The 228,778-nt window shown below is 62.6% G+C and carries 208 protein-coding genes, 1 tRNA gene and 2 pseudogenes (2 of these 211 running past the window's edge); 89 read left to right on the forward strand and 122 right to left on the reverse strand.

The window, feature by feature from the left end; all coding sequences use genetic code 11:
* Positions 1–403, forward strand: partial view of a SprT family zinc-dependent metalloprotease gene (locus tag ACI7M0_RS20570; RefSeq protein WP_010952701.1) — the 3' portion only. It extends 92 nt beyond the left edge of the window; 403 of the gene's 495 nt are visible here — the last part of the coding sequence; the start codon falls outside the window, past its left edge; it ends in the stop codon at positions 401–403.
* Positions 404–591: 188 nt separating this feature from the next.
* Here ACI7M0_RS20570 and fpr read toward each other — a convergent pair whose 3' ends face one another.
* On the reverse strand, positions 592–1,371 hold the full coding sequence (gene fpr / locus ACI7M0_RS20575) for a ferredoxin-NADP reductase (RefSeq protein WP_003252381.1): 780 nt from the start codon (positions 1,369–1,371) through the stop codon (positions 592–594).
* 117 nt (positions 1,372–1,488) lie between these two features.
* Between fpr and finR the strand changes: the two genes are divergently transcribed.
* Complete coding sequence (finR, locus tag ACI7M0_RS20580) at positions 1,489–2,415, forward strand: LysR family transcriptional regulator FinR (protein ID WP_003252379.1); 927 nt, start codon at positions 1,489–1,491, stop codon at positions 2,413–2,415.
* Here finR and ACI7M0_RS20585 read toward each other — a convergent pair.
* The 3 genes from ACI7M0_RS20585 to ACI7M0_RS20595 form a co-directional block, all read right to left on the reverse strand.
* Positions 2,412–2,777 (reverse strand): diacylglycerol kinase, encoded by a 366-nt coding sequence (locus ACI7M0_RS20585; protein WP_010952700.1) that lies wholly within the window; start codon positions 2,775–2,777, stop codon positions 2,412–2,414. The two genes, finR and ACI7M0_RS20585, sit on opposite strands and share 4 nt — an antisense overlap.
* A 73-nt stretch (positions 2,778–2,850) precedes the next feature.
* Complete coding sequence (erdR, locus tag ACI7M0_RS20590; protein WP_010952699.1) at positions 2,851–3,501, reverse strand: response regulator transcription factor ErdR; 651 nt, start codon at positions 3,499–3,501, stop codon at positions 2,851–2,853.
* Between the two features lie 179 nt (positions 3,502–3,680).
* Positions 3,681–4,391, reverse strand: a complete 711-nt coding sequence (locus tag ACI7M0_RS20595) for a tRNA-uridine aminocarboxypropyltransferase (protein WP_129933606.1) — start codon at positions 4,389–4,391, stop codon at positions 3,681–3,683.
* 216 nt (positions 4,392–4,607) lie between these two features.
* Here ACI7M0_RS20595 and ACI7M0_RS20600 point away from each other — a divergent pair, with 216 nt between their 5' ends.
* Positions 4,608–5,027 (forward strand): quorum-sensing-regulated virulence factor family protein, encoded by a 420-nt coding sequence (locus ACI7M0_RS20600; protein ID WP_003252372.1) that lies wholly within the window; start codon positions 4,608–4,610, stop codon positions 5,025–5,027.
* A 14-nt stretch (positions 5,028–5,041) separates the two neighbouring features.
* Here the strand turns inward: ACI7M0_RS20600 and ACI7M0_RS20605 are convergent, their stop codons facing one another.
* A complete protein-coding gene (locus ACI7M0_RS20605) occupies positions 5,042–5,251 on the reverse strand; it encodes a hypothetical protein (protein WP_020193312.1) in 210 nt (69 codons plus the stop codon).
* Between the two features lie 160 nt (positions 5,252–5,411).
* Between ACI7M0_RS20605 and ACI7M0_RS20610 the strand changes: the two genes are divergently transcribed.
* Positions 5,412–6,530 (forward strand): LOG family protein, encoded by a 1,119-nt coding sequence (locus ACI7M0_RS20610; RefSeq protein ID WP_019436650.1) that lies wholly within the window; start codon positions 5,412–5,414, stop codon positions 6,528–6,530.
* Positions 6,531–6,800: 270 nt separating this feature from the next.
* Here the strand turns inward: ACI7M0_RS20610 and recX are convergent, their stop codons facing one another.
* The 4 genes from recX to ACI7M0_RS20630 form a co-directional block, all read right to left on the reverse strand.
* On the reverse strand, positions 6,801–7,271 hold the full coding sequence (gene recX, locus ACI7M0_RS20615) for a recombination regulator RecX (RefSeq protein ID WP_003252366.1): 471 nt from the start codon (positions 7,269–7,271) through the stop codon (positions 6,801–6,803).
* A 21-nt stretch (positions 7,272–7,292) separates the two neighbouring features.
* Positions 7,293–8,360, reverse strand: a complete 1,068-nt coding sequence (gene recA, locus ACI7M0_RS20620; RefSeq protein WP_003252365.1) for a recombinase RecA — start codon at positions 8,358–8,360, stop codon at positions 7,293–7,295.
* Positions 8,361–8,463: 103 nt separating this feature from the next.
* Positions 8,464–8,946 (reverse strand): CinA family protein, encoded by a 483-nt coding sequence (locus tag ACI7M0_RS20625; protein WP_010952695.1) that lies wholly within the window; start codon positions 8,944–8,946, stop codon positions 8,464–8,466.
* Between the two features lie 56 nt (positions 8,947–9,002).
* On the reverse strand, positions 9,003–10,070 hold the full coding sequence (locus ACI7M0_RS20630) for a hypothetical protein (RefSeq protein WP_129933604.1): 1,068 nt from the start codon (positions 10,068–10,070) through the stop codon (positions 9,003–9,005).
* Between the two features lie 186 nt (positions 10,071–10,256).
* Here ACI7M0_RS20630 and mutS point away from each other — a divergent pair, with 186 nt between their 5' ends.
* On the forward strand, positions 10,257–12,830 hold the full coding sequence (gene mutS / locus ACI7M0_RS20635) for a DNA mismatch repair protein MutS (RefSeq protein WP_010952693.1): 2,574 nt from the start codon (positions 10,257–10,259) through the stop codon (positions 12,828–12,830).
* A gap of 140 nt (positions 12,831–12,970) precedes the next feature.
* A complete protein-coding gene (fdxA, locus tag ACI7M0_RS20640) occupies positions 12,971–13,294 on the forward strand; it encodes a ferredoxin FdxA (RefSeq protein ID WP_003252355.1) in 324 nt (107 codons plus the stop codon).
* A 557-nt stretch (positions 13,295–13,851) separates the two neighbouring features.
* Here the strand turns inward: fdxA and ltrA are convergent.
* From ltrA to ACI7M0_RS20685, 9 genes are all read right to left on the reverse strand, one after another.
* Positions 13,852–15,273, reverse strand: coding sequence for a group II intron reverse transcriptase/maturase (gene ltrA / locus ACI7M0_RS20645; protein WP_405314498.1), 1,422 nt, complete (start codon positions 15,271–15,273; stop codon positions 13,852–13,854).
* A gap of 474 nt (positions 15,274–15,747) precedes the next feature.
* Positions 15,748–16,755 (reverse strand): RNA polymerase sigma factor RpoS, encoded by a 1,008-nt coding sequence (gene rpoS, locus ACI7M0_RS20650; RefSeq protein ID WP_003252351.1) that lies wholly within the window; start codon positions 16,753–16,755, stop codon positions 15,748–15,750.
* 108 nt (positions 16,756–16,863) lie between these two features.
* A complete protein-coding gene (locus ACI7M0_RS20655; RefSeq protein ID WP_104962430.1) occupies positions 16,864–17,721 on the reverse strand; it encodes a peptidoglycan DD-metalloendopeptidase family protein in 858 nt (285 codons plus the stop codon).
* 237 nt (positions 17,722–17,958) lie between these two features.
* Positions 17,959–18,597, reverse strand: a complete 639-nt coding sequence (locus ACI7M0_RS20660; RefSeq protein WP_003252348.1) for a protein-L-isoaspartate(D-aspartate) O-methyltransferase — start codon at positions 18,595–18,597, stop codon at positions 17,959–17,961.
* 35 nt (positions 18,598–18,632) lie between these two features.
* Complete coding sequence (surE, locus tag ACI7M0_RS20665; RefSeq protein WP_010952690.1) at positions 18,633–19,382, reverse strand: 5'/3'-nucleotidase SurE; 750 nt, start codon at positions 19,380–19,382, stop codon at positions 18,633–18,635.
* Positions 19,370–20,428, reverse strand: coding sequence for a tRNA pseudouridine(13) synthase TruD (gene truD, locus ACI7M0_RS20670; RefSeq protein WP_104962431.1), 1,059 nt, complete (start codon positions 20,426–20,428; stop codon positions 19,370–19,372). Before truD ends, surE begins: the two co-directional genes overlap by 13 nt.
* Positions 20,425–20,898, reverse strand: a complete 474-nt coding sequence (gene ispF / locus ACI7M0_RS20675) for a 2-C-methyl-D-erythritol 2,4-cyclodiphosphate synthase (protein WP_129933975.1) — start codon at positions 20,896–20,898, stop codon at positions 20,425–20,427. The genes truD and ispF overlap by 4 nt, the downstream gene beginning before the upstream one ends.
* A gap of 112 nt (positions 20,899–21,010) precedes the next feature.
* Positions 21,011–21,865 carry an S-formylglutathione hydrolase gene (gene fghA / locus ACI7M0_RS20680; RefSeq protein ID WP_104887140.1) on the reverse strand — a complete coding sequence of 285 codons (855 nt, stop codon included), beginning with the start codon at positions 21,863–21,865 and terminating at the stop codon, positions 21,011–21,013.
* Positions 21,866–21,873: 8 nt separating this feature from the next.
* The gene (locus ACI7M0_RS20685; RefSeq protein ID WP_014592131.1) at positions 21,874–22,986 is read right to left on the reverse strand and encodes an S-(hydroxymethyl)glutathione dehydrogenase/class III alcohol dehydrogenase; all 1,113 of its coding nucleotides are present in this window, start codon (positions 22,984–22,986) and stop codon (positions 21,874–21,876) included.
* A gap of 107 nt (positions 22,987–23,093) precedes the next feature.
* On the opposite strand from ACI7M0_RS20685, the gene ACI7M0_RS20690 reads away from it, so the two are divergent.
* Together ACI7M0_RS20690 and ACI7M0_RS20695 are read left to right on the forward strand one after the other, a co-directional pair.
* Positions 23,094–23,990 (forward strand): LysR substrate-binding domain-containing protein, encoded by an 897-nt coding sequence (locus ACI7M0_RS20690; RefSeq protein ID WP_064493437.1) that lies wholly within the window; start codon positions 23,094–23,096, stop codon positions 23,988–23,990.
* A 660-nt stretch (positions 23,991–24,650) separates the two neighbouring features.
* On the forward strand, positions 24,651–25,604 hold the full coding sequence (locus ACI7M0_RS20695) for an IS110 family transposase (RefSeq protein WP_392523497.1): 954 nt from the start codon (positions 24,651–24,653) through the stop codon (positions 25,602–25,604).
* A gap of 93 nt (positions 25,605–25,697) precedes the next feature.
* On the opposite strand, the gene ispD is transcribed toward ACI7M0_RS20695, so the two are convergent.
* The 23 genes from ispD to rpsB form a co-directional block, all read right to left on the reverse strand.
* Positions 25,698–26,405, reverse strand: a complete 708-nt coding sequence (ispD, locus tag ACI7M0_RS20700) for a 2-C-methyl-D-erythritol 4-phosphate cytidylyltransferase (protein ID WP_129933756.1) — start codon at positions 26,403–26,405, stop codon at positions 25,698–25,700.
* On the reverse strand, positions 26,402–26,683 hold the full coding sequence (ftsB, locus tag ACI7M0_RS20705; protein ID WP_004576849.1) for a cell division protein FtsB: 282 nt from the start codon (positions 26,681–26,683) through the stop codon (positions 26,402–26,404). The genes ispD and ftsB overlap by 4 nt, the downstream gene beginning before the upstream one ends.
* 168 nt (positions 26,684–26,851) lie before the next feature.
* Positions 26,852–28,141 carry a phosphopyruvate hydratase gene (gene eno / locus ACI7M0_RS20710; protein ID WP_003252333.1) on the reverse strand — a complete coding sequence of 430 codons (1,290 nt, stop codon included), beginning with the start codon at positions 28,139–28,141 and terminating at the stop codon, positions 26,852–26,854.
* Positions 28,142–28,295: 154 nt separating this feature from the next.
* Positions 28,296–29,141: a 3-deoxy-8-phosphooctulonate synthase gene (gene kdsA / locus ACI7M0_RS20715; RefSeq protein ID WP_010952685.1), complete on the reverse strand. Its 846-nt coding sequence runs from the start codon at positions 29,139–29,141 to the stop codon at positions 28,296–28,298.
* Positions 29,142–29,144: 3 nt separating this feature from the next.
* Positions 29,145–30,773, reverse strand: a complete 1,629-nt coding sequence (locus ACI7M0_RS20720) for a CTP synthase (RefSeq protein ID WP_012270851.1) — start codon at positions 30,771–30,773, stop codon at positions 29,145–29,147.
* 267 nt (positions 30,774–31,040) lie between these two features.
* The gene (gene tilS / locus ACI7M0_RS20725) at positions 31,041–32,324 is read right to left on the reverse strand and encodes a tRNA lysidine(34) synthetase TilS (protein WP_129933757.1); all 1,284 of its coding nucleotides are present in this window, start codon (positions 32,322–32,324) and stop codon (positions 31,041–31,043) included.
* 171 nt (positions 32,325–32,495) lie between these two features.
* A complete protein-coding gene (locus tag ACI7M0_RS20730) occupies positions 32,496–33,443 on the reverse strand; it encodes an acetyl-CoA carboxylase carboxyltransferase subunit alpha (protein ID WP_003252323.1) in 948 nt (315 codons plus the stop codon).
* 106 nt (positions 33,444–33,549) lie between these two features.
* On the reverse strand, positions 33,550–37,074 hold the full coding sequence (dnaE, locus tag ACI7M0_RS20735) for a DNA polymerase III subunit alpha (RefSeq protein WP_129933758.1): 3,525 nt from the start codon (positions 37,072–37,074) through the stop codon (positions 33,550–33,552).
* A 186-nt stretch (positions 37,075–37,260) separates the two neighbouring features.
* A complete protein-coding gene (rnhB, locus tag ACI7M0_RS20740) occupies positions 37,261–37,884 on the reverse strand; it encodes a ribonuclease HII (protein WP_104962435.1) in 624 nt (207 codons plus the stop codon).
* A 1-nt stretch (position 37,885) separates the two neighbouring features.
* Positions 37,886–39,013, reverse strand: a complete 1,128-nt coding sequence (gene lpxB / locus ACI7M0_RS20745) for a lipid-A-disaccharide synthase (protein ID WP_010952682.1) — start codon at positions 39,011–39,013, stop codon at positions 37,886–37,888.
* A 1-nt stretch (position 39,014) separates the two neighbouring features.
* Positions 39,015–39,791, reverse strand: coding sequence for an acyl-ACP--UDP-N-acetylglucosamine O-acyltransferase (gene lpxA / locus ACI7M0_RS20750; RefSeq protein ID WP_010952681.1), 777 nt, complete (start codon positions 39,789–39,791; stop codon positions 39,015–39,017).
* Positions 39,788–40,228, reverse strand: a complete 441-nt coding sequence (gene fabZ, locus ACI7M0_RS20755; protein WP_003252314.1) for a 3-hydroxyacyl-ACP dehydratase FabZ — start codon at positions 40,226–40,228, stop codon at positions 39,788–39,790. Before fabZ ends, lpxA begins: the two co-directional genes overlap by 4 nt.
* A 114-nt stretch (positions 40,229–40,342) precedes the next feature.
* Entirely contained in the window at positions 40,343–41,398 is a 1,056-nt protein-coding gene (gene lpxD, locus ACI7M0_RS20760; RefSeq protein ID WP_020190323.1) for a UDP-3-O-(3-hydroxymyristoyl)glucosamine N-acyltransferase, read from the reverse strand.
* A 1-nt stretch (position 41,399) separates the two neighbouring features.
* Positions 41,400–41,903 carry an OmpH family outer membrane protein gene (locus ACI7M0_RS20765; RefSeq protein ID WP_003252311.1) on the reverse strand — a complete coding sequence of 168 codons (504 nt, stop codon included), beginning with the start codon at positions 41,901–41,903 and terminating at the stop codon, positions 41,400–41,402.
* 44 nt (positions 41,904–41,947) lie between these two features.
* Complete coding sequence (bamA, locus tag ACI7M0_RS20770) at positions 41,948–44,308, reverse strand: outer membrane protein assembly factor BamA (protein ID WP_010952679.1); 2,361 nt, start codon at positions 44,306–44,308, stop codon at positions 41,948–41,950.
* Between the two features lie 73 nt (positions 44,309–44,381).
* A complete protein-coding gene (gene rseP / locus ACI7M0_RS20775; protein ID WP_129932560.1) occupies positions 44,382–45,734 on the reverse strand; it encodes an RIP metalloprotease RseP in 1,353 nt (450 codons plus the stop codon).
* Between the two features lie 71 nt (positions 45,735–45,805).
* A complete protein-coding gene (gene ispC, locus ACI7M0_RS20780) occupies positions 45,806–46,996 on the reverse strand; it encodes a 1-deoxy-D-xylulose-5-phosphate reductoisomerase (RefSeq protein WP_049587431.1) in 1,191 nt (396 codons plus the stop codon).
* A complete protein-coding gene (locus tag ACI7M0_RS20785; RefSeq protein ID WP_003252301.1) occupies positions 46,993–47,808 on the reverse strand; it encodes a phosphatidate cytidylyltransferase in 816 nt (271 codons plus the stop codon). The genes ispC and ACI7M0_RS20785 overlap by 4 nt, the downstream gene beginning before the upstream one ends.
* A complete protein-coding gene (uppS, locus tag ACI7M0_RS20790) occupies positions 47,808–48,563 on the reverse strand; it encodes a polyprenyl diphosphate synthase (protein ID WP_010952675.1) in 756 nt (251 codons plus the stop codon). Before uppS ends, ACI7M0_RS20785 begins: the two co-directional genes overlap by 1 nt.
* Before the next feature lie 15 nt (positions 48,564–48,578).
* Complete coding sequence (frr, locus tag ACI7M0_RS20795) at positions 48,579–49,136, reverse strand: ribosome recycling factor (protein WP_003252296.1); 558 nt, start codon at positions 49,134–49,136, stop codon at positions 48,579–48,581.
* The gene (gene pyrH / locus ACI7M0_RS20800; RefSeq protein WP_003252294.1) at positions 49,133–49,876 is read right to left on the reverse strand and encodes a UMP kinase; all 744 of its coding nucleotides are present in this window, start codon (positions 49,874–49,876) and stop codon (positions 49,133–49,135) included. The genes frr and pyrH overlap by 4 nt, the downstream gene beginning before the upstream one ends.
* A 181-nt stretch (positions 49,877–50,057) precedes the next feature.
* Positions 50,058–50,921 (reverse strand): translation elongation factor Ts, encoded by an 864-nt coding sequence (gene tsf, locus ACI7M0_RS20805; RefSeq protein WP_010952674.1) that lies wholly within the window; start codon positions 50,919–50,921, stop codon positions 50,058–50,060.
* Positions 50,922–51,106: 185 nt separating this feature from the next.
* Positions 51,107–51,844: a 30S ribosomal protein S2 gene (gene rpsB, locus ACI7M0_RS20810; protein WP_003252287.1), complete on the reverse strand. Its 738-nt coding sequence runs from the start codon at positions 51,842–51,844 to the stop codon at positions 51,107–51,109.
* Between the two features lie 345 nt (positions 51,845–52,189).
* On the opposite strand from rpsB, the gene map reads away from it, so the two are divergent.
* Genes map through dapC form a run of 3 tightly spaced genes read left to right on the forward strand, consistent with a single transcriptional unit; the run spans position 52,190 to position 56,943 of the window.
* Entirely contained in the window at positions 52,190–52,972 is a 783-nt protein-coding gene (map, locus tag ACI7M0_RS20815; protein ID WP_003252286.1) for a type I methionyl aminopeptidase, read from the forward strand.
* 41 nt (positions 52,973–53,013) lie between these two features.
* The gene (locus ACI7M0_RS20820; protein WP_010952673.1) at positions 53,014–55,716 is read left to right on the forward strand and encodes a [protein-PII] uridylyltransferase; all 2,703 of its coding nucleotides are present in this window, start codon (positions 53,014–53,016) and stop codon (positions 55,714–55,716) included.
* Between the two features lie 30 nt (positions 55,717–55,746).
* Positions 55,747–56,943 carry a succinyldiaminopimelate transaminase gene (gene dapC / locus ACI7M0_RS20825; protein ID WP_010952672.1) on the forward strand — a complete coding sequence of 399 codons (1,197 nt, stop codon included), beginning with the start codon at positions 55,747–55,749 and terminating at the stop codon, positions 56,941–56,943.
* 103 nt (positions 56,944–57,046) lie between these two features.
* On the opposite strand, the gene ACI7M0_RS20830 is transcribed toward dapC, so the two are convergent.
* Complete coding sequence (locus ACI7M0_RS20830; RefSeq protein ID WP_020190561.1) at positions 57,047–58,693, reverse strand: Na+/H+ antiporter; 1,647 nt, start codon at positions 58,691–58,693, stop codon at positions 57,047–57,049.
* 252 nt (positions 58,694–58,945) lie between these two features.
* On the opposite strand from ACI7M0_RS20830, the gene graT reads away from it, so the two are divergent.
* The 6 genes from graT (at position 58,946) to ACI7M0_RS20860 (ending at position 62,764) form a co-directional block, all read left to right on the forward strand.
* Positions 58,946–59,224 carry a type II toxin-antitoxin system toxin GraT gene (gene graT, locus ACI7M0_RS20835; RefSeq protein ID WP_129932559.1) on the forward strand — a complete coding sequence of 93 codons (279 nt, stop codon included), beginning with the start codon at positions 58,946–58,948 and terminating at the stop codon, positions 59,222–59,224.
* Positions 59,225–59,232: 8 nt separating this feature from the next.
* Positions 59,233–59,532, forward strand: coding sequence for a type II toxin-antitoxin system antitoxin GraA (gene graA / locus ACI7M0_RS20840; protein WP_010952669.1), 300 nt, complete (start codon positions 59,233–59,235; stop codon positions 59,530–59,532).
* A 124-nt stretch (positions 59,533–59,656) separates the two neighbouring features.
* Positions 59,657–60,004, forward strand: a complete 348-nt coding sequence (locus ACI7M0_RS20845; protein WP_003252272.1) for an ArsC family reductase — start codon at positions 59,657–59,659, stop codon at positions 60,002–60,004.
* A gap of 31 nt (positions 60,005–60,035) precedes the next feature.
* Positions 60,036–61,070 carry a 2,3,4,5-tetrahydropyridine-2,6-dicarboxylate N-succinyltransferase gene (gene dapD / locus ACI7M0_RS20850; protein ID WP_019437665.1) on the forward strand — a complete coding sequence of 345 codons (1,035 nt, stop codon included), beginning with the start codon at positions 60,036–60,038 and terminating at the stop codon, positions 61,068–61,070.
* 81 nt (positions 61,071–61,151) lie between these two features.
* A complete protein-coding gene (locus ACI7M0_RS20855; RefSeq protein ID WP_104962437.1) occupies positions 61,152–62,357 on the forward strand; it encodes a cysteine desulfurase in 1,206 nt (401 codons plus the stop codon).
* Positions 62,354–62,764 (forward strand): SufE family protein, encoded by a 411-nt coding sequence (locus ACI7M0_RS20860; protein ID WP_003252266.1) that lies wholly within the window; start codon positions 62,354–62,356, stop codon positions 62,762–62,764. Before ACI7M0_RS20855 ends, ACI7M0_RS20860 begins: the two co-directional genes overlap by 4 nt.
* Positions 62,765–62,877: 113 nt before the next feature.
* On the opposite strand, the gene tcdA is transcribed toward ACI7M0_RS20860, so the two are convergent.
* Complete coding sequence (gene tcdA / locus ACI7M0_RS20865) at positions 62,878–63,687, reverse strand: tRNA cyclic N6-threonylcarbamoyladenosine(37) synthase TcdA (protein ID WP_003252264.1); 810 nt, start codon at positions 63,685–63,687, stop codon at positions 62,878–62,880.
* A 119-nt stretch (positions 63,688–63,806) separates the two neighbouring features.
* Between tcdA and ACI7M0_RS20870 the strand changes: the two genes are divergently transcribed.
* The 4 genes from ACI7M0_RS20870 (at position 63,807) to ACI7M0_RS20885 (ending at position 68,945) form a co-directional block, all read left to right on the forward strand.
* Positions 63,807–66,398, forward strand: a complete 2,592-nt coding sequence (locus ACI7M0_RS20870) for a glycosyltransferase (protein ID WP_129932558.1) — start codon at positions 63,807–63,809, stop codon at positions 66,396–66,398.
* 188 nt (positions 66,399–66,586) lie between these two features.
* Positions 66,587–67,738, forward strand: a complete 1,152-nt coding sequence (gene dapE, locus ACI7M0_RS20875; protein WP_004574734.1) for a succinyl-diaminopimelate desuccinylase — start codon at positions 66,587–66,589, stop codon at positions 67,736–67,738.
* The gene (locus tag ACI7M0_RS20880; protein ID WP_003252259.1) at positions 67,738–68,550 is read left to right on the forward strand and encodes a putative RNA methyltransferase; all 813 of its coding nucleotides are present in this window, start codon (positions 67,738–67,740) and stop codon (positions 68,548–68,550) included. The genes dapE and ACI7M0_RS20880 overlap by 1 nt, the downstream gene beginning before the upstream one ends.
* A 17-nt stretch (positions 68,551–68,567) precedes the next feature.
* Positions 68,568–68,945, forward strand: a complete 378-nt coding sequence (locus ACI7M0_RS20885) for a hypothetical protein (RefSeq protein ID WP_010952612.1) — start codon at positions 68,568–68,570, stop codon at positions 68,943–68,945.
* 122 nt (positions 68,946–69,067) lie between these two features.
* On the opposite strand, the gene ACI7M0_RS20890 is transcribed toward ACI7M0_RS20885, so the two are convergent.
* Entirely contained in the window at positions 69,068–69,277 is a 210-nt protein-coding gene (locus ACI7M0_RS20890; RefSeq protein WP_003252255.1) for a cold-shock protein, read from the reverse strand.
* A gap of 233 nt (positions 69,278–69,510) precedes the next feature.
* On the opposite strand from ACI7M0_RS20890, the gene plsB reads away from it, so the two are divergent.
* From plsB to ACI7M0_RS20905, 3 genes are all read left to right on the forward strand, one after another.
* Positions 69,511–71,997, forward strand: a complete 2,487-nt coding sequence (gene plsB / locus ACI7M0_RS20895; protein ID WP_129932557.1) for a glycerol-3-phosphate 1-O-acyltransferase PlsB — start codon at positions 69,511–69,513, stop codon at positions 71,995–71,997.
* A 76-nt stretch (positions 71,998–72,073) separates the two neighbouring features.
* On the forward strand, positions 72,074–72,472 hold the full coding sequence (locus tag ACI7M0_RS20900; protein WP_003252249.1) for a YbaY family lipoprotein: 399 nt from the start codon (positions 72,074–72,076) through the stop codon (positions 72,470–72,472).
* Positions 72,473–72,505: 33 nt separating this feature from the next.
* Positions 72,506–73,192 carry a DUF4197 domain-containing protein gene (locus tag ACI7M0_RS20905; RefSeq protein ID WP_010952609.1) on the forward strand — a complete coding sequence of 229 codons (687 nt, stop codon included), beginning with the start codon at positions 72,506–72,508 and terminating at the stop codon, positions 73,190–73,192.
* A gap of 180 nt (positions 73,193–73,372) precedes the next feature.
* On the opposite strand, the gene ACI7M0_RS20910 is transcribed toward ACI7M0_RS20905, so the two are convergent.
* The gene (locus ACI7M0_RS20910) at positions 73,373–76,438 is read right to left on the reverse strand and encodes an efflux RND transporter permease subunit (protein WP_129932556.1); all 3,066 of its coding nucleotides are present in this window, start codon (positions 76,436–76,438) and stop codon (positions 73,373–73,375) included.
* A 6-nt stretch (positions 76,439–76,444) separates the two neighbouring features.
* Entirely contained in the window at positions 76,445–77,545 is a 1,101-nt protein-coding gene (locus tag ACI7M0_RS20915) for an efflux RND transporter periplasmic adaptor subunit (RefSeq protein WP_129932555.1), read from the reverse strand.
* Between the two features lie 250 nt (positions 77,546–77,795).
* On the opposite strand from ACI7M0_RS20915, the gene ACI7M0_RS20920 reads away from it, so the two are divergent.
* Positions 77,796–78,437, forward strand: a complete 642-nt coding sequence (locus ACI7M0_RS20920) for a TetR/AcrR family transcriptional regulator (RefSeq protein ID WP_064491434.1) — start codon at positions 77,796–77,798, stop codon at positions 78,435–78,437.
* A 69-nt stretch (positions 78,438–78,506) separates the two neighbouring features.
* On the opposite strand, the gene ACI7M0_RS20925 is transcribed toward ACI7M0_RS20920, so the two are convergent.
* Positions 78,507–79,283: a class I SAM-dependent methyltransferase gene (locus tag ACI7M0_RS20925; protein WP_129932554.1), complete on the reverse strand. Its 777-nt coding sequence runs from the start codon at positions 79,281–79,283 to the stop codon at positions 78,507–78,509.
* A gap of 104 nt (positions 79,284–79,387) precedes the next feature.
* Between ACI7M0_RS20925 and ACI7M0_RS20930 the strand changes: the two genes are divergently transcribed.
* Positions 79,388–80,008 (forward strand): hypothetical protein, encoded by a 621-nt coding sequence (locus ACI7M0_RS20930; protein ID WP_010952603.1) that lies wholly within the window; start codon positions 79,388–79,390, stop codon positions 80,006–80,008.
* Between the two features lie 2 nt (positions 80,009–80,010).
* Here the strand turns inward: ACI7M0_RS20930 and ACI7M0_RS20935 are convergent, their stop codons facing one another.
* The 7 genes from ACI7M0_RS20935 to ppc form a co-directional block, all read right to left on the reverse strand.
* On the reverse strand, positions 80,011–80,700 hold the full coding sequence (locus ACI7M0_RS20935; protein ID WP_129932553.1) for an extensin family protein: 690 nt from the start codon (positions 80,698–80,700) through the stop codon (positions 80,011–80,013).
* A complete protein-coding gene (locus tag ACI7M0_RS20940; protein WP_014592159.1) occupies positions 80,700–81,530 on the reverse strand; it encodes an oxaloacetate decarboxylase in 831 nt (276 codons plus the stop codon). Before ACI7M0_RS20940 ends, ACI7M0_RS20935 begins: the two co-directional genes overlap by 1 nt.
* Positions 81,531–81,558: 28 nt before the next feature.
* The gene (locus tag ACI7M0_RS20945) at positions 81,559–82,428 is read right to left on the reverse strand and encodes a DUF72 domain-containing protein (RefSeq protein WP_129932552.1); all 870 of its coding nucleotides are present in this window, start codon (positions 82,426–82,428) and stop codon (positions 81,559–81,561) included.
* A gap of 3 nt (positions 82,429–82,431) precedes the next feature.
* On the reverse strand, positions 82,432–82,722 hold the full coding sequence (locus ACI7M0_RS20950; RefSeq protein WP_129932551.1) for a hypothetical protein: 291 nt from the start codon (positions 82,720–82,722) through the stop codon (positions 82,432–82,434).
* Between the two features lie 131 nt (positions 82,723–82,853).
* Positions 82,854–83,528 carry a tRNA (adenosine(37)-N6)-threonylcarbamoyltransferase complex dimerization subunit type 1 TsaB gene (tsaB, locus tag ACI7M0_RS20955; protein WP_129932550.1) on the reverse strand — a complete coding sequence of 225 codons (675 nt, stop codon included), beginning with the start codon at positions 83,526–83,528 and terminating at the stop codon, positions 82,854–82,856.
* Positions 83,529–83,667: 139 nt separating this feature from the next.
* Positions 83,668–84,318, reverse strand: a complete 651-nt coding sequence (gene adk / locus ACI7M0_RS20960; RefSeq protein WP_004575467.1) for an adenylate kinase — start codon at positions 84,316–84,318, stop codon at positions 83,668–83,670.
* Positions 84,319–84,575: 257 nt separating this feature from the next.
* A complete protein-coding gene (gene ppc, locus ACI7M0_RS20965; RefSeq protein WP_129932549.1) occupies positions 84,576–87,203 on the reverse strand; it encodes a phosphoenolpyruvate carboxylase in 2,628 nt (875 codons plus the stop codon).
* 181 nt (positions 87,204–87,384) lie between these two features.
* Between ppc and ACI7M0_RS20970 the strand changes: the two genes are divergently transcribed.
* The 3 genes from ACI7M0_RS20970 (at position 87,385) to ACI7M0_RS20980 (ending at position 89,261) form a co-directional block, all read left to right on the forward strand.
* Positions 87,385–87,729 (forward strand): hypothetical protein, encoded by a 345-nt coding sequence (locus ACI7M0_RS20970; RefSeq protein ID WP_021785939.1) that lies wholly within the window; start codon positions 87,385–87,387, stop codon positions 87,727–87,729.
* 276 nt (positions 87,730–88,005) lie between these two features.
* On the forward strand, positions 88,006–88,419 hold the full coding sequence (locus tag ACI7M0_RS20975; RefSeq protein WP_020190164.1) for a DUF4398 domain-containing protein: 414 nt from the start codon (positions 88,006–88,008) through the stop codon (positions 88,417–88,419).
* A gap of 50 nt (positions 88,420–88,469) precedes the next feature.
* Positions 88,470–89,261: an OmpA family protein gene (locus tag ACI7M0_RS20980; protein ID WP_020190165.1), complete on the forward strand. Its 792-nt coding sequence runs from the start codon at positions 88,470–88,472 to the stop codon at positions 89,259–89,261.
* 177 nt (positions 89,262–89,438) lie between these two features.
* Here the strand turns inward: ACI7M0_RS20980 and ACI7M0_RS20985 are convergent, their stop codons facing one another.
* The 15 genes and pseudogenes from ACI7M0_RS20985 to ACI7M0_RS21055 form a co-directional block, all read right to left on the reverse strand.
* On the reverse strand, positions 89,439–89,765 hold the full coding sequence (locus ACI7M0_RS20985; protein WP_003252219.1) for a hypothetical protein: 327 nt from the start codon (positions 89,763–89,765) through the stop codon (positions 89,439–89,441).
* Positions 89,762–90,685 carry an alpha/beta hydrolase gene (locus ACI7M0_RS20990; RefSeq protein ID WP_020190166.1) on the reverse strand — a complete coding sequence of 308 codons (924 nt, stop codon included), beginning with the start codon at positions 90,683–90,685 and terminating at the stop codon, positions 89,762–89,764. The genes ACI7M0_RS20985 and ACI7M0_RS20990 overlap by 4 nt, the downstream gene beginning before the upstream one ends.
* Positions 90,657–91,934, reverse strand: coding sequence for a flavohemoglobin expression-modulating QEGLA motif protein (locus ACI7M0_RS20995; RefSeq protein ID WP_003252215.1), 1,278 nt, complete (start codon positions 91,932–91,934; stop codon positions 90,657–90,659). The genes ACI7M0_RS20990 and ACI7M0_RS20995 overlap by 29 nt, the downstream gene beginning before the upstream one ends.
* 135 nt (positions 91,935–92,069) lie before the next feature.
* On the reverse strand, positions 92,070–92,618 hold the full coding sequence (locus tag ACI7M0_RS21000) for a hypothetical protein (protein ID WP_014592169.1): 549 nt from the start codon (positions 92,616–92,618) through the stop codon (positions 92,070–92,072).
* Between the two features lie 30 nt (positions 92,619–92,648).
* Positions 92,649–93,353 (reverse strand): TetR/AcrR family transcriptional regulator, encoded by a 705-nt coding sequence (locus ACI7M0_RS21005; RefSeq protein ID WP_129932548.1) that lies wholly within the window; start codon positions 93,351–93,353, stop codon positions 92,649–92,651.
* 190 nt (positions 93,354–93,543) lie between these two features.
* On the reverse strand, positions 93,544–95,046 hold the full coding sequence (gene lysS, locus ACI7M0_RS21010; protein WP_010952588.1) for a lysine--tRNA ligase: 1,503 nt from the start codon (positions 95,044–95,046) through the stop codon (positions 93,544–93,546).
* Between the two features lie 93 nt (positions 95,047–95,139).
* Positions 95,140–96,235, reverse strand: a protein-coding gene (gene prfB, locus ACI7M0_RS21015) for a peptide chain release factor 2 (RefSeq protein WP_061405587.1) whose coding sequence is annotated in 2 segments (ribosomal slippage) — positions 95,140–96,162 and positions 96,164–96,235 — 1,095 coding nt in all. Because the reading frame shifts where the segments join, the coding sequence is not laid out codon by codon here.
* A 137-nt stretch (positions 96,236–96,372) separates the two neighbouring features.
* Positions 96,373–97,377 carry a Wsp signal transduction system regulator diguanylate cyclase WspR gene (gene wspR / locus ACI7M0_RS21020; protein WP_029615556.1) on the reverse strand — a complete coding sequence of 335 codons (1,005 nt, stop codon included), beginning with the start codon at positions 97,375–97,377 and terminating at the stop codon, positions 96,373–96,375.
* 51 nt (positions 97,378–97,428) lie between these two features.
* Complete coding sequence (gene wspF / locus ACI7M0_RS21025; protein ID WP_010952586.1) at positions 97,429–98,442, reverse strand: Wsp signal transduction system protein-glutamate methylesterase WspF; 1,014 nt, start codon at positions 98,440–98,442, stop codon at positions 97,429–97,431.
* Complete coding sequence (locus tag ACI7M0_RS21030) at positions 98,439–100,736, reverse strand: hybrid sensor histidine kinase/response regulator (RefSeq protein ID WP_129932547.1); 2,298 nt, start codon at positions 100,734–100,736, stop codon at positions 98,439–98,441. The genes wspF and ACI7M0_RS21030 overlap by 4 nt, the downstream gene beginning before the upstream one ends.
* Entirely contained in the window at positions 100,733–101,398 is a 666-nt protein-coding gene (locus tag ACI7M0_RS21035) for a chemotaxis protein CheW (RefSeq protein ID WP_003252198.1), read from the reverse strand. The genes ACI7M0_RS21030 and ACI7M0_RS21035 overlap by 4 nt, the downstream gene beginning before the upstream one ends.
* Positions 101,395–102,669: a protein-glutamate O-methyltransferase CheR gene (locus ACI7M0_RS21040; RefSeq protein WP_020192786.1), complete on the reverse strand. Its 1,275-nt coding sequence runs from the start codon at positions 102,667–102,669 to the stop codon at positions 101,395–101,397. The genes ACI7M0_RS21035 and ACI7M0_RS21040 overlap by 4 nt, the downstream gene beginning before the upstream one ends.
* Entirely contained in the window at positions 102,666–103,172 is a 507-nt protein-coding gene (locus ACI7M0_RS21045) for a chemotaxis protein CheW (RefSeq protein ID WP_010952582.1), read from the reverse strand. The genes ACI7M0_RS21040 and ACI7M0_RS21045 overlap by 4 nt, the downstream gene beginning before the upstream one ends.
* Positions 103,173–103,177: 5 nt before the next feature.
* Entirely contained in the window at positions 103,178–104,800 is a 1,623-nt protein-coding gene (locus ACI7M0_RS21050; RefSeq protein WP_129932546.1) for a methyl-accepting chemotaxis protein, read from the reverse strand.
* Between the two features lie 170 nt (positions 104,801–104,970).
* Positions 104,971–105,650: pseudogene (locus ACI7M0_RS21055) on the reverse strand (tellurite resistance TerB family protein).
* 216 nt (positions 105,651–105,866) lie between these two features.
* Here ACI7M0_RS21055 and ydcS point away from each other — a divergent pair.
* The 7 genes from ydcS (at position 105,867) to ACI7M0_RS21090 (ending at position 112,061) form a co-directional block, all read left to right on the forward strand.
* Positions 105,867–107,018: a putative ABC transporter substrate-binding protein YdcS gene (gene ydcS / locus ACI7M0_RS21060; RefSeq protein WP_104962451.1), complete on the forward strand. Its 1,152-nt coding sequence runs from the start codon at positions 105,867–105,869 to the stop codon at positions 107,016–107,018.
* 148 nt (positions 107,019–107,166) lie between these two features.
* Complete coding sequence (locus ACI7M0_RS21065) at positions 107,167–108,198, forward strand: ABC transporter ATP-binding protein (protein ID WP_012053577.1); 1,032 nt, start codon at positions 107,167–107,169, stop codon at positions 108,196–108,198.
* A gap of 1 nt (position 108,199) precedes the next feature.
* Positions 108,200–109,111, forward strand: a complete 912-nt coding sequence (locus ACI7M0_RS21070) for an ABC transporter permease (RefSeq protein WP_129933985.1) — start codon at positions 108,200–108,202, stop codon at positions 109,109–109,111.
* Positions 109,101–109,907 (forward strand): ABC transporter permease, encoded by an 807-nt coding sequence (locus ACI7M0_RS21075; RefSeq protein ID WP_104962454.1) that lies wholly within the window; start codon positions 109,101–109,103, stop codon positions 109,905–109,907. The genes ACI7M0_RS21070 and ACI7M0_RS21075 overlap by 11 nt, the downstream gene beginning before the upstream one ends.
* Before the next feature lie 17 nt (positions 109,908–109,924).
* The gene (locus ACI7M0_RS21080) at positions 109,925–111,349 is read left to right on the forward strand and encodes a gamma-aminobutyraldehyde dehydrogenase (protein WP_129933984.1); all 1,425 of its coding nucleotides are present in this window, start codon (positions 109,925–109,927) and stop codon (positions 111,347–111,349) included.
* A gap of 128 nt (positions 111,350–111,477) precedes the next feature.
* Entirely contained in the window at positions 111,478–111,732 is a 255-nt protein-coding gene (locus ACI7M0_RS21085; protein ID WP_014754315.1) for a type II toxin-antitoxin system HicA family toxin, read from the forward strand.
* Positions 111,729–112,061 (forward strand): type II toxin-antitoxin system HicB family antitoxin, encoded by a 333-nt coding sequence (locus tag ACI7M0_RS21090; RefSeq protein ID WP_003252175.1) that lies wholly within the window; start codon positions 111,729–111,731, stop codon positions 112,059–112,061. The genes ACI7M0_RS21085 and ACI7M0_RS21090 overlap by 4 nt, the downstream gene beginning before the upstream one ends.
* A 68-nt stretch (positions 112,062–112,129) precedes the next feature.
* Here ACI7M0_RS21090 and ACI7M0_RS21095 read toward each other — a convergent pair whose 3' ends face one another.
* Entirely contained in the window at positions 112,130–113,236 is a 1,107-nt protein-coding gene (locus tag ACI7M0_RS21095; RefSeq protein ID WP_064490846.1) for an NADH:flavin oxidoreductase/NADH oxidase, read from the reverse strand.
* A 447-nt stretch (positions 113,237–113,683) separates the two neighbouring features.
* Between ACI7M0_RS21095 and ACI7M0_RS21100 the strand changes: the two genes are divergently transcribed.
* From ACI7M0_RS21100 to ACI7M0_RS21115, 4 genes are all read left to right on the forward strand, one after another.
* A complete protein-coding gene (locus tag ACI7M0_RS21100; RefSeq protein ID WP_129933693.1) occupies positions 113,684–113,944 on the forward strand; it encodes a DUF3077 domain-containing protein in 261 nt (86 codons plus the stop codon).
* Between the two features lie 425 nt (positions 113,945–114,369).
* A complete protein-coding gene (locus ACI7M0_RS21105) occupies positions 114,370–114,963 on the forward strand; it encodes a 2OG-Fe(II) oxygenase (protein ID WP_129933694.1) in 594 nt (197 codons plus the stop codon).
* Positions 114,960–115,823, forward strand: a complete 864-nt coding sequence (locus ACI7M0_RS21110; RefSeq protein ID WP_129933695.1) for a hypothetical protein — start codon at positions 114,960–114,962, stop codon at positions 115,821–115,823. The genes ACI7M0_RS21105 and ACI7M0_RS21110 overlap by 4 nt, the downstream gene beginning before the upstream one ends.
* Before the next feature lie 29 nt (positions 115,824–115,852).
* Entirely contained in the window at positions 115,853–116,410 is a 558-nt protein-coding gene (locus tag ACI7M0_RS21115; protein ID WP_129933696.1) for a hypothetical protein, read from the forward strand.
* Between the two features lie 99 nt (positions 116,411–116,509).
* Here ACI7M0_RS21115 and recJ read toward each other — a convergent pair whose 3' ends face one another.
* Together recJ and ACI7M0_RS21125 are read right to left on the reverse strand one after the other, a co-directional pair.
* Positions 116,510–118,219, reverse strand: coding sequence for a single-stranded-DNA-specific exonuclease RecJ (gene recJ / locus ACI7M0_RS21120; protein ID WP_129933697.1), 1,710 nt, complete (start codon positions 118,217–118,219; stop codon positions 116,510–116,512).
* Between the two features lie 8 nt (positions 118,220–118,227).
* Entirely contained in the window at positions 118,228–118,770 is a 543-nt protein-coding gene (locus ACI7M0_RS21125; RefSeq protein WP_003252169.1) for a YaeQ family protein, read from the reverse strand.
* Positions 118,771–118,900: 130 nt separating this feature from the next.
* Here ACI7M0_RS21125 and ACI7M0_RS21130 point away from each other — a divergent pair, with 130 nt between their 5' ends.
* The gene (locus ACI7M0_RS21130) at positions 118,901–120,100 is read left to right on the forward strand and encodes a CaiB/BaiF CoA-transferase family protein (protein ID WP_010952569.1); all 1,200 of its coding nucleotides are present in this window, start codon (positions 118,901–118,903) and stop codon (positions 120,098–120,100) included.
* A 20-nt stretch (positions 120,101–120,120) separates the two neighbouring features.
* The gene (locus tag ACI7M0_RS21135) at positions 120,121–120,996 is read left to right on the forward strand and encodes a TIGR02285 family protein (RefSeq protein ID WP_129933698.1); all 876 of its coding nucleotides are present in this window, start codon (positions 120,121–120,123) and stop codon (positions 120,994–120,996) included.
* Between the two features lie 187 nt (positions 120,997–121,183).
* Here the strand turns inward: ACI7M0_RS21135 and ACI7M0_RS21140 are convergent, their stop codons facing one another.
* The 6 genes from ACI7M0_RS21140 to xerD all read right to left on the reverse strand — a co-directional run bounded on the left by ACI7M0_RS21140 (position 121,184) and on the right by xerD (position 126,745).
* Positions 121,184–121,465, reverse strand: a complete 282-nt coding sequence (locus ACI7M0_RS21140; protein ID WP_061405586.1) for a DUF3509 domain-containing protein — start codon at positions 121,463–121,465, stop codon at positions 121,184–121,186.
* Between the two features lie 79 nt (positions 121,466–121,544).
* Positions 121,545–121,964, reverse strand: coding sequence for a response regulator (locus ACI7M0_RS21145; protein ID WP_129933699.1), 420 nt, complete (start codon positions 121,962–121,964; stop codon positions 121,545–121,547).
* Between the two features lie 130 nt (positions 121,965–122,094).
* Entirely contained in the window at positions 122,095–123,504 is a 1,410-nt protein-coding gene (thrC, locus tag ACI7M0_RS21150) for a threonine synthase (protein ID WP_129933700.1), read from the reverse strand.
* 59 nt (positions 123,505–123,563) lie between these two features.
* A complete protein-coding gene (locus ACI7M0_RS21155) occupies positions 123,564–124,868 on the reverse strand; it encodes a homoserine dehydrogenase (RefSeq protein ID WP_129933701.1) in 1,305 nt (434 codons plus the stop codon).
* Between the two features lie 83 nt (positions 124,869–124,951).
* Complete coding sequence (locus tag ACI7M0_RS21160; protein ID WP_049587384.1) at positions 124,952–125,695, reverse strand: thioredoxin fold domain-containing protein; 744 nt, start codon at positions 125,693–125,695, stop codon at positions 124,952–124,954.
* 153 nt (positions 125,696–125,848) lie between these two features.
* Entirely contained in the window at positions 125,849–126,745 is an 897-nt protein-coding gene (gene xerD, locus ACI7M0_RS21165) for a site-specific tyrosine recombinase XerD (RefSeq protein WP_003252154.1), read from the reverse strand.
* A 68-nt stretch (positions 126,746–126,813) separates the two neighbouring features.
* Here xerD and ACI7M0_RS21170 point away from each other — a divergent pair, with 68 nt between their 5' ends.
* Entirely contained in the window at positions 126,814–128,619 is a 1,806-nt protein-coding gene (locus ACI7M0_RS21170; RefSeq protein WP_020191174.1) for a sodium:proton antiporter, read from the forward strand.
* A gap of 3 nt (positions 128,620–128,622) precedes the next feature.
* Here ACI7M0_RS21170 and ACI7M0_RS21175 read toward each other — a convergent pair whose 3' ends face one another.
* The 6 genes from ACI7M0_RS21175 to ffh all read right to left on the reverse strand — a co-directional run bounded on the left by ACI7M0_RS21175 (position 128,623) and on the right by ffh (position 132,703).
* On the reverse strand, positions 128,623–129,030 hold the full coding sequence (locus tag ACI7M0_RS21175; protein ID WP_014592194.1) for an acyl-CoA thioesterase: 408 nt from the start codon (positions 129,028–129,030) through the stop codon (positions 128,623–128,625).
* A gap of 94 nt (positions 129,031–129,124) precedes the next feature.
* Entirely contained in the window at positions 129,125–129,475 is a 351-nt protein-coding gene (gene rplS / locus ACI7M0_RS21180; RefSeq protein ID WP_003252148.1) for a 50S ribosomal protein L19, read from the reverse strand.
* A gap of 42 nt (positions 129,476–129,517) precedes the next feature.
* Entirely contained in the window at positions 129,518–130,270 is a 753-nt protein-coding gene (gene trmD, locus ACI7M0_RS21185; RefSeq protein ID WP_003252146.1) for a tRNA (guanosine(37)-N1)-methyltransferase TrmD, read from the reverse strand.
* A gap of 3 nt (positions 130,271–130,273) precedes the next feature.
* Positions 130,274–130,810, reverse strand: coding sequence for a ribosome maturation factor RimM (rimM, locus tag ACI7M0_RS21190; RefSeq protein ID WP_129933702.1), 537 nt, complete (start codon positions 130,808–130,810; stop codon positions 130,274–130,276).
* 5 nt (positions 130,811–130,815) lie between these two features.
* Positions 130,816–131,067: a 30S ribosomal protein S16 gene (gene rpsP, locus ACI7M0_RS21195; RefSeq protein ID WP_003252142.1), complete on the reverse strand. Its 252-nt coding sequence runs from the start codon at positions 131,065–131,067 to the stop codon at positions 130,816–130,818.
* A gap of 259 nt (positions 131,068–131,326) precedes the next feature.
* Complete coding sequence (gene ffh / locus ACI7M0_RS21200; protein ID WP_003252139.1) at positions 131,327–132,703, reverse strand: signal recognition particle protein; 1,377 nt, start codon at positions 132,701–132,703, stop codon at positions 131,327–131,329.
* A 312-nt stretch (positions 132,704–133,015) separates the two neighbouring features.
* Between ffh and ACI7M0_RS21205 the strand changes: the two genes are divergently transcribed.
* The 3 genes from ACI7M0_RS21205 (at position 133,016) to ACI7M0_RS21215 (ending at position 136,610) form a co-directional block, all read left to right on the forward strand.
* Entirely contained in the window at positions 133,016–133,825 is an 810-nt protein-coding gene (locus ACI7M0_RS21205; protein WP_064490840.1) for an inner membrane protein YpjD, read from the forward strand.
* A gap of 9 nt (positions 133,826–133,834) precedes the next feature.
* Positions 133,835–135,040, forward strand: a complete 1,206-nt coding sequence (locus ACI7M0_RS21210) for a transporter associated domain-containing protein (protein ID WP_010952559.1) — start codon at positions 133,835–133,837, stop codon at positions 135,038–135,040.
* Positions 135,041–135,311: 271 nt separating this feature from the next.
* On the forward strand, positions 135,312–136,610 hold the full coding sequence (locus ACI7M0_RS21215; protein WP_010952558.1) for an MFS transporter: 1,299 nt from the start codon (positions 135,312–135,314) through the stop codon (positions 136,608–136,610).
* Between the two features lie 251 nt (positions 136,611–136,861).
* Here the strand turns inward: ACI7M0_RS21215 and purT are convergent, their stop codons facing one another.
* The 5 genes from purT to ACI7M0_RS21240 all read right to left on the reverse strand — a co-directional run bounded on the left by purT (position 136,862) and on the right by ACI7M0_RS21240 (position 140,142).
* Positions 136,862–138,043: a formate-dependent phosphoribosylglycinamide formyltransferase gene (purT, locus tag ACI7M0_RS21220; RefSeq protein ID WP_010952557.1), complete on the reverse strand. Its 1,182-nt coding sequence runs from the start codon at positions 138,041–138,043 to the stop codon at positions 136,862–136,864.
* 76 nt (positions 138,044–138,119) lie between these two features.
* Positions 138,120–138,587, reverse strand: coding sequence for a VUT family protein (locus ACI7M0_RS21225; protein WP_014592198.1), 468 nt, complete (start codon positions 138,585–138,587; stop codon positions 138,120–138,122).
* A 193-nt stretch (positions 138,588–138,780) separates the two neighbouring features.
* Positions 138,781–138,972, reverse strand: a complete 192-nt coding sequence (locus ACI7M0_RS21230; protein WP_162497239.1) for a DUF1289 domain-containing protein — start codon at positions 138,970–138,972, stop codon at positions 138,781–138,783.
* A gap of 1 nt (position 138,973) precedes the next feature.
* Complete coding sequence (locus ACI7M0_RS21235; protein WP_020191179.1) at positions 138,974–139,498, reverse strand: gamma carbonic anhydrase family protein; 525 nt, start codon at positions 139,496–139,498, stop codon at positions 138,974–138,976.
* 44 nt (positions 139,499–139,542) lie between these two features.
* The gene (locus ACI7M0_RS21240) at positions 139,543–140,142 is read right to left on the reverse strand and encodes a CoA pyrophosphatase (protein ID WP_003252125.1); all 600 of its coding nucleotides are present in this window, start codon (positions 140,140–140,142) and stop codon (positions 139,543–139,545) included.
* 123 nt (positions 140,143–140,265) lie between these two features.
* On the opposite strand from ACI7M0_RS21240, the gene ACI7M0_RS21245 reads away from it, so the two are divergent.
* From ACI7M0_RS21245 to ACI7M0_RS21260, 4 genes are all read left to right on the forward strand, one after another.
* The gene (locus ACI7M0_RS21245) at positions 140,266–140,817 is read left to right on the forward strand and encodes an NUDIX hydrolase (RefSeq protein WP_020191181.1); all 552 of its coding nucleotides are present in this window, start codon (positions 140,266–140,268) and stop codon (positions 140,815–140,817) included.
* A 22-nt stretch (positions 140,818–140,839) separates the two neighbouring features.
* Positions 140,840–141,394: a murein L,D-transpeptidase family protein gene (locus tag ACI7M0_RS21250; protein ID WP_010952551.1), complete on the forward strand. Its 555-nt coding sequence runs from the start codon at positions 140,840–140,842 to the stop codon at positions 141,392–141,394.
* A gap of 160 nt (positions 141,395–141,554) precedes the next feature.
* The gene (locus ACI7M0_RS21255) at positions 141,555–143,237 is read left to right on the forward strand and encodes a ShlB/FhaC/HecB family hemolysin secretion/activation protein (protein WP_129933716.1); all 1,683 of its coding nucleotides are present in this window, start codon (positions 141,555–141,557) and stop codon (positions 143,235–143,237) included.
* A gap of 27 nt (positions 143,238–143,264) precedes the next feature.
* A complete protein-coding gene (locus ACI7M0_RS21260) occupies positions 143,265–147,791 on the forward strand; it encodes a hemagglutinin repeat-containing protein (protein ID WP_129933715.1) in 4,527 nt (1,508 codons plus the stop codon).
* Positions 147,792–147,952: 161 nt separating this feature from the next.
* Here ACI7M0_RS21260 and ACI7M0_RS21265 read toward each other — a convergent pair whose 3' ends face one another.
* Complete coding sequence (locus ACI7M0_RS21265; protein WP_121162139.1) at positions 147,953–148,588, reverse strand: Pr6Pr family membrane protein; 636 nt, start codon at positions 148,586–148,588, stop codon at positions 147,953–147,955.
* Position 148,589: 1 nt separating this feature from the next.
* Positions 148,590–148,811 carry a VF530 family DNA-binding protein gene (locus ACI7M0_RS21270; protein WP_012053596.1) on the reverse strand — a complete coding sequence of 74 codons (222 nt, stop codon included), beginning with the start codon at positions 148,809–148,811 and terminating at the stop codon, positions 148,590–148,592.
* Between the two features lie 163 nt (positions 148,812–148,974).
* Here ACI7M0_RS21270 and ACI7M0_RS21275 point away from each other — a divergent pair, with 163 nt between their 5' ends.
* The 7 genes from ACI7M0_RS21275 (at position 148,975) to cmoB (ending at position 160,035) form a co-directional block, all read left to right on the forward strand.
* On the forward strand, positions 148,975–151,011 hold the full coding sequence (locus ACI7M0_RS21275) for a TonB-dependent receptor (protein WP_129933714.1): 2,037 nt from the start codon (positions 148,975–148,977) through the stop codon (positions 151,009–151,011).
* A 296-nt stretch (positions 151,012–151,307) separates the two neighbouring features.
* Positions 151,308–152,642, forward strand: a complete 1,335-nt coding sequence (locus tag ACI7M0_RS21280; RefSeq protein WP_129933713.1) for a carbohydrate porin — start codon at positions 151,308–151,310, stop codon at positions 152,640–152,642.
* Positions 152,643–152,672: 30 nt separating this feature from the next.
* Positions 152,673–155,084, forward strand: a complete 2,412-nt coding sequence (locus tag ACI7M0_RS21285; RefSeq protein WP_129933712.1) for a glucose/quinate/shikimate family membrane-bound PQQ-dependent dehydrogenase — start codon at positions 152,673–152,675, stop codon at positions 155,082–155,084.
* Positions 155,085–155,287: 203 nt separating this feature from the next.
* On the forward strand, positions 155,288–157,705 hold the full coding sequence (lon, locus tag ACI7M0_RS21290; protein ID WP_121162142.1) for an endopeptidase La: 2,418 nt from the start codon (positions 155,288–155,290) through the stop codon (positions 157,703–157,705).
* A 151-nt stretch (positions 157,706–157,856) separates the two neighbouring features.
* Positions 157,857–158,249 (forward strand): protease inhibitor I42 family protein, encoded by a 393-nt coding sequence (locus ACI7M0_RS21295; protein WP_014592209.1) that lies wholly within the window; start codon positions 157,857–157,859, stop codon positions 158,247–158,249.
* Positions 158,250–158,338: 89 nt separating this feature from the next.
* Positions 158,339–159,082: a carboxy-S-adenosyl-L-methionine synthase CmoA gene (cmoA, locus tag ACI7M0_RS21300; protein ID WP_129933359.1), complete on the forward strand. Its 744-nt coding sequence runs from the start codon at positions 158,339–158,341 to the stop codon at positions 159,080–159,082.
* Positions 159,079–160,035, forward strand: a complete 957-nt coding sequence (cmoB, locus tag ACI7M0_RS21305; RefSeq protein ID WP_129933357.1) for a tRNA 5-methoxyuridine(34)/uridine 5-oxyacetic acid(34) synthase CmoB — start codon at positions 159,079–159,081, stop codon at positions 160,033–160,035. Before cmoA ends, cmoB begins: the two co-directional genes overlap by 4 nt.
* Before the next feature lie 52 nt (positions 160,036–160,087).
* Here cmoB and pdxJ read toward each other — a convergent pair whose 3' ends face one another.
* The 10 genes from pdxJ to rpoE form a co-directional block, all read right to left on the reverse strand.
* Positions 160,088–160,810 carry a pyridoxine 5'-phosphate synthase gene (pdxJ, locus tag ACI7M0_RS21310; RefSeq protein ID WP_371920366.1) on the reverse strand — a complete coding sequence of 241 codons (723 nt, stop codon included), beginning with the start codon at positions 160,808–160,810 and terminating at the stop codon, positions 160,088–160,090.
* A 61-nt stretch (positions 160,811–160,871) separates the two neighbouring features.
* Positions 160,872–161,555, reverse strand: coding sequence for a DNA repair protein RecO (gene recO, locus ACI7M0_RS21315; protein WP_104962471.1), 684 nt, complete (start codon positions 161,553–161,555; stop codon positions 160,872–160,874).
* 121 nt (positions 161,556–161,676) lie between these two features.
* Positions 161,677–162,579 carry a GTPase Era gene (gene era, locus ACI7M0_RS21320; protein WP_129933355.1) on the reverse strand — a complete coding sequence of 301 codons (903 nt, stop codon included), beginning with the start codon at positions 162,577–162,579 and terminating at the stop codon, positions 161,677–161,679.
* The gene (gene rnc / locus ACI7M0_RS21325; protein WP_003252059.1) at positions 162,572–163,261 is read right to left on the reverse strand and encodes a ribonuclease III; all 690 of its coding nucleotides are present in this window, start codon (positions 163,259–163,261) and stop codon (positions 162,572–162,574) included. The genes era and rnc overlap by 8 nt, the downstream gene beginning before the upstream one ends.
* Before the next feature lie 163 nt (positions 163,262–163,424).
* Complete coding sequence (gene lepB / locus ACI7M0_RS21330) at positions 163,425–164,279, reverse strand: signal peptidase I (protein WP_003252057.1); 855 nt, start codon at positions 164,277–164,279, stop codon at positions 163,425–163,427.
* A 5-nt stretch (positions 164,280–164,284) separates the two neighbouring features.
* Complete coding sequence (gene lepA / locus ACI7M0_RS21335; RefSeq protein WP_010952535.1) at positions 164,285–166,084, reverse strand: translation elongation factor 4; 1,800 nt, start codon at positions 166,082–166,084, stop codon at positions 164,285–164,287.
* Between the two features lie 180 nt (positions 166,085–166,264).
* Positions 166,265–167,668: a DegQ family serine endoprotease gene (locus ACI7M0_RS21340; RefSeq protein ID WP_371920367.1), complete on the reverse strand. Its 1,404-nt coding sequence runs from the start codon at positions 167,666–167,668 to the stop codon at positions 166,265–166,267.
* 206 nt (positions 167,669–167,874) lie between these two features.
* A complete protein-coding gene (locus ACI7M0_RS21345) occupies positions 167,875–168,840 on the reverse strand; it encodes a MucB/RseB C-terminal domain-containing protein (protein WP_121162144.1) in 966 nt (321 codons plus the stop codon).
* A 12-nt stretch (positions 168,841–168,852) separates the two neighbouring features.
* The gene (locus tag ACI7M0_RS21350; protein ID WP_003252050.1) at positions 168,853–169,443 is read right to left on the reverse strand and encodes a sigma-E factor negative regulatory protein; all 591 of its coding nucleotides are present in this window, start codon (positions 169,441–169,443) and stop codon (positions 168,853–168,855) included.
* Between the two features lie 33 nt (positions 169,444–169,476).
* A complete protein-coding gene (gene rpoE, locus ACI7M0_RS21355) occupies positions 169,477–170,058 on the reverse strand; it encodes an RNA polymerase sigma factor RpoE (protein ID WP_003252049.1) in 582 nt (193 codons plus the stop codon).
* A gap of 434 nt (positions 170,059–170,492) precedes the next feature.
* Between rpoE and nadB the strand changes: the two genes are divergently transcribed.
* Complete coding sequence (gene nadB, locus ACI7M0_RS21360) at positions 170,493–172,097, forward strand: L-aspartate oxidase (protein WP_064491113.1); 1,605 nt, start codon at positions 170,493–170,495, stop codon at positions 172,095–172,097.
* Positions 172,098–172,218: 121 nt separating this feature from the next.
* Here the strand turns inward: nadB and ACI7M0_RS21365 are convergent, their stop codons facing one another.
* Positions 172,219–172,677, reverse strand: coding sequence for a protein YgfX (locus ACI7M0_RS21365; RefSeq protein ID WP_129933353.1), 459 nt, complete (start codon positions 172,675–172,677; stop codon positions 172,219–172,221).
* Positions 172,661–172,915: a succinate dehydrogenase assembly factor 2 gene (locus ACI7M0_RS21370; protein WP_003252043.1), complete on the reverse strand. Its 255-nt coding sequence runs from the start codon at positions 172,913–172,915 to the stop codon at positions 172,661–172,663. Before ACI7M0_RS21370 ends, ACI7M0_RS21365 begins: the two co-directional genes overlap by 17 nt.
* A 133-nt stretch (positions 172,916–173,048) precedes the next feature.
* Between ACI7M0_RS21370 and ACI7M0_RS21375 the strand changes: the two genes are divergently transcribed.
* Both ACI7M0_RS21375 and ACI7M0_RS21380 read left to right on the forward strand, forming a co-directional pair.
* On the forward strand, positions 173,049–173,990 hold the full coding sequence (locus ACI7M0_RS21375; RefSeq protein WP_129933351.1) for a folate-binding protein YgfZ: 942 nt from the start codon (positions 173,049–173,051) through the stop codon (positions 173,988–173,990).
* Between the two features lie 55 nt (positions 173,991–174,045).
* Positions 174,046–174,852 carry an HDOD domain-containing protein gene (locus tag ACI7M0_RS21380; RefSeq protein ID WP_028698136.1) on the forward strand — a complete coding sequence of 269 codons (807 nt, stop codon included), beginning with the start codon at positions 174,046–174,048 and terminating at the stop codon, positions 174,850–174,852.
* A gap of 65 nt (positions 174,853–174,917) precedes the next feature.
* On the opposite strand, the gene ACI7M0_RS21385 is transcribed toward ACI7M0_RS21380, so the two are convergent.
* Both ACI7M0_RS21385 and ACI7M0_RS21390 read right to left on the reverse strand, forming a co-directional pair.
* The gene (locus ACI7M0_RS21385) at positions 174,918–176,297 is read right to left on the reverse strand and encodes a sensor histidine kinase (protein ID WP_129933350.1); all 1,380 of its coding nucleotides are present in this window, start codon (positions 176,295–176,297) and stop codon (positions 174,918–174,920) included.
* Positions 176,290–176,961 carry a response regulator gene (locus ACI7M0_RS21390; protein ID WP_010952527.1) on the reverse strand — a complete coding sequence of 224 codons (672 nt, stop codon included), beginning with the start codon at positions 176,959–176,961 and terminating at the stop codon, positions 176,290–176,292. The genes ACI7M0_RS21385 and ACI7M0_RS21390 overlap by 8 nt, the downstream gene beginning before the upstream one ends.
* 200 nt (positions 176,962–177,161) lie before the next feature.
* Between ACI7M0_RS21390 and ACI7M0_RS21395 the strand changes: the two genes are divergently transcribed.
* From ACI7M0_RS21395 to ACI7M0_RS21420, 6 genes are all read left to right on the forward strand, one after another.
* Entirely contained in the window at positions 177,162–178,451 is a 1,290-nt protein-coding gene (locus ACI7M0_RS21395; protein WP_129933348.1) for an OprD family porin, read from the forward strand.
* Between the two features lie 46 nt (positions 178,452–178,497).
* Positions 178,498–179,478 carry a tripartite tricarboxylate transporter substrate binding protein gene (locus ACI7M0_RS21400; RefSeq protein WP_003252023.1) on the forward strand — a complete coding sequence of 327 codons (981 nt, stop codon included), beginning with the start codon at positions 178,498–178,500 and terminating at the stop codon, positions 179,476–179,478.
* 199 nt (positions 179,479–179,677) lie between these two features.
* Entirely contained in the window at positions 179,678–180,136 is a 459-nt protein-coding gene (locus ACI7M0_RS21405; RefSeq protein ID WP_049587364.1) for a tripartite tricarboxylate transporter TctB family protein, read from the forward strand.
* Between the two features lies 1 nt (position 180,137).
* On the forward strand, positions 180,138–181,652 hold the full coding sequence (locus tag ACI7M0_RS21410) for a tripartite tricarboxylate transporter permease (RefSeq protein WP_010952523.1): 1,515 nt from the start codon (positions 180,138–180,140) through the stop codon (positions 181,650–181,652).
* Entirely contained in the window at positions 181,645–182,700 is a 1,056-nt protein-coding gene (locus ACI7M0_RS21415; protein ID WP_010952522.1) for an AbrB family transcriptional regulator, read from the forward strand. The genes ACI7M0_RS21410 and ACI7M0_RS21415 overlap by 8 nt, the downstream gene beginning before the upstream one ends.
* A 90-nt stretch (positions 182,701–182,790) precedes the next feature.
* The gene (locus ACI7M0_RS21420; protein WP_129933346.1) at positions 182,791–184,473 is read left to right on the forward strand and encodes a bifunctional metallophosphatase/5'-nucleotidase; all 1,683 of its coding nucleotides are present in this window, start codon (positions 182,791–182,793) and stop codon (positions 184,471–184,473) included.
* A 26-nt stretch (positions 184,474–184,499) separates the two neighbouring features.
* On the opposite strand, the gene ung is transcribed toward ACI7M0_RS21420, so the two are convergent.
* The gene (gene ung / locus ACI7M0_RS21425; RefSeq protein ID WP_010952520.1) at positions 184,500–185,192 is read right to left on the reverse strand and encodes a uracil-DNA glycosylase; all 693 of its coding nucleotides are present in this window, start codon (positions 185,190–185,192) and stop codon (positions 184,500–184,502) included.
* 126 nt (positions 185,193–185,318) lie between these two features.
* Between ung and ACI7M0_RS21430 the strand changes: the two genes are divergently transcribed.
* Positions 185,319–186,425 (forward strand): enoyl-CoA hydratase/isomerase family protein, encoded by a 1,107-nt coding sequence (locus ACI7M0_RS21430; protein ID WP_104887106.1) that lies wholly within the window; start codon positions 185,319–185,321, stop codon positions 186,423–186,425.
* 44 nt (positions 186,426–186,469) lie between these two features.
* Here ACI7M0_RS21430 and ACI7M0_RS21435 read toward each other — a convergent pair whose 3' ends face one another.
* Entirely contained in the window at positions 186,470–186,919 is a 450-nt protein-coding gene (locus tag ACI7M0_RS21435) for a hypothetical protein (RefSeq protein ID WP_064491121.1), read from the reverse strand.
* 212 nt (positions 186,920–187,131) lie between these two features.
* On the opposite strand from ACI7M0_RS21435, the gene ACI7M0_RS21440 reads away from it, so the two are divergent.
* The 7 genes from ACI7M0_RS21440 to ACI7M0_RS21470 all read left to right on the forward strand — a co-directional run bounded on the left by ACI7M0_RS21440 (position 187,132) and on the right by ACI7M0_RS21470 (position 194,067).
* Entirely contained in the window at positions 187,132–188,613 is a 1,482-nt protein-coding gene (locus ACI7M0_RS21440; protein WP_129933760.1) for a diguanylate cyclase, read from the forward strand.
* Positions 188,606–188,818: a cysteine-rich CWC family protein gene (locus ACI7M0_RS21445; protein WP_003252007.1), complete on the forward strand. Its 213-nt coding sequence runs from the start codon at positions 188,606–188,608 to the stop codon at positions 188,816–188,818. Before ACI7M0_RS21440 ends, ACI7M0_RS21445 begins: the two co-directional genes overlap by 8 nt.
* Positions 188,819–188,826: 8 nt before the next feature.
* Complete coding sequence (locus ACI7M0_RS21450; RefSeq protein ID WP_104887104.1) at positions 188,827–189,519, forward strand: pseudouridine synthase; 693 nt, start codon at positions 188,827–188,829, stop codon at positions 189,517–189,519.
* 343 nt (positions 189,520–189,862) lie between these two features.
* The gene (gene phaG, locus ACI7M0_RS21455; RefSeq protein WP_010952516.1) at positions 189,863–190,750 is read left to right on the forward strand and encodes a (R)-3-hydroxydecanoyl-ACP:CoA transacylase; all 888 of its coding nucleotides are present in this window, start codon (positions 189,863–189,865) and stop codon (positions 190,748–190,750) included.
* 111 nt (positions 190,751–190,861) lie between these two features.
* Positions 190,862–190,935: transfer RNA gene (locus tag ACI7M0_RS21460), tRNA-Gly, on the forward strand.
* Between the two features lie 210 nt (positions 190,936–191,145).
* Entirely contained in the window at positions 191,146–192,852 is a 1,707-nt protein-coding gene (locus ACI7M0_RS21465) for a SulP family inorganic anion transporter (protein ID WP_121162150.1), read from the forward strand.
* Positions 192,853–193,056: 204 nt separating this feature from the next.
* Entirely contained in the window at positions 193,057–194,067 is a 1,011-nt protein-coding gene (locus tag ACI7M0_RS21470) for a DUF4917 family protein (RefSeq protein WP_121162152.1), read from the forward strand.
* Positions 194,068–194,099: 32 nt separating this feature from the next.
* Here ACI7M0_RS21470 and ACI7M0_RS21475 read toward each other — a convergent pair whose 3' ends face one another.
* Together ACI7M0_RS21475 and ACI7M0_RS21480 are read right to left on the reverse strand one after the other, a co-directional pair.
* On the reverse strand, positions 194,100–195,314 hold the full coding sequence (locus tag ACI7M0_RS21475; protein ID WP_014754346.1) for an SAM-dependent methyltransferase: 1,215 nt from the start codon (positions 195,312–195,314) through the stop codon (positions 194,100–194,102).
* Between the two features lie 166 nt (positions 195,315–195,480).
* Positions 195,481–196,098, reverse strand: a complete 618-nt coding sequence (locus ACI7M0_RS21480) for a TPM domain-containing protein (protein WP_129933761.1) — start codon at positions 196,096–196,098, stop codon at positions 195,481–195,483.
* Between the two features lie 186 nt (positions 196,099–196,284).
* Between ACI7M0_RS21480 and bglX the strand changes: the two genes are divergently transcribed.
* The 6 genes from bglX to ACI7M0_RS21510 all read left to right on the forward strand — a co-directional run bounded on the left by bglX (position 196,285) and on the right by ACI7M0_RS21510 (position 204,756).
* Positions 196,285–198,576: a beta-glucosidase BglX gene (gene bglX, locus ACI7M0_RS21485; RefSeq protein WP_129933762.1), complete on the forward strand. Its 2,292-nt coding sequence runs from the start codon at positions 196,285–196,287 to the stop codon at positions 198,574–198,576.
* 130 nt (positions 198,577–198,706) lie between these two features.
* Positions 198,707–200,464, forward strand: coding sequence for an ATP-binding protein (locus ACI7M0_RS21490; RefSeq protein WP_070096161.1), 1,758 nt, complete (start codon positions 198,707–198,709; stop codon positions 200,462–200,464).
* A complete protein-coding gene (locus tag ACI7M0_RS21495) occupies positions 200,458–201,786 on the forward strand; it encodes a sigma-54 dependent transcriptional regulator (protein WP_104962489.1) in 1,329 nt (442 codons plus the stop codon). Before ACI7M0_RS21490 ends, ACI7M0_RS21495 begins: the two co-directional genes overlap by 7 nt.
* Before the next feature lie 259 nt (positions 201,787–202,045).
* Positions 202,046–203,365: an MFS transporter gene (locus tag ACI7M0_RS21500; protein WP_104962915.1), complete on the forward strand. Its 1,320-nt coding sequence runs from the start codon at positions 202,046–202,048 to the stop codon at positions 203,363–203,365.
* Between the two features lie 300 nt (positions 203,366–203,665).
* Positions 203,666–204,031, forward strand: coding sequence for a heme utilization protein (locus ACI7M0_RS21505; RefSeq protein WP_405314504.1), 366 nt, complete (start codon positions 203,666–203,668; stop codon positions 204,029–204,031).
* 119 nt (positions 204,032–204,150) lie between these two features.
* Positions 204,151–204,756, forward strand: coding sequence for a flavin reductase family protein (locus tag ACI7M0_RS21510; protein ID WP_129932878.1), 606 nt, complete (start codon positions 204,151–204,153; stop codon positions 204,754–204,756).
* Here ACI7M0_RS21510 and ACI7M0_RS21515 read toward each other — a convergent pair whose 3' ends face one another.
* Together ACI7M0_RS21515 and ACI7M0_RS21520 are read right to left on the reverse strand one after the other, a co-directional pair.
* The gene (locus ACI7M0_RS21515) at positions 204,757–205,023 is read right to left on the reverse strand and encodes a hypothetical protein (RefSeq protein ID WP_014859143.1); all 267 of its coding nucleotides are present in this window, start codon (positions 205,021–205,023) and stop codon (positions 204,757–204,759) included.
* A 16-nt stretch (positions 205,024–205,039) separates the two neighbouring features.
* Positions 205,040–205,333, reverse strand: a complete 294-nt coding sequence (locus tag ACI7M0_RS21520) for a putative quinol monooxygenase (protein ID WP_010952504.1) — start codon at positions 205,331–205,333, stop codon at positions 205,040–205,042.
* A 202-nt stretch (positions 205,334–205,535) separates the two neighbouring features.
* Between ACI7M0_RS21520 and ACI7M0_RS21525 the strand changes: the two genes are divergently transcribed.
* Positions 205,536–206,456, forward strand: coding sequence for an AraC family transcriptional regulator (locus ACI7M0_RS21525; RefSeq protein WP_104962490.1), 921 nt, complete (start codon positions 205,536–205,538; stop codon positions 206,454–206,456).
* Between the two features lie 123 nt (positions 206,457–206,579).
* On the opposite strand, the gene ACI7M0_RS21530 is transcribed toward ACI7M0_RS21525, so the two are convergent.
* Complete coding sequence (locus ACI7M0_RS21530; protein WP_104962491.1) at positions 206,580–208,217, reverse strand: 5-guanidino-2-oxopentanoate decarboxylase; 1,638 nt, start codon at positions 208,215–208,217, stop codon at positions 206,580–206,582.
* A gap of 114 nt (positions 208,218–208,331) precedes the next feature.
* Here ACI7M0_RS21530 and ACI7M0_RS21535 point away from each other — a divergent pair, with 114 nt between their 5' ends.
* Positions 208,332–209,207, forward strand: coding sequence for a LysR substrate-binding domain-containing protein (locus ACI7M0_RS21535; protein ID WP_014592244.1), 876 nt, complete (start codon positions 208,332–208,334; stop codon positions 209,205–209,207).
* A gap of 19 nt (positions 209,208–209,226) precedes the next feature.
* On the opposite strand, the gene ACI7M0_RS21540 is transcribed toward ACI7M0_RS21535, so the two are convergent.
* The gene (locus ACI7M0_RS21540; protein WP_129932877.1) at positions 209,227–209,841 is read right to left on the reverse strand and encodes an NAD(P)-dependent oxidoreductase; all 615 of its coding nucleotides are present in this window, start codon (positions 209,839–209,841) and stop codon (positions 209,227–209,229) included.
* Positions 209,842–210,024: 183 nt separating this feature from the next.
* Here ACI7M0_RS21540 and ACI7M0_RS21545 point away from each other — a divergent pair, with 183 nt between their 5' ends.
* A complete protein-coding gene (locus tag ACI7M0_RS21545) occupies positions 210,025–210,933 on the forward strand; it encodes a LysR family transcriptional regulator (protein ID WP_104962493.1) in 909 nt (302 codons plus the stop codon).
* A gap of 232 nt (positions 210,934–211,165) precedes the next feature.
* On the opposite strand, the gene ACI7M0_RS21550 is transcribed toward ACI7M0_RS21545, so the two are convergent.
* A complete protein-coding gene (locus tag ACI7M0_RS21550; protein WP_129932876.1) occupies positions 211,166–212,035 on the reverse strand; it encodes an oxaloacetate decarboxylase in 870 nt (289 codons plus the stop codon).
* A 382-nt stretch (positions 212,036–212,417) separates the two neighbouring features.
* Between ACI7M0_RS21550 and ACI7M0_RS21555 the strand changes: the two genes are divergently transcribed.
* Positions 212,418–213,869 carry an MDR family MFS transporter gene (locus ACI7M0_RS21555; RefSeq protein ID WP_019752473.1) on the forward strand — a complete coding sequence of 484 codons (1,452 nt, stop codon included), beginning with the start codon at positions 212,418–212,420 and terminating at the stop codon, positions 213,867–213,869.
* 111 nt (positions 213,870–213,980) lie between these two features.
* Here the strand turns inward: ACI7M0_RS21555 and ttgR are convergent, their stop codons facing one another.
* Entirely contained in the window at positions 213,981–214,613 is a 633-nt protein-coding gene (ttgR, locus tag ACI7M0_RS21560; protein ID WP_010952495.1) for an efflux transport transcriptional regulator TtgR, read from the reverse strand.
* A gap of 257 nt (positions 214,614–214,870) precedes the next feature.
* Here ttgR and ttgA point away from each other — a divergent pair, with 257 nt between their 5' ends.
* The 5 genes from ttgA (at position 214,871) to ACI7M0_RS21585 (ending at position 223,030) form a co-directional block, all read left to right on the forward strand.
* Entirely contained in the window at positions 214,871–216,025 is a 1,155-nt protein-coding gene (ttgA, locus tag ACI7M0_RS21565; RefSeq protein WP_064491135.1) for a toluene efflux RND transporter periplasmic adaptor subunit TtgA, read from the forward strand.
* A gap of 3 nt (positions 216,026–216,028) precedes the next feature.
* Positions 216,029–219,181 (forward strand): multidrug efflux RND transporter permease subunit TtgB, encoded by a 3,153-nt coding sequence (ttgB, locus tag ACI7M0_RS21570; protein ID WP_014754360.1) that lies wholly within the window; start codon positions 216,029–216,031, stop codon positions 219,179–219,181.
* The gene (locus ACI7M0_RS21575) at positions 219,178–220,632 is read left to right on the forward strand and encodes an AdeC/AdeK/OprM family multidrug efflux complex outer membrane factor (RefSeq protein ID WP_010952492.1); all 1,455 of its coding nucleotides are present in this window, start codon (positions 219,178–219,180) and stop codon (positions 220,630–220,632) included. The genes ttgB and ACI7M0_RS21575 overlap by 4 nt, the downstream gene beginning before the upstream one ends.
* A gap of 407 nt (positions 220,633–221,039) precedes the next feature.
* Positions 221,040–222,296 carry an OprD family porin gene (locus ACI7M0_RS21580; protein ID WP_104962499.1) on the forward strand — a complete coding sequence of 419 codons (1,257 nt, stop codon included), beginning with the start codon at positions 221,040–221,042 and terminating at the stop codon, positions 222,294–222,296.
* Positions 222,297–222,505: 209 nt separating this feature from the next.
* Entirely contained in the window at positions 222,506–223,030 is a 525-nt protein-coding gene (locus tag ACI7M0_RS21585) for a DUF962 domain-containing protein (RefSeq protein WP_010952490.1), read from the forward strand.
* 52 nt (positions 223,031–223,082) lie between these two features.
* Here the strand turns inward: ACI7M0_RS21585 and pcaC are convergent, their stop codons facing one another.
* The 7 genes and pseudogenes from pcaC to ACI7M0_RS21620 form a co-directional block, all read right to left on the reverse strand.
* Entirely contained in the window at positions 223,083–223,475 is a 393-nt protein-coding gene (gene pcaC, locus ACI7M0_RS21590) for a 4-carboxymuconolactone decarboxylase (protein ID WP_010952489.1), read from the reverse strand.
* 10 nt (positions 223,476–223,485) lie between these two features.
* Positions 223,486–224,277, reverse strand: coding sequence for a 3-oxoadipate enol-lactonase (pcaD, locus tag ACI7M0_RS21595; RefSeq protein WP_129932875.1), 792 nt, complete (start codon positions 224,275–224,277; stop codon positions 223,486–223,488).
* 11 nt (positions 224,278–224,288) lie between these two features.
* Positions 224,289–225,641 (reverse strand): 3-carboxy-cis,cis-muconate cycloisomerase, encoded by a 1,353-nt coding sequence (locus ACI7M0_RS21600; RefSeq protein WP_129932874.1) that lies wholly within the window; start codon positions 225,639–225,641, stop codon positions 224,289–224,291.
* A 9-nt stretch (positions 225,642–225,650) separates the two neighbouring features.
* A complete protein-coding gene (locus tag ACI7M0_RS21605; RefSeq protein ID WP_129932873.1) occupies positions 225,651–226,940 on the reverse strand; it encodes an MFS family transporter in 1,290 nt (429 codons plus the stop codon).
* 187 nt (positions 226,941–227,127) lie between these two features.
* A complete protein-coding gene (pcaF, locus tag ACI7M0_RS21610) occupies positions 227,128–228,333 on the reverse strand; it encodes a 3-oxoadipyl-CoA thiolase (protein WP_172835047.1) in 1,206 nt (401 codons plus the stop codon).
* Positions 228,330–228,425: pseudogene (locus ACI7M0_RS21615) on the reverse strand (CoA-transferase subunit beta); the annotation flags it as partial. The pseudogene ACI7M0_RS21615 and the gene pcaF, both read right to left, overlap by 4 nt.
* A gap of 231 nt (positions 228,426–228,656) precedes the next feature.
* On the reverse strand, positions 228,657–228,778 hold the final stretch of the coding sequence (locus tag ACI7M0_RS21620; RefSeq protein WP_129932872.1) for an MFS transporter. Its footprint extends 1,225 nt past the window's final position; the window shows 122 of its 1,347 coding nt (coding positions 1,226–1,347); its start codon lies off the right edge, out of view — the gene reads right to left on this strand; the stop codon is at positions 228,657–228,659.

Raw genomic sequence — 228,778 nt, forward strand, 5'->3', positions numbered from 1 at the left:
CAAACTGCGCGGGCAAAAAGCCGGCGTCGCCCACCTGCACGAGAATCTGCTGCGCTTCAACCTACAGCTCTACCGCGAAAACCAGGAAGACTTCCTGCGCCAGACCGTAGCCCATGAAGTGGCACACCTGGTTGCCCACCAACTGTTTGGCGACCGCATCCAGGCGCATGGTGAAGAGTGGCAGCTGATCATGCGCGGGGTGTATGAACTGCCGCCCAATCGTTGCCACAACTATGACGTACAACGGCGCGCAGTGACCCGCTACATCTACCGCTGCCCGTGCCCGCAAAGCGACTTCCCGTTTACCGCGCAGCGGCACAAGCTGGTGCACCAAGGGCGGCGATACCTGTGCAAGCGGTGCCGGGAAGTCCTGGTGTACAGCGGCGAGACGCGGGTCGAATAGATCGGGGGGCGCCTGCACCGGCCCTTTCGCGGGCAAGCCCGCTCCTACAGGTGCAGCGCATGTCTCGAGAATTGCACGCCCCCCCGTAGGAGCGGGTTTACCCGCGAAAGGGCCGGAACAGGCAATACACAAACCCCAGGCATAAGAAAGGCGACCCGAAAGTCGCCTTCCTCTACCCCACCTGCGCCTTACTTCTCGACGAAGGCACGCTCGATCAGGTAGTCACCCGGCTCGCGCATGCGCGGGGAGATCTTCAGGCCGAAGCTGTCCAGCACTTCGCTGGTCTCGTCGAGCATGCTCGGGCTGCCACAGATCATCGCGCGGTCGTCTTGCGGGTTGATCGGCGGCAGGCCGATGTCGCTGAACAGCTTGCCGCTGCGCATCAGGTCGGTCAGACGGCCCTGGTTTTCGAACGGCTCGCGGGTCACGGTCGGGTAGTAGATCAGCTTGTCGCGAACCGACTCACCGAAGAACTCGTTCTGCGGCAGGTGCTCTGTGATGAACTCGCGGTAGGCCACTTCGTTCACATAGCGCACGCCGTGCACCAGGATCACTTTTTCAAAGCGCTCGTAGGTTTCCGGGTCCTGAATGACGCTCATGAACGGCGCCAGGCCAGTGCCGGTGCTCAGCAGGTACAGGTGCTTGCCAGGATTCAGGTCGTCGAGCACCAGGGTGCCGGTAGGCTTCTTGCTGATGATGATCTCATCGCCTTCCTTCAGGTGCTGCAGCTGCGAGGTCAGCGGGCCGTCCGGCACCTTGATGCTGAAGAATTCAAGGTGCTCTTCCCAGTTTGGCGAAGCGATGGAGTAGGCACGCATGAGCGGACGGCCGTTGTCCTGCTGCAGGCCGATCATCACGAACTGACCGTTCTCGAAGCGCAGGCCCGGGTCGCGGGTGCACTTGAAGCTGAACAGGGTGTCGTTCCAGTGGTGCACACTGAGGACACGTTCGTGGTTCATGTTGCTCATCGATGGGGCTCCTGAAGAAAAACGCGCGCGCAAAGCGCACAGTTGCGCAATAGTTTAGGGGCAGCGACAATATCTGTTAACTGGATTATCAAGATATGTGTTATCGGTTATATCGATATGCGATTCACACTCCGTCAAATGCAAGTCTTCGTCGCCGTCGCCCAGCACCAAAGCGTCTCTCGAGCCGCCAGCCTGTTGGCGCTGTCGCAGTCGGCCGCCAGTACCTCTATCACGGAACTGGAGCGGCAATCGAGCTGCCAGCTGTTCGACCGTGCCGGCAAGCGCCTGGCCCTCAATGCCCTGGGCCATCAATTGCTGCCACAAGCAGTAGCCCTGCTTGACCAGGCCAAGGAAATCGAAGACCTGCTCAACGGCAAATCCGGTTTCGGCTCACTTGCGGTCGGCGCCACGCTCACCATCGGCAACTACCTGGCCACCCTGCTGATCGGCAACTACATGCAGACACACCCGGAAAGCCAGGTAAAACTGCATGTCCAAAATACTGCGCATATCGTGCAACAGGTCGCGCACTACGAAATTGATCTGGGTCTAATCGAAGGTGACTGCAATCACCCCGACCTGGAAGTTCAGCCGTGGGTCGAGGACGAACTGGTGGTGTTCTGTGCGCCACAGCACCCACTGGCGAAACTGGGCCGCGCCGATATCGAAAGCCTCTCGCAGGAGGCGTGGATCCTGCGCGAACAAGGCTCAGGCACGCGCCTGACCTTCGACCAGGCCATGCGCCATCACCGCGCCAACCTCAATATTCGCCTGGAGCTGGAGCACACCGAAGCGATCAAGCGCGCGGTGGAGTCGGGCCTGGGCATCGGTTGCATTTCACGTCTGGCCCTGCGCGACGCCTTCCGCCGTGGCAGCCTGGTACCTGTGGAAACACCGGAGCTGGACCTGCTGCGCCAGTTCTACTTCATCTGGCACAAACAGAAGTACCAGACCTCGGCCATGCGTGAGTTTCTCGAGCTATGCCGCAACTTCACTGCCGGCTTTACCCGCAGTGACGAGATCGTGCTGCCGCCGATCGCTTAAAGCAGGATCACACCCCACACCAGCGCCACCATGGTCAGGGCCACCAGCTGTGCGGCGCTGCCCATGTCCTTGGCATTTTTCGACAGCGGGTGGCGCTCCAGCGAAATGCGATCGATGGCCGCCTCCACCGCCGAGTTGAACAGCTCGACGATCAGCCCCAACAGGCAAACGGCGATCATGATTGCCCGCTCGGCGCGGCTGACCGGCAGCCAGAAGGCGATCGGGATCAGCAGCACGTTGAGCAGCACCAGCTGGCGGAATGCGGCCTCGCCCTTGAAGGCGGCACGCAGGCCGTCCAGCGAGTAGCCAGCGGCGTTGAAGATGCGTTTGAGGCCGGTCTGGCCCTTGAATGGCGATGTCATCTGAGTCACTTCACAGCAGAAAGGCCAGCAGACTAGACCGGCTCGGGTCAAAAAAGCGTGAAGCCACACGCAGTCAGTTGCTGGCAACCGATTCAAGTTGTTGCAGCAGCAGTGCAGCCTGGGTCCGGGTACGCACGCCCAGTTTACGGAAGATCGCGGTTACGTGGGCCTTGATGGTCGCTTCCGACACGCTCAGCTCATAGGCGATCTGCTTGTTCAGCAAGCCTTCGCAGACCATGGTCAGTACGCGGAACTGCTGCGGCGTGAGGCTGGCCAAGCCTTCGCTGGCGGCCTTGGCCTCGGCCGAAACATCGACCTTTTCGAACGCCTGCGGCGGCCACCAGACCTCGCCGTCGAGCACCTTGCGCACCGCATCCTGGATCACTTCCAGGGTGCTGGACTTGGGAATGAAACCACTGGCGCCGAACTCGCGGGACTTGACCACCACGGCGGCCTCTTCCTGTGCCGAAACCATCACCACGGGGATCTGCGGGTACTGCCCGCGGAGCAGTACCAGACCGGAAAAACCGTAGGCACCCGGCATGTTCAAGTCCAGCAGCACCAGGTCCCAGTCGGCTTTTTCGCTCAGGCGGGTTTCCAGTTCGGCAATGCTCGCGACTTCGACCAGACGCACATCGGAGCCAAGCCCGAGGGTAACGGCCTGGCGCAGGGCGCCACGGAACAGTGGGTGGTCATCGGCAATCAGGATTTCGTATGTGGCCATCGATCTAAGGATCCTGTTCTGTGCCAGGCACTCGAGTGGAAGGGAAGCGCCCGGCGGGGAATCGGCGCCAAGGAGGCCGAGCACGGTCAAGGGTGATCAAGCCAATCGCCCTGCCGCCTCGCCCACCCTGGCTGCCAGCTCCGTCATTATGAACCAAAGCAGGGGTTGTGCCCCTTGGACTATAGGAAGGTATGCAAACGCTGGTGGGTGTCGTCCTGCTCGTCAAGCGGCAGCCGCCGCTTGCCGCTCAGGTAATGCAGGCTGAACACATCCAGATAGGCATCCAGCGCCTGCGAAGCCTGGCTATCGCCGGCAAGTTCCAGGCACATCGCCGCAACTTCTGCCGTACAGAAATGATCATCGCGCTTGGAGCGCCGCAGGCGGTAGCGCGACATCTGCTCGGCTTGCAGGCTCAACACCGGGAAGCGGTCCAGGTACGGGCTTTTGCGGAACATCTTGCGCGCTTCGGTCCAAGTGGCATCCAGCAGGATGAACAATGGCCGCTTGCCCGGCTCGCGCACCACCTCGCTGACCACCCGCTCCTGGGCAACGAACTCGCCCGGAAAAACGATATAGGGCTGCCAGCGCGGGTCATCGAGCAAGGCCAGCAGGCGCTCGTCAACCGCAGTGCGCAACCAGCCGAAGGCCCAGGTGTCTTCAATCAGGTCGGCAATCAACCAGCCGGTGTTGGTGGGTTTCAGCGGCTCGGTGTCGTGCATCAGCAGGCACACACCTGCGTCAGCCTGCACCCTAGGCTTCCAGGCACACAGGCAATGGGTGGCGATGACCCGGCAATCCGGGCAACGCTCGGCACGCGAGCCACGGGCGATGAAAGGCTTGTTGCTGCGGGCCAGGCGTTCGGCGCGCAGACGCGCTACCGCATGGCTCATGCCGGCAGGCCTCTGGACAGATTGAAAATGGGCACAAGGATGACTCGGAGAAAACAAGGCGGCCAGTCTACCAGAACAGGTGGCAATTGCTGTGCAGCCGGCAATGCGCTCCTTATAATCGGGTTTCTACCGTGCCGGTACTCGCCACGCGCAATTTTACGGAACGCCGTTGACCCGCGCATGTCAAAGCGCCAGTCATCGAACCAGGAGAGATTCATGCTGCGCCTTATCGCCCCCGCCCTGAGCCTGCTGCTCGCCCTGCCTCTGGCAGCCCAGGCGGCATCCAAGCAGGATTACGACCTGAACACCCTGCTGCAGAAGGTCGCCAAAGAGAGCAGCGTCGGCACCCCACGCGCAATCAACGAGGACATTCTCGATCAGGGTTACACCGTTGAAGGCAAGGCACTGGTCAACCATCTGAGCGTACGCCAGAGCCACGCAGCGCGCATGCAGGCCAACCCTGAGCAGGTGCGCAGCCAACTCGGCGACAGCGTGTGCCGCAACAACGGCTTCCGCAACCTGATGTCCAAGGGTGCCGTCATGGTCTACCGCTTCACGGTCTACAAGACCAACCAGCCAGTCATGGACCAGGCCTTCGACAACGCCAGCTGCGTGGCCGGCAACAAGAAAAAGTAAGCACAGCGACAACGCTACGCCTTTTCGTCCTCATGAGCGTGCCAGCGCCCTTCAGCGGCATCGGCGCGCATCTCCGCCAACAGCGCCTGTAAGTATCGCGACCGGCACTCCAGCCCCGACAGCCTGCGGCGGCACTCGGCTTCAAGGCTCAGGTGATGCACCTGGGCCGCGTTCTCCAACTGCTGGTAGAGCTGCCAGTCCACTTCGATGACCAAGCGATGCATACCGCCACCTCCTGCATCGACACGTTTCACTCTACCAGTTAACCAAACCCGTGCTGCCGATGGCCGCAGGCCGACAGGCGGCTGCGCCGAACACCTCGGCACGATCGGGCGCGAGGGTCTAGATTGAGGTCAGAGGTATTGGTGCAGAAGGAGACGTCGCATGCCTTACCATTCGAATGAACTGCTGTTCAGCCACTTCCGCGACAACAATATCGACCTGAGCAATATCGAAGCACAACTGCAACTGGTTGCCCCCAACAGCCCCAACCTGCCGCTCTACCGCGACATGATGCTGACCATCCTGCGCATGGCCCATGACGACAGCGACCGCTGGAGCGCCAAGATCACCCTGCAGGCCCTGCGCGAACTGGACCAGTCGTTCCGCACCCTGCAGCGCTACAAGGGCCGACGCAAAGTGACCGTGTTCGGCTCGGCACGCACTCCGCTGGAGCATCCGATGTACGCCCTGGCCCGCGAGCTGGGCGCCACTCTGGCGCGCTCCGACCTGATGGTTATCACCGGCGCCGGCGGCGGCATCATGGCGGCCGCCCACGAAGGCGCCGGCAGCGAGCACAGCTTGGGCTTCAACATCACCTTACCCTTCGAACAACACGCCAACCCGACGGTAAACGGTACCGACAAACTACTGCCATTCCACTTTTTCTTCATTCGCAAGCTGTTCTTCGTCAAGGAGGCCGATGGCCTGGTGCTGTGCCCTGGCGGCTTCGGCACCCTGGATGAAGCGCTGGAGGTACTGACCTTGATCCAGACCGGCAAGAGCCCACTGGTGCCGGTGGTGCTACTGGATTCGCCGGGCGGGAGCTTCTGGCACGACTGCCTGGACTTCATCAGCCGCCAGTTGGAAGAAAACCGCTACATCCTGCCCAGCGACCTGAAGCTGGTGCGCCTGGTGCACAGCGCTGACGAGGCGGTTGAGGAAATCAACCAGTTCTACAGCAACTACCACTCCAGCCGCTGGCTGAAGAGCCAGTTCGTGATCCGCATGCACCATGCGCTCAGCGAGGCGGCGTTGTATGACATTCAGGAAGGGTTTGCCGATTTGCGCCTGAGTGGCAAATATCACCAGCAAGCGGATAGCAGCGCCGAGCACGAAGTTGGCAATTACAGCCACCTGACCCGCCTGTCATTCGCCTTCAACGGCCGGGATCAGGGCCGCTTGCGTGAGCTGGTGGATTTCATCAACCTGCCGGAGAACTGGGCCAAGCCACAACCCATGCATACCACGCAGAGGGCCAGGCAGGCGCTGAAAGTGAGTTGATGCTTTTCTATAACAGCTCGCGTGATATTTGCAGGAGCAACCTTAGGCTGTTTGCTCCTGCACATGATCGGTTGTTGGGCGCAGACCGTCGTAGGAGCGGGTTTACCCGCGAAAGGGCCTGACCTGCTGGCCAATTTCCCTGGTCATTCGCCGTCGCAGCCGCCACCGTATTCGCGGGTGAACCCGCTCCTACAATGGAATGGAGAAAGCCTGGGGCATTTGGCAAAACAGATTATCCGCCACGGGCACGTGCCACTGTGGTTTCGAGCTTCAATAATCGTCGAGATCACGCCCGCTGAGCAGACGACCGATCATGTCCATAGGGAACCCACGGTAAGCCAGGAACCGGGTCTGCTGGGCGCGGCTGCGCGGATCTTGCGGGCGCTGCCCGGCAAACTTGCGCTGCCACACGTCGCGCATACGCTCGCCCCAATTCACCTCGCTTTCACGCAGGGCCTGGTCGATATCTGCACGCGCCAAACCACGCTGACACAGCTCTTCGCGAATACGCGCAGGGCCATAGCCAGAGCCGGAACGATAACGAATGAAACTCTCGAGGTAGCGGGCTTCACTAAGCAGCCCTTCTTCGGCGAGCCGATCGAGTTCAGGCTCGATCAGCTCGTCCGAAGCGCCGCGCTGACGCAACTTGCGCGTCAGCTCGACTCGACCGTGCTCACGTCGTGCGAGCAGGTCCATGGCTGTCCGCCGGATGGCGACGGGGGTGTCGAGTACGGCAGACATATTTGGCTATCTACTGCGCAATCAATAACCGGCGTCAGCGTCGGCCATGTCATCGGCATCAGCTTCGGCAGCAGCAGCTTTGCCGGCTTCAGCAGCAGCACCCGCTTTCAGCAACTTCTCACGAATCTGCTTCTCGATCTCGGCACCAATAGCCGGGTTCTCAGCCAGGTACTTGGCAGCGTTGGCTTTGCCTTGACCGATCTTGTTGCCTTGGTAGGCGTACCAGGCGCCGGACTTCTCGACCAAGCCCTGAGATACCCCCAGATCAATGATCTCGCCGTTACGATAGATACCTTTCCCATAAAGAATCTGGAACTCAGCCTGACGGAACGGAGGCGAGACCTTGTTCTTGACGATCTTGACGCGGGTTTCGCTGCCGACCACTTCGTCGCCTTCCTTGACCGCGCCGGTACGGCGGATGTCCAGACGGACCGAAGCATAGAACTTCAGGGCGTTACCACCGGTAGTGGTTTCCGGGCTGCCGAACATCACACCGATCTTCATACGGATCTGGTTGATGAAGATGACCAGGCAGTTCGCGTTCTTGATGTTACCGGTGATCTTACGCAGTGCCTGGGACATCAGGCGGGCCTGCAGGCCCACATGCATGTCACCCATCTCGCCTTCGATCTCGGCCTTCGGTACCAGCGCGGCAACGGAGTCGACAATGATCACGTCGACCGCGTTGGAACGCACCAGCATGTCGGTGATTTCAAGGGCCTGCTCACCGGTGTCCGGCTGCGAAACCAGCAGGTCATCGACGTTGACGCCCAGCTTGCCGGCGTACTCAGGGTCAAGGGCATGTTCGGCGTCGACGAAGGCGCAGGTAGCACCGTTCTTTTGCGCTTCAGCGATGACAGACAGGGTCAGCGTGGTCTTACCCGACGATTCCGGGCCGTAGATCTCGACGATACGGCCTTTTGGCAGACCGCCGATGCCCAGTGCGATATCCAGGCCCAGCGAGCCGGTGGAGATGGCCGGAATGCCTTGACGCTCATGGTCACCCATGCGCATGACCGCGCCTTTACCGAATTGGCGTTCGATCTGACCCAGGGCCGCAGCCAAGGCGCGCTTCTTGTTGTCGTCCATTGAAATCCTCACGTGTTCGACTTGGCCCTGACGGCCGGAATACCTGTATAAGTAGCCAGTATTATTCCACAGGCAGACGCCCGCGCAAACCCCTGTCGTCGATTTACTCGGCACCAAGCTGTAACAAGCCGTCTAACGCGGCGATCACCGTCTGTCGACGCACCGCCTCGCGGTCACCGTCGAACTGCCGACGTTCGCTGAACACCCGGTCGCCATCACCCCAGGCCAGCCACACAGTGCCCACCGGTTTGGCTGGCGAGCCGCCGTCCGGCCCGGCCACACCACTCACCGCCACGGCAAACCGTGCGCCACTGGCAGCCTGAGCACCCCGGACCATGGCTTCGACCACTTCCTGGCTGACTGCCCCCACCTGACCGAACAACGCTTCAGGCACCCCCAGCTGGCGGGTTTTCTGGGCATTGGAATAGGTGACGTAACCGGCTTCGAACCAGGCCGAGCTGCCAGGTATGCGGGTGATGGCTTCGGCAATGCCACCACCGGTGCATGATTCGGCGGTAGTTACCTGCGCATTGAATCGGCGCAGGTGCTCACCCAGGCGGGTGGCGAGCGTGGTGATCGGGTCCATGCAGGATGCTCCTTGAGGGCGGCTCTCTACCCTATCACCCTGCTTCGGGCTCTGGCTCAGGAAACTTTCAGGCTGGCCCGGGCGATTTCGCTGAACGCCAGTTCGTCACGCTGCCCCAACCGCGGCAGCCCCTCAGGCCACTCCCGGCTCCATTCGAAGCCGCCCAGCGTGCGCATGTCCTCGATTGCCGAACGCCACCAGACCACCTTGCACGCGCGCTGATAATCATCACCACTCATCACACTGCCGTAGAGCAACTTGCGGCCGATGCCACGCAACTCCCGGGGTACATGCTTGAGGCTCCATTTCACCGAGAGCCGAGCCAACCACGAGGGCACCGGGCGATGCGCCGGCACCTTCAGGGCCAGACCTGGCATCTTCGAATGAAAATGCTCGCCATGCCGGGCAAAGAAGATTTCTAGAATGGCATGCACGTACTGCTTCATCGCAAAGTAATGGCTGATCACGCCGCGCGCCTCGTTGATCGGCGCGCCATGCAATTCGAAGGAAAAGGCGATCTGCTCGATCGTATGCAAGTCACGGGCATACGGCGTCCAGTCGTCAATCCGGACGATGGCGCGCTCGGCGATGCCAACGTTGTCGCGGGTAAAGCCCATCACACCGCTGTTACACAGCCGCAGGTCATCGGCCGGTGCTTCGCCCAACTCCGCAAGCCCCTCGACGAAGCTGTGGTAATAGCTGCTGCGCGAGGCCTCGGCCCAGCTCATTTCCACCTCGTCGACCAAGAACTGCCCGGCATTGACCTGGCTGAACAGCTTTTGCGGTGACTGCAGAAATACCGTATCGGTATCGATGAACACGGTCTTGTCCGCCCACTGCCCGGCCTGGGCGATGGCGCAGGCCTTGCGCCGATGGGTGTAGCCGCCGTCGCCGGCCCAGGCCTGCAAGGTCTGCTCGTCCAGTGCGATCACTTCCACCGGCCAGCCGGCAAAAGCCTGTGGCTGGTCGGTAAGCACGCGGATCACCGGCAGCTCAGCCGGCTTGCAACGGGCCAGGGCGGTGAGAATGCTGAGTTTTGCCTCCAGCTGATAGATCCGGCGCTCGCCATAAAGGAGGTAGATCAGCTGTTGCGTTACATAAGGGACAGGGCTGGACACATTCATCGTGCAGGTCACGGCTAGGGGCATTCATCGAGGGGCGCGCATTCTAGAGGGTTACGCGGCGCAGCTCCACCATTGCCCGCCAGACTGCAGGCGCACGCCCCACAGCACGCGCCTGCAACGCAACGAAAAAGCCTGTACCATTACGGGTTTACCATCGCCAACCAGATCCCCCCTGTAAGGCCCTGAATGTCAGATCTTTCCGCACACACCCCGATGATGCAGCAGTACTGGAAGCTGAAAAACCAGCACCCGGACCAGCTGATGTTCTACCGCATGGGCGACTTCTACGAGATCTTCTACGAAGATGCGAAAAAGGCCGCGAAACTGCTGGATATCACCCTGACCGCCCGCGGTCAGTCGGCCGGCCAGTCCATCCCCATGTGCGGGATTCCGTTCCATTCGCTGGAAGGCTACCTGGCCAAGCTGGTCAAGCTCGGCGAGTCGGTGGTGATCTGTGAGCAGATCGGCGACCCCGCCACCAGCAAGGGCCCGGTGGAGCGCCAGGTGGTGCGCATCATCACCCCGGGTACGGTCAGTGACGAGGCACTGCTCGACGAGCGCCGCGACAACCTGATTGCCGCACTGCTCGGTGACGAGCGCCTGTTCGGCCTGGCGGTACTGGACATCACCAGCGGCAATTTCAGCGTGCAGGAGATCAAGGGCTGGGAAAACCTGCTGGCCGAACTCGAGCGCCTGAACCCGGTCGAGCTGTTGATCCCCGACGACTGGCCACGGGACCTGCCTGCGGAGAAACGCCCAGGCGCCCGCCGCCGCGCACCCTGGGACTTCGACCGCGACTCTGCACGCAAGGCCCTGTGCCAACAGTTCGCGACCAAGGACCTCAAGGGCTTCGGCTGCGACAAACTGACCCTGGCCATCGGCGCCGCCGGCTGCCTGCTGACCTACGCCAAGGAAACCCAGCGCACCGCCCTGCCGCACCTGCGCAGCCTGCGCCACGAGCGTCTGGACGATACAGTCATCCTCGATGGGGCCAGCCGCCGCAACCTGGAGCTGGACATCAACCTGGCGGGCGGGCGCGACAACACCCTGCAATCGGTGATCGACCGCTGCCAGACCGCCATGGCCAGCCGCCTGCTGAGCCGCTGGCTGAACCGCCCGCTGCGCGACCTCAAGGTGCTGCAAGCACGCCAGGACTCGATCCGCTGCCTGCTCGACAGCTACCGCTTCGAAAAGCTGCAGCCGCAGTTGAAGGAAATTGGCGATATCGAGCGGATCCTCGCCCGGATTGGCCTGCGCAATGCCCGCCCGCGCGACCTGGCACGCCTGCGCGATGCGCTGGGCGCGTTGCCAGAACTGCAGAACGCCATGACCGAGCTCGAAGCGCCGCACCTGGCGCGTCTGGCGGCCATTACCGGTACCTATCCGGAGCTGGCCAGCCTGTTGGAGCGGGCGATCATCGATAACCCGCCGGCGGTGATCCGCGACGGCGGCGTACTGAAGGCCGGCTATGACAACGAACTGGACGAGTTGCTGGCAATCAGCGAGAACGCCGGCCAGTTCCTGATCGACCTGGAAGCCCGGGAAAAGGCTCGCACCGGCCTGGCCAACCTCAAGGTCGGCTACAATCGCGTGCACGGCTACTTCATCGAACTGCCGACCAAGCAGGCCGAACAGGCCCCGGGCGACTACATCCGCCGCCAGACCCTCAAAGGCGCCGAGCGCTTCATCACCCCGGAGCTGAAGGCGTTCGAGGACAAGGCATTGTCGGCCAAGAGCCGCGCCCTGGCCCGCGAGAAGATGCTCTACGACGCACTGCTGGAAACCCTGATCAGCCACCTGGCGCCACTGCAGGACAGCGCAGCCGCCCTGGCCGAACTGGACGTGCTCAGCAACTTGGCCGAGCGCGCACTGAACCTCGACCTGAACTGCCCACGCTTCGTCGACGAGCCTTGCCTGCGCATCGAGCAGGGCCGCCACCCAGTGGTGGAGCAGGTGCTGACCACGCCGTTCGTGGCCAACGACCTGGGCCTGGACAACAGTACGCGCATGCTGATCATCACCGGCCCGAACATGGGCGGTAAGTCGACCTACATGCGCCAGACCGCCCTGATCGTGCTGCTGGCGCACATCGGCAGCTTCGTCCCTGCGGCGAGTTGCGAGTTGTCGCTGGTCGACCGCATCTTCACCCGCATCGGCTCCAGTGACGACCTGGCCGGCGGGCGCTCGACCTTCATGGTGGAGATGAGCGAAACCGCCAACATCCTGCACAACGCCACCGACCGCAGCCTGGTGCTGATGGACGAAGTGGGCCGCGGTACCAGCACCTTCGACGGCCTGTCGCTGGCCTGGGCTGCCGCTGAGCGCCTGGCCCAGCTGCGTGCCTACACCTTGTTCGCCACCCACTACTTCGAACTGACCGTGCTGCCGGAGAGCGAGCCGCTGGTGGCCAACGTGCACCTGAACGCCACCGAGCACAATGAACGCATCGTGTTCCTGCACCACGTGCTACCCGGCCCTGCCAGCCAAAGCTACGGCCTGGCCGTTGCGCAGCTGGCCGGCGTACCGACGGCAGTGATCCAGCGTGCCCGCGAGCACCTTGGCCGGCTGGAAACCACCAGCCTGCCCCATGAGCAGCCAGCGGCCCACAAGGCCAAGGACGCGCCGCAAGTGCCGCACCAGAGCGACTTGTTTGCCAGCCTGCCTCATCCAGCCATCGAGAAGCTGGGCAAGCTGCAACTGGACGACATGACCCCGCGTCAAGCTATCGAAATGCTATATCAACTAAAGAACCTGTTATAACGGCGCCCATTACAAGCTGGTAGAATCCGCCGCGGTTTGCTGGTGCTGCAGGTTATTAGCCTGGCCTGCAGCCACATGCCCGTAAACCGCGCGGCCCTGAGAGGAAGGGCCGCCGCCGTCGCCTGAGGAGAGAATTAGAAATGACCTTCGTCGTCACCGACAACTGCATCAAATGCAAATACACCGACTGCGTGGAAGTCTGTCCGGTGGACTGCTTCTACGAAGGCCCGAACTTCCTGGTCATCCACCCGGACGAGTGCATCGACTGCGCCTTGTGCGAGCCGGAGTGCCCAGCGCAAGCCATCTTCTCGGAAGACGAAGTGCCTTCGGGCATGGAAAACTTCATCGAGCTGAACGCCGAGCTGGCGGAAATCTGGCCTAATATCACCGAGCGTAAGGACGCCCTGCCGGACGCTGAAGAATGGGATGGCAAGCCCGGCAAGATTGCCGACCTGGAGCGCTGATAGCGCCCAGACGCGAAAAAGGCCCTTCGGGGCCTTTTTTGTTTTCCTACAGGCAAAAAAAGGGGCGGTTTGACCCGCCCACATTTTTTCCGTAGTCCCTGCTTGTCCCAAACATCATCCTGATGAAATCGCTTCTTGCGATGTCCTTGGCCTTCATCCTGAAAACCTGTGCATGTCCCTGTGCACAGTTCGAATACTAGCGGGTTCAGCCCGGCGAGCAAGCGATGGACCTTGCAAGGTATTTCCGCGGACACATTTACTCACCGGTGAATAAACCATGCTTTTCAATGGGTTGTAAAAATGCAGCCTTTGGAAACGACTTTGATTTACTGAAGGTTGCATGGAAAGCTTACACAACGAGTAAGCAAAGGCTTACACGCGATGTTACCGGGGTAGCGCGGTACACATTTGATAGGTGTCTTGCCAGGTAGCGTCTTGGCGCCATGCGCCCCGGCAATCTAAAGGGCAACTCGCTTTCCGCCACAAATCGAGTAGGAGGCGGGCTCACACCCGCCGTCCTCTCACACCACCGTGCGTACGGTTCCGTACACGGCGGTTCAGGTTACGCGGCTAAGCCGGTTAATCGTATCCAGTATCGAGACCAGCCCGAGCCGGTCCCACAGTTTCTTTGGCAGCGCGTAGTTCATATGTTGCGCTCCCGAATTCCACCATGGACCTCGGCCATTGAAGGCTGACTTGTTGGCACGCTCCTCGCTCAACCCCAGGCGCATCAAGTTTCTCAGCCTCGTGGGAGGCTGCTTCCATTGACGCCAGATGACGCAGCGGAGTTTGTGCCTGACCCAACCATCCAGTTCCTCAAGCGGCCGCTTGCTCTGGCTGAGCTTGAAGTAGCTAGCCCAGCCTCTCAGGACGGGGTTGATCCGCTCGATGACAGTCGCCATTTTGCGAGCCCGTACGCTGCGCAGCAGCATTCTGAGCCGGTCGCGTAAGCGGTCTAGGCTCATCGTTGCCACGCGCAGCCTTGGCTGCTGGTGCCAGCTCATCCCATAGCCTAGGTAGTCGCACTTCCACGCCCTTGCCACTTGGCTTTTCTTTCTGTTCACCGTCAGCTTCAGACGTTCTCTCAGGAAGCGCTCGACGCTGACCAACACCCGTTCGCCGGCCCGGGGACTGCGTACATAGATGTTCGCATCATCGGCATAACGTACGAAGCGATGGCCCCGCCGCTCCAGCTCGCGGTCGAGTTCGTCGAGCAGGATGTTCGACAGCAACGGCGAGAGCGGGCCGCCTTGCGGCGTCCCTTCCTGCCGTGGGCTGACGACACCGCCCGACATGATCCCGGCTTCAAGGTAGCGGCGGATAAGCCTGAGTACGCACTTGTCTTTGATCCGACGTTCGATGCAAGCCATGAGGATGTCGTGATTGACCCGATCGAAAAACTTCTCCAGATCGAGTTCCACGCACCAGCGGTGTCCCGCTGTCACATGAGCACGGGCCATCTCGATGGCTTGATGCGTACTTCTGCCCGGACGAAAACCATAGCTGTAGTCCGAGAACAGTGGGTCGAAGATAGGTGTGAGCTGCTGCTGCAGTGCTTGCTGGATCAGGCGATCCACGACGCTGGGGATTCCCAGTTGCCGTGTGCCGCCCTGCGGCTTGGGAATTTCAACCGCTCGCACTGCTTGGGGCTGGTATTCACCGGCCAGTAACCTGGCCTTGAGGGTTGGCCAATACTGTTTCATGTAGCCCGCCAAGTCAGCGACCGTCATGCCATCGGCACCCGGCGCTCCCTTGTTGCTGACCACGCGTTGATACGCACGTCTGAGGTTGGCCGGTGCAAGCACCCGCTCCATCAGCGTGTCCGGCTCCGCGTTCGTCCACGTTACTGACGCCGTCGATACCTTTGCACTGTCATGCATCATCCTCAGCTTCTGGCCGGGACTCGGGATGACAGTTTCCGCTGTGGGAAATTTCTGCATTACGGCTACCAACGAGACAGTGACGCCTACTGGCGGCATAACCTGTTCGGCCCTTGGTGGCGCGGTTGACCGCCACTTACTACGGCTTCGGCTGACTTCTGCACGCTCATCCCGTCGCCTTTCGACGCGCGGTAGCACAATGGCAAACGTACAGATCTCCCAGGGTAATTCGCGCGACCTTCCTGCTTATGCCTGTCGGATCTACGTCACAGCGTTCCGTGCAAGTATTGGGCTTTGGCGATTTGTGCCACCTCACCCCGCTGTGCCGCCTCTATCCGCTTCCTGTTCGTCAGGCCAGCATTTTGCCTCGGGCTTCCTTCAGATTCGCAGTCGCCCACGACACCCTTGCCTCTGGCTAACACTTCCCCTTGCCGGGTGTGTAGAGGACTTTCACCTCCAAGTCACCCGCTTGGCCACCACAGCCAAGCGGATTGCGCTTACGCGCAACGCGCCATGCCTGGCGCACACAAAAACGCCCCGAGATGATCGGGGCGTCTTTTGTTACAGCGCTAGCTACTGGAACAATGACTCGCTGGACAGACCATTCTTTTCAAGGATCTCGCGCAAGCGCTTGAGCCCTTCCACCTGGATTTGCCGCACGCGTTCACGGGTAAGGCCGATCTCCAGCCCAACATCCTCCAGGGTGCTGCTTTCATGGCCGCGAAGGCCAAAGCGGCGTACAACCACTTCACGCTGCTTGTCGGTCAACTCGCCCAGCCACTGGTCGATGCTCTGCGACAGGTCGTCATCCTGCAGCAGTTCGCACGGGTCGGTCGGGCGGTCGTCGGTCAGGGTATCGAGCAGGGTCTTGTCCGAATCCGGGCCAAGCGACACGTCTACCGAAGACACCCGCTCGTTCAGGCCGAGCATACGCTTGACCTCGGCGACCGGCTTTTCCAGCAAGGTGGCGATTTCTTCCGGCGAGGGCTCGTGGTCGAGTTTCTGCGTCAGCTCGCGCGCGGCGCGCAGGTAGACGTTCAGTTCCTTGACCACGTGGATCGGCAGGCGAATGGTGCGGGTCTGGTTCATGATCGCCCGTTCGATGGTCTGGCGAATCCACCAGGTCGCATAGGTCGAAAAACGGAAACCACGCTCCGGGTCGAACTTCTCGACCGCACGGATCAGCCCCAGGTTGCCCTCCTCGATCAGGTCGAGCAACGACAGGCCACGGTTCACGTATCGACGGGCAATTTTGACAACCAGGCGCAGGTTGCTTTCGATCATGCGCTTGCGGCCGGCAGGGTCACCCTTTTGCGACAAGCGCGCAAAATGCACTTCTTCTTCCGGCGAAAGCAGCGGCGAGAAACCAATCTCGTTGAGATACAGCTGGGTGGCATCGAGCGCCCTGCTGTAATCGATGTACTTGTGTTGCTTGAGCGAAGAGCCCGATTTGGCCCTCGTCCGAACCGAAGATACAGCAGGTTCGTCTGACACCACATCCGTTTCCAAAACGATACCCGTCTCCATCAGGAGGACGTCATCGTCGATGTCAAACTCCGGCACTTCTTTACTGAGAGCCATTGTTATAATCCTTTGCTGAGTTCGAACTCAGACTCGAGCGGCACCTTTCTCCCTGGCAGCGCTTGAGCCTGTCCCCTCTACATCACAGGAACAGGCTGGGTACAACGGTCAACGACGTGGCAGGAACTGGAGTGGATCGACGGGTTTGCCCTGGCGGCGAATCTCGAAATGCAGCTTCACCCGATCTGTGCCCGTAGACCCCATTTCAGCAATCGACTGCCCTGCCTTGACCTGCTGCCCCTCCCGAACCAACAGCCTGCGGTTATGACCGTAGGCACTGACGTAGGTGTCGCTGTGCTTGATGATGATCAGCTCGCCGTAGCCCCTCAAACCACTCCCGGCATAAACCACCGCACCATCAGACGCAGCAAAAACAGGCTGTCCCAAATCACCGGCGATATCAATGCCTTTATTCAAACTACCGTTTGAAGCGAATTTTCCAATCAGCACACCGTTGGCAGGCCAGGTCCACCCGCCTACCGCGCGCTCTGCGGCTGGTACGGTAGCAACCACAGGGGCAGGAGTGGAAGGCGCCGACGTGGCCGGTTTGCTGGTGCTGGCAGGCGCCGTGGCAGTGCTGCCCACAGGCCGCCGCGTGACCGTGGTGCGGCTTGACGAGGACGGGCTGGACACCACCGTGGTGCGGCTGCTGGAACCGCTGCTGAAACGAATCGCTTGGCCCGGGCGGATGGTATAAGGCGCCTGAATGCCGTTGCGTGCAGCCAGCTCCTTGTAGTCCCAGCCATAACGGAAGGCGATGGAGAACAGGGTGTCGCCTGGCTTGACGATGTATTGCCCAGAAGTCACCGCCGGGCGCTTGGGCACGGTGTTGTTGCGGTCGACCACCCGCGCGCTGTTGCTGCTGGTGCTTGAGCAACCCACCAGAAGCGAGCCCATGGCCAATGCAATCACCAGAAGCTTGAAACCCGACCCGTCCTTGCGCTGCCGAATGACTGTGTGACCCACCCGCGCTCCCCTCATGGTGCCGAAAATCGATATGAAGACAAGAAATGCAATATTGTTGCAATTATAACCAAGCCAGCCGGTAATGGCAGACGGGTACAAAAGACGGGCATAAAACCCCGGTGCACGCTGTGCGTCAGCGCTTCGCACCGCCTGATAGACAGGGCGAAGCGACAAGAATTCGCCACCGGCACAAAAATACACCGCGCCTCATGCCCGCACAGCTCGGATCAACAGGCCTCAGGCCAGGGGACCATTGAGCAGCGGCACGAAACGCACAGCCCCCAGTACCCGACGGGAGAATCCATGCTCCTCGCGCACGATCAGCATCAGTTGCTGCGCTTCGCCGGCCGGCCCTACCGGGATGACCATGCGCCCACCGGGTGCCAGTTGGTCGAGCAGTGCCTGTGGCACTTCCGGCGCCACGGCAGTGACGATGATGCCGTTGTACGGCGCAAGCGCCGGCCAACCCTCACAACCGTCACCCCAGCGGAAGACCACGTTGCGCAGGTTAAGCTCCACCAGACGCTCTTTGGCCCGGTCCTGCAGTACCTTGATACGCTCTACCGAAAACACTCGCTCGACCAGCTGGGCCAGGATCGCCGTCTGGTAGCCCGAACCGGTGCCAATCTCCAGCACCTTGTCCAGCGGCCCGGCCTCGAGCAACAACTCGCTCATGTGAGCAACCATGAACGGCTGGGAGATGGTCTGGTTGTGGCCGATCGGCAGCGCGGTGTCTTCGTAAGCCCGATGCGCCAGCGCCTCGTCGACGAACAGGTGGCGCGGCGTACGACGGATCACGTCGAGCACCTTGGTGTTCGAAACCCCCTCTTCGCACAAGCGCTGGATCAGCCGCTCCCGGGTACGCTGAGAGGTCATGCCGATGCCACGCCGCAGCATATCGTCCTCGCGCATCAGAGCAGGCCCTCCAGCCAACCATCGAGCTGCTCGAAGGCATCATTGAAGGTGCGGTCGAGCTGCAACGGGGTAATCGATACGTAGCCTTGCATCACCGCGTGGAAGTCGGTGCCCGGGCCGCCGTCCTCGGCATCACCGGCCACGGCAATCCAGTAGCCTTCCTTGCCACGCGGGTTGACCACCTTGGTGGGCGCCGCCGCCCGCGCCCGGTGACCGAGACGGGTGAGCTGGATGCCACGGATGTGCTCCAGCGGCAAGTTGGGAATATTGACGTTGAGTACGGTGCGTGGCGGCAACACCAGGCGCGACTGTGCCTCGACCAGACGACGGGCGATATAGGCCGCAGTCGGCAGGTTGTCCGGCTGGCGCGACAACAGCGAGAACGCCAGCGAGGTACCGCCGAGGAAGCGGCCCTCCAGCGCCGCAGCGACCGTTCCCGAATACAGCACGTCATCGCCCAGGTTGGCACCGAGGTTGATCCCCGACACGACCATGTCCGGCATCTGCGGCAACAGCCCATTGAGCCCCAGGTGCACGCAGTCGGTCGGCGTGCCGTTGAGGCTGATGAAGCCATTGGCCAAGGTCTGCGGATGCAGTGGCCGGTCCAGCGTCAGCGAACTGCTGGCGCCGCTCTTGTCTTGATCCGGGGCGATCACCGCGCACTCGGCATAATCCGCCAGCGCAGCGTGCAGCGCGGCGATGCCAGGTGCGGTAACACCGTCGTCATTCGAAATCAGAATACGCATGGGCTGTCCGTCTGCCCTGCCGACACCAGATCCACGACTTCACGCACCACCACGGTGGCGAAGCATCCGGCCGGCAGGACGAATTCCAGTTGCAGGATATCAGGCTCGGGATAATGCCACGTCAGGCCGCCAATAGGGAGCCGCAGAATTCGCCGTTCGTGATCCATGCCCGCCTGGGCCAGCCACTGGCAAAGTGCCGGCTGACGTGCGCCGATAGCGTTTTCCAGCTGCGCAGGCGCACCGCCAGCAGGTGAAGCGCCCTCCCCCCACATCGGGCCGGTTGGATGCAAGTCGAGAATCGCCAGGCGCGGGTCGGCACATTCCGCCTCACCCGCCGGGAAGAAACTGCGGCTGTCGGTGAACGCCAGCAGGTCGCCGACCTGGGCTCGGGCCCAGCTACCGTCAGCTACACGCGCAGCCAGCAACTGATTGAACAGGTAGCTGCGCCCGGCCGAAAGCAGCCGCGAACGCACGTTGCGCTGTTCAGGCAAAGCCTTGCGCGCGGCCCAATCGAGGGCGTCATGGACGTTGCCACCCCCGTGCCCGAAGCGCTGGGTGCCGAAATAGTTGGGCACACCTCGCTGCCTCAGCTGCTCCAGGCGGGCATCCACCGCCTGGTGATCGGCAGCCAGGGCGGTCAGGCGCAAGGTGAACCCGTTGGCCGAATGCGCGCCGCGCTGCAGTTTGCGCTGGTGACGCACCTGCTTGAGCACACGCAGGCTGGCATCCTCGGCACGCGACAGATCTGGGTCGGCCTTGCCCGGCAGGTGCAGGCTGAACCACTGGCGGGTCAGCGCCTGGCGGTCCTTCAGGCCGGCGTAGCTGATGCTGCGCACCGGCACGCCAGCGGCGCGGGCGAGGCGCCGGGCGGCTTCTTCAGTGTTCAGATCACGCTTCTCGACCCACAGCCACAGGTGCTCGCCTTGGCCCGATAGCGGTATATCCAGGACTTCGTCAACCTGAAAGTCTTCGGCGACCGCTTTGAGGATGGCGGTGCCCAGGGGTTCGCCCGATGCGCGCGGGCCCAGCAGTTCAAGTTCGGTCATGCTGGCAGCAGCAGGGCGACCGAATGCACGGCAATGCCCTCCTCGCGGCCGGTAAAGCCAAGCTTCTCTGTGGTAGTGGCCTTGACGTTGACCTGGTCGAGCTCGACCTGCAGGTCTTCGGCGATCAGCTGGCGCATGGTTTCGATGTGTGGGGCCATTTTCGGTGCCTGGGCGACGATGGTGGCGTCAACGTTGCCGACCTTCCAGCCCTTGGCCTTGACGATGCCGACCACATGGCGCAGCAGCACGCGGCTGTCAGCCCCCTTGAACTGCGGGTCAGTGTCAGGGAAGTGCTTGCCGATGTCGCCCAGCGCCGCAGCGCCAAGCAAGGCATCGCTCAGGGCGTGCAGCAGCACGTCACCGTCGGAGTGGGCCAGCAGGCCGTATTTGTGGGGGATACGCACCCCGCCCAGGGTAATGAAATCACCGTCGCAAGAACGGTGCACATCGTAGCCGTGGCCAATACGCATAAGAAAACGCCCTGAATGAGTCAGGGCGTGATTCTACCTGCTTTGCAGGGGATTTGTGGGATTGGGGCTGCTGTGCAGCCCTTCGCGGGCACGCCCGCTCCCACAGGAGGCGTTAAACCCGCCCCAGTGCCACCGCATGATGGCGCAGGTGTTCCTCGATGAAGCTGGCAATGAAGTAGTAGCTGTGGTCATAACCCGGCTGCATACGCAGGGTCATTTCATGGCCACCTTTGCGTGCCGCCTGTTCCAGCGCTTCAGGCTTGAGTTGCTTCTCGAGGAAGTCGTCACGGTCGCCCTGGTCCACCAGCAACGGCGGGCATTGGCCAGCAGGGGTTTCGGCCAGCAGCACACTGGCATCCCACTCACGCCAGCGCCCACGGTCTTCACCCAGGTAGCGGCTGAAGGCTTTCTCGCCCCACGGACAATCCATCGGATTGCTGATCGGCGAGAATGCCGACACCGAGCGGTAGCGCCCCGGATTGCGCAAGGCGCACACCAGCGCGCCATGCCCACCCATGGAGTGGCCGCTGATGCTGCGCTCGCCCGACGCCGGGAAGTGCGCTTCGATCAGGGCTGGCAACTCCTCCACCACGTAGTCGTGCATGCGGTAGTGCTGGGCCCAGGGTTGCTGGGTGGCGTTGAGGTAGAAGCCAGCACCCAGGCCAAAGTCCCAGGCGCCGTCCGGATCGCCCGGCACCTGCTCGCCACGCGGGCTGGTATCGGGGGCAACGATGATCAGCCCCAGCTCGGCGGCCAGACGCTGGGCGCCGGCCTTCTGCATGAAGTTCTCGTCGGTGCAGGTGAGGCCGCTGAGCCAGTACAGTACCGGCAGCTTTTCGCCCTGCTCGGCCTGCGGCGGCAGGTACACAGCGAACACCATATCGCAACCCAGCACCTTGGACTGATGCCGGTAACGCTTGTGCCAGCCGCCGAAGCTCTTCTGGCAGGAGATGTTATCCAGGCTCATGGCAGACCTCAGAAGTGGATCACGCTACGGATGCTCTTGCCTTCATGCATCAGGTCGAAGGCCTTGTTGATGTCTTCCAGACCCATCGTGTGGGTGATGAAGGTGTCCAGCGGGATCTCGCCTTTCTCGGACATTTCCACGTAGCTCGGCAGCTCGCTGCGGCCACGCACGCCGCCGAACGCCGAACCACGCCAAACCCGACCGGTAACCAGCTGGAACGGACGCGTGGAAATTTCCTGGCCGGCACCGGCCACACCGATGATGACCGACTCACCCCAGCCCTTGTGGCAGCATTCCAGGGCGGCGCGCATCAGTTGAACGTTGCCGATGCACTCGAAGGAGAAGTCCACGCCACCATCGGTGAGGTCGACGATCACTTCCTGGATCGGGCGATCGTAGTCTTTCGGGTTGACGCAATCGGTGGCACCCAGCTGGCGGGCGATTTCGAACTTGGCCGGGTTGATGTCGATGGCGATGATACGCGAGGCCTTGGCCTTGACCGCGCCGATCACGGCCGACAGGCCGATGCCACCGAGGCCGAAGATGGCCACGGTATCACCTGGCTTGACCTTGGCAGTGTTGAGTACCGCGCCGATACCGGTGGTGACGCCGCAGCCCAGCAGGCAGACCTTTTCCAGTGGTGCTTCTTTCTGGATCTTGGCCACGGAAATTTCCGGCAGCACGGTGTATTCGGAGAACGTCGAGGTGCCCATGTAGTGGAACAGCTGCTGGCCCTTGTACGAGAAGCGCGTGGTGCCGTCCGGCATCAGGCCCTTGCCCTGGGTGGCGCGGATGGCCTGGCACAGGTTGGTCTTGCCCGAGAGGCAGAACTTGCACTTGCCGCATTCCGGGGTGTACAGCGGGATGACGTGGTCACCCACGGCGAGCGAGGTCACCCCCTCGCCTACCGCTTCGACGATGGCACCGCCTTCGTGGCCGAGGATCGACGGGAAGATACCTTCCGGGTCAGCACCGGAGAGGGTATAGGCATCGGTGTGGCAGACACCGCTGGCGACCACGCGCAGCAGCACTTCACCGGCCTTTGGCATGGCCACGTCGACTTCGACGATTTCCAGGGGTTTCTTGGCTTCGAACGCTACGGCAGCACGGGACTTGATCATCAAAGGTCTCCAGACAGTGGATCGATTCAGTCATGCAGTGTAATTCAGCGCCTTTTGATGAATAATCAGGCCAAAGACAAAACATTATTGCCACACAGGGATAATCGATGAGCAGCCGATGGGAAGGCATCGACGAATTTGTCGCCGTGGCCGAATCGGGCCAGTTCACTGCCGCCGCCGAACGCCTGGGGGTTTCCTCATCGCACATCAGCCGGCAGATCGCCCGGCTGGAGGACCGCCTGCAAACGCGTCTGCTGTATCGCAGCACCCGCCGTGTAGCCCTGAGCGAAGCCGGGCAGACCTTCCTGCAGCATTGCCAACGCTTGCAGGATGGCCGTGAGGAAGCGCTGCGCGCCATGGGCGACCTGGCCAGCGAACCCAAGGGCTTGTTGCGCATGACGTGCGCAGTGGCCTACGGCGAGCGCTTCATCGTGCCGCTGGTGACGCGATTCATGGCGCTGTACCCGCAGTTGCGCGTGGATGTGGAGCTGAGCAACCACACCCTCGACCTGCTGCATGAAGGCATGGACCTGGCCATCCGCCTGGGCCGCCTGGCCGACTCTCGCTTGGTGGCTACCCGCCTGGCGCCAAGGCGCATGTACCTGTGTGCCTCGCCGGCCTATCTTGAGCGCTATGGCCGGCCACACAGCCTGTCGGAGCTGGCGCGGCACAATTGCCTGGTGGGGAGTTCGGACTTGTGGGCGCTACAGCAGGATGGCCGTGAGATCAGCCAGCGGGTACAGGGTAACTGGCGCTGCAACAGTGGCCAGGCAGTGCTGGATGCGGCGCTGCAAGGGATCGGGTTGTGCCAGTTGCCGGATTACTACGTGCTGGAACACCTGAACAGTGGTGCGCTGGTGTCGCTGCTGGAGTCGCACCAACCGCCGAATACGGCGGTGTGGGCGCTGTATCCGCAGCAGAGGCACCTGTCGCCGAAGGTAAGGCGGCTGGTGGATTACCTGAAGGAGGGGTTGGCGGGGTTGCCGGAATATCGTTTCGGCTGACGGGATGTGCTGCATGTACTGGCCTCTTCGCGGGTGAACCCGCTCCTACGACGGCCTGCGTCCAACCACCGGTGTGTGTCTACCACCGTGTAGGAGCGGGTTTACCCGCGAATACGGTGGCGGCGGCAACGGTGGACGGCGGGTAGGGATTGGCCAGCAGGCCCGGCCCTTTCGCGGGTGAACCCGCTCCTACGACGGTCTGTGTCCAACCACCGAAGCCTGTGTAGGAGCGGGTTTACCCGCGAATACGGTGGCGGCGGCAACGGGGAACGGCGGGTGGGGATTGGCCAGCAGGCCCGGCCCTTTCGCGGGTGAACCCGCTCCTACGACGGTCTGTGTCCAACCACCGAAGCCTGTGTAGGAGCGGGTTTACCCGCGAATACGGTGGCGGCGGCAACGGGGAACGGCGGGTGGGGATTGGCCAGCAGGCCCGGCCCTTTCGCGGGTAAACCCGCTTGTATGGTTAGACTTGAAGGGGTGGTGGGACTAAATGCCCGATTCTGACTGTTACGAGCAGTACAGACCGTGGGAGACATCGCCCCACCCCTTCCACCAAAGCGCCGATAAAGAATGCATCGTTTGCAAGCGACGATAGAAGCAAGCCAGCGCCTCTTGGTGAAAGCCCCTCAAGCCGAAAAACCATAACGTGGAGAGCCGCCGATGGCAATGCAGGTAGTGAAGTCGATCATCGGAGCGGACGTTGCAAAAGCTGAATTGGTGATCCATCACGAGGAGCGTGATGAGATCATCAAGCTGAAAAACTCTAAATCTGAAATCAATAAGTGGCTCAGGCAGCAGCCACTGAACACGGCTATCGCCGTTGAAGCGACCAACATCTATCACTTGGATCTGGTCGAGCTAGCCCATGGCATGGGCTTCGATGTTTATGTCATTGATGGATTTCAACTGAGTAACTATCGCAAGAGTGTTGGCGGCCGAGTCAAAACTGACCCGTCCGATGCGCGGTTACTGTCCCGTTTTCTGAAAAACGAGGGTGAGGATCTTCGCCCTTGGACCCCGCCTCCCGCCGTCTACGGCAAGCTGCAGAGCCTTCTGCGGCGCAGGGCTGCGCTGGTATCGGCACGTACTGCAATGACGCAGAGCTGGGCTAACGAGGGCCTGTTGAAAGCGGCCTTCGAAACCTTCGTCAAGTCGATAGAACGGCTGGACTTGCTGATACAAAAGAAGATCAAAGAAGTATTGCGAGAGGCAGGGCTGCTTGAACAGGTTATTCGCTGCCAAGCCGTGGAAGGTATTGGTTTTCTCACAGCGTCAGCACTGGTAATGGCATTTATCAGAGGCGAATTCAAAAGCAGTGACGCTTACATCGCCTTCTTGGGGATGGATCTGCGAGTGAATGACTCCGGGCAAAAGAATGGACGCCGCCGCCTTACAAAGCGAGGCTGTTCGGAGATCCGTCGTTTGTTGCATAACGCAGCGATGTCGGCCAGTAGGTCAGCTACCTGGAAAGACGTGTATGAGCAGTATCGGAGCAACGGTAAAGCAACGACTCAGGCATTAGTGATCTTGGCTCGCAAGCTCGCTCGCGTCGCATTCGCCCTGATGCGAGATCAGGGCGAATACGTCACCAAAAGCCGAAAATTGGCTTGCTGAAAACCATAGAATCTCCTACGACGGTCTGTGTCCAACCACCGAAGCCTGTGTAGGAGCGGGTTTACCCGCGAAAAGGCCAGCCCAGGAGAGCGCTCAGCGTTTAACCGCCCAGCGCTGGCGCAACCATTCGAGATCTTCGGGCCGGGTCACCTTTATGTTGTCACTGCGCCCTTCCACCAGCCGCGGCGCCTGACCGGACCATTCGATGGCCGAGGCTTCATCGGTCACCACCACATCCGACACCAGGCACTCAGCCAGCGCCCGATGCAACGCTCCAAGGCGGAACATCTGCGGTGTGTACGCCTGCCAGATCGTGCTGCGGTCCACGGTAGCACTCACCCGGCCATGGCTGTCGGCACGCTTGAGGGTATCGCGCGCTGGCACCGCCAGCAGGCCACCCACCGGGTCGTCCGCCAGCTCCGACAACAGCTTGTCCAAGTCGCTGCGCGCCAGGTTCGGCCGCGCAGCATCGTGCACCAGCACCCAGTCGCTATCCCCCGCCCCCTGGGCATGCAGCACCAGCAAGGCGTTAAGCACCGAGTCAGCGCGTTCACGCCCGCCCGCCGCGCACTGGATGCGTGGGTCGCTGGCGCAGCGCAGGCCAGGCCAGTACGGGTCGTCTTCGGCAATGCTGACCACCACGCCCTTAAGCGCCGGATGGCCAAGAAAACAGTCGAGGCTGTGCTCGAGAAGAGTCTGCCCAGCCAGCTCCAGGTATTGCTTGGGGCGGTCGGCAGCCATGCGGGCACCTACACCCGCCGCAGGGATCACGGCCCAGAAGGCCGGCAAGGTATCGATCATTTCTGTGGCAACTGGAAGAGGGTTTCGCCCTCTTTGACCATCCCCAATTCATGGCGGGCCCGTTCTTCAACGGTCTCCATGCCTTTTTTCAGCTCTAGCACTTCAGCATCGAGCACACGATTACGCTCGAGCAAGCGCTCGTTTTCGGCATGCTGATCGGCAATCTGCTGCTTCAGTTCGGTCACTTGCGCCAGGCTGCCGTTACCCACCCACAGGCGGTACTGCAGGCCACCCAACAGCAAGAGCAGAACGAGGAACAACCAATAGGGACTGCGCATCACGTTATCCAGGTTAAAAAGGCTGCCGCGTACTTTTTACTTCGGGGCCTCGAATAGCACGAAGCCTGGCCGAGGCCAGGCTTCGTCGACAGAAACCCGTTAGTACGTAGGAAAGTTCAGTACGAACGTTCCTACAACTCCGGCTGCTGCCTTTTTACCATCTCTTGCTTAGCCGCGAAACTCGGCACGACCGCGATAAACCGCTTTGGCGCCCAGTTGCTCTTCGATGCGCAGCAGCTGGTTGTACTTGGAAACGCGGTCGGAACGGCACAGCGAGCCCGTCTTGATCTGGCCAGCAGCAGTACCCACAGCCAGGTCGGCAATGGTCGAGTCTTCGGTTTCACCGGAACGGTGCGAGATCACTGCAGTGTAACCAGCAGCCTTGGCCATCTGGATGGCTTCCAGGGTTTCGGTCAGCGAGCCGATCTGGTTGAACTTGATCAGGATCGAGTTACCGATGCCCTTCTCGATGCCTTCCTTGAGGATCTTGGTGTTGGTCACGAACAGGTCGTCACCGACCAGCTGGACTTTTTCACCGATCTTGTCAGTGAGGATTTTCCAGCCAGCCCAGTCGGACTCGTCCAGGCCGTCTTCGATCGAAATGATCGGGAAACGCTCGGTCAGGCCTTTCAGGTAGTCGGCGAAGCCTTCGGCGTCGAACGACTTGCCTTCGCCGGACAGGTTGTACTTGCCGTCTTCGTAGAATTCGGAAGCCGCGCAGTCCAGGGCCAGGGTCACGTCGGTGCCCAGCTTGTAGCCGGCTTTTTCAACCGCTTCAGCGATGGCGCCCAGGGCGTCTTCGTTGGATGCCAGGTTAGGGGCGAAACCACCTTCATCACCTACGGCGGTGTTCAGGCCACGGGCCTTCAGCACAGCCTTGAGGTGGTGGAAGATTTCGGTACCCATGCGCAGGCCGTCAGAGAAGGTCTTGGCGCCAACCGGCTGAACCATGAACTCCTGGATGTCGACGTTGTTGTCGGCGTGCTCGCCACCGTTGATGATGTTCATCATCGGAACCGGCATCGAGTACTGGCCCGGGGTGCCGTTCAGGTTGGCGATGTGCGCGTACAGCGGCAGGTCCTGGTCCTGGGCAGCAGCTTTGGCGGCAGCCAGGGAAACAGCCAGGATGGCGTTGGCGCCCAGCTTGGCCTTGTTCTCGGTACCGTCCAGTTCGATCATGGCGCGGTCCAGAGCCTTCTGGTCGGAAGGATCCTTGCCCAGCAGCAGGTCACGGATCGGACCGTTGATGTTGGCGACAGCCTTCAGCACGCCCTTGCCCAGGTAACGGCTCTTGTCGCCATCACGCAGCTCCAGCGCTTCGCGCGAGCCGGTAGAAGCACCGGACGGCGCGCAAGCGCTGCCGATGATGCCGTTGTCGAGCAGTACATCGGCTTCCACAGTGGGGTTGCCACGCGAATCGAGAACTTCACGACCTTTGATGTCGACGATTTTTGCCATTGTTGTAAGCACTCCAGAATTTGACGAAAACAACTTAGCTTAGGAAATTCTTGCCGTTCACCAGGCGAACTTGCTTTGGGCAGGCCTGATGAAGGGAGCCCCTGACCGACTGGTCAGGGGTGGATCGGGCGGTACTTTACCCGAGAAATGAGCTTTACGCGGTTTCTACCGTCGGAAAACTTTTCACCAGGTCGTCCAATTGCTTGAGCTGGACCAGGAACGGCTCCAGTTTATCCAGGCGCAGGGCGCATGGGCCATCGCACTTGGCGTTGTCCGGGTCGGGGTGGGCTTCGAGGAAAAGCCCGGCCAGGCCCTGACTCATGCCGGCCTTGGCCAGGTCAGTGACCTGGGCCCGACGACCGCCGGCGGAATCGGCGCGGCCACCCGGCATCTGCAGGGCGTGGGTCACGTCGAAGAACACCGGGTACTCGAACTGCTTCATGATGCCGAAGCCCAGCATGTCGACCACCAGGTTGTTGTAGCCGAAGCTCGAACCACGTTCGCAGAGTATCAACTGGTCGTTACCGGCCTCTTCGCACTTGGCCAGGATGTGTTTCATTTCCTGAGGTGCGAGGAACTGAGCCTTCTTGATGTTGATCACCACGCCGGTCTTGGCCATGGCCACCACCAGGTCAGTCTGCCGCGACAGGAAAGCCGGCAGCTGGATGATGTCGCATACCTTGGCGACGGGCTCGGCCTGGTAAGGCTCGTGCACGTCGGTGATCACCGGCACGTTGAAGGTGCGCTTGATCTCTTCGAAGATCTTCAGCCCCTCTTCCATGCCAGGGCCACGGTAGGACGTTACCGACGAACGGTTGGCCTTGTCGAAGCTGGCCTTGAACACGTACGGGATACCGAGCTTCTCGGTAACCCGCACGTACTCTTCGCAGACCTTCATCGCCAGGTCACGGGACTCCAGAACGTTCATGCCGCCGAACAGGACGAACGGCTTGTCGTTGGCGATCTCGATGTTACCGACGCGAATGATCTTCTGGGTCATCGATCAGGCCTTGTTCTTCTGAGCCAGGGCTGCCTTGACGAAACCACTGAACAGCGGGTGGCCGTCACGCGGGGTGGAGGTGAACTCCGGGTGGAACTGGCAAGCGACGAACCATGGGTGATCCTTGGACTCGACCACTTCCACCAGCGCGCCGTCTTCGGAACGGCCGGAAACCACCAGACCAGCGTCCACCAGTTGTGGCAGCAGGTTGTTGTTCACTTCGTAGCGGTGACGGTGACGCTCGGTGATCACGTCCTTGCCGTAGCAGTCGTGCACCTTGGAACCGGCAGCCAGCTGGCAGTCCTGTGCGCCCAGGCGCATGGTGCCGCCCAGGTCGGAAGCCTCGTCGCGGGTCTCGACGGCACCGGTGGCATCGGCCCACTCGGTGATCAGGCCGACCACTGGGTGGCCGCTGTTACGGTCGAACTCGGTGGAGTTGGCGTCTTTCCAGCCCATCACGTTACGGGCGAATTCGATGACGGCCACCTGCATGCCCAGGCAGATACCCAGGTACGGTACCTTGTTCTCACGGGCGTATTGCACCGCGGTGATCTTGCCTTCCACACCGCGCAGGCCGAAACCGCCCGGTACCAGGATGGCATCGGCGCCTTCGAGCAGGCTGGTGCCCTGGTTCTCGATGTCTTCCGAATCGATGTAACGCAGGTTGACCTTGGTCCGGTTGGTGATGCCGGCGTGGCTCATCGCTTCGATCAGCGACTTGTACGCATCCAGCAGCTCCATGTACTTGCCGACCATGGCGATGGTCACTTCGTGCTCCGGGTTGAGCTTGGCATCGACCACCTTGTCCCACTCGGACAGGTCGGCGCCATTGCACTGCAGGCCGAAGCGCTCGACGACGAAGTCGTCCAGGCCCTGAGCATGCAGCACGCCCGGGATCTTGTAGATGGTGTCGACGTCTTCCAGCGAAATCACCGCACGCTCTTCAACGTTGGTGAACAGCGCGATCTTGCGACGCGACGAAGCATCGACCGGGTGGTCGGAGCGGCAGATCAGCACGTCAGGCTGCAGGCCGATGGAGCGCAGCTCCTTGACCGAGTGCTGGGTCGGCTTGGTCTTGGTTTCGCCAGCGGTGGCGATGTACGGGACCAGGGTCAGGTGCATCAGCATGGCACGCTTGGAGCCCACTTCGACACGCAGCTGGCGAATCGCCTCGAGGAACGGCTGCGACTCGATATCACCCACGGTACCGCCGATCTCCACCAGGGCCACGTCGGCATCGCCGGCACCCTTGATGATGCGACGCTTGATTTCGTCGGTGATGTGCGGGATGACCTGGATGGTCGCGCCCAGATAATCACCACGACGCTCTTTGCGCAGCACGTGCTCGTAGATACGGCCGGTGGTGAAGTTGTTGTTCTGGGTCATGGTGGTGCGGATGAACCGCTCGTAGTGCCCCAGGTCGAGGTCGGTCTCGGCGCCATCGTGGGTGACGAACACTTCACCGTGCTGGAACGGGCTCATGGTGCCCGGGTCGACGTTGATGTACGGATCCAGCTTGAGCATGGTGACCTTCAGGCCCCGCGCTTCCAGGATGGCCGCCAGGGAAGCCGAGGCAATGCCTTTCCCCAATGAAGAAACAACACCGCCCGTGACGAATATGTAGCGCGTCATGAAAAACCCTAGAAGTCTGCGTTAAGGCGGCCAGCGCCGCCGGAGAAAGCGAAGGAAGGCCGAAGCCCCCGATCACCTGCGTCAATCACAGTGCATCTCGAAAAACTGCCGCGTCTGTACAGCCAGGGTATACCCGGCATGGCGTTCGCTCGTCATTTCCAGAATCAGCTCGGCAAAAAACTGCTTGGTAATCGGCAACCCCTGTGTTTTCGCGGAACCCACAGAAGTTGTATCAAGAAGGGAGGGTAGTCTACCGGAATGTACCCTTCAGCTCAAACCTTGCGCGTTCGTCGGTAACTGCCAGTGCAGTTGGCAATCCGCCTGCACCAGCCCGGGCAGGTTGGCCACCGCCAGCAGGCGTTCGCCGTGATACAGCAACGGCAGGCGCGAGCGCAGGAAATGCGGCACCTGCTGTTCGTTGAGCAGGCGCTTGAGGTCCCGCCGGCCACGGCCGGGAACCTCCAGCATTTCACCACCCTGACGGTAGGCAATGCGCAACCCGCTCGGCACGGCTGCGCCAACAAGACGCACGCAACCATTACCCGGCAACCGCAACGGTCGATCAGGATCGGGCCAGGCCAGCGAGCCAGCCGGTTGCTGTAGCCAATCACCGCTCAGCCACCAGATGCGCCCGTGGCTACGCACCAACCGTCCATCGGCAAGCCGCCAGACTGGCCGGGCATCGGCAGCGGCATCGCGCAGGTCTGCCCAGCCGGCCCAGTGCCGGGTATCGGGCAAACGGGTGCGCTGGTTCAGCCAGTACTGCAAGGCATTGCGCTGACGGGCCGGCGATAACGCCAGCAGGGCGGCCAGGTCGAGGGAATCCAGCCCCGGCCAGGCGATGGGCGCCCCCTTGCCCGCAAGCGCCAGATCCTCTTGGGCCAGTTCGTCCAGCAAACCCAGCGCCTCGCCCAGATGCTCTGCTGCCCGGGCGAAGTTCTGGCTGGCCTGTGGCCAACGTTGCTGCAAGTGCGGCATCACTTCGCCGCGCAGGTAGTTGCGGGCGAATTGTGTGTCGACGTTTGACGGGTCTTCGATCCAGGTCAGCCCTTGGACTTGGGCATAATCCTGCAAATGTTGCCGGGAACAGGCCAGTAACGGCCTGACCAGGCGGCCCTGCCCCAGGGTCCGCTGCCCCGGCATTGCCGCCAGGCCCCGCAGGCCGGCGCCGCGCAACAGACGGAACAGCAGGGTCTCGGCCTGGTCGTCGCGGTGCTGGCCGGTGAACAGGATATCGCCCGGGCCGAGCACTTGCCTGAAGGCGGCATAGCGGGCATCGCGAGCGACCTGTTCAAGGCTGGCGCCTGGGGAGACCTGGACGTGGATGACCTGAAGTTCAACGTCGAAATTGTCGCAGATGGCCTGGCAGTGGGCGGGCCAGGCGTCGGCAGCAGCTTGCAGGCCGTGGTGGATATGGATGGCGCGCAGCGGGGGGGATGCGTGGTTGCGGGCGTATTCGGCCAGCAGGTGCAGGAGGACGGTGGAATCGAGGCCGCCGGAGAAGGCGACGTACCAGGTGGGGGCGTTGAGCCAAGGAGTGAGGTTGATCATCTAGCCCTCGCTCGATTCCAGAAAGCATTCGCGGGCATGCCCGCTCCCACACGTACGGCGCAAGCCTCAAGGGCAGCGCAATACCTGTAGGAGCGGGTTTACCCGCGAACACCGGCGAAGCCGGTGCCATCAATCACAAGGGCCGCAAAACGGCCCCGGGGCAAATCAGAATCAGAGGCCGTAGCTCATCAGGCGCTCGTAACGACGGGCCAGCAGCGCGTCGTTGTCGAACTTGCCGAGCATGTCCAGCTGCTGCACCAGATCGGCACGGATGCTTTCGGACATCTTGGCCGGGTCACGGTGGGCGCCGCCCAGCGGCTCCTGGATGACCTTGTCGACAATGTTCAGGCTCTTCAGACGCTCGGCGGTGATGCCCATGGCCTCGGCCGCGTCTGCTGCTTTATCGGCAGTTTTCCACAGAATCGAAGCACAGCCTTCCGGCGAGATCACCGAGTAGGTGGAGTACTGCAGCATGTTCAGTTGGTCGCACACGCCAATGGCCAGTGCACCACCGGAACCACCCTCACCAATCACGGTAGCGATGATCGGGGTTTTCAGGCGTGCCATGACCCGCAGGTTCCAGGCGATGGCTTCACTCTGGTTGCGCTCTTCGGCGTCGATGCCCGGGTAGGCGCCCGGCGTGTCGATGAAGGTCAGGATCGGCATCTTGAAGCGTTCGGCCATTTCCATCAGGCGACAGGCCTTGCGGTAGCCTTCCGGGCGCGGCATGCCGAAGTTGCGACGCACTTTCTCGCGCACTTCACGGCCCTTCTGGTGGCCAATGACCATGACCGGCTTGCCGTCCAGACGCGCAGTACCACCCACGATGGCGGCGTCGTCAGAGAAGTGACGATCCCCGTGCAGCTCTTCGAACTCGGTGAAGATGTGCTCCAGGTAGTCCAGGGTGTAAGGACGACGCGGGTGACGGGCCAGGCGGGCGATCTGCCAGCTGGTCAGGTTGCCGAAGATGCTTTCGGTCAGGGTGTTGCTCTTGTCTTGCAGACGGGCAATTTCATCGCTGATGTTCAGCGAGTTGTCGTTGCCCACCAGGCGCAGGCCTTCGATCTTGGCTTGCAGGTCGGCAATCGGCTGTTCGAAGTCGAGGAAATTCGGGTTCATAGTCATCCGTCTTGGGTCTACGGCCAGGCGGCCGGCCGGTTGATCCGTTTGGCGCCATACCTTAAGGGATCAGGCGCATTCAGGTCGAGATTAAATTTTTGTCGGTTCAACGATATTGCAGGAAGACGTTCTCACGCCCGAACTGGTCACGCAGCGCCTGAATCAGCCCATCGGCCGGGTCGATCGCCCACTGCTCGCCAAACTGCAGCATGGCCTTGGCGTCGCTGCCGGTGTACTCCAGCGTGATCGGGCAAGCACCGCGATGGCGGGTGATCAACTCGCCCAGCCATTTCAGCCGGTCGCCCTTCAGTGCGTCGTGCGCCACCTTCAGGCGCAGGCTCTCGGCCAGCTTGGTGCGCGCGTCTTCCATGGTCATCACCTGCTTCACCCGCAGGCGCAAGCCCCCGGAGAAGTCGTCATTGCTGACCTCGCCTTCCACCACCACCATGGCATCGGTCTGCAGCAAGGACTGTGCCGCCATGAAGGCATCGGCAAACAGCGATGCCTCGATCCGTCCGGAACGGTCATCCAGGGTGACGAAGCCCATCTTGTCGCCCTTCTTGTTCTTCATCACCCGCAAGGCAATGATCATGCCCGCGATGGTCTGGGTTTCGCGCGACGGCTTGAGGTCGACGATACGCTGGCGGGCGAAGCGGCGGATCTCGGTCTCGTACTCGTCGATCGGGTGGCCGGTGAGGTAGAGGCCAAGGGTGTCTTTCTCCCCCTTCAGACGCTCCTTGAGGGTGAGCTCGCGCACCTTGCGATGGTTGGCATAGACGTCGACATCTGCCGCGTCGAACATGCTGCCGAACAGGTCCACATGGCCACTGTCAGCGGTATGCGCAGCCTGCTCGGCTGCCTTGATGGCCTCGCCCAGCGCCGACAGCAAGGTTGCCCGGTTGATGTCGATGTTGGCGTGGTAGGCCTTGATCTCGTCATGGAAGTGCGGGCCAAGGCGGTCCAACGCGCCACTGCGCACCAGCGCATCAAGGGTACGCTTGTTGACCCGCTTGAGGTCGATGCGTTCACAGAAATCGAACAGGTCCTTGAACGGACCGCCTTGGGCACGCGCCTCGACAATCGCCTCCACCGGGCCTTCGCCGACACCCTTGATGGCGCCAAGGCCGTAGACGATACGGCCGTCGTTGTTGACGGTGAACTTGAAGTCCGAGAAGTTCACGTCCGGCGCGTCTAGGCGCAGCTTCATGCTGCGCACCTCCTCCACCAGCACCACCACCTTGTCGGTGTTGTGCATATCCGCCGACAGGACCGCAGCCATGAACGGCGCCGGGTAGTGGGTTTTCAGCCAGGCGGTCTGGTACGACACCAGGCCATAGGCGGCGGAGTGGGATTTGTTGAAGCCGTAGCCCGCGAACTTCTCTACCAGGTCGAAGATGTTACCGGCGAGGTCCGCATCGATATTGTTGGCTACGCAACCTTCGATGAAACCACCGCGCTGCTTGGCCATTTCCTCGGGCTTTTTCTTACCCATGGCCCGGCGCAGCATGTCGGCGCCACCCAGGGTGTAACCCGCCATCACCTGGGCGATCTGCATCACCTGTTCCTGGTACAGGATGATGCCGTAGGTCGGCGCCAGTACCGGCTTGAGGCCTTCGTACTGGTAGTCGGAGTGCGGGTAGGCCAGCTCGGCGCGGCCGTGCTTGCGGTTGATGAAGTCGTCCACCATGCCAGATTGCAGCGGGCCCGGGCGGAACAGCGCAACCAGTGCAATCAGGTCTTCCAGGCAGTCGGGCTTGAGCTTCTTGATCAGCTCCTTCATGCCACGCGATTCAAGCTGGAACACCGCCGTGGTTTCGGCCTTCTGCAGCAGCTCGTAAGTCTTGCGGTCGTCCAGCGGGATGAAGTCGATGTTGAGGTCGGGCAGGTTCTTCTTGGCCTGCTCGCGGTTGATGATCTCCATCGCCCACTTGATGATGGTCAAGGTACGCAGGCCGAGGAAGTCGAACTTCACCAGGCCGGCGGCCTCGACGTCATCCTTGTCGAACTGGGTTACCAGGCCACCACCCTCTTCATCACAGGCGATCGGCGAAAAGTCAGTGAGCTTGGTCGGTGCGATAACCACACCACCGGCGTGCTTGCCGGTACCCCGGGTCACACCCTCCAGCTTCAGGGCCATGTCCCAGATTTCACGGGCGTCTTCGTCGCCCTTGAGGAAGTCACGCAGGATTTCTTCCTGCTCGTAGGCCTTCTCCAGGGTCATGCCCACTTCGAAGGGGATCATCTTCGACAGGCGGTCGGCCAGGCCATAGGATTTGCCTTGCACCCGCGCCACGTCACGCACCACCGCCTTGGCGGCCATGGTACCGAAGGTGATGATCTGGCTCACCGCATTACGGCCGTAGGCCTCGGCCACGTAGTCGATCACTCGGTCACGGCCGTCCATGCAGAAGTCGACGTCGAAGTCGGGCATGGAAACACGTTCAGGGTTGAGGAAGCGCTCGAACAGCAGGTCGTAGGCCAGCGGGTCGAGATCGGTGATCTTCAGTACATAGGCCACCAGCGAGCCAGCGCCCGAACCGCGGCCCGGGCCAACCGGTACGTCGTTGTTCTTGGCCCATTTAATGAAGTCCATAACAATCAGGAAGTAACCGGGGAAGCCCATCTGGATGATGATGTCCAGCTCGAACTTCAGGCGGTCCAGGTAAACCTGACGCTTTTCTTCGTAATTGGGCGTGGTCTCTTTCGGCCACAGCACGGCCAGGCGCTCTTCCAGGCCTTCGTGGGACACATGCCGCAGGTAGTCGTCGATGCCCATGCCGTTGGGCGTGGGGAAGTCAGGCAGGAAGTACTTGCCCAGCTGCACCTGGATGTTGCAGCGCTTGGCAATCTCGACGGTGTTGGCGATGGCGTCGGGCAGGTCGCTGAAGAGCTCGGCCATTTCCTCGGCCGACTTCAGGTACTGCTGGTCGCTGTAGCAACGCGGACGGCGCGGGTCGTCAAGGGTCCATCCCTCGCCAATGCATACGCGGGTTTCGTGGGCGTCGAAGTCCGTCTGCTTGATGAAACGTACGTCGTTGGTAGCCACCAGCGGGGCGCCAAGCTTGTCGGCCAATGCCACCGCCGCGTGCACGTATTCTTCGTCGCGTGCCCGATTGGTGCGCTGCACTTCAACATAGAAGCGCTCGGGGAACATGCCCATCCAGTCTTGAAGAAGCGCTTCGGCTTCGTCTTGCCGACCCGCCAGCAGCGCCATGCCAATGTCGCCTTCCTTGCCCGCGGACAGGGCAATCAGGCCCTCGCTGGCCGGGGCGATCCATTCACGCTGGAGGATGACCAGGCCATTGCGCTGGCCATCGGTCCAGCCGCGCGAGATCAGTTCGGTGAGGTTGCGATAGCCCTTGGGGTCCATGGCCAGGAAGCAGATGCGCGACAGCGGGGCTTCCGGGTCGGCACCGGCCAGCCACAGGTCGGCACCGCAGATCGGCTTGATGCCGGCGCCCATGGCAGTCTTGTAGAACTTCACCAGCGAGCACATGTTGCTCTGATCGGTGATCGCGACCGCCGGCATGTTCATCCCGGTCAGCGCCTTGGCCAGCGGTTTGATCCGCACCAGGCCGTCGACCAGCGAGAATTCGGAGTGGACGCGCAGGTGAACGAAGGGAACCGACATGGAAGATCCTGTAGCAGAGCTTAACGACAAGGGCGGGATTGTAGCCTAACTAGGGGCTTTTTTTGGGCCTGCTTTGCAGCCCTTCGCGGGCACGCCCGCTCCCACAGGTACGGCCCCGCTGCTCAGACCGATGAATCCTGCGGGAGCGGGCGTGCCCGCGAAGGGCCGCAAAGCGGCCCCAATAGGTCAGATCAGGGAATCGGTGACGCCTTCGCGAGCATCCCAAGCCGCCCGCACCGGGGCGAAGGAACGCCGATGAATGGGCGTAGGCCCAAGACGCGCCAACGCCTCGAGATGCACCGGGGTCGGGTAGCCCTTGTGCCCGCCAATGCCATAACCCGGGTAGATCAGTTCGAACGCACTCATCTCCCGATCACGGGTCACCTTGGCCAGGATCGATGCCGCCGCAATGGCCGGCACCTGGCTATCCCCCTTGACCACCGGTGCTGCCGGCACCGCCAGCTTCGGGCAGCGATTGCCATCAATCAGGGCCAGCTTTGGCGTAATGTGCAAGCCCTCCACTGCCCGCTGCATGGCCAGCATGGTGGCCTGCAGGATGTTCAGGCTGTCGATTTCCTCGACTTCGGCGCGGGCGATGCAGAAGCTCAAGGCCTTTTCGCAGATCTCGTCGAACAGCGCTTCACGCCTGGCTTCGGTGAGTTTCTTCGAATCGTTCAGACCGAGAATCGGCCGTGCGGGATCAAGAATCACCGCCGCCGTTACCACCGCGCCACACAGCGGGCCACGGCCCACTTCATCAACGCCGGCGACCAGGTCTTCTACCAGGTTGAAGTCCAGTCCAATTTGCATGTCAGCGGTCCTTGAGCAGGGCCAGTACCGCCTCGGCCGCCTGATTGGAGGCGTCACGGCGCAGGGTGCGGTGAATTTCGTCGAAACGTTCGGTCTGCTGGCTTCCATCGCGCACCAGCGGCGCCAGGGTGTTGGCCAGCGCTTCGCTGGTAGCGTCGTCCTGCAGCAACTCGGGCACCAGCTCTCGCTGGGCCAGCAGGTTCGGCAATGACACGTAAGGGCTTTTCACCAGACGCTTGAGAATCCAGAAGGTCAAGGGCGCCAGGCGGTACGCCACCACCATCGGCCGCTTGTACAGCAACGCCTCGAGGGTGGCGGTGCCCGAGGCGATCAGCACCGCGTCACAGGCCGCCAGGGCCTGGTGTGACTGGCCATCGAGCAGGGTCAGCGGCAGTTGGCGCCCTTCAAGCATCTGTTCGATCTGGGCGCGCCGCGTGGCGTTGGCGCAGGGCAACACGAAGCGCACACCCGGCACTTGTTGGCTGAGGCGCTCGGCGGCGTCAAGGAACAACGCGCCCAGGCGCCCTACTTCGCCACCCCGGCTGCCCGGCATCAGCGCCACCACCGGCCCCTCGCCCAGGCCCAGCGCGGCGCGCGCGGCCGGGCGGTCGGCTTCAAGCGGTATGGTGTCTGCCAGCGGGTGGCCGACAAAACGCACTGGCACACCCTGCTCTTCGTAGAACCGCGCCTCGAACGGCAGCAGCGTCAGCATCAGGTCGCAGCCTTCGCGGATCTTCAGCACGCGCTTCTGCCGCCAAGCCCACACTGACGGGCTGACATAGTGCACGGTCTTGATCCCGGCCTGGCGCAGCTTCAGCTCGATGTTGAGGGTGAAGTCAGGGGCGTCGATGCCGATGAATACGTCGGGCTTTTCTTCGATCAGGGTCTGGATCAGCAGCTTGCGGCGCTTGAGCAGCTCGCGCAGGCGCCCCAGTACCTCGACCAGCCCCATGACGGCCAGGCGCTCCATGGGGAAATAGGATTGCAGGCCCTCGGCCTCCATCAAGGGGCCGCCAACCCCGATGAAACGCACGTCGGGGTGGCGCGCCTTGAGGGCACGCATCAAGCCTGAACCAAGAATATCGCCACTGGCCTCACCGGCGACCAGCGCTACGCAAAGCTGGGCCATATCAGCGCGTGATGCCGCGAGCGGAGCTCAGGATCGACTGACGGAACAGCTCGACCTCAGGGTGTTGCGTGGCCGGTTCGGCCAGCTCCTTGAGCGCGTCTTCGACGGTCAGGCCCTGACGGTAGACAATCTTGTAGCAACGACGCAGCACATGGATCACCTCGTCGCTGAAACCGCGGCGGCGCATGCCCTCGAAGTTCATGCTGCGGGCTTCGGCGGGGCTGCCGAACACGGTAACGAAGGCCGGAACGTCCTTGCCAATGGCCGTGCCCATGCCGGAAAACGCGTGGGCGCCAATGTGGCAGTACTGGTGAACCAGGGTATAACCGGACAGGATCGCCCAGTCACCCACATGTACATGACCTGCCAACGCCGTGTTGTTGACCAGGATGCAGTGGTTGCCGATGACACTGTCGTGGCCAATGTGGGCATAGGCCATGATCAGGTTATGGTCACCCACGGTGGTTTCCGCGCGGTCCTGAACAGTACCGCGGTGGATGGTCACCCCTTCGCGAATCACATTGTGATCGCCGATCACCAGGCGCGTCGGCTCACCCTTGTACTTAAGGTCCGGGGTGTCTTCACCGATCGAGGAAAACTGAAAGATACGGTTGTGCTTGCCGATGCGGGTCGGGCCTTTGAGCACAACATGCGGGCCGATAACGGTGCCCTCCCCGATTTCTACATCAGGGCCAACGATCGACCAAGGGCCGACCTCGACGCCGTCGGCCAGCTTGGCCGACGGATCGATAATGGCCCGAGGATCAATCGAATTCATAGGGAGCGTTCCGCGCAGGTGATTTCTGCCGAGCAGACCGGCTTGCCATCGACAAGGGCGCGGCACTCGAACTTCCAGATCATGCTTTTACGGCTGAGGAACTTGGCTTCCAGCACAAGCTGGTCACCCGGCAGAACCGGCTGACGGAAACGCAGTTTGTCGGAACCGACAAAGTAGTACAGGGTGCCATCGGCCGGCTTGGCATCGAGCATCTTGAAACCAAGGATGCCGGCCGCCTGGGCCATGGCTTCGATGATCAGGACACCCGGCATGATCGGGTGTGCCGGGAAGTGGCCATTGAAAAACGGCTCATTGATGCTGACATTCTTGTAGGCACGAATGCTCTGGGCCTCGAAGTCCAGATCCGTCACACGGTCTACCAGCAGAAACGGGTAGCGGTGAGGCAGGTATTCGCGAATCTCGTTGATGTCCATCATTTCGGTGGGGAAGCCTGTAATAAGAATAGGGAGCGCAGGTGCTGACCACACGCTCCTTTTGCAATCCAAAGAGGAGCCAGCTAGCGACTGTTCACTCTTGCTCAGGGAATGGTATCAGCCTTCTGATGTCGGCAGGCCACCTGAGGTCACGGTATCGACGCGTTTTTCCAGCTGCTGGAGACGCTTGGCCATGTCGTCCAGGTGGCGGATACGCGCGGCGCTCTTGCGCCAGTCAGCCAGCGGCTGCATGGCAGTGCCGGAAGAATAGGAACCCGGTTCAGTGATCGAACGGGTAACCATGGTCATTCCGGAAACGAAAACGTTATCGCAAATATCGATGTGCCCAACCAGCCCCACACCCCCGGCCAGCATGCAGTGCTTGCCGATGCGCGTGCTGCCGGAGATTCCGACGCAAGCGGCCATGGCAGTGTGATCACCGATCTGCACGTTGTGAGCGATCTGGATCTGGTTATCCAGCTTGACCCCGTCGCCGATCCGGGTGTCGGACAGCGCGCCACGGTCAACAGCAGTATTGACGCCGATCTCCACGTCATCACCAATGGTGACACCGCCGATCTGCGCAATCTTGCGCCAGATGCCCTTCTCGTTGGCAAAGCCGAAGCCCTCGCCGCCGATCACGGCACCCGACTGGATGACCACACGCTTACCGATGGTCACGTCGTGATACAGCGTGACCCGCGGTGCCAGCCAACCACCTTCACCGACCACACTGCGGGCACCGATGAAGCAGTGTGCGCCGATGCTGACGTTGGCGCCGATGCGCGCACCACTTTCGATGACCGCGAACGGCCCGATGCTGGCGCTGGCGTCCACCTGGGCATCTTCCGCCACCACGGCGCTGGGATGTATTCCCGCCTCAGCCTTGGGTTTGGGATCGAACAGGTGGGAAATCCGCGCGTAAGCCAGGTACGGGTCCGCCACGATCAGGGTATTGCCGGCAAAGCTTTCGGCATCCGCAGCCTTGAGCAGCACCGCGCCGGCCTGGCTGTTATCCAGGTACTTGCGGTACTGCGGGTTGGCGAGGAAGCTCAACTGCGTCGGGCCAGCCTCCTGCAAGGTGGCCAACCCGGTAATCTGCAGCGCCTCGGGCCCCTTGAGGGTAGCTCCGAGTACCTCGGCCAGCTGGCCTAGCGTCATGGTCACACTCATATCAACGGGCTTGGTTCATGCGCTCGATGACTTGGCGGGTGATGTCGTACTGAGGTTTGACATCGATGACCGCACCACGCTCGAGGACCAGGTCGTAGCCGCCCTTCTTGATCACTTCCTCGACAGCACCATCCAGCTTCGGCTTCAGTTGCTTGAGCATGTCGCGATCAGCAACGGCCTTGGCTTCGTTCAGTTCCTTGGACTGGAACTGGAAATCGCGGGCCTTTTGCTTGAACTCGAGCTCCAGGCGCTCACGCTCCTGCTGCTGCATCTTGTCGCCGCCCTTGATCAGGCGGTCCTGGATGCCCTTGGCACTGCTTTCCAGGCTTTTCAGCTTGGTCAGTTGCGGACCGAATTTCTTCTCGGCATCAACCGCATACTTCTTGGCGGCATCCGACTCGAGCAGGGCCATCTGGTAGTTCAGGACGGCAACCTTCATTTCGGCGAAAGCCGGGGTGGCTACCAACGCCGCGGCCACTACGGCCAATTGAGCCAATTTACGCACGATGCACTCCTGGATAAACCGTTGTCATTAAGCAAGGGCCGACCTTAGAAGGTCTGGCCCAGAGAGAATTGGAACACCTGGGTATCGGCATCGTCCGGCTTCTTGACCGGCATTGCCAGGCTGAAGCTCAGCGGGCCCAGTGCGGTAATCCAGGTCACGCCCAGGCCGACCGAACTGGCCATGCCCGAGAACCCGACCTTCTCGCAATCAGGTTTGTTGCCGCAATTGGTGTCGAACACGTTACCCACGTCCCAGAACACAGAGGTGCGCAGTGAACGCTGGTCCTTGACGAACGGCAGCGGGAACAGCAGTTCGGCACCGCCTTGCACCAGCACGTTACCACCAAACGGCAACGGATCCTGATCCGGGTCGGCGATGGTGCCTGGCTTGCCACCTGCGGCCTCGCCGATGCTCGGGGTACTGCGCGGGCCCAGGCTGCTGTCCTTGAAGCCACGGACGGAGTTGAAACCACCCGCGAAATAGTTCTCGTAGAACGGCAGACCGGAGGTGCTGCCGTAACCATCACCATAGCCCAGCTCGGTATGCAGGCGCAGGGTGTAGTCGCTGGTGATCGGCTTGAACAGCTGGCCACGGTAGTCAAGCTTGAAGAACGACAGGTCGCTGCCCGGAACGGTGGACTCCAGGGTCAGGCTTTGCGAGTGACCACGGGTGGCCAGTACGCCTTTGTTCAGGGTCGACTCGGACCAGCCGATCGAGGCCTTGAAGTTCAGGAAGTTGTCACCTTCCTCCTCGAGGAAATCGAAGATCTCGTCGACGGTGTATTTGCCGGTCTTGATCTTGTCCTGCTGCACGCTCAGGCCGTAGGTCAGGCGCGAGGTTTCGCTGATCGGGTAGCCCAGGCTGACGCCGGCACCGTAGCTGTCCACCGCATAGCTGGCAACGTCGACGTCGAGGTCGTCGTAATCGGTGCTGCGGTAGAAGGCGTTGTAGCCCAGGCTGACGCCATCGGCGGTGAAGTAGGGATCAACGAAACCGAAGTTGTAACGGGTCTGGTATTCCGAACGGGTCAGGCCGATGGATACCTTGTTACCGGTACCGAGGAAGTTGCTCTGGCTGATCGAACCACCCAGGATCAGGCCGGCGCTCTGGGCGAAACCGACGCTGGCGGTGATCGAGCCGGAGGCCTGCTCTTCGACGCTGTAGTTGACGTCGACCTGGTCGTCGGTGCCAGGCACCTGCGGGGTCTCGACGTTGACTTCCTTGAAGAAGCCCAGGCGCTCAAGACGGGTCTTGGACTGGTCGATCAGGTAGGTCGACGCCCAGCCGCCTTCCATCTGGCGCATTTCGCGACGCAGCACTTCGTCTTCGGTCTTGGTGTTGCCGCGGTAGTTGATGCGGTTGACGTAGGCGCGCTTGCCCGGGTCGACCACGAACATGATGTCGACCGTGTGGTCCTGGTCGTTGGGTTGCGGCACGCCGTTGACGTTGGCGAAGGTGTAGCCTTCGTTACCCAGGCGACGGGTGATCAGCTCGGACGTGGTGGTCATCACCTTGCGCGAGAATACCTGCCCCGGCTGCACCAGCAGCAGCGACTTGACCTGGTCTTCCGGCACCTTGAGGTCACCGGACAGCTTCACGTCGCGAACGGTGTATTTCTCGCCTTCGTTGATGTTGACGGTGATGTAGACGTGCTTCTTGTCCGGCGTGATGGACACCTGGGTGGAGGCGATGTCCATGTTGATGTAGCCGCGGTCCAGGTAGTAGGAACGCAGGCGCTCCAGGTCACCGGAGAGTTTTTCACGGGCGTACTTGTCGTCGTTCTTGAAGAACGACAGCCAGTTGGTGGTCTTCAGCTCGAACAGCTGCCCCAGGGTCTCATCATCGAATACGTTGTTGCCAACGATGTTGATGTGCTGGATGGCGGCGACGGTGCCTTCGTTGATCTTGATCTTCAGGGCCACACGGTTGCGCGGCTGCGGCACCACTTCGGCGTCGACCTCGGCCGAGTAGCGCCCCTGGGCCACGTACTGGCGTTGCAGTTCGTTACGCACACCTTCGAGGGTGGCACGCTGGAAGATCTCGCCTTCGGCCAGGCCCGATTGCTTCAGGCCCTTCATCAGGTCTTCGGTGCTGATCGCCTTGTTGCCTTCAATCTCGATGCTCGACACCGACGGGCGCTCGACCACGTTGATGATCAGCACATTGCCATCGCGGCTCAACTGGATGTCCTGGAAGAACCCGGTCTTGAACAGGGAACGAGTCGAGTCCACCAGGCGGCGGTCGTCAGCCTGGTCGCCAACGTTCAGCGGCAAGGCACCGAACACACTGCCAGCGGAAACCCGCTGCAGGCCGTTGACGCGAATATCGGAGATGGTGAAGGACTCGGCGTGAACTTCAGCGATCATCAGTGCGGACATGACCGCAGTTAGCAGCAGACGTTTCATGAAGTCCTTTTATTCCAACTGGCAATAAACAACCTGCCGTCACAGAACGGCAGGTTCGCAATTGAGCGAAGCTTTATAGTCGACCCAGATCGTTGATCAGGGCGAGCAACATCACCCCTATGACCAAACTGATACCGATCTGAACCCCCCAACCTTGCACCCGATCAGACAGCGGACGACCGCGCGCCCACTCGACCAGGTAAAACAGCAAATGCCCCCCGTCCAGTACTGGAATGGGCAGCAGGTTAAGAACCCCCAGGCTTATGCTCAGGTAGGCCAGGAAATTCAGGAAATCCCCCACGCCGGACTGGGCTGAAGCGCCCGCCACTTTAGCAATGGTTATCGGTCCACTCAAGTTTTTTACCGAGAGCTCCCCGAACAGCATTTTCTTCAGCGATTCAAGTGTCAGGACGCTCATGTTCCAGGTACGCGACAAGCTCTCACCCACCGCATCCAGCGGGCCGTAGCTGATTTCGCGGAGCATGTTGGCAGGCCATTCGCCACCTTTGACGCCAGCGCCAAGATAGCCACCGACTGCCTTGCCCTCCCCCTTGCGGGCCAAGGTCACCGGCAGCTCCAGGGCAGCGCCGTCGCGCTCCACTCGCACCATGACCTTGGCATCCGGGCGGGCGCGCACGCGGTCGACTACCTGCTGCCATTCGGTAACCGCCACATCATCCAGAGCCAGCAGCTTGTCACCGGTTTTCAGGCCCGCAGCGGCAGCCGGCCCCTTCGGATCGATCTCGGCCAGCACCGGTGTGATCGCCGGTCGCCAAGGGCGCAGCCCCAGGGATTGAATCGGGTCCGGCTCGTCGGCGCCCTTGAGCCAATTGTCCAGCTTGACATGCAGCTGGCGCTCGGCGCTGGCGCCCTCATCGCGCACGCCAATCTGCAAGGTACCGCTCTCGCCCAGACGACGAACCAGCTGCAAATTGACCGCCGACCAACCGTTGGTCGGCTTGCCGTCTACAGAAACGATTTCCTGACCTGCGGTCAGCCCTGCAGATGCTGCCAGGCTGCCACTGTCGACCGCGCCGATAACCGGGCGGATTTGCTGGGTACCCAGCATCGCCAGCACCCAGAAAAACAGGATAGCCAGCAGAAAATTGGCGATCGGGCCTGCCGCGACAATCGCAATACGCTGGCGCACCGACTTGCGGTTGAACGACTGCCCGGCCAGCGCCGGCGGCACATCGCCTTCGCGCTCGTCGAGCATCTTGACGTAGCCACCCAGAGGAATGGCCGCAACAACGAACTCGGTGCCGTGGCGGTCATGCCACCGCAGTAGCGGCGTGCCGAACCCCACCGAGAAACGCAGCACCTTGACGCCGCAGCGGCGCGCCACCCAGAAGTGACCGAATTCGTGGAAAGTGACCAGCACACCCAAAGCCACGAGGGTGCCGATAATCATGTAGAGCGCTGTCATGTCCATCTCCGAATGATGTTCAGCGGGCCGGCATCCTGCCCAGCCCCCTCACGAACCTTGGCGGGCCTGCATCAGCGGCCGTGACGCCTCAGCCACTCACGGGAAAGCTCCCGGGCACGCTGATCGGCGGCAAATACCGCATCCAGCGACGGCAGCGGTACGACGGGTTCCTGGTCGAGTACCTGTTCGATCATACCCGCGATCTCCGGGAAGCGGATGCGCCGTTCAAGAAATGCCTGGACCGCGACTTCGTTGGCCGCATTGAGCACGGCGGGCGCGCTGTTGCCGGCCTCGGCAGCCTGCCGCGCAAGGCGCAGGCAAGGGAAGCGTTGTTCGTCGGGCGCCTGGAAATCCAGACGGGCGATGGCGAACAGGTCCAGAGGGGCAACCCCGGAATCGATCCGTTCCGGCCAGGCCAACGCGTTGGCGATTGGCGTACGCATGTCCGGGTTGCCCAACTGCGCGAGTACCGAACCGTCCACGTAGTCGACCAGCGAATGGATCACGCTCTGCGGGTGCACCACCACCTCAACCTTGGACGGCACGGCATCGAACAACCAGCAGGCTTCGATCAACTCGAGGCCTTTGTTCATCATGCTGGCCGAATCCACGGAGATCTTGCGCCCCATGGACCAGTTGGGGTGCGCACAGGCTTGCTCCGGAGTCACGTCCAGCAGCGCCTCGACCGGCGTTTCGCGGAACGGCCCGCCGGACGCGGTAAGCAGGATCCGGCGCACACCGACGGCACTCAGGCCACGGGCGTAGTCGCCTGGCATGCACTGGAAGATAGCGTTGTGTTCGCTGTCGATCGGCAGCAGCACGGCACCCTTTTGCCGCACCGCCTCCATGAACAGTGCGCCGGACATCACAAGTGCTTCCTTGTTGGCCAGCAACACCTTCTTGCCCGCCTCGACCGCCGCCAGCGTGGGGCGCAGGCCGGCAGCACCGACAATGGCTGCCATCACTGCATCCACTTCAGCGGCCGACGCCACCTGGCAAAGCCCGGCCTCACCTTCCAGCACCTCGGTGGTGCAACCGGCCGCAGCCAGACTCGCACGCAACCTCACCGCCGCCTCAGTGCTCGGCACCACAGCGAAGGCCGGACGATGACGCACGCATAGCGCCAACAGCTCGTCGATGCGCGAATAGCCAGTGAGGGCGAACGCTTGATAACGGTCAGGATGACGCGCAATCACATCCAGCGTGCTCAGGCCAATGGAGCCGGTGGCCCCGAGCACGGTAATACGTTGCGGGCGACTCACATCACACCCCATTCGGCAGCCCACAGCAGTACGGCGAAAATCGGGATTGCCGCAGTCAGGCTGTCAATGCGATCGAGCACACCCCCATGCCCGGGCAGCAGATTGCTGCTGTCCTTGATGCCGGAGCGACGCTTGAACATGCTCTCGGTCAGGTCACCGACCACCGAGGACATCACCAGCAACGCAGCGCCCAACAGGCCCAGCAGGATCTGACCAAAGCCCCAGTCGCGACTGATGCCGACACCCAGGGTAATCAACAGGCTGACCGCCAGGCCACCGTACACGCCTTCCCAACTCTTGCCCGGGCTGACCTGCGGAGCCAGCTTGCGCTTGCCGAATGCCCGGCCAGAGAAGTACGCACCGATGTCGGCGGCCCACACCAGCACCATGACCGACAGGATCAGCCAGTTTCCCAAGGGCCAGTGCTTGAGCAGCACCAGCCCTTGCCAGGCCGGCAGCAACACCAGCAGGCCGATCAACAACCGACAGGCAGCACTGGCCCACAGGTCGCTGCTGCGCGGGTAGGTAAGCACCAGCCAGGTGGCCAGCCCCCACCAGATCACGGCAGCGCCCAGCACCCAGGGCGCCAGTTCCGGAAGGATGTACAGCAGCATCAGCGCCCCCGCGACCACCGCTGCATAGGCAATGCGCAACGGCTGGGCCATCAGCCCGGCAAGGCGCGCCCACTCCCAGGCACCGAGGGTCACTACGAAGCCGATAAACAGGGCGAAATCCCCGCCATTGAGCAGGAAGAAACCACCCAGCGCGACCGGCAGCAGGATCAGCGCAGTAATGATGCGTTGTTTAAGCATTAAGCACGAGCTCCAGCCTCGACCTGCTCGCTGGTCTTACCGAAGCGGCGCTGGCGCGAAGCGAAATCGGCCAGGGCATTGCGCATGGCCTCGTGTTTGAAGTCCGGCCAGTAGAGGTCGGAGAAATACAACTCGGCATAGGCCAGCTGCCACAACAGGAAATTGCTGATGCGGTGCTCGCCACCGGTGCGAATGCACAGGTCCGGTAGCGGCAGGTCGCCGGTTGCCAGACAGGTCTGCAGCAGGCCCGGCGTGATGTCTTCCGGGCGCAGGTGCCCGGCTTGCACTTCCCGCGCCAGCCGCTGGGCAGCCTGGGCGATGTCCCACTGGCCACCGTAGTTGGCTGCTATCTGCAGAATGAAGCGGTTGTTGCCAGCGGTCACTGCCTCGGCCTCGCGCATGGCGGCCTGCAGCTCAGGATGGAAACGCGAACGGTCGCCGATGATGCGCAGGCTGATATTGTTCTCGTCAAGGCGCTTGGCCTCACGGCGCAGCGCCGAGAAGAACAGCTCCATCAGCGCACCGACCTCTTCGGCAGGGCGCTGCCAGTTCTCGCTGGAGAAGGCGAACAGGGTCAGTACCTCGACCCCGGACTTGGCACAGACTTCGATGACCGCGCGAACGGCATCCACACCCGCCTTGTGCCCGGCCACGCCGGGCAGCAGGCGTTTTTTCGCCCAGCGGTTGTTGCCATCCATGATGATCGCGACATGACGCGGCACCGAGGACGGCGCCGCTGGCTTGGTCTTTTCCATTAAAAAACCCCGGCCTTAGACGGCCATCAGGTCCTTTTCCTTGGCTTTGAAGGCAGCATCCACTTCGGCGACGAACTTGTCGGTCAGCTTCTGGATCTCGTCCGCGGCGCGACGCTCTTCGTCTTCGCTGATTTCCTTGTCCTTGGTCAGCTTTTTCAGGTCAGCCAGGGCGTCGCGGCGCACGTTGCGCACGGCCACCTTGGCATCCTCGGCAACACCGCTGGCCTGCTTGGTGTAGCCCTTGCGGGTTTCCTCGGTCAGGGCCGGCATCGGCACACGGATGGTGGTACCGGCGCTGGACGGGTTAAGGCCCAGATCGGAGGTGAGGATGGCCTTTTCGATGGCAGCGCTGAGGTTCTTGTCGTGAGCGACGATCTTCAGGGTGCGGGCATCTTCGACGGTGATCGCGGCGACCTGGTTCAGCGGCATTTCGCTACCCCAGGCGGTAACCTTGACGCTGTCCAGGATGCTTGGGTGAGCGCGACCGGTGCGGATTGCAGCCAGGTTGCGGGACAGGGCTTCGATGGACTTGCCCATGCGCTCCTGCGCGTCTTTCTTGATGTCGTTGATCATGCTTGGCCTTCCTCGATCAGTGTGCCTTCAGCGCCACCCACCACGATGTTCAGCAGGGCGCCAGGCTTGTTCATGTTGAATACCCGCAATGGCATCTTGTGGTCACGGCACAGGCAGATTGCGGTCAGGTCCATCACACCCAGCTTGCGATCCAGAACCTCATCGTAGGTCAGGTGATCGAATTTCTCGGCATGCGGGTCCTTGAATGGATCGGCAGTGTACACGCCATCGACCTTGGTCGCCTTCAGCACCACGTCAGCATCGATTTCGATGGCGCGCAGGCAGGCCGCGGAGTCGGTGGTGAAGAACGGGTTGCCGGTACCGGCGGAGAAAATTACCACATCCCCGGAGTTGAGGTGACGAATAGCTTTGCGGCGATCGTAATGATCGGTGACACCCACCATGGAAATGGCCGACATGACCAGGGCCGGGATGTTCGAGCGCTCCAGCGCATCGCGCATGGCCAGGCCGTTCATCACGGTAGCCAGCATCCCCATGTGGTCACCCGTGACGCGGTCCATGCCGGCTGCGCTCAGCGCGGCGCCGCGGAACAGGTTGCCACCACCGATCACCAGGCCGACCTGGACACCGATCCCTACCAGCTGGCCAACTTCAAGCGCCATGCGATCCAGCACTTTCGGGTCGATCCCGAAGTCTTCCGAGCCCATCAGGGCCTCGCCGCTAAGTTTGAGCAAAATGCGTTTATAGCGAGGTTGGCGACCACTCACCTGCTGAGCCATTGCGAGTCTCTCCTGCGGCGTACTTTTAGAAAATTCGTGCGGGCTGTTTGCAGCCTGCTAACTGTAGCGTGGCACCGCTTCGGTGCCAGCGAAGAGGGAGTCGTATAAACCCCTCCCCGTTTTGACAAAGAGGCTGCGCGCGTGAGCGGGCAGCCTCTTTGGGGCGACAGACGGGGCTGTCTTACTGCTTGGCAGCAGCGACCTGAGCGGCAACTTCAGCAGCGAAGTCGTCGACTGGCTTCTCGATGCCTTCGCCTACTTTGAAGTAGGTGAAGGAAACGATTTCAGCACCGGCTTTCTTGGCCAGCTCGCCAACCTTGATTTCCGGGTTCATGACGAAGGCTTGCTCTTTCAGCGAGGCTTCGGCCTTGAACTTGGTGATACGACCGTTGATCATGTTCTCAACGATGTTTTCCGGCTTGCCGGCGATCTTGTCGGCGTTCAGCTGCAGGAAGACATTCTTCTCGCGCTCGATGGCCTCGGCGGAGATTTCCGACGAATCCAGGAACTCAGGGTTCGAAGCTGCAACGTGCATGGCGATGTTCTTCGCCAGCTCCACATCACCGCCTTTCAGAACGACGACAGCGCCGATCTTGTTGCCGTGCAGGTAGGCACCGACAACGTCACCCTCAACGCGCACCAGGCGACGGATGTTGACGTTCTCGCCGCACTTGGCAACCAGGGCTTCACGAGCAGCTTCACGCGAGGCGATCAGCGGAGCGGCGTCGGTCAGCTTCTGGGCGAAGGCTTCTTCGAGGCTTTCGGCCACGAAGTTCTTGAAGTCGTCTTGCAGGGCCAGGAAGTCGGTCTGCGAGTTCACTTCCAGCAGGACGGCGGAAGTACCGTCGGTCTTGACGGCGATAGCGCCTTCAGCAGCGACGTTGCCAGCCTTTTTGGCGGCCTTGATGGCGCCCGAGGCACGCATGTCGTCAATGGCTTTCTCGATGTCGCCGCCGGCCTTTTCCAGGGCCTTTTTGCAATCCATCATGCCTTCGCCGGTACGCTCGCGCAGTTCTTTTACCAGCGCTGCAGTAATTGCTGCCATTTCAAAATCCTCTTGGAAAGTTTTTCAACCATTCCACCCGTCAATCACGGGCGTTCAATTCTGCTAATCCGCTGTTTTCATTTCAGCAGGCCCATGATGCGGGGCCGATGCTGACAGCAGGATTTCAAGGTGGCAAAAAGGGGGCAAAGCCCCCTTTTTGCGTGCCAAGTAGACGCTAGCGCCTATTACTCAGCAGCAGGTGCAGCCGCTTCTTCAGCGTAAACTTCGGTGCCGCCGGCAACGTTGTTGCGGCCGCGGATGACTGCGTCAGCCATCGAAGTCATGTACAGCTCGATAGCGCGAATGGCGTCATCGTTACCTGGGATGATGTAGTCAACACCTTCCGGGCTGCTGTTGGTATCGACAACGCCGATGACCGGGATACCCAGTTTGTTGGCTTCGGTGATCGCGATGCGCTCGTGATCAACGTCGATAACGAACAGAGCGTCTGGCAGACCGCCCATGTCCTTGATGCCACCCAGGCTGCGATCCAGTTTTTCCAGGTCGCGGGAGCGCATCAGGGCTTCTTTCTTGGTCAGCTTGGCGAAAGTGCCGTCTTCGGCCTGGGTTTCCAGGTCGCGCAGACGCTTGATCGAAGCGCGGATGGTCTTGTAGTTGGTCAGCATGCCGCCCAACCAACGGTGGTCAACGTACGGCGAACCGCAACGAGCGGCTTGCTCGGCGACGATCTTGCCGGCGGAACGCTTGGTGCCGACGAACAGGATCTTGTTCTTGCCCTGGGCCAGGCGCTCTACGAACGACAGAGCGTCGTTGAACATTGGCAGGGTTTTTTCCAGGTTGACGATGTGGATCTTGTTACGCGCGCCGAAAATGTACTTGCCCATTTTCGGGTTCCAGTAACGGGTCTGGTGGCCGAAGTGCACACCGGCCTTCAGCATATCGCGCATGTTGACTTGGGACATGATAGTTCCTTGATAAGTCGGGTTGGGCCTCCACGTATCCCAATGACCAACCCGCGAATTCTGCAACTCGGGGCACCCAGGTCATCGTGTCGACACGTGTGTGGGTTAAGTGCTGACGGGGTCGTCCCCGAAAGCGGCGCATTTTATACCACAGACCGCGAGCGAACGGAACCCGGATACTGTTGCGTCTGTCAGCACTTTTTGCAGCACCCCGGCTTTCGCGCCAGAATGCCAGCTGTAGACAACAGCATGGCCGCCTTTATCCCGACCGATCGGCGCCCTGCTCTGCTAGAATCCGGCCTTTCCCGTTTGTTCGCGCCGGCACGGCGCCGTAGAGAGCCTGTAATGACCGTCACCATCAAGACCGCAGAAGACATCGAGAAGATGCGCATCGCTGGCCGCCTGGCCGCCGAAGTGCTGGAAATGATCGAAGAACACGTCAAGCCCGGTGTCACCACCGAAGAGCTCGACCGCCTGTGCCACGATTATATCGTCAACGTTCAGCAGGCCATCCCGGCACCGCTCAACTACAAGGGCTACCCGAAGTCGATCTGCACCTCGATCAACCATGTGGTCTGCCACGGCATCCCCAACGACAAGCCGCTCAAGGACGGTGACACGCTCAATATCGACGTCACCGTGATCAAGGACGGCTACCACGGCGATACCAGCCGCATGTTCCACGTCGGTAACGTGCCGGTCTGGGCCGAGCGCCTGTCCAAGGTCACCCAGGAATGCATGTACAAGGCCATCGAGCTGGTCAAGCCGGGCTGCCGCCTGGGCGACATCGGTGAAGTGATCCAGAAGCACGCGGAAAAGAACGGTTTCTCGGTGGTACGCGAGTTCTGCGGTCATGGCATCGGCAAGGTGTTCCACGAAGAGCCGCAGATCCTCCACTATGGCCGCGCTGGCACGGGCATGGAGCTGAAGGAAGGCATGACCTTCACCATCGAGCCGATGATCAACCAGGGCAAGGCCGACACCAAGGTGCTGGGCGACGGCTGGACCGCCATCACCAAGGACCGCAAGCTCTCGGCCCAGTGGGAACACACTTTGGTGGTGACCGCGACTGGCTACGAGATCTTCACCCTGCGCAAGGACGACACCATCCCGCGCACTTCGGCCTGACCGCACCCCGACAGGCCACCCCACGACAGGAACGTGACGCGATGCCCCAGGTGGACCCCGAGCTGTTCGACCGTGGCCAGTTCCAGGCGGAACTGGCCCTCAAGGCGAGCCCCATCGCCGCCTTCAAGAAAGCCATCCGCCTGGCCGGCGAGGTGCTCGACAAACGTTTTCGCGCCGGCAGCGACATCCGCCCGCTGATCGAGGCCCGCGCCTGGCTCGTCGACAATATCCTGCAACAGGCGTGGAACCAGTTCGACTGGGGCGACCAGAGCGGCATTGCCCTGGTTGCGGTGGGCGGCTACGGGCGCGGTGAACTGCACCCGCACTCGGACATCGACCTGCTGATTCTGCTGGGCGCTGCCGAGCACGAGCAGTACCGCGACGCCATCGAGCGCTTTCTGACCTTGCTGTGGGACATTGGCCTGGAAGTCGGCCAGAGCGTGCGCACCGTCGACGAGTGCGCCGAACAGGCCCGCGCCGACCTGACGGTGATCACCAACCTGATGGAAAGTCGCACCATCGCCGGTCCCGAGGCCTTGCGCCAGCGCATGCTGGAAGTCACCAGCACCGCGCACATGTGGCCGAGCAAGGAGTTCTTCCTGGCCAAGCGCGCCGAACTCAAGGCCCGCCACCACAAGTACAACGACACCGAGTACAACCTCGAACCCAACGTCAAGGGTTCGCCAGGTGGCCTGCGTGACATCCAGACGGTCCTGTGGGTGGCCCGCCGCCAGTACGGGACGCTCAACCTGCACGCACTGGCCGGCGAAGGCTTCTTGCTGGAAAGCGAGAATGAACTGCTGGCTTCGTCCCAGGACTTCCTCTGGAAAGTCCGTTACGCCCTGCACATGCTGGCCGGACGCGCCGAAGACCGCCTGCTGTTCGACCACCAGCGCAGCATCGCCACGCTGCTGGGCTACAGCGATGAAAACCCCAAGCGGGCGATCGAACAGTTCATGCAGCAGTACTACCGGGTGGTGATGAGCATCAGCCAGCTGTGCGACCTGATCATCCAGCACTTCGAAGAGGTTATCCTCGCCGATGAGGAAAGTGGCAGCACCCAGCCGCTGAATGCGCGGTTCCGCCTGCATGACGGCTATATCGAGGCCACCCACCCGAACGTGTTCAAACGCACGCCATTCGCCATGCTGGAAATCTTCGTGCTGATGGCCCAACACCCCGAGATCAAGGGCGTGCGTGCCGATACCGTGCGCCTGCTGCGCGAACACCGCCACCTGATCGACGACACGTTCCGCACCGATATCCGCAATACCAGCCTGTTCATCGAGCTGTTCAAGTGCGAAATCGGCATCCACCGCAACCTGCGCCGGATGAACCGCTACGGCATTCTTGGCCGTTATCTGCCAGAGTTCGGCCTGATCGTCGGGCAGATGCAGCATGACCTGTTCCACATCTATACGGTCGATGCGCATACCCTCAACCTCATCAAGCACCTGCGCAAGCTGCAATACACGCCGGTGTCCGAGAAATTCCCGCTGGCCAGCAAGCTCATGGGGCGCCTGCCCAAACCCGAGCTGATCTACCTGGCCGGGCTGTACCACGACATCGGCAAGGGTCGCCAGGGCGACCACTCGGAAATCGGTGCAGTGGACGCACAGAAGTTCTGCGAACGGCACCAGTTGCCGGCCTGGGACAGCCGCCTGATCGTCTGGCTGGTGCAGAACCACCTGGTGATGTCGACCACCGCTCAGCGCAAGGACTTGTCCGACCCGCAGGTGATCAACGACTTTGCCCTGCACGTGGGCGACGAGACGCGCCTTGACTACCTGTACGTACTGACCGTGGCCGACATCAACGCCACCAACCCGAGCCTTTGGAACTCGTGGCGGGCCAGCCTGCTGCGCCAGCTGTACACCGAGACCAAGCGTGCCCTGCGCCGCGGCCTGGAAAACCCGCTGGACCGCGAAGAGCAGATTCGCCAGACCCAGTCGTCAGCGCTGGACATCCTGGTGCGCGAGGGCACCGACCCGGACGACGTCGAGCAGCTATGGGCGCAACTGGGCGATGACTATTTCCTCAAGCACACCGCCGCCGACGTCGCCTGGCACACGGATGCGATCCTGCAGCAACCGGCCGATGGCGGGCCGCTGGTGCTGATCAAGGAAACCACCCAACGCGAGTTCGAAGGCGGTACGCAGATCTTCATCTATGCCCCCGACCAGCACGATTTCTTCGCCGTGACGGTGGCGGCCATGTCGCAGTTGAACCTGAACATCCACGACGCACGGATCATCACGTCGAGCAGCCAGTTCACCCTCGACACCTACATTGTGCTGGACAACGACGGTGGCTCGATCGGCGACAACCCGCAGCGGGTCAAGCAGATTCGCGATGGCCTGACCGAAGCGCTGCGCAACCCCGAGGACTACCCGACCATCATCCAGCGCCGGGTACCGCGGCAGCTCAAGCACTTCGACTTCCCGCCGCAAGTGACCATCCTCAACGATGCCCAGCGGCCGGTGACCATCCTCGAAATCACCGCACCAGACCGCCCGGGCCTGCTGGCCCGGCTGGGGCGGATCTTCCTGGAGTTCGACCTGTCACTGCAAAACGCCAAGATCGCCACCCTCGGCGAGCGGGTAGAAGACGTGTTCTTCATTACCGATGCCGACAACCAGCCGCTGTCAGACCCGCAGCTGTGCAGCCGCCTGCAGGAAGCCATCGTGCAGCAACTGCAGGCCGGCCAAGGTAGCGACACCAGCCAGACCCGCGTGACCTTTTAACGATTAGACGATTGACGAGACCTTGCGCCGATGAACCATGCCTTGACCCAGCTTCAGCCCTATCCGTTCGAAAAGCTTCGCGCCCTGCTGGGCAGCGTGAAGCCTGCGGCGGACAAACGCGCCATCGCCCTGTCGATTGGTGAGCCGAAGCACGAATCGCCGGCGTTCGTCGCCCAGGCCATGGCCGACAACCTCGACAAGCTGGCGGTTTACCCCAGCACCCTCGGTTTGCCAGCCCTGCGCCAGGCCATCGGCCAGTGGTGCGAACGACGCTTTGGCGTGCCCGCCGGCTGGCTGGACGCCGACCGCCACATCCTCCCGGTCAACGGCACCCGTGAAGCGCTGTTCGCCTTCACCCAGGCCGTGGTCAACCGCGCCGATGACGGCCTGGTGATCAGCCCCAACCCGTTCTACCAGATCTACGAAGGCGCAGCGCTGCTGGCCGGTGCCACCCCGCACTACCTACCGTGCCTGGAAAACAACGGTTTCAACCCGGACTTCGACGCCGTACCGGCCGAGGTGTGGAAGCGTTGCCAGATCCTGTTCCTGTGCTCGCCGGGCAACCCTACCGGTGCGCTGGTGCCGATGAACACCCTGAAGAAGCTGATTGCCCTGGCTGACGAACACGACTTCGTGATCGCCGCCGACGAGTGCTACAGCGAGCTGTACTTCGACGAGGATGCGCCACCGCCAGGCCTGCTGTCGGCATGCGCCGAGCTTGGCCGTAGCGATTTTGCGCGCTGCGTGGTGTTCCACAGCCTGTCCAAGCGCTCCAACCTGCCAGGGCTGCGCTCGGGCTTCGTCGCGGGCGATGCCCAGATCATCAAGCCGTTTCTGCTGTACCGCACCTACCACGGCTGCGCGATGCCAGTGCAAACCCAGCTGGCCAGCATCGCCGCCTGGCAGGACGAGGCGCATGTACGCGAGAACCGCGACCAATACCGGGCCAAGTACGATGCCGTGCTGGATATTCTGCAGCCGGTACTGGACGTGCAGCGCCCGGACGGCAGTTTCTACCTGTGGGCCAAGGTACCGGGCGACGATGCCGAGTTCACCCGCGACCTGTTCGAAGCCCAGCATGTGACCGTGGTACCGGGGTCGTACCTGTCGCGTGAAGTGGATGGGGTGAACCCGGGTGCCGGGCGCGTGCGCATGGCACTGGTTGCACCGCTGGCCGAATGCATCGAAGCGGCGGAGCGCATTCGCGCCTTCCTGCAAAACCGCTGATCAACCCCTTCGCGGGCACGCCCGCTCCCACAGGTACTGCGCTGATTTCAAGCGCAGCGCAGTACCTGGGAGCGGGCGCGCCCGCGAAGGGCCTTGATAGGGTCTACTTGACTGAACCCAGGTTCGCCTCACTCATATCCAGCTCACCCAGTACTTGCCGCACCACCTCATCGCCCACCAGGTGCTGACGATGCAGGTTGTACAGCTCCAGCCGCTGCGCCCTCAGGGCACGCAAGCGTAAACGCCGCTCCAGCAAGTCCATCTGTGCGGCCAGAGCCTTGGCTTCGGCACTGTCGTCGTAGCTTTCCAGCTCATCCCGGTATTCAGCCATCAAGCGTGCCTTCAGCTCGGTCGCCAAAGTTGCCTGCGCAGCATCCTGCGGTGCGTTGCTGTCGATCACCTCTTCTGCCTCCAAGGCATGAATCGCCGCCTCGGCTGTGCGCCGCCAGGCTTCCTGCACTTCCTGGTGCAAGCGCTCGTCCGGGCTCTTGGTCACCCCGCGCAGTAACAGCGGCAGGGCAAGGCAGGCACTGATCAACGACAGCAGGATTACCCCCGCAGCAATGAAGATAAGCAGGTCACGCTCCGGGAACGCTGTACCAGCCCCTATCAGCAACGGGATCGACATGACACCCGCCAGGGTGACAGCGCCGCGCACACCACCCAAGGTCAGCAACCAGCAGGAACGCGCCGTAGGCATCAGCACCAGTGCCGGCTTGCCGCGCCAGCGACGGACCACGCCGATCGAGCGCCAGATACTCTGGACCCAGATGAACCGCAACAGAATCAGTGCGGCAAAGATCGCCACCACGTCCAGGCAGCGGTAGGCCAATGTCGGCCAGAGGGTCGCTTCGTGGCTGACCACAGCCTTGATGATGTCTGGCAACTGCAAGCCCAACAACAGGAAGATCAGGCCATTGAAGGCAAACTCCAGCAACGACCAGACACTGCGGTTGAGCAGGCGGGTACTGGTCTGACGCGGCAGCAGGTCGAGCCAGCTCTGCATCATGCCGGCCGCCACCGCCGAGAGAATACCCGAAACGCCCAGGCGCTCGGCCAGCACGTAGGCTGCGAACGGCAGCAGCAACATGAACACCACATGGGTAGCCGGATCGTCCCAGCCCCGGGTGATCATCCACATGCGCAGGCGACCGATCAACCAGCTCAGTACCACACCCACCGCAAGGCCGCCCAGTGCGACCAACACAAAGCTGAAGCTGGCGTCAGCCAACGAAAACACTCCGGTGATCGCCGCTGCCAAGGCGAACTTGAAGGTTACCAGGCCCGACGCATCGTTCATCAGCGCCTCGCCCTGCAGCATGTGCATCAGGGGAGTGGGCAGGCGGTCCTGGGCAATGGCCGAAACGGCCACGGCGTCGGTCGGCGAAAGCACTGCAGCCAGGGCGAAGGCCACCGGCAACGGGATGCTCGGCAGCAACCAGTGGATGAAGTAACCGGCGCCGACCACGGTGAACAACACCAGCCCCACGGCCAGCGCCACTACCGGGCCACGAATGCGCCATAACTCACGTTTGGGGATGCGCCAGCCGTCGGCGAACAGCAGCGGAGGCAGGAACAGGAACAGGAACAATTCGGGGTCAAGGGCTACATGCAGGCCCAGCGTCGGCCACGCCAGCAAGGCACCGGCGGCAATCTGTACCAGCGGCAATGGCAGTGGGATCACACGGCCGACCAGCTTCGACAGGCTGACCAGCGTCAGCAGGATGAGAACGGTGTAGGCGGACTGCATCCGGGAAAGCTTCCTTTGTGAACCAGAAACGATAGCAAGGCGAAACATCGCCATTGGAACAATATGTTAGCGGCGACCGACGGTTCGGGGCCGCTGCACGATAGTCGCAGGTGACGTGGGAATATGTAACATGATGATACCCAGCAGATGCGACCGGAGCTTGCGAGTCGCGTGCCCCGGTATTGAAGACTTGAACTACAGCGATCCCGTCGTATAATCGCCATTAACGAATAACGTTAAGCATTCAGGCTCATGATTCGAAGCTTTAGCTGTGCCGACACGGAAGCGCTCTTCACAACGGGAAAGACACGGCGTTGGTCAGATATCAAGTCAGTCGCGGAGCGCAAGCTGGCCATGCTCGATGCCGCAACAGAGTTGCGAGACCTTAGGTCGCCACCTGGCAATCGCCTCGAGTTACTGAGCGGCAACCGCGCCGGCCAACACAGTATCCGTGTAAATGACCAATGGCGGGTTTGCTTCACCTGGACAGAACACGGGCCAGTTAACGTTGAAATTGTCGATTACCACTGAGGTGCATCATGCTCAAGAACGGTATGCGTCCAATCCATCCGGGTGAGATCCTGCGGGAGGAGTTCCAGAAGGAAATGGGCTTCAGCGCCGCGGCTCTGGCCAGGGCGTTGGGTGTAGCAACGCCAACCGTCAACAACATCCTGCGCGAACGGGGCGGTGTTTCCGCCGACATGGCACTGCGCCTGTCCATCTGCCTGGACACCACCCCTGAGTTCTGGCTCAACCTGCAGACGGCCTTCGATCTGCGCACAGCCGAACAGCAACACGGCGATGAGATCATCGGGTCGGTCCAGCGTCTGGTCGCTTGAACACATCCTGATCAATAAACAGGGGCGCCACGGGCGTGGCGCCGCGAGGATCGTTCCCGCATAATCGCGCGACTGACATCGAAAAACGGAGAGATTGGGGCGACTTGTAGCCCCAATGTACACAATGACCTACACGCTCTACGGCATCAAAGCCTGTGACACCATGAAAAAGGCGCGTACCTGGCTCGAAGACAAAGCCATCGCCTACGAATTCCACGATTACAAAACCCAAGGCATCGACCGCGACAGCCTGAACCGCTGGTGCGACGAGCACGGCTGGGAAGTCATCCTCAACCGTGCCGGCACCACCTTCCGCAAGCTGGACGACGCCAGCAAGGCAGACCTCGACCAGGCCAAGGCCGTCGAGCTGATGCTGGCCCAGCCGTCGATGATCAAACGCCCGGTGCTCGACCTTGGCGCGCGTACCCTGGTTGGCTTCAAGCCCGACCTGTACGCCGCTGCCCTGGCCTGAGCCCCTACCCTATTTCGCACGAGGTAATCACATGTCCAATACCCTGTTCAGCCTGGCCTTCGGTGTCGGCTCCCAGAACCGCCAGGGCGCCTGGCTGGAAGTGTTCTACGCACAACCACTGCTCAATCCGAGCGCCGAACTGGTTGCTGCAGTCGCCCCTGTTCTCGGTTACGAAGGTGGCAACCAGGCCATCGCCTTCAGCAACGCCCAGGCCGCACAACTGGCCGAAGCCGTGAAGGGCGTGGACGCCGCGCAGGCCGCCCTGCTGACCCGCCTGGCAGAGAGCCACAAGCCGCTGGTCGCCACCCTGCTGGCCGAAGACGCCGCACTGAGCTCGACCCCAGAGGCCTACCTCAAGCTGCACCTGCTGTCGCACCGCCTGGTCAAGCCGCATGGCGTAAGCCTGGCCGGCATCTTCCCGCTGCTGCCGAACGTGGCCTGGACCAACCAGGGCGCGGTTGACCTGGGCGAACTGGCCGAGCTGCAACTGGAAGCACGCCTGAAGGGCGAGCTGCTGGAAGTGTTCTCGGTGGACAAGTTCCCGAAAATGACCGACTACGTGGTCCCGGCCGGCGTGCGCATCGCCGACACCGCCCGTGTGCGCCTGGGCGCCTACATTGGCGAAGGCACCACCATCATGCACGAAGGCTTCGTCAACTTTAACGCGGGTACCGAAGGCCCGGGCATGATCGAAGGCCGCGTTTCCGCTGGCGTATTCGTCGGCAAGGGCTCGGACCTGGGCGGCGGCTGCTCGACCATGGGCACCCTGTCCGGTGGCGGCAACATCGTCATCAAAGTCGGCGAGGGCTGCCTGATCGGCGCCAACGCCGGTATCGGTATTCCGCTGGGCGACCGCAACACCGTCGAAGCCGGCCTGTACATCACCGCGGGCACCAAGGTGAACCTGCTGGACGAGAACAACGAACTGGTCAAAGTGGTCAAGGCCCGCGACCTGGCCGGCCAGACCGACCTGCTGTTCCGCCGCAACTCGCTGAACGGCGCGGTAGAATGCAAGACCCACAAGTCGGCCATCGAGCTGAACGAAGCGCTGCACGCTCACAACTGAGAACCCTGCCGGGTTTGAGGTGTTAAGATCGGGTCTGGCGCCAATGCACCAGACCCGATTTTCATTCCAGGCCTCGCAAACATGTTCCAGCCCTCTCCCTGGCGTGCCGACTTCCCCGCCATCGCCGCCCTGCAACGGCAGCACCAGACCTATCTGGACAGCGCCGCCACCACCCAGAAGCCGCAAGCCTTGCTCGATGCCCTGAGCCATTACTACGGCCATGGCGCGGCCAACGTGCACCGTGCCCAGCATTTGCCAGGTGCGCTGGCGACCCAGGCCTTCGAAACCAGCCGCGACAAGGTCGCCGCCTGGCTCAATGCCGCAGACTCGCGGCAGATCGTGTTCACCCACGGCGCCACCTCGGCACTGAACCTGCTGGCCTATGGCCTGGAGCACCGCCTCGAAGCCGGTGACGAAATTGCCATCAGTGCCCTGGAGCACCATGCCAACCTGCTGCCCTGGCAACAGCTGGCGCACCGGCGCAACCTGCGCCTGGTGGTGCTGCCACTGGACGCCCTTGGTCGTATCGACCAGGACCAGGCACTGCAACTGATCGGCCCTCGCACCCGAGTGCTCGCCATCAGCCAGCTGTCCAACGTGCTGGGTACCTGGCAACCGCTGCCAGCGCTGCTGGCCCATGCCCGCGCCCAAGGCGCGCTGACGGTGGTCGATGGTGCCCAGGGCGTGGTGCATGGTCGCCAGGACATGCAGCAACTGGGCTGCGACTTCTATGTGTTTTCCAGCCACAAGCTGTACGGTCCGGACGGCGTCGGGGTGCTCTATGGCCGCGCCCAGGCCCTGGAGCTGTTGCGCCACTGGCAGTTCGGTGGCGAGATGGTGCAGCTGGCCGAGTACCACAGCGCCAGCTTCCGTCCCGCGCCCCTGGGCTTCGAAGCGGGTACGCCGCCGATTGCCGGGGTGATCGGCCTGGGTGCGACACTGGACTATCTGGCCAGCCTCGATGCCCATGCGGTCGCAGCGCATGAAGCCAGCCTGCACCAGCACCTGCTGCGTGGCCTGGGCGACCGCGAGGGCGTGCGGGTGTTGGGCGCACCGCAGACGGCCCTGGCCAGTTTCGTCATCGAGGGCGTGCACAACGCCGATATCGCTCACCTGCTGACTGAACAGGGCATTGCCGTGCGTGCGGGTCACCACTGCGCCATGCCACTGCTGAAGGGGCTGGGGCTGGAAGGCGCGATACGGGTATCGCTGGGTTTGTACAACGACAGCGATGACGTGCAGCGCTTCTTCGACGCGCTGGACCAAGGCCTGGAGCTGTTGCGATGAGCCTGCCGGAACAGGCGCACCAAGCGCTGGAAGCGTTTCAACAGGGCAAAGGCTGGGAACAGCGTGCGCGGCTGCTGATGCAGTGGGGTGACCGCCTGGAGCCGCTGGCAGACGCCGAAAAGACCGAGGCCAACCGGGTGCATGGCTGCGAGAGCCTGGTGTGGCTGGTGGCCGAGCAGATCGAGGGCGTGTGGCGGTTCAAGGCCAGCAGCGATGCCCGCTTGTTGCGTGGGCTGCTGGCACTGTTGCTGGTACGGGTGCAGGGACTGGCCAGTGAGGAGCTGGCCGGGATTGATCTGCGCGAGTGGTTTACCCAGCTCGGGCTGGAACGCCAACTGTCGCCGTCGCGCAGCAATGGGCTGCATGCGGTGTTGCAGCGGATGGCGGAGTTGGCGTCCAACCGCTGAATCGGCGCCGGTTTCTTCGCGGGCCTGCCCGCTCCCACAGGTTACGGCATCATGCTTGAGAGAGATGCAGTATCTGTGGGAGCGGGCAGGCCCGCGAAGAAACCCACGCGGTCTTATTCAGGCTTGACCCGTTCCGACGGCCGGCGCGCTCCAGCCACCAGTTTTTCTATCGCCTTGCTCGCCGCTACCATGCCAAAGGTCGCGGTCACCATCATCACCGCACCAAAGCCACCCGAGCAGTCCAGCCGCACGCCCTCACCCACGAAGCTTTTCTGCAGGCAAACGCTGCCGTCGCCCTTGGGGTAACGCAGCTGTTCACTGGAGAACACGCACGGCACGCCATAGTTGCGGCTGACATTCCGCGAGAAGTTGTAATCGCGGCGCAGGGTGGAACGCACCCGTGAAGCCAACGGGTCGTTGAAGGTCTTGTTCAGGTCGGCGATCTGGATCTGCGTCGGGTCGATCTGCCCGCCCGCGCCACCGGTAGTGACAATGGCAATCTTGCGCCGCCGACACCAGGCGATCAACGCCGCCTTGGCCATGACGCTGTCGATGCAGTCGATCACGCAGTCGAGGTGCTCGGTGATGTACTCGGCCATGGTCTCGCGGGTGACGAAGTCGGCCACCGCATGCACCGTGCACCCCGGGTTGATCGCCCGCAGGCGCTCGGCCATGACCTCGACCTTGGGCCGCCCCACCTGCCCTTCCAGCGCATGGGCCTGGCGGTTGGTGTTACTGACGCAGACATCGTCCAGGTCGAACAGGGTGATCTCGCCCACGCCGCTGCGTGCCAGTGCTTCGGCCACCCACGAGCCCACCCCGCCAATACCGACCACAGCCACATGGGCCTGGCCCAGACGTTGCAGCCCCTGGTCGCCATACAGCCGGGCAACGCCGGCAAAGCGTGGATCTTCTGTGCTCATGTTCATACCCCAAAAAACCGGCGCGCATTATATGCCAGTGAGCCCTTGGCCTGCATCGTTAGGAAAGAGACTGCCAACCCTGCTTTAATGTCCTATCACTTCGACATGAATGGACGACGATGTCTTCACGTAAATTCGGCCTGAACCTGGTAGTGGTGCTGACCATCGCCGCACTGTTCACCGGGTTCTGGGCACTGATCAACCGCCCGGTCTCCGCCCCCGCCTGGCCAGAACAGATCTCTGGCTTTTCGTATTCGCCGTTCCGCCTGGGCGAAAGCCCACAGAAGGGTCAGTACCCCACTGACGACGAAATGCGCAAGGACCTGGAGCAACTGAGCAAACTGACCGACAGCATCCGTATCTATACCGTGGAAGGCACCCAGGCCGACATCCCGCGCCTGGCCGAGGAGTTCGGCCTGCGGGTGACGCTGGGGATATGGATCAGCCCGGACCTGGAGCGCAACGAGCGCGAAATCGCCACGGCCATCCAGCTGGCCAACACATCGCGCAGCGTGGTGCGGGTGGTGGTCGGCAACGAAGCGCTGTTCCGTGAAGAGGTCACATCGGAAAACCTGATCAAATACCTGGACCGGGTACGCGCAGCCGTGAAGGTGCCCGTGACCACCAGTGAACAATGGCACATCTGGAAGGAACATCCTGAGCTGGCCAGGCACGTCGACCTGATTGCCGCGCACATCCTGCCCTACTGGGAGTTCGTGCCGATGAAGGATTCGGTCGAGTTCGTCCTCGACCGCGCCCGTGAACTGAAGCACCAGTTCCCGCGCAAACCCCTGCTGCTGTCGGAAGTCGGCTGGCCGAGCAACGGCCGCATGCGCGGTGGTGCCGATGCCACACAGGCCGACCAGGCCATCTACTTGCGCACCCTGGTCAACACTCTCAACCGCCGTGGCTACAACTACTTTGTCATTGAAGCCTATGACCAACCCTGGAAGGCCAGCGACGAAGGTTCGGTAGGCGCCTACTGGGGCGTCTACAACGCCGAGCGCCAGCAGAAGTTCAACTTCGACGGCCCCGTGGTGGCGATCCCGCAGTGGCGGGCACTGGCAGTGGCGTCGGTGGTGCTGGCAATGATCGCCCTGATGGTGCTGTTCATCGATGGCTCGGCCCTGCGCCAGCGTGGCCGTACCTTCCTGACGTTCATCACTTTCCTGTGCGGGTCGGTGCTGGTGTGGATCGCCTACGACTACAGCCAGCAATACAGCACCTGGTTCAGCCTGACCGTGGGCGTGCTGCTGGCCCTCGGCGCGCTGGGCGTGTTCATCGTGCTGCTCACCGAGGCCCACGAACTGGCCGAGGCGGTCTGGATACACAAGCGCCGCCGCGAGTTCCTGCCCGTGCAGGCCGACAGTGCCTACCGGCCCAAGGTGTCGGTGCATGTGCCGTGCTACAACGAGCCACCTGAGATGGTGAAACAGACCCTGGACGCCCTGGCCGCCCTGGACTACCCCGACTACGAAGTGCTGGTGATCGACAACAACACCAAGGACCCGGCCGTTTGGGAGCCGCTCAAGGCCCACTGCGAGAAGCTTGGCGAGCGCTTCAAGTTCTTCCACGTCGCGCCACTGGCCGGCTTCAAGGGTGGCGCGCTGAATTACCTGATCCCGCACACGGCAAAGGACGCCGAAGTGATCGCGGTAATCGACTCGGACTACTGCGTCGACCGCAACTGGCTCAAGCACATGGTGCCGCACTTCGCCGACCCGAAAATTGCCGTGGTGCAGTCACCGCAGGATTACCGCGACCAGCACGAAAGCGCCTTCAAGAAGCTGTGCTACAGCGAATACAAGGGCTTCTTCCACATCGGTATGGTCACCCGCAACGACCGTGACGCGATCATCCAGCACGGCACCATGACCATGACCCGGCGCAGTGTGCTGGAAGAACTGGGCTGGGCCGAGTGGTGCATCTGCGAGGATGCCGAACTGGGCCTGCGCGTGTTCGAGAAAGGCCTGTCCGCCGCCTACGCCCACAACAGCTACGGCAAAGGCCTGATGCCCGACACCTTCATCGACTTCAAGAAGCAACGCTTCCGCTGGGCCTACGGCGCCATCCAGATCATCAAGCACCACGCCGGCGCGCTGCTGCGCGGCAAAGGCAGCGAGCTGACCCGTGGCCAGCGCTACCACTTCCTGGCCGGCTGGCTACCGTGGATCGCCGATGGCATGAACATCTTCTTCACCATCGGCGCGCTGTTGTGGTCGGCGGCGATGATCATCGTGCCGCATCGGGTCGATCCGCCCCTGATGATCTTCGCCATCCCGCCGCTGGCGCTGTTCTTCTTCAAGGTCGGCAAGATCATCTTCCTGTACCGCCGAGCGGTGGGGGTGAACCTCAAGGATGCCTTCGCAGCTGCGCTGGCCGGGCTGGCACTGTCGCACACCATCGCCAAGGCGGTACTGTATGGTTTCTTCACCAGCAGCATGCCGTTCTTCCGCACGCCGAAGAACGCTGACAGCCATGGGTTGCTGGTGGCGATTTCCGAAGCCCGTGAAGAGCTGTTCATCATGGTGCTGCTGTGGGGCGCGGCGTTGGGTATCTACCTGGTGCAGGGGCTGCCGAGTTCGGACATGCGCTTCTGGGTGGCGATGTTGCTGGTGCAGTCGTTGCCTTATGTGGCAGCGCTGGTGATGGCGTTCCTGTCGTCGCTGCCCAAGCCCGCAGAAAAGGCTGCCGAAGCGCAGCAGGCTTGAAGTTGCCTGGGCTGACCTGTGCAGCCCATCCGCGGGCACGCCCGCTCCCACAGGCTTGGCACAGGCGTTCAGAGCTGTGCAGTACCTGGGAGCGGGCGTGCCCGCGAATGGGCCGTGCTGCCCGAAACCATTTGATATAAGATAACGCCCCTCAGATTTCCCCGCCTTGCCTTGCCCCGGAGTCCCCCATGACGGCCCCTGCCGAGCTCTCGCCTACCCTTCAACTGGCCTGCGACCTGATCCGTCGCCCCTCGGTCACCCCCGTCGACGCCGATTGCCAGGCGCAGATGATGAACCGTCTGGGCGCCGTCGGTTTCCAGCTGGAGCCGATGCGCATTGAAGACGTCGACAACTTCTGGGCCACCCACGGCAGCCAGGACGGCCCGGTACTGTGTTTTGCCGGCCACACCGACGTGGTGCCTACCGGCCCGGTCCAGCAATGGCAGCATGAGCCCTTCGAGGCGCTGATCGACGCCGACGGCATGCTCTGCGGCCGTGGCGCCGCCGACATGAAGGGCAGCCTGGCGTCCATGGTCATCGCCAGCGAGCGCTTCGTGCAGGACTACCCGAACCACCGCGGCAAGGTCGCGTTTCTGATCACCAGCGACGAGGAAGGACCCGCCCACCACGGCACCAAAGCGGTGGTCGAGCGCCTGAAAGCGCGCAACGAGCGCCTGGACTGGTGCATCGTCGGCGAACCGTCCAGCACCACCTTGCTGGGTGACGTGGTCAAGAACGGTCGCCGCGGTTCGCTGGGCGCCAAGCTGACCATACGCGGCAAACAGGGCCATGTGGCCTACCCGCACCTGGCGCGCAACCCGATCCACCTGGCCGCCCCGGCCCTGGCGGAACTGGCTGCCGAGCACTGGGACGAGGGCAATGCGTTCTTCCCGCCAACCAGCTTCCAGATCTCCAACCTCAATTCCGGCACCGGCGCCACCAACGTGGTCCCGGGCGAGCTGACCGCGCTGTTCAACTTCCGCTTCTCTACCGAGTCCACCGTCGAAGGCCTGCAGGCCCGAGTGTCGGCGATTCTCGACAAGCATGAACTGGACTGGTCGGTCGACTGGGCACTGTCGGGCCTGCCGTTCCTGACCGAACCAGGCGAGCTGCTCGACGCCGTGGCGGCCAGCATCAAGGGCGTCACCGGTCGCGATACCCAGCCCTCCACCAGCGGCGGTACCTCCGATGGCCGCTTCATCGCAACCATGGGCACCCAGGTGGTCGAACTCGGCCCGGTCAACGCCACCATCCACCAGGTTGACGAGCGGATCCTGGCCAGCGACCTCGATCTGCTGACCGAAATCTACTACCAGACCCTGGTCCGGTTGCTCGCCTGATGCTTGCCTGCCCCCTTTGCCAGGCGCCGCTGAGCCGGCTCGACAATGGTGTGGTGTGCCCGGCCGGCCACCGCTTCGACCGCGCCCGCCAGGGTTACCTGAACCTGCTGCCGGTGCAGCACAAGAACAGCCGCGACCCCGGTGACAACCAGGCGATGGTCGAGGCACGCCGCGACTTTCTCGACGCCGGCCATTACGCGCCAGTCGCCCGCCGCCTGGCCGAGCTGGCCGCCGAGCGCCAGCCTGGCGCCTGGCTGGACATCGGCTGCGGCGAGGGTTACTACACCGCACAGATCGCCCAGGCCTTGCCGGCCGCCGACGGCTATGCGCTGGACATCTCCCGCGAAGCGGTCAAGCGCGCCTGCCGCCGAGCACCGGCGGTCACCTGGATGGTCGCCAGCATGGCCCGCGTGCCGCTGACCGACGCCAGCTGCCAGTTCATCGCCAGCGTTTTCAGCCCGCTGGACTGGGCCGAGGCCAAGCGCTTGCTCAGCCCCGGCGGCGGCCTGATGCGGGTCGGCCCGACCAGCGGCCACCTGATGGAACTGCGTGAAGTGCTCTACGATGAAGTACGCCCTTACGCCGACGACAAGCACCTGGCCCTGGTCCCTGAAGGCATGGCCCACGCCCACAGCGAAACCCTCGAGTTCCGCCTGAGCCTGGCCGCGCCCAAGGCCCGCGCCGACCTGCTGGCCATGACCCCACACGGCTGGCGCGCCAGCGCCGAAAAACGTGCCCGGGTGATCGACCAGCCCGAGCCGTTCGAGGTCACGGTTTCCATGCGTTATGACTATTTCGTGCGCCAAGACTGAGCACACCCGGAGCCCTTATGCGTCAACCTGATATCGAGATCTACCTGAAGGACGCCGACGTCGACCACAAGCAGATTGCCGAGTGGCTCGCCCAGGCAATCGGCCCGTGCACCGAGTGGAAGCAGAAAGGCCATACCTTCAAATGCCAGGCCGGTAACATTCCGGTCACTTGGTTACCCAAGGCTGTAGGGAAATGGAACAGCCTGTACCTGGAAAGCGACCAGACGCCGTGGGCCGATGACGTTGCCTGCGCCCGCGCCGCATTTGCCGCGCTGGGTGTGGAAGTGCGCTGCGCGCCGGGTGGCTGGGTCGAGGAAGACGGGGAAGAAGATGCCGACCGCTGGGTCCGCATCAGCGCCGACGGTGAAGAGGAAATCACCTGGCGTACATCATGAAACGGCAGGCTTGCTCGTTTCTGTAGGAGCGGGCTTACCCGCGAACACGGGCCACGCCCGTGGCAGCCACCGTGGTGGCTGCTTCGCGGGCAAGCCCGCTCCTACGGCTTGAAACCAGAGGCTCAGAGGCCCACTACGTCTTCGGCTTGCAGGCCTTTCTGGCCCTGCACGCAGGCGTACTCCACCCGCTGCCCTTCGACCAGGGTACGATGCCCCTCACCGCGAATCGCCCGATAGTGGACGAAGACATCCGCACCACCTTCGCGCTGAATGAAGCCATAACCCTTGGCATCGTTGAACCACTTTACATTCCCAGTCTCACGAGACGACATCTGAACTACTCCGGATTTTTATTGTGAAGATCGCCTTGCAGGCACGAGGTCACCTGCCCCGTGCCAACGCCGCTTGCCGAAATATCCTGCAAGTGGCAGGCCGAGTATATGACACAGAACAAAAAAAATTGATGACGGTCCCGTCGTTGGCCGAATTTTGCTGAACTTACGCCGATACGGCAGACTAAATAGCAGAATACTCACCTGAACATCACACCCAGGGCACACACCCCATGACCCGTTCCCCCCTGCACCGCCTGATATTCGGCGGCCTGCGTCGCCTGTTGTACCTGTGGGTGCGCTCCGAGACCATCAACCAGTCTTCCATGACCCTCAACCTCGACCGCAGCCGGCCGGTGTTCTATGCGTTGCCCTCGCCCGCGCTCACCGACCTGGCCGTGCTCGACCACGAGTGCACCAAGGCGGGGCTGCCGCGCCCGGTGCTGCCGGTAGCCGTGGGCCCACTGCAGGAACCCGCCGCGTTCTTCTACCTGACCCCCGACCCGGACTGGCTCGGCCGCCAGGACAAAAGCGGCGCCCCGCCCACGCTCGAGCGCCTGGTGGCTGCCGTCAGCCAGCATGCCGAAGAAGATGCGCAGATCATTCCTGTCAGCGTGTTCTGGGGCCAGACCCCGGCCAGCGAGTCCAGCCCCTGGAAGCTGCTGTTCGCCGACAGCTGGGCGGTAACCGGGCGCCTGCGCCGGCTGCTGACCGTACTGATCCTGGGGCGCAAGACCCGGGTACAGTTCTCCGCGCCAATCCACCTGCGCGAACTGGTGCAGCACAACAAAGGCCACGAGCGCACCGTGCGCATGGCCCAGCGCCTGATGCGCGTGCACTTTCGCAACCTCAAGACTGCCGTCATCGGCCCGGACATCTCGCACCGACGCACCCTGGTCAAAGGCCTGGTCCATGCCCCGCAAGTGCGCCAGGCGATTGCCGACGAAGCGCAGCGCGAGAACCTGCCGCTGGCCAAAGCCGAGGCCCAGGCACTGCGCTATGGCAACGAGATAGCCTCGGACTACACCTATACCGCCATCCGCTTCCTCGAAGTGGTGCTCAGCTGGTTCTGGAACAAGATCTACGACGGCATCAAGGTCAACCACATCGAACAGGTGCAGGGTATCGCCCCTGGCCATGAAGTGATCTACGTGCCGTGCCACCGCAGCCACATCGACTACCTGCTGCTGTCGTACCTGCTGTTCCGCAACGGCCTCACCCCGCCGCACGTGGCTGCAGGCATCAACCTCAACATGCCGGTGGTCGGTAACCTGCTACGCCGTGGTGGCGCCTTCTTCATGCGCCGCACGTTCAAGGGCAACCCGCTTTACACGGCAGTGTTCAACGAGTACCTGCACACCCTGTACACCAAGGGCTTCCCGGTCGAGTACTTCGTCGAAGGCGGCCGCTCGCGTACCGGGCGCATGTTGCAGCCGCGCACCGGGATGCTGGCCATTACCCTGCGCAGCTTCCTGCGCTCGTCGCGTACGCCAATCGTGTTCGTGCCGGTGTACATCGGCTACGAGCGCGTGCTTGAAGGCCGTACCTATCTGGGCGAACTGCGCGGCGCCAGCAAGAAGAAGGAGTCGGTGTTGGACATCTTCAAGGTGTTCGGTGCACTCAAGCAGCGCTTTGGCCAGGTCTACGTCAACTTCGGCGAACCCATCCGCCTGGCTGGTTTCCTCGACCAGCAGCAGCCCGGCTGGCGTGAACAGGATCACGGTCCGCAGTACCGACCGGACTGGCTCAACGCCACCACCGCCCGCCTGGGAGAAACCGTGGCCCGCCACCTCAACGAGGCGGCCGCCATCAACCCGGTCAACCTGGTGGCACTGGCACTGCTGTCCACCAGCCGCCTTGCCCTGGACGAGCGCGCCCTGACCCGCGTACTCGACCTGTACCTGGCGCTGCTGCGCCAAGTGCCCTACTCGCCGCACACCACCCTGCCCGAGGGCGACGGCCAGGCACTGATCGAACATGTGCGCAGCATGAACCTGGTGGCCGAGCAGAAGGACGCCCTGGGCCGCATCCTCTACCTGGATGAAGGCAACGCGGTGCTGATGACCTACTACCGCAACAACGTGCTGCACATCTTCGCCCTGCCGGCGCTGCTGGCCAGCTTCTTCCTCAGCAGTTCCCGCATGAGCCGCCAACTGCTGGGCCAGTATGTGCATGCGCTTTATCCCTATCTGCAGGCCGAACTGTTCCTGCGCTGGACGCCAGAACAGCTGGACGAGGTCATCGACCAATGGCTGGTCGCGCTGGTGGAACAGGGCCTGCTGCGCCAGGACAACGACCTGTACGTGCGCCCGGCGCCCAGCTCGCGGCAGTTCGTGTTGCTGACCCTGCTCGCCCGCACCATCACCCAGACCCTGCAGCGCTTCTACATGGCCACCTCGCTGCTGATCAACAGCGGGCAGAACAGCCTGAGCGCCGAAGCGCTGGAAGACCTGTGCGTGACGATGGCCCAGCGACTGTCGATCCTGCATGGCCTGAACGCACCGGAGTTCTTCGACAAGACGCTGTTCCGCCACTTCATCCAGACCTTGCTTCAGCAAGGCGTGCTGCACGCCGACGCGCAAGGCAAGCTGGGTTATCACGACAAGCTCGGCGAGCTGGCCGAGGGCGTGGCCAAGCGAGTACTGTCGGCCGAGCTGCGCCTGTCGATCCGCCAGGTGGCCCTGCACCGTGACGACGGGCTGGAAACTTCGACCCTCTAACGGTTCATCGGTCGGCAAAATCCGCTAAAGTCCGTGGGGTTGGCCACAAGCCAGCTCCAAGGACACCGGAGATTCCATGAAAAAGCTCTTTATGCTGTGTTGCGCATCCCTGCTTGCAGCCTGCTCCAGCCAAACCCCACCCAACCAGGCCAGCCTGGACGGTGAAGTCTTCTACCTGCAGCGCATTGCCCTGCCGCCTGCCGCCACCCTGAGCGTGGAACTGCAGGATGTGTCGCTGATGGACGCCCCTGCCGTGACCCTGGCGCGCCAGGCCGGCCCGGTCAAAGGCAACGTGCCGCTGCCGTTCCATCTCACCTATGACCCCGCGCAGGTCAAGCCTGGCCACCGCTATGCGGTGAGTGCGCGCATCGAGCTGAATGGCAAGTTGCTGTTCATCAATACCGAACACCACGGTGTCGCGCTCGATGGCAGTGACCCGCAATCGGTACGCATCAAGGTAGATCAGGTTCGCTGATACCCGTACTCATCCGTTTACAAGGAAAGCTTCATGATCCGCACTTCCCTGCGCTTCACCACCCTGTGCGCCGGCCTGCTGCTGTCGGCCAGTGCCCTGGCCCTGTCGCTGGGCGACCTCAGCCAGAAAGACGCCACCGGCGGCCTGAAAGATGCCCTGACCCAAGGTGCCCAGCTGGCCGTCAAGCAACTGAGCACCCCAGGCGGCTTCAGCAACAACCCGGACGTGCGCATCGAGCTGCCAGGCAACCTGGGCAAAGCCGCCAAGGCGATGAAGATGTTCGGCAAGGGTGAACAGGTCGAAGCCCTGGAAACCAGCATGAACAAAGCCGCCGAGGCCGCCGTGCCGCAGGCCCAGGCGATTCTGGTGGATGCCGTGAAGAACATGAGCGTGACCGATGCCAAAGGCATCCTCAGCGGCGGTGACGACTCGGCCACCCAGTACCTGAACAAGAGCAGCCGCGAGCAGATCCGCGCCAAGTTCCTGCCAATCGTCAAGCAGGCCACCGACAAGGTTGGCGTGGCCCAGCAGTACAATGCCTTCGCCGCCCAGGCCAAAGGCCTGGGGCTGGTCAAGGATGACGCCAATATCGAGAACTACGTGACCGAGAAGGCGCTGGATGGCCTGTTCGAGATGATCGGCAAACAGGAGCAGAACATTCGCCAGAACCCGGCAGCGGCGGCTACCAGCCTGGCCAAGAAGGTCTTCGGCGCGCTGTAGGAGCGGGTTCACCCGCGAAAGGGCCGGGCCTGCTGGCCAATTTTCACCAGCCGTTCAACGTTGCTGCCGCTACCGTATTCGCGGGTAAACCCGCTCCTACAATGATCGAAAAGCCTGCGCGGTCCTCTGTAGGAGCGGGTTCACCCGCGAAGGGAGGGCCAAGCCCTCCCCCTGCGGTCTTCAGCCCTTCTTCACCCTGAACCACGCCGCATACAACGCCGGCAGGAACAGCAGTGTAAGCACCGTGGCCACGATCAGCCCACCCATGATCGCCACCGCCATCGGTCCATAGAACACACTACGCGACAACGGGATCATGGCCAGCACCGCCGCCAGCGCGGTCAGCACGATCGGCCGGAAGCGCCGCACCGTAGCCTCGATGATCGCCTGCCAGCGCTCCATCCCCGCTGCGATGTCCTGCTCGATCTGGTCCACCAGGATCACCGAGTTGCGCATGATCATCCCCGCCAGGGCAATGGTGCCAAGCATGGCGACAAAGCCGAACGGCTGGCGGAACACCAGCAGGAACAGGGTCACACCAATCAACCCCAGCGGCGCGGTGAGGAACACCATCACCGTGCGCGAGAAACTGCGCAGCTGGATCATCAGCAAGCTCAGGACTACCACGATGAACAGTGGCATGCCGGCATTCACCGATTTCTGCCCCCGTTCGGAGTCCTCCACCGTGCCGCCCACCTCCAGCAGGTAGCCATCGGGCAGCTTGGCGCGAATTTCCTGCAGGGTCGGCAGAATCTGCTTCACCAGCGTCGCCGGCTGCTCCTGGTCGTAGATATCGGCTCGCACGGTCACCGTCGGCAAGCGGTTGCGGTGCCAGATAATGCCTTCTTCAAAGCCGTACTCCAGGGTCGCCACCTGCGACAGCGCCACGCTCTGGCCATTGTCGGTGGGCAACGCCAGGCTACCCAGGTTGGCCAGCTCGCTGCGCTCCTGGAGGGTGCCGCGCAGCAGGATCTCGATCAGTTCGTTGTCCTCGCGGTACTGGCTGACCGTGGTGCCGATCAGCGAACTTTGCAGGAAGCTCGCCAGGTGCGAAGTGCTCACGCCCAGCGCACGGGCGCGGTCCTGGTCGATTTCGAGGAACACCGCCTTGCTGGGTTCCTCCCAGTCCAGGTGCACATTCACCACATGCGGGTTCTCGCGCACCTTGTCCGCCACTTCACGGGCCAGTGCACGGGCCTTCTCGATATGCTCGCCAGTGACCCGGAACTGCACCGGGTAGCCCACAGGCGGGCCGTTTTCCAGGCGCGTGACCCGGGCGCGCAGGTCGGGGAACTGCTGGTCCACAGTGCTGATCAGCCAACTGCGCAGGCGCTCGCGGTCTTCCATCGACTTGGCCAGCACCACGAACTGGGCAAAGCTGGCTGCCGGCAGTTGCTGGTCCAGCGGCAGGTAGAAGCGCGGCGAACCGGTGCCCACATAGGCCACGTAGTTGTCGATACCGTCCTGCTGCTTGAGCAGCGCCTCCAACTGCTTGACCCGCTCGGCGGTATTGGCCAGCGAGGCGCCTTCGGCCAGCTTCAGGTCAACCATCAGCTCCGGGCGCCCGGAAGCCGGGAAGAACTGCTGGGGTACGAAGCGGAACAGCAGGATGCTGCCGACAAAGGCAGCGATGGTCAGCAGGATTACCGTCTTGCGCCGCCGTACGCACCACTCCACCAGCCGTCGCACGCGCTGGTAGAACGGGGTGGCGTATGGGTCTGGTGCATGGCCGTCCTTGCCATGACGCGCCGCATGCAGCTTGGCCAGGTCGGGTAGCAGGCGCTCGCCCAGATAAGGCACGAACACCACAGCCGCCACCCAAGAGGTCAGCAAAGCGATGGTGACCACCTGGAAGATGGACCGGGTGTATTCGCCCGTGCTGGAGGCCGCGGTGGCAATCGGCAGAAAGCCTGCTGCCGTGATCAGCGTCCCGGTGAGCATCGGGAAGGCCGTACTCGTCCAGGCATAGCTGGCTGCCTTGAGGCGGTCATAGCCCTGCTCCATCTTGATCGCCATCATCTCCACGGCAATGATCGCGTCGTCCACCAGCAAGCCCAGGGCCAGCACCAGCGCGCCAAGGGAAATCTTGTGCAGGCCGATGCCGAAGTAGTGCATGGCGGCAAAGGTCATGGCCAACACCAGCGGAATGGCCAGCGCCACCACCAGGCCAGTGCGCAGACCCAGCGAGAAGAAGCTCACCAGCAGCACAATGACCAACGCCTCGACCAGCACCTGCACGAACTCGCCCACGCCGGCCTTGACCGCCGCCGGTTGATCCGAAACCTTGCGCAGCTCCATGCCGGCAGGCAGGTTATGCGTCAGGCGCTCGAACTCGCCTTCCAGGGCCTTGCCCAGTACCAGGATGTCGCCACCGTATTTCATCGACACCGCCAGGCCAATGGCATCCTCGCCCATGAAGCGCATGCGCGGTGCAGGTGGGTCGTTGAAGCCACGGTGCACCTCGGCGACATCACCAATCCGGAAGGTGCGATCACCCACGCGAATGGGGAACTGGCGGATCTGCTCGACACTGTCGAAACGCCCGCTCACGCGCAGTTGCAAGCGCTCGCTGGGCGTCTCGAAGAAACCGGCGGTGCTCACCGCGTTCTGCTCTTGCAACGCCTGCTGCACGGCTTCCAGCGGCACGCCGAGGGTGGCCAGCTTGAGGTTGGACAGCTCGATCCAGACTTTCTCGTCCTGCAGGCCGATCAGCTCGACCTTGCCCACATCCTTGACCCGCTGCAGCTGGATCTGGATACGGTCGGCGTAGTCCTTGAGCACCGCATAGTCAAAGCCTTCGCCAGTCAGCGCATAGATGTTGCCGAAGGTGGTGCCGAACTCGTCGTTGAAGAACGGGCCCTGGATCTCCGGCGGCAAGGTGTGGCGAATGTCCGCAACCTTCTTGCGGATCTGGTACCACAACTCGGGGATGTCCTTGGAGTGCAGCGAGTCGCGGGCCATGAAAGTAACCTGCGATTCGCCGGGGCGAGAGAACGAGACGATTCTCTCGTACTCACCGGTTTCCATCAGCTTCTTCTCGATGCGCTCGGTCACCTGCCGCGCCACTTCTTCAGCGCTGGCGCCTGGCCACAGGGTGCGGATGACCATGGCCTTGAAGGTGAATGGCGGGTCCTCGCTCTGGCCAAGCTTGGTGTACGACATGGCGCCAATGGCGGCCAGCAGGATCATCAGGAACAGGACGATCTGGCGGTTGCGCAGCGCCCAGGCAGAAAGGTTGAAACCCATCGGGACTTACTCCTTGGCCGTCAGGTTCACTACACGGTTGCTGCGGTCCACGGGGCGTACCTCCTGGCCCTCGCGCAGTACATGGCCACCAGCGGCGACCACCCAGTCACCCGGGTCCAGGCCTTCGAGCACCGGCACACTGTCGCTGCCATAAGCCCCCAGGCGCACGGTCGCCCGCTCCAGGCGGCTTTCCTTGTTCACCCGCCAGACATAGGCCTGACCGTTTTCCGCAGTCACTGCCGACAGCGGTACCGCCAGCGGGATCAGCCCGTCCTTGGCGATGAACACCCGGGCGCTCTGGCCCAGCTCGGCCGGTACGGCGGCCGTGGTGAAGGCGATGCGCGCCGCGAACGTGCGCGAGCGCGGGTCGGCGGCCGGTGACAGCTCGCGAATGCGCCCCTGGAAACGCGCCTGCGGGTGCGACCACAGCTCCACGCTCACCGGTTGGCCCACAGCGAAGCGGGCAAACTGCTGCTCCGGCAGGCCGATGGCCACTTCTCGCTCGCCATCGGCGGCAAGGGTAAACACGGTCTGCCCGGCGGCGACCACCTGGCCCACTTCAACCTGGCGCTTGGCGATCACCCCGGCCTGCGGCGCACGCAATACGGCATATTCGGCCTGGTTGCCCGCCACCTCGAACTCGGCCTTGGCCTGCTTCAGACGGGCAAGGCCTGCACGGTAGAGGTTTTCGGCATTGTCGTACTGGGAGTGGCTGACCATCTGCCGCTCCAGCAGCTTCTGGTAGCGGTCGCGTTCGGCGCGCACCAATGCCAGGTTGGCCTCGGCAGCCGCCAGCTGGGCGCGGTTGGCTTCAAGTTGCAGGCGCACGTCCTGCGGGTCCAGTTCGGCCAGCGGCTGGTCGGCCTTGACCCGCTGCCCCTCCTCCACCAGACGCTTGCTGACCTTGCCGCCAATGCGGAAGGCCAGCTCCGGCTCGAAGCGCGCGCGTACTTCGCCGGGGTAACTGTCGGCAGCGGCTTCGGCAGGCTGTGGCTGCACCACCAGCGCCGGGCGCGGCGCGGCGGGTGGGGCGGCTTCCTGACCACACGCCGCCAGAAGCAGGGCAGCGGCGGCGGGCAGAGCGATGGACAAGGCATGGCGCAACATGATGAATCCTTTCGCGGAGTGCACATTTAATATTTGTACTGGCTGGTATATTAAATCAGCGCAACGATGCCGGGAAGGGTATGCGCTGGTTTTTCGACGACCTGGCTGGAGCCCTCTGGCGCCTGTGAGATCAAGCGGCGGCTGAACGCCCACCCTGTCGATCAACTGAACGCTGGCAGGCCGCAGGTAAATGTGAGCTAGTTTTAGCCGTATCGCGGCTGACCCGTTAAGATGGGGATTCTTAAACCAGATGCAGACCACAATGCTCAACGACGCACCCATCGGCCCAGGCCGGCCAAAGGACCTGGCCAAGCGCGAGGCGATCCTCGAAGCGGCCAAGGCCCTGTTCCTCAGCCTTGGCTACGCCAACACCAGCATGGATGCGGTCGCTGCGGCGGCAGGTGTTTCAAAGCTCACCGTGTACAGCCACTTCACCGACAAACAGACATTGTTCTGTTCGGCGGTCATGGCCACCTGCCAGATCCAGTTGCCTGACCTGTTGTTCGAGTATCCCGAGGGGGTACCGGTGGAAGAAGTGCTGCTGACGATTGCCCGCAACTTCCAGGCGCTTATCAGCAGTGACGAAGCGATCAAGCTCAGCCGCCTGATCATGGCCCAGGGCAGCCTGGACCCGAGTTTTGGCGAGTACTTCTACGAGGCCGGGCCCAAGCGCGTGCTCGCAGGCATGGAAGCGCTACTGCGTGGGGCACATGAGCGCGGGCTGCTGCGCATCGACAACCCGCTGCGCGCCGCGGAGCACTTCTTCTGCCTGGTCAAAGGGGCACCGGATTACCGGTTGCTGCTGGGATGTGCGGGGCCGCTGGAAGGCGATGAAGCCGAGGCGCATGTGCGCGAGGTGGTGGGGGTGTTCTTGAGGGCATTCAAACCCTGATATCTGGATATCTTTGCAGGCCTCTTCGCAAGCTTACCCGCGAAGAAGCCTGGGCAGGCCACACAAACGTCAGGCTTTCAACGCCTTCTTCGGATAAATGTCATACCGGCTCGACTTGCCTTCCAGGCTGTGGCTCGGCTTCGGCCCGTCGATGATCGGTGCCTTGCGCGGGCGCTTCACCACCACCCGGTGGCTGGCCAGCGCCAGGGCGGCTTCAAGCAGCGCCGGGGCATCCAGGTCATCGCCCACCAAAGGCCGGAACACACGCATTTCCTTTTTCACCAGGGCGCTCTTGTCGCGGTGCGGGAACATCGGGTCGAGGTAGATCACCTGCGGCGCCTCCCCTTCCCAGGCGCGCATGCGCTCGATGGCGTTGCCGGTCAGCAGGCGCATGCGCCCGACAATCGGGCCCACATCTTCATCCGCCCGGGCCCGCGCCAGGCCGTCCTCCAGCAGCGCGGCAATCAGCGGCTGGCGCTCGATCAGGGTCATCTGGCAGCCAAGGCTGGCCAGCACGAACGCGTCCTTGCCCAGCCCCGCCGTGGCATCCAGCACCTGCGGCCGGATACCTTGGGCAATGCCCACGGCCTTGGCGATCATCTGCCCGTTGCCACCGCCAAACTGGCGGCGATGCGCAGCCTGGCCTTCGACAAAGTCCACACGCACCGGCCCAGGCGCCTGCGGGCCCAGTTGCTGAATCTGCAAGCCATCGGCGCCCACCTGCACCGCGAAGGCAGCGGTATCGTCCTGCAGCGGCAGGCCCAGGCGTTCAGCCCACGCCCTGGCCTGTTGCGCATACTCAGCTGTCATCGCCTCGACCCTGATACCCGTGCCTTGCTCTTCCATCGTTCACACCCGAAAAATCAAACCAAGCCCTTAATGAATCGGCAGCCACGGCCGATACAGGCAATATCCCGCTATTCTGCCAGAGCACAGCGCGCACGACTGCCATGTCAGATACTCTTCCCATCGGCTTGACCTATTTGTCGCCCGTCGGCAACTACAGTCAGCACAACACCCAGGCACTCGGGGGCGTCAGCCACCTGTGGCAGGACTTCTTTGCCCGGGCCATGGCCGAGCAGCAGGAAGAGCCCGTAGACGGCGTCAGCCAGTCGTTCGTGCAGTACGACCAGGACAGCGGCGAACCCATCGGCGGCGCCCGTGCACTGGCCTTGATCGACGCCCAGCGCGCCTGCCCGGTGCACGACACCATCGTGGCGCCGCCCGAACCGTTGTTTCTGCCCAAGGCCGAGCTTGAAGCCAAGCTGCTGCCGCCCGCCCCCGAGCCGTTCAGCGCCATGGAACTGATCGAGCAACAGCGCCAGCTCGACATCAACAACAGCTGGCTGCGCCCGGTGGTGATGAACCAGGGTCAGCCGATCGCCGAACCCGGCCCTGGCCCCACGCCACGGTCACTGTTCCTGCCCATCGCCGAGCTGGAAAGCAACCTGCTGGACCCGGCCCCGGAACCGTTCGACGACGCCACCCTGGCCAAGCAGCAGAATGACCTGGCGTTCGACATCCACTGGGCGCGCCCAGTGGTGCTGAACAACGTGCGCGCGTACGCCTGAGGCTAACGACAGATCTGCCAGCGCCCCATGTCCAGGTGAAAGTGGTTGCGGTGCGCAGCGTTGTAATCCGGCCCCAGTACCGTGCTGAAGCTATCGCAAGCGGCCTGCTGCACCTGACGCAAGAATTCCGCCTTCTGCCCGCCCGCCTGCCAGTCACGCGCCAGGATAATGCGCTGGCCGTCCTTCAGGCGAAAACCGCTGATGTCCAGCGCATTGGCCGTGGCGTGCTGGCTCAAACGGCCCTGCTTGCGGTGGTAGACGTTGCGGCAGGCAAAGCTGCCCAGGTGATCGACCTGCGTCACCGGTTGCCCAAACACTTCCTGCGCCGCCGGCTGCAAGCCATGGTTTTCGAACAGTGCATAGGCCACCGCCAACGGGCAACTGGCCAGAAAGCTGCTGCTCAGCCGCGCCTGGCCGCCCTCGATGCGCCATACGTTCTGCAGCGGGCAGTTGGCCGACGCCGGGCTGTCGGCTTGTGCCCGATAACGCAGGTGGCTGGTTTCCAGCGCCTGCCGGCACAGCGTTGGGTCATCGCGTAGGCGCGACAGTTTGTAGGGGGTCAGCAGGTTGGGCGGCTGGCGTACGTCCAGCGGCGCCCAGGGGTTCCATGTGGCAGGCAGGCGCCAGCCGAAGTGCCAGGCCAGGCCAGCCACCGTCAGCAGGCCGGCCAGTAGCGCCAGCAATGCCCTCATCAGCGGCGGAACAGGTCGTTCAGCTGGGCAAACGGCATTGCCTGCTCACCGTAGCCGAACGTGCCCTCATCGCGAATTTCCTGCGCCGCCCGGTAGAAGGCCCCGAGTGCAGCACGGGCCAGCGACGAGCCAACACTGACGCGGCGCACGCCCAGGTCCTGCAACTGGTTGACGCTCAGCGGCACGCCCGCCATGCCCATCAGCACATTCACAGGACGCGGTGCGACTGCCTGCACCACGGCACGGACTTCCTCCACGGTGCGCAGCCCGGGGGCGTAGAGCACGTCGGCACCGGCTTCGGCATAGGCTTGCAGGCGCAGGATGGTGTCGTCGAGGTCCATGCGTCCGTGCAGCAGGTTTTCTGCCCGGGCGCACAAGGTGAACGGGAATGGCAGGCTTCGCGCAGCCTGCACAGCGGCGCGCACGCGCTCCACAGCCAACCCGAAGTCATAGATGGGCGCATCACTGCGGCCACTGGCATCTTCGATGGAGCCGCCCACCAGGCCAATTTCGGCGGCACGCAGAATGGTCTGGGCACAGTCTTCGGGCAAGTCGCCAAAACCGTTTTCCAGATCGGCGGCCACCGGCAGCGCGGTGGCATCGACGATCTCGCCGGCATTGTCCAGTGTATCGTCCAGGCTCAAGGCGCCTTCGGCGTCTGGCCGGCCCAGGCTGAAGGCCAGCCCTGCACTGGTGGTAGCCAGCGCCTCGAAACCCAGGCTGGCGAGCAACTTGGCGGAGCCGGCATCCCACGGGTTGGGGATGACGAACGCGCCGTCGCGCTCGTGTAACGCCTTGAAGGCCTCAGCTCGCAGGGTTTGCACATCCATGGTTCAACCTCCGGCAGTCAGGGAAAGGTCAGAGTAGCCCCAATTGTTCGACCTCAGGGGCGCGCGGCAATTCCGGCAAAGGTGCCAGGCCCGGCAGGCGTGCCATAAGGCGCTGATGGAAACGCTGGGCCAGCGCCGCAGCCAGGCGATTGTCCGAGGTGTGCAGGAAGATATAGGGATTGCGGCCTTCTTCGATCCAGGCGGCGACTTTTTCTACCCAAGGGCTAAGGAAGGTGTGATTGGCCTCCAGTTCAGGATGGCCAATGAAGCGAACCTGCGGGTGCTGGCTGAAGGCTGCCGGCCGCGGAGGCACCTTGGGCTTCTTCGACTGCGCATGCAGCACGGCAGGGTCGCGCGAGGTGCAACTGAACAGCGCACGCGGGTCGAGGCAGATGCGCTCCACACCGCGTTCGTGCAGCAGGCGATTGAGCAGACGTTCTTCCTCACCCTTGGCAAAAAAGGCTTGGTTGCGCACTTCCACAGCCACGGGCACAGCGATCTGATCGAGGAAGTGACAAAGCTCACCAAGGCGCGCCGGGCCGAACTGGGCCGGCAACTGCAACCAGTAGGGTGATACGCGCTGGCCCAGCGGGGCCATCAGCCGAGTGAAGTCGAAGGCAGGTTCAAGCTGGTCACGCAGGTCGCCCTCATGGCTGACATCCCGCGGAAACTTGGCAGTGAAGCGAAAGTGCTCGGGCATGACCTGCGCCCAGCGGGCAATGGTGCCGGGAGCGGGACGTGCGTAGAAAGTGGTGTTGCCTTCGACGGCGTTGAACACCTGGCTGTAGAAGCCAAGCATTTGATTACCGTTGGCGTCAGCGGGGTACAGGTAGTCGCGCCAGGCGTTTTCGCTCCACGACGGGCAACCGAGAAAGTAAGGCAGTGGTGAGGGATTCATCCATCAAATGTACAGGTCGAGCCCCAGTACTTCCATGTCCCAGTCAGTTAAGCCGGCAGTGCTCAGGTAGCTGGCCAGTGCGGTGGCGGTGCGGCGGTCACGGGCGCGAGGGAAAACCATGTCCTGCTGGCGGGCTGGCAGGCCACCACCAGGGCGGCGGGCAGTGGCTTCCTGCGGTGCGGCCTCTGCCTCCTCGATCACCTCGGCATCGTCGATGGCCTCGTCACGCACCGCTGCTTTGCGCGAGGTGCGCTTGAGCGGGTAGGACTGCGATGAGAAACCGTCGATACGCATGGCATGAGCACTCAGGACCAATGATGGCAATTTAGCAGCATCAGGGTTCCGTCGCTAATGCTTGAGTGATAACTGGACCACAGATCGCGCAAAAGGTTTTAGCGTGTTCGGCGATAACCGACGAACAGCACTCAGTGCTTCTTGGGCGTGGCTACATTATCGCGCAGATAAACCGGTTGCGCCTGCTCGGCGACGATTGCCTCGCCACGGGCCCAGGAAAAGGTGGCCAGGCTGAGAATGTCCAGAGCATTGGGCAAGGCAGCCGGGTTGCTCGCCGCCACCTGTACCGCCAGGCGCTCGGCATAGCCCCACCCGGTACCGGCACCGAACCACTCGCCATTGCTGCCTGCCGGCAGCGCCACCTGCTCGGGCGGCAATACGGCTTCACGGCCGACCAGGCACATTTCGCCCGCCGTGGCCTGGTAGCAGCCCCAGTACACTTCATCCATGCGCGCATCGATGGCAGCGGCCACCTGCTGCACGCCCTGCTCGCGCAATGCACCCTGGGCCAAAGCGGCCAGGTTGGACACCGGCAGCACCGGGCGTTCGAGGGCGAAGGCCAGGCCTTGCACAACACCGATGGCAATACGCACGCCGGTGAACGCGCCCGGGCCACGGCCAAAGGCAATGGCATCCAGCGCATTCAGTGCCACGCCAGAGTCGGCCAGCAGTTGCTTGATCATCGGCAGCAGCTTCTGGGCATGCATGCGCGGGATCACCTCGTAGTGGCTGGTCACCTTGCCGTCATGCAGCAGCGCGACGGAACAGGCTTCGGTGGCGGTATCCAGGGCCAGCAGGGTGGTCATCGAACGGGTATCCAGGTGCGAATGAAAAAGAGCGGCAGTATAGAGCAGCAGCGGCGTTGTGTCCTGAGGGGGCGCTGTGCGGCCTACAAACGACAACGGCCCGCAAGCGGGCCGTTGTCGAGGTGCCTCAGGCGCCGGATCAGCTCAGGGCTGCCAGGACCTTGGCGGTGATGGCTTCAACCGAGCCGACACCTTCGATGTGGCTGTACTTCGGCTTGCCGCCATTGGCAGCCGACAGCTTCTGGTAGAAATCCACCAGCGGCTTGGTCTGGCTGTGGTAGACCGACAGGCGATGGCGAACGGTTTCTTCTTTGTCGTCGTCACGCTGGATCAGGTCTTCACCGGTCTCGTCGTCCTTGCCTTCCACTTTCGGCGGGTTGTACTGAATGTGGTAGGTACGGCCCGAGGCCAGGTGCACGCGGCGGCCAGCCATGCGGCCGACGATTTCTTCGTCGTCCACGGCAATTTCGACCACGGCATCGATGTCGACACCGGCAGCGACCATGGCTTCGGCCTGTGGGATGGTGCGTGGGAAGCCGTCGAACAGGCAGCCGTTGGCGCAATCAGGCTGAGCGATGCGCTCCTTCACCAGGCTGATGATCAACTCGTCGGAGACCAGCTGGCCGGCATCCATGACTTTCTTCAGCTCCAGGCCCAGCGGGGTGCCAGCCTTGACGGCGGCACGCAGCATGTCACCGGTGGAGATCTGTGGAATACCGAACTTTTCGGTGATGAACTTTGCCTGAGTACCTTTACCGGCCCCGGGAGCTCCCAGCAGAATTACGCGCATCTCGTGCTCCTCAAATTTTTTTATGAAATTCAATGGATTCGGCGACCAGGGCCAAGTCCGGAAAATCGGGTATGACCATAAATCGGTCAGAAGGCTGCTCAAGATACACAGCGCCCGGCAGCCAGACAAGCGTCCCAAAGTTGCAGGAATGCGCCACTTGCGGCTGACCGGGCAGGCGGTTGCGCCAGGCGCAACCACCCTCCCCGTCATAGTGCCGGGCCTGTATGGCACGCGCCAGACATGACCCAGGCTTGCCCTTAGCCGGTGTTGCGCAGCCCGGCGGCAATACCCGCCACGGTCACCAGCAAGGCCTGCTCCAACGGGCTGTCCAGAGCGGCTTCGCGGCTGCGCGAGCGGGCCAGCAACTCTGCCTGCAGGCGGTGCAACGGGTCCAGATAGGTATTGCGCAGGCTAATGAATTCCAGTGTCTCGGGGCTGTGCGCCAGTAGCACCGGCTGCCCGGTCAGGCCCAGCACCACCTGGCATGACTGCGACAATAGGTCGCGCAGGTGCGCACCTAAAGGACGCAGGTGCGGTTGCACCAGACGTTCGTCGTAGGCCTCGGCAATTTGCGCATCGGCCTTGGCCAGCACCATTTCCAGCATGTCGATGCGGGTGCGGAAGAACGGCCATTGCTCGCGCATCTGTGCCAGCAACTCACCCTGACCTCGGGCCAAGGCATTGGTCAGCGCCGTTTCCCAGCCCAGCCAGGCCGGCAGCATCAGCCGGGTCTGGGTCCAGCCGAAGATCCACGGGATGGCTCGCAGGCTTTCGATGCCCCCGGCGCGACGTTTTGCCGGGCGGCTGCCCAACGGCAGGCGCCCCAGTTCCTGTTCTGGCGTCGACTGGCGGAAGTACTCGACGAAATCGGGATTCTCCCGTACCACGCTGCGGTAGGCCTGGACACCATCGGCGGCCAACTGGTCCATCACTTCACGCCAGGCCGGCTGCGGGGGCGGTGGTGGCAACAGCGTGGCTTCAAGCACGGCAGCCAGGTACAGGTTGAGGTTTTGCTCGGCAATGCCCGGCAAGCCGAACTTGAAGCGGATCATTTCACCCTGCTCGGTGGTGCGGAAACGCCCCGCCACCGAACCCGGTGGCTGCGACAGGATCGCGGCATGGGCCGGGCCGCCGCCTCGCCCGACCGTACCGCCTCGGCCGTGGAACAGCAGCAGCTCGACCTGATGCTCGGCACAGATGCGCACCAGGTTTTCCTGAGCCCGGTACTGCGCCCAGGCAGCAGCCGTGGTGCCGGCGTCCTTGGCCGAATCGGAGTAGCCGATCATCACTTCCTGCGGGCCGCGCAGGCCCGCGCGGTAGCCCGGCAGGCCAAGCAGGCGCTGCATGACCGGGCCGGCGTTGTCGAGGTCGGCCAGGGTCTCGAACAGTGGCACCACGCGCATGGGGCGGGTCAGGCCGGCTTCCTTGAGCAACAGTTGCACCGTCAGTACATCCGAGGCGGCACCGGCCATGGAGATGACGTAAGACCCCAGCGAGGCGGCCGGCGCAGCGGCCACTTCCCTGCAGGTCGCCAGCACTTCGGCGGTGTCCGCTTGCGGCTTGAAATGCGCAGGCAGCAGGGGCCGGCGGTTTTTCAGCTCGGCCTGGAGGAACGCGATGCGCTGCTCCTCATCCCAGTCGGCGTAACGCCCCAGGCCCAGGTAATCGGTAATCTCGGTCAGCGCATCACGGTGGCGGGCAGCGTCCTGGCGTACGTCCAGGCGGCCCAGGAACAGGCCGAAGGTCACCGCACGACGCAGGCAGTCAAGCAGCGGCCCCTCGGCGATCACGCCCATGCCGCATTCGTGCAGTGACTGGTAGCACAGCTCCAGCGGCGCGATCAGCTCGCGGTTGTCCACCAGCACGTCGGCACCGGCCGGTTGGTTGCTGGTCAAGGCCGAATGCGCCCATACGCGTGTCGCACGCAGGCGGTCGCGCAGTTGCTTGAGCACTGCGCGGTAGGGTTCGGCGCTGTCGCCAACCTGTTTGCGCAGGGCGTCGTTGGCCTGCTGCATGGACAACTCGGCGGCCAGTGCATCAATGTCGCGCAGGAACAGGTCGGCGGCCATCCAGCGCGCCAGCAGGAGTACTTCGCGGGTGACGGCAGCCGTCACATTGGGGTTGCCATCACGGTCCCCACCCATCCACGAGGCAAAGCGGATCGGCGCGGCCTCCAGCGGCAGGCGCAGGCCAGTGGCCTCCAGCAGGGCCTTGTCGACCTTGCGCAGGTGGCTGGGGATGGCATGCCACAGTGAATGCTCGATCACTGCGAAACCCCACTTGGCTTCGTCTACCGGCGTAGGCCGGGTACGGCGGATTTCCTCGGTGTGCCAGGCCTCGGCGATCAGCCGGCGCAGGCGCTCGCGCACTTGCTGGCGTTCTGCCGGGGTCAGGTCACGATGGTCCTGTGCGGCCAGTTGACCGGCGATCGCGTCGTACTTCTGGATCAGCGTGCGGCGGGCCACTTCGGTGGGGTGTGCGGTGAGCACCAGCTGGATATCGAGCTTGGCCAGTTGCCGGGCCAGGGCATCGTTGCTGTGGCCGGCCTGCTTCAAGCGCCCCAGCAGCTCGGGCAGTACCTGCGCTTCGAATGGCTCGGGCTGGTCGGCGTCGCGGCGGCGGATCAACTGGTACTGCTCGGCCATGTTGGCCAGGTTGAGGAACTGGTTGAAGGCCCTCGCTACGGGCAGCAGGTCTTCTTCGGCCAGGTCCGCCAGGGTCGAGCTCAGCTGCTCACCCGGGCCGCGACGGTCGGCCTTGGCACTGTGGCGGATGTCCTCGATTTTCTGTAGGAACGCATCGCCATGCTGTTGGCGAATGGTTTCGCCAAGCAGTTCACCCAACACATGGACATCTTCACGCAAACGCACATCGATATCGGTCATTGGCGCTCTCTCCGTTGCATCCCTATCAGCCTCAGCGCGCCCTGTGCAGGAGCGAGCGGTATCCCCCAAGAGTGCCCACAGCCGGGCGACGATGGCAAGCCGTGATCGGCCAAACCAAACTAAAGTGAAAGCACAGCACTCCCATGCAGTGCAGCCTTTCCAGGCGTCAACAGAGGTCATCATGAAAATCCGTGAACTCGCCCAGCACTGGGAACAGAATGCCGCCGGCACCCTCAGCCGTACCGGTCATGTCCTGCACCTGGACCTGGAGTCCGAAGCGCGCCTGGCCGCGCTGATCGACATGTACCCCAAGCGCACCGCCGAAGAACTGCTCGGCGAACTGGTCGCCGCCGCCCTTGAAGAACTGGAGGCCAGCTTCCCCTATGTGCAGGGCCGCCAGGTCATCGCCACCGACGAAGAAGGCGACCCGTTGTACGAAGACGTTGGTCCTACGCCGCGCTTTCTCTCCCTGTCCCGCCAGCACCTGCACAACTTGAGCAACGCGACAGTCGACAGCGACAAATAATCCTGCGCGCCAGCATTCCGGGCCTGCTCAAGGCCCGGAATACCGCTCCAGCCTGGGAAAGTTCCAGGCAAATCGCACTGACCGATCAGTCAGAAATAGTTATCCGATCACGGCGCTTTTTTCTGAACTATTCGAAAAACCTTCGAGTCGGAGCCAATAGCCATCACGCTAAAACCCTGCACACTGCCCTCGTGCACCGTTGAGCTGAAGCGCGCGGTTTTGTCAGGGATTGAGCGATGGACTGCTACGGACATCGTCGTTATCAGGAGTGATCCAATGGAGCTGACCACCATGAAGACCCGCACTAGCAAACTGTCATCCACTCATGTGCGCGGGTTCAAGCTGGCCGCGCTGGCGCTGGGCAGTAGCCTGGTCCTGGCCGGCTGTGCGGGCAATCCGCCCACCGAGCAGTATGCCGTCACCCAGTCCGCCGTGAACTCCGCCGTCAGCGCTGGCGGTACCGAGTTCGCTGCCGTTGAAATGAAAGCGGCTCAGGACAAGTTCAAGCAAGCCGAAATCGCCATGCACGACAAGAAGTACGACGAGGCCAAGCGCCTGGCCCAACAGGCCGAGTGGGATGCCCGCCTCGCCGAACGCAAGGCCCAGGCAGCCAAAGCCCAGAAGGCCGTGCAGGATGCCCGCCAGGGCGTTCAGGACGTACGTGAGGAAGGCCTGCGCAGCGTTCAGTGAGCCCTGCCCCGCCAACCTTAGCCTTCGCACACGATCAAAGGATGAACACTATGCGCAAACACGTCATGATTCCCGCCCTGCTGGCCCTGAGCGTCGGTCTTGCTGCCTGCTCGCACGATCCGAATGCCAATCTGGAAGCGGCCCGCACCAACTTCTCCTCGCTGCAGAGCGACCCGCAAGCGAGCAAGGTCGCGGCACTGGAGACCAAGGACGCCCAGGACTGGCTGAACAAGGCCGACAAGGCGTACATGGACCGTGAAGACGAGAAGAAAGTCGACCAACTGGCCTACCTGACCAACCAGCGCGTCGAAGTGGCCAAGCAGACCATTGCCCTGCGTACTGCCGAAGCTGAACTGAAAAACGCCTCGGCCCAGCGCGCCCAGGCCAAGCTGGATGCCCGCGACGCGCAGATCGCCAAGCTGCAGGACAGCCTCAACGCCAAGCAGACCGACCGCGGAACGCTGGTGACCTTCGGCGACGTGCTGTTCGACTTCAACAAGGCCGAACTCAAGAGCAGTGCTTACCCGAACATCACCAAGCTGGCCCAGTTCCTTCAGGAAAACCCGGAACGCAAGGTGATCGTCGAGGGCTACACCGACAGCGTCGGCTCGGCCAACTACAACCAGACACTGTCCGAACGCCGCGCCAATAGCGTGCGCATGGCACTGGTACGTGCCGGGGTAGATCCGGCGCGTATCGTTTCCCAGGGCTATGGCAAGGAGTACCCGGTAGCGGACAACTCGAGCAACTCGGGACGTGCGCAGAACCGTCGGGTGGAGGTGACCATCTCCAACGACAACCAGCCGGTGGCACCACGCTCGGTGAGCCAGGTTCAGCGCTAACGCTGGGTAGCTGAAAGGACAAGCCCCGCGATCGACGCGGGGCTTTCTTTTGCCTGTTCTGGCCTCTTCGCGGGCACGCCCGCTCCCACAGGTACGGCGCCAGTTTCGAGTTTTGCGCGACCCTGTGGGAGCGGGCACGCCCGCGAAGAGGCGAGTTCAGGCAGCAAGGATAATGGCTCACTGCACCTGCTGCGGTGTTTCTTCGCCCATGCAGCGCACCGCACGCTTGCGGTTGTCCACCAGCACGCCGGTCAGGCCTTTCTGCTGGGTGTCGAACAGCACCAGCACGCCGTCGACGCACTGGGCCACTTGCGGCGCCGGGTCCAGCGATACCTTGTAGTCCTCGCCGGGGATGGTCTTGAGCATGGTGAAGTCCTGCAGCAGCAGGGCATCTTCGGGCTTGGCGAAATGCAGGTAACCGTAATACCACAAAGCCCCTACCGTCACGATGATGCTGCCGACGCCGGTCAGGATCAGCGGGATGGCGTTGCGTTCTTCACTCATTGCTTGTTCTTCTCGTCAGGGAAATTGGGCACTTCGGCAAGCCGCCGCAGGCCGTTGAAATGGCTGGGGTCATCGAGGAACCGCAGCATCACCTGGCGCCAGGTAGGGTCGGCGAAGGTCTGCACGTGACCCCCTCGGGTCAGTTGCAGCACCCGCGGTGGTGGCGCGTGCTGATACAGGCGGATGCCATTGTCCATCGGCACCAGGTTGTCGTCGATGCTGTGGAAAAACAACTTGGGCGGGCTGCTCAATCGCTCGATAGAGCGGATCGCGCTGTCGCCGTCCGGCACCAGCCACGACAGCGGAACCTGCAGTGGCCAGGTCATCCAGGAGGTGCTGAGCGCAAAGCGCCCCACCGCGCGGTAACTGGCCGGCACACCATCGAACACCAGGGCGCTGAAGCGCTGACGCTGCTCGGGGTGGGCCGCCAGGTAATGAATGGCCATGGCACCGCCCAGGCTCTGCCCCAACAGTACCAGCGGCTTGCCCTTGACCTCGGGCGCCTGCTGCAGCCAGGCCATGGCTGCAGCAATGTCCTGGTACACCTCCGGCAGGCTCGGCTGGCCCTGAGACAAGCCATAGCCGCGGTAATCGATCATCAACACCTGGTAGCCCTGCTCCGGCAGCCAGTAGCTCCCCCCCAGGTGCCCTGGCAGGTTACCGCCGTTGCCGTGAAGGTGCAGCACCGTGCCCTTGACCTCGACCCCGGCCTTGGCTGGCAGCCACCAACCGTGAAGGCGGATGCCATCAGCAGTGGTCAGCGTGACATCGCGGTATTCCAGCTTGGCACGCTCAGGGGTGAAGGCCTGACCACGCTCGGGGTAGAACAACAGGCTGCTGCAGCCGCCAAGGCTCAGCAGGACCAGGCCGAGGACGAGCAGGCGGCAGTGCTCAGAGAATGTTCGCGTAGTCGGCTTCAATGCGATCCAGGCTCAGGTGGTTGAGGAAGTTGGAGAAGCACATCCAGGCCGACAGCGCACTCAGGTCGCGGAACTGTTCAGGCAGGTACTTGGGCGGCTCGACCAACCCTTCCTCGACCAGTTGGCGCAGGGTGCGCATGTCTTCCAGGGTGGTCTTGCCACAGAACAGCAACGGGATCTGTTCCAGTTTGCCCTTCTTCACGGCCAACTGAATGTAGTTGTAAACCATGATGAAGCCCTTGAGGTAGGACAAGTCCTTGGTGAATGGCAGGCCGTTGGGCACCGAGCCGCGGAACACCCGGCTGGCGTTGCTGTAGCTCTGCGCCATCTCGAAGCCCTGCTCGCGGAAGAAACCGTAGACCTGCATGAAGTCTGCACCCTCCTCGACCATGTGGATGGCACGGGTGCGGTTGGTGAGCTTGCGCAGGCGGCTGGGGTAGGAGGCAAAGGCGATCACCTCCATGAGAATCGCCAGGCCCTCCTGGGTTACCGTCGAGGAGGGCGGGCCTTTGGCCAGGAAGGTGCAGATCGGCTGGTTCAGGCCATTGAGCGTGGTACCGACGTGCACCAACCCTTCGTGCACCTCCAGGGCGCGCACATCGCGGGCGTTGAACATGGCATCGGCACGCACCTTGATGTAGTCGGCACCGGCTGCGGCGTCGGCGACGATACCGTCGGACTCGAACACGCGAATGGTCCCTTCGGCCTCGCCGAACACGTTGTTCAGCCGGTGCTGGAGGATCTCCACCGCCTCCTTGGCGGTGAGATTCTTTGGCTCATCCTTGAGGTCACCACGGCCATCGATGTTGTTCAGGTAGTCCGACAGCATCAGGCCAAGGTCGGCCAGGGTCGGGTCACCGGCGTGGAAGGCATCCGAGGCGGCGCCGTACAGCTCCTGGGAGATCAGGCCGAAGTCCTCGGTACCGCGCGCTTCGAGCATGCGCACCACCATGCGGTATTCGCGGCACATGCGCTTCATGATCTGCCCGACCGGGTTGAACTGGCCCAACTGGCGAATGATGTCGCGCTCGATGCCCTGGAACTCGGCCTTGACCGCGCTGGAGTCGAACGACAGCGGGCGCGATTGGTAGTAGGCGCGATCAACCGCCGGCGGCTCCTTGCCCTTGGCCTTGAGAAAGCCCTGGCGGATGTTGTCGTCCCACTTCACCGCGTCAAGGACCCGGATCGGCGTCTGTGCCGCGACGATGCGGTCGGACAGGGCGCGGATGGTTTGCTGGTATTCGTCCACCGGGAACTCCTTTCTAGTACACGAAACCTGTACCGGCCTCTTCGCGGGCAAGCCCGCTCCCACAGGGGCACCACAGGATCAGATACCTGTGAAATACCTGTGGGAGCGGGCAAGCCCGCGAAGACGCCAACACGGTCATTTGCCCGAGCGCTGGAACCGCGCCACTTCGACGAACAGGTCGGAGTTGGCCGGGTCGTCCAGGTAGGCCAGCACCCGCGCCGCCGGGCTGTCGATCAGCACGCCGTCGCCGTTGTCCTCCGGCACTTCGGTACTACGACCGCTCAGTTCCTTCTTGTCCACCGCCTGCTGTACCTGCTCGACATCCAGGTTGTAGACCACCAGTTCCTTGCCATCGACGATATCGAAGCCGCCAATCAGGAAATTGCCACCCAGCCGCTTGGGCACGCCGGCCGACAAGTACCAGCGGTTGCCGTGGCGTGACACGGTGAACACGTATTCTTCAGGGGCCTTGCCCTTGGCCGTGGCCACCGCCTTGTAGGCGTCGCCACCGCTACGGCTGATCACCAGTTTCAACGGCTCCCCCCAGGCGTCCTTGCTGCTCCACTTGCCGAGCAGGGCCTTGGGCGCGGCCTGGTTGCTGGGCAAGGGCTCATGGAAAGTCACCAGACAACCGCCCAGCAGCAGGAATGACAAAGTCAACAACACCACACGCCAGGCTTTCATCAGGTTCTCCTTGAAAAGGTCGTTCTCGGCTCAGGCCGATGCCAGCACCAGCTGCAGGTATCGGGTAAGCATAGCGAGCATCTGCCCATCGGCTTGCGCATTCGCATCCTTGAGCAGGCCTTGATATTCCAACTGCTCGATAATCGCCGTCAACATCTGTGCATCCTGCTCCGGCTGCCGCGAACCCACGACCTGCAGCAATTGCCGGGTGCCGTGCAGCAGGATCTGCTCATGAGCGCACACCAGCTCAGCCAGTCGCGGGCACAGCAATGCTTCCTGGCGGAAAGCCTGCTCGGCCATCAGGAAGTCACGGCGGTTCAGCAGTTGCCGCTGAACGTAATCGGCGGTCATGCGCGCCACGTCGTCAGCCAGCCGCGCCCGTGCCTGCGGGCTGCCATCGCCCTGTGCCAGCAACTGGCGCAACACCACCTCGGTATTGGCCCACAGTTTGGCCATGTAGGCCGCACTGCGCTCGACGTACTGGGCAAAGGTATCGGTGAGCAGGTCCTCGATGTCCTTGAAGTAGTAGGTGGTGGCCGACAATGGCACGCCGGCCTCGGCGGCCACTGCCCGGTGACGCACACCGCGCACGCCGTCGCGTACGACAATGCGCATGGCGGCATCGAGAATCAACTGGCGACGCTGTTCGCTGCCTTGGCGGGCAGTCTTGCGGCCTTGGTATTGCACGCTTTCGGCGACGGCGGTGGCGATGCCGGCGGCGCCTTGGTCAGGCATGGCGGGTGTCACGGGGGATACCTCATGGGCAGTGTTTCGTCAGTGCTGGCCTCTTCGCGGGTAAACCCGCTCCTACAAGGGCCTGCTGGGGCCTTTGTAGGAGCGGGTTTACCCGCGAAGGGGCCAGCACTGACAACATAAAGCTTCAGGCAAGAAAAAGCCGCCTCGAAAGGCGGCTCGTTCAGCTCACTCAGGCCTGCGGACGCATGTGCGGGAACAGGATGACGTCGCGGATCGACGGCGAGTTGGTCAGCAGCATCACCAGGCGGTCAATGCCGATGCCTTCACCGGCGGTCGGCGGCATGCCGTACTCCAGCGCACGAACGAAGTCGGCGTCATAGTGCATGGCTTCATCGTCACCCGCGTCCTTCTCGGCCACCTGGGCCAGGAAGCGCTCGGCCTGATCTTCGGCATCGTTGAGCTCGGAGTAGGCGTTGGCGATTTCGCGGCCACCGATGAACAGCTCGAAACGGTCGGTAACGGCCGGGTTGTCGTCGTTGCGACGGGCCAGCGGCGACACTTCGAACGGGTACTCGGTAATGAAGTGCGGCTGTTCCAGCTTGTGCTCGACCAGCTCTTCGAAAATCATCACCTGCAGCTTGCCCAGGCCTTCATGGCCCAGCACCTTGGCGCCGGCCTTCCTGGCAATCTCGCGGGCGCGGTCGACGTCCTGCAGGTCGGCGGCGGTCAGCTCCGGGTTGTACTTGAGGATCGAGTCGAACACCGACAGGCGTACGAACGGCTCGCCGAAGTGGAAGACCTTGTCGCCGTACGGTACGTCAGTGGAGCCCAGTACCAGTTGCGCCAGCTCGCGGAACAGTTCCTCGGTGAGGTCCATGTTGTCGCGGTAGTCGGCGTAGGCCTGGTAGAACTCGAGCATGGTGAATTCAGGGTTATGACGAGTCGAAACGCCTTCGTTACGGAAGTTGCGGTTGATCTCGAACACTTTCTCAAAACCACCGACCACCAGACGCTTGAGGTACAGCTCCGGCGCGATACGCAGGAACATGGCCATGTCCAGGGCATTGTGGTGGGTTTCGAACGGCTTCGCAGCGGCGCCGCCCGGGATGGTCTGCAGCATCGGCGTCTCGACTTCGAGGAAGTCACGCTCGATGAGGAACTTGCGGATGTGCGAGATCACCTGCGAACGCACACGGAAGGTGTGGCGGGTTTCTTCGTTGACCATCAGGTCGACGTAGCGCTGGCGGTAGCGCTGCTCGGTGTCGGTCAGGCCGTGGTGCTTGTCGGGCAGCGGGCGCAGCGACTTGGTCAGCAGGCGCACGTTGGTCATTTCGACGTACAGGTCGCCTTTGCCGGAGCGGGCCAGGGTGCCTTCGGCGCTGATGATGTCGCCCAGGTCCCAGGTCTTGACCGCGGCCAGGGTTTCTTCCGGCAGGGTCTTGCGGTTGACGTAGACCTGAATACGGCCAGTCATGTCCTGGATAACCATGAACGAACCACGGTTGAGCATGATGCGGCCGGCGACCTTGACCGGGATCGCGGCTGCTTCCAGCTCTTCCTTGGTCTTGTCCGCGTATTGCTTCTGCAGGTCGTTGCAGTAGCTGTCGCGACGGAAGTCGTTGGGGAAGGCATTGCCCTTGGCACGCTCGGCGGCAAGTTTTTCCTTGCGCAGGGCGATCAGGGCGTTTTCTTCCTGTTGCAGGTCTTGCGATTCGGTCTTGAGGTCGCTCATGTCGTCATTCTTTCCATCAGGTATTCGTTGCCCGTTCCGGGCAGGGCACGCGCTACCGGCGGCTGGCCAGGTAGCGCGGCATGGGGGTGCGAATTACAGGCCCTGCTTGAGGCTCGCTTCCAGGTACTGGTCAAGGTCGCCATCGAGGACCTTCTGGCAGTCGCTACGCTCGACGCCGGTACGCAAGTCCTTGATACGCGAGTCATCCAGTACGTAAGAGCGGATCTGGTGGCCCCAGCCGATGTCCGACTTGCTGTCTTCCAGCGCCTGCGAGGCGGCATTGCGCTTCTGCATTTCCAGTTCGTACAACTTGGCCCGCAGCATTTTCATGGCGGTGTCCTTGTTGGCGTGCTGGGAGCGTTCGTTCTGGCAAGCCACCACGGTATTGGTCGGTACGTGGGTGATACGGACCGCCGAGTCGGTGGTGTTCACGTGCTGACCACCGGCACCGGAGGAGCGGTAGGTGTCGATGCGCAGGTCGGACGGGTTGATCTCGATTTCGACCTTGTCGTCGATCTCGGGCGATACGAACACCGCCGAGAACGACGTGTGGCGACGGGCACCGGAGTCGAACGGGCTCTTGCGCACCAGGCGGTGCACGCCGATTTCGGTGCGCAGCCAGCCGAAGGCGTATTCGCCCTTGATGTGCACGGTTGCACCTTTGATACCGGCCACTTCACCTTCGGAAAGCTCGATGATGGTGGCATCGAAACCACGCTTGTCGGCCCAGCGCAGGTACATGCGCAGCAGGATGTTGGCCCAGTCCTGCGCTTCGGTACCACCGGAACCGGCCTGGATGTCCAGGTAGGCGTTGTTCATGTCCATCTCGCCGCTGAACATGCGACGGAACTCAAGCTGGGCCAGGTTTTCTTCCAGGCTTTCCAGCTCGGTCACGACGTCGCCGACGGCGCCTTCGTCATTCTCTTCGACGGCCATGTCGAGCAGGTCCTGGCAGTCACCCAGGCCGTTGGACAGCTTGTCCAGGGTCTCGACGACCTGGGCCAGCATGGCACGCTCGCGGCCCAGTGCCTGGGCGTACTCAGGCTTGTTCCAGACGTTGGGGTCTTCCAGCTCGCGGTTGACTTCGATCAGGCGGTCATGCTTGTGATCGTAGTCAAAGATACCCCCGAATTGACTGGGAACGCTCGGTGAGGTCCTTGATGGTGTTCAGGATCGGTTGGATTTCCATGGGCGGGCTACTCGTGCGAATTCGGTGAAAAGCCCGCGAGTATAACCGAGTCCGCAGCATGGCGGCAGACCCGCCGGGCGGTCGTATGTCGATAGGGCAACCTGCGCTCCCACACAGGCCGCGCCGACTCCAGGAGCTCAGGCGATGCCGACCTGGTTACGCCCACCGTTCTTGGCCAGGTACAGACCTTTATCGGCCGCCGAAATGAGCTGCCGGCAATGGCTGCCGATAGCCGGAGTCTGGGTGGCCAGGCCGATGCTCACGGTCAAGAACGTATCAGCCGTCGGCGCAGTATGGGGGATGCCAAGGCCCAGCACGGTCTGGCGCAGTTTTTCGGCCACCAGCCGCGCCCCGCCTGGCGAGGTATTGGGCAGCACCAGGGCAAACTCTTCGCCGCCATAGCGCGCCGGCAGGTCGGTCGGCCGCGAGCACGAGCTACGGATGGCTTCGGCGACCTGGCGCAAGGCCTCGTCACCGGCCAGATGGCCAAAGCTGTCGTTGTAGACTTTGAAGTAATCCACGTCGATCATCAGCAACGACAACTGCTGCTGTTCACGCATCGCCCGGCGCCACTCCAGCTCCAGGTATTCGTCGAAGTGACGGCGGTTGGACAGCCCGGTCAGGCCATCGGAGTTCATCAGCCGCTGCAGCATCAGGTTGGAATCAAGCAACTGCTGCTGGCTGACGCGCAGGGCACGGTAGGCCTCGTCGCGCTGCAGCAGGGTCAGGTAGGAGCGCGAGTGGTAGCGAATGCGGGCCACCAGTTCGATGGTGTCAGGCAGCTTGACCAGGTAATCGTTGGCCCCGGCGGCAAATGCCGCACTCTTTACCAGCGGGTCTTCCTTGGTCGACAGGACAATGATCGGGATGTCCTGGGTCACCGGGTTGTTGCGGTACTCGCGCACCAGGGTCAAGCCGTCCAGCCCAGGCATGATCAGGTCTTGAAGAATGACCGTGGGCTTGATGCGCATGGCCTGGGCCACCGCCTGGTGCGGGTCGGCACAGAAGTGGAAGTCGATGTTGTCTTCATTGGCCAAGCCACGCCGCACCGCTTCGCCGATCATGGCCTGATCGTCGACCAGCAGCACCATCGCCGAGTTTTCGTTGGTGGTCGCGAAACCTTCGATCGGTAAATCATTCATCATTGTTCACCCGATCACTACCGGCCTGGCGGCGTGATTCAATACATTTCGTCATTTTGCGAAAAATTCAGTCAAGCGCCCGGCAATGCGTTCCAGCGGGCGGATTTCCACGGCGGCATCAATAGCCGCAGCAGCCTTGGGCATGCCGTACACCGCGCTGCTGGCCTGGTCCTGGGCAATGGTCAGAAAGCCCTGCTGACGCATCAGCTTCAGGCCCTGGGCACCGTCGCGGCCCATGCCGGTGAGCAGCACGCCCACTGCATCACCATTCCAGTAACGTGCCACGCTCTCGAAGAACACATCGATCGAGGGCCGGTAGATTTCATTCACAGGTTCCGCAGTGTAGGCCAGTTGGCCATTCTGTAGCAGGCGAATGTGGTGGTTGGTACCGGCCAGGAGTACCTGCCCTGGCTGCGGCGGTTCGCCTTCACGGGCCAGGCGCACCGGCAGGCCTGCTGCGCTGCTGAGCCATTCGGCCATGCCTGCGGCAAACACCTGGTCCACATGCTGGACCAGCACGATGGCCGCCGGAAACGCTGCCGGCAAGCCCTTGAGCAATACTTCGAGTGCTGCAGGGCCACCTGCCGAAGACCCGATTGCCACCAACCCGCGGCGCTGGGAAGCCTCGCGCAGCGGCGCAGCGACCGACCTTGCGGCAGGTGCCCGCTGCTGGCCGACCAGCCAGCCGATATTGAGGATCTTGCGCAGCAAGGGCGCCGCCGCTTCGCGGGCATCGCCAGCGCCCAACGCCGGGGTGTCGACCACATCGAGGGCGCCATGGCCCATGGCCTCGAATACCCGGTGTACGTTCTGCTTACGGTCGACCGTGACGATGACAATGGCGCACGGGGTTTCGGCCATGATCCGCCGGGTTGCCTCGACACCGTCCATCACCGGCATGATCAGGTCCATGAGGATCAGGTCCGGTAACTGCTCGGTGCAACGCTGCACCGCTTCGGCACCGTTACTGGCCACCCACACGACCTGGTGTGCGGGCTCCAGGGCGACCGCCCGGCGCAACGCTTCGACGGCCAGGGGCATGTCATTGACGATGGCGATCTTCATCCCTGAGCACCTCCGATCAGTTCCACAACAGCATCCAGCAACGCATCGTCGTGGAAACTGGCCTTTGCCAAATAGTAGTCGGCGCCAGCGTCCAGGCCACGCCGTCGGTCTTCCTCACGGTCTTTATAGGACACCACCATCACCGGCAATGACTGCAGGCGCTGGTCGCGACGCACCAGGGTAACCAGCTCGATACCGTCCATGCGCGGCATGTCGATGTCGGTGATCAACAGGTCGAAGTCCTCACTGCGCAGGGCGTTCCAGCCGTCCATGCCGTCCACCGCCACCGCCACGTCGTAGCCACGGTTGCCCAGCAGCTTGCGCTGCAGTTCGCGTACGGTCAGCGAGTCGTCGACCACCAGGATGCGTTTGCGGACTACGCCACGGGCTCCGCTGCTGCCGCGCTCGATGCGCTCCAGGCTGCCCGTGCTGAGCAGTTTTTCCAGCGAGCGTAGCAAGTCTTCGACATCGACGATCAGGACCACCGAGCCATCATCGAGCAAGGCGCCGGAGGAAATGTCCTGCACCTTCCCCAGGCGTGGGTCGAGTGGCATCACGACCAGCACCCGCTCCCCCACCAGCCGCTCCACGGCCACGCCATACAGCTGCTCGCGCTCACGAATCACCACTACCCGCAGGCTGGCTTCGTCGCTTTGCCCAGCCGGGCGATTGAGCAACTGGCTGGCCGCCACCAGGCCAATATGCCGGCCTTCGTGCCAGAAGTGCTGGCGCCCCTCGATCTGCACGATCTGTTCGGCGGTCACTTCCAGCGTGCGTTCGATATGGGCCAGCGGGAAGGCGTAAGCCTCACCGCCCACCTCGACCACCAGGCTGCGAACGACCGACAGGGTCAGCGGCACCTGAAGATGGAAGCGACAGCCCTGCCCTGCCACCTGGGTCAACTCGATCGAGCCGCGCAGCTCGCGGATCAAGTGCTGCACCGCATCCAGCCCCACACCGCGCCCGGACACTTCGGTAACCTTGTCACGCAGGCTGAAACCGGGCAGGAACAGGAACGTCAGCAGCTCCGCCTCACTCATCCGCGCCACCGTGTCAGCGGGCGACAGGGCGCGCTCGACGATGCTGCTGCGCAGGCGCTCCAGGTCGATACCGGCGCCATCGTCGATCAGCTCCAGGCTGAGCATGCCCGCCTGGTGCGAAGCCCGCAGGCGGATCACACCCTCGTCCGGCTTGCCCGCCAGCAGGCGCCGCTCGGGCAATTCGATGCCGTGGTCGACGGCATTGCGCAACAGGTGGGTCAGCGGTGCTTCGAGCTTTTCCAGCACATCGCGGTCGACCTGGGTCTTCTCCCCTTCCACCACCAGCCGCACCGGCTTGCCCAGCGAACGGCCCAGGTCGCGGACCATGCGGCTTTGCCCGGTCAGCACGTCGGCAAACGGCCGCATCCGGCAGGCCAGGGCGGTGTCATACAACAACTGCGCACGCTGGCTGGCCTGCCAGCCGAACTCATCCAGGTCGGCCGCCTGCTGCTGCAGAATCTGCTGGGTCTCTGCCAGCAGGCGCTGGGTCTGTGCCAAGGCTTCGAGCACCTCGTTGCCCAGCCCCTTGTCTTCCAGCTGCATGCGCAAGCCGTCAAGCGCCTGCATACCTTGGCCGTGCATGCGCTTGAGGCGCTGCAGGGTAGCCAGATATGGCTTGAGCCGCTGGGTTTCCACCAGCGACTTGCTGGACAGGTCAAGCAGGCTATTGAGGCGGTCGGCGGTGACACGCAGTACCCGCTCGGCACCTTCGCCAGCGCGCTTGCCAGCCTTGCGCCGCAGGGCGGGTTCGGGCTCTGGTTCCGGCGGTTCGGCTGGCATTACCACGGGTGCAGGCCGCAGGGTTGCCAGCGGCGGCTCCGGCGGCATGGATGCAGCCAGCGGCACGACAGGCATGGCAGAGGCGCCCGGGTCGAGCAGGCTGGCCATTTGCGCAAGAAACACCGGCAAGGTCGCCTGCGCCCCGGCATCGCCGGGTGTGGCAATACGCATCAGCAAGTCGGTACCTTGCAACAGCGCGTCAATATGCTCGGCGGTCAGCCGCAGTCGGCCTTCCTGGGCCGCCACAAGGCAGTCTTCCATCACGTGGGCGACACTGACGCCAGCATCCACCCCGACAATGCGCGCAGCCCCCTTGAGCGAGTGGGCAGCGCGCATGCAGGCCTCGAGCTGGTCAGCCTGGGTAGGGTTGCGCTCCAGTGCCATCAGGCCGGCATTGAGCACTTGGGTCTGCGCCTCGGCCTCCAGGCTGAACAGTTCGAGCAACGATGCGTCGCGCATTTGCTCTGGGGTCATGACAGGCTCCGCTGCACGGCAGACAGTAAGTGTTGATCGTCCAGAACCCGCACGCTGCGGCCGCGCCACTGCAGGACTGCGGCGGTGAAGCGTGTGGCGTCCCGGCCACTGCCCAGCAACTGCGGGTCGAGCCGGTGAATACCGTCGATTTCCTCGACAGCCATCACCACCGGCCCGCCTTCGGCGGCCAGAATCAGCATACGTGGCATCGCCCGTGCGCTGCGTTGCTCGGTGGAGCCGGCCTGCACCCCGAGCAAGTCAGCCAGGGACAGGCACGGCACCAACGCACCGCGTACATTGGCAACCCCGTGCAGCAGCCGCGAGCGCTGGTGCGGCAATGAATGCACCGCCTGCAACGGGGCGATTTCGGCCAGGCAGGCGGTAGCCAGCGCCAGCCACTCTTCGCCCAGACGGAACAGCAGCATCGAACGACCGGTGTTTTCCGCGTCCGGCTGCACCGCTGCAGCCTGGTGCTCCTGCACCAGCGCATAGCGGTCGAGCAAACGCGTGGCCGCAGCGGCATACACCTCGCAATTACGGCAATGAACATGCCGCTCCAGCAGTGGGCACTGCTTGTCGCCGCGTACGCCAATGCGGTTCCAGCAGTCGTCGATGTGCGCGTCATCCTCGGCGAGCAATTGCATCGCGGATTCACTGTTCATCGTTCAGACTCCCGGCCAGCCCGCGCCGCGCGCTCCTGAAGGCGCCGAGCGCCGGCCAGGTCACCCTGGGCCGCCAGCAAGGCGGCCAGGTGCACCAGCGCCTCGGGGTGCTGTGGTTCCAGGTACAGGGCCTTGCGATAGTGGCTCAGCGCCTGCTGCGCATCGCCTTCGGTATCACTGAGCAACCCCAGCCAGTAGTACACCTGTGCCGACGGCGGGTACTGGCTCAGGTAGCGCTGGCATTCGCTACGGGCCTGCTCGCTGGCACCGGCATTGGCCAGCCGGGCAATGCCGGCCAGCAACTCGCTGGCCCCCTCGTGGCTGTGCTCGCGGGCTGGCGCTGGCCTGGCCGCCACCGGCAGCACACGCAGCGAACGCGGCAACGGCACACTGGGCTGCGGATAAACCGGTGCGGGCAACGTCGTGAACGCACGCTTGGCAGGTTGGGCGGGTGCCGCCGCCAAGGGGGCGCTGTCACCTTCATGACGTACATAGGCAAACGACTGGGCGATCCCCAATGGACGCATGCCCATGCGTGCCAGCAAGCTGCCTTCGGCCGGGCCGATGAACAGCACACCCTGCGGATGCAGCAAGCGCTTGAGCACTTCGAACACACGCTGTTGGGTCGGTACGTCGAAATAGATCAACAGGTTGCGACAGAACACGAAGTCATACAGGCCGTCGCGGCTGGCCAGCGCCGGGTCAAGCACATTGCCCACCCGCAGGCTGACTTGCTGGCGTACCCGCTCATGCAGGCGGTGGCCTTCGTCCAGAGCATCGAAGTAGCGCTCGCGAAAGCCCAGTTCGCTACCCCGGAACGCATTGCGCCCATACACCGCCTGCCCGGCCTTGGCTACTGAACTTGGGCTGATGTCCATTCCATCGACAAGGAATGCCCCAGGCGCCATGCCGGCGTCAAACAAGGCCATGGCCAGCGAATAGGGCTCCTCGCCGGTAGAGCACGGCAGGCTGAGCAAACGCAGCGGGCGCGCGCCAGCCAGTTGAGCCAGCCGTTTATGGGCCAGGCTGGCCAGCGCAGTGAAGGATTCGGGGTAACGGAAAAACCAGGTTTCCGGGACGATCACCGCTTCGATCAGCGCCTGTTGCTCGTCTGCCGACTGCTGCAGGCGCAGCCAGTAATCGTCCAGGTCCATCGCGCCCGCAGCCACGCAACGTTGGCGCAGCGCGCGTTCGACCATGGGCGCGCCCACCGACTCCACGTCCAGGCCAATACGCTCGCGCAAGAAGCGGAAGAAACGCTGTTCGTTCATGTAGGCATCCCTGTCGGGTCTTGCGTGTACAGCAATGCGTGCACGGTGTCGGGCAGCAGGTCATTGACTTCGATGCGCTGCAGCAGGCCTTGGGCATCCTGGCGCACCGGGCCCAGATAAGGCGCATCGCCTGTGTCCACCCCATAGGGCTGGAACTCGTCCGGTTGGCAACGCAGGGTTTCGGTGGCCTGCTCCAGGATCAGGCCAAGCTGCAGGCCGCCTCGGTAGTGCACCAGCACCAGGCGGGTGCTGGTGCGTTGCACCGCCGGCTGGCCAAAGCTCAAGGCGGCAAGGTCGATGACCGGAACCAGCTGGCCACGATGGGCGAGGATGCCCGCGACCCAGGCAGGTGCCTGGGCGATCGGCTTGAGCGGCTGACGCGGCAACACTTCGATCACCTCGTGCACGCTCAGGGCAAAACGCTGCGCTCTGATGCGAAACTGCAGGTACAACGCCCCCTCGGTGTTCGCCGCCCGCGCGGTGCGCAGTTGCAAGTCGTTCATCGCGGTCAGACTTTGAAGCGCGACACGCCGCCACGCAGGCCCGCGGCCACCTGGCTCAGCTCGTCGATGGCATAGCTGGCCTGGCGCAGCGACTCGACAGTCTGGGTGCTGGCATCGCTGAGCTGGGCCAGCGCCTGGTTGATCTGTTCGGCACCGGTGGCCTGGGCCTGCATGCCTTCGTTGACCATCAATACACGCGGCGCCAAGGCCTGCACCTGGTGAATGATCTGGCTCAGTTGCTCGCCCACCTGCTGCACCTCGAACATGCCGCGGCGCACTTCTTCGGAGAACTTGTCCATCCCCATGACACCGGCCGACACTGCCGACTGGATCTCGCGCACCATTTGCTCGATGTCGTAGGTGGCCACGGCGGTCTGGTCGGCCAGGCGGCGCACTTCGGTCGCGACCACGGCAAAGCCGCGGCCATATTCACCGGCCTTTTCCGCTTCGATTGCGGCATTGAGCGACAGCAGATTGGTCTGGTCGGCAACCTTGACGATGGTTACCACCATCTGGGTGATGTTGCTGGCCTTCTCGTTGAGGATACCGAGCTTGGCATTGACCAGGTCGGCAGCGCCCATCACCTGGTGCATGGTCTCTTCCATGCGTGCCAGGCCCTGCTGCCCGGAGCCTGCCAGACTGGATGCCTGATCAGCAGCCGTCGTCACTTCGGTCATGGTGCGCACCAGGTCCCGCGAAGTCGCGGCGATTTCCCGCGAGGTGGCGCCGATTTCGGTGGTGGTAGCGGCCGTCTCGGTGGCGGTGGCCTGCTGCTGCTTGGACGTGGCGGCAATTTCGGTGACCGAAGTGGTCACCTGCACCGACGAGCGTTGGGCCTGGGCCACCAGGTTGGCCAGTGCCTCGGCCATTTCGTTGAAGCCGCTTTCGATGGCACCGAATTCGTCCTTGCGATCCAGGCTCAGGCGCATGCTCAGGTCACCGGAACGCAGCTTGTCGAGGGCATGCACGATACGCTGCATGGGCGCTGTGATAGTACGCAGCAGCAGCAGGCCGCAGATGCCGGCAGCAACGATTGCCAGCAACAGTGAGACCACCATGCTGCCCTTGGCCGTGTTGACCGCGTTGACGATATCGTCGGTGGCGGCATCGGCAGAGGCACGATTATTCTCGATCACTTCGGTCAGGTGCTCGCGCCCATCCTTCCAGGCCGGGGTGAGGACTTCGTTGATCAGCCGTTGGGCCTCGTCGTAGTTGCGCTGACCGTAGGCATCCAGCACCTGGTTGACGATCTTGAGGTAGCTTTCTTCCAGTTGCACGAAGCTGTCGAAGCGGACCTGGTCGTCTTTGTCCTGGATGGTGGCCTGGTAGCTGGCCATGTATTGCTTCAGCCGGTTATCGAAGCTTCTGAACAGTTCCAGGTCGGCCGATGTGATTTCACGATGGTTGGACAGGCCCACCAGTTGCTGGCTGGTGACGTAGCTGTCGACCCAGGCGCTGCGGATCATCGAGCTGTAGTAGACGCCGGGAATGCTGTCGGTCCCCACCGCCTCTTCGGCGGTTTCGATAGTCACCAACCGCGAGTAGGCGGCCACGATCATCAGCAGCATGATGGCGATGATCACGGCGAAACTTGCCAGGATCCGTTGGCGCAAGGTCCAGTTCTTCACATTCAGCCCTCAGGAATTCACAACGAGCGGGAAAAATCGCCGAAGTATAGCCCAGAGGTCTTACGGTATTGATGTGATTGTCGTCAGGAATTTTGCGCCTGTGAGACCGAGCGCCGCGCGGGCGGCGCTCGGTCTCACAGGCGCTCAATAGGCCGTGGCAAGCACCGCCACTACGCTGCAGTCAACCGCACCTGGCTTTCCAGTTCCTGGCGCAAGCCCGGATCCAGCCGCAGCTGGCGAGCCAGCTCGTCCAGGTAGGCACGCTCCATGAAGTTTTCCTGATCGACCATCATCACGCTGGCCAGGTACATCTCGGCAGCCATCTCCGGCGTTTGCGCAGCGCGGGCCACTTCGGCCGGGTCCAGCGGCTTGTTCAGCTCGGCATGCAGCCAGTGCTGCAATTCGCGGTCGCTGTCCAGGCGCGTGAATTCACCCTCGATCAGCGCCCGCTCGCGCTCGTCGATATGCCCATCGGACTTGGCCGCCGCCACCAGGGCGCGCAGTACCGCCTGGCTGTGCTGCTCGGCCTGGGCCGGCGGCAGGCGGTCGATGGTTTGAGGCTCGGCTGCGGCCCCCCGCTGGTTTGCCTGCCAGTTGCCGTAAGCTTTATAGGCCAGTACCCCCAGCGCGGCGAGGCCGCCGTAAGTCAGGGCCTTGCCACCGTACTTGCGGGCCTTCTTGCTACCCAGCAACAGGCCCAGAGCGCCCCCACCCAGCAGGCCGCCTCCTGCCCCGGACAACAACCCGCCCAACCCGCCCGAAGGGCTGCCAGGCTTGGTGGCGCCCCCTGCTTTTCGAGCAGTTGCTGGCCGGATTTGAGGAGTTGATCGAGCAAGCCACGGGTGTTCATTCGCGTGTCTCCACGTAAGAAGATTCAAACGCCAGAGTAAGGCTTGGCGGAGCACACGCCATGCAGGGATTTGCTTCAGGATGTTGCGTTAGCGGGCAAAAAGCCAACTAGACTCGATATCGCCAATACCTCGCACTCACGCACTACGCTTATAACGATTGTTTCACTGCTTGCCTCATGACTGCCCGAACAAGATCGCCAAGAAGAGGGAACACCATGTCAGTGCACAAGACCGCATTGCTCGGCGCCACCACCTGCGCCATGCTGGCCAGCGCCAGCCTGCAGGCCGCCGAAGCGCCCAAGGCCCTGGGGGCCGGCGAGGGGCGCCTGGACATCGTCGCCTGGCCCGGCTACATCGAACGCGGTGAAAGCGACAAGGCCTACGACTGGGTGACCGGTTTCGAAAAGGAAACCGGCTGCAAGGTCAGCGTGAAAACGGCCGCCACCTCGGACGAGATGGTCAGCCTGATGACCAAGGGCGGCTATGACCTGGTCACCGCCTCGGGCGATGCATCGCTGCGGCTGATTGCAGGCAAGCGCGTACAGCCGATCAACACCGCCTTGATCCCCAACTGGAAGAGCATCGACCCGCGCCTGCAGAACGGTAGCTGGTATGTGGTCGACAAGCAGGTGTACGGCACGCCGTACCAGTGGGGGCCAAACGTGCTGCTGTACAACACCGACACCTTCAAGCAGGCGCCCACCAGCTGGAGCGTGGTGTTCGAGCCGCAGAACCTGCCCGACGGCAAGCCGAACAAGGGCCGCGTGCAAGCCTATGACGGGCCGATCTACATCGCCGATGCAGCGCTGTACCTGAAGTCGGCCAGGCCCGAACTGGGCATCAAGGACCCGTACGAACTGAACGAGGCACAATACAAGGCCGTGCTGGAACTGCTGCGCCAGCAACAACCGCTGATCCACCGCTATTGGCATGACGCCACGGTCCAGATGAGCGATGTGAAAAACGAAGGCGTGGTTGCCTCCAGCTCCTGGGGCTACATGGTCAATGGCCTCAAGGCCGAGAACCAGCCAGTGGCCTCCACCATCCCCAAGGAGGGCGCGACCGGCTGGGCCGACACCACCATGCTGCACGCCGAGGCCAAGCACCCCAATTGCGCCTACAAGTGGATGGACTGGTCGTTGCAACCTAAGGTGCAAGGCGATGTGGCGGCCTGGTTCGGCTCGTTGCCGGCTGTGCCGGCGGCGTGCACCGGCAGCGAGCTGCTGGGGGCAGAGGGCTGCAAGACCAACGGCTTCGACAACTTCGACAAGATTGCCTTCTGGAAAACACCGCAGGCCCAAGGGGGCAAGTTCGTCCCTTACAGCCGCTGGACCCAGGACTACATTGCGATCATGGGTGGTCGCTGAGGTTGCCTGAATGCCTGTACCAGCCTTTTCCCGGGCAATCCCGCTCCCCCAGGTTCTTCACCGCCTGCAAGGGTGGCGCGTCCTGTAGGAGCGGGTTCACCCGCGAAGAGGCCGGCACAGGAGAACCCTTGTTGTCCGGAGTCCACGTATGCCCCTAGCCGTCCAGTTCACCCAGGTTTCCCGCACCTTCGGCGAGGTCAAGGCCGTCGACCAGGTCAGCATCGACATCATCGATGGCGAGTTCTTTTCCATGCTCGGCCCTTCCGGCTCGGGCAAGACCACCTGCCTGCGCCTGATCGCAGGCTTCGAGCAACCCTCCAGCGGTTCGATCCGCATCCAAGGGGTCGAGGCCGCTGGCCTGCCGCCCTACCAACGTGACGTCAACACAGTGTTCCAGGACTATGCGCTGTTCCCGCACATGAACGTGCTGGACAACATCGCCTATGGCCTGAAGGTAAAAGGCGTGGGCAAGGCCGAACGCCACAGCCGCGCCGAAGAAGCCCTGGCCATGGTGGCTCTGGCTGGCTATGGCGCGCGCAAACCGGCACAGCTGTCTGGCGGCCAGCGTCAGCGCGTGGCCCTGGCCCGGGCGTTGGTCAACCGGCCGCGGGTGCTGCTGCTGGATGAGCCACTGGGCGCGCTGGACCTGAAACTGCGCGAACAGATGCAAGGCGAGCTGAAAAAGCTGCAACGCCAACTGGGCATCACCTTCATCTTTGTCACCCACGACCAGACCGAAGCGCTGTCGATGTCCGACCGGGTCGCGGTGTTCAACCGCGGCCGTATCGAACAGGTCGACACCCCGCGCAACCTGTACATGAAGCCCAGCACAACCTTCGTCGCTGAATTCGTCGGCACGTCCAACGTGGTGCGGGGCGAACTGGCCATGCAGCTCAACGGCAGCCCGGCGCCCTTCTCCATCCGTCCCGAGCACATTCGCCTGGGCGACCCGGTAGTGACCAGCCATGAGGTACAGGTCAGCGGCGTGCTGCGTGATGTCCAGTACCAAGGCAGCGCCACACGCTACGAACTGCAGCTGGAAAACGGTCAACTGCTGGCAGTAAGCCAGGCCAATGACCGCTGGCAGAAGCAGGTACAGGCCTGGCAGCCCGGGCAACGCCTGCAGGCGCACTGGCCCCGCGAGGCCATGACGGTGCTGCAGGAAACCGAGGGCCGCTGACATGAGCACACTGCGCGCCCTGTCCAACCTGCTGTACCGGCGCCCCAACCTGTACCTGGCACTGCTGTTGATCCCGCCGCTGACCTGGTTCGGCGCGATTTACCTGGGTTCGCTGCTGAACCTGCTGTGGCAGGGCTTCTATACCTTCGACGACTTCACCATGGCGGTGACCCCGGACCTGACCCTGGGCAACTTCGCCGCACTGTTCAACCCGTCGAACTTCGACATCATCCTGCGCACCCTGGGCATGGCGGTGGCGGTGTCGCTGGCCAGCGCGGTACTGGCCTTCCCCATCGCCTATTACATGGCGCGCTACACCAGCGGCAAGACCAAGGCGTTTTTCTACATCGCGGTGATGATGCCGATGTGGGCCAGCTACATCGTCAAGACCTATGCCTGGACCCTGCTGCTGGCCAAGGGCGGCGTGACCCAATGGTTCGTCCAGCAGCTGCATCTGGATGGCATGCTGCAAGCAGTGCTGGCCGTGCCGGGCGTGGGCGGCAGCACGCTGTCGACTTCGCACCTGGGGCGCTTCCTGGTGTTCGTGTATATCTGGCTGCCGTTCATGATCCTGCCGATCCAGGCCTCGCTGGAGCGCTTGCCACCGTCGCTGCTGCAGGCGTCGGCGGACCTGGGTGCCCGGCCAGGGCAAACGTTCGTGCAGGTGATCCTGCCGCTGTCGATCCCCGGCATCGCCGCCGGCTCGATCTTCACCTTCTCGCTCACCCTGGGCGACTTCATCGTGCCGCAGCTGGTCGGCCCGCCCGGCTACTTCATCGGCAGCATGGTCTATGCCCAGCAAGGGGCGATCGGCAACATGCCGATGGCCGCCGCGTTCACCTTGGTGCCCATCGTGCTGATCGCGGTATACCTGGCCATCGTCAAACGCCTGGGGGCTTTCGATGCACTCTGAAAAAGCGTCTGCAGGGCTGCGCCTGGCGGCGTGGGGCGGCTTGCTGTTCCTGCACTTCCCGATCCTGATCATCTTCCTGTACGCCTTCAATACCGAAGACGCGGCGTTCAGCTTTCCGCCCAAAGGCTTTACCCTGAAGTGGATCGACGTGGCCTTCACCCGGCCCGATGTGCTCGAGGCAATCAAGCTTTCGCTGCAGGTGGCTTGCCTGGCCACATTGATCGCACTGGTGCTCGGTACGCTGGCCTCGGCGGCGCTCTATCGGCGCAGCTTCTTCGGCAAGGAGAGCATTTCGCTGGTGCTGATCCTGCCCATCGCCCTGCCAGGCATCATCACCGGCCTCGCCCTGCTCTCGGCATTCAAGACGCTGGGGATAGAGCCCGGGGTGTTCACCATCGTAGTCGGCCACGCCACGTTCTGCGTGGTGATCGTCTACAACAATGTGATCGCCCGCCTGCGGCGTACCTCGCAAAGCCTGATCGAAGCTTCGATGGACCTTGGCGCCGACGGTTGGCAGACCTTCCGCTACATCGTCCTGCCCAACCTCGGCTCGGCGCTGCTGGCGGGCGGCATGCTGGCCTTTGCCTTGTCGTTCGATGAAATCATCGTCACCACGTTCACCGCCGGCCACGAGCGCACCCTGCCGATCTGGCTGCTCAACCAGCTCAGCCGCCCGCGCGACGTGCCCGTGACCAACGTTGTCGCCATGCTGGTGATGCTGGTGACCATGCTGCCGATTCTTGGCGCCTATTACCTGACCCGTGGCGGCGACAGCGTCGCGGGCGGTGGCAAATGACCCTGGAGGAGCCCCCGATGCAAACGCAGATGCTGATCAATGGCCAGCTGGTCGCTGGCCAAGGCCCGGCCTGGACCGTGCTCAACCCGGCGCTGGGCACTGCCCTGGCGCAGATCAACGAAGCCACCGAGGCGCAGGTGGACAGTGCCGTGCGCGCTGCCGACCAGGCCTTCGACAGCTGGTCGCAAACCAGCCCTAAAGAACGTTCGCAGGCTTTGCTGGCGCTGGCCGATGCCATCGAAGCCCATGGCGATGAACTGGCCCGGCTGGAATCACAGAACTGCGGCAAGCCCCTGAGCGCTGCACTCAACGACGAGATCCCGGCGATTGCCGACGTGTTCCGTTTCTTTGCCGGTGCGGCGCGCTGCCTGGGCGGCTCAGCGGCAGGCGAGTACCTGCCGGGCCACACCTCGATGATCCGCCGCGACCCGTTGGGCGTGGTGGCTTCCATCGCGCCGTGGAACTACCCGCTGATGATGCTGGCCTGGAAGATCGCACCGGCCCTGGCTGCCGGCAACACCGTGGTGATAAAGCCGTCCGAGCTGACGCCGCTGACGGCCCTACGCCTGGGCGAACTGGCCCAGGACCTGCTACCACCCGGGGTGCTGAACATTCTCTTCGGCCGCGGCCAGACGGTCGGCAACCCGTTGATAACCCACCCCAAGGTGCGCATGGTGTCGCTGACCGGCTCGATCCCCACCGGCGCGCACATCATCAGCGCCACCGCCGACAGCGTGAAACGCATGCACATGGAGCTGGGTGGCAAGGCGCCGGTGCTGGTGTTCGATGACGCTGACATCGATGCCGCCATCGACGGCATCCGCACCTTCGGCTTCTACAACGCCGGCCAGGACTGCACCGCAGCCTGCCGCCTGTATGTGCAGGACGGGATCTACGAGCGCTTTGTCGAACGCCTGGGTAAAGCCGTAGCCAGCCTCAAGCCGGGCCTGCAGGAATCTGAAGAAACCGAACTGGGGCCACTGATCAGCGCCCAGCACCGCGACAAGGTCGCCGGGCTGGTGCAGCGGGCCATCGCCCAGCCGCACATTCGTCTGGTAACCGGTGGCAAGCCAATAGCGGGCGATGGCTTTTTCTTCGAGCCTACCGTGCTGGCCGACGCCCTGCAGGACGACGAGATCGTGCGCAACGAAGTGTTTGGCCCGGTGGTTTCGGTCACCCGCTTCACCGATGAAGCGCAGGTGCTGGAATGGGCCAACGACTCCAACTACGGCCTGGCCTCATCGGTATGGACCCGCGACACCGGCCGCGCCCACCGCCTGGCGGCGCGCTTGCAGTATGGCTGCACCTGGGTGAATACCCACTTCATGCTGGTCAGCGAAATGCCCCATGGCGGGCAGAAGCATTCGGGGTATGGCAAGGACATGTCGATGTATGGACTGGAGGACTACACCTGTGTGCGGCATGTGATGATCAAGCACTAAGTGCTCGCGTTGACCGAGGGGCTTGAATGCCCCTTGGCCAACGTCTCAGAATTTTCCTTCAACCGTGATCTACTCCCTCCTACTGCACGTTCATTGAGCTCTCTTGACTGGTATCATAATCTGATACCATGAATAATCATCAGCAAGCCACACTTGAAGCATTACTTAAAAGGCCGGTTCCCAGAACACTGGAGTGGGCGCGGGTGGAGTCTCTGCTGGTATCGCTGGGTGCCAGGGTCGTAGAAGGAAGAGGATCACGGGTTCGCTTTGAACTCAATGGAGCAGTGGCAACCTTCCACCGCCCTCATCCGGACAGGCACGCCAAGCCCTATCAACTAAGAGACGCCCGCCAGTTCATTGAGCAGGCAGGAGTATTACCATGAATGTAATGACTTACCGCGGATACGCCGCTCGTATCGAATACAGCGACGAAGACCAGTTGCTGATCGGCCATGTCGCCGGCATTCGCGACGTGATAGGTTTTCATGGCGAATCGATCAGTGAGTTGCGCCAGGCATTTGAAGAAGCCGTTGACGATTATCTTGAGACTTGCGAACGCCTTGGGCGGGAACCGCAGAAAACGTATTCCGGCAAGCTCAGCCTACGCCTTGAGCCTACCCTTCACGCCAGTGTGGCGGCCAAGGCGGAGCTGGCCGAAAAAAGCATCAACCAATGGGTAAGCGATATTCTCAGCAAGGCTGCCTATAGCTGAACCCAGGGCCGCTTTGCGGCCCTTTCGCGAGACACGGCCACTCCTGCAAGGGCCGCGCAAGGCATGGGTCAGTCGCGCAAATCCGACTCGTGAATCGGGTTGGCGCGGCTGGTCGCACGCTGGTATTGCGCAGGCCAGGTGGCCTTGTTGCCGCCCAGGTCGTCGTCGGCATGCAGAGGCCAGTACGGGTCGCGCAACAGTTCGCGGGCGAGGAAGATGATATCGGCCTGGCCGGTGCGCAGGATGTGCTCGGCCTGTGCCGGTTCGGTGATCATGCCCACGGTGCCGGTGGCGATTTCCGATTCCTTGCGCACGCGCTCGGCAAAGCGGGTCTGGTAGCCGGGGCCGGTGGGGATCTCGGCGTTGACCGAGGTGCCACCAGAAGAAACATCGATCAGATCCACGCCCAAACTCCGCAGGCGGCGTGCCAGTTCGACGGTTTCATCCGGGTTCCAGCCATCCTCTACCCAATCGGTAGCCGATACCCGCACGAACAGCGGCAATTCGGCAGGCCAGGTTTTGCGCACGGCCTCGACCACCTCCAGGGTCAGGCGGATACGGTTTTCGAAGCAACTGCCATATTGGTCACGGCGCTGGTTGCTCAGCGGTGACAGGAACTGGTGCAGCAGGTAGCCATGGGCAGCATGGATTTCCACCACCTTGAATCCAGCCTTCAAGGCGCGCTCGGTCGAGGCGACGAAGGCGGCGATCACCTCCTGAATCTCGTCCTGGCTCAACTCGCGTGGAGGCGTGTGCTGCGGATCGAAGGCGATCTTCGACGGCCCCACCGGCTGCCAGCCGCCCTCCTCCAGTTTGACGCTGCCTTGTTTGCCAAGCCACGGGCGGTAGGTACTGGCTTTGCGCCCGGCGTGAGCCAGCTGGATGCCTGGCACGGCCCCCTGGGCACTGATGAAGCGGGTGATGCGCTGCAACGGCGCTATCTGGGCGTCGTCCCACAGGCCCAGGTCTTCGGCGGTGATCCGGCCATCGGCGGTCACCGCCACGGCTTCAGTGATTACCAGGCCGGCGCCACCGACGGCGCGACTACCTAAATGGACGAGATGCCAGTCGTTGGCCAAGCCATCGACGGCGGAATACTGGCACATTGGTGACACGGCGATGCGGTTGGGCAAGGTCAGCTGACGCAGGGTGTAAGGCTCGAGCAGCAGGCTCATGAGGGCACCTCCCAAGGACTCCAATGGTGATCCGGCCCGGACACTCAATTGCACGTCCCTGGCCCAGGTCCGGTCATAACTTCAGACTAGACCAGAATGGGTGGGGGGGAGGTTCCATGGGATTTTGGGTGGGGTGTGGTTTTTTTGTCTTGAGAGTATGTCGCCTTTGCTGGTTGCTGGCATTCAGCGTCCGGGCGTGGAATCCCGATCAATTACCGAGTAACTGTCGTCATGGCCGTTGTGCGCGGAAGGTCACAAGCCTACCGGGTTAACTCGTAGCCTGGATTCCACACCGCGTACAGCTGCCACCCTTCGTGTGGAATCGGAGAAGCAGTCAATCAGTAAGCCTACGAATTATTGATATGAAAATGACAGTCCCTGATCTCCCCCTCATTTCGATTAGAACTTTCATTCATTGTCACTCGAAATGATTCAGGAGAAGGATCAATGAGCACAGTCGACACCCAATTCACCGTCGGCAAAACCACTTTCTTCCAAGGTAAAAACCAGACCCACCCACTGTATCGCATCGAAGCAGGCATTCCGTGCCGGGACGCCCGTGACCAGGCATCCGAATTGATGGGTTATGTGCGCGAACTGACCATCCTCGGCCTGATGGATGAGAAACCCATGATGATCTGGGCTGCCCACTACCTCAGTGCGATGGCCAAGGCGTTGATGGATGATGCCGAGTTAGGCTCTGTATGAAATGCCTTGATACTCGGTAATGCTGCGTTGAAAACAGCCTCGGTATGCTCATTTACGGCCCATAAACTGCGCTTCTTCGGCTGTTTTCGCCTTGCCTGACTTTCGTCTCAAGGCATTTCATACACCCCCTAGGTATGTCGCGTTGAGGTTGGCGCCACTGTTACTCGGCTAAGGGCAGTAATTACTCCATACATGATGGGTCACCTCCCCCATGTACACCTTCTTGCCCCGACGCACCGGGGCAACGGAAGATTTCCCACAGCCAATTGCCTCAAGAGCCACATCAGCTTCGGAAAATCTTCTCAATCAGTAACCCCCATATCTTATCGAACCCACTACACCAAGCGACTAATGTCTCCTAGCGCCAACCACCACTATCTGGCTAACAGCCTTTAAGGCATTGTACAAAACTTGAGACATAGCCAATGCAAAGACAATTCGTTCCAAGTGACATTAGCATTCTAGACAATGCCATTACACTTGATGAACAAGCCAAACTTAACAACGCGTTCTCACACCCCCTATGGCGATATGACTGGCCAGTAAATTCTACGCCCTTCGCTCGCCCCTGCTGGCATTTTTTTATTGCAGGGAGCAAGCGTGAATCACTGGAATGTTGTGAGCAAGAACTGGTCGCAAACGAGCGCTGGGGATTCCTCATCAACATCTGGAAGCGTCTATGTACTGGACACATGAAAAACTCCAGACTGATCGGCGTGTATGCAAACGGCCAGACCGCAGGGCAGGACAGCCCAATTCACCGAGACAACCTGCCAAGCGAGCCAGGGTATACCGCAGTCCTTTTCTGTAACGACTACTGGGCAACGACATGGGGAGGTGAGCTTTTATTCTGCAATGACGCCAAGACTGACGTTATCGCTGCGGCACTACCCAAACCAAGGCGTATCGCAATCTTCGACGGTGAAATTCCACACCGAGCTAACTCACCAACCATAGACTGCGACCGTCTGCGCCTCACTATTGCGTTCAAGACAATAAACAAGGATTTCAAAATATGACTAAACGGGTCGAAATATTTGTGGCCATGGTTGACAGAGTTGGAAACCCTGGATTCCAAGCAGGCGCGGCTGCTGCGGTGCATGACCAGTTCACCACTGACAGTCAAGGCTTTTCGCTAGTTGTGCAGACTGCGCAGACCGCCAGTGCCATTGCCTCCGTGCTGTCCGTTACGCAAATGACTGCGGGAGCAGTGCCGTTTTTGAATATCGTAACCAATACTCTCGCGGGTACGGTGACATTTTTGAAAATCGTTGCTGAATCCAAGGAAGGAAAAGAGCCAAAAGAAGGTGATTACATAAGTTTAGTAGGCAACGTAGCTGGTGTGGTGGCGGGGTTTGCACTCCTGGCGGCGGCCCCTTATACCGCTGGTGTATTCACTGCTGTCGCGCTGGGCGCCAGCTTACTAGGCACATATAATTCAGAGTTAGCTAAAAATATCGCAACAGCCATAGCGCCAATTATGAACAGCTTAAAAACACACGACATATCCAGCGAAGCACCAAAGCCTATATTAGCCCCAAACTTAGCAATTACCAATCCAGAGACTATAAATAATCACTTCGGCGGATTAATTCAGGTAGTCACATGGCACCCCGATACGTTGGAGATCCAGCTAGGCACAAGAAGATTAGAGCTATTTCAAGTGAACAACTGGGGGCAACCAGTTATTTATGGCGGTATGAACCCACCCATTCAGCCGCCGCCATCTACTAGTGACGGCGCTACGATCACCGTGGGAATTGACAGCATTAATCGACAACCGCCCGCAGGTCCTCGTCCATCAATCACCACCGTCATAGGTGGCGGCCAGGACAAGTACGCTTGTTGCTCTGCCCCACAGCAAGACAAATATCGTTAGAAGGCTTCATCCCTAGGAGGGATTTGCTGATGTTAACTTGGCGTTCCTGGATCGAAATCATGCAGGCTTTGGAACCCCATAAGCGAATGACATCCATGTTACTTATCGGCTTCATTTTCTTATGTTTTATTCCGATCTACCTAACGAACTGGAACAGCAGCACACAACCAGTAACAGCTCCCTGGGTACGCGTTCCAGCCACTCTTACATCAAAACCCGAACTTTGGGAGCATGACAAGTCGATCTACAGTTTTGGCATTACTTACACCGAACCAAGCGGCCATCTGATCAAAACATGGGTTTATGCAGAAAAAGCCCGCTTCGACGCCGCCAACCTTAGCAAGGCGACGCCCCTGTTTGCAGATGTCGAAGATGCTTTAGCCGGCTCAATCGTCAGACAATTATCGACCAGCGATGAAATTCTGTACGATCAAGCAATCAAGAAGTATGTGATAGAGACTTACAACCGGGAAGCAGTCGAGGGGATTGTGTTCTTCTCACTGCTGAGCCTGGCTTCGTTCGTCGCAGCAGGCGTCATGCACTGGCAGATCCGGAAGTGCAAAAGGCAATCCGAGATCCGCCACTAACAGTTGTATGTGTGGGAGCGGGCATGACTTGAATTCAATGCGGTCGAGGTGGGAGCTGGCTTGCCGGCGATAGTCTGCAAAGCAGCCCCCTATTTGCAGTCAGCGCGGCTCCATGTGGGCAATCATCAACTGCACACTTTCATTGCCGCGAAACTCGTTCACATCCAGCTTGTACGCCAACTCGACCCAACGCACGGTCGGGTTCGGCCACACTTCACGATCGACGCCGAAGGCAATGCCATCCAGCCGTACCGACCCACACTCGCTCTTGAGCACCACCTTCAGGTGCCGCTCGCCAACCACACGCTGCTCCACCAGCTGGAACACGCCATGGAACAGCGGCTCTGGGAAGTGCTGGCCCCATGGGCCGGCATGGCGCAGGGCCTTGGCCAGGTCGAGGTGGAACTCCTCTACCGCCAGGCTGCCGTCGGACAACAGCCGGCCGGTCAGGTCTTCTTCGCGCAGTTGACGCCGCACTTCTTCGTCGAAGGCCTCGGCGAATGCCGGGAAGTTGCTTTCTGGCAACGACAAACCGGCAGCCATGGCATGGCCGCCGAACTTGCTGATCAGCTGCGGGTGGCGCGCGGCCACGGCATCCAGCGCATCGCGAATATGGAAGCCCGGCACCGAGCGCGCCGAACCTTTGAGCATGCCGTCGCCAGCATCAGCGAACGCAATGGTCGGCCGGTGGTAACGTTCCTTCAGACGCGAAGCCAGAATACCGATCACCCCTTGGTGCCAATCGGCATCGAACAGGCACAAGCCGTAGGGCATGGACTCGACCGGCAGGTCCTTGAGCTGGGCCAGGGCCTCGCGCTGCATGCCCTGCTCGATGGACTTGCGGTCCTGGTTCAGGTCGTCCAGCTGCTGGGCCATGTCCTGGGCCAGCGCCGCGTCTTCGCACAGCAGGCATTCTATACCCAGGCTCATGTCGTCCAGCCGCCCTGCGGCGTTCAACCGCGGGCCGAGGATGAAACCGAGGTCGGTCGAGGTGATGCGCCGGTGATCACGGCGGGCCACTTCGAGAATGGCCTTCAGCCCTGGTCGGGCTCGACCGGCGCGGATGCGCTCGAGGCCTTGGTGCACCAGGATGCGGTTGTTGGCATCCAGCGGCACCACGTCAGCAACACTGCCCAGCGCCACCAGATCGAGCAGCTCGCCAATGTTCGGCTGTGGCTGCGCCTCGTAGCGCCCAAGGCTGCGCAAGCGAGCGCGCAGGGCCATCAACACATAGAAGATCACCCCTACCCCGGCCAGCGACTTGCTCGGAAAGCTGCAGCCCGGCTGGTTGGGGTTGATGATGGCATCGGCATCGGGCAACTGCTCGCCCGGCAGGTGGTGGTCGGTGACCAGCACCTTGAGCCCGGCGGCCTTGGCGGCTGCCACCCCATCAACACTGGAAATGCCGTTGTCCACGGTAATCAGCAACTGCGGCTGGCGCTGCAGCGCCACCTCGACGATTTCCGGGGTCAGGCCGTAGCCGTACTCGAAGCGGTTGGGTACCAGGTAATCGACATGGGCCGCACCCAGCAGGCGCAGGCCCAGCACCCCGACGGTGCTGGCGGTGGCACCGTCGGCATCGAAGTCGCCGACGATGAGGATGCGCTGGCGCTGGTCGATGGCTTCGACCAGCAGGTCCACACCGGCCTCGATGCCCTTGAGCTGCTGGTACGGCAGCAGGCGTGCCAGGCTTTTGTCCAGCTCGGCCTCGCTCTGCACGCCGCGCGCGGCGTAAAGGCGGGTCAGCAAGGGTGGCAGGTTACCCAGAAATGGCAGGGTCGGCGGCAGCGGGCGAGGTTCGATACGCATGGGTTGCTTCAACCACGCTCACCGAGCAGCCACTGCAGTTGCACTTCATGCTGGCCACGGTCGTCAGTCACGAATACCGTACCTTCACTGATCATCACGTCCCACTTGATGCTACGCGGCATGTCGGTCGCCAGGGTTTCCAGCACCTCTTGCGGCACAGCGGCAATGCTCAGGTTTTTCAGGTTCTTGACCGCGCTCACCACTTTGCCTTCCCACACTCGCAGGCTGCCGTACGCCAGCAAGCTGGTGCGTTCGGTACGGCGCGAGCACCAGGTCAGGCGATCGGCATCGGGCTGGCCAACTTCAATCCAGTGCAGCACGCGATCGTCCAGGCTCTTTTCCCACAGCGCTGGCTCATCGACATCCGACAGGCCGCGGCCAAACGACAAGTTCTCGTTGTACCAGAGCGCGTACGCCAACAAACGAACGGCCATGCGCTCTTCGGTTTCCGAAGGGTGCCGAGCGATAGTCTGTTTGACGCTTTCGTAGACGTTGCGATCAAGGTCGGTGAGATTCAATTCGAACTTGTAGGTGGTGGACGGCTGGGCCATGGTCGACGGGCTTCGTGCAAAAGAAAGTGGCACAGTCTAACCCATCCGCACCTTCCATGCCCCGCAGCAGTACCCGGCGAAACCGACGTGTGATAAAACCACGGCTCTGCCCAACTGCCACGGACACCCCATGTCGACGCCCAGCAAACCCCTCGCCGGCCTTAAAGTTGTCGAACTCGGTACCCTGATCGCAGGGCCGTTCGCCTCGCGTATCTGTGCCGAATTCGGCGCCGAAGTGGTCAAGGTCGAATCGCCCGATGGCGGCGACCCGCTGCGCAAGTGGCGCAAGCTGTACGAGGGCACCTCGCTGTGGTGGTTCGTGCAGGCCCGCAACAAGCAGTCACTCACCCTCAACCTCAAGCACCCCGAGGGCCGCGATATCCTCAAGCGCCTGCTGGCCGAGGCCGACATCCTGATCGAAAACTTTCGCCCGGGCGTGCTGGAAAAACTCGGTTTGGGGTGGGATGTGCTGCATGCGCTGAACCCGCGCCTGGTGATGGTGCGCCTGTCGGGCTTTGGCCAGACCGGGCCGATGAAAGACCAGCCAGGCTTCGGTGCCGTAGGCGAGTCGATGGGCGGCCTGCGCTATATCACCGGTTTCGATGACCGCCCGCCAGTGCGCACGGGGATTTCCATCGGTGACTCGATTGCCGCCCTGTGGGGGGTGATCGGCGCGCTGATGGCGCTGCGCCACCGGGAGGTGAATGGCGGCCAGGGCCAGGTGGTGGACGTGGCCCTGTACGAGGCGATCTTTGCCATGATGGAGAGCATGGTCCCGGAATTCGATGTGTTCGGTTTCATCCGCGAACGCACCGGCAACATCATGCCAGGCATCACGCCCTCCTCCATCCACACAAGCGCCGACGGCAAGCATGTACAGATCGGCGCCAACGGTGATGCGATCTTCAAGCGCTTCATGCAGGCCATCGGTCGCGATGACCTCGCCAACGACCCGACCCTGGCCAGCAACGACGGCCGCGACCTGCGTCGTGACGAGCTGTATGGGGTAATCGACCGCTGGGCCAACAGCCTGCCACTGGAGCAACTGATGCAGGTGCTGACCACTGCCGAAGTGCCGGCCAGCCGTATCTATTCGGCCGAAGACATGTTCAACGACCCCCAGTACCTGGCACGCGAGATGTTCCTGCAGGCCAAGCTGCCGGATGGCAAGCCATTCCACATGCCCGGCATCGTGCCCAAGCTGTCGGAGACTCCCGGCTCTAGCGAATGGGTCGGCCCGGCCTTGGGCGAGCATACCGAGGCGCTGCTCGGCAGCCTGGGCTACGACGCAGCGGCCATCGCCAGCCTGCGCGCAGCGGGCACGGTCTGATCCTGGCGCTGACCGGTTCCATGTGCGCGCCGCGTTGCCTACGCCATCTGGTCCTGCTTTGCGGGCTGTTGCCTGCGTTGCTGTTGCAGCCAGCAAGCGCCAAGGAGCACCTCTTCTGGCTGGTGCGCGACCTGCCACCGTTCACCATTTTTGAAGGCACGGAAGAAGGCCAGGGGGTCATCGACCAGTTGTTACCACTGCTGATCAGGCAGATGCCCGAGTACGAACACAGCATCGTGCGGGTCAACCGCGCCCGCGGCCTCCAGATGCTGCAAGACCGTGACACCTTCACCTGCGACCCAACCCTGCTGTGGACCCCTGAACGGGCCAAATATGTGCATTTTTCCGTTCCAGCGCTGGGCGTGCTTAGCGGCGGCCTGGTGTTGCGCAAGGAAAACCAGGCGCTGGTGGCACCCTACCTCGACGGCCATCAGGTGGACCTGCATGGCCTGCTGAGCAAGGCCCCGCTGAAACTGGGGATTGTCGCCGAGCGCAGCTACGGCACGCAGATTGACAGCATCCTGCGCCAGTTGCCCGACAGCGCGCTCAGCCGCCACTACGGCAACGAGGCCACCGCCAACCTGTTGCAGATGCAGCAACTGGGGCGCCTGCGCCTGGTGCTCGGCTACTGGCCTGAAGTGCGCTACCTGATCCAACAACAAGGCGGGTCACTGGCTGACTACCAGTTTCATACTGTGCAGGGCGTGAATCGCTACCAGTTTCTGCATGTGGGGTGTTCAAACAGCGAACTGGGGCGTGCGGCAGTTGCCCACATCGACCAGTTGCTGCCTACCCTGCGCCGGGATGTGTTGCCAGGGTTGTATGCCCGCTGGCTGGACCTGGCATTGCGAGAAGACTATCTACAGGAAAGCCGGCGTTTCTTTGAGGACAAATAAGCCCAACCCGTATGCACGGTCGTTGCAGAGGCAGACGGGGGATACGTGCCTGCCGAGAAAAAGAAACCCCGGACGCTGGGGAAGACGCCCGGGGCCAAGCGAAAGCCCTTGAGGACTTCCCGTGACAGCCTTGCCAGCGCCGGAGCAAAGCACTGGCTGGCTGCCCTTACACTGTCTGATAAACCACTCAGGCAAAGGTTCCCTGCGGTTGCTGGCGATGCTGCAATGCTGCGATTACACATGGCTGCAACCGCCCCTCAGCTATCTGCAGGTCTCGGTGCAGGCCGTCCACGAGGTCGATCAGCAGGCGTTGCTCCTGCAATTGGCGCTCGCTGACCGTGCGCCGCAAGGTAATACCCGAGAGAGGGTCGTGAACGGTCAGTTGGCGATTACCACTGGGATCGGCGGTGCCGAGGTGGGTCTGATAGGGCGTCAGGGCTTCGTTGAGCAGGCTGCAGATTCTTTCCATCCGGATCACTCGCTGCGTGGTGGGACCTAAAGTAACTGACCAGCAGGCGCCGCAGAAAGTTCGTCAAACCGCGCCCGCTTCAGTGAGCATGCGGGGCTGGCATGACAGTTTGAATACGCCTCCCTGGGCGCACCTGCAGTGTTTGCAAGGCATGCTGCAGGCGTGGCATCGACAGCGGCCAGGGCAACTCGTCGAGCACCCACATGCCGCGCTTCCTGGCCTCTTGGGCAAGGTTTTGACGCGTTGGGGCAGGATGGCCGACGAACAGCAATGCGCGCGCTCGCTGCGGCTGGGCGAACAGGGCAAGGCCGGCCCGGGCTGGCATGGCGTGGTCGAGGATCAGCAGGTCGGGGCGACGCTCAGCGCAGAGGCAGGCGTCGAGGTCAGCGATGCTCTCGCTGATGCGCACGTTGAAGACGCCTTGGCCGTTAAGGGCCTGGTGCAAGAGGATCTGGTGGGATGGGCGAGCCTGGTGGATCAACACATAGGGCTGGTGCATGAGCCGCTCCTGTTGGGAGGACCGGCTAATTTATGCGGGGTGCTCGGCAGGCCGAATAGGATGTTTCTGATAGACCTGAGGGAAAAGGCTGAGACGTTGGGGCTGCTCTGCAGCCCCAAACGCCATGCAGTTACAGCGGCTTGCCGCGGTTGCCGTGCTGGCTGACAAAGCCCTGTACAGCCTTCAGGTCGTTGGCCAGTACCGTGCAACGCTCTTCACGGCTGAACAGGTCGCTGAGGTGCGCGGGTAGCTCCAGCGCCTTGCCCACACCGGCCTTCTCCACCGCTTCCGGGAACTTGACCGGGTGCGCGGTACCCAGCACCACCATTGGCGTTTCCAGGCTGCGGCGGCACTCGCGGGCAGCCTTGACGCCGATTGCGGTATGCGGGTCGAGCACTTCACCGGTGGCGGCGAACACTTCTGCGATGGTCTCGCAGGTTTGCTCGTCACTGACAGCCAGCGAGTCGAACAGTTTGCGGGCTTCGGTCCAGCGGTCTTGCTCGACGCTGAAGCCGCCACCTTGCTTGAAGTTGGCCATCAGCTCGGCAATCGCACCACCGTTGCGGCCATGCAGGTCGAACAGCAGGCGCTCGAAGTTGGACGAGACCATGATGTCCATCGACGGCGACAGGGTCGCGTGCAGGGTTTCCTTGACGTACTGGTTGCCGCTCATGAAGCGGTGCAGGATGTCGTTGCGGTTGGTGGCGACGATCAATTGGCTGACCGGCAGGCCCATGTTGCGCGCCAGGTAGCCGGCGAAAATGTCGCCGAAGTTGCCGGTCGGTACCGAGAACGCCACCGAGCGCGCCGGGCCACCCAGCTGCAGGGCTGCATGGAAGTAGTAGACGATCTGGGCCATGATCCGCGCCCAGTTGATCGAGTTGACGGCGACCAGGCGGGTGCCCTTGAGGAACGACTGGTCGGCGAAACTGGCCTTGACCATTTCCTGGCAGTCGTCGAAGTTGCCTTCGATGGCGATGTTGTGGATGTTGTCGCCAAAGATGGTAGTCATCTGGCGGCGCTGCACTTCCGACACACGCTGGTGCGGGTGCAGGATGAAGATGTCGACGTTGTCGCAACGGCGGCAGCCTTCGATCGCGGCAGAACCGGTATCACCGCTGGTGGCACCGATGATGACCACGCGCTCGTTGCGCTTGGCCAGCACATGGTCAAGCAGGCGACCGAGCAACTGCAGGGCAAAGTCCTTGAACGCCAGGGTCGGGCCGTGGAACAGCTCCAGCACCCACTCGTTGCTGTTCAGCTGACGCAACGGGGCGACCGCAGCGTGGGCGAACTCGCCGTAGGTTTCTTCGAGGATCTTCTTGAAGTCGGCGTCGGCGATGCTGCCTTCGACGAACGGACGCATCACACGGAAGGCCAGCTCGTGGTAGGGCAAGCCGGCCCACGAGGCGATTTCTTCCTGGGTGAAGCGTGGCAGGTTTTCCGGCACGTAGAGGCCGCCGTCGCTGGCCAGGCCAGCCAGCAGCACGTCTTCGAAATTCAGGGCCGGTGCCTGGCCGCGGGTACTGATATAGCGCATGGGTGCAAACCTTCGATGCTGGGGCCGGGGCCGCGCGGGCGGCCCGTCGGCAATATTTGTTAGTTGAGCTGCTCGACGCGAATGCGCACAACCTTGCCGACCACGTCCTGCAGGGCTTCCAGGGCGACGATGGCGTCATTGATACGGTGCTCGACCACGCCATGGGTCACCAGGATCATTGGCACCAGGCCGTCCTGTTCCTCGGCTTCCTTCTGCATGATCGACTCGATGTTGATACCGCGCTCCGAGAGGATGCTGGCGACCTGGGCCAGTACGCCCGGGTGATCCTTGGCCTGGATGCGCAGGTAGTAGGCGCTTTCGCAGGCTTCGATCGGCAGGATCGGGTGGGCCGACAGCGAGTCTGGCTGGAAGGCCAGGTGCGGCACACGGTTTTCCGGGTCGGAGGTCATGGCACGGACCACGTCGACCAGGTCGCCGACCACTGACGAAGCGGTAGGCTCCATACCCGCGCCGGCACCGTAGTACAGGGTGGAGCCAGCAGCATCACCGTTGACCATGACAGCGTTCATCACACCGTTGACGTTGGCGATCAGACGGTCGGCCGGGATCAGCGTCGGGTGCACGCGCAGCTCGATACCTTCGGCGGTGCGACGCGCCACACCCAAGTGCTTGATGCGGTAGCCCAAGGCCTCGGCGTAGTTCACGTCTGCCGTTGTCAGCTGGGTGATACCTTCGGTGTAGGCCTTGTCGAACTGCAGCGGGATACCGAACGCGATGGACGCCAGAATCGTCAGCTTGTGCGCAGCGTCGATGCCTTCTACGTCGAAGGTCGGGTCGGCTTCGGCGTAGCCCAGCGCCTGGGCTTCAGCCAGCACGTCCGGGAAGGCACGGCCCTTCTCACGCATTTCGGTGAGGATGAAGTTGCCGGTGCCGTTGATGATGCCGGCCAGCCAGTTGATGCGGTTGGCCGACAGGCCTTCGCGGATGGCCTTGATCACCGGGATGCCACCGGCTACGGCCGCCTCGAACGCGACAATCACGCCCTTCTCGCGGGCTTTGGCGAAGATTTCGTTGCCGTGCACGGCAATCAGCGCCTTGTTGGCGGTGACCACGTGCTTGCCGTTTTCGATGGCCTTCAGCACCAGGTCGCGGGCGATGGTATAGCCACCGATCAGCTCGATGACAATGTCGATCTCCGGGTTGCTTGCAACTTCGAACACGTCAGCGGTAATGGGGGTACCGGTAATCTGGCAGTTCGGGTTCTGCGAGCGCATGGCGATCTGTGCCACTTCAATACCGCGCCCGGCACGGCGGGCAATCTCCTCGGCGTTGCGCTGAAGTACATTGAAGGTTCCGCCACCGACGGTCCCCAACCCACAGATGCCTACTTTGACCGGTTTCACTGTGAACTCCCCATTGAACGGCCGACACGTTTGCCGACCGTGAAACTTGCCGTCACCCCATGACGACGGCGTACTGAACTGGATTACTTGGCAAGTGCCAGCTTGGCGACCTGCGGTGCCGGCTGGTAGCCCGGAATGACCTGGCCGCTTTCAAGAACAATGGCCGGCGTGCCGTTGACCCCGATCGACTGACCCAGCTGGAACTGCTTGCTGACCGGGTTGCTGCACTTGGCGGCCTTGATTTCTTCACCTTCGACCATTTTGTCCATCGCCCCACGGCGGTCGCTGGAGCACCACACCGCCTGCAACTGCTGGTCACCCGACGAACCGAGGCCCTGGCGCGGGAAGGCGACATAGCGCACTTCGATACCGCGACGGTTCAACTCGGGCACTTCGGCGTGCAGCTTGTGGCAGTACGGGCAGGTAGTGTCGGTGAATACGGTGATGTGCGACTTGGTCTCGCCTTTGGCAGGATAAACCACCATCTCGCCGGCTGGAATGCCGTTGATGAGCTTGGCGATACCTTGGCGTTCGGTTTTTTCGGTGAGGTTGACCGGCTTGCCGTCCTGGATCTGGAACAGATAGCCCTGCATCACGAACTGGCCGTCAGCGCTGGCGTACAGCACGCGGCCGCCCTGCAGCTTGACTTCATAGAGGCCGTTGAGCGGGCTGCTGGCCACGCTTTCCACAGGCACTTCCAGTTCGAGGTTCTGCAACGATTTACGGATGGCCTGCTCGGCACCGGCGTTGCTATCGGTTGCCGCGGCAACGGCAAAGGTACTGGCTAGCGCCAACGCGGCGGCGGCGAAAAACTGGGTCACGCGCATGGGAACTCCTGAAGGCGGACAGGGGCCGGAGGGCGCCACCTGCGGAAAATACGCGGTGACCGTGCGGCCCTTGGTGCAAACCGCCCAAGCCTACCACATCACGCTGCAAGTGAAGGGGGTCGCAAGGACCGGTCGGCGGAACATGAAAAACATTCATCCACGCGGGTGGTGCTGGGCGTGCAACTGCTGCAGGCGGGCCTTGGCGACATGGGTATAGATCTGTGTGGTCGACAGGTCACTGTGGCCCAGCAGCATCTGCACCACCCGCAAGTCGGCACCGTGGTTGAGCAGGTGGGTGGCGAAGGCATGCCGCAGGGTGTGCGGCGACAGCGGCTTGTCGATGCCGGCAACCCGTGCGTGGTGTTTGATACGGTGCCAGAAGGTCTGGCGCGTCATCTGCTCGCCGCGCTGACTGGGGAACAGCACGTCGCTGGGCCGGCCATTGAGCAGTTCGGCGCGGCCATCGCGCTGGTAGCGCTCCAACCACACCACCGCCTCTTCACCCATGGGCACCAGACGTTCCTTGCTGCCCTTGCCCATCACCCGCAGCACACCCTGGCGCAGGTTGACCTGGTCGAGGGTCAGGCTGACCAGTTCGGTAACCCGAAGGCCGCACGCGTAGAGCACTTCGAGCATGGCACGGTCGCGCTGGCCAATGGCTTCGCCCAGGTCCGGAGCCTGCAACAGGGCTTCGACGTCGGCTTCGGACAGTGACTTGGGTAGCGGCTTGCCCAATTGCGGCATGTCGACCTGCAGGGTCGGGTCGATGGCCACCAGCTTTTCCCGCAGCAGGTAACGGAAGAAGCCGCGCAGGCCGGAGAGGAAACGCGCCGTGGAACGTGGCTTGTAGCCCTGATCCAGGCGCCAGGCCAAGTGATCGAGGATCAGGTCGCGGCCGGCGTCCGGCAGCGATACCGAATGCTCCTGCAACCAGCCATTGAACAGGGCCAGGTCGCTGCGGTAGGACACGCGGGTGTTGTCGGACAGGCCTTTTTCCAGCCATAAGGCGTCAAGGAACTGGTCGATCAGGGGGTGGTCGAGGGCGGGCATGAAATCTCGGTGGCAAACGACGAAATGGCGCTTAGTCTTTCATAACAACGCCGGCATAGGGAGCCCGCATGAGCGAACAGCAGATCCTTCTGAGTGTGGGCGGCATCGGCGCAGCGGCGCTCGCCTGCCAGTGGCTGGCCTGGCGCCTGAAGTTGCCGGCGATTCTGTTTCTGTTGTTGGCCGGGATCCTTGCCGGCCCAGCGCTGGGATGGCTCGACCCCGAGGCGCTGTTCGGCCCATTGCTGATGCCGCTGGTGTCGCTGTCGGTGGCGCTGATTCTGTTCGAAGGCAGCCTGACCCTGCACCTGTCGCAGTGGCGCGAGATTGGCAGCGTGGTGCATCGCCTGGTCACGGTGGGTGCACTGGTCACCTGGCTGGTGATTGCACTGGCAACCCACTGGCTGCTCGGGTTCGACTGGCCGCTGGCGATTCTTTTCGGCACCTTGACCCTGGTGACCGGCCCCACGGTGATCGTGCCCATGCTGCGCGTGGTGCGGCCAAAGGCAGCGATCGCGAACATCCTGCGTTGGGAAGGGATCATGATCGACCCGATCGGCGCGCTGCTCGCCGTGGTGGTCTACAGCTTCATCATCGCCAGCGCCGAGGGTAACGGCCTGAGCCAGAGCCTCATCACCTTCGCCGGTGTGCTCTTCTGCGGCACCACCCTGGGCGCGGCGGGGGGCTGGCTGCTGGGGCAAATCATGCGCGAACAGTGGCTACCAGAGTATCTGCACAACCTCGCGTCACTGGCGGCGGTACTGGGGATATTCATCGCCGCCAACCAGATCATGCACGAGTCCGGGCTGCTTGCCGTGACCGTGATGGGCATGTGGCTGGCCAACATGCGCGGGGTTGATGTGCGGCAGATCCTGCACTTCAAGGAAAACCTCAGTGTGCTGCTGATTTCCGGCCTGTTCATTCTGCTGGCTGCACGCCTTGACCTGCATGCCCTGCTAGGCCTTGGCCCTGCTGTGCTGGCATTGTTGCTGGTGATCCAGCTGCTGGCACGCCCGCTCAACGTCTGGCTGGCCACACTGGGCTCGACACTCAACTGGCGGGAGCGCGCGCTGCTGGCCTGGATTGCGCCACGCGGCATCGTCGCGGCGGCCGTTTCAGCCATTTTTGCCATCCGCCTGCACCAGGCCGGCCACCAGGATGCCTTGCTGCTGGTACCGCTGACCTTCGCGGTCATCATCGGCACGGTGGTACTGCAAAGCGCCACGGCCAGGCCGCTGGCACGCTTGCTCAAGGTCGCCGAACCGGCACCCAGCGGGTTTCTCATCGTCGGTGCCAACGAACCGGCCCGGGCCATTGCCAAAGCCCTTCAACACCTGGGCTGCCGGGTCTTGCTGACGGACTCCAGCTGGGAAAACATCCGCGCCGCACGCATGGACGGGCTCACGACCTACTTTGGCAACCCGGCCTCGCAGCATGCCGACGCCCATCTTGACCTGGTCGGCCTCGGGCACTTGCTGGGCCTCTCTCCCGCCGGCGAAATCAATGCCCTGGCCTGCGCCAGGTTCCGTCATGATTTCGGCCACAGCCGGCTGTTCGTGCTAGCCAGTGGTCTGGAGAAACAACGTAGCGACAAGCACCGAGCGGCCGAAGAGCACCGCGGGCATCTATTGGGGGCCAAGCCGATGACCTATCTGCAGCTGGCCAACCGCATGCATCAGGGCGCCGAGCTGTATAGCACCAACCTGACCGAAGGCTTTGGCTGGGATGCCTACCAGGCGCTGCATGGCGAGCGGGCACACTTGCTGTTCGCCCGCGATGGCCAGGGCTGGGTCCATGTAGCCAGCCCTGATAACCCGTTGCAGCCGCAGCCGGGCTGGACCCTGGTGGCATTGATCGAGCCTGCACCAGAGCCGTGATACTCAGGCGCCTGGCAGCACGGGCACCGGGCGCTTGTCCTCGTCGATGGCGACGAAGCTGAACACCCCATGGATCGCCCGGTCACGGCCATCCAGGTACATGTTCTCGACAAACACATCCACCTGCACCTGCAAGCTGGTGTTGCCGACCTTGATCACCGTCCCCACCAGCTCGACGATCGAGCCCGCCGGAATCGGGTGCTTGAAATCGATGCGGTCGGTAGACACGGTCACCAACGGCAGGCGGCAGAAACGCGTGGCAGCGATGAACGACACTTCGTCCATCCAGGCCAGGGCGGTGCCGCCGAACAGGGTGTTGTGGTGGTTGGTGGTATTGGGGAACACCGCCTTGGTCACGCGGGTCACCGACAGTTCGGTGCGGCGCTGGATTTCCTGGTCTCGGGTCGTCATGGCAATCACATTTTCGGGGTTTCAAAACGCAAAAAAGCAGCCCGAAGGCTGCTTTTTTCTCGCTAGGCGGCCTCGGCCACCGGGCAAACTGCACTCAGGACAGTTTTTCCTTGATGCGAGCGGCTTTGCCGGACAGGTCGCGCAGGTAGTACAGCTTGGCTTTACGCACGTCACCACGACGTTTCACGGCCAGGCTGTCGATTTGCGGGCTGTAGGTCTGGAAGGTACGCTCTACGCCAACGCCGCTGGAGATCTTGCGCACGGTGAAGGCGCTGTTCAGACCGCGGTTACGCTTGGCGATAACGACGCCTTCGAACGCCTGCAGACGGGAACGCTCACCTTCCTTCACTTTAACCTGAACGACAACGGTGTCGCCTGGTGCGAAGGTTGGGATTTCCTTGCTCATCTGCTCGGCTTCGAGCTGCTGGATGATCTTGTTGGTCATGCTGTGCTCCTAAGATGGATACGCGATCCACCATCGATACGTTTAACTATCGTCCCGCTCGCGGAGATATTCCTCGAGCAGCTTCTTCTCTTCTCCAGAAAGCGAGCGACTTTCCAGAAGATCGGCGCGTCGTTCGAAGGTCCTACCAAGGGACTGCTTCATCCTCCAACGCCGGATATGTGCATGGTTGCCACTTAGCAACACGTCGGGAACACGCTGATCCGCATACACCTCAGGCCGGGTGTAGTGCGGGCAATCGAGCAGACCGTCGGTGAAGGAATCTTCTTCCGCCGAGTCCACATGCCCTAAAGCTCCGGGCAGCAGTCGCGTAACCGCATCGATCAGTACCATGGCCGGCAGCTCGCCACCGGAAAGCACATAGTCGCCAATCGACCACTCCTCATCGACATGAGCCTCGATAAAGCGCTCGTCGATGCCTTCATAACGACCGGCGATCAGGATCAACGATTCCTGTTCGGCCAGGCCTTTGACCGCCTGCTGAGTCAGCTTGCGGCCTTGTGGCGAAAGGTAGATCACCTTCGCCGCTGCTCCGGTCGCCTGCCTGGCGCTAACCAGGGCGTCTTCCAGAGGCTTGATTTTCATCACCATGCCCGGACCACCGCCAAACGGCCGATCATCTACCGTATGGTGACGATCTGTGGTGTAGTCCCGCGGGTTCCAGCAAGTCACCTGAAGCAACCCTTGTTTCACCGCGCGGCTGGTAATGCCGTACTCCGTGATGGCCGAGAACATCTCGGGGAACAACGTGATGACGTCTACGCGAAGGTTACCCATCGTTTAGAAGTCCGCGTCCCATTCGACCCGCATCACGCCTGCTTCGAGGTCGATTGCCAGCACACATTGCTCCGTATAGGGCAACAGACGCTCGCGATCATCCAGGCTGCCTGCGCAGGGCTTGACCACCATTACATCGTTCGCACCGGTCTCCAACAGGTGATCGACCTTGCCGAACAGTTGTTCGTCCTGGTTGATGACCTTCAGACCTACCAACTGGTACCAGTAGTACTCGTCGGCAGCCAGGTTGGGCAAAAGGCTCCGCGGGATGCAGATTTCGTAACCGCTCAGAAGACGGGCTTCATCGCGATCGTCGAGACCTTTCAGCTTCACGACCAGGCCCTTTTGGGAGCCACGACCGCTGACCAGCTCGACCTGCTTTACCTTGCCTTCGTGCCGAAGCGTCCAGCGTGGATAATCCAACAGGTTTTCAATCGGATCGGTAAAGGAATACACCTTCACCTCGCCGCGAACGCCGTGAACCGAAAAAACCTTGCCAACGACGATGAGGTCGTCAGCCTTTTCTGGCGTCGCGTTCATACTATTCAGGCAGCGGCCTTGGCAGCTTCCTTCAGCAGCTGAGCAACACGCTCAGACGGCTGTGCACCCTGGCTCAGCCAGTAGGTGACGCGCTCTTGGTTGACCGACAGCTTAACTTCGGCGCCAGCAGCGATTGGGTTGAAGAAACCTACGCGCTCAACGAAACGGCCGTCACGGGCGTTACGCGAGTTGGTCACGGTCAGGTGGTAGAATGGGCGCTTTTTCGAGCCGCCACGGGCCAGACGAATGGTTACCATGTGAACATCGTTCCTATAGTCGGTGCTGCAGTTGATACAGCAGCTGGTACTGCAAATCTGAATGCCAAATAGGCACACGGGTGCCCAAAAGGCCGCATATTCTCGGGGAATACACGGACATTTGCAAATGACTTTTTCGGCAAGGCCTCGCCCTGCCGTCCAGATTTGCCGGTTGCGCCGCGAAATTCGCGGCTGTTGCCCCGCTACAGCGGGGGTTCTGGGCGCCTGCCCGACAAAAGGCAGGCACCCGGATCAGGGGTTACAGCTTTGGCATGCCGCCACCTGGCAGCATCCCACCGAGGCCGCGCATCATCTTGGCCATGCCGCCTTTGGCAGAAAACTTCTTCATCATCTTCTGCATCTGCTTGTGCTGCTTGATCAGCCGGCCGATGTCCTGCACCTGGGTACCGGAACCCAACGCAATACGGCGCTTGCGCGAACCGCTGATCAGGTCAGGGTCGCGACGCTCGGCCGGGGTCATGGAGTTGATGATCGCTTCCATCTGCTTGAACTGCTTTTCGGCCGCGCCCTGGGCGTTGCCCATTTGCGACAGGTTGACCCCGCCGATACTTGGCAGCTTGTCCATCAGGCCGCCGAGGCCGCCCATGTTCTTCATTTGCTGCAGCTGGTCACGGAAGTCTTCGAGGTCGAAGCCCTTGCCCTTCTTCAGCTTCTTGGCCAGCTTGTCGGCCTTGGCCTTGTCGATGGTCTGCTCAGCCTGCTCGATCAGGCTGAGCACGTCGCCCATGCCGAGGATGCGCGAAGCGACGCGGTCGGGGTGGAACGGCTCGAGGGCCTCGGTCTTCTCACCCATACCGATGAACTTGATCGGTTTGCCGGTGATTGCACGTACCGACAGTGCAGCACCGCCACGGGCGTCACCGTCAACCTTGGTCAGCACCACACCGGTCAGCGGCAGCGCCTCGCCAAAGGCTTTGGCGGTGTTGGCAGCGTCCTGGCCGGTCATGGCGTCGACCACGAACAGCGTCTCGATCGGTTTGACGGCAGCGTGCAGCGCCTTGATCTCGTCCATCATGTCGGCGTCGATGTGCAGACGGCCGGCGGTGTCGACGATGACCACGTCGATGAACTTCAGCTTGGCTTCACGGATGGCGGCTTCGGCGATGGCCACCGGCTTCTGGCTGATATCGGACGGGAAGAAGGTGACGCCGATATCGTTGGCCAGTGTTTCCAACTGCTTGATCGCCGCCGGACGATAGACGTCGGCAGACACCACCATCACGCTCTTTTTCTTGCGCTCTTTAAGAAAGCGCGCCAGCTTGCCGGCGGTGGTGGTCTTACCGGCGCCTTGCAGGCCCGCCATCAGCACGACGGCAGGCGGGGCGGCGTTCAGTGCGAGGTCTTCGTTGGCCGCGCCCATCAGGCTTTCCAGCTCGGCCTGGACGATCTTCACGAAGGCCTGGCCCGGAGTCAGGCTGCGCGACACCTCGGTCCCGACCGCACGATCCTTGACGCTGTTGACGAAATCCTTGACTACCGGCAGGGCAACGTCGGCCTCGAGCAGCGCCATGCGCACTTCGCGCAGCGTGTCCTTGATGTTGTCTTCGGTCAGCTTGGCCTTGCCGGTGACATGGCGCAGCGTCTGTGACAGGCGGTCGGTCAGGTTTTCGAACATGGTGATCCTTTCAGGCCCAGTAAAGCCGAGGTTTGTCAGGTGCCAGGGGGGAAACACACACCCGCCGGGCACAGCAAGGCGGCGATTATAGCGAAGTGCAGCGGCGACGCACACCTTGGTAGATATTCGGTGGCTGTGCTGGCCTCTTCGCGGGCGCGCCCGTTCCCACAGGATCCTCACTGCTTGCAGGCCTGCGCCATACCTGTGGGAGCGGGCGTGCCCGCGAATGCCCCGACACAAGCCTTCAGTCTTCCTTGATCAGCGGAATCTATGCCAAACTCCGTCTCTTTAAAGGCTCGCCAACCAGGACTTATGGTCTCCTCACCCAGCCTCATCCCCAACCTGATCGCAGCCGGCCTATATATAGCGGCGGCCATCTACCAGGGCTCATACCTGTCCCAGGGCCGCAAAGCCGAAAAGCGCCTGCTTGGCCTGCTGGGTGCCATCGCGGTCCTGGCCCAGGCCGGTGCACTGTTCTTCCAGCTGATCACCCCGCTGGGCCTGAGCCTGGACTTCTTCAGCGCCGCCAGCCTGATCGCCGTGGCCGTCATCTCCCTGACCCTGCTGGCCTGCCTGCGCATACCCGTGGAAAACCTGCTGGTGCTGCTGTTCCCGCTGGGTGCGGTGACCGCGCTGCTGGCCCAGTTCGCCCCCCCCGGCACGGTACCGCTGATCAACGAAGAACCCGGCATCCTTGCGCACATCCTGTTGTCGATCCTGGCCTACGGGCTGTTCACCATCGCGGTGTTCCAGTCGCTGCTGTTGCTGCTGCAGGACCGCCAGCTGAAGAACAAGCACCCGTCCGGGCTGATCCGCAACTTCCCGCCACTGCAAACCATGGAAAGCCTGCTGTTCGGCTTCCTCTGGGCCGGCTGGTGCCTGCTGTCGCTGTCGCTGATCTCCGGCTGGCTGTTCCTCGACAACCTGTTCGCCCAGCACCTGGCGCACAAGACCTTGCTGGCCTGTGTCGCCTGGGTGGTGTTCAGCGTGCTGCTGTGGGGCCGCACCCGCCTGGGTTGGCGGGGCCACATGGCCATCCGCTGGACGCTGAGCGGTTTCTGCCTGCTGATGCTGGCCTATTTCGGCAGCAAGCTGGTTCGCGAATTCATCTTGCATATCTGACGGCCGCCCATGGACACCCTGCCGTACGCACCGCTATTCGGCACTCTGGCACTGGCCCTTTTGTGGTCAGCACTGTTCACTGCCGTGGAGGCTGCCCGCCTGCAGCTCAATGGCACACTGCGCGCCGGCGAAGACGGCCATCCCGTGCTGCCAGCCCAGGCCTTGGTGCTGTGCGCCAGCCTGGGCAAGCTGCTGGTGCTGGGGCTGGCCTGCCTGGTGGGCCAGCGCCAGAGTGGCGAGCACGGCTTCTGGCTGGCAGGCCTGGCCGCGACCCTCACCTTGCTGGTGTTTGCCGAGTACCTGCCGCGGCGCCTGGCCCGGCGTAACCCGCAGGCGTTCGTGAGCCTTGGTGCCAGCCTTCTGAAAGTGCCTCTTGCACTGCTGCAGCCACTGGCCTGCCTGCTGGACGGCGCCGCCAAGCTGATTCTGCGCCCGTTCCGGGCACAGCCCACGGCGGTGGCCCTGCACACGCAGGAGGCCGACGACTTCGATGAGGATGAACAGCACGAAGCACCTCGCCAGGGTCTGCTCGACGGCCTGCAGTCGCTGGACAAGATCACCGTCAACGACATCCTGGTGCCGCGCAACGAAGTGGATGGCATCAACCTCGACGAGCCGATCGAACGCATCGTCGAGCAGCTGATCGTCAGCCGCCACACCCGCCTGCCGGTCTACCACAACGACATCAACCAGGTCGAAGCGATCCTCAACACCAAGCTGATCAGCCACCTGCTGCCCAAGGCCGAGCTGACCCTGGAAGCGCTGCACAGCGCCTGCTACGAACCTTATTTCGTACCGGAAAGCACGCCCCTGCAAATGCAGTTGTTGAACTTCCACAAGCAGCAACGCCGCTTGGGCGTGGTGGTGGACGAGTACGGCGAAGTACTGGGTATCGTCACCCTGGAAGACATTCTCGAAGAGATCGTAGGCGAGTTCGAGGACGAGCAAAGCCTGGAAAACCCGCATGTGCACCCGCAACCCGATGGTACCTTCGTCATCGATGGCACCGCTTCGTTACGCGAAATCAACCGCACCCTGAGCTGGCACCTGCCCTGCGACGGCGGGCCGAAAACCCTCAACGGGCTGGTCACCGAGGCGCTGGAAAGCATCCCGGAAAGCGCTGTTTGCCTGAAAATAGGCCGCTATCGCCTGGAAATCCTTGAAACAGAGGACAATTGCGCCAGCAAGGTACTGGTGTGGACCGTGACCCGATAGCTATACTCGGGTCACGCTTACCCAGCCCCGCCGTCACGCCCGCTACCCGCACCCGGCGCTCCACGGCCAGTCCGCTCCACTGATACGCCCTGCGGTCCTGCGTCAACACCCCGAACAGTACCCGCCCCGCCCCTACCCCCTTGGGCTATCGTCAGTCGGGCGCACACAATAAAACGCTCCGGCGCCCGCTTAACCGTACCCGCCCTTTTGCAGGGCATGCCGTCGCGGGCCAAGCCCATGGAGCCGGACCAGACTGTCAGGGACCTCCTCAATGACAAGCAGCACTTATGCCCAAGCGCCTGCCGCGCCAGTCAACTCGCCTGCGCGGGTAGCCACTGCCAGCTTCATCGGCACCGCCATCGAGTTCTACGATTTCTACGTCTACGCCACCGCCGCCGCCTTGGTAATCGGCCCGGTGTTCTTCCCTTCCGGGTCGGGCACCGCGCAAATGCTGGCCGCCTTCCTCACCTTCGGTATCGCCTTCCTCGCCCGCCCGCTGGGCTCGGCGTTGTTCGGCCATTTTGGCGACCGCATCGGCCGCAAGTCGACGCTGGTCGCTTCGCTGCTGCTGATGGGCGTATCCACCACCGCCATTGGCGTGCTGCCGGGCTATGACAGCATTGGCGTGTGGGCGCCGATCATTCTCTGCCTGCTGCGTTTTGGCCAAGGCCTGGGCCTGGGCGGCGAATGGGGTGGCGCGGCCCTGCTGGCTACCGAAAACGCCCCGGAAGGCAAGCGGGCCTGGTTCGGCATGTTCCCGCAGTTGGGCCCGTCAATCGGCTTCCTGGCGGCCAACGGCCTGTTCCTGACCCTGGCCCTGGTGCTCAGCGACGAGCAGTTCCGCGAGTGGGGCTGGCGCATTCCGTTCCTGCTCAGCGCCGCACTGGTACTGGTAGGCCTGTACGTGCGCCTGAAGCTCGAAGAGAGCCCGGTGTTCGCCAAGGCCGTTGCCCGCCACGAGCGGGTGAAAATGCCGGTGGTCGACCTGTTCTCCAAATACTGGCTGCCAACCCTGCTGGGCGCTGCGGCCATGGTGGTGTGCTATGCGCTGTTCTACATTTCCACGGTGTTCTCGCTGAGCTACGGCGTGACCACACTGGGCTACAGCCGCGAAACGTTCCTTGGCCTGCTGTGTTTCGCGGTGGTGTTCATGGCACTGGCCACACCGTTGTCGGCCTGGCTCAGTGACCGTTACGGGCGCAAGCCGGTACTGATCGTCGGCGGTCTGCTGGCGATAGCTTCGGGCTTTACCATGGAGCCACTGCTGACCTCGGGATCGACTGCGGGCGTGGCGCTGTTCCTGGCCATCGAGCTGTTCCTGATGGGCGTGACCTTCGCGCCGATGGGTGCATTGCTGCCAGAGCTGTTCCCGACCCACGTGCGCTATACCGGTGCCTCGGCGGCGTATAACCTGGGCGGTATCGTCGGCGCCTCGGCGGCACCGTTCTTTGCCCAGAAACTGGTGAGCATGGGGGGGTTGAGCTGGGTGGGGGGTTATGTGTCGGTGGCGGCGGTGATCAGCCTGATTGCCGTGCTGTGCCTGAAAGAGACGCGCAATACCACGCTGTAAGCCACTGGGGCCGCTTTGCGGCCCTATCGCGACACAAGCGGGCTTGCCCGCGAAGCCAACACCGTGGTGGATGGCACGGGCTTCGCCCGTGTTCGCGGGCAAGCCCGCTCCCACAGGGAAGGCGCCAGCTTTTAGAAATTGAGCAAGACAGTTGCTCCCACAGCGATCGCGTAAGCCTGGAAGCTGCACTATCCCTGTGGGAGCGGCCTTGTGTCGCGATAGGGCTGCGAAGCAGCCCCAACACTCTCGGATCAGAACTCGACCTTGACCGCCTGCGAAGCACGGGTTGCCTTGGCCCGCGCCAGTTCGACCGATTCGTCACGCGCCAGGCACACACCCATGCGGCGGGTGCCATTGATTTCCGGCTTGCCGAACAGGCGAATGGCAGTATCCGGCTCGCTCAGCGCTGCGCCCAGGTTGGCGAAGCTGGTCTGTTGGGACTGGCCTTCGGGCAAGATCACTGCCGAAGCCGACGGGCCGAACTGACGCACCACCGGAATCGGCAGGCCGAGAATGGCGCGGGCATGCAGGGCGAATTGCGACAGGTCCTGGGAAATCAGGGTGACCAGACCGGTGTCATGCGGGCGCGGCGACACTTCGCTGAACCACACCTGGTCGCCCTTCACGAACAGCTCCACACCAAACAGGCCACGACCGCCGAGGGCATCGGTGACCGCCTTGGCCACGCGCTGCGATTCAGCCAGCGCCTTCGGGCTCATGGCCTGTGGCTGCCAGGACTCCTGGTAATCGCCCTTCTCCTGACGGTGGCCAACGGGTTCAAGGAAGGTGGTACCGCCCACGTGGCGCACGGTCAGCAGGGTGATCTCATATTCGAAGTCAATGAAACCTTCGACGATCACCCGGCCCTTGCCAGCGCGGCCGCCCTCCTGGGCATAGTCCCACGACTTCTGCAGGTCAGCATCGCTGCGCAGCAGGCTCTGGCCCTTGCCCGACGAGCTCATCACCGGCTTGACCACGCACGGGTAACCCAGGTCGGCTACAGCCTTGGCGTAGTCTTCATAGGTGTCGGCGAAGTGGTACGGCGAGGTTGGCAGGTCCAGCTCTTCGGCCGCCAGGCGGCGGATGCCTTCGCGGTTCATGGTCAACTGGGTGGCGCGGGCGGTGGGCACCACGGTGAAGCCTTCGTTTTCCAGCTCGACCAGGGTGGCGGTGGCGATGGCTTCGATTTCCGGCACGATGTAGTGCGGCTTCTCGGCTTCGATCACCGCGCGCAGGGCAACGCCATCGAGCATGTTGACCACATGGCTGCGGTGCGCCACCTGCATTGCCGGAGCATTGGCGTAGCGGTCGACGGCGATTACTTCGACGCCCAGGCGCTGCAGCTCGATTACCACTTCCTTGCCCAGCTCGCCACAGCCGCAGAGCAGTACACGGGTCGCGGTGGGCGACAATGGGGTTCCGATACGGGTCATTTCAGGTCCTCGAAGGCATCCGGGGCCGCGCCAGGCTAGGCGCCACCCGCTGAAAAAGGACCGCTATTCTACACCATCAACCGGCCACGGCGGCCCGCCGGGCGCGAAATGCCATGGCCAGCCACACCGCCGTTACACCCGCGAATTTCGAGGCCATCGCGGTGCCGATCACTGCCGGGGTCAGCGCGCCGATCATGCCGAAGAAAATGAAGGTATCCACCGGGATGCTCAGCGCCGAACTGAGCCACAGGCGGTCGCGCAGCGGCCGACGGGTGATGCTGAACACCAGCCAGTCGATCAGCTCGGAGATGAAGAACGCAGTGGCGCTGGCCAGGGCGATGGCCGGTTCCGAGGTGACATAGGACAGCACCAGTGCCACCAGCATGGCGAACAGGGCGCCATGACCAAAACGGGTCTGCACCATATCGCGCAGGATGAACACCAGGCCGCCCCAGGCGGACCAGATGATGTCCAGATGCGGGGCACTGGAGAAGGCGTAGTTGATCAGCACTACGCTGCTGATGTAGGCAATCAGATAGAACATGGCGGGCTGTCTGTGGGCAAGCCGCACAGATTACCGCTGGGCCGTTCGCGGGTAAACCCGCCCCCACAGATGTGCAGCCCTCAAGGCTGTCGCTGTACCTGTGGGAGCGGGCGTGCCCGCGAAGCTGCCACTGCGGTGCATGGCACCGGCTTCGCCGGTGTTCGCGGGTAAACCCGCTCCTACAGGGTTCGCGTCAGGCCTGCATGATGAGGCCGGCTTCTACTGCCCGTTCATGGCAACGCTTGAGCACCGCCCGACGCTCGTCGTTGTCCATCCGCCCCCAGCGACCAATCTCGGCCACGGTACGCTGGCAGCCTGTGCAGATATCCTGCTCGTCCAGCGCGCAAATGCTCACGCACGGCGAAGCCACCGGCCGCTCGACCACTTCACTCATCATCAACCACCAGATCCCGCGCATAGCGCTGGGCATTGTGCACGTAATGTGCGGCACTCGCTTCAAGCATGCGCTTCTGCTGCTCGGTCAGTTCGCGTACCACCTTGCCCGGCGAGCCCATCACCAGCGAACCGTCCGGAATTTCCTTGCCCTCGGCGATCAGTGCATTGGCGCCGATGATGCAGTGCTTGCCAATGCGCGCGCCATTGAGGATCACTGCGTTGATACCGACCAGGCTGAAGTCGCCCACCGTGCAGCCATGCAACATGGCATTGTGGCCAACGGTCACGCCCTTGCCCAACGTCAGTGGCGAGCCCATGTCGGTGTGCATCACCGTGCCATCCTGCACGTTGCTGCCTTCGCCGATGTCGATCAGCTCGTTATCACCGCGCAACACCGCGCCAAACCACACACTGGCATGGGCTTGCAGGCGCACGCTGCCAATGAGCGTGGCGTTGGGGGCGGCCCAACTGGTGGGGTGGCTCTCGACCCGCAGGTCGCCCAGGCGATATTTCATGCTTGTTCCTCAGGCTGCGACGCAGATGGCGGGGTAGGCCCCGCTCAATTTTCGATGTAACGCTCCGGGGGCTGATGCAGGCTGATACCGGCATCGAACAGCAGGTTGACCAGCTCGACGATCATGATCGCCGACAACCCCCAGATCTTGTATTCACCATAGCGGTAACTGGGCACATACCAGCTACGCCCCTGGTAATCGATACGGTGGGTATGGTCGCGCGGGTCCTGCCGGAAGAATTCCAGCGGCACGGTGAATACTGCCGCGATCTCGGCATCATTGGCGCGATATTCGACGAAGTCGGGGATAAGCCCGACGAATGGCGTCACTTTCAGGCCATGTAGCGAAATCAGCGGGCTGAGCGGACCAATCACCTCCACCAGGCCAGGGGGCAGGCCGATTTCTTCTTCAGCCTCGCGCAGGGCAGTAAAGACCAGGTCCGGGTCTTCCGGGTCGCGGCGGCCACCGGGAAAGGCTACTTCACCACCGTGGGTAGACAGGCCCTTGGCGCGCAGGGTCAAGACCAGTTCGGGCGCTTCGCTGCGGGTAATGGGCAAGAGGACCGCCGCTTCGGGGAACCGCCTGTCGGTTTCCAATGACGCGGGTTGGTGGTTGCTCATTCGGCGAAGTAGCTCGTCCAGCATTGCGCACGCTCGTATCCAGGTCCTGTGTTGCATGATGCACCAAAGCCGCGAAGCACCCAAGCCCCAGCGCTTGCGGCGGCACGGTGGCCGCGCCAAGATAGCCTTGAGCATAAGGAACCACACATGAAATTCTGCAGCGCATGCGGCCAACCGGTCACTCAGCGGATCCCCGAGGGCGACAGCCGCCTGCGGTACGTCTGCGGCTCTTGCCAGACCATCCACTACCAGAACCCCAACATTGTGGCCGGCGTGTTGCCGACCTGGGGCAGCCAGGTGTTGCTGTGTCGCCGCGCCATTGAGCCGCGCCGGGGTTTCTGGACCCTGCCCGCCGGTTTCATGGAAAACGGCGAAACCCTCGACCAGGCCGCGCGTCGCGAAACCGTCGAGGAAGCCTGCGCCCGGGTCGGGCCGACGTCCCTGTACCAGCTGTTCGATCTGCCGCACATCAGCCAGGTGCATGTGTTCTTCCGCGCCGAGTTGGCGGACCTGGACTTTGCCGTCGGTGTCGAAAGCCTGGAGGTGCGGCTGTTCGAAGAACATGAGATACCGTGGGACGAGCTGGCTTTCCGCACCGTCACTCGCACACTAGAATGCTACTATCGCGACCGCATCGGCCAGCACTACCCCATAGGCCATGAATACCTGCCGCCGATGAACGTTTCGCCACACACCTAAACGCCTTCAGGGATACTGTTACATGCGCTGGTTGCTTGCCCTTTTCTGCCTTTGCGTTACCTCGGTGTCCCAGGCGGCCTTCACCGAAACCATCATCCGCAAGCCCGCGCCGGCAGCGCAAACTCCCTCGCCTTCGCAGCAAGCCATGCAACCGTTGATCGACAAGGTGCTGGTGATCAAGTCGGAGCGCCGCCTGCAGTTGATCAGCCGCGGCGAGCCGCTGAAAACCTACCGCATTTCGCTGGGCAAGCAGCCCAAGGGCGCCAAGGAACGCGAAGGCGACAAGAAAACCCCCGAGGGCTTGTACTGGCTGGACTGGCGCAAGCAGAGCGACCGCTTCAACCTGGCCATGCACATCAATTACCCGAACATCAGCGATGCCGCCCGCGCGACCCGGGCAGGGGTGAATGCCGGCAGCATGATCATGATTCACGGCACGCCGATCAACGATGAATACCCGGAATGGTACTTCCATACCCTGGACTGGACGGATGGTTGCATTGCCATGCGCAACCGCGACATGCAGGAAGTGTGGGACCTGGTTCGGGATGGAACGCTGATCGAGATCCGCCCTTGATATAGAGCCTTCCGGCAAAAGTTGTAGGAACCTTCTCACCATTTAGCGCGAACTTGCCTGACAGGTGCTTAGGCAGGGTACTGCATCCATACGAGTAGCTTAATTTCTAGCATCCACGCAGACGAGTACGAAAACCGTACATCATTTGCGGGGTGCTTCAATGCCGTGCCTGATTCACCGCATCGCCCATTGGCTGTCGGCCGGTTGCCTTTCTGGCTTGCTGTCCGTTCCCCAGGTGCTGGCCGACGACCCTGCCAGCCAGCAGCTGCGCGATCAACAGCATGGGCTGCGGCAACTCGAGCAACAGCAGCGGCTGGAACGCTGGCAGCGTATATCCGTCCCGGCTGAACCGACCAACAGCACTTCCCACCGCCCGCACGATGATCGCTGCTGGGCAATCGATGGCGTGCGCGTGGCGGGCATGCACCGGCTTTCGAACTCGGCACTGGCGCCCACCCTCCGTGCCCTCACGCCTGCCTGCATGGGCATTGCCGACATCAACCGGCTGCTCAAAGCCATCACCCAACGTTATGTACAAGCCGGCTACCCAACCAGCCGCCCCTACCTGCGGCAGCCCCCAGCAGAGGGCATGCCGTTGGACATCGTCATTGTCGAAGGTTTTGTCGAAACCATCGAACTGGCTGGCCCCGACCTGCCCCTGTCTCTCTCCAGTGCCTTCCCAGGCCTGCTTGGGCAGCCACTGTACCTGCCCGACCTTGAGCAAGGCCTGGACCAGCTCAACCGCCTTCGCGCCTATGAACTGGGCGCCACCTTGCTGCCCGGCGAACTGCAGGGCGGCACCCGCGTGGTCGTGCAGCCGGGCAAGGTTGCTTCACGCTGGCACCTGGACAGCCGCTTCGACAACCGGGGCAGCGAGCTGACCGGCCGCCACCGCGTCAACCTCGGCATTGGCCTGGACAGCCCGCTTGGCCTCAATGATGAGCTGCGCCTGTCGTTGACCCGCACGGTGCTCGATACGCCCGGCCAAAGCCAAGGGATATCGTTGTACTACAGCATCCCCTACGGCGCCTGGACCTTTGCCCTCAGCGCCAGCCAGCTAAGCTATCAAGCCCCCCTCCCCTACAGCGACAAGGCTGCCGACGGCAGCAGCAGCTATCAGGGCCTGAGTGTCGAGCGGGTATTGTGGCGCAACCAGCAAGGCATGCTCAGCGCCAGCGCCCGGCTGGACCGCAAGCAGCTGATCAACCGCAGCGCTGGCGCGGTTATCGTCCAGCAGAGCCCGACGCTGGCCACGGTAGAGGCCGGCATCAACCTGCTGTGGCTCGAAAGTGGCTTGTGGAACGGTTACTTCGGCGTTGCCCAAGGCATTGACGCATTGGGTGCCGACCGCTCGCCCCTGGGTGCTCAACGCCTGCGCCCGGACTTTCGCAAGTACCGCGCCAACCTGCTGCACCTGCGTCAAGGCCCGGCACCCAGCCCTTGGCGCTGGCAGAGCGAGCTGGCCATGCAGTACAGCCGTGACCCGCTGCCTGCCGTCGAACAGCTGCTGGTCAGCGACGATTCGGCTGTCCGCGGCTTTCGTCTGCACACTTACTCCGGTGCCAGCAGCGCCGTCTGGCGCAATACGTTCAGCCAGGCGCTGCCACGGACCTGGGCCCCACCTTTCGAGATACGCCCCTACATCGGCCTGGACCTGGGCTGGGTTCGCACCGCCGAAGGCGAACCGTCACAGCGCCTGGCCGGGGCCGCCGCAGGGTTGGAACTGAGCCTGCCCGGCAGCCGCCTGCGCCTGGACTACCAACGCGCCTTGTACACCAGCGACCTGCCCCGCCCGCGGCTGGAGCCCGGCTTCTGGGTGCTGGACTGGACCCTGAGCATCTGATTCACCCACAACAAAGAGAACGAGAAAATGCAAACACTCTCGCAGTTACCGCCTGTTCGCCCGGATACCTTGCGCTGGGCAATCTTCCTCGCCGTGCTCGGGCCCAGCGCCGCAGTGGCTCAGACAGGACTGGAAGCAGCCAGCGGCCCCGGGGGAACCCCGGTCATCCACAACGGCCACGGGGTGCCGGTCATCGACATCGTGCCGCCCAACGCCACGGGGCTGTCACACAACCAGTTCATCGACTACAACGTTGCCACCCCGGGCCTGGTGCTGAACAACGCCACCGCAGCCGGGCAGTCGCAACTGGCCGGCGCCCTGGCGGCCAACCCGCAGTTCCAGGGCCAGGCCGCCTCGACCATTCTTAACGAAGTGATCAGCCGCAACGCCTCGCTGATCGAGGGGCCGCAGGAAATCTTCGGGCGCCCGGCCGACTACATACTGGCCAACCCCAATGGCATCACCCTCAATGGCGGCAGTTTCATCAACACCACCCGCGCAGGCTTCGTGGTGGGCACCCCGCAATTCGAGGAGCAACAGCTCAGGTACCTCGATACGCTCACGGCCAGTGGCACCCTGCAGGTACTGGAGCATGGCCAGGGCAATGCCGGTGGCGCACTCGAACTGATCGCACCGCGCGTGGACAGCAAAGGCTTGCTCATGGCCAGCGAAACGCTCGACATCACTGTCGGCCGCAACCGTATCGACAGCCGCAACGGCGAGGTGGTCGAACACCTGCCCAGCCCCTCTTCGAGCATTGATGCCAGCCTGTTCGGCGCCATGCGCGCCGGGCGTATCCGTGTGGTAAGTACTGCCGAAGGCGCGGGTGTGCGTGTGGGGGCCTCGCAGATTCTGGGCACCGAAGGGGTCGACATCAGCTCGGCCGGGGGCCTGCATGTCAGCGGCAGTGGCGACCGCCCGACCGAGCTGCGCAGCGAGCGTGGCGTACTGAAACTCACCGCTGCCGATGACCTGATGCTTGAAACGGTTGACGGCCAGGCCCCGCGGATCGAAGCAAGGGCTGGCAAGAAGCTCACCCTGGACGCCAAGACAATCGAGCACATCAAGCACGACAGTGACAGCTGGAACAAGAAATTCTGGTTCGTCACCCGTGAAACCTACAACCGCAAGACCACCACCACCCACAAGCAACAACAGGGCAGTCAATTGCTGGGCACTGAGAGCGTGCTGTTGCAGTCCGGCGACGACATGCGCATGACCGCCGCGAAGGTGGACGCCGGTAACGAGCTGACGGTCGACAGCGGTGCCGGCCTGGACATCCTCGCCGGCATCGACAGCAAACGCACCGAACAGCAGGTGCGTCATCGCAAGGATTTATGGCGCGGTGACAGCGATAGCGACCAGCTCAAGGAAACCGCAAAGGGCAGTACCCTGAGCGCCGGGCACATGTCGATAAAGGCAAGCGACAACCTCAACGTACAGGGCAGCAGCCTGCACAGCCTCGGCGATCTGGCTATCCAGGCGAAACAGGCCGACATCGGCACCACCACCTTGCAGGAACACGGTACCCAACGCGACTACCGAGGCGACCTGGTGTCCGGCACATTCTTTGGTGACCGCAAAGGTAACGACACCGAGGGCCAGGTCGTCGCGGGCAGCACGATAACCAGCGATGGCAAGCTCACTGTGAGCGCCGACCAGGTCGCCATCAAAGGCAGCACCGTGTTCGGTAAACAGGACGCGGTGCTCTACAGCGAGAACGGTTCGCTGGCCATCGAGGCAGACCATGGCAGCACGACCTCCACCCAGCGCACCAGCGACAGTAAACTGTTCGGCCTGATCGGCAGCAAGCACGAAAGCACGGACCGCAAACAGCAGGTACTGGTCAGCGACGTCAGCTCGACCAGCAACCTGCGCCTGGCCAGCGCCGAAGAGATGCGCATCCAGGGCGCCAAGGTCGAAGCTGGCAAGCATCTGCAAGTCGAGGCCAAAGGCGACCTGTTGATTGGCAGTTCGCAATCGGTCGATGAACGCGAAACCCGCGACCAACAACGGGGTTTCACGGCCAGCGCCAGACAGACCCAGGAAGCCGAGGATGGCAAGCCCGAGTCTCGCCAGTACGCGGCTGGCGTGGCGTATGAGGTCGTGACCAGCACCAGCAAGCAGCGCACGACCAACCAGGTTGCCAGTGAGCTCAAGGGCGCCTCGGTGGGCATGAACAGCAGCGCGCACCTGCAGGTCAACGGCAGCAAGGTCCAGGCCACTGCCGGCGATCTCGATGTGCAGGCGCGGGAAGTGACACTGGGGGCGACCCGCAACGACCGTGACGTAGCCACCAGCACCACCGAAAGTGGTGGCGGGTTGACAGTAACCGGTGGCATCGACCGTCTGGGCAGCTTGTTCGAAGGCCATCACAACCGCGAGGTGCAAGCCGATCGCGACAGCAAGGTGCAGCGCAGCGAGTTGCAGGCCAGCGGCGATCTGAAATTGCGCAGTGATGCACTGCTCACCGAGGCCGCGCACGTCGAGGCCGGCAACACCCTGCAGGTGACCGCCAAACGCATCGACAACCGTGCAGCTCAGGATACCCATGAACATGAACAAAGCCGTGACGACTGGTCGGGTAGCCTGGGCGCCAGTATCGAATACCGCGACCTGACCCGCCCTATCGAACGCCTGGTGCTGGGTGAGGAAGCCGCACGCTTCCAGCAAGCTTCGCCCGAAGACGCCATGGCGCCTCCCAGCGTGGGGGCCGACATGACGGTCGAACACCTCAAGCGCCTGGAAAACCAGCGCCGTGGAATTGCTCAGGTCAGCGAGTTTTCCGCAGCAAAGGTCGAGGTCAAGGCTGACACACTGGCCGACCAGGGCACAGCCTGGCGGGCCAATGCCGGCTCGCTGAAAATCGAGGCGCAGCAGCATCAGGTGAGCGCCGCCGAAAATACCCAGGAAACCACCGTTCAACGCCTGGCCTATGGTGGCGACGCGCGCCTGGACACCAGCACCGGCGAGGACTTGAATGTACGCGCCGCCGGCAAAGGAGGGTCGCTGGATAAAAAGGATATCGCCAGCACCGCCGTGCCCGGCAGCCTTTACGGGCAACAGGGTATCCAGGTACAGCTGGGCAGCGATGGCCGCTACGAAGGGGCCCGCATCGATGGCGGCGAAGGCAGCGTGGTCATGCACAGTGCAGGGTCGCTCGCCCTACCCCAGGCGACCGACAAGGCCGAACAGCAGTCACGCCAGCTCGATGGCAATGCCTGGGCCAAAGTCGGCAACCGCCCGGGCAGCACCGGCGTCGATGGCCGGGGCTATCTGGACCAGGACCAGAAGCTGAGCACGCAGAGCAAGGCACAAGTGGCACAGATCGACGCCAAGGGCGAAGTTCAACTGACCAGCGCCGGCGACCTGTTGCTCGAAGGCACCCGCATTGGCAACCGCGAGGCCAAGGCCGGCGACATACGGGTGCAAAGCGGCGGCCAGTTGCAGGTCAAGGCGGCCAGCGATACCCAGCAGGCCACAGGCGCCAACCTGGGTGGCGGCATGGAGCTGGCGGCCAAGGTTGGCCAGACCCAAGGGGGAGCCATAGGCGGCCACTTCAGCCACGGCAAGCAGGACGAACATGCACGTCAGGCGGTCGATGCCCAGTTTGCCAGCAACGGCACACTGACCCTGACCAGCAGCGCCCGCGAGGACATCGCCCTGCACCTGCAAGGCCTGCAGGCCTCGGCCGAACAGATCACCCTAGACGCCTCGAATGGCGGCATGCTGGTTGAAGCCTCTTCCAGCCAGGAGCGACGCGACAACCTTGACATCTCGGCCGGCGCTGGTTTCAACATGGCCAAGGGCGCCTTGGACACCCGCGGCCTGCATGGCCGGCTCAAGGTAGAGCTCGACAAGCGCGACAACCTCACCTGGAATACCAGTGACCTGCGCGCCGAGCGCATCGACCTGCAAAGCCGCGGCGATACCCGCATCGAGAGTGCCACCCTGGATGCAGGGCATATTGGCGGCACAATCGACGGTGACCTGCGCATCGCCAGCCTCAAGGACAACGTCAACACCCTGAGCGTGAAAGGCGATGTCAGGCTGAGCCAGGAGAAAAACCCTCAGGGCTATGTCAATGCGGCCAAATCGGTGGCTGGCCCGCTGGGAGGCAAGGTCGAGAAAAAGGCCGGTTCGGCCCTGAGCAAGGCAGACCCAGGGTTCTCGCCGACCGTCAGCCTCGACGTGTCGCATGCACAGCGTGACAGTGTGGCGCGTCAGACCACGCTTAAAAGCAGCGACGGCATAGACCTGCAGGTCGGTGGCAACGCTCATCTGGTGGGGGCACGCTTGCAGTCGGCCAAAGGCGACGTGAGGCTCGACGCCAACTCGGTCACCCAGGAAACGCTAAGCGGCAATGACTATCGCCGAGACCTGTCGTTGGATGCGTCCAACTCACCGGTGGATCTGGGCACGGCAATCGCCGAGATAGCCAAAAGCAAAATGGCGGCGGATGGGGAAAATGCGCTGGACCTGGGCGTGTTGAGAACCAGTGGGCATAGTCGCAGCGAGCAATGGGTTTCGAGCATGCAAGGGAAGAAGCACTAAGGCTCCATCGCGGCCCTGGCCATTTGGGGATATCAGCAATCTTGTGCCCTGCTGCTGACACCCGGGCCGCGTGCCTCCCGCTTCCACAGCGAATACCACAGCCCTTGGGCTTGTGATTTCTCTGCGGGGGGCGGGCTTGCCTGCGAAGAGGCCGGTACAGGTCAAGCCAGCCTGTGCAGCCCCCGCCACCGATCCAGCCCAAGCAACACCAGCCCTATCCCCCAGAAACCCGCCAGCACCCCAAGGGCGTTGAGCATCACCTGCCCATACCCCAGGCTGGCCACATCAATGAACGGGTAGGCATAGACGCCGATCTCACTCCCCCGCCACAACGCATAACCAAAGTAGACCGCTGGGTACACCGCCCACACCAGCAAATGCCATAGCCGCAAACTGCCCTTGGGCACCTCGCTCCACCAGTACAAGGCATACAGCACCGGCATCACGTCGTGCAGCAACTCGTCCGCCAGCCATTGCCAACCCTGTGGTTGCCACAAATGACGCAGCAGCACGCTGTAGGCCAGCGCCACCAGCACGATACTGGCGGCCACTGCAGAGCTTACCGAGGGCGACAGGAAAAAGCGTTTGCCACGGCCTTCCCGGCCGAATGCGGCATAGCTGAGCACCGTCGCCACCAGGGTATTGGTCAGCACGGTGAAGTAGCCGAACACATTGATCAGGCCACCAATCAGGCTGGCCTGTTCCTGCCAACGCGCCAGCAGCACCAGGTTCACCTGCACGACCAGGCCGAACCAGCCCAGCACCGCCATGCCGGTCAGCCAAGGGCGACGCGACATGTCAGGCCTGACGCTGCAGCTTCACGTACAGCTGCTCGACCTTTTCCCGCGCCCACGGTGTTTTGCGCAGGAACGTCAGGCTCGACTTGATGGTCGGGTTGCTCTTGAAGCAGCGCACATCGATGCGCTCGGCCAGGCCATGCCATTGGTAATGCGCCACCAGCTCGGTGAGGATCTGTTCAAGGGTCTTGCCGTGCAGCGCGTTGTGTTGGGCCGTGCTCATGCTGTGCTCCGTAGGAAAGATGCGCACCTTACACGAGTGTAGTGGTGGGCGGGATCCGTCGAGTCGACAGAAAAATCGCTGGTCAGAGGCAAAACCTCTGTGATGGAATAGTTATGTTATGTTGTAACACTAAAAAGCATCTGCCAAGGAACGCCCCATCCCCATGCTGTACACACCGCTTCGCCTTTCCCCCCTTGCCGTCGCACTCTGGCTGGCTGCATCCCCCAGCCAGGCCGTAGAACTCGAACCACAGGTCATCACCGCCAACCCGCTGGGTAACCGCCAACTGGCCGCCCCCAGCACCGTGCTCGAAGGCGAAAACCTGCTGCAACAGCAGCACGGCAGCCTGGGTGAAACCCTGAACAAGCAGCCCGGTGTCGCCTCTACCTGGTTTGGCCCTGGCGCCAGCCGCCCGGTGATCCGCGGCCTGGATGGCGACCGCATTCGTATCCTGCGCAATGGCGTCGGTGCCCTGGATGCCTCGTCGCTGTCCTACGATCATGCCGTGCCGCTGGACCCGGTAACCGTCGAGCGCGTCGAAATCGTCCGTGGCCCGGCCGCCCTGCTTTACGGCGGCAACGCCATTGGCGGGGTGGTCAACACCTTCGATAACCGCATCCCGGACTCGCCGATCGAGGGCATCCACGGCGCAGGAGAACTGCGCTACGGCGGTGCCGACACCACCCGCAGCAGCGCCGGCAAGCTGGAGGCCGGCGACGGCGCCTTCGCCCTGCACCTGGATGCCAACAGCCGCCAGTTCAACGACCTGCGCATCCCGGGCTACGCACGCAGCGCCAAGGTGCGCGATGCCGACGAGCCCGGCAGCAAACACCGCCTGGAAAACAGCGACGGTCGCCAGGACGGCGGCGCAATCGGTGGTGCCTACCACTGGGACCACGGCTACGCCGGCCTGTCGTACAGCGGCTACGACAGCAACTATGGCTCGGTGGCCGAGTCCGGCGTGCGCCTGGACATGAAACAGGATCACTACGCCTTCGCCTCCGAACTGCGCGACCTCGACGGCCCGTTCAGCTCAGTCAAGGTAGATGCCGGTTACACCGACTACGAACACAGCGAAATCGAGGAAGGCGAGGTCCATACCACCTTCAAGAACAAGGGCTACGAAGCGCGTATCGAAGCCCGCCACCAACCGCTCGGACCGGTGGAAGGGATCATTGGGGCCCAGGTCAGCCGTAACGAATTTTCGGCCCTCGGCGAGGAAGCCTTCGTCCCGCATACCGATACCGACAGCGTGGCACTGTTCATGCTCGAGCAGTGGCAAGCCAGCGAGCGCCTGAACCTGAGCCTGGGTGCGCGCATGGAGCACACCCGCGTAGATCCTGACGCCAAAGGCAACGAGAACTTCGTCGACGCAGACAGCGCCAGCAGCTTCAACGCCTTCAGCCTGTCGTCGGGGGCTGTGTACCAGCTCGACCCCATCTGGTCGCTGGCGGCCAACCTCGGCTACACCGAGCGTGCCCCGACCTTTTACGAGCTGTACGCCAATGGCGCGCACGTGGCCACCGGGGCCTTTGAAGTCGGCGACGCCAGTTTGAACAAGGAAAAGGCCATTTCCGTCGACCTGGCGCTACGCTTCGACAACGGCACCCATAAAGGCAGTGTCGGGGTGTTCTACAACCACTTCCGCAACTACATCGGCCTGATTGGCACCGGCAACACCCGCGAAGGCGAGCATGACCATGAGGAGGAGGATCACGATCATGACCATGAAGGCTTCCCGGAATACCAGTACCAAGGCGTGCGGGCGCGCTTCTACGGCATCGAGGCCCAGGACCGCTGGCAGTTGGCCGAGAACCGTTACGGCAGCTTCGCGCTGGAGTTGTCCGGTGACTATACCCGGGCCAAGAACCTCGACAGTGGCGAGCCACTGCCCCGCATCGCCCCGCTGCGCCTGAACAGCGGCCTGGTCTGGGAGCTGGACCGCTGGCAGGCGCGAGTAGACGTGCAGCACGCTGCGTCGCAGCACCGCAAACCCGCCAACGAAACCAGCACTGATGGCTACACCACCTTGGGCGCGAGCGTTGGCTACCGCTTCGACATTGGTCAAAGCCAGTGGCTGGCGTTTGTGCGCGGCGAAAACCTGACCGACCAGACCGTGCGCTATGCCAGTTCGATCCTGCGCGATATCGCACCGGCGCCGGGGCGTAGCGTGGAAGTCGGGTTGCGTACCACCTTCTGAACCACAAGCGACGAAGATCGGTGTAGGAACGGGTTCACCCGCGAATACGATGGCAGGGCAACCGGCGCATTCGCGGGTGAACCCGCTCCTACACCTGCCTCGATTAATGACGACTGTTGCCCGTTCAACAACAATCCTCTGCGACAATTTGTCTTTTTTTCTTATAACTTCCCCTATATCCTCCCCGCCGCAAGCTGAAACGCTTCATCGAACAATTTTGTCGCCATATCCATTGAGGGGCCCGCCCTTCGATGCGCTTGCCGTTTTTTTCAATAATCAAAAGATAGCGCTATCTCATGTTCCAACTGCCTAAAACCTGCTACATCGGCCTCGCCCTTAGTGCCTTGGCAACCCCCGCCGGCGCCAGCGAAATCTTCGCCAGCGACTCCCCTTGGATGCTCGGCGACTGGGGTGGAACCCGCAGCGAACTGCTGGAAAAGGGCTACGACTTCACCCTTGGCTACACCGGCGAGATGGGCAGCAACCTGCACGGCGGCTACGACCACGACCGCACCGCGCGCTACAGCGACCAGTTCACCTTCGGCAGCCACCTGGACCTGGAGAAGATCCTCGGCTGGCACGACACCGAATTCCAGCTGACCGTCACCGAGCGTCACGGCGACAACATCAGCAACGACCGCATCAACGACCCGCGTGTCGGCGGCTTCACCTCCGCCCAGGAAGTCTGGGGCCGCGGCGAAACCTGGCGGCTGACGCAGATGTGGATCAAGCAGAAGTACTTCGACGGTGCGCTGGATGTGAAATTCGGCCGCTTCGGTGAAGGCGAGGACTTCAACAGCTTCCCTTGCGACTTCCAGAACCTGGCTTTCTGCGGCTCGCAGGTGGGCAACTGGGTGGGTGGCATCTGGTACAACTGGCCAGTCAGCCAGTGGGCCCTGCGCGTGCGCTACAACCTTACCCCCGAGCTGTACGCCCAGGTCGGCGTCTTCGAGCAGAACCCTTCCAACCTCGAATCCGGCAATGGTTTCAAGCTCAGCGGCAGCGGCACCCAGGGTGCGGTAATGCCGTTCGAACTGGTATGGACCCCACGTATCCAAGGCTTGAAAGGGGAATATCGTGCCGGCTACTACTACAGTAATGCCAAGGCACAAGATGTTCTCAAGGACAGCAACGGTCAGCCGGCCGCCATCAGCGGCGCCGCCTACCGCAGCAGTTCGAGCAAGCACGGCTTGTGGATTGGCGCCCAGCAGCAGGTCACCTCGCTGGCGTCCGACCAGTCGCGCGGCTTGAGCGTGTTCGCCAACGCCACGGTGCATGACAAAAAGACCAATGCCATCGACAACTATGTGCAGGCAGGACTGGTATTCAAAGGGCCCTTCGATGCCCGCGCCAAGGACGACATCGGTTTCGCCCTGGCACGCGTGCACGTCAACCCTGCCTATCGCAAGAACGCCCGCCTGGCCAACCAGGCCGCCGGCCTCTACGACTACGACAACCCGGGCTTCCTGCCAGTGCAGGACACCGAGTACAGCGCCGAGCTGTACTACGGCATCCATTTGGCCGACTGGCTCACGGTACGCCCCAACCTGCAGTACATCCGCCACCCGGGCGGGGTGTCGCAGGTCGATGGCGCCCTGATCGGCGGCCTGAAGATCCAGAGCAGTTTCTAACCCCTTTTTTGACCTGACGGAGAACCTACGATGAGCACTGAAGGTGCGAACCAAGGAAGCCGCTGGCTACCGCGCCTGATTGGCGCGCTGCTGTTGCTGATGGGCCTGGCCCTGCTGGCCGGCGGTATCAAGCTGAGCCAGCTGGGCGGATCGCTGTACTACCTGATCGCCGGTATCGGCTTTGCCCTTTCGGGCATCCTGCTGCTGGCCCAACGCCAGATCGCCCTGGGCCTGTATGGCCTGGTGCTGCTGGGCAGCACCGTATGGGCCCTGTTCGAAGTAGGCCTGGACTGGTGGCAACTGGTGCCACGGCTGGCTATCTGGTTCGCCATCGGCGTGGTGCTGCTGCTGCCGTGGGCACGTCGCCCGCTGATCGGCCCAGCCAGCAAAGCCAACACTGCACTGCTCGGCGTGGCAGTGGTCGCTTCGGGCGCTTGCGCGCTGGCCAGCCAGTTCACCCATCCCGGTGAAGTGTTCGGCGAACTGGGCCGCGACAGCAGCGAAATGGCCAGCGCCGCCCCGGCCATGCCCGACGGCGAATGGCAGGCCTACGGCCGTACCGAGCATGGCGACCGCTACTCGCCGCTGCGCCAGATCACCCCGCAGAACGCCTACCGTCTGGAAGAAGCCTGGCGAATTCGCACCGGTGATCTGCCAACCGAAAACGACCCGGTGGAGCTGACCAACCAGAACACCCCGCTGAAGGTCAACGGCATGCTGTACGCCTGCACCGCGCACAGCCGCCTGCTGGCGCTGGACCCGGACACTGGCGCAGAAATCTGGCGCTACGACCCGCAGGTCAAGAGCCCGACCGGCACCTTCAAGGGCTTTGCCCACATGACCTGCCGTGGCGTCTCGTACTATGACGAAAACCGCTACGTCAGCCGCGACGGCAGCCCGGCGCCGAAAATTACCGATGCAGGCCAGGCCGTGGCCCAAGCCTGCCCGCGTCGCCTCTACCTGCCTACCGCGGATGCCCGCCTGATCGCCATCAACGCCGACAACGGCAAGGTCTGCGAAGGTTTCGCCAACCAGGGCGTGATCGACCTCACCACCGGCATTGGCCCATTCACCGCCGGCGGCTATTACTCCACCTCGCCTGCTGCGATTACCCGTGACCTGGTGATCATCGGTGGCCACGTCACCGACAACGAGTCGACCAATGAGCCGTCCGGGGTGATCCGCGCCTACGACGTGCACGACGGCCACCTGGTGTGGAACTGGGACAGTAACAACCCGGACGACACCAAGCCATTGGCTGCCGGCAAAATGTACAGCCGCAACTCGGCCAACATGTGGTCGATCGCCAGCGTCGACGAAGACCTTGGCATGATCTACCTGCCGCTGGGCAACCAGACCCCGGACCAGTGGGGCGCCGACCGCACCCCGGGCGCCGAGAAGTACAGCGCCGGCGTGGTCGCCCTTGACCTGGCCACCGGCAAGGCACGCTGGAACTATCAGTTCACCCACCACGACCTGTGGGACATGGACGTCGGCAGCCAGCCGACCCTGGTACACCTGAAAACCGACGATGGCGTGAAACCGGCGATCATCGTACCGACCAAGCAAGGCAGCCTGTACGTGCTCGACCGCCGCGACGGCACGCCAATCGTGCCGATCCGCGAGATCCCCACCCCACAAGGCGCAGTGGAAGGCGACCACACCTCGCCCACCCAGGCCCGCTCCGACCTCAACCTGCTCGGCCCAGAGCTGACCGAACAGGCCATGTGGGGCGCCACGCCTTTCGACCAGATGCTGTGCCGCATCCAGTTCCGCGAGCTGCGCTACGAAGGCCAGTACACCCCGCCATCCGAGCAAGGTTCGTTGGTCTACCCCGGCAACGTCGGTGTATTTAACTGGGGCAGCGTGTCGGTCGACCCGGTGCGCCAGCTGCTGTTCACCTCGCCCAACTACATGGCCTTCGTGTCGAAGATGGTTCCGCGTGAGCAGGTTGCCGAAGGCAGCAAGCGCGAAAGCGAGACCAGCGGCGTGCAGCCGAACACCGGCGCACCGTATGCAGTGATCATGCACCCGTTCATGTCGCCGCTCGGCGTACCGTGCCAGGCACCCGCCTGGGGCTACGTCGCCGCCATCGACCTGTTCACCAACAAGGTGGTGTGGAAACACAAGAACGGCACCACCCGCGACAGCACCCCGCTACCGATCGGCCTGCCGGTTGGCGTGCCGAGCATGGGTGGCTCGATCGTCACCGCCGGTGGCGTCGGCTTCCTCAGCGGCACGCTCGACCAGTACCTGCGCGCCTATGACGTGAACAACGGCAAGGAGTTGTGGAAAGCACGCCTGCCAGCAGGTGGCCAGGCTACGCCGATGAGCTACACCGGCAAGGACGGCAAGCAGTACGTGCTGGTGACTGCCGGCGGCCATGGCTCGCTGGGCACCAAGATGGGCGATTACATCATCGCTTACAAATTAGCCGAGTAAGCGACACCGCTCCCGCAGGCTCAACCCTGTGGGAGCGGCCTTGTGTCGCGATTGGGTCGCGCAGCGGCCCCAACGATCTAGAATGCTGGATGGATTCTGGGGCTGCTGCGCAGCCCAATCGCGACACAAGGCTGCTCCCGAACCATTGAAACCCATCCCTCCCCGCCCCATCTAAGCACCATAGTCATTCACGCAGGTGCCCCATGAGCGACCAGCAGGATTTCCCCGAACACCCTGACGAACACAGCGAAGTCGAGCACACCTTCCAGGCCGAAGCCGGCCACGCCCTCGCCCTGCCCGGCCAGCAGCTGCCGGACAAGGTCTACGTCATCCCGATCCACAACCGCCCGTTCTTCCCGGCCCAGGTACTGCCGGTGATCGTCAATGAAGAGCCCTGGGCCGAAACGCTCGACCTGGTAGCCAAGTCACCGGACCACTGCCTGGCGCTGTTCTTCATGGACACCCCGCCAGAAGACCACCGCCACTTCGACACCTCGGCACTGCCGCAGTACGGCACGCTGGTCAAGGTGCACCATGCCAGCCGCGAAAACGGCAAATTGCAGTTCGTCGCCCAGGGCCTGTCCCGGGTGCGCATCCGCAACTGGCTCAAGCACCACCGCCCGCCCTACCTGGTCGAAGTCGAATACCCGCGCCAGCCCGCCGAGCCGACCGACGAGGTCAAAGCCTACGGCATGGCGCTGATCAACGCGATCAAAGAGCTGCTGCCGCTCAACCCGCTGTACAGCGAAGAGCTGAAGAACTACCTCAACCGCTTCAGCCCCAACGACCCTTCGCCGCTCACCGACTTCGCCGCCGCGCTCACCTCGGCCACCGGCAATCAGTTGCAGGAAGTGCTCGACTGCGTGCCCATGCTCAAACGCATGGAGAAAGTACTGCCAATGCTGCGCAAAGAGGTGGAAGTCGCACGTTTGCAGAATGAGATCTCGGCCGAGGTCAACCGGCAGATCGGCGAGCACCAGCGCGAGTTCTTCCTCAAGGAACAACTCAAGGTCATCCAGCAAGAGCTGGGGCTGACCAAGGACGACCGCAGCGCCGACCTCGAACAGTTCGAACAGCGCCTGGAAGGCAAGACCCTGCCACCGCAGGCACGCAAGCGCATCGATGAAGAGATGGGCAAACTGGCCATCCTGGAAACCGGCTCACCCGAATACGCCGTCACCCGCAATTATCTGGAATGGGCCACCGCCCTGCCGTGGGGCGTGTACGGCAAAGACAAGCTCGACCTCAAGCACGCGCGCAAAGTCCTCGACCAGTACCACTCCGGCCTCGACGACATCAAGGAGCGCATCCTCGAGTTCCTCGCCGTGGGCGCCTGGAAAGGCGAGATCAGCGGCTCGATCGTGCTGTTGGTAGGCCCGCCCGGGGTGGGCAAGACCAGCATCGGCAAGTCCATCGCCGAATCGCTCGGCCGGCCGTTCTATCGCTTCAGCGTCGGCGGCATGCGTGATGAAGCCGAGATCAAGGGCCACCGCCGCACCTATATCGGCGCCCAGCCCGGCAAGCTGGTGCAGGCCCTGAAAGACGTCGAAGTGATGAACCCGGTCATCATGCTCGACGAAATCGACAAGATGGGCCAGAGCTACCAGGGCGACCCGGCCTCAGCGTTGCTGGAAACCCTCGACCCCGAGCAGAACGTCGACTTCCTCGACCACTACCTCGACCTGCGCCTGGACTTGTCCAAGGTGCTGTTCGTGTGCACTGCCAACACCCTCGATTCGATTCCCGGGCCGTTGCTCGACCGCATGGAAGTGATCCGCCTGTCTGGCTATATCACCGAAGAAAAACTGACCATCGCCAAGCGCCACCTGTGGCCCAAGCAGCTGGAAAAGGCCGGCGTTTCCAAGACCAGCCTCAGCATCAGCGACAGCGCCCTGCGCCTGGTGATCGACGGTTATGCCCGCGAGGCGGGCGTGCGCCAGCTGGAGAAGCAACTGGGCAAACTGGTGCGCAAGGCCGTGGTCAAGCTGCTGGAAAACCCCGACGCCAAGCTTAAGATCGGCACCAAGGACCTGGAAACCGCACTCGGCATACCGGTGTTCCGCAGCGAGCAGGTACTGGCTGGCAAAGGCGTCATCACCGGCCTGGCCTGGACCAGCATGGGCGGCGCCACGCTGCCGATCGAGGCGACCCGCATCCACACCCACAACCGCGGCTTCAAGCTGACCGGCAAGCTGGGTGACGTGATGAAGGAGTCTGCCGAAATTGCCTACAGCTACATCAGCTCCAACCTCAAGCAATTTGGCGGGGATCCAGGTTTCTTCAACGAAGCGTTCATCCACCTGCACGTCCCAGAAGGCGCCACGCCCAAGGACGGCCCCAGTGCCGGCATCACAATGGCCAGCGCTTTGCTTTCACTGGCCCGCGACCAGTCTGCCAAAAAAGGTGTCGCCATGACGGGCGAGCTGACCCTCACCGGTCAGGTACTGCCGATTGGCGGCGTGCGCGAGAAGGTGATTGCAGCGCGGCGGCAGAAGATTTTCGAACTGATCCTGCCGGAGCCCAACCGCGGTGACTTCGAAGAACTGCCGGACTACCTGCGCGAAGGCCTGACAGTGCATTTCGCCAAGCGCTTTGCCGACGTGGCGAAAGTGCTGTTCTAGCCTGCACCGGCCTCTTCGCGGGCAAGCCCGCGCCTGCAAGGGTACGCTACCCCTGCAGGCGCGGGCTTACTCGCGAAAGGGCCGGCACAGGCAGCACAAATTTCCTCGATCATCGGGTATCCTCAGGCCATCGCCAGCCTTCGGAGCCACCATGACCTCTCCTCGTCTGCTCGTTCCCCTGAGCTTCGCCCTGCTTTCTGCCTGCGCGCAACAACCCTCGCAGCCTGTTGACCTGGACGCCGAAAGCGAATGCCCCAAGCGCCTGCAGGTCGGCCAGATCCTCACGCTTACCCTGCCCAGCAACCCCACCACCGGCTACCGCTGGCTGGTACAGAACCCGGCGCCCAACGTATTGCAAAGCCTTGGCCCCGAGGTTTACAGCGCGCCTGAAGACACCGGTATCGTCGGCAGCTCGGGCCTATCGACCTGGCGCTTCCAGGCCCGCGCTACGGGCGAAGGGAACCTGGTATTGGTCTACCAGCAACCCTGGGCCCCGGAAGTGCGCCCGGTGCAGACCTTCGATTGCAGCATTCGGGTCAATTGAACGCAAAGCGCTGGTCAGCCAACCATGCATCCCGGCTGCGGTTTGGCTAGAATGCGCCCCCTGCCTATCACCAGCCGCCTGGATTCGCCGTGAGCAAACAACCCGACCGCCTTTTCTCCCACCCCCTGGAGCAGGTGCCCGACTTCGTCTTCAACGAAGACGTCGTGCGTGTGTTCCCGGACATGATCAAGCGCTCGGTGCCCGGTTACCCAACCATTGTCGAGAACCTCGGGGTACTGGCCGCTCGGTTCGCCCAGCCAGGCACCGCACTGTACGATCTGGGCGCATCGCTGGGTGCCGTTACCCAGTCGCTGCGGCGCCATGTGCGCAGCGACGGCTGCAGGGTAATCGCGGTGGATAACTCCGCCGCCATGGTCGAGCGCTGCCGCCAGTACCTTACTGCGCAGGATTCGATGTTCCAGGAGTTGCTGCCAGTGCAAGTACTGGAAGCCGATATCCTTGCCCTGCCCTTCGAGCCCGCCTCGGTAGTGGCGATGAACTTCACCCTGCAGTTCATCGCCCCTGACCAACGCCTTGAACTGCTCGGGCGAATCCGCCAGGCGCTGCTGCCCGGCGGCGCGCTGATTCTGTCGGAGAAGCTGCGCTTCGCCGATGAACAAGCGCAGGATCTGCTCAATGAACTGCACCTGGATTTCAAACGGGCCAATGGCTACAGCGAACTGGAGATCGCCCAGAAGCGCAGCGCCATCGAAAACGTGATGAAGCCCGATACACTCGAAACCCACCAGGAACGCCTGCGCGCAGCCGGCTTCTCGAAAGTGGTGCCTTGGTTCCAATGCCTTAACTTCGCCTCGTTGATAGCCCTGCCATGATCGATCTGTCTCCCCTCGTCCGCCGCCTGGCGGGCACGCCCCTGGCTTTCTGGTCGCAAGGCCTGCAAGCACAACTGGACGCCAAGCTGGAAAAGGGTCACGGTGACCTCGACCGCTGGCGCGGGGCGCTGGAAGCCCTGCCCGCCCTGCAACCCAGTGAAATCGACCTGGTCAACGGGTTGCGTCTGGATTGCGACTGCGACGACGCCACCCGCGCGCAGATGCGCCAGGCACTGATGGGCCTGTCGCCCTGGCGCAAAGGGCCGTTCGACCTGTTTGGCGTGCACGTTGACACCGAATGGCGTTCGGACTGGAAGTGGTCACGGGTCGGCCCGCACCTGGACCTCAAGGGCAAGCGTGTACTCGACGTGGGCTGCGGCAATGGCTACTACCAGTGGCGCATGCTCGGCGCCGGCGCAGACATGGTGATTGGGGTCGACCCCAACTGGCTGTTCTTCTGCCAGTTCCAGGCCGTGCAGCAATACCTGCCGAAGTTGCCGGCCTGGCACCTGCCGTTCGCCCTGGAAGACCTGCCCGCCAACCTGGAAGGTTTCGATACCGTGTTTTCCATGGGCGTGTTCTATCACCGCCGCTCGCCCATCGAGCACCTGCTGGCGCTCAAGGACTGCCTGGTCAAGGGTGGCGAGCTGGTGCTGGAAACGCTGGTTATCGAGGGCGACGAAAACCAGGTGCTGGTGCCTGAGGACCGCTACGCACAGATGCGCAACGTCTGGTACCTGCCGTCGGTACCGGCGCTGGCCCGCTGGTTGCGCCGTGCCGGCTTCAGCGATGTGCGCTGCGTCGACGTGAGCGTGACCAGCGTCGAGGAACAGCGCAGCACCGATTGGATGCGCTACCAGTCACTGAGCGACTTCCTCGACCCGAACGACCACAGCAAGACCGTCGAAGGCCTGCCTGCCCCTCGTCGCGCCACCCTGCTGGCGCGCAAATGAGAAAGGCGCCCGCAAGGGCGCCTGAATTCACTTGCGGCGAGTAGCCGACAAATCAGCGCGAAGCCGCCACGATCAGCGCCTTCATCTCGGCCACAGCAGCCTTGAAGCCGACAAACAGGGCATGGGCCACCAGCGCATGGCCAATGTTCAGTTCATTGATACCCTTGATCGCCGCCACCGCCTCGACGTTGTGGTAGTGCAGCCCGTGACCCGCATTGACGATCAGCCCCTGCCCCACGCCAAACGCCACACTGTCGACGATACGCTTGAGCTCTTCAGCCACATCGGTGGGGGTTTCGGCATCGGCATAACGGCCGGTGTGCAGCTCGATGGCCGGTGCGCCGACCCGACGCGAGGCCTCGATCTGCCGCTCGTCGGCGTCGATGAACAGCGACACCTCGGCACCGGTACGTGCCAGCCGTTCCACTGCAGCCTTGATCCGCGCTTCCTGCCCTGCCACGTCCAGGCCACCTTCGGTGGTCAGCTCCTGACGGGTTTCGGGTACCAGGCAGATGTGCGCCGGCCGAATCTTTTCGGCAAAGGCCATCATCTCTTCGGTGACGCCCATCTCGAAGTTCATGCGGGTCTGCAGTACATCCTTGAGCAGCACGACGTCACGTTCCTGGATGTGCCGGCGGTCTTCGCGCAGGTGCACGGTGATGCCATCGGCGCCTGCTTCCTCGGCGTCCAGGGCAGCCTTGACCGGGTCAGGGTAGCGCGTGCCACGGGCTTGGCGCAGGGTCGCCACGTGGTCGATGTTGACGCCAAGAAGCATGCGGTTGCTGTGAGTCACGAAAGGCTCTCCTGAGGATTGAGCCCAACAGCATACGTCCTGATCAGCGCTTGCGAAACAGTTCCCGGCTGACCAGCGGTTTTGCCCCCAGGTGAACTGCCAGTGCCTGGCGCATCAGCCGCTTCGCGGCAAGCAAGGCGCCAGGGGCATCCCAGTCGGTTTGGGCCAGGGCCAGCAGTTCGGTGCCACGGAACAGGCCGGGCTGCGCCAGCTCAACCCGCTCCAGGCCGGCGTCAACGCGCAAGCGGTACAGGCCATCGGCGGCAATGGGCTGCTCGTTGACGTCATGGTGCAAGGAAAACGCATAACCGAGTTCGTCCAGCAGCCGCCATTCGAACGAGCGCAGCAGGGGTTCCAGCGGTCGACCGGCGCTCAGTGCCTGCAAGGTCAAGGTGTAGTGCTCGAACAGGGCCGGGAACGGCGCTTCGGCAGGCAACAGGCGCATCAGCAGCTCATTGAGGTACAGCCCGCTGAACAGCGCATCGCCGTGAAGCCAGGCGGCGATGCCGGTGCTGTCCATGCGGCTGACATTCTTCAGCTCGCCACGCCCACGCAGTTCCACCTCCAGCGACACGAACGGCCGCACCAGGCTGCCGCCCTTACCCCGTGCGCGACGCAACACGGCGCGCATGCGGCCCTGCGGGGTGAAAAAGTCCACCAGCGCGCTGGTTTCCTTGTAGGCACGGCTGTGCAGTACGTAGGCTGGCTGGGGGGTGGGTTGGTCCATGCACTATCTCTGGGGCCTGATGTACGTGTGGGAGCGGGCGTGCCCGCGAAAGCGTCAGTGAACCCACTATCGCATTCGCGGGCAAGCCCGCTCCCACAGGAATAACCGACCGGTCAGGTAATTACAGGTCGCCGTAGCCCAGCGAACGCAGGGCGCGCTCGTCGTCGGACCAGCCGCCCTTTACCTTGACCCACAGGTTGAGCATGACCTTGGAATCGAACAGCACTTCCATGTCCTTGCGCGCCTCGGAACCGATGCGCTTGATGCGCTCGCCCTTGTCACCAATGATGATTTTCTTCTGGCCATCGCGTTCAACCAGGATCAACGCGTGAATGTGCAGCACATGGCCCTGCTGCTTGAATTCCTCGATCTCCACGGTGATCTGGTACGGCAACTCCGCACCCAGCTGACGCATGATCTTCTCGCGCACCAGTTCAGCGGCCAGGAAGCGGCTGCTACGGTCGGTGATCTGGTCTTCGGGGAAGAAATGATCGTTCTCGGGCAGGTGCTTGGCGATCTGTGCTTCCAGCGCTTCAAGGTTGTGCCCCTGCTGTGCCGAAATCGGCATCACCTCGGCGTTCGGCAGTTGCTCTTGCAGCCACTGCAGGTGCGGGATGAGCTCGGCTTTTTCTTCCATGCGGTCGGTCTTGTTGACCGCGATGATCAGCGGGCCGGTGACATACTGCAAGCGCTCCAGAACCAGTTGGTCCTCGTCGGTCCACTTGGTACGGTCAACCACGAAGATAACCACGTCGACGTCCTTGAGGGCCGCCGAGGCGTTGCGGTTCATGTAACGGTTCAGGGCCTTGTCGTTGGCCTTGTGCATACCGGGGGTATCGACGTAGATGGCCTGCACATCACCTTCGGTCTTGATGCCGAGCATGTTGTGGCGGGTGGTCTGCGGCTTGCGCGAGGTAATCGCCAGCTTCTGGCCCAGGATGTGGTTGAGCAGGGTCGACTTGCCGACGTTGGGACGGCCGACAATGGCTACGTAGCCGCAGCGGGTCGGGTTGCTATCAGTCATTGCCATTCTCCACGCCCAGGGCGATCAGTGCAGACGCGGCGGCGACTTGCTCGGCAATACGCCGGCTAACGCCTTGACCACGGCTCTTGTTGTTCAGCAGTACCACTTCGCATTCGACGAAGAAGGTTCGGCAGTGTGGTTCACCCTGGATATCCACTACTTCGTAACGCGGCAGCTCACAGCTGCGCGACTGCAGGAACTCTTGCAGGCGGGTTTTCGGATCTTTATTGGTGTCGACCAGTGTCAGGCCTTCGAACTCATCGGCCAGCCAGGCCAGGATGCGCTCCCGGGCGGTGTCCATGTCGGCGTCCAGATAGATGGCACCAATCAGTGCCTCCAGGGCGTCGGCCAGGATCGACTCGCGGCGAAAGCCGCCGCTCTTGAGTTCTCCGGAACCCAGGCGCAGGTAATCGCCCAGGTCAAAACCACGGGCCAGACGGGCCAGGGTCTCACCCTTGACCAACCGCGCACGCAGCCGCGACAACTGGCCTTCGCGGGCCTGCGGAAAACGCTCGAACAGCGCTTCGCCGGCAACGAAGTTGAGAATGGCGTCACCGAGGAACTCCAGGCGCTCATTGTTGCGCCCGGCGTAACTGCGATGGGTCAGTGCCAGGAGCATCTGGTCCTGGTTCTTGAAGGTGTAACCGAGCTTTCGCTCCAGACCGGCAAGGGAAGCACTCATGCGGCCACCCGATCGTTGTTCAACGCGTTGTTCAAATCAACATCCTGAAAGACTGTTTGGCTGTGGTCCGCCGATCGATTTGCGGCGAATCTCCCGATCCCTGAGAACACAGCCTATGTCAGAAATGCATTCGGCGCTGTCTGCTGGACAGCGCCGATGGGTATCAATGGATCAGGCCAACCCGCGACAGGTTGGGCAAGTGGCTGAGTTTGGGCTCTGGCCAGCTCATCCACACCGCGAAGGCCTTGCCGACAATGTTCCGGTCCGGAACCATGCCGTGCAGTTCCTTGGGAATGTTCGGGTCATCCCAGAAACGGCTATCGTTGGAGTTGTCGCGGTTGTCGCCCATCATGAAGTAATGGCCCGCAGGTACGGTCCACTGCTGGTCCGGCGGCATGCGATAACGGCTCATTTCCTTGCGGATCAGGTGTTCGGCCGCGCCGAGCTTTTCCTTGTACAGCTGAGCACTGCCCAGGGTACCCGGCTCGCTGCCCACCAGTTGTTCGGCAACGGGCTGGCCGTTGACGAACAGCCGCTTGTCGTTGGTGTAGCGGACCACGTCGCCCGGCAGGCCAACCACACGCTTGATGTAGTTGACATTCGGGTCGCTCGGGTAGCGGAACACCATCACATCCCCGCGTTGCGGGTCACCGACCTCGATGACCTTCTTGTCGATCACCGGCAGGCGAATGCCGTACGAGAATTTGTTCACCAGGATGAAGTCGCCCACTTCCAGGGTCGGTTTCATCGATCCCGAAGGGATCTGGAACGGCTCGACCAGGAACGAACGCAGCACCAGCACGATGAACAGCACCGGGAAGAACGACTTGCCGTACTCGACCAGCAACGGCTCCTTGTTCAGCCGTTCGACCACCGCCATCTCAGGCTGGCTGACGCTGCCCTGATAGTTGGCGATTGCCGCACGCCGGCGCGGGGCCAGGAACAGCAGGTCGATCAAGCCCAGCAGACCGCAGATGAAGACGGCGATGACCAGCAACAGCGGGAAATTTAGCGACATAGGACCTAGCTATCCAACCTGAGCACGGCGAGGAAGGCTTCTTGTGGAATTTCCACATTGCCCACCTGTTTCATGCGTTTCTTACCGGCCTTCTGCTTCTCCAGCAGCTTCTTCTTACGGCTGACGTCACCACCGTAGCACTTGGCCAGTACGTTCTTTCTGAGCGCCTTGACGGTTGTCCGCGCAATGATCTGGCCGCCAATGGCTGCCTGGATCGCTACGTCGAACATCTGCCGAGGGATCAGTTCCTTCATCTTCTCGGTCAACGCACGGCCTTTGTAGGCCGCGTTGTCGCGGTGCACGATCAATGCCAGGGCATCGACCTTGTCGCCGTTGATCAGCACGTCCAGCTTGACCAGGTTGGCCGACTGGTAGCGATCGAAATGATAATCCAGCGAAGCATAGCCGCGGCTGGTGGATTTGAGGCGGTCGAAGAAATCGAGCACCACTTCGTTCATCGGCATGTCGTAACGCACCTGCACCTGGCTGCCGAGGAACTGCATGTCGCGCTGTACGCCACGCTTCTCGATGCACAGGGTGATGACGTTACCCAGGTGCTCCTGCGGAACCAGGATGGTCGCGGTGACGATCGGCTCGCGGAAGTCGGCTACAGCCGAGACGTCCGGCAGCTTGGACGGGTTGTCGACGACGATGGTTTCGCCGGTTTTCAACTCCAGCTCGTAGATCACGCTGGGTGCGGTGGTGATCAGGTCCAGGTCGTATTCGCGCTCCAGGCGCTCCTGGATGATCTCCATGTGCAACATGCCCAGGAAACCGCAACGGAAGCCAAAGCCCAGCGCGTCGGAGCTTTCCGGCATGTACTGCAGCGAGGAGTCGTTCAGGGTCAGCTTCTGCAGAGCGTCGCGGAAATCCTCGAAGTCGTCGGAACTGACCGGGAACAGGCCGGCATAGACCTGCGGCTGAATCTTCTTGAAGCCTGGCAACACCTCGACCTCAGGGGTCGAGGACAGGGTCAGGGTGTCACCAACCGGGGCACCGTGGATGTCCTTGATGCTGGCGATGATGAAGCCTACTTCGCCGGCTTTCAGATCGGCAGTCTGGGTGTGTTTCGGGGTGAAGACACCGACGCTGTCGACCAGGTGCACCTTGCCGGTGGACTTGACCAGGATCTTGTCGCCTTTCTTGACGCGGCCCTGGCGCACACGCACCAGCGAGACCACACCCAGGTAATTGTCGAACCAGGAGTCGATGATCAGCGCTTGCAACGGTGCATCGATCTCACCTTCCGGCGCGGGAATGGTGTGCACCAGGCGCTCGAGCACCTCGTCAACGCCCATGCCGCTCTTGGCGCTGCAGGCGACGGCGTCGGTGGCGTCGATACCGATGATCTTCTCGATTTCGTCCTTGACGCGGTCCGGATCGGCCTGGGGCAGGTCCATCTTGTTCAGGACCGGCATGACCTCCAGGCCCTGCTCGATGGCGGTGTAGCAGTTGGCTACGGACTGGGCCTCCACGCCCTGGCCGGCGTCAACCACCAGCAGTGCCCCCTCACAGGCCGCCAGCGAGCGCGAGACTTCGTAGGTGAAGTCGACGTGGCCGGGGGTATCGATGAAGTTCAGCTGGTAGGTCTTGCCGTCCTGCGCCTTGTAGTGAAGCGTGACGCTGTGGGCCTTGATGGTGATACCGCGCTCACGCTCCAGGTCCATGGAATCGAGCACCTGGGCTTCCATCTCGCGCGCCGACAGGCCACCGCACATCTGGATGAAACGGTCAGCCAGCGTCGACTTGCCATGGTCGATGTGGGCGATGATGGAGAAATTGCGGATATGACTCAAATCACTCACGGGTCAACACTCGAAAAGGCTGCGAGCCGGACGCCCGCCGAAAAATAGCCGGGAATTGTACCTTAAGCTGCTGGGTTATGGGAGATTCCTCTGTCCGACTGTACACAGCAATCATTCCCGCAATTGTGAATATTCATGAAAAAGGGCAGCCGAAGCTGCCCTTTCGCCTTGCGAAACCGCTTATTCAGCAAGCTTGAAGGTGATGAAGCTGGCACGGCCCTGACGCAGCACGCGCATCGACACGGAACGGTTCTTCGGCAGTTCCTTGGCGATTTCGGTGAATTCCTTGGCAGAACCGATGGCCTGGTTGTTCAGATGGCTGATGACATCACCCGGGCGCAAGCCGATCATGGCTGCCGGGCCATCCTGCACTTCCTTGATGACCACGCCACCTTTGAGCTCCAGGGATTTTTTCTGCTCGGCGGTCAGGTCGGCGACCGATACACCCAGGCGGTTGCTGCTGCGCTCGGCGCTGCCTTCGGTGCCAGCGCCAATGTCAACGTCGTCATCCGGCAGCGCGCCGACGCTGATGTCCAGGTTCTGGCGCTTGCCATTGCGGATGATTTCCAGCTTGGCCTTCTCGCCATCCTTGAGGCCGCCTACCAGGTGCGGCAGATCGGCCGACATGACGATTGGCTGGCCGTTCATGCTGAGGATCACGTCGCCCACCTGCAGGCCGCCTTTGGCTGCCGGGCCGTTTTCCAGCACCTGGGCCACCAGGGCGCCCGCCGGCTTGTCCAGGCCGAACGATTCAGCCAGGTCCTTGTTGACCTCCTGAATCACCACGCCCAGCCAGCCGCGGCTGACCTTGCCGTCTTTCTTCAGCTGGTTGGAGACATCGATCGCCACATCGATCGGGATGGCGAACGACAGGCCCATGAAACCGCCAGAACGGGTGAAGATCTGCGAGTTGATCCCCACCACTTCGCCTTTCATGTTGAACAGCGGGCCGCCGGAGTTACCCGGGTTGATGGCCACGTCGGTCTGGATGAACGGTACGTAGGTGTCATTGGGCAAGGTCCGGCCCTTGGCGCTGACGATACCTTTGGTCACCGAATGGTCGAAGCCGAACGGCGAACCGATGGCCAGTACCCACTCGCCCACCTTGAGCTTCTCGGAGTCACCCAGCTTCACCGTTGGCAAATTCTTGCCATCGACCTTCAGCAGCGCCACGTCAGTGCGCGGGTCGGTGCCGACCAGCTTGGCCTGCAGTTCGCTACGGTCCGACAGGCGAACGATGATCTCGTCGGCATCGGCCACCACATGGTTATTGGTGAGCACGTAGCCATCACTGGAGATAATGAAACCCGAGCCCAGCGACTGCGCCTCGCGCTGGCGGTCGCCGCGCGGCGAACGCGGCTGCTGGGGCATGTTGCGCTCGAAGAACTCGCGGAACATCGGCGGCAGGCCTTCCAGATCCGGCATCTGGCCTGCGGCGATCCGGCGGTCAGGCAGTTTCTGCTTGGTACTGATGTTGACCACTGCCGGCGAAGCCTGCTCCACCAGGGTGGTGAAGTCCGGCAGGGCTTCCTCGGCCTGGGCGGCGACTACTTGGCCGAGCATCAGCACAGCAGCGAACATCATTAGGTAGGATTTCAAGCGTGGTATTGACATACGACTCCCGTCACAACGAGCGGTAGTTTGGAAAGACCCCTGCTCAACGCAGAAAAGGCCAGGCTCTTCAAAGCCTGACCTATAGAAAATTTGCCGATGGATTGCAAATGACAATGCTTTAATTTCATTTCAGGCGTATGCCCACCTGCCTTGACTCGGCACGCAAAAGCGCGCCATTACTGGCGCGCCTGGGCATCCTGGGGGCGCATCGACAGGGCGACGCGTTCTGCCGTACCCAGCGGAATTTCGCCAACCACGGTCACCATCACTTTGCCCTTGGGTGTGTTCAGGCGACGCGAGACTGCCGAGGTCGGACCTAGCTGGGTGCGCATGTCGGTGCCGCCATCATCGCTCACTTGCTCGATGAACACCGAAAAACGCGCCAGGCCGTCGTCATACATCAGGCTGCTGACCGAACTGTTGCGCTTGGGGTCACGGCGTACCGAGCTGTTGACCAGCTCGAAACCGGGTGGCAGCCAGTCCGAACGCCAACCCGCGACGGTATCATTGCTGCCGGCTGCCACATGCTGCACTGGCTTGCAGGCAGCACCTGGGCGCAGGTCTGCGTCGCTGGGTATTTCATCGGTATCGAGACGGGTCATCTGGAAGCGTTCCAGCAACTGCCCCTTGTCGTTGAGCATCAACGAACGCAGCGGCAAACCCGAGTGACGGTCCAGGTGCAATTCGAACGCATAGCGATGCTGGTCGCGTGGCGTGAGCGTAATGATCACGGCATCGCGCCCGGCGACCCGTGACTTGCCTGCCACACTCAAATCGTACCAACCCATCAGTTTCAGCGGATCAAGCACACGCGGTGCGGTATCCGGCGGCGCCGTGACACCGCTGGCCAAGGCCCCGCTGACACACTCCACCTTGCCATCCACGCGCACGATTTCCTGGGCGGCGCCATCAAGCTGCAACAGCCGCTCGCTGACCTTGCCGTCGTCGACCCTGTGCCAGATGTCGTGGGAGGAGAAACTGCCGTTGCGTTCGTAGACGAACGACCCTTGATAGCTCTGTTTTTGCTCGGCCTGTGCCAGCTTGTTCAGCCACTCACTCGCCTCAGGCGAAGAATTGGCAGCCAATGCTGGCACCGTCATGCAGCTGCCAATCAGCAGCGACAAGAGAGGTAGCGCGCGCATGATCCTCCTTACTTAACGGTTTTCCAGGCTGGCGGCGCGGGCATACGGCAATGCGGTTTCAGTGCCCTTGAGCGCAGATTCCTGGGCATGCTGGCGCAGGTAGCCTGGCAGACGCTGATCCCAGCCGGCCTGGTTCTGCAGCACGCCATTGGCCATTGGCCCGGTCGGTTGCTCACTGCTTTCACTATAGCCTGCCAAAACGGCCGGGCCTTGCGCTTGTGGCACACTCAAGCCCTGCTGGACAGGCTGCTGGGCAGCAAGCTCTGCACCCGTGATCTCGTCCTGATTGTACATACGCACACCGGCCAGTACCGCGACAGTAACCGAGGCGGCTACCGCCAGACGGCCAATGCTGCGCCAAGGGCCTTTCTTGACCTTGGCTGGCACGGCTTCGTCGGCCAGCGCCGCGGACACCGCAGAGGCGATATCCAGGTTAGGCAGCAGCAGCTCCTTGTGCATGGCTGCACGGGCAACCTGGTAACGCGACCAGGTGGCACGGGTTTCGGCGTCGTCGACGGCGTTCAACACCCGACGCAGTTCCAGTTCATCCGCTTCGTTATCCATCACCGCGGACAGCGATTCCTGCAAAGCTTCACGACTCATGGCGGTTCCTCTCTTGGCGCTGTCGCCGCTGTCTCAGGTTTCCTGCAACAACGGCTGCAGGGCTTTATCTATGGCCTCCCGAGCGCGGAAGATTCGAGAGCGCACGGTACCCACCGGACATTGCATGACACTGGCAATGTCTTCGTAACTCAGCCCGTCGAACTCGCGTAGCGTCAATGCCGTACGCAGGTCTTCGGGCAGTTGCTGGATGGTGCGATGGACAGTGCCTTCGATTTCATCCCGCAACAACGAGCGCTCTGGGGACTCGAGATCCTTGAGACCATGATCGCCGTCGTAAAACTCCGCATCCTCGGAGCTCACATCACTGTCTGGCGGCCGTCTTCCACGGGACACCAGGTAGTTCTTCGCCGTGTTGATGGCGATGCGGTACAGCCACGTATAGAACGCACTGTCGCCGCGGAAGTTGCCAAGCGCACGGTAGGCCTTGATGAAGGCTTCTTGTGCTACATCCTGGGCCTCGTGGGTATCGTGGACAAACCGCACGATCAACCCGAGAATCTTGTGCTGATACTTCAGCACCAACAGATCGAAAGCTCGCCTGTCGCCGCGCTGAACGCGCTCGACAAGCTGCTGATCCTCTTCCTGGGTTAGCATGAACACTCCTCAGTGAACTCGAAGGAGCGTTGCATCAGCCATCGTTCAGGCTTGCAACCATAGACTCGGGCTTTGCGCAAAAGTTCTCCCCTCCAAGCAAGTTTCCTGCAGCCCTTGGTCGGCTTGCACGGAAGACGCGGCGCGGTCACGGCCGGCTACGTCGATAATCAGGTTTCAAATACACAGGGGTAAGCCTGGAAAGGCCTGCCGCCCTGCGTCGCCGCGGCAAATTGTGGCGTACGGGCAGCCTTCATAGGATTTCCGGCCATGTCGGAAAGTTCCCACAAAGGTTGTCGCAACCTGGCAGGTAGCATGGAAATTGGCCACCCGGGGCTGCTATAAAGGCATCCCGACACGTTTAACGATAGTTTCACAATGCCATCCGCGCGTGACCATTGTGCCGTGCCCCTCCCAAAGATTACTAGTGTCCCGACATGAGCCAACAATTCCAACATGATGTCCTGGTGATCGGCAGCGGTGCCGCCGGTCTCAGCCTGGCACTTAACCTCCCCAGCCACCTTCGCGTTGCCGTGTTGAGCAAGGGCGACCTGGCCAACGGCTCGACCTTCTGGGCCCAGGGCGGCGTCGCTGCAGTGCTGGACAACACCGATACTGTGCAGTCGCATGTCGAGGACACCCTCAATGCCGGCGGCGGGCTGTGCCATGAAGACGCAGTGCGCTTTACCGTCGAGCACAGCCGCGAAGCGATCCAGTGGCTGATCGAACAAGGCGTGCCCTTCACCCGCGATGAGCACTACAGCGTCGACGATGGCGGCTTCGAGTTCCACCTCACCCGTGAAGGGGGCCATAGCCACCGGCGCATCATCCACGCCGCCGACGCTACCGGCGCGGCAATCTTCACCACGCTGCTGGAACAGGCTCGCCAGCGCCCGAACATCCAGCTGCTGGAGCAGCGGGTGGCGGTCGACCTGATCACTGAACGCCGCCTGGGCCTGCCCGGCGAACGCTGCCTGGGCGCCTACGTGCTCGACCGCAACACCGGCGAGGTAGACACCTTCGGCGCGCGCTTCACCGTGCTGGCCACGGGCGGTGCGGCCAAGGTCTACCTCTATACCAGCAACCCCGATGGTGCCTGCGGCGACGGTATCGCCATGGCCTGGCGGGCCGGCTGCCGGGTGGCGAACCTGGAGTTCAACCAGTTCCACCCGACCTGCCTGTATCACCCGCAGGCCAAGAGTTTCCTGATCACCGAAGCCCTGCGCGGCGAGGGCGCCCTGCTGCGCCTGCCCAACGGCGAACGCTTCATGCCACGCTTCGACCCACGCGAAGAGCTGGCCCCAAGGGACATCGTGGCCCGCGCCATCGACCACGAGATGAAGCGCCTGGGCGTGGACTGCGTATACCTGGACATCACTCACAAGCCTGCAGATTTCATCAAGAGCCACTTCCCCACCGTGTACGAGCGCTGCCTGGCCTTTGGCATCGATATCACCCGCCAGCCGATCCCGGTGGTGCCGGCGGCGCATTACACCTGCGGCGGCGTGATGGTCGACGACTGCGGCCACACCGATGTGCCTGGCCTGTATGCCATCGGCGAAACCAGTTTCACCGGCCTGCATGGCGCCAACCGCATGGCCAGCAACTCGCTGCTGGAATGTTTTGTGTACGGTCGCGCCGCCGCTGCCGACATCCAGGCACACCTGGAGCAAGTGGCCATGCCCAAGGCCTTGCCCGGCTGGGACGCCAGCCAGGTGACCGACTCGGACGAGGACGTGATCATTGCGCACAACTGGGACGAACTGCGGCGCTTTATGTGGGACTACGTCGGCATCGTGCGCACCAGCAAGCGCCTGCAGCGGGCCCAACACCGCATTCGCCTGCTGTTGGATGAAATCGACGAGTTCTACAGCAACTACAAGGTCAGCCGTGACCTGATCGAGCTGCGCAACCTGGCGCAAGTGGCCGAGCTGATGATCCTGTCCGCCATGCAGCGCAAGGAAAGCCGAGGGTTGCATTACACACTGGACTATCCAGGGATGCTGGACGAGGCCAAGGACACTATCCTCAGCCCGCTCTGATAACGGCGTCGCGGCCTTCGCGGGCTCGCCCGCTCCCACAGGAATTTGACTGCCTTGCAGCATTGCGCAGTTGGACCTGTGGGAGCGGGCGAGCCCGCGAAGAAGCTAACCCGGTCTCGATCTATGCCCGGCTCACCGCAGCCCAGCGCCGCCGGCTGAACTTCAACCGCACCCGCAAGCGCCGATGCTCATCCGGCCCCAGCGCATCCCCCGGTACGCACTGGCTCTGCCCCAACCACCGCCCCGCCCGCTCAAAGCGCAACACCACCAGCCCAGGCAACGCTACGCTGTCCCGGCACAAGCGCACTGACTGCCACCCACAGGCACGGCTGAACACCTGCCAGCCCCGCACATCACGGCGCAGGCCGACAACAGCATGCTCATGGGTCAACAGGATACGTCGGGGAATGGCCCAGCCAGCGTGGGCCGTACAGGCGGCGACAACAAAAAAGGCCATCCACCCGGGCAGCGGGCTCGCCCACACGGCAAGCCACGCCAGTACCTGACAAGCGAGGTAGGCCGTCAGCAGCAGGCGCGAGCCTTGCCAACGGCACTCGAAGCACTCACTTGGGCTGGACACGGTCCAGAATGATGCGGACCATGCGCTGCAGTTCCGGGTCTTCGGACTCGGTGCGCTCCATGAACCAGCCGAACATGTCCTGATCCTCGCAGCTCAAGAGACGCACGTACAGTTCACGGTCGGTCTCATTGAGGGTGGGGTAGACTTCCTGGGTGAAAGGCACCAGCAGTACGTCCAGTTCCAGCATGCCGCGGCGGCTGTGCCAGAAAAGCCGGTTGAGTTCAGTTTGTTCGACCATGGGGCCCTCCTCGAATGGGCCGCCAGTATACAGCCAGGCGCGCGAAGCGACACCGGGCGTTGGTCTAGTCACCTACCTATTTTGTTACCGGCGTTCTATGATGGCCGCCAGTCTTTAGCCACCGCGATGACCCATGGCCGATTCCGCTTTCTTCTGCCCCCTGTCCCACGAGGGCATCCTCGCCGTCCGCGGCTCCGATGCAGGCAAGTTCCTGCAAGGCCAGCTGACCTGCAACATCAACTACCTCAGCCAGGAATACGCAAGCCTCGGCGCCCGCTGCATGGTCAAGGGGCGCATGCAGTCGAGCTTCCGCATAGTGCCCGAAGGCAACGGCTACTTGCTGGCCATGGCCAGTGAACTGCTCGACGCGCAACTGGCCGACCTGAAAAAATACGCTGTGTTCTCCAAAGCCACGCTGACCGACGAAAGCAGCGTATGGGCACGCTTCGGCCTGCAAGGTGGCGACGCTGCACTGCAGGCGCTGGGGCTTGTCGTGCCCGCCGCCGCCGGTAGCACCGTGCGCCATGACGGGCTGATCGCGATCGCCGTGTCCGCCGGCCGGGTCGAGTTGTGGGTGCCGGCGGCTGACGCCGAGCCTGTACGCCAGGCCCTTGCCGCAGCGCTGCCCGAAGGCAGTGTCAACGATTGGCTGCTGGGGCAGATTCGCGCTGGTATCGGCCAGGTCATGGGCCCAACCCGTGAGCTGTTCATCCCGCAGATGATCAACCTGCAGGCCGTCGACGGCGTCAGCTTCAAGAAAGGCTGCTACACCGGCCAGGAAATCGTCGCCCGCATGCAGTACCTGGGCAAACTCAAGCGCCGCCAGTACCGCCTGGCCCTGGACCAGCAGGCCATTCCGGCCCCGGGCGCCGAGATTTTCTCGCCCACCCATGGGTCGTCGGTCGGTGAAGTGGTCATTGCTGCCGGCAACGGCACGGGCTGCGAACTGCTCGCGGTGCTCAGCGCCGAGGCGGTGGAAGACGGCAACCTGCACCTGGGCAGCCTCGAAGGCCCGCGCCTGCAGGTACTGACCCTGCCTTACGAACTGGACCGCGACCGGGAAATCCAGCGCTGACCAGCCTGCCCCACCCCTGTGGCGGGGCCGCACCACCACTGCGGTAGACATGCCCATGAACAAGCTGGCCGAGTTGGTTCAAGCACAATTGCTCGACGCCATCGAAAAGGATGACCTGGTCCTGCCAACCCTGCCCGAGGTTGCCTTGAGCATCCGCGAGGCAGCGGAAGACAGCGAGATCAGCGTAGCGGCCCTGAGCAAGGTGATCGGCCGCGACGCGGCCCTGTCAGCGCGCCTGATCAAGGTCGTCAACAGCCCACTGCTGCGTGCTGCGGTCGAGGTGACCGACCTGCATACCGCCATCACGCGGCTAGGCATCAATTACAGCTGCAACCTGGCCATCGGCCTGGTGATCGAGCAGATTTTCCATGCCCGCTCGCCGGCAGTGGAGCAGAAACTGCGCGATATCTGGGCCAGTAGCCTGGAAGTGGCGGGCATCAGCTACGAAATCTGCCGCCGCTTCACACCTCTCAAGCCCGACCAGGCCACTTTGGGTGGGCTGGTCAACCAGATTGGCGCGCTGCCGGTACTCATCTATGCCGAAGAGCACAACGAACTGTTGTCCGACCCGGTTTGCCTGCATTACGTGATCGAGCAACTCCAGCCGGTGCTGGGGGACAAGATCCTCAAGGCCTGGGAGTTTCCGGAGCAGTTGGTCCACCTGCCGAGCCAGGTTCATGACCTGGACCGCCAGACTGACAAGATCGATTACATCGACATCGTGCAGATCGCCCGCTGCATCAGTCAGCGCGGGCGTCACCGGCCATTGGCTGCGCTGCCGGCGTACCGCCATCTGGGGTTGCCGTTTGGCACCGAGCTGGAGGTCGATGAACTGCTGGAGGCGCGGAGCATGTTGCGCTGAGCTGTAGCAGCCTGTGTCGCCCCTTTCGCGGGTGAGCCCATGAAAGGGGCGACACAGGCAAACCATCAATCCGCGATAAAGCTCACCCGCACCCGCAACCCGCCCTTCTCGCCATCATGCAGGCTCACTTGCGCCAGGTGCGCCCGACAGATCTCGCCAACGATCGCCAGCCCTAACCCACTGCCCTGCGCACTTCGCCGGTAGAACCGCTCGAACACCCGTTCGCGCTCGGTCACGGGAATACCTGGCCCGTCGTCTTCCACTTCCAGCACTGCCGGCGCCATTACCCGCAAAATCACATTGCCACCCGCTGGCGTATGCGCCAAGGCATTGTCCACCAGGTTGCTCAACAACTCGTTGAGCAATGTCGGCTCCCCCTTCAGCCACACCGGCGCCTCGGCCTCCAGCGCCAGCGCCACCCCGCGCTTGTGCGCCAAAGGCGCCATGGCCATGCCCAGCTCGCGGGCCAACTGACTCAAGTCCAGACGCTGCGCACCGCCTTCGGCAATCGCCCGTGCGCCATTCTCGACCCGCGCCAGGGACAACAGCTGGTTGGCCAGGTGGGTCAGCCTGTCGGTGCCCTGGGCTGCCGACTCCAAGGTCTGCCGCCACTCCTGCGGCTCGGCCGAGCGCAAGCCCAGCTCGACCCGTGCCTTCAACGCCGCCAGCGGCGTTCGCAGTTCGTGGGCCGCGTCGGCAATGAACTGCGCCTGGCGCTCGAACTGGCCACGCAAGCGCTCGGTAAAGTGGTTCAAGGCGCGCACCAGCGGGCCCAGCTCGCGCTGTACCTGCACCACCGGCAACGCTCGCAAGTCGTCCGGCTGACGTTCCTCCACCGCTGTGCGCAGGCGCTCCAACGGCCGCAACGCGGCACTCACGGCAAACCACACCATCACCAACGCCCCCAGTGCCAGCATGCCCAGGCGCAGCAGGGTATCGGCCATCAACCCTCGGGCCATACGCACCCGCGCTTCCTCGGTTTCGGCTACGCGAATTTCTGCCATGCCGTTCATGTTCGGCTCGCTGACCGGCTTCAGCAGGCTGACCACACGAACGTCCTGGCCCAGGTAAGTGGCGTTGTAGAACCGTGCCAATGCCGGATAGTCGTCGGTGCGCGGCGTGCCAGGCGGCGGTGGCGGCAGGTTCTCGTAGCCAGAAATCAGCCTTTGCTGGATATCCAGCACCTGATAGTAAATGCGCCCCGCACTGTCATAGGCGAACGTGTCCAGCGCCACGTAAGGCACATCCGCGCTCAACGAACCATCGCGCTGCGACAGGCCCGCGGCGATGGTTCTCGCCGAAGCCAGCAGCGTGCGGTCGTAGGCGGTGTCGGCGGCCTCGCGGCCATTCCAGTAGGCACTAAGGCCGCTGGCCAGCATCAGCACCACCAGCAACAGCGCCAAATTACCCAGCAAGCGCCCGCGCAGGCTGCCGTTGTCACGCATCGCGGTGCTCAAGCAAATAGCCCAGACCGCGGAAAGTGACGATGGCCACAGGGTGCCCGTCGAGCTTCTTGCGCAGTCGGTGAATGTAGATTTCGATGGCATCAGGGCTGGCCTCTTCGTCCAGGCCAAACACCTGGGCAGCCAGCTGCTCCTTGCTCATCACCCGACCCGGGCGAGCGATCAGCGCTTCCAGCACACTCTGCTCGCGGGAGGTCAGCGTCAGGTTGTCATCACCGAGGGTGAAGCGCCGGGTGTCCAGGTCATACACCAGCGGCCCACAGCGTTGCTGGCGCTCGCCACCGAGCACACTGCGGCGCAGCAAGGCCTTGACCCGCGCCTCCAGCTCGGTCAGCTCAAACGGCTTGGCCAGATAATCGTCGGCGCCCAGGTTCAGGCCATGGACCCGGTCCTTGACGTCACTGCGCGCAGTCAGCATAAGCACTGGCAAGGTCTTGCCACGGCCTCGCAAGCGCGCCAGTACCTCAAAGCCGTCCATGCGCGGAAGGCCGACATCCAGCACGGCCACGGCGTATTCCTCACTGGCCAGCGCCAGGTCGGCAGCCACGCCGTCATGCAGCACATCCACGGTCAGGCCATGGCTTTTCAAGGCCAGGGCCACGCTTTCGGCCAGTTGCAGGTGGTCTTCGACCAGTAGCACACGCATCGGATTCTCCCGGCTCGGGTGGGGCGGTGGCGCGGAGTGTACCGCTGTCACCACGCCTGTGAAGCCCCTCGTGACAAACCTTTCACGCTGAAAGGTTAGCGAAAGGTTCGTTGCCTAGCATCGCACCACGGTCGCCCTTCGCGCCGAAAAAAGCACCAGCAAGGTGCAACGAATAAGAACAATAAACGGAGTCATCGACGATGCTGTCATCGCAGCCGCAGGCGTTCGCGCCTACCCGTTCCTTTATCGCTCGCCCCTCGGCCATCGCCAGCGCCCTCGCGCTTGCCGGTGTCGCCCCGATGAGCCAGGCCGCCTTCTTCGAAGACAGCACGGCCACCTTCGAAACCCGCAACATGTACTTCAACCGCGACTTCCGCGACGGCACCAGCGCGCAGCAATCCAAGCGCGATGAATGGGCCCAGGGCTTCATCCTCAATTTCGAGTCTGGCTACACCGATGGCACCGTGGGCTTTGGCCTGGACGCGTTGGGCATGCTCGGCATCAAGCTCGACTCCAGCCCCGACCGTACCGACAGCGGCCTGCTGCCCACCCACGATGACGGCAAGGCTGCTGACGAGTACTCCAAGCTGGGCCTGACCGGCAAGGTGAAGATCTCCCAGACTGAACTCAAGATCGGCACCCTGATCCCCGAACTGCCGACCCTGCAGCCCAACGACGGGCGTATCCTGCCGCAAACCTTCGAGGGTGGCCTACTCACCTCCAAGGAGATCAAGGGCCTGACCTTCACCGGTGGCCGCCTGGACAAGGCCAAGGACCGCAACGACACCAACTGGGAAGACCTGGCGCTGAACAACAAGAACGGCCGCTTCGGTGGCACCTTCAGCGCTGACAACCTGGCCCTGGGCGGGCTCGACTACCAGTTCACCGACCGCATCACCGGCAGCTACCACTTCGCCCAGCTCGACGATATCTACCGCCAGCACTTCATCGGCATGGTCGCCACACAGCCATGGGGCCCGGGCACCCTGGGTGCCGACCTGCGCCTTGCCATGAGCGACGACGCCGGTGCAGCCAAGGCCGGCAACATCGACAACACCACCGTCAACGGCATGCTCAGCTATGCCCTGGGCGGGCACAAGGTCAGCGCCGCCTGGCAGCAGTTGTCTGGCGAAAGTGCCTTCCCGTATGTGGATGGCGCCGACCCGTACCTGGTCAACTTCGTCCAGATCAATGACTTCGCCGGGGCCGACGAACGCTCCTGGCAGGCGCGCTACGACTACAACTTCGCCGCGCTCGGCGTACCGGGCCTGACCTTCATGACCCGTTACATCAGCGGTGACAACGTCAGCCGTGCTGCCGGTGGCGAAGGCAAAGAGTGGGAACGCAACACCGAACTGAAGTACGTGGTACAAAGCGGCCCGTTGAAGAACGTCGCCGTGCGTCTGCGCAACGCCACCTTCCGCTCCAACTTCGCCCGTGACGCGGATGAAGTGAGGCTGTTGGTCAGCTACAGCGTGGCGCTGTGGTAACCCCATAGCGGTAATCCGATAACAACAACACTCACGGAGATCGACGATGACCTTTTCACTGCGCCGCCTCGTCCTCGCTACCGGCTGCCTGCTGTTGGCCGGCAACGCCCTCGCTGCAGAACCGAAACGCCCCGAATGCATCGCTCCCGCCTCACCCGGCGGTGGCTTCGACCTGACCTGCAAGCTGGTGCAAAGCGCACTGGTACAAGAAAAGATCCTCAGCAAACCGATGCGCGTCACCTACATGCCCGGCGGGGTCGGCGCGGTCGCCTACAACGCCGTGGTCGCCCAGCGCCCGGCAGACGCCGGCACGCTGGTGGCCTGGTCCAGCGGCTCGCTGCTTAACCTGGCCCAGGGCAAGTTCGGTCGTTTCGACGAAAACGCGGTGAAATGGCTGGCTGCCGTCGGCACCAGCTACGGTGCCATCGCAGTGAAGAGCGACTCGCCCTACAAGACACTTGATGACCTGGTCGCAGCCCTGAAGAAAGACCCGAGCAAGGTCGTGATCGGTTCCGGCGGCACCGTCGGCAGCCAGGACTGGATGCAGACTGCGTTGATCGCCAAGGCCGCTGGCATCAACCCGCGCGACCTGCGCTACGTGGCCCTGGAGGGCGGCGGCGAAATCGCCACGGCATTGCTGGGCGGCCACATCCAGGTCGGCTCTACCGACATTTCCGACTCCATGCCGCACATCCAGAGCGGCAACATGCGCATCCTCGCGGTGTTCTCTGAAAACCGCCTGGACGAGCCGGAAATGAAAGACATCCCTACTGCCAAGGAGCAGGGCTACGACATCGTCTGGCCGGTGGTGCGCGGTTTCTACCTGGGGCCAAAAGTGAGCGACGAGGACTACGCCTGGTGGAAGGCCTCGTTCGACAAGATGCTGGCCTCCGAGGACTTCGCCAAGCTGCGAGACCAGCGCGAGCTGTTCCCGTTCGCCATGACCGGCGAAGAGCTGGACGGCTATGTGAAGAAGCAAGTGGCTGACTACAAGGCGCTGGCCAAGGAATTCGGCCTGATCCAGTAAGCCTGTCGGACTCACCACCACCCCTGTGGGAGCGGCCTTGTGTCGGGATCGGGCGCGAAGCGGCCCCCGGCACAGCCGATACGATGCTTCGGACAGATCGCATCGGCAGGTTTAGCGGCCGCTTCGCGCCCGATCGCAACGCAAGGCCGCTCCCACAGGATTTGCATTTCACTTGAGCAATCCCAACGAGGATTCCCCAATGATCCTTCAACGCATTTTCGCCCTGGCCCTGCTGGCGATGTGTGCCGCCCTGGCCGTGATGGCCTGGCCCTATCAGGCTGCATTCTCCTATGAACCGGTGGGCCCGCGCGCTTACCCGCTGCTGGTGCTCGGCCTGATGGGACTGGGCCTGCTGTACCTGGTGTTCCGCCCAACGCCCATCGTGCGCAAGGATGACGAACCGGAACTGGACCGCGAGACCCTGATCAAGATCACCGCCTGTGTCGGCCTGCTGATCGTCTTCGCCGCCACTTTCGAAGCGCTCGGCTTCATCCTCAGCGCCATCCTGGTCGGCCTGCCCATGGCTCGGCTGTACGGTGGCCGCTGGCTGCAAAGCGCCATTGTGGTGGCCGGCATGAGCATTTTCCTCTACTGGCTGTTCGACCGCGTGATGGACGTGCCCCTGCCCCTTGGCCTGCTGAGCGTACTGGAGAACTGACATGGATACCTTGAGCTACCTGGGCCAGGGCTTCGGCATTGCCCTGTCCCCCTACAACCTGGTCACCGCCCTCTCCGGCACCTTGATCGGCACCGTGGTCGGCCTGCTGCCGGGCCTGGGCCCGATCAACGGCGTGGCCCTGCTGATCCCCATCGCCTTTGCCCTCGGCCTGCCGCCGGAATCGGCGCTGATCCTGCTGGCCGCGGTGTACCTGGGCTGCGAATATGGCGGGCGTATCAGCTCGATCCTGCTGAACATCCCGGGCGAAGCCTCGACCGTCATGACCACCCTCGATGGTTACCCGATGGCCCGCCAGGGCCTGGCCGGTGTTGCCCTGTCGCTGTCGGCCTGGAGTTCGTTCATCGGCGCCTTCATTGCCACCTGCGGCATGGTGCTGTTCGCCCCGCTGCTGGCGAAATGGGCCATCGCCTTCGGCCCGGCGGAGTACTTTGTGCTGATGGTGTTCGCCATCGTCGCGCTGGGTGGCATGGCCGGTGACAAACCACTGAAAACCTTCATTGCTGCTCTCATCGGCCTGTTCCTGTCGGCGGTCGGCATCGACGCCAACAGCGGCGTGTACCGCTTCACCGGTGACAGCGTGCACCTGGCCGACGGCATTCAGTTCGTGGTTCTCGTGCTGGGCCTGTTCTCCATCAGCGAAATCCTCCTGCTGCTGGAAAAGACCCACCATGGCCACCAGGCGGTCAAGGCTACCGGCCGTATGCTGTTCAACTTCAAGGAAGCGGCCTCGGTGTTCCTGGTCAACATCCGTTGCGGCCTGCTCGGTTTCATCATGGGTGTTCTACCCGGCGCCGGCGCAACGCTGGCCAGCGCCGTGGCCTACATGACCGAGAAACGCATGGCCGGGGAAAGCGGCAAGTTCGGCAAAGGCGATGCCCGTGGCCTGGCAGCCCCGGAAACTGCCATTGGTGCGTCCTGCTGTGGCGCCCTGGTCCCGATGCTGACCCTGGGCGTACCGGGCTCTGGCACCACGGCCGTGATGATCGGCGCCCTGACCCTGTACAACATCACCCCTGGCCCACTGCTGTTCGAACAGCAGCCAGATATCGTCTGGGGCCTGATCGCCTCGCTGTTCGTCGCCAACATCATGCTGGTGATCCTCAACATCCCGATGATCCGCATCTTCACCCGCATCCTCGCCGTGCCAAACTGGGCGCTGGTGCCGGTGATCGCCATCATCACCGCGATCGGCGTTTACGCCGTGCATGCCACTACCTTCGACCTGTTCCTGATGGTCGGCATCGGCATCATGGGCTACATCATGCGCAAGCTGGACTTCCCACTGTCGCCGATTCTGCTGGGCTTCATCCTCGGCGGGCTGATGGAGCAGAACCTGCGTCGGGCGCTGTCGATCTCCAACGGTGAACTGGGCATCCTCTGGTCGAGCCCGATCAGCATGGGCATCTGGGCGCTGGTAGTGGTAATGCTCGCCCTGCCGCTGCTGCGCATCTGGCGCAAACGCAGCCTGCAGCGCCGGGCCCTGGCCGATGCCTGATCGGTCGTTGCCATTGTTCGTCGCGACCGGGCTGGTCGGCCTTGCTGGCGGTTTTGCCGCCAGCAAGGTCGGCTGGCCTTTGCCATGGATGGTCGGTTCATTGCTGGCGATCATCCTGGTGCGCTGCCTGACGCGTTGGCAGCTTTCGGAAATCCCCAACGGCCGCAAGTGCGGGCAGTGGATCATCGGCATCGGTATTGGCCTGCACTTCACCCCCGCGGTGATCGAGCAGGTGGCCAGCCATTTCGCGCTGATTTTCTTCGGTGCGTTGTTCACCACCCTGTCCAGCGTGATCAGCGTATGGCTGCTGCGGCGAACCGGCGAAGACCGCGCCACCGCGTTCTTTGCCAGCATGCCGGGCGGTTCGGGAGAGATGGTCAACCTTGGGGCGCGCAATGGCGCGGTGCTCAGCCAGGTGGCGGCAGCGCAGAGCTTGCGTGTGCTGGCAGTGGTGCTGTGCGTGCCGGCGCTGTTCAAGTTTCTGCTGGGTGACGGGGTGCCACTGAACCACACCGGTAGCGTGAGCTGGGGCTGGCTGGCATTGATTGCGCCCTTGGGTGTTGCCGTTGCCTTGCTCTGGCAGCGCTTGCGCCAGCCCAACCCTTGGCTGTTCGGGCCATTGCTGGTAGCGGCTACGGTCAGCCTGGCCGGCAACCTGCAGATCGCCCTGCCCAATGGCGCCAGCCAGATCGGCCAGTGGCTCATCGGCAGCGGCCTGGCCTGTCACTTCAACCGCGCGTTCTTCCGCCGCGCACCGTCGTTCCTGGGGCGCACCTTGATGGCCACGGCGTTGTGCATGGCGATTGCCGCCAGTGCCGCGTGGCTGCTGAGCATGATGACTGCACTGGACTTGCGTTCGCTGACACTGGGGATGATGCCTGGCGGGATCGCCGAAATGAGCCTCACGGCCGAAACGCTGCAATTGTCAGTGCCGCTGGTGACGGCGCTGCAGGTGATGCGCCTGATCCTGGTGTTGTTTCTTGCAGAACCGCTCTTCCGGTTGTGGGACAACAGGCATTCGAGCTGCAAGTACCCTGAAGATAGATAGTTACCACTTGCCCAATGCCCGGGTGAATAGAGTCGGATTGCTGCCCTGATCGCCAGCAAACCCACACTTCCCGGCATTCAAGAGGTAATGATGAAAGTTCGTCTTTCTTGCAACTATCGCTCGGCTATTGCCTGGGCATGCCTTGCCATAAGCGCAGGCAGCCTTGCCGCAGAGTCACCTGCCCCCGTCCAGATCAACGTCGTGGCTATCAATGATCTTCACGGCTACCTGGAACCCAACCCCCAAGACTACGCTGGCGCGCAAGGCGCTACCCGCCTGACCTACGGCGGCATCGCCACACTCGGCGCCATGCTCGATGAACTGCGAACGCAGGACCCCGACCTGCTGTTCATCGGGGCTGGCGACTTGATAGGGGGCAGCCCCGCCATTTCTGCGCTGTGGGCTGACGAGCCTGTGCTTGAGGCCTTGAACGCGATGGGCATGATCGTCAGCGCATCCGGGAACCACGAACTGGATGCAGGCAAGGCCGAGTTTCTTCGTCAGATCCACGGAGGATGCGAGTCAACGCGCCCTGAAAAGGCTTGCAAGTTTCGCGGCAACTACCCAGGAAGTGGCTTCCCTTACATAGCGTCCAACCTGATCGATACCACTACGGGCAAGCGCTTGCTACCGGCTTATCACATTGAGCAGGTAAAAGGGGTGAAAATAGCGTTCGTCGGTGCAGTGCCGCGCAACATGGAAAAAGTGGTCTCGGCCAGCGCATTCGCAGGGCTCAAAGCCACGGATGAAGCGCAAGCCATCAATGACGTGATTCCGGAGCTCAAGGCCAAGGGTGTGAATGCAATCATTGCGGTCATGCACCAGGGAGGGGATACCGCCGAGCCGTTCGACACGCAGGATTGCAGCCAGATAAGTGGCACGATCGTCGACGTGGCCAAGCGGCTGGATCCTGCGGTAGATGCCGTCATCAGCGGCCACTCGCATGCCAGCTATCAATGCAAGGTGGGTGACTTGAGCATCACTCAGGCTGGCAAGTACGGCCACTTCCTGACTCAGTTGAAGTTGCAGGTAACACCAGGCACCCATCACGTCACGAACATCACCGCTCGCAATATTCCTGCTGACCCACAGAACTACCTGCCGAATGCCCAGTTGGCCAGTTTGCTGGAGGAAGTGCGTCAGCGGTCCGGGGAAAAATTGCTCGAACCCATAGGACGCATCTCGACGGCAGAACTTGATCGTAAAGAAAATGCGGCCGGTGAAACAACCTTGGGGAACCTGGTCACGGATGCCCAATTGGCCATGACCCAGGCGTTCAATACCCAGGTTGCCTTTCTCAACCCGGGTGGGCTGCGCAGTGATCTTATCCAGCCTGCCGATAGCGACCTGACCTACGAACAATTATTCGCCGTACAACCGTTCAATAACCCACTGGTGGTTCAGGAACTGACAGGCAAGCAGATTACCGAACTGCTCAACCTTCAATGGAACAGGGGCAGTTTCAATCCGCTGCAGGTATCGAAGGGTTTTCATTATGAGTGGGATGGTTCACGGCCTGTCGGCAGCCGTGTCGTCGAGGGGAGTGTGCGTCTTCACGGCAAACCCGTTGAGCCGTTGACCCATTATCGCGTGGTCAGCAACCTCTTCCTGGCCGATGGTGGCGGTGGCTTGGCCACTTTCAAAGAAGGAAGGCGACGCCAGGACACCGGCATCACCGACCTTGAAGCCTTGGTGGAGTACGTACGCCAGAACCATGAGCGGGGGATTGCCATTGGCCAGCGCAGCGAGCCGCGCATCAGCATGACGCCCTGAGCGATTGCGTACCCCACCGCGGTTTCTCACAGCGGGGGCAGTGCCCAGTCGATGGGCCCGAGCCCCCGCTGCTCGAGGAAGCTGTTGGCACGGCTGAAATGCCCGCAACCGATGAACCCGCGATACGCCGACAGCGGCGAAGGATGGACCGACTTCAAAACCAGATGCTTGGTACCGTCGATCAGCTTCTGCTTGCTCTGTGCATGCGCCCCCCATAGCAGGAAGACCACATTCGGGCATTGCTCACTGACCACCTGGATAATCCGGTCGGTAAACAATTCCCAGCCTTTCTTGGCATGCGACGCGGCATTGGCGCGCTCGACGGTCATGGTCGTGTTGAGCAACAGAACGCCTTGTTCCGCCCAGCTCTGGAGGTAGCCGTGGCTGGGGATCGGGATGTTCAGGTCGCGCTGCAGCTCCTTGTAGATATTGACCAGCGACGGTGGCGTGGCCACGCCCGGTTGCACCGAGAAGCACAAGCCATGTGCCTGGCCCGGCCCGTGGTACGGGTCCTGACCGAGGATGACCACCTTCACCTGGTCCAGCGGTGTCGAATTGAGCGCATTGAAGATCAGCGGCCCTGGCGGGTAGATCTCCTTGCCGGCAGCGTACTCGCCACGCAGGAACTCGCGCAGCTGGTGCATGTAAGGCTGGTCGAATTCACCGCGCAATGCGGCCTTCCAGCTGGGTTCGAGTTTGATGCGATCGTCGTCAGTCATGGGGCCTTCCATAAACAATGGCGCGACACTAGGTAAGCCCTTCGCGCTTGTCAAACGATCCGACCGACGACCGGCATGATCGGCCAGGCAAGCCATACTTGAGCGATGACTTGCGAGAGGTAGTCCATGACCATTCACTGCGAGGTACTCACCGGCGTCGATGGCGCCCGCATCGGCATCGCCACCCTGGATGCGCCCAAGGCGCTCAACGCCCTGAACCTGCCGATGATCGAGGTGCTGGGCGAACAACTGCATGCCTGGGCCCGCGACCCGGGTATCGTCTGCGTGCTGCTGCGCGGCAACGGGGCAAAAGCCTTTTGCGCAGGCGGCGATGTCCGTACGCTGGCGCAAGCCTGCCGGGACCACCCCGGCAGTGTCCCACCGCTGGCGGCCTCCTTCTTCGCCGCCGAATACCGCCTGGACTTTGCCCTGCACACCTACCCCAAACCGTTGCTGTGCTGGGGCCATGGGCATGTGCTGGGTGGTGGCATGGGGCTGCTGCAAGGCGCCAATGTACGTATCGTCACACCCAGCAGCCGGCTGGCCATGCCGGAAATCAGCATCGGCCTGTACCCTGACGTAGGCGCCAGTTGGTTCCTGGCCCGACTGCCGGGCAAGCTGGGTTTGTTCTTCGGCCTGACAGGTGCGCCGATCAACGCCCGCGATGCCCTTGACCTAGGCCTGGCTGACCGTTTTCTGGGCGAGCACCAGCAAGAGGCCTTGATCGAGGAGTTGGTGCAACTCAACTGGCAGGAGCAGACCGCCATACAACTGAACAGCCTGCTCAAGGCCGAGCAGCATCGTGCCTGCGCCGAGCTGCCTGATGCCCAGTGGCTGCCACGACGGCATGAGATCGATCAGTTACTCGACGTGGCGGATGCGGCTTCAGCCTGGCGCGCGCTGGAAAGGCTCAAGCAGCATGACGACCCATTGCTGGCAGATGCCGGCCACCGTCTGCATGAGGGTTGCCCGCTGACGGCGCATCTGGTCTGGGAGCAGATCCGCCGGGCGCGGTACCTGTCGTTGGCGCAGGTGTTCCAGATGGAATACAGCATGAGCCTGAACTGTTGCCGCCACCCTGAATTCAGTGAAGGCGTGCGCGCTCGCCTGCTGGACAAAGACAACCAGCCGCGCTGGCACTGGCCTGATGTGGCGCAAGTACCGGCGGCGGTAGTCGAGGCGCATTTTGCCAAGGCGTGGGAAGGACGGCACCCATTGGCGGATGTGGGTTAGCCTGCTGATGCGGGGGCTGCTTTTCAGCCCCCGCCTCCGCTCAGCTAGCGCTGCCAGTTTCCTCCTCGCCCCTGCCCGCCCCGCCCGTCCCAGCGCCCGCGGTGGTCAACCTGCCGATTGGAGTGCCGGTCGCCCTGCCGGTAACGCTGGCTGTCATTGCGATAGTCATGGCGATCCCGGTCCTGCCGGTAGTCTTGCCGCTGGCGATTGCCGTAGTCATGGCGCGGGTTGCCATGCCACTGGTTCATCCTCGGCTGCGGATAGGGCCGGTAATGGGGCACAGGGGCCGACCGATTGTAGTAACGGGGAGCAGGCTGATAGTAGTAGCGCGGCGCAGGCGCCACATAGTAACGGTCATAGCGGTAATACCCCGGCGCCACATAGCGGTCGGTGGAGTAATAGTCCGAACGGTAATAGCCCCCGCGCTCATGGTACGGGGCGCAGGCCGAAGTCATCAGCCCCAGCAGGGCGATCAACAGGATTCGATAGGACATGGCGGCCTCCTGGACCGCTGGAGTGCCCGAACAGCGGCGCTGGCGAGCGTCGATACAAGATGTGTAAATCGACACTGAGTAAGACAGTGGCGGGCAGGTGCAGTGCCGTTTCTGCAATAACTTGATACAGCTGAAATAACCCTGAAAAACTTGCAGTCATTTGCCTGCCATCTCACTAGAATAAGCGGCTCGGCACACATCACGGGAAGATCATGCCCTTACGTTCCGCTCTGTTCTCGCAGCGCTCGCTGATCGTTACCCTGCTCGTGTTACTGGCCTGCGGCTTCCTGGCCACCTCGCTGCTCAGCTACTTCTCCTCGCGCAGCGCCATCCGCGACGGCATCATCAATACCGAATTGCCGCTGACCTCCGACACTGTCTACTCGGAAATCCAGAAAGACCTGATCCGCCCGGTGCTGATCGCCTCGATGATGGCCCAGGACACCTTCCTGCGCGACTGGGTACTGTCCGGCGAGCAGGATACCCAACGCATTACCCGCTACCTGAGCGAGGTCCTGGGCAAGCAGGACATCTTCACCTCCTTTTTCGTGTCCGATCGCACGCTGACCTACTACCAGGCCAAAGGCGTGCTCAAGCACGTCGAACCGGGCACCTGGCGTGATGCCTGGTATTTCCGTCTGCGTGAACTCAAGGCCCCTTATGAGATCAACGTCGACCTGGACATGGCCAACCAGGACAGCCTGACCGTGTTCATCAACTACCAGGTGCACGACTACCAGCAGCGCTTCATCGGCGCGGCAGGCGTAGGGCTGAGCGTATCGTCGGTGGTCAAGCTGATCGATCAGTACCAACGCCGCTACCAGCGCGCGGTGCTCTTCACGGATGCCAAGGGCAAGGTGCTGATGACCGGCTCCGAGGGTGGCCCGCATGGCTTGCAAGTCGGCCAGTCACTTAAGGACAACCCTGAGCTGAAGGCCATGCTGGCCGAGCAGTTGGTGCCGGGCGAAGGCAGCCACGAGTACCATGACAGCGAAAACCACAGCCACTTTCTCAACGTTCGCCACCTGCCCGAACTGGACTGGTACCTGTTGGTGGACAAACGCGAAACCGGCGTCCTCGACCGCATTCGCCACGCGCTGTACCTGAACCTGGCGATCTGTACGATGATCACCCTGGTGGTGCTGGCACTGGTGCATGCCATGGTCCGCCGCCACCAGGCCAGCACCGAAGCCTTGGCCACGCTCGACAGCCTCACCGGCTTGTACAACCGGCGCAGCTTCGACCTGCTCGCCGCCCAGGCGCTGCGAGAAGCCAGGCGCGACAGGAGCCCACTGGTGGCCTTGCTGATCGATCTGGACCACTTCAAGGCGCTGAACGACAACCACGGCCACCTGGCAGGTGACGAAGTGCTACGCCAATTCGCCAATGTGCTGCAAGGCAGCCTGCGTCAGTCAGATATACTGTGCCGCTGGGGCGGTGAGGAATTCATCGTGCTGCTGCGCGAAGCTGAAGGCCGCCAGGCCATCGAGGTGGCGGAAAAGATCCGGCGACGCACCGAACAGCTGACCTTCAGTTACGACAATCAGCCGCTGCGGCTGACAACCAGCATCGGCCTGAGCAGCCTGCAACCGGGGGATACCCTGCACGCCCTGCTGACCCGCGCCGACCGCGCGCTTTATCGTGCCAAGCAGGCTGGCCGCAACCGTGTCTGCTGTGAAACCCGCCATGAATGACAAGCAACACTGCCCCGCTTGCGGTGCCCTCAACCAGTGCAGCCTGGCCGACCCACGCCGTGCCACCCAAGCGTGTTGGTGCTACAGCGTGACCATCGACCCGGCCGTGCTCCAGGCCCTGCCCGACGAGCTGCGCAACAAGGCCTGTCTGTGCCCGCGCTGCGCCGCCGTTGAAGAACAGCTCCGTCCATCCGCTGCCCACTGATCGTTGCCATGCGCCTTGACCGTTTCCTCGCCAACCTGCCCAGTTACAACCGCCAGCACGTTCGCCTGATGCTGGCGCAACGCCGCGTGCGAGTGGATGGCCAGGTAGTCAGCGACCCGCTGACCGACGTGCGTGAATTCAGCCGCGTAGAGCTGGACGAGCAACTGCTGCAGGCCGGCCGCCCGGCCCGCTACCTGATGCTGTACAAGCCCACTGGCTGCGTAAGCGCCACCCACGACCCGCAACACCGTACCGTTCTCGACCTGCTGCCAGCGGCGTTGCGAGATGACCTGCACATAGCCGGGCGCCTGGATTTCAACACGACCGGCCTGATGATCCTGACCAACGATGGCCAGTGGTCACGGCGCCTGACCCAGCCTGCCACCAAGCTGCCCAAGCATTATCTGGTGGACACCGAGGACGAGATTGGCGAGCACTATGTGGCCAAGTTTCGCGAGGGTTTCTATTTTGCCTTCGAAGACCTCACCACCCAACCTGCCCAGCTGGACATCCTCGGCCCCCACCGAGCCCGGCTGGCGATCGTCGAGGGGCGATACCACCAGGTCAAGCGCATGTTCGGGCATTTCAACAACAAGGTGGTGGGGCTGCATCGGGAGAGCATGGGGGCGATCCGGCTGGATCCGGGGTTGGCGCCGGGGGAGTATCGTGAACTGACGGCCAATGAGATAGCCACTGTCTAGGCCGTGACAGACAGCCCGTGTCGTCATACGACCGCTCAGCGACAAAAGTCACATTACTTACCGAACGGCACTTGCGCGATCCCCAACCCACTGCTTGAATCCAAATCGTCAGTCTGCATGTGACTACCAAGTCACACCTGCAGCCGATGACACTTTTTGCCGGCCACCCAAAGCCTAGATGCCTTGGGGCACGGCAAATTGCCCGCCAAAAACAATACCGTCGACGCAAGTGCCAAGGATCGACACAGGGCCCCCGGATTATCTTCAGGCAAATGCCTACCTGTCATAAAGAACGTGCACCCTAGGTGACGCGAATACCCTTTTTGCGCCAGGAGTCGATGACATGAGGCCAGAAATCGCTGTACTTGATATCCAAGGTCAGTATCGGGTTTACACGGAGTTCTATCGCGCGGATGCGGCCGAAAACACGATCATCCTGATCAACGGCTCGCTGGCCACCACGGCCTCGTTCGCCCAGACGGTACGTAACCTGCACCCACAGTTCAACGTGGTTCTGTTCGACCAGCCGTATTCAGGCAAGTCCAAGCCGCACAACCGCCAGGAACGGCTGATCAGCAAGGAGACCGAGGCGCATATCCTCCTTGAGCTGATCGAGCACTTCCAGGCAGACCACGTGATGTCTTTTTCGTGGGGTGGCGCAAGCACGCTGCTGGCGCTGGCGCACCAGCCGCGGTACGTGAAGAAGGCAGTGGTGAGTTCGTTCTCGCCAGTGATCAACGAGCCGATGCGCGACTATCTGGACCGTGGCTGCCAGTACCTGGCCGCCTGCGACCGTTATCAGGTCGGCAACCTGGTCAATGACACCATCGGCAAACACTTGCCGTCGCTGTTCAAACGCTTCAACTACCGCCATGTGAGCAGCCTGGACAGCCACGAGTACGCACAGATGCACTTCCACATCAACCAGGTGCTGGAGCACGACCTGGAACGTGCGCTGCAAGGCGCGCGCAATATCAACATCCCGGTGCTGTTCATCAACGGCGAGCGCGACGAGTACACCACAGTCGAGGATGCGCGGCAGTTCAGCAAGCATGTGGGCAGAAGCCAGTTCAGCGTGATCCGCGATGCGGGCCACTTCCTGGACATGGAGAACAAGACCGCCTGCGAGAACACCCGCAATGTTATGCTGGGCTTCCTCAAGCCAACCGTGCGTGAACCCCGCCAACGTTACCAACCCGTGCAACAGGGGCAGCATGCATTTGCCATCTGAGCGTCTCGGCGCCTTGTAGCCAATACCCGCAGGCCACGGGGCGCCGACAAGCTTTTTTATAACTTGGGCTTCTAATTCGCTGAAGGTTCTGGTAAAAAGTCGAGCTCAGATGCGGGTATAGTTTAGTGGCAAAACGAAAGCTTCCCAAGCTTTAGTTGAGGGTTCGATTCCCTCTACCCGCTCCACATCGCATTCCCGCATGGCGTTCCAGCAACGTCATCGCAGTCAAAAGGAGCCTTGGCTCCTTTTTTCGTTTTTCACCCTGCCTTGACCTGGCCCATGGCCATTTACCCACCGATCCGCTTCAATGCGCATCGGGCCTTTGCGTGCGCAAGCGAAACGGCTTGTGGCGGATATGCTCACTGGATTCGTGAAACCATTCGAAAGGACAACGCATGTTTCTCTCCCGCTGGCTACCGGGCCTTGCCAACCTGCTGCACTACCGCCGTGAATGGTTCCACGCCGATCTGCAAGCGGGCCTGTCGGTAGCCGCGATCCAGATTCCCATTGCCATTGCCTATGCGCAGATCGTCGGGCTGCCGCCGCAATATGGCCTGTACGCCTGTGTGCTACCGATGATGGTCTACGCGCTGATCGGTAGCTCGCGCCAGCTGATGGTCGGCCCCGACGCCGCCACCTGCGCGATGATCGCCGGTGCCGTGGCACCGCTGGCCATGGGCGACCCGCAGCGCATCGTCGAACTGTCGGTGATCGTCACCGTGCTGGTCGGCGTGATGCTGATTGCCGCGGGCCTGGCGCGGGCCGGGTTCATCGCCAGCTTCTTCTCGCGGCCGATCCTGATCGGCTACCTCAACGGTATCGGCCTGAGCCTGATCGCCGGGCAGCTGTCCAAGGTGGTGGGCTTCAAGATCGAGGGCGACGGTTTCATCCTCAGCCTGATCAACTTCTTCCAGCGTCTGGGGGAAATTCACTGGGTCACATTGATCATCGGCCTGGCCGCCCTGGGCCTGCTCATCTGGCTGCCACGGCGCTACCCGCGCCTGCCCGCAGCCCTCACGGTAGTGGCGTTGTTCATGCTGCTGGTTGGTCTGTTCGGCCTTGACCGCTTCGGCGTCGCCGTCCTTGGGCCGGTACCTGCAGGCATCCCGCAACTGGCCTGGCCACACAGCAACCTGGCGGAAATGAAGAGCCTGCTGCGCGACGCCCTGGGTATCGCCACCGTCAGCTTCTGTAGCGCCATGCTTACCGCACGCAGCTTTGCCGCCCGGCATGGCTATGCGATCAACGCCAACCACGAATTCGTCGCCCTGGGCGTGAGCAACCTGGCGGCCGGGGTTTCCCAGGGCTTTGCCATCAGCGGTGCCGACTCGCGCACTGCAGTCAACGACATGGTCGGTGGCAAAAGCCAGCTGGTGGGCATCATCGCGGCACTGGTGATCGCCCTGATCCTGCTGTTCTTCACCGCGCCCATGGCCTGGATCCCCCAGGCTGCGCTGGGCGCCGTGCTGCTGATGGCAGGCTGGGGGTTGATCGACATCAAGTCGCTGGGGCATATCCGGCGTCTAAGCCGCTTCGAGTTCTGGCTGTGCCTGGTGACCACGGCGGGCGTACTGAGCTTGGGCGTGCTGCCCGGTATCGTGTTTGCCGTGACCCTGGCGATCCTGCGCCTGCTTTACAGCATCTACCAGCCCACCGATGCCGTACTGGGCTGGCTGCCGGGCACCGAAGGCCAGGTGGACATCCGCAAATTCAAGGACGCCCGCACCGTGCCTGGCCTGGTGGTGTACCGCTTCGACGACGCCATCCTGTTCTTCAATGCCGACTACTTCAAGATGCGCCTGCTTGAAGCCGTGCAAAGCCAGGACCAGCCTAAAGCCGTGCTGTTCGATGCCGAAGCGGTAACCAGCATCGATGTCAGCGGCATCGCCGCCCTGCGCGAAGTGCGCGACACCCTGGCGGCCCAAGGCATCTTCTTCGCCATCGCCCGCGCCCGTGGCACTTTCCTGCGCATGTTGGTGCGCTCGGGGATGGCGCGGGACATGGAAGAAAAACTGCTATTCGGCTCGGTACGCGCAGGGATTCGTGCGTACCGGGTGTGGCGCAACCGAAACCACAGTGTGCAAGTGACCGGACAGGGTTGAGCGGCTTTCATCCTGTTCAACCTGCTGCGCCTGTGCTGGCCCTTTCGCGGGTAAACCCGCTCCTACATGGACTTGTAGGGGCGGGTTTACCCGCGAAAGGGCCAGCACAGGCAGCACAAAACCATCGCCTTGACACCAACCCTCGCACACCTCGCATGACATGCTAAAGTCGCCCCGTTCCCCGCACCACCCAACGGACCCCGCATGCCCGCTCTCGATGCCACCCTCACCCCCTGGCCAGAACTCGCCGCCCGCCACCCCTGCGACGCCCTGCTGCTGGGCAACGGCGCCAGCCGCGCAGTATGGAAGCCGTTCGGCTACTTCTCGCTGTTCGAGCAAGCGCAACGCGCAGGCCGCAAGAAAGGCCTGGCGGTCAGCGACCAGGCACTGTTCAAGTCCTTGGCCACGGAACTGTTCGAGCCGGTGCTCAGCGCCCTCAACACCACCGTGCGTACCAATGCCGCCCTGGCCATCAACTCCACCGCGCCGCTGAACCGCTACTACTCGATCAAGGAAGCGTTGATTCACGCCGTGCGCACGGTGCATCTGCCCTGGCCGCTGATGCCGAAGGCCACACTGGCAACCCTCAATCAGGCGCTGCGCGGCTATCGAAGCGTCTACACCAGCAACTACGACCTGCTACTGCCATGGGCCATACAGCACGCCCCGAATGGCTTCGCCGAACTGTTCGACGAACAAGGCTATTTCGACGTGCGACGCACCGGCAGCGAAGGCACCCGGGTGCTGCACCTGCATGGCGGCCTGCACCTGCTCAAGCTGCCCGACGGCACCACCCGCCAGCGCAGCGCTGAAAGTGCCGAACTGCTCGATGGGTTTGCCGTGAACATCCCGGGTGAAGTACCGCTTTTCGTCAACGAAGACCGCAGCGACGAAAAACTGCGCGCTATCCGCAACTCGGACTACCTGAGCTGGTGCCTGGGGCAGCTGGCGCAGGAAAACCACGGGATATGCCTGTTCGGACAGCATCTGGACAGCAGTGACCGGCACCTGCTCGACGCTGTGCGCCAAGCCCGTCCGCAACAGCTATCCATTGCCATTCGGCCGCTGGGCGAGGCTTCGGTGATCAATCAGAAGCAGCATTTTGCAGATCGTTTCGGGGATTTGCCGGGGACGGCGCTGCATTTCTTCGATGCCAGCACCCACCCGTTGGGGCAGGCAGCATTGGCTATCGAAGTGCCTTCTGCTCGGCGCTGACAGCGTCCCCGGAGGCGTGCCGGTGGGTCGCGTCAGAGCAACCCATCCGCGCGCAACAACGTTTCCAGGCAATGCTCCTGCACCCCATAGAACGCCTTGAGCTGGGCAATCTTCTCCAGCAACGCCCCGTTATCTCCCGCCTGCCGCCGCTTCACCGCAAGAATCATCTTGTTCTTGTTGGTGTGCTCCAGCGAGATGAACTCGAACACCTTGGTTTCATAGCCACAGGCTTCCAGGTACAGCGCACGCAGGCTGTCGGTCAGCATTTCGGCCTGCTGGCCCAGGTGCAGGCCGTACTGCAGCATGGGTTGCAGCAACCCCGGGCTGTGCAGTTGCGGGCGGATCTGCTTGTGGCAGCACGGCGAGCACATGATGATCGCGGCGTTGCAGCGGATGCCGGTGTGGATGGCGTAGTCGGTAGCGATGTCACAGGCATGCAAGGCGATCATCACCTCGATGGCCTCAGGCACCACGCTGCGCACATCACCACACTGGAACTCCAGGCCTGGGTGGTCGAGGCGTGCGGCCGCGGCGTTGCACAGGTCGACCATGTCCTGGCGCAGCTCCACGCCGGTGACCTGTGCGTCGCGGCCCAAACTGTTGCGCAGGTAGTCATGCATGGCAAAAGTCAGGTAGCCCTTGCCCGAACCGAAGTCGGCCACCCGCAGCGCCTGTTCCGTCGACACCGGTGCATTGGCCAGGGCGTGATCGAAAACCTCGATGAACTTGTTGATCTGCTTCCACTTGCGCGACATGGACGGGATCAGTGCGCCTTGTGCGTCGGTCACACCGAGGTCGCGCAGAAACGGCCGCGACAGCTCCAGATAACGCTTCTTCTCGCGGTCATGCCCGCTGCCCGCATCGGCCACGCGCGGTGCCTGGGCACCGTGGCGCTGGAGCATCGGTTTGCCCTTCTTGCTGAAGGTCAACTGCACTTCGCCGTCAGCATCGAACAGATGGGCATTGCGGAAGCTGTCCGGCAGCAGTTCGGCAACCAGCACCTGGGCCTGGTCCAGCGGCAGGTTGCGGGTGATGTCGCGGGTCTGGTGGCGGTAGACCAGCGACAGGCACGGCTGGCCCTTGACCTGCAGCGGCTTGGCAATGATCCGTTGCAAGGTCTGGTCGGCACCGACATGGCGCGCCAGCACCAGCTTGACCAGGGTTTCGCCGTGCAGGGCGGCGTTCAGCAGGTCGAGAAACTGAGCGCGCGCATCCGGCGCGCAAGAGGCAGAAGTACTGGCGGACATGAAAAAGGGGGCCTTGGGAAGCGGAACGCCTATTCTAACGTGCCCCAAGCACCCTGTGGGAGCGGGCTTGCCCGCGAACACCGGCAAAGCCGGTGCCAGACACCCTGTCGCCTGTTTCCAAGGCAAGCCTGTGCCCACAGGAAATCCAGCAAGGCTGGGCGCTCCTTCAGTCGAGAATCACCAAGCGGTTGGGCAACTCGTTGCGTGCATGGGTTGGCGGCACGTGCTGGCTAAGCAGCTCGCCACACGCTTCGATGCACTCGACAAAGCCCTGCAAGGTACGGCCCTGGCGCACCTGCTCGGCCAAGCGGGCACCGATGGCCGCGCGGGCTTCGGCATCCAGGCAGTGCTCGATACCCCGGTCGACCAGAATCTCCACATGCCGCTCCGCCTCGCTGACGAAAATCAGCACGCCCGTGGCGCCTGCTGTGCGCTGCAGGTTCTGCTCGCGAAACTGCTGCTGGGCCAGGCGCGAGGCTCGCCAGCGGCGCCAGGCACGGGGGATCAGCCAGTCGGCCAGGCGCGGGTTGCGCAGCAGCAGGCACAAAACGACGAACAGCAGCACGTTGCCCATCAGCACGCCACGCACGCTGGGCCAAGCCAGCAGCCAGTGCAGCACACCGGGCACGGTCAGTGCCAGCACGGCGGCCCACAACAACGGCCAATACGCATAATCGTCGGCACGACGGGCAAGCACCGTCACCAGTTCGGCATCGGTACGCCGTTCGGCACGGGCAATGGCTTCGGCAATCTGCCGCTGATGGTATTCGTCGAAGGGGGTCATGCCGTCGGTCTCTTGAGCGTTCTTATAGTTGTTATCCCGGCATTCGGGGCTTCATCCGCAGGCGACATATTCAGGCATAATCCGCCGCTGGAAGAATTGCCTGCAAATCGTACAACAATAGCCGCCTGAAAACTTCGGTCGCGCACGTATCACCGTGGATACGGCAGAGGCCCCAAAACGGAATTGATGATGAAACTGTCTTTGCTGGGCCTGGCCATGGGCCTTGCCAGTCAGGCGGCCCTCGCCGCCCCCACCGCCCCGCCCCTGCAGGACAAGCAGGCATTTATCGAGCATCTGATCAGCCAGATGACCGAAGCCGAAAAAATCGGCCAGTTGCGCCTGATCAGCATCGGCCCGGAAATGCCCCGCGACAAGATCCGCGAGGAAATCGCCGCCGGCCGTATCGGTGGCACCTTCAACTCACGCACTGCCCCCGAAAACCGGCCGATGCAGGACGCGGCCATGCGCAGCCGCCTGAAGATCCCGATGTTCTTCGCCTACGACACCGTCCACGGCGAGCGCACCATCTTCCCGATCGGCCTGGGCATGGCCGCGACCTGGGACATGGAGGCCGTCGCCAAGGTCGGCCGCACCGCCGCGATCGAAGCCTCGGCCGACGCCCTGGACATGACGTTCGCGCCAATGGTGGATATCGCCCGTGACCCGCGCTGGGGCCGCACAAGCGAAGGTTTCGGCGAAGACACCTACCTGACTTCGAGAATCGGCCAGGTAATGGTGCGCTCGTTCCAGGGCAGCAGCCCGGCCAACCCCGACAGCATCATGGCCATCGTCAAGCATTTCGCCTTGTATGGCGCCGTGGAAGGCGGGCGCGACTACAACACGGTCGATATGAGCCTGCCGAAAATGTACAACGACTACCTGCCACCCTATCGCGCCGCGCTCGATGCAGGTGCCGGTGGCGTGATGGTGGCGCTGAACTCGATCAACGGCGTACCGGCCACCTCCAACACCTGGCTGATGAACGACCTGCTGCGCAAGGAGTGGGGCTTCAAGGGCGTGACCATCAGCGACCACGGTGCCATCCAGGAGCTGATTCGCCACGGCGTCGCCCGTGACGGCCGTGAAGCCGCCAAGCTGGCGATCAAGGCCGGCATCGACATGAGCATGAACGATACCCTGTACGGCGAAGAGCTGCCGGGCCTGCTGAAGTCCGGCGAGGTGACCCAGCGCGAGCTGGACCAGGCGGTGCGTGAAGTGCTGGGTGCCAAGTACGACATGGGCCTGTTCAAGGACCCTTACGTGCGCATCGGCAAGGCCGAAACCGATCTGAAGGACTACTACGGCAACGACCGCCTGCACCGCGAAGCTGCGCGTGACGTGGCACGTCGCAGCCTGGTGCTGCTGGAAAACCGCAACCAGACCCTGCCGCTGAAAAAGGCCGGCACCATTGCCTTGGTCGGCCCGCTGGCCGATGCCCCGATCGACATGATGGGCAGCTGGGCCGCCGACGGTAAGCCCGTCCACTCGGTGACCGTGCGCGAAGGCTTGCGCCGCGCCGTGGAAGGCAAGGCCAAGCTGGTCTACGCCAAAGGCTCCAACATCACGGGCGACAAGGCGATCTTCGATTACCTGAACTTCCTCAACTTCGATGCCCCGGAAATCGTCGACGACCCACGCCCGCCTGCCGTGCTGATCGATGAAGCAGTCAAGGCAGCGAAGCAATCCGACGTTGTGGTCGCAGTGGTCGGCGAGTCCCGCGGCATGTCCCACGAGTCGTCGAGCCGCACCACCCTGGAGATCCCGGCCAGCCAGCGCGAGCTGATCAAGGCGCTCAAGGCCACCGGCAAACCGCTGGTGCTGGTGCTGATGAACGGCCGGCCACTGTCGATCAGCTGGGAGCGCGAGCAGGCCGATGCCATCCTGGAAACCTGGTTCGCCGGCACCGAAGGCGGCAATGCCATCGCCGACGTGCTGTTTGGCGACTACAACCCCTCCGGCAAGCTGGCCATTACCTTCCCACGGTCGGTGGGGCAGATCCCGATGTACTACAACCACACCCGCATCGGCCGGCCGTTCACGCCGGGCAAGCCGGGCAACTACACCTCGCAATACTTCGAAGAACCCAACGGGCCGCTTTACCCGTTCGGCTATGGCTTGAGCTACAGCAGCTTCGAGCTGTCGGGCCTGAACCTGTCGAGCAAGGATCTCAAGCGCGGCGATACGCTGGATGCCAAGGTAACGGTCAAGAACACCGGCAAGGTTGCAGGCGAGACGGTGGTGCAGCTGTACCTGCAGGATGTGTCGGCGTCGATGAGCCGCCCAGTGAAAGAGCTGAAAAACTTCCAGAAGCTGATGCTTGAACCGGGTGAAACCCGCACGTTGACCTTCCGCATCAGCGAGGACGACCTGAAGTTCTACAATGGCCAGTTGCAGCGGGTTGCCGAACCAGGGGAGTTCAATGTCCAGGTAGGGCTGGATTCCCAGGCGGTGCAGCAGCAGAGCTTTGAATTGCTTTGACTGAAAAAGGCCGCCTGTTCCGGCCTTTTCGCGGGTAAAACCGCGCCTACAGGTGCTGCAGATTCCCTGTAGGCGCGGGTTTACCCGCGAAGAGGCCGGCCCCGTTATCCCACCACCGGATCCGCCCCCGATGCCCTTTTCCTTTCGCGCCCTGCGTCTGGGGCTGATCACCCTGCTGATCGTGCTGGGTACCGCACTCAGCGCCGGCTGGGCCATGCACCAGGCCAAGCGCCAGGCCATGGAAGACGACGCCAAGCGTGCCAGCCAGCAACTGGGCCTGTACGCCAACGCACTGCACACCCTGATCGATCGCTACCGTGCCCTCCCCGCCGTGCTGGCGCTGGACCCGGAGCTGATCGCAGCCTTGCGCGGCCCGGTCGACGAAAAGGTTCAGAACGCCCTGAACCTCAAGCTCGAACGCATCAATGGCGCCGCCAATTCCTCCACCCTCGAGCTGCTCGACCGCACCGGGCTGGCCATTGCCGCCAGCAACTGGCGGCTGCCCAGCAGCTACGTCGGCTCCAACTACGGTTTCCGCCCCTACTTCAAGCAAACCCGCAACCAGGGCAGTGGCCGCTTCTATGCCGTGGGCGTGACCAGTGGCGTGCCGGGCTACTTCCTCGCCAGCGCGGTGAACGACGAGCATGGCCGATTCCTTGGCGCCATGGTGGTGAAGCTGGAGTTCCCCGAGCTGGAACGCGAATGGCGACAGGGCAACGATATCCTGTTGGTCAGTGACGCCCGCGGCATCACTTTCATCGCAAACCAGGATGGCTGGCGCTACCGCGAACTTCAGCCGCTCAGTGGCGCCGACCGTGCCGAGCTGGCCGAAACCCGCCAGTACGACAAGCAACCGCTGGTGCCGCTACACCATCAGGTGCTGACGCGGTTTGCCCCCTACAGCACCCTTAGCCGCGTGCAAGGCCCCGAGGGTAGTACCGAGTACCTGTGGGAAAGCCTGCCGCTGGAAGGCGAAAACTGGACCTTGCACCTGCTGCGCAAACCGCAGGTCGCTGCCGACGGCCGTAATGCCGCGCTTGGCGCCGCCGCCGTCTGGCTGAGCCTGGTGTTCGCCGCCCTTTTCGTCAGCCAACGCCTGCGCCTGGCACGCCTGCGCCAGCGCAGCCGGCAAGAACTCGAACGCCAGGTCGAAGAACGCACCCGCGAGCTGCGCACTGCCCAGGAAGGCCTGGTGCAATCAGCCAAGCTGGCCGCACTCGGGCAGATGTCGGCGGCCATGGCCCACGAAATCAACCAGCCGCTGACCACCCAACGTATGCAGCTGGAAACCCTGCGCCTGCTGCTTGACCATGGTCGCCATGACGAAGCGCGGCAAGCGTTGGAGCCACTGGAACAGATGCTCACGCGCATGGCAGCACTTACCAGCCACCTGAAAACCTTTGCCCGCAACAGCCCGATGGGCCTGCGCGAACGCCTTGACCTGGCAACCGTGGTCGACCAGGCCTTGCACCTGCTGGAAGCGCGCCTTCGCAACGAGGAAGTGGAAGTGGCTCTGTACCTGGCACGCCCGGCCTGGGTACGCGGGGATGCCATCCGCCTGGAGCAGGTGCTGATAAACCTCCTGCACAATGCACTCGACGCCATGCTCGACAAGCGTTACAAACGCCTGGAGATCCGCATCGAACCCGACGGGGAGCTATGGCGCCTGAGTGTGCTCGACTCGGGTGGCGGCATTGCCGAAGCCGACCTGGCCAAGGTCTTCGACCCGTTCTTCACCACCAAACCGGTGGGGGAAGGGCTAGGGCTGGGCCTGGCCATTTCCTACGGCATCGTCCACGAGGCCGGCGGCCAGCTGCGGGCCGAAAACCTGCCTGGCGGCGCGCGCCTGAGCCTTACCCTGCCCCGTGACCTGGAGCCTGTATGTTGAATTCGGTGATCGTCGTCGATGATGAAGCCAGTATCCGCACTGCTGTCGAGCAATGGCTGAGCCTGTCTGGCTTCAGCGTGCAGTTGTTCGCTCGCGCCGAAGCGTGCCTGGCACACCTGCCGCAGCACTTCCCTGGGGTGATCATCAGCGATGTGCGCATGCCGGGCATGGATGGCCTGCAATTGCTCGAACGCCTGCAGGCGAACGACCCCGACCTGCCCGTGATTCTGCTGACCGGTCACGGTGATGTACCGATGGCGGTAGAAGCCATGCGCATGGGGGCCTATGACTTCCTGGAAAAACCCTTCACGCCGCAAGATTTGCTGGGCAGCCTGCGCCGCGCCCTTGAAAAACGCCAGCTGGTGCTTGAGAACCGCCGGCTCCACGAGCAGGCCGACCTCAAGTCACGCCTGGAAGGCACGCTGCTGGGCATGTCCCAGGGCCTGCAACAGCTGCGCCGGCAAGTGCTGGACCTGGCCGGCCTGCCGGTGAACGTGCTGATCCGCGGTGAAACCGGCAGTGGCAAGGAGCGGGTGGCCCGCTGCCTGCACGACTTCGGCCCCCGTGCCGCCAAGCCCTTTGTAGCCCTTAACTGCGCGGCCATCCCCGAGTCGCTGTTCGAGGCCGAACTGTTCGGCCATGAGAGCGGCGCCTTCACGGGCGCCCAGGGTAAACGCATCGGCAAGCTGGAGTATGCCAACGGTGGCACCGTGTTCCTCGACGAAATCGAGAGCATGCCCCTGGCCCAACAGGCCAAGCTGTTGCGGGTGATACAGGAGCAGAAACTGGAGCGCCTGGGGGCCAACCAGAGCATCAGCGTCGACCTGCGCATCATTGCTGCGACCAAGCCCGACCTGCTCGAGGAGGCTCGTGCCGGGCGCTTCCGCGAAGACCTGGCCTACCGCCTGAACGTCGCCGAATTGCGCCTGGCACCGCTGCGCGAGCGGCGGGAGGACATTCCGCTGCTGTTCGAGCACTTTGCCCGTGCTGCCGGTGAAAAGCTTGGCCGCGCGGCCCCGCCGCTATCGGGTGCTCAGCTGGCGCAGCTGCTGTCACATGACTGGCCTGGCAACGTACGTGAACTGGCCAATGCGGCGGAGCGGCATGCGTTGGGGCTGGGTTCGCCAAACTTCGAGGTGGCACCTGCCGGGCAGTCGCTGGGCGAGCAGATGGAAGCATTCGAGGCGCAATGCCTACGTGCGGCCTTGCGTCAACATGGGGGCGAGATCAAGTCGGTGATGGAGGCTTTGCAACTGCCGCGGCGCACGCTTAACGAAAAGATGCAACGGCATGGGCTGGTGCGCGAGGATTTTATTGGGTAGGCATGAGCGGAAATCCGCTTATGACCAAGACCTGGTAGGCAAAAAACCGCTCATAACGTCGAGGCTTTGGACTGCTTTGCAGCCCTTCGCGGTCAAGCCCGCTCCTGCAAAGGGCGGCGCAACACCCACTGCTGTGCCGGCTCGGGCTATTTGATGCCCTCAAATGAATCAGCCCGCACCCATTTGGCACACCTTCTGCAATTGCCTTGGCAAGCTGCGCCACGGCGCGCTCCACAAAAACAACGAGAAGGTATCCCTCATGGATAACGCCACCTCCCTGCCCGCCGGGGCGGCCACCGCGCCTGCCGCAGAAAAAACCACCGCCAGCCGCTTGAAGTCGATTTTCAGCGGGTCCATCGGCAACATGGTCGAATGGTACGACTGGTACGTCTACGCCGCATTCTCGCTGTACTTCGCCAAGGCCTTCTTCCCCGCCGGCGACTCCACCGCACAACTGCTCAATACCGCCGCGATCTTCGCCGTGGGCTTCCTGATGCGCCCGATCGGTGGCTGGCTGATGGGCCTGTACGCCGACCGCAAGGGCCGCAAGGCCGCGCTGATGGCGTCGGTCCTGCTCATGTGCGCAGGCTCCCTGGTCATCGCCCTGACCCCGGGTTACGAAACCATCGGCGTCGCCGCACCTGTCCTGCTGGTCATCGCGCGCCTGCTGCAGGGCCTGTCGGTGGGTGGTGAATACGGCACCTCGGCCACCTACCTCAGCGAAATGGCCAGCAAGGATCGCCGTGGTTTCTTCTCCAGCTTCCAGTACGTGACCCTGATCTCCGGCCAGCTCATCGCCCTGGCGGTACTGATCATCCTGCAACAGACCCTGACCACCGAGCAGTTGTACGCCTGGGGCTGGCGCGTGCCGTTCGTGATCGGTGCGCTGTGCGCGGTGGTGGCCCTGTACCTGCGTCGCGGCATGGAAGAAACCGCCTCGTTCACCAAGAAGGAAAAGGCCAAGGAAAGCCTGATGCGCACCCTGCTGCGTCACCCCAAGGAGCTGATGACCGTCGTCGGTCTGACCATGGGCGGCACCCTGGCCTTCTACACCTACACCACCTACATGCAGAAATACCTGGTCAACACCGTGGGCATGAGCATCAGTGACTCGACCACCATCTCGGCCGCCACGCTGTTCCTGTTCATGTGCCTGCAGCCGGTGATCGGTGGTCTGTCCGACAAGATCGGCCGCCGTCCGATCCTGATCGCCTTCGGTGTGCTCGGTACCCTGTTCACCGTCCCCATCCTCAGCACCCTGCACACCATCCAGACCTGGTGGGGTGCGTTCTTCCTGATCATGGCCGCACTGATCATCGTAAGCGGCTATACCTCGATCAACGCCGTGGTCAAAGCCGAGCTGTTCCCAACCGAGATTCGCGCCCTGGGCGTGGGCCTGCCGTATGCCCTGACGGTGTCGATCTTCGGTGGCACCGCCGAATACGTGGCCCTGTGGTTCAAGAGCGCTGGTATGGAGAGCGGCTTCTACTGGTACGTCACCGCCTGTATCGCCTGCTCGCTGCTGGTTTACGCGACCATGAAAGACACCAAGCAGCACTCGCGGATTACCACTGAGTAACGCTGGCCTGGCAGTACTAAAAGGGGCGCTCCATTGCATGGAGCGCCCCTTTTCTATTCAGACTTTTCCTTCTTAACGCCCTATTAATTCCACCTTATCAAGCTGCAATGGCTGGCAGAACGTTGGCGCCCGCGCGAACGCTCCCAAGCCAGCCTTGCGGCCTGAAGCACGACATACGCGCCCAAATACATCGAACAAATGGATTATTTAGCACCATTTTTTGCGCTTTTTAATCAAATTATTCGGCGTAGGATTAAACCCATAGAAACAAACAACTCACAAACCCCTGGAGCAACGACCATGAAAAATAAACTGATCCTTACCCTGGCCCTCTCGGTTTTCGCAGCTGGCGCCTTCGCCGAAGATGGCTTCGACCGCACCGACGCTCACACCTTTGCCGCAGTTCAAACCCAGTCAGCCAGCTACGCCGAAGACGGCTTCGACCGCACCGGTGGCCAACGCTTCGCTGAAGACGGCTTCGACCGCACCGGTGGCCAACGCTTCGCTGAAGACGGCTTCGACCGCACCGGCGGCCAACGCTTCGCTGAAGACGGCTTCGACCGCACCGGCGGCCAGCGCTTCGCTGAAGACGGCTTCGACCGCACCGGCGGCCAACGCTTCGCTGAAGACGGCTTCGACCGCACCAGCGCGCACCGCATCAGCTGATACCTGATTGCGAGCACCCAGCCCGGCTTCGGCCGGGCTTGATCATTTGCAGGCGAGCTCAGGCTTGGCACACTAGGCACCTTGTCCACCAGGAGGTAGGGCCAACAAGCCCAGCACAGATGTATTACTACGAACCCGCCAAAGGCCACGGCCTGCCGCACGACCCGTTCAATGCCATCGTCGGTCCCCGCCCGATCGGCTGGATCTCCTCTCAGGACCGCGAAGGCCGCCTGAACCTGGCGCCTTACAGCTTCTTCAATGCGTTCAACTACATCCCGCCGATCATCGGTTTCTGCAGCGTCGGGCGCAAAGACAGCCTGAACAACATCGAGCAGACCGGTGAGTTCGTCTGGAACCTGGCCACCCGCCCACTGGCCGAGCAAATGAACCTGAGCTGCGCACCGGTTGCTGCCGAAGTGAACGAATTCGAATTGAGCGGCCTCACTGCCGCACCGTCGAGCATCGTCAAGGTGCCGCGCGTGGGTGAAACGCCGGTAGCCTTCGAGTGCAAGGTCAGCCAGATCGTCCAGCTCAAGCGGGCCGACCAGGAAGAGGTGCCCAGCTGGCTGATCCTTGGAGAAGTGGTGGCGGTGCACATTGCCGAGCACCTGTTGAACAACGGCATCTACGATACTGCTGCCGCCGAGCCAATCCTGCGTGGGGGTGGCCCGGCGGATTATTTCGAGCTGGGCAACCTGTTCAAGATGGCCCGGCCGCCGGCCTGATCACCAGACCAGCTCACCCTCTTCGCTGACGCCCTGCAGGCGTTGCAGTTCGGCGGTGGCCGCTTCGTCGGCGGCCACGGCGCCCTTGAACACCTGCCCGTCGAGAACCTTGTGAAAGCGCGGCGCGCCGCCCATGCCCAAGGCTTTGACCGCGATGGCTGCGTTGTAGCCGCCACCTTCCACCGGCACCATCGCCGATACCGCTTCGAAATGAGTGAATTCCCTACGTGCCATGTTGCTGTCCGCGTGATTGAACAAGGGCGTCACTTTACCTCATTCACGCTCAATCGAAGGTATGCAAGTCCAGGCTGCTGACCACCTGGGCCTGCACCAGCTCACCGAACACCTCCAGTGTCGGCGAAGCAAAGTAACCACTCATCGCCTGCTGGTCCTGCCAGCTTCCGCTGAGCAACCACAGGTCAGCATCAGCCTGCGAACGCTGCACGGTAAAACTCAGGCAACCCGGTGTACGCAGCGAGGGCTCGAGCAGGTCACGCAGGCGCGCGCCCAGCTCTGCCGAGCGCCCGCTGCTGGCACGGATGAAAGCAAGGTGGGTGACCGGTTGTTTAAGGGTCATTGCACAATCTCCTTGAAGCAGGCGGACGGAAAAGCCAGGCTGCCAAGGTTAGGCGCTCACCCGCGCGGCGCGTTAGGCCATTACTGCATGTCGATTGCCTGATCCTGCAGCGCGGCAGGATCAGGCAATCCACATGCAGCTTTCGACTAGCGCCCGTCTTTGCCCAAACCTATGCTGCGTTGGTCAGCAGAGGAAAGCCATCATGACCACCGCCACGTCCACCGAACCGACCCTGGAACTGCAGCGCCTGGAGCTGGCCGAGCTGATCAACCGCCATGCGGGCGAGCCCTATGGCCCAGCATCGGCCATTGATGACCTGTACCTGGTGCGTCACACCGAAAATGTGCGTTCTGTACCCACCCTGGCGCAGCCTGCCCTGTGCATCCTTGCCCAAGGCAGCAAAAGCCTGTTCCTGGGTGACGAGCAGTATGCCTACGACCCACTGCATTACATGGTCGTTTCGGTGACCTTGCCACTCAGTGCCGTGAGGCTGGATGCCAGCCCCGAGAACCCAAGCCTGGGCCTGCGCATGGACCTGGACCCGGCGGAGATCAGCCAACTGATCGCCGAGAGCGGGCCGATGCTGGTACCCAATCGACCTTCCGGCCGTGGTTTGTATGTGGAAAGGACAGATGCCGCGTTACTCGATGCCCTGCTGCGGTTGCTGCGGCTGCTGGACACCCCCCGCGACATCGCAATGCTGGCGCCGCTGTTCCGCCGCGAGATTCTCTACCGCCTGCTGCGTGGGCCGCAGGGTTACCGGCTGTATGAAATTGCCTTGGCCAACAGCCAGACCCACCGGGTTTGCCAGGCCATCACTTGGCTCAACAACAACTTCCAACAGCCGCTGCGTATCGAGGACCTGGCCCGTGAGGTCAACCTCAGCACCTCGACCTTGCACCACCGCTTCAAGGCCGTGACCTCGATGAGCCCGCTTCAGTACCAGAAGCAGCTGCGCCTGCAGGAGGCGCGGCGGCTGATGTTGAACGACGGGCTGGAGGCGGCGGTGGCGGCTTATCGGGTGGGTTATGAAAGCCCGTCGCAGTTCAGCCGTGAATACAGCCGGCTTTACGGCGCGCCGCCGATTCGTGATGTGGCTCGGTTGCGGGCTACTGCGGTCTGAAGCTCGACATTCGCCTGCAGCGGCGCTTTCGCGGGTAAACCCGCTCCTAGAGGTTTTTGCACAGATGCGAAAATTGCGCGCTGCCTGCAGGTGCGAGAGGCCGATACAGGCAATCGCAATGCTTCAACCCAACACCGCGGCCTGCCACTGATTCTGATCCACCTGAATCAAGGTCGGCCCCTTGCGCTCCACCGCTTGCCCGAGCGCGGCCTGCAATTGGGCGATATCGGCCACGTTCTCTGCTGCCGCGCCCAACGCCCGCGCCACGCCGATGAAATCCGGGGTATGGATATCCACCCCGACCGGCTCGATCGCCCGATTGACCATGTATTTCTTGATTTCCTCGTACCCCTGGTTATTCCACAGCAGTACGATCAGCGGTACCTGCGCCTCCACTGCACTGGCCAGTTCCGGCAGGGTGAACTGCAAACCACCATCACCAATCAGGCACACCGCCGGAGCGCGTTCCACGGCCTGCTCGGCACTGCCCAACCAGGCGCCCATGGCTGCTGGCAACGCGTAACCCAAGGTGCCGTACCCGGTCGAGGCGTTGAACCAGCGGCGTGGCTGCTGCATGTCGAGTGTCAGGTTGCCGGTGTACACAGGTTGGGTCGAGTCGCCCACCAGAATCGCATTCGGCAGGCGCTCCAGTATGGCGCTCAGCAAACGCGTCTGGCTCAGGGTGGGCTGGTCCCAGTCTGCCGCCAGGACCTTGCGCAGGTCGGCCACGCGGGCCACGCCCCAAGTGCTTTCGTGCACTGGCTGCGGCTGGGCCTGCAAGGCACCGAGCAGCGCTTCGGCTGCCAGCTCGGCATCGGCCACCAGCGCCAGCTCCGGCAGATAATTACGCACGGTCTGGTCCGGGTCGATGTCAATGCGCAGCAGACTGCCCGGGATCTCGAAGCCTCCCTTGAAGGTCACGTCATAATCGGTTTCGGCCAGTTCGGTGCCGATCGCCAGCACCACGTCAGCCTCGGCCACCAGCGCCCGTGTGGCCGGTAACGACTGGGTCGAGCCGATCTGCAATGGGTGGCTGGCAGGCAGCAAGCCTTTGGCATTGATGGTCAGCGCCACCGGGGCCTGAAGGTGTTCGGCCAGGCGTGCCAGCGCAGCGCCCGCAGCCAACGCCCCGCCGCCGGCCAGAATCAGCGGCCGACGTGCACTGGCCAGTCGCTCAGCCATCTGCGCCACGGCCTGCGGTGCAGCCCCTGCCCGACTACCCCGTACAGGGCGGCCCGGCAGCAGGAAGTCGGCCGGTTCAACCAGCACATCGAGCGGGATTTCGATATGCACCGGGCGTGGCCGGGCACTGTCGAACACGGCAAATGCCCGGGCCAGCACCTGCGGCAAGTCGGCTGCACTCATCAAGGTGTGGGAAAACGCCGCCACCCCCGATACCAGCGCGGCTTGGTTGGGCAGCTCGTGCAACTTGCCACGGCCACCGCCCAGTTGGTCACGGGACTGCACGCTGGAAATCACCAGCATCGGGATCGAGTCGGCATAGGCCTGGCCCATGGCAGTGGTGATATTGGTCATGCCCGGGCCAGTGATGATGAAGCATACCCCGGGTTTGCCGCGGGTGCGCGCATAGCCGTCAGCCATGAACCCGGCACCTTGCTCATGACGCGGGGTGATGTGGCGAATGGAAGAGCCCGCCAGGCCACGATAGAGCTCCACGGTATGCACACCGGGGATGCCGAAGACATGATCGACGCCATAGCCTTCAAGGAGTTTGACCAGTACTTCGCCGCAGGTTGCCATCAGGGATCACCATGAATCTTGTTGGGGTATGCCCTTATTGGACCCAAGCCACGGCTATCGCCACAATGTAAAAAAACACATACTAGCCATGTCCTTTGATCATGGCTTACTGCAATGAAACGTCTCCCGCCCCTGCCTGCCCTGCACACGTTTCTGGTCACCGCCCAGCACTGCAACTTCACCCGCGCCGGGCAGCAGTTGCACATCACCCAGGGCGCTGTCAGCCGCCAGATTGCAGCCCTCGAAGAACACCTCGGTTATGCCCTGTTCAAGCGCGAGGCGCGTGGGTTGAGCCTGACCCGTGAAGGCCTGGACTGGCTGCCGCGGGTGCAGCAGGTGTTCGCCCTGATCGAACAAGGGGTGCGCGAGGTGGGTGAGCACAGCACTACCTTGCAACTGAAGGCACCAACCTGCGTAATGCGCTGGCTGCTGCCGCGCCTGATGGAATGGCAGGCACTGCGCCCGGACGTACCGGTGGAGCTGACCACGACCGTGCAGCACGGGGTGGATTTGCGTCGTGAGGGCTTCGATGCGGCAGTGGTCTACGGCGATGCACCGAACCACGGGCTGCAGGTGCGCAAGCTGTTCGATGAGCAGCTGACCCCGGTGTGCGCACCGTCACTGCGTGAAGGGCCAGTGCCGTTGCAGCAGGTGGAGGACCTGGCCAGGCACATGCTGCTGCATCCCTCGCGGGATGAACACGACTGGCGGTTGTGGTTGCAGGCGGCTGGAGTGACGCTGGCCACGCATGGACCCAAACAGCATTTCGAGACACTGGACATGGCGATGGCCATGGCCTCGCAGGGGACTGGGGTGGCGATCGGTGACTGGTCGCTGATTGGCGATGACCTGCGCGGTGGGCGGTTGTGCATGCCGTTTGCGCTGAAGGTGCTGACAGGCAAGGGGTATTACCTGGTGAGCCAGGCCAGGAGCTTACCGCCCGGGCTGCTGGAATTGCTGGACTGGCTGGAGGGCCAGGCCAGCCTGTGACGGCCCTTTCGCAGGCGACTCAATAGCCGACTGTGAACCGTTGCCGCGAGTGTTTCGGCTTCTCCAGCTCATCCAGCATGGCAATCGCATAGTCGGCAAACGTGATCCAGCTCTTGCCGTCCGCACCGATCAACAGATGATCCGTGCCCAGCGCATAGTGACCTCTGCGCTCACCCTCAACGAACTCAGCCGAAGGCGAGAGGAAGGTCCAGTCCAGGTTCGGCTCGCGCCGCAGCGCCTCCAGAAAACGCACGCCGGCACTGGCCTCGGCTTTATATGCCTCCGGGAAATCCGGGCTGTCGATCACCCGATGCCCTGACGGCAACAACAAGCTACCGGCGCCACCCACCACCAGCAGGCGCTTGACCCCGGCGCGCTTCACCGGCTCGATGATGGCGTGCGGCTGCATTGTCGAGAAATGCGCGGCACTCAACACAGCGTCCATACCTGCGACCGCTGCTTGCAGGGCCGCGCTGTCCGTGGCATCCAGCGACTTGACGGTCACACCCTCACGCCCTTCAAGCTTGGAAGGGTCGCGGGCAATGGCCAGTACACGGTGACCACGGCGCAGGGCCTCTTCCAGTAACTGGCTGCCAGCGCGGCCAGTGGCACCGATGATTGCGATCTTGCTCATGAAATACTCTCCATCAGTTGAACGAAATGACTGCCCTTGGCGACCTTCGCCGCCAGCGCCAGGGCTCTCGTCTGCCGGCTTCGGATAACGCCTTCCGGCAAACAATGCGCACAGCTTAGTTACCCGATTCGTCATAAAAAATGCGATGCTCAGACATAGTTTGTTTCTGAAATCGGGCAAATCATGGATCGCCTCAATGCCATGCGTGTATTCGTCACAGTCATCGACCTGGGCAGTCAGTCGGCGGCGGCGGACTATCTGCAGTTATCGCGTCCGGTCGTGTCGCGCTACCTGGCAGAGTTGGAAGACTGGGTTGGCACGCGCCTGATGCAGCGCACCACGCGCAAGCTCAGCCTCACGGCAGCCGGCCAGGAAACCCTGCCTCGCTGCCGGCAGCTGCTGGAACTGGCCGGCGACCTGCAGGCTGCCGTGCAGCAGCCGGAAGACGCGCCAAGGGGGGCGCTGCGTATCAGCGTCAGTACCTCATTCGGCCAGGCACAGCTGGTGGATGCAGTGGCCGCCTATGTGCGGCGCTTCCCTGACGTGAAGGTAGAACTGCAGATGCTCGACCGCACCGTCAACCTGGTGGACGAGCGCATCGACCTGGCCATTCGCACCAGCAATGACGTGGACCCCAGCCTCATCGCCCGGCGCCTGAGCGTGTGCCGCTCGGTCGTGTGCGCGGCACCGGCCTACCTGAATGAGCGAGGCACGCCGCAACGGGTTGAGGAACTGAGCCTGCACAACTGCCTGACCCATGCCTATTTCGGACACAGCTTGTGGCATTTCGCGGTAGCCGGCCAGCAGGTCGCCGTCCCCGTATCGGGAAACATCAGTGCCAATGAGGTGATGACCCTGCAGAGGGCCGCGCTGGCGGGCGCAGGTATCGCCATGCTGCCAACCTTCCAGGCCGCAGACGCCATACGCCGGGGTGAACTGGTGCGTCTGCTGCCCGAGGCCAAACCGCGTGAACTGAACCTTAATGCGGTGTATACGTCGCGCAAACACATGCCGGCGACCTTGCGCAGCATGCTGGATTTCCTGGTACAGCGTTTCAAGGACGAGCCGGAGTGGGATCGGGATCTATACTAGTGGCGTACACCCCTATCGCTGTCACAGGAGGTGAGCACCATGGGCATCAAATCAAGAAGAGTCGCCCTTGTCATGGCCCTTACCGCAGTTACAGCGCTGTATGGCTCAGCCTGCTGGCGCGCCGAACTGCTACGCAGCCAGCCAAGCGTCGCCAATAGCTGCGAGCAGGCACATTGCGTGCCTCACAGTGCAACCTTGAGCGCCGTCCGTTGAATGGACGGCGCCCTGCCGATCACTCTTCGACGCTCATGTATTCCTTGGCCCAGCGAATGTAGTCTTCTGGCTGGGTGTAGGTGTGCGAGAGCTCGGTGGCACTGAGGTTTTCCGACTTGTTCTGCCGACCACGCTGCAGCCGCAGGCAGTCGTAAGTGGCCTTGATCGCGGCAAAGTAAGCCGCATGGCCATCGACCACGATGCGCACGCCCAGACGCGCCAGGCGCTCGTCATCGCGCAGGTTCGGGTTGCCATAGGTGACCAGCATCAGCGGCACGGTCAGATGCTCGGCAATCTGCTCGAGCTGCTCGAAGTCCTTGACCCCGACCATGCAGATGCCATCAGCGCCCGCCTTCTGGTAGCTCTGGGTACGCACGATGATTTCTTCGGTGGTGATTACGCCCGCGTTGGTACGGGCAATGATCGACAAGGACGAATCGACTCGTGCCTCCAGCGCCGCGCGGATCTTGCCAACCCCCTCCTCGACCGGGATCAGGTCGGTGGACTTGCGCCCGAACTGGGCAGGCAGCAGGGTGTCCTCGATGGTCAGTGCGGCCACACCGGCGCGCTCCAGTTCGATCACCGTGCGCATCACGTTCAGTGCGTTGCCATAGCCGTGGTCGGCGTCGGCCAGTACCGGCAGTTGCGCGACCCGACCAATGCGGGTGGCCTGCTCGACGAACTCGCTGAGGGTGATCAGAGCGAAATCAGGAGCAGCCAGTACCTGCAACGAAGCGACCGAACCGCCGAGGATACCGACTTCGAAGCCCAGGTCTGCGGCAATGCGTGCCGACATTGGGTCGAACACCGAGGCAGTGTGGAAACACGAACCTGAAGCGAGCAGCTCGCGGAAGGCAAAACGCAGATCTTGGTGGGAAGCCTTGGGCATGATCACTCCGCAAAAAAGTTGAAATTTGAACGGTAACTACCGACCCCTGTAATCGGGTCTACCTGACCTGTTCCAACCGTCGCCATCTGGGCGGTCATGCTCGACATGCAGGCAGAGGAATAAAAGGTGTGGGAGACAGCGGACTGAAAAACCTGCGGCAATATGCTGCACCAACCTGGTGCAACCCCCGGATTTCAGCCTCTGTGGCATACCAACGATATCACGCAGCCATGCAGCACTGGATGAATGCGCCAATGCCGATCTTGCATAGGGGATGCAGATAGTACATAGGAAGCTACCTAACTCAGGTTACAATCCGAGGGCTTCTGTGAGAGCAGGCTTGCCCGCGAAGGGGCCGCCATAGACAAAACAAGGTATTCCCGTGACCGCCGCCCTGCCCCCCACCGCCCTGCGCAACGTGCTCACCGCCCTGATGCTGGCCATCTTCCTCGGCGCACTGGACCAGACCATCGTCGCCGTCTCGCTGCCGGCCATCTCGGCGCAGTTCAGCGATGTCGGCCTGCTGGCCTGGGTCATCTCCGGTTATATGGTGGCCATGACCGTGGCCGTGCCGATCTACGGCAAACTGGGCGACCTTTACGGCCGGCGCCGGATGATCCTCACCGGCATCAGCCTGTTCACCCTGGCCTCCATTGCCTGCGCCATGGCCCAGGACATGCCGCAACTGGTGCTGGCCCGGGTACTGCAGGGTATCGGCGCAGGCGGGATGGTCTCGGTGAGCCAGGCAATCATTGGCGACTTCGTGCCCCCGCGCGAACGCGGCCGCTACCAGGGCTACTTCAGCAGCATGTACGCCGCGGCCAGCGTGGCCGGGCCAGTGCTGGGCGGCTGGTTGACCGAGTACCTGTCGTGGCGCTGGGTGTTCTGGATCAACCTGCCGCTGGGGCTGGTCGCCTTGTGGGCCATTCGCCGTGCGCTCGCTGACATGCCGGTGCAGCGTCGCGAGGCACAGGTGGACTACCTTGGCGCCATGCTGTTGATTCTCGGCCTTGGCAGCCTGCTGCTGGGCATTACCTTGGTGGGCCAGGGCCACGCCTGGGCCGACCCGGCCGTGCTGGCGCTGTTCGGCTGCGCCCTACTGGGCCTGGCGCTTTTCATCGCACACGAACGCCGCTGCCCAGAGCCGCTGCTGCCGCTCAGCCTGTTTGGCAACCGTGTGGCAGTGCTGTGCTGGGCGGTGATCTTTTTCGCCAGCTTCCAGTCCATTTCCCTGACCATGCTCATGCCCTTGCGTTACCAGGGCATTACCGGCGCCGGTGCCGACAGCGCCGCCCTGCATCTGCTGCCGCTGGCCATGGGGCTGCCCATGGGCGCCTTCACAGGTGGCCGCATGACCAGCCGGACCGGGCGCTACAAGCCACAGATCCTGGCCGGTGCACTGCTGATGCCAGTGGCCATTTTCGCGATGGCACTGACCCCACCGCAATCAGCGTTGCTCAGTGCGCTGTTCATGCTGCTGACCGGCATAGCCTGCGGGCTGCAATTCCCCACCTCACTGGTGGGCACACAAAGCGCGGTGGCCAGCAAGGACATCGGCGTGGCCACCAGCACCACCAACCTGTTCCGCTCGCTGGGCGGAGCCATGGGCGTAGCGTGCATGTCCAGCCTATTGCTGGCACTGCTGCTGCAAGGGGGTTTCGAATTGCCGGGTAATGCGTTGCTGGGGAGTTTGAAGGCCGCAGAGGTGGATCTGGTGACTCAAGGGCGGTTGCTGGAGACGTTCAGGCAACTGCTGATGGGGAGTGCGCTCGTCGCGGTGCTGGGACTGTTCGCGGCATTTGCTTTGCCTGACCGGCAATTGCGCGGCCGCTGAAGGTTGCACACGCGCTGCCGCCTTGTGGTGCGAACAGCTGCAAGGCGGCGGCGACCTTAATCTCCCCTTAACACAAAGGGGAAACACTCCCTCACAATCCTTAACAAAGTGTCATTTGCGCAGAGCCGGGCTCAAGCGCAGCATATCCAGCCCGGTGTCGACCCATTTTTCGACATCACCCAACAGATCGACACTGTCAGGCAGCAATAGCCAGCGCCCGATCAGGCCATCGACATAGGCAAACATGGCCACCGCCGCGCGCTCGACATCCAGCTCGCCAGGCAACTGGCCCCGGCGTACGGCATTGGCCAGCGCCAGGGTGATGCCCTTGTGGCAATCCAGCACCGCACTCTGGCGCTGCTGGCGAATTTCACACATGTCATCGGTGAACTCGCACTTGTGATGCAGGATTTCATTGATACGACGGGTTCGGGCATCGAGCACCAGCTCGTTGAACACTTGCAACAGCAGCTTGCGCATGCAGCCAAGCGGGTCGAGTTCATCCTCGCTTTCGCTCGCGCGCGCCAAATGGTCATGGGTCTCGTGCAGGCTGTCGAGCAACGCCTGCACCAGCTCGGCCTTGTTGTTGAAGTGCCAGTAGATCGCCCCCCGCGTCACACCCGCCAGTTCGGCGATGTCGGCCAGGGTGGTTCGCGCAACCCCGCGCTTGTAGAAGGCCCTTTCCGCCGCCTCGATGATCTGGGCACGGGTTTCCTGGGCTTCTTCTTTGGTTCGACGGACCATGGCAGTACAACCTCATCTGGCCCGAACGCGCAGCGCGTGCGGGGAACGCTCCGGGGGCACCTCTGCCGGGGCCTCTCGGATGAGCTAATCAAGCGCTGAGGCAGTACCTGAGTACCACCCAGCAGTATTTACAAACAACCATGAATGTAAGTATATTCCTTAGCAAGCTATTTATCCACCGGATAGCATTTTTTCCAGATCAAGATCTCTTCCATTACTCTTGAGCGTCTCCCTGCTCCAGCGACCCGAGGATCCTCATGCAATTCAAGCCAGCCGTTACCGCTCTGGTTTCCGCCGTCGCCCTGGCAACCCTGCTCAGTGGCTGTAAGAAAGAAGAAGCAGCGCCAGCGGCGCAGGCTCCTCAGGTCGGCGTCGTGACCATCCAGCCGCAAGCCTTCACCCTCACCTCGGAATTGCCGGGGCGAACCAGTGCCTACCGCGTCGCCGAAGTGCGCCCGCAGGTCAACGGCATCATCCTCAAGCGCCTGTTCAAGGAAGGCAGTGAGGTCAAGGAAGGCCAGCAGTTGTATCAGATCGACCCTGCCGTGTACGAAGCCACCCTGGCCAATGCCAAGGCCAACCTGCTGGCTACACGCTCACTGGCCGAACGCTACAAGCAACTGATTGACGAACAGGCCGTCTCCAAACAGGAATACGACGACGCCAATGCCAAACGATTGCAGGCTGAGGCTTCGCTCAAGAGCGCACAGATCGACCTGCGCTACACCAAGGTTCTGGCGCCGATCAGCGGCCGTATCGGTCGCTCTTCGTTCACCGAAGGTGCACTGGTGAGCAATGGTCAGACCGACGCCATGGCCACCATCCAGCAGCTCGATCCTATTTATGTCGACGTTACCCAGTCCACCGCCGAGCTGCTCAAGCTGCGCCGTGACCTGGAAAGCGGCCAGTTGCAGAAGGCCGGCAAAAACGCCGCATCGGTTCAGCTGGTACTGGAAGACGGCAGCCTGTTCAAGCAGGAAGGTCGCCTGGAATTCTCCGAAGTCGCGGTCGACGAGACCACCGGCTCGGTGACCCTGCGCGCCCTGTTCCCCAACCCCGATCACACCCTGCTGCCAGGCATGTTCGTGCATGCGCGGCTCAAGGCCGGGGTCAACACCAACGCCATCCTGGCACCGCAACAAGGCGTGACCCGCGACCTCAAGGGCGCACCCACCGCCCTGGTGGTCAACCAGGAGAACAAGGTTGAACTGCGCCAGCTCAAGGCCAGCCGCACCTTGGGTAGCGACTGGCTGATCGAGGAAGGCCTCAACCCGGGTGACCGCCTGATCACCGAAGGGCTGCAGTACGTGCGCCCAGGCGTCGAGGTGAAGGTCAGCGATGCCACCAACGTCAAGAAGCCGGCCGGCCCTGATCAGGCCAACGCGGCGAAAGCAGACGCCAAAGCGGAGTAAACCATGTCGAAGTTCTTTATCGATCGCCCGATCTTCGCCTGGGTGATCGCCTTGGTGATCATGCTGGTCGGGGCCTTGTCTATCCTGAAGCTGCCGATCAACCAGTACCCCAGTATCGCGCCGCCGGCCATCGCCATCGCCGTGACCTACCCGGGCGCCTCGGCGCAAACCGTGCAGGACACCGTGGTGCAGGTGATCGAGCAGCAGCTCAACGGTATCGACAACCTGCGTTATGTGTCGTCGGAAAGTAACTCCGACGGCAGCATGACCATTACCGCCACCTTCGAACAGGGCACCAACCCCGACACCGCGCAGGTACAGGTACAGAACAAGCTGAACCTGGCCACCCCGCTGCTGCCGCAGGAAGTGCAGCAGCAAGGTATCCGCGTCACCAAAGCAGTGAAGAACTTCCTGCTGGTGATCGGCCTGGTCTCCGAAGACGGCAGCATGACCAAGGACGACCTGGCCAACTACATCGTCTCGAACATGCAGGACCCGATCTCGCGTACAGCGGGTGTAGGTGACTTCCAGGTGTTCGGTGCGCAGTACGCCATGCGTATCTGGCTCGATCCGGCCAAGCTGAACAAGTTCCAGCTGACCCCGGTCGACGTCAAGACCGCTGTGGCCGCACAGAACGTGCAGGTGTCTTCCGGCCAGCTCGGCGGCCTGCCAGCCCTGCCGGGCACCCAGCTGAACGCCACCATCATCGGCAAGACCCGCCTGCAAACCGCCGAGCAGTTCGAGAGCATTCTGCTCAAGGTCAACAAAGACGGTTCACAGGTGCGCCTGGGTGACGTCGCCCAAGTGGGCCTGGGGGGTGAAAACTACGCCGTCAGCGCCCAGTTCAACGGCAAGCCGGCTTCCGGCCTGGCGGTAAAACTGGCAACCGGCGCCAACGCCCTGGACACCGCCAAGGCACTGCGCGAGACCATCAAAGGCCTGGAACCGTTCTTCCCGCCGGGGGTCAAGGCGGTATTCCCGTATGACACCACCCCAGTGGTCACCGAATCGATCAGCGGCGTGATCCACACCCTGATCGAAGCCGTGGTGCTGGTGTTCCTGGTGATGTACCTGTTCCTGCAGAACTTCCGCGCCACCATCATCACCACCATGACCGTACCGGTCGTATTGCTGGGTACCTTCGGTATCCTTGCCGCCGCGGGCTTCAGCATCAACACCCTGACCATGTTCGCCATGGTCCTGGCCATCGGCTTGCTGGTGGACGACGCCATCGTCGTGGTGGAGAACGTCGAGCGGGTCATGTCCGAAGAAGGCTTGCCGCCCAAGGAAGCGACCAAGCGCTCGATGGAACAGATCCAGGGCGCCCTGGTGGGTATCGCCCTGGTGCTCTCGGCCGTACTGCTGCCCATGGCGTTCTTCGGCGGCTCCACGGGTGTGATCTACCGGCAGTTCTCCATCACCATCGTCTCGGCCATGGGCCTGTCGGTGCTGGTTGCGCTGATCTTCACCCCGGCGCTCTGCGCAACCATGCTCAAACCGTTGAAGAAGGGCGAACACCACACCGCCAAAGGCGGTTTCTTCGGCTGGTTCAACCGCAACTTCGACCGCAGCGTCAATGGCTACGAGCGCAGTGTAGGCACCATCCTGCGCAACAAGGTGCCATTCCTGCTGGCCTATGCGCTGATCGTGGTCGGCATGATCTGGCTGTTCGCCCGCATCCCTACCGCGTTCCTGCCAGAAGAAGACCAGGGCGTACTGTTCGCCCAGGTGCAGACCCCGGCCGGCTCCAGTGCCGAACGCACGCAGGTCGTGGTCGACCAGATGCGTGAATACCTGCTCAAGGACGAAGCCGATACCGTATCGTCGGTGTTCACCGTCAACGGTTTCAACTTCGCAGGTCGCGGCCAGAGCTCAGGCATGGCCTTCATCATGCTCAAACCCTGGGATGAACGCTCGAAGGAGAACAGCGTGTTCGCCCTGGCCCAGCGTGCCCAGCAGCACTTCTTCACCTTCCGTGATGCGATGGTGTTCGCCTTCGCCCCGCCAGCGGTGCTTGAACTGGGTAACGCCACCGGCTTCGACGTGTTCCTTCAGGACCGCGGCGGTGTCGGCCACGCGAAGTTGATGGAGGCGCGCAACCAGTTCCTGGCCAAAGCTGCGCAGAGCAAGATCCTCAGCGCCGTGCGCCCGAACGGCCTGAACGATGAACCGCAGTACCAGCTGACCATTGATGACGAACGTGCCAGCGCCCTGGGCGTGACCATTGCCGACATCAACAACACCCTGTCGATTGCCTTGGGTGCCAGCTACGTCAACGACTTCATCGACCGTGGCCGGGTCAAGAAGGTGTACATCCAGGGCGAACCCAGCGCGCGGATGAGCCCGGAAGACCTGCAAAAATGGTACGTGCGCAACGGCGCAGGCGAGATGGTGCCGTTCTCCTCCTTCGCCAAAGGCGAATGGACCTACGGTTCGCCGAAGCTGTCGCGTTACAACGGTGTCGAAGCGATGGAAATCCTCGGTGCACCGGCGCCTGGCTACAGTACCGGTGAAGCCATGGCCGAGGTCGAGCGCATTGCAGGCGAGCTGCCAAGCGGTATCGGCTTCTCCTGGACCGGCATGTCCTACGAGGAAAAACTCTCCGGCTCGCAGATGCCGGCGCTGTTCGCCCTCTCGGTGCTGTTCGTGTTCCTGTGCCTGGCGGCCCTGTACGAAAGCTGGTCGATCCCGATCGCTGTGGTGCTGGTAGTACCGCTGGGTATCATCGGTGCGCTGATCGCCACCAGCCTGCGCGGCCTGTCCAACGACGTGTACTTCCTGGTTGGCCTGTTGACCACCATCGGTCTTGCGGCGAAAAACGCCATTCTGATCGTGGAATTCGCCAAGGAGCTGCACGAACAAGGCCGTAGCCTGTACGACGCAGCGATCGAAGCGTGCCGCATGCGTCTGCGCCCGATCATCATGACCTCGCTGGCGTTCATCCTGGGCGTGGTACCGTTGACCATCGCCAGCGGCGCCGGCGCCGGCAGCCAGCACGCCATCGGTACTGGCGTGATCGGCGGCATGATCAGTGCGACCGTGCTGGCTATCTTCTGGGTACCACTGTTCTTCGTCGCAGTGTCGTCGCTGTTCGGCAGCAAAGAGCCGGAAAAAGACGTCACCCCTGAAAATCCACGTTATGAGGCTGGGCAATGACCAAGTCTTTGTTGTCCCTGGCGGTAACCGCTTTCATTCTTGGCGGCTGCTCGCTGATCCCTGACTACCAGACCCCGGAGGCGCCGGTGGCTGCGCAGTGGCCGCAAGGCCCTGCTTACTCGCCGACGCAATCGGCGGATGTTGCCGCTGCTGAACAGGGCTGGCGCCAGTTCTTCCACGACCCGGCGCTGCAACAGCTGATCCAGACCTCGCTGGTCAATAACCGCGACCTGCGCGTCGCGGCGTTGAACCTCGACGCCTACCGTGCGCAATACCGCATTCAGCGCGCCGACCTGTTCCCGGCGGTTTCGGCCACCGGCAGCGGCAGCCGCCAGCGTGTCCCGGCGAACATGTCGCAAACGGGCGAATCTGGCATCACCAGCCAGTACTCGGCCACCTTGGGCGTCAGCGCCTACGAGCTGGACCTGTTCGGCCGCGTGCGCAGCCTGACCGAGCAGGCCCTGGAAACCTACCTCTCCAGCGAGCAGGCGCGTCGTTCCACGCAAATCGCCCTGGTAGCCAGCGTGGCCAACGCCTACTACACCTGGCAGGCCGACCAGGCCCTGTTCAAGCTGACCGAAGAAACGCTGAAGACCTACGAGGAAAGCTACAACCTCACCCGTCGCAGCAACGAAGTCGGCGTGGCATCGGCCCTGGACGTCAGCCAGGCGCGTACCGCCGTGGAAGGCGCCAGGGTCAAGTACTCGCAGTACCAGCGCCTGGTCGCCCAGGACGTCAACAGCCTGACCGTGCTGCTGGGCACCGGCATTCCTGCCGACCTGGCCAAGCCGCTGGAGCTTGATGCCGACCAACTGGCCGAAGTACCGGCCGGCCTGCCATCGGATATCCTTCAGCGTCGCCCGGACATTCAGGAAGCCGAGCACCTGCTCAAGGCTGCCAACGCCAACATTGGTGCAGCCCGCGCAGCGTTCTTCCCGAGCATCAGCCTGACCGCGAACGCCGGCAGCCTGAGCCCCGACATGGGCCACCTGTTCTCGGGCGGCCAGGGCACCTGGCTGTTCCAGCCGCAGATCAACCTGCCGATCTTCAACGCCGGTAGCCTCAAAGCCAGCCTGGACTACTCGAAAATCCAGAAGGACATCAACGTCGCCAAGTACGAAAAAACCATCCAGACGGCCTTCCAGGAAGTCTCCGATGGCCTGGCGGCACGCAAGACCTTCGAAGAGCAGTTGCAGGCCCAGCGCGACCTGGTGCAGGCGAACCAGGACTACTACCGCTTGGCCGAACGCCGTTACCGCATCGGGATTGACAGCAACCTGACCTTCCTCGATGCCCAACGCAACCTGTTCAGTGCCCAGCAAGCGCTGATCGGCGACCGCCTGTCGCAGCTGACCAGCGAGGTCAACCTGTACAAGGCGCTTGGCGGTGGCTGGTACGAGCAAACCGGGCAGGCCAACCAGCAGGCATCGGTGGAAACACCGAAAGGCTGATCGGCCTTGTTACAAAAGTAGAAAGCCCACCCTTAGCGGTGGGCTTTGCTTTTTTACTGCCTGTGCCGGCCAGTATCCCCTGGCGATTCAGCGTCGCAGCCACCACCGTATTCGCGGGTGAACCCGCTCCTACACGGATCGTGTGGCGGAAACATACGGTGGTTGCGCGCAAGCCGTTGTAGGAGCGGGTTTACCCGCGAAGAGGCCGCCCCAGGAGAGTTATTAACCAACCGGAACATTCCGTTCGATTATCGCCCCGTTCCGTTTGCGGCGAATTGCCTCACCCCCGCACTACCCCGCACCATCCCCCCACGCAACGTTACCCAAGTTCATCAAAAACACCCGCACCTGCAGGCCCGATCCTGCAGTGCACCGGCTCGACCATAAAAACAAGAGATCCACGACAGATGAGCATTTCGCTACCCGCACGTCAGCTGCTGCCTGGCCTGTTGGCCATGTCCTGCGCCCTCCCCGCATTCGCCGCCAACGAAGGTGGTTTCATCGAGGACGCCAAGGCCACCCTCAACCTGCGCAACTTCTACATCAACCGTAACTTCGTCGACCCGGCCCACCCACAGGGCAAGGCCGAGGAATGGACACAAAGCTTCATCCTCGATGCCCGCTCCGGTTTCACCCAGGGCACGGTCGGTTTCGGCGTGGACGTACTGGGCCTGTACTCGGTCAAGCTCGACGGCGGCAAAGGCACCACCAACACTCACCTGCTGCCCGTGCATGACGACGGCCGCCCGGCCGATGACTTTGGCCGGCTGGGTGTGGCGCTGAAGGCCAAGCTGTCCGAAACCGAGCTGAAAGTCGGTGAATGGATGCCGGTACTGCCAATCCTGCGTTCGGACGATGGCCGCTCACTGCCGCAAACATTCCGCGGTGGCCAGCTGACCTCCAGGGAAATCGCCGGCCTGACCCTGTACGCCGGCCAGTTCCGCGGCAACAGCCCGCGCAACGATGCCAGCATGGAAGACATGTCGCTCAACGGTAAAGCCGCCTTCACCTCCGACCGTTTCAACTTCGGCGGCGGTGAGTACACCTTCAACGACAAGCGCACCATGATCGGCCTGTGGGATGCCCAGCTCAAGGACATCTACCGCCAGCAATACCTCAACCTGACGCACAGCCAGCCGCTGGGCGACTGGACGCTGGGCGCCAACCTGGGCTACTTCATCGGCAAGGAAGATGGCGCCGAACGGGCCGGCAAGCTGGACAACCGCACCGCCTCCGCCTTGCTTTCGGCGCGCTACCAAGGCCACACCTTTTACGTTGGCCTGCAGAAGGTCAGCGGCGACGATGCCTGGATGCGGGTCAATGGCACCAGTGGCGGTACCCTGGCCAACGACAGCTACAATTCAAGCTTCGACAATGCCAAGGAGCGTTCCTGGCAGGTTCGCCATGACTTCAACTTCGCCACCGTCGGCGTACCCGGGCTGACCCTGATGAACCGCTATATCAAGGGTGACAACGTCAACGTGGGCAGCGTGGACGATGGCAAGGAATGGGCGCGGGAAACAGAGCTGGCCTATGTGGTGCAGTCGGGCAGCTTCAAGGACCTGTCGCTGAAATGGCGCAACTCGACCATGCGTCGCGACTTCAGCACCAACGCGTTCGATGAGAACCGCTTGATTGTGAGTTATCCGCTGAATCTTCTGTGACTCAATTGGCCTCTTCGCGAATAACCCCGCGAAGAGGCCAGACGCCCTCCCTTTTGAAAGCATCATTGGCAACAGCGTGATGAAAACCCTGCCATGAATTGCCCAGTGCGAGCTGCCGCCATTCGCTGAGCTGATGATGGTGGTGACTGCAGGCTATCCTGATCACTATCCGCTACAGGTGAAACAAAGCTGAACAGGGAGGCACAACAATGAAAACCCTCGTCGACCACCTGAGCCAATACGCCAACTACCACCGCGATCCACGCAACATCGCCACCCACTTCGTCGGCATCCCCATGATCGTGCTGGCAGTCACCATCCTGCTTTCACGCCCAGGCTGGGAGATAGCTGGCATGTGGCTGTCCCCTGCCCTGCTGGCAGCGGCGGCGTCTGTGTGGTTCTACCTGCGCCTGGACCTGCGCTTCGGGCTTGTGATGGGGCTGTTGCTGGGCCTGTGCCTGTGGGTCGGTGAAGCGCTGGCAGTGCAGTCGACAACGCTATGGCTCGGCGCCGGGCTGGGGGCGTTCGTGGTGGGATGGATCATCCAGTTCATCGGCCATTACTACGAAGGCCGCAAACCGGCATTTGTCGACGACGTGAGCGGCCTGATCATCGGGCCACTGTTCGTGGTGGCGGAAGCTGCGTTCATGCTGGGCCTGTGCCCGACCCTGAAGCGCGCCGTGGAAGCCAACGCCGGCCCGATTGCCATGCGGCAAAAAAAGGCATCGGTGTAAAGGCCATTCGCGGGCAAGCGCCCTGTTGCAGGGGCCTGCCCGCGATCACGGTTTACTGGCGAGACTCTACGCCAAGTTCATCCCACACCGACTCAGCCAGGTGGAACGTGGCATTGGCCGCCGGAATGCCGCAGTAGATCGCGCTCTGCATCAGCACTTCCTTGATCTCGTCGCGGGTCACGCCATTGTTGGCCGCTGCACGCAGGTGCAGCTTCAGCTCGTCGTTGCGGTTCATGCCGATCAGCATGGCGATGGTGATCAGGCTGCGGGTATGGCGCGGCAGCCCTGGGCGGGTCCAGATGTCACCCCAGGCGTGGCGGGTGATCATTTCCTGGAACTCGCCATTGAAGTCGTTGAGCTTCTCCAGGCTGCGGTCCACGTGGGCATCACCCAGCACTGCGCGGCGCACTTGCATGCCAGCGTCGTAACGTTGTTTCTCGTCCATGGCGTTGTCCTCAGTGAGCCAGCAGGAAATCGAGCACGCGGCGGCTGAAGGCCTCGCCAATCTCGACGTTGGACAGGTGCGCCGCCGGGAAGTCGACGTACTCGGCACCTTGGATACCGGCCTGCATGAAGCGGCCATGCTCAGGGGTGGTAACCAAGTCTTCCGTACCGGCAACGATCAGCGCGGGCACCTGGATGCGGCCCAGTTGCTCACGATAATCAGCGTCACGTACCGCTGCACAGTTGCCTGCGTAGCCTTGTGGGCTGGTTTGCGCCAGCATCTGGCAGATACGCTGGGCCTGCTCCGCCTGTGCCTGGGCAAAGCCCGGGGTGAACCAGCGGGCGATGGAGGCATCGCGCAGGTCGACCATGGCCTGCTGGCCGCCTTTGAGTACCGTGTCGATACGGGTGTTCCACACCTCGTCATTGGCGATCTTGGCGGCCGTGTTGCACAAGGTCAGGCTGTGCAGGCGCTCACCTGCATGGATACCCAGCCACTGGCCGATAAGGCCACCCATCGACAGGCCGACGAAGTGAGCCTTTTGAATGTCCAGGCCATCGAGCAGGGCCAGCACGTCGCGGCCCAGCTGTTCGATGCTGTAAGGGCCTTCAGTGACCAGCGATGCGCCGTGACCACGGGTGTCATAGCGCAGCACCCGGAAGTGCTTGCTCCAGAGCGGAATCTGGGTGTCCCACATGCCCAGGTCGGTACCCAGCGAGTTGGACAGGACCAGCACCGGGGCGTCATCCGGGCCATCGATCTGGTAATTCAAAACGCCATCGGCCAGTTGCAAGTGCGCCACAGCGGTCTCCTTCAGGCAGTGAAACGTTGATGTTCGGACACGGCGCGCGCCACCCAGACGCGGGCCTGGCCCAGGTAATGGGCAGGGTCGAGCAGGCGATCGAGTTCCTCGCCAGACAGCTCGGCGCTGACCTGCGGCTCGTCACCCAGCACGGCACGCAGGTGCCGCTGTTCGGCCACCGCGCGCTGGCAGCATTGTTCCAGCAGGTGGTGGGCACGGTCGCGACCCAGACGCTGGGCGAGGACGATGCTCACCGCTTCGGCCAGCACCAGGCCTTGTGTCAGGTCGAGGTTACGGCGCATGCGCGCGGTATCCACCTCCATGCCCTCGGCAATCACTTGAGCCTGGCGCAGGGCGCCAGAGACCAGGCAGCAGATATCCGGCAGGGTTTCCCACTCGGCATGCCATAGGCCCAGGCTGCGCTCGTGCTCCTGAGGCATGGCCGCGAACAGCGTCGACAGCAGGCCCGGCACGCGGGTCGCAGCACCGATCAACACGGCGGCACCCACCGGGTTGCGCTTGTGTGGCATGGTCGAAGAACCACCCTTACCCGGCGCAGAAGGCTCAAATACCTCCCCCGCCTCGGTTTGCATCAGCAAGCTGATATCACGGCCGAACTTGCCCAGGCTGCCGGCAACCAGGCCCAGTACCGAGGCAAACTCCACCAGGCGGTCGCGCTGGGTGTGCCAGGGCTGCTCGGGCAGGGTCAGCTTGAGCTGTTCGGCCAGCGCTTCGGCCACCGGCATCGCCTTGCTGCCCAGCGCCGCCAGGCTGCCCGAGGCACCGCCGAACTGCAGGACCAGCAGGCGCGGGCGCAGTTCCTGCAGGCGCTGACGGTGCCGGGTCAAAGCACCCAGTACACCGGCCAGTTTCATGCCCAGGGTCACCGGGGTGGCGTGTTGCAACCAGGTACGACCCACCAATGGCGTATCGGCGTGCTTCAAGGCCTGCTGCGACAGGGTATCGGCCAGCTTGCCGAGGTCGGCCTCGATCAAATCGAGGGCATCGCGCAGTTGCAGAACCAGACCGGTATCCATCGCATCCTGGCTGGTGGCGCCAAGGTGCACATAGCGCTCAGCCTCAGGCACGCCGGTGGCGATCACCTTGCCCAACGCTTTCACCAGCGGAATGGCCGAGTTGCCCGCGGTGGCGATGGCATTGGCCAGCGCGCCAACGTCATAGCGCTCGGCCTGGCATGCCGCCTCGATGGCCGCTACCGCGCTGTGCGGGACCAAACCGGCAGAGGCTTCGGCTCGGGCAAGCGCGGCTTCGAAATCCAGCATGCCCTGCAGGCGGCCTCGGTCGGAGAAAATCTCGCGCATGGCCGGCGCGGTGAAATAGGCGTCGAACAGTTGGTTGCTCATGCAGCGTCCTTAATCATCATGGTGCAGGTACGCCGCCTGCTTCGGCAGGCGCAGGCTGAACAGGAAGGCAATCGCCATCATCGCCGTCACGTACCAGTAGAAAGTGTTTTCCATCCCCAGGGTTTTCAGGCCCAGGGCCACATACTCGGCCGAACCGCCGAATGCTGCGTTGGCCACCGCGTAGGCCAGGCCAACACCCAGTGCACGCACTTGCGGCGGGAACATCTCGGCCTTCACCAGACCGCTGATCGAGGTGTAGAAACTCACGATACACAGGGCCAGGCTGATCAGCACGAAGGCCATGATCGGGCTGGTCACGGTTTTCAGCGCCATCAGCAGCGGCACGGTGCACAGGGTACCGAGGCCGCCGAACAGCAGCATCGAATTGCGCCGGCCGATACGGTCGGACAGCATGCCGAAGAACGGCTGCACCACCATGAACAGGAACAACGCCCCGGTCATCACGTAGCTGGCGCTCTTGGCGGTCATGCCCGCAGTGTTGACCAGGTACTTCTGCATATAGGTGGTGAAAGTATAGAAAATCAGCGAGCCACCCGCGGTGTAGCCCAGTACCGTGATGAACGCCGCTGCGTGATTGCGGAACAGACCTCCGATCGAACCTGCATCCTTGTCATTGCGGGCTTCGGCGCTACTGGTCTCGTGCAGCGAACGGCGCAGCATCAGCGAGATCAGGGCGGCGATGGCGCCCACCACGAAGGGAATGCGCCAGCCCCAGGCCCGCAGTTCATCTTCAGTCAGCAGCTGTTGCAGGATCACCACGACCAGGACCGCCAGCAACTGGCCGCCGATCAGGGTGACGTACTGGAACGAAGCAAAGAAGCCGCGCTGCCCACGCAGTGCCACTTCACTCATGTAGGTGGCCGTGGTGCCGTATTCGCCCCCTACCGACAGCCCCTGGATCAGGCGAGCCAGCAATAGCAGCGCCGGGGCCCAGGTGCCGATGCTGGCATAGGTGGGCAGGCAGGCGATCATCAGCGAGCCGAAGCACATCATCAGCACCGAGATCATCAGGGAATTCTTGCGACCATGGCGGTCGGCGAGGCGGCCGAAGATCCAGCCACCAATGGGGCGCATCAAAAAGCCCGCGGCGAATACACCCGCCGTGTTCAACAGCTGCACGGTGGGGTCGTCGGAGGGGAAGAAGGCCGGGGCGAAGTAGATCGCGCAGAAGGCGTAGACGTAGAAGTCGAACCATTCCACCAGGTTGCCTGATGAGGCACCGACAATAGCGAAGATGCGCTTGCTGCGTTCTTCGCCGGTGTAATAGGTTGAGGTCATGACGGGTTTACTCCTGGAGGGTCCTAGGTAGTTCTAGACATACCTAGTAACACACTCGTTCCGCTATCGGGCTGGCAATGGGCCTTATGTCTCACAGGAGAGGCCTCTTCGCGGGGAAGCCCGCTCCCACAGGTGATTGCGTGGATCCCTGTTGGAGCGGGCTTCCCCGCGAAGAGGCCGGTACAGGTCAAACCCGCTCGATGGCCAACGCCAGACCTTGGCCGACACCCACACACATGGTCGCCAGGCCCTTGCGACCGCCACTCTTCTCCAGCTGGTGCAACGCAGTCAGTACCAGGCGAGCACCGCTCATGCCCAGTGGGTGGCCCAGGGCAATGGCACCGCCATTAGGGTTTACCTGGGGCGCATCGTCAGCCACACCCAGCTCACGCAGCACCGCCAGGCCTTGGCTGGCAAACGCTTCGTTAAGCTCGATCACGTCGAAATCACTTACCGCTATCCCCAGACGCTCGGTCAGTTTGCGCACCGCCGGCACCGGGCCAATGCCCATGACACGTGGCGCAACGCCGCCGCTGGCCATGCCCAGAACGCGGGCACGCGGAGTCAGGCCGTGTTTCTTCACCGCTGCGGCCGAGGCCAGGATCATCGCCGCAGCACCGTCGTTCACGCCCGAGGCGTTGCCGGCGGTGACCGTCTTGTCCGGGCCGTTGACCGGCTTGAGCTTGGTCAGCGCCTCCAGCGTGGTTTCCGGGCGCAGGTGTTCGTCACGTTCGACGATGATTTCGCCCTTCTTGTGAGCGATACGCACCGGCACGATTTCTTCGGCAAAGAAGCCGGCAGCCTGCGCAGCGGCAGCCTTCTGCTGGCTGCGCAGGGCGAAAGCGTCCTGGTCAGCACGCGAAACCTGATAGTCGTCGGCCACGTTGTCGGCGGTTTCCGGCATGGAATCCACACCGTACTGGCTCTTCATCAACGGGTTGATGAAACGCCAGCCAATGGTGGTGTCTTCCAGCTTCATGTTGCGCGAATAGGCGCTTTCAGCCTTGCCCATGACGAACGGGGCGCGCGACATCGACTCGACGCCACCGGCAATCACCAGCTCCATCTCGCCGCTGGCGATGGCGCGGAACGCGGTGCCGACGGCATCCATGCCCGACGCGCACAGGCGGTTCAGGGTGACGCCCGGGATGCTTTCCGGCAGGCCGGCCAGCAGCAGTGCCATGCGGGCCACGTTGCGGTTGTCTTCACCGGCCTGGTTGGCGCAGCCGAAGAACACTTCGTCTACCTGGTCCCACTGCACGCCAGGGTTGCGCTCGATCAGCGCCTTCAGCGGCACGGCTGCCAGGTCGTCGGCCCGCACGCTGGCCAGGGCGCCGCCGAAGCGGCCGATCGGGGTACGGATGGCATCACAGATGAATACGTCGTGCATCAGGCTTCTCCTGCCAGCTGGCCATGGTCAGCGGCGGTACGGGCGTCGAGGTCACGCATGGCGGACAGCTCGATTTGGGTGGGTTCGGAAATGGTCTGCGCGTGGCATTTGGAGGCTCCTGGTCAGGGTGCTTCGGTAAACCCAGATTAAGGAGACTGGTAGGTACCTTACAATCCGATAATCGACTATCTGTGCGATTAACGAACCATTTGTTGCACAACTATCCACCCCACGCGCAGGGCAGCTGTGCGCCCTGATCGCAGCACAACGCCGCCCCTGCGGGAGCGGCGTTGTGCTGTGAATGGGCCGCAACGCGGCCCTCGCCCTCAGGTTGCGTCGGCGTGGCTGACCAGCCCCTTGACGACCACTCCCACGGTCGCCAGCGCCGCCGGTACCAGCAACGCCGTCAGCACCTGCTCGAAGCTCCAGCCCAGGCCCAGCAGCGTTG

It is taken from the genome of Pseudomonas sp. 10(2024) (genome assembly GCF_045164175.1).
GTDB lineage: Bacteria > Pseudomonadota > Gammaproteobacteria > Pseudomonadales > Pseudomonadaceae > Aquipseudomonas > Aquipseudomonas alloputida.

Coding starts and splice junctions, on each gene's coding strand:
- fpr (WP_003252381.1), bottom strand. CDS start 1,371: ATGAGCAACATGAACCACGAACGTGTCCTCAGTGTGCACCACTGGAAC.
- finR (WP_003252379.1), top strand. CDS start 1,489: ATGCGATTCACACTCCGTCAAATGCAAGTCTTCGTCGCCGTCGCCCAG.
- ACI7M0_RS20585 (WP_010952700.1), bottom strand. CDS start 2,777: ATGACATCGCCATTCAAGGGCCAGACCGGCCTCAAACGCATCTTCAAC.
- erdR (WP_010952699.1), bottom strand. CDS start 3,501: ATGGCCACATACGAAATCCTGATTGCCGATGACCACCCACTGTTCCGT.
- ACI7M0_RS20595 (WP_129933606.1), bottom strand. CDS start 4,391: ATGAGCCATGCGGTAGCGCGTCTGCGCGCCGAACGCCTGGCCCGCAGC.
- ACI7M0_RS20600 (WP_003252372.1), top strand. CDS start 4,608: ATGCTGCGCCTTATCGCCCCCGCCCTGAGCCTGCTGCTCGCCCTGCCT.
- ACI7M0_RS20605 (WP_020193312.1), bottom strand. CDS start 5,251: ATGCATCGCTTGGTCATCGAAGTGGACTGGCAGCTCTACCAGCAGTTG.
- ACI7M0_RS20610 (WP_019436650.1), top strand. CDS start 5,412: ATGCCTTACCATTCGAATGAACTGCTGTTCAGCCACTTCCGCGACAAC.
- recX (WP_003252366.1), bottom strand. CDS start 7,271: ATGTCTGCCGTACTCGACACCCCCGTCGCCATCCGGCGGACAGCCATG.
- recA (WP_003252365.1), bottom strand. CDS start 8,360: ATGGACGACAACAAGAAGCGCGCCTTGGCTGCGGCCCTGGGTCAGATC.
- ACI7M0_RS20625 (WP_010952695.1), bottom strand. CDS start 8,946: ATGGACCCGATCACCACGCTCGCCACCCGCCTGGGTGAGCACCTGCGC.
- ACI7M0_RS20630 (WP_129933604.1), bottom strand. CDS start 10,070: ATGAATGTGTCCAGCCCTGTCCCTTATGTAACGCAACAGCTGATCTAC.
- mutS (WP_010952693.1), top strand. CDS start 10,257: ATGTCAGATCTTTCCGCACACACCCCGATGATGCAGCAGTACTGGAAG.
- fdxA (WP_003252355.1), top strand. CDS start 12,971: ATGACCTTCGTCGTCACCGACAACTGCATCAAATGCAAATACACCGAC.
- ltrA (WP_405314498.1), bottom strand. CDS start 15,273: ATGCCGCCAGTAGGCGTCACTGTCTCGTTGGTAGCCGTAATGCAGAAA.
- rpoS (WP_003252351.1), bottom strand. CDS start 16,755: ATGGCTCTCAGTAAAGAAGTGCCGGAGTTTGACATCGACGATGACGTC.
- ACI7M0_RS20660 (WP_003252348.1), bottom strand. CDS start 18,597: ATGACCTCTCAGCGTACCCGGGAGCGGCTGATCCAGCGCTTGTGCGAA.
- surE (WP_010952690.1), bottom strand. CDS start 19,382: ATGCGTATTCTGATTTCGAATGACGACGGTGTTACCGCACCTGGCATC.
- truD (WP_104962431.1), bottom strand. CDS start 20,428: ATGACCGAACTTGAACTGCTGGGCCCGCGCGCATCGGGCGAACCCCTG.
- ispF (WP_129933975.1), bottom strand. CDS start 20,898: ATGCGTATTGGCCACGGCTACGATGTGCACCGTTCTTGCGACGGTGAT.
- fghA (WP_104887140.1), bottom strand. CDS start 21,865: ATGAGCCTGGATAACATCTCCTGCCAGAAGAGCTTCGGCGGCTGGCAC.
- ACI7M0_RS20685 (WP_014592131.1), bottom strand. CDS start 22,986: ATGATCAAGTCCCGTGCTGCCGTAGCGTTCGAAGCCAAGAAACCCCTG.
- ACI7M0_RS20690 (WP_064493437.1), top strand. CDS start 23,094: ATGAGCAGCCGATGGGAAGGCATCGACGAATTTGTCGCCGTGGCCGAA.
- ACI7M0_RS20695 (WP_392523497.1), top strand. CDS start 24,651: ATGGCAATGCAGGTAGTGAAGTCGATCATCGGAGCGGACGTTGCAAAA.
- ispD (WP_129933756.1), bottom strand. CDS start 26,405: ATGATCGATACCTTGCCGGCCTTCTGGGCCGTGATCCCTGCGGCGGGT.
- ftsB (WP_004576849.1), bottom strand. CDS start 26,683: ATGCGCAGTCCCTATTGGTTGTTCCTCGTTCTGCTCTTGCTGTTGGGT.
- eno (WP_003252333.1), bottom strand. CDS start 28,141: ATGGCAAAAATCGTCGACATCAAAGGTCGTGAAGTTCTCGATTCGCGT.
- kdsA (WP_010952685.1), bottom strand. CDS start 29,141: ATGACCCAGAAGATCATTCGCGTCGGTAACATCGAGATCGCCAACGAC.
- ACI7M0_RS20720 (WP_012270851.1), bottom strand. CDS start 30,773: ATGACGCGCTACATATTCGTCACGGGCGGTGTTGTTTCTTCATTGGGG.
- tilS (WP_129933757.1), bottom strand. CDS start 32,324: ATGATCAACCTCACTCCTTGGCTCAACGCCCCCACCTGGTACGTCGCC.
- ACI7M0_RS20730 (WP_003252323.1), bottom strand. CDS start 33,443: ATGAACCCGAATTTCCTCGACTTCGAACAGCCGATTGCCGACCTGCAA.
- dnaE (WP_129933758.1), bottom strand. CDS start 37,074: ATGTCGGTTCCCTTCGTTCACCTGCGCGTCCACTCCGAATTCTCGCTG.
- rnhB (WP_104962435.1), bottom strand. CDS start 37,884: ATGCAAATTGGACTGGACTTCAACCTGGTAGAAGACCTGGTCGCCGGC.
- lpxB (WP_010952682.1), bottom strand. CDS start 39,013: ATGGCCCAGCTTTGCGTAGCGCTGGTCGCCGGTGAGGCCAGTGGCGAT.
- lpxA (WP_010952681.1), bottom strand. CDS start 39,791: ATGAATTCGATTGATCCTCGGGCCATTATCGATCCGTCGGCCAAGCTG.
- fabZ (WP_003252314.1), bottom strand. CDS start 40,228: ATGATGGACATCAACGAGATTCGCGAATACCTGCCTCACCGCTACCCG.
- lpxD (WP_020190323.1), bottom strand. CDS start 41,398: ATGAGTGTGACCATGACGCTAGGCCAGCTGGCCGAGGTACTCGGAGCT.
- bamA (WP_010952679.1), bottom strand. CDS start 44,308: ATGAAACGTCTGCTGCTAACTGCGGTCATGTCCGCACTGATGATCGCT.
- rseP (WP_129932560.1), bottom strand. CDS start 45,734: ATGACAGCGCTCTACATGATTATCGGCACCCTCGTGGCTTTGGGTGTG.
- ACI7M0_RS20785 (WP_003252301.1), bottom strand. CDS start 47,808: ATGCTTAAACAACGCATCATTACTGCGCTGATCCTGCTGCCGGTCGCG.
- uppS (WP_010952675.1), bottom strand. CDS start 48,563: ATGGAAAAGACCAAGCCAGCGGCGCCGTCCTCGGTGCCGCGTCATGTC.
- frr (WP_003252296.1), bottom strand. CDS start 49,136: ATGATCAACGACATCAAGAAAGACGCGCAGGAGCGCATGGGCAAGTCC.
- pyrH (WP_003252294.1), bottom strand. CDS start 49,876: ATGGCTCAGCAGGTGAGTGGTCGCCAACCTCGCTATAAACGCATTTTG.
- tsf (WP_010952674.1), bottom strand. CDS start 50,921: ATGGCAGCAATTACTGCAGCGCTGGTAAAAGAACTGCGCGAGCGTACC.
- rpsB (WP_003252287.1), bottom strand. CDS start 51,844: ATGTCCCAAGTCAACATGCGCGATATGCTGAAGGCCGGTGTGCACTTC.
- map (WP_003252286.1), top strand. CDS start 52,190: ATGACCGTCACCATCAAGACCGCAGAAGACATCGAGAAGATGCGCATC.
- ACI7M0_RS20820 (WP_010952673.1), top strand. CDS start 53,014: ATGCCCCAGGTGGACCCCGAGCTGTTCGACCGTGGCCAGTTCCAGGCG.
- dapC (WP_010952672.1), top strand. CDS start 55,747: ATGAACCATGCCTTGACCCAGCTTCAGCCCTATCCGTTCGAAAAGCTT.
- ACI7M0_RS20830 (WP_020190561.1), bottom strand. CDS start 58,693: ATGCAGTCCGCCTACACCGTTCTCATCCTGCTGACGCTGGTCAGCCTG.
- graT (WP_129932559.1), top strand. CDS start 58,946: ATGATTCGAAGCTTTAGCTGTGCCGACACGGAAGCGCTCTTCACAACG.
- graA (WP_010952669.1), top strand. CDS start 59,233: ATGCTCAAGAACGGTATGCGTCCAATCCATCCGGGTGAGATCCTGCGG.
- ACI7M0_RS20845 (WP_003252272.1), top strand. CDS start 59,657: ATGACCTACACGCTCTACGGCATCAAAGCCTGTGACACCATGAAAAAG.
- dapD (WP_019437665.1), top strand. CDS start 60,036: ATGTCCAATACCCTGTTCAGCCTGGCCTTCGGTGTCGGCTCCCAGAAC.
- ACI7M0_RS20855 (WP_104962437.1), top strand. CDS start 61,152: ATGTTCCAGCCCTCTCCCTGGCGTGCCGACTTCCCCGCCATCGCCGCC.
- ACI7M0_RS20860 (WP_003252266.1), top strand. CDS start 62,354: ATGAGCCTGCCGGAACAGGCGCACCAAGCGCTGGAAGCGTTTCAACAG.
- tcdA (WP_003252264.1), bottom strand. CDS start 63,687: ATGAGCACAGAAGATCCACGCTTTGCCGGCGTTGCCCGGCTGTATGGC.
- ACI7M0_RS20870 (WP_129932558.1), top strand. CDS start 63,807: ATGTCTTCACGTAAATTCGGCCTGAACCTGGTAGTGGTGCTGACCATC.
- dapE (WP_004574734.1), top strand. CDS start 66,587: ATGACGGCCCCTGCCGAGCTCTCGCCTACCCTTCAACTGGCCTGCGAC.
- ACI7M0_RS20880 (WP_003252259.1), top strand. CDS start 67,738: ATGCTTGCCTGCCCCCTTTGCCAGGCGCCGCTGAGCCGGCTCGACAAT.
- ACI7M0_RS20885 (WP_010952612.1), top strand. CDS start 68,568: ATGCGTCAACCTGATATCGAGATCTACCTGAAGGACGCCGACGTCGAC.
- ACI7M0_RS20890 (WP_003252255.1), bottom strand. CDS start 69,277: ATGTCGTCTCGTGAGACTGGGAATGTAAAGTGGTTCAACGATGCCAAG.
- plsB (WP_129932557.1), top strand. CDS start 69,511: ATGACCCGTTCCCCCCTGCACCGCCTGATATTCGGCGGCCTGCGTCGC.
- ACI7M0_RS20900 (WP_003252249.1), top strand. CDS start 72,074: ATGAAAAAGCTCTTTATGCTGTGTTGCGCATCCCTGCTTGCAGCCTGC.
- ACI7M0_RS20905 (WP_010952609.1), top strand. CDS start 72,506: ATGATCCGCACTTCCCTGCGCTTCACCACCCTGTGCGCCGGCCTGCTG.
- ACI7M0_RS20910 (WP_129932556.1), bottom strand. CDS start 76,438: ATGGGTTTCAACCTTTCTGCCTGGGCGCTGCGCAACCGCCAGATCGTC.
- ACI7M0_RS20915 (WP_129932555.1), bottom strand. CDS start 77,545: ATGTTGCGCCATGCCTTGTCCATCGCTCTGCCCGCCGCCGCTGCCCTG.
- ACI7M0_RS20920 (WP_064491434.1), top strand. CDS start 77,796: ATGCAGACCACAATGCTCAACGACGCACCCATCGGCCCAGGCCGGCCA.
- ACI7M0_RS20925 (WP_129932554.1), bottom strand. CDS start 79,283: ATGGAAGAGCAAGGCACGGGTATCAGGGTCGAGGCGATGACAGCTGAG.
- ACI7M0_RS20930 (WP_010952603.1), top strand. CDS start 79,388: ATGTCAGATACTCTTCCCATCGGCTTGACCTATTTGTCGCCCGTCGGC.
- ACI7M0_RS20935 (WP_129932553.1), bottom strand. CDS start 80,700: ATGAGGGCATTGCTGGCGCTACTGGCCGGCCTGCTGACGGTGGCTGGC.
- ACI7M0_RS20940 (WP_014592159.1), bottom strand. CDS start 81,530: ATGGATGTGCAAACCCTGCGAGCTGAGGCCTTCAAGGCGTTACACGAG.
- ACI7M0_RS20945 (WP_129932552.1), bottom strand. CDS start 82,428: ATGAATCCCTCACCACTGCCTTACTTTCTCGGTTGCCCGTCGTGGAGC.
- ACI7M0_RS20950 (WP_129932551.1), bottom strand. CDS start 82,722: ATGCGTATCGACGGTTTCTCATCGCAGTCCTACCCGCTCAAGCGCACC.
- tsaB (WP_129932550.1), bottom strand. CDS start 83,528: ATGACCACCCTGCTGGCCCTGGATACCGCCACCGAAGCCTGTTCCGTC.
- adk (WP_004575467.1), bottom strand. CDS start 84,318: ATGCGCGTAATTCTGCTGGGAGCTCCCGGGGCCGGTAAAGGTACTCAG.
- ppc (WP_129932549.1), bottom strand. CDS start 87,203: ATGACCGATATCGATGTGCGTTTGCGTGAAGATGTCCATGTGTTGGGT.
- ACI7M0_RS20970 (WP_021785939.1), top strand. CDS start 87,385: ATGAAAATCCGTGAACTCGCCCAGCACTGGGAACAGAATGCCGCCGGC.
- ACI7M0_RS20975 (WP_020190164.1), top strand. CDS start 88,006: ATGGAGCTGACCACCATGAAGACCCGCACTAGCAAACTGTCATCCACT.
- ACI7M0_RS20980 (WP_020190165.1), top strand. CDS start 88,470: ATGCGCAAACACGTCATGATTCCCGCCCTGCTGGCCCTGAGCGTCGGT.
- ACI7M0_RS20985 (WP_003252219.1), bottom strand. CDS start 89,765: ATGAGTGAAGAACGCAACGCCATCCCGCTGATCCTGACCGGCGTCGGC.
- ACI7M0_RS21000 (WP_014592169.1), bottom strand. CDS start 92,618: ATGAAAGCCTGGCGTGTGGTGTTGTTGACTTTGTCATTCCTGCTGCTG.
- ACI7M0_RS21005 (WP_129932548.1), bottom strand. CDS start 93,353: ATGCCTGACCAAGGCGCCGCCGGCATCGCCACCGCCGTCGCCGAAAGC.
- lysS (WP_010952588.1), bottom strand. CDS start 95,046: ATGAGCGACCTCAAGACCGAATCGCAAGACCTGCAACAGGAAGAAAAC.
- wspR (WP_029615556.1), bottom strand. CDS start 97,377: ATGAATGATTTACCGATCGAAGGTTTCGCGACCACCAACGAAAACTCG.
- wspF (WP_010952586.1), bottom strand. CDS start 98,442: ATGAAGATCGCCATCGTCAATGACATGCCCCTGGCCGTCGAAGCGTTG.
- ACI7M0_RS21030 (WP_129932547.1), bottom strand. CDS start 100,736: ATGACCCCAGAGCAAATGCGCGACGCATCGTTGCTCGAACTGTTCAGC.
- ACI7M0_RS21035 (WP_003252198.1), bottom strand. CDS start 101,398: ATGAACAGTGAATCCGCGATGCAATTGCTCGCCGAGGATGACGCGCAC.
- ACI7M0_RS21040 (WP_020192786.1), bottom strand. CDS start 102,669: ATGAACGAACAGCGTTTCTTCCGCTTCTTGCGCGAGCGTATTGGCCTG.
- ACI7M0_RS21045 (WP_010952582.1), bottom strand. CDS start 103,172: ATGAACGACTTGCAACTGCGCACCGCGCGGGCGGCGAACACCGAGGGG.
- ydcS (WP_104962451.1), top strand. CDS start 105,867: ATGTCAGTGCACAAGACCGCATTGCTCGGCGCCACCACCTGCGCCATG.
- ACI7M0_RS21065 (WP_012053577.1), top strand. CDS start 107,167: ATGCCCCTAGCCGTCCAGTTCACCCAGGTTTCCCGCACCTTCGGCGAG.
- ACI7M0_RS21070 (WP_129933985.1), top strand. CDS start 108,200: ATGAGCACACTGCGCGCCCTGTCCAACCTGCTGTACCGGCGCCCCAAC.
- ACI7M0_RS21075 (WP_104962454.1), top strand. CDS start 109,101: ATGCACTCTGAAAAAGCGTCTGCAGGGCTGCGCCTGGCGGCGTGGGGC.
- ACI7M0_RS21080 (WP_129933984.1), top strand. CDS start 109,925: ATGCAAACGCAGATGCTGATCAATGGCCAGCTGGTCGCTGGCCAAGGC.
- ACI7M0_RS21085 (WP_014754315.1), top strand. CDS start 111,478: ATGAATAATCATCAGCAAGCCACACTTGAAGCATTACTTAAAAGGCCG.
- ACI7M0_RS21090 (WP_003252175.1), top strand. CDS start 111,729: ATGAATGTAATGACTTACCGCGGATACGCCGCTCGTATCGAATACAGC.
- ACI7M0_RS21095 (WP_064490846.1), bottom strand. CDS start 113,236: ATGAGCCTGCTGCTCGAGCCTTACACCCTGCGTCAGCTGACCTTGCCC.
- ACI7M0_RS21100 (WP_129933693.1), top strand. CDS start 113,684: ATGAGCACAGTCGACACCCAATTCACCGTCGGCAAAACCACTTTCTTC.
- ACI7M0_RS21105 (WP_129933694.1), top strand. CDS start 114,370: ATGCAAAGACAATTCGTTCCAAGTGACATTAGCATTCTAGACAATGCC.
- ACI7M0_RS21110 (WP_129933695.1), top strand. CDS start 114,960: ATGACTAAACGGGTCGAAATATTTGTGGCCATGGTTGACAGAGTTGGA.
- ACI7M0_RS21115 (WP_129933696.1), top strand. CDS start 115,853: ATGTTAACTTGGCGTTCCTGGATCGAAATCATGCAGGCTTTGGAACCC.
- recJ (WP_129933697.1), bottom strand. CDS start 118,219: ATGCGTATCGAACCTCGCCCGCTGCCGCCGACCCTGCCATTTCTGGGT.
- ACI7M0_RS21125 (WP_003252169.1), bottom strand. CDS start 118,770: ATGGCCCAGCCGTCCACCACCTACAAGTTCGAATTGAATCTCACCGAC.
- ACI7M0_RS21130 (WP_010952569.1), top strand. CDS start 118,901: ATGTCGACGCCCAGCAAACCCCTCGCCGGCCTTAAAGTTGTCGAACTC.
- ACI7M0_RS21135 (WP_129933698.1), top strand. CDS start 120,121: ATGTGCGCGCCGCGTTGCCTACGCCATCTGGTCCTGCTTTGCGGGCTG.
- ACI7M0_RS21140 (WP_061405586.1), bottom strand. CDS start 121,465: ATGGAAAGAATCTGCAGCCTGCTCAACGAAGCCCTGACGCCCTATCAG.
- ACI7M0_RS21145 (WP_129933699.1), bottom strand. CDS start 121,964: ATGCACCAGCCCTATGTGTTGATCCACCAGGCTCGCCCATCCCACCAG.
- thrC (WP_129933700.1), bottom strand. CDS start 123,504: ATGCGCTATATCAGTACCCGCGGCCAGGCACCGGCCCTGAATTTCGAA.
- ACI7M0_RS21160 (WP_049587384.1), bottom strand. CDS start 125,695: ATGCGCGTGACCCAGTTTTTCGCCGCCGCCGCGTTGGCGCTAGCCAGT.
- xerD (WP_003252154.1), bottom strand. CDS start 126,745: ATGCCCGCCCTCGACCACCCCCTGATCGACCAGTTCCTTGACGCCTTA.
- ACI7M0_RS21170 (WP_020191174.1), top strand. CDS start 126,814: ATGAGCGAACAGCAGATCCTTCTGAGTGTGGGCGGCATCGGCGCAGCG.
- ACI7M0_RS21175 (WP_014592194.1), bottom strand. CDS start 129,030: ATGACGACCCGAGACCAGGAAATCCAGCGCCGCACCGAACTGTCGGTG.
- rplS (WP_003252148.1), bottom strand. CDS start 129,475: ATGACCAACAAGATCATCCAGCAGCTCGAAGCCGAGCAGATGAGCAAG.
- trmD (WP_003252146.1), bottom strand. CDS start 130,270: ATGGGTAACCTTCGCGTAGACGTCATCACGTTGTTCCCCGAGATGTTC.
- rimM (WP_129933702.1), bottom strand. CDS start 130,810: ATGAACGCGACGCCAGAAAAGGCTGACGACCTCATCGTCGTTGGCAAG.
- rpsP (WP_003252142.1), bottom strand. CDS start 131,067: ATGGTAACCATTCGTCTGGCCCGTGGCGGCTCGAAAAAGCGCCCATTC.
- ffh (WP_003252139.1), bottom strand. CDS start 132,703: ATGTTCGAAAACCTGACCGACCGCCTGTCACAGACGCTGCGCCATGTC.
- ACI7M0_RS21205 (WP_064490840.1), top strand. CDS start 133,016: ATGGTCTCCTCACCCAGCCTCATCCCCAACCTGATCGCAGCCGGCCTA.
- ACI7M0_RS21210 (WP_010952559.1), top strand. CDS start 133,835: ATGGACACCCTGCCGTACGCACCGCTATTCGGCACTCTGGCACTGGCC.
- ACI7M0_RS21215 (WP_010952558.1), top strand. CDS start 135,312: ATGACAAGCAGCACTTATGCCCAAGCGCCTGCCGCGCCAGTCAACTCG.
- purT (WP_010952557.1), bottom strand. CDS start 138,043: ATGACCCGTATCGGAACCCCATTGTCGCCCACCGCGACCCGTGTACTG.
- ACI7M0_RS21225 (WP_014592198.1), bottom strand. CDS start 138,587: ATGTTCTATCTGATTGCCTACATCAGCAGCGTAGTGCTGATCAACTAC.
- ACI7M0_RS21235 (WP_020191179.1), bottom strand. CDS start 139,498: ATGAAATATCGCCTGGGCGACCTGCGGGTCGAGAGCCACCCCACCAGT.
- ACI7M0_RS21240 (WP_003252125.1), bottom strand. CDS start 140,142: ATGCTGGACGAGCTACTTCGCCGAATGAGCAACCACCAACCCGCGTCA.
- ACI7M0_RS21245 (WP_020191181.1), top strand. CDS start 140,266: ATGAAATTCTGCAGCGCATGCGGCCAACCGGTCACTCAGCGGATCCCC.
- ACI7M0_RS21250 (WP_010952551.1), top strand. CDS start 140,840: ATGCGCTGGTTGCTTGCCCTTTTCTGCCTTTGCGTTACCTCGGTGTCC.
- ACI7M0_RS21255 (WP_129933716.1), top strand. CDS start 141,555: ATGCCGTGCCTGATTCACCGCATCGCCCATTGGCTGTCGGCCGGTTGC.
- ACI7M0_RS21260 (WP_129933715.1), top strand. CDS start 143,265: ATGCAAACACTCTCGCAGTTACCGCCTGTTCGCCCGGATACCTTGCGC.
- ACI7M0_RS21265 (WP_121162139.1), bottom strand. CDS start 148,588: ATGTCGCGTCGCCCTTGGCTGACCGGCATGGCGGTGCTGGGCTGGTTC.
- ACI7M0_RS21270 (WP_012053596.1), bottom strand. CDS start 148,811: ATGAGCACGGCCCAACACAACGCGCTGCACGGCAAGACCCTTGAACAG.
- ACI7M0_RS21275 (WP_129933714.1), top strand. CDS start 148,975: ATGCTGTACACACCGCTTCGCCTTTCCCCCCTTGCCGTCGCACTCTGG.
- ACI7M0_RS21280 (WP_129933713.1), top strand. CDS start 151,308: ATGTTCCAACTGCCTAAAACCTGCTACATCGGCCTCGCCCTTAGTGCC.
- ACI7M0_RS21285 (WP_129933712.1), top strand. CDS start 152,673: ATGAGCACTGAAGGTGCGAACCAAGGAAGCCGCTGGCTACCGCGCCTG.
- lon (WP_121162142.1), top strand. CDS start 155,288: ATGAGCGACCAGCAGGATTTCCCCGAACACCCTGACGAACACAGCGAA.
- ACI7M0_RS21295 (WP_014592209.1), top strand. CDS start 157,857: ATGACCTCTCCTCGTCTGCTCGTTCCCCTGAGCTTCGCCCTGCTTTCT.
- cmoB (WP_129933357.1), top strand. CDS start 159,079: ATGATCGATCTGTCTCCCCTCGTCCGCCGCCTGGCGGGCACGCCCCTG.
- pdxJ (WP_371920366.1), bottom strand. CDS start 160,810: ATGCTTCTTGGCGTCAACATCGACCACGTGGCGACCCTGCGCCAAGCC.
- recO (WP_104962471.1), bottom strand. CDS start 161,555: ATGGACCAACCCACCCCCCAGCCAGCCTACGTACTGCACAGCCGTGCC.
- era (WP_129933355.1), bottom strand. CDS start 162,579: ATGACTGATAGCAACCCGACCCGCTGCGGCTACGTAGCCATTGTCGGC.
- rnc (WP_003252059.1), bottom strand. CDS start 163,261: ATGAGTGCTTCCCTTGCCGGTCTGGAGCGAAAGCTCGGTTACACCTTC.
- lepB (WP_003252057.1), bottom strand. CDS start 164,279: ATGTCGCTAAATTTCCCGCTGTTGCTGGTCATCGCCGTCTTCATCTGC.
- ACI7M0_RS21340 (WP_371920367.1), bottom strand. CDS start 167,668: ATGATGTTCGCTGCTGTGCTGATGCTCGGCCAAGTAGTCGCCGCCCAG.
- ACI7M0_RS21345 (WP_121162144.1), bottom strand. CDS start 168,840: ATGCGCGCGCTACCTCTCTTGTCGCTGCTGATTGGCAGCTGCATGACG.
- ACI7M0_RS21350 (WP_003252050.1), bottom strand. CDS start 169,443: ATGAGTCGTGAAGCTTTGCAGGAATCGCTGTCCGCGGTGATGGATAAC.
- rpoE (WP_003252049.1), bottom strand. CDS start 170,058: ATGCTAACCCAGGAAGAGGATCAGCAGCTTGTCGAGCGCGTTCAGCGC.
- nadB (WP_064491113.1), top strand. CDS start 170,493: ATGAGCCAACAATTCCAACATGATGTCCTGGTGATCGGCAGCGGTGCC.
- ACI7M0_RS21370 (WP_003252043.1), bottom strand. CDS start 172,915: ATGGTCGAACAAACTGAACTCAACCGGCTTTTCTGGCACAGCCGCCGC.
- ACI7M0_RS21375 (WP_129933351.1), top strand. CDS start 173,049: ATGGCCGATTCCGCTTTCTTCTGCCCCCTGTCCCACGAGGGCATCCTC.
- ACI7M0_RS21380 (WP_028698136.1), top strand. CDS start 174,046: ATGAACAAGCTGGCCGAGTTGGTTCAAGCACAATTGCTCGACGCCATC.
- ACI7M0_RS21385 (WP_129933350.1), bottom strand. CDS start 176,297: ATGCGTGACAACGGCAGCCTGCGCGGGCGCTTGCTGGGTAATTTGGCG.
- ACI7M0_RS21390 (WP_010952527.1), bottom strand. CDS start 176,961: ATGCGTGTGCTACTGGTCGAAGACCACCTGCAACTGGCCGAAAGCGTG.
- ACI7M0_RS21395 (WP_129933348.1), top strand. CDS start 177,162: ATGCTGTCATCGCAGCCGCAGGCGTTCGCGCCTACCCGTTCCTTTATC.
- ACI7M0_RS21400 (WP_003252023.1), top strand. CDS start 178,498: ATGACCTTTTCACTGCGCCGCCTCGTCCTCGCTACCGGCTGCCTGCTG.
- ACI7M0_RS21405 (WP_049587364.1), top strand. CDS start 179,678: ATGATCCTTCAACGCATTTTCGCCCTGGCCCTGCTGGCGATGTGTGCC.
- ACI7M0_RS21410 (WP_010952523.1), top strand. CDS start 180,138: ATGGATACCTTGAGCTACCTGGGCCAGGGCTTCGGCATTGCCCTGTCC.
- ACI7M0_RS21415 (WP_010952522.1), top strand. CDS start 181,645: ATGCCTGATCGGTCGTTGCCATTGTTCGTCGCGACCGGGCTGGTCGGC.
- ACI7M0_RS21420 (WP_129933346.1), top strand. CDS start 182,791: ATGAAAGTTCGTCTTTCTTGCAACTATCGCTCGGCTATTGCCTGGGCA.
- ung (WP_010952520.1), bottom strand. CDS start 185,192: ATGACTGACGACGATCGCATCAAACTCGAACCCAGCTGGAAGGCCGCA.
- ACI7M0_RS21430 (WP_104887106.1), top strand. CDS start 185,319: ATGACCATTCACTGCGAGGTACTCACCGGCGTCGATGGCGCCCGCATC.
- ACI7M0_RS21435 (WP_064491121.1), bottom strand. CDS start 186,919: ATGTCCTATCGAATCCTGTTGATCGCCCTGCTGGGGCTGATGACTTCG.
- ACI7M0_RS21440 (WP_129933760.1), top strand. CDS start 187,132: ATGCCCTTACGTTCCGCTCTGTTCTCGCAGCGCTCGCTGATCGTTACC.
- ACI7M0_RS21445 (WP_003252007.1), top strand. CDS start 188,606: ATGAATGACAAGCAACACTGCCCCGCTTGCGGTGCCCTCAACCAGTGC.
- ACI7M0_RS21450 (WP_104887104.1), top strand. CDS start 188,827: ATGCGCCTTGACCGTTTCCTCGCCAACCTGCCCAGTTACAACCGCCAG.
- phaG (WP_010952516.1), top strand. CDS start 189,863: ATGAGGCCAGAAATCGCTGTACTTGATATCCAAGGTCAGTATCGGGTT.
- ACI7M0_RS21465 (WP_121162150.1), top strand. CDS start 191,146: ATGTTTCTCTCCCGCTGGCTACCGGGCCTTGCCAACCTGCTGCACTAC.
- ACI7M0_RS21470 (WP_121162152.1), top strand. CDS start 193,057: ATGCCCGCTCTCGATGCCACCCTCACCCCCTGGCCAGAACTCGCCGCC.
- ACI7M0_RS21475 (WP_014754346.1), bottom strand. CDS start 195,314: ATGTCCGCCAGTACTTCTGCCTCTTGCGCGCCGGATGCGCGCGCTCAG.
- ACI7M0_RS21480 (WP_129933761.1), bottom strand. CDS start 196,098: ATGACCCCCTTCGACGAATACCATCAGCGGCAGATTGCCGAAGCCATT.
- bglX (WP_129933762.1), top strand. CDS start 196,285: ATGATGAAACTGTCTTTGCTGGGCCTGGCCATGGGCCTTGCCAGTCAG.
- ACI7M0_RS21490 (WP_070096161.1), top strand. CDS start 198,707: ATGCCCTTTTCCTTTCGCGCCCTGCGTCTGGGGCTGATCACCCTGCTG.
- ACI7M0_RS21495 (WP_104962489.1), top strand. CDS start 200,458: ATGTTGAATTCGGTGATCGTCGTCGATGATGAAGCCAGTATCCGCACT.
- ACI7M0_RS21500 (WP_104962915.1), top strand. CDS start 202,046: ATGGATAACGCCACCTCCCTGCCCGCCGGGGCGGCCACCGCGCCTGCC.
- ACI7M0_RS21505 (WP_405314504.1), top strand. CDS start 203,666: ATGAAAAATAAACTGATCCTTACCCTGGCCCTCTCGGTTTTCGCAGCT.
- ACI7M0_RS21510 (WP_129932878.1), top strand. CDS start 204,151: ATGTATTACTACGAACCCGCCAAAGGCCACGGCCTGCCGCACGACCCG.
- ACI7M0_RS21520 (WP_010952504.1), bottom strand. CDS start 205,333: ATGACCCTTAAACAACCGGTCACCCACCTTGCTTTCATCCGTGCCAGC.
- ACI7M0_RS21525 (WP_104962490.1), top strand. CDS start 205,536: ATGACCACCGCCACGTCCACCGAACCGACCCTGGAACTGCAGCGCCTG.
- ACI7M0_RS21530 (WP_104962491.1), bottom strand. CDS start 208,217: ATGGCAACCTGCGGCGAAGTACTGGTCAAACTCCTTGAAGGCTATGGC.
- ACI7M0_RS21535 (WP_014592244.1), top strand. CDS start 208,332: ATGAAACGTCTCCCGCCCCTGCCTGCCCTGCACACGTTTCTGGTCACC.
- ACI7M0_RS21540 (WP_129932877.1), bottom strand. CDS start 209,841: ATGAGCAAGATCGCAATCATCGGTGCCACTGGCCGCGCTGGCAGCCAG.
- ACI7M0_RS21545 (WP_104962493.1), top strand. CDS start 210,025: ATGGATCGCCTCAATGCCATGCGTGTATTCGTCACAGTCATCGACCTG.
- ACI7M0_RS21550 (WP_129932876.1), bottom strand. CDS start 212,035: ATGCCCAAGGCTTCCCACCAAGATCTGCGTTTTGCCTTCCGCGAGCTG.
- ttgR (WP_010952495.1), bottom strand. CDS start 214,613: ATGGTCCGTCGAACCAAAGAAGAAGCCCAGGAAACCCGTGCCCAGATC.
- ttgA (WP_064491135.1), top strand. CDS start 214,871: ATGCAATTCAAGCCAGCCGTTACCGCTCTGGTTTCCGCCGTCGCCCTG.
- ttgB (WP_014754360.1), top strand. CDS start 216,029: ATGTCGAAGTTCTTTATCGATCGCCCGATCTTCGCCTGGGTGATCGCC.
- ACI7M0_RS21575 (WP_010952492.1), top strand. CDS start 219,178: ATGACCAAGTCTTTGTTGTCCCTGGCGGTAACCGCTTTCATTCTTGGC.
- ACI7M0_RS21580 (WP_104962499.1), top strand. CDS start 221,040: ATGAGCATTTCGCTACCCGCACGTCAGCTGCTGCCTGGCCTGTTGGCC.
- ACI7M0_RS21585 (WP_010952490.1), top strand. CDS start 222,506: ATGAAAACCCTCGTCGACCACCTGAGCCAATACGCCAACTACCACCGC.
- pcaC (WP_010952489.1), bottom strand. CDS start 223,475: ATGGACGAGAAACAACGTTACGACGCTGGCATGCAAGTGCGCCGCGCA.
- ACI7M0_RS21600 (WP_129932874.1), bottom strand. CDS start 225,641: ATGAGCAACCAACTGTTCGACGCCTATTTCACCGCGCCGGCCATGCGC.
- ACI7M0_RS21605 (WP_129932873.1), bottom strand. CDS start 226,940: ATGACCTCAACCTATTACACCGGCGAAGAACGCAGCAAGCGCATCTTC.